The organism is Nostoc sp., assembly GCF_036917435.1.
Classification (GTDB): Bacteria; Cyanobacteriota; Cyanobacteriia; order Cyanobacteriales; family Nostocaceae; genus Nostoc.
Genome location: NZ_JBALDM010000033.1, coordinates 172,035 through 336,468, shown reverse-complemented (window position 1 = coordinate 336,468; position 164,434 = coordinate 172,035). Strand labels below are relative to the sequence as shown.

Here is a 164,434-nt window from a genome sequence, read left to right as displayed (position 1 = left end):
GGGAGGGAACCGGAAATATCATTTCCCCCCTTTATAAGGGGGGATTAAGGGGGGTAAAACGCCTGTGGGACAGAGCTTTTAGCTTAAGTTGACACCAGTGAAGACTGCTGTGCGCCTACAGCGCGGATCTATTTCCCATCGAAGCAATGATTAATCAAAGCCTGAAATGACCTACTTACGTTGATACACAATATGATTCTTTTGTACAGTGCGTAAGTCCTCTTATTCATCAATCTGCCAGGAATCCTTAGTTAATTCTTCATCCAGAATTTTCTTAGGACGCACAATGATAATAATTTGTCCTAGTAAGGGAATTTCTGGCTCAGTTTCAAACCACTGAAACTCTAATTCTCCACCATTTTCAACTACAAAAAAGCTTGAGGCATCCCATTCTCGTTTGGCACGATCTACCACAACTACAACGGGCCCCAGTTGGTTTTGGTTTTGCATGGGAAAGCGATCGCTATTCGCTAAAATCACTACTGGATCTTCTGCCGCTAACAGCACTTGCCAACCTGGTAATGGAACCCAAGCTTGCTCTCCAGAAAACTTAACCAGGCGAAATGGTTCAATTTCTGTCAAAATCGGCACAGCTTGCAAGTCTTGTCGTGATAATGGCAACTCGCCTACCACAGGCAAAATTCGGGGTAATTGTTCTTCAAATTCCAGGCGGTAAAATGGTAAAATTGGCGCTGGACGCTGGGGAATGGTAGTAAAATCAGTCAGTAGCTGTTCGATTTTTTGCCTTGCTGCTGGCGTGTGAGCAAAACGTAAACCTTTGGCGATTAGGCGCGATCGCTGTTGTAAATCTGCATTTTGGCGTGCCAGTTTCCAAACTTGGTGAGCAACGGCATCTCCAGGATGGGCAGAAAATCCTTCTGGCAAAGTGCGGAAATAGGAGAACTCTTTAATTGCTTTTGCGACTTCCTTCACCTCATCAGCATCGATTTTGTGAAAGAAGATCAATTCGGCGGCGGCGGCGCGTTCTTCTTGGGTGAGCAAACGCAGTTCGTATAAAACATCACTGCCGCGTGTGGCATAGTGCGATCGCGTTTCTTCCGATACTCCAAACTTTTCCAAAGAATTATAAACTTGAGAACCAACAACCACTTGATTTTGTTGAATTGGCTCAAATCCAGTTGCCTCAAAAATTTCTTGGGGATTGTAACCAGTTTTTAGCAACGAGGCGATCGCTGTTCCCCATTCCACCCAGTTGCCTTGTTTTTGCCTCAGTCTTCGCAGTAACTCTTGTGCTACATCATTGGTAGCATTTTCTTCGGGATTCTGAGCGTTGGGTGGTAGATCAGTCATAAGAATACGCAGTATGCAAGAAACTCAGCGTCTTTAAACCTGAGAGGGAAGCGACATCAACGGTTTTAACCGCAGTTAATTTTAGGACTTACGCAAAACCAAGCGCTGTAGAAGCAATGCCCCTACCTGAAAATCTTTCTTTTCGGCTATTGTTTGCGTAAGCTCCTGAATTTGAGAAGTGGATTAACACTTCATCAGCAAGTTTAATTCTAATCTAATGCAATTTGACGCTCCCCTGTTTATAAAACCTACGGTGTACACACAAGTTATCCGATTCCCAAAAGTCCTCAAAACTTCACCCTGTCCTGTCGGACATCCCTCTCCTTACTAAGGCTACGGTGCATACACAAGTCATCGAATTACCCAAAAAAAGAAAAACCTCACCCTCTCCTCTCCTTAATCCCTCTCCTTAATAAGGAGAGGGACAGATTTTGCATAGCAAAATCAGGGTGAGGTATCTCCAGGGCTGCGCGATAAATCTTAAAACGCCGTCAACAAATACTTGTGTGTACAGCGTAGCCTTAATAAGGAGAGGGACAGGTTTTGCTTGGCAAAAGCAGGGTGAGGTATTTAAGGGACTATGAGACTTAACCTTTTCTGTGAAACTTTACTTCCTTTCTAGGAAACTGGTTATAATTATTTTCCATCTCTGTCAGAAATCAAATTCTCATATACACATACAGTATTTATATGGGACGTGTTCGTTCTAAATCTGACCTACCTACAAAAATCTGTCCGGTATGTCAACGTCCTTTCACATGGCGTAAAAAGTGGCAAGATTGTTGGGACGATGTGAAATACTGCTCAGAACGTTGTCGTCGTCGTCGTTCTGAAGCTCAAAATGAAACCAACCGCAACATAGACGCAAATAGCGCAGGGGATTAATGGAGTCACAGGTGCAACCTAAATTAATTATTCATGGGGGGGCTGGCAGTTCTCTCCACGGTAAAGGAGGATTGGAGGCGGTGCGCCGATCGCTCCATACGGTGATAGAAGAAGTCTATTCTCTGCTATTGTCAGGAGCAACTGCTTCTGAAGCGGTGGTGCATGGTTGCCAAATGCTCGAAGATAACCCCCGTTTTAATGCTGGTACTGGTTCAGTACTACAATCTGATGGGCAAATCCGCATGAGTGCTTCTCTGATGGATGGCGCATTAGGACGGTTTAGTGGTGTGATTAATATCTCACGGGTGAAAAATCCCATTGAGTTGGCACAATTTTTACAAAGCTCACCAGATCGAGTGTTATCAGATTTTGGATCGGCTGAGTTGGCGCGGGAAATGCAACTTCCTAGCTATAACGCTTTAACTGATTTGCGGTTGCAAGAGTGGATACAAGAGCGCCAAGATAATTTTCAAAGCGCAATGGCGAATGTGGTAGCAGAACCGGAAATCTTAGAAACCAGTAATGCCGGACGTGGGACTATCGGTGTGGTAGCTTTAGATGCATCTGGTAGACTAGCTGCTGGCACTTCTACAGGTGGTAAAGGCTTTGAGCGGATTGGCAGGGTAAGTGATTCGGCAATGCCAGCAGGTAATTATGCTACTAGTAATGCTGGTGTTAGTTGTACTGGGATTGGGGAAGATATCATCGATGAGTGTTTAGCCCCCCGGATTGTAGTGCGTGTGACTGATGGGATGTCTTTGCAGGAGGCTATGGAGCGATCCTTTGGGGAAGCGCACCAGAATAAACGGGATTTGGGAGCGATCGCTTTAGATATCAGTGGCGCGATCGCCTGGGGTAAAACCTGCGAAATATTACTCGCTGCCTATCACGACGGCGAAAAAGTTGGTGACACCTTGGAATGGACTGGCAACGAACTGATCGGCTATTGTTGAATCAGATTCAGCGCTTCGGCTAAAGTTTCTTGTTCGTCAACCATTGCAGCTAATTCTTCTGCTTCATAACGCCCCTCAAAAGCTTCTAGCGCCGCTCTTTTAAGTCCTACTTGATATCCTTGTTGCAGAATATCGGTTAATTCTGCCTGATTCAAGTAGAATCCACCAGATTTGCGGCGCTTGTTTATTTTGTTGATTTCCCGCACCGTATTTTCTATGGAAACATCCCAAGAGCGAGTAGAACGTTTTTCAGCCTTTTGTTTAATTAAATGGATGAGAAGAATTACACCATAACTATCAATTTTATTGATTTTGTCACCAAGGCTCATTTCTTCTAACTCATCCACCAACAGCAGCGCCTCATGGATTTTACCTTGTTCTAGAAGTTGCCTAAGTTCTAGCAGTTCTTCCATACTAAATTTTGTCTTACAGTTTATGTCCCTCGCTTACCTCACCCTCAATCCCTCTCCTTACAAAGGAGAGGGAAGCTAGAGATAGGATGAAGTTTTGCATTTTATTTATCGCTTTATTGGCCTTTCTTGCGCCAAGCAGGTTTCACTACCTGACGACTACGGGCAATCACCAGAGAATCATCAGGTACATCTTCTGTGACTGTAGAACCAGCTGCGATGTAAACATCATCTCCCAATGTGAGTGGAGCAACTAAAACGCTATTGGCACCAGTTTTTGTGCGATCGCCTATTTTGGTACCATGTTTCTTCACGCCGTCATAATTGGCAGTAATTGTACCGGCACCAATATTTACCTGATTGCCGACAATGCTATCGCCTATATATGATAAATGTGCTGCATTTGTGCGATCGCCTAATTGAGTGTTTTTTAATTCCACAAAATTCCCCACACGGCAATTAGCACCCACTTGTACCTGACCGCGTAAATGGGCATAAGGGCCAATTCGGCTTCCTGCTTGCACACTACTATCTGTTACTACTGAATACTGCACCGTGACATTTTCAGCTAACTGACTATTTTCAATTAAACTCCCCGGCCCAATGTGACTTCCTGTTTGAATTACTGTATTTCCCCGCAGGTGAGTTTGGGGTTCAATAATTACATCTGGCTGCAATTCTACAGTTTCATCAATGGTGATGCTTGTAGGGTCGATGAGGGTGACACCTGCTAACATCCATTTTTCCTTAACTCGTTTTTGCAAAATTTCAGATGCTGTTGCTAGTTGCAGGCGATCGTTTATGCCAAGAATTTCTTGATAATCTTCCACATCTACGGCCATCACTTTTCCCACTTGAGTTACGGCATCAGTAAGATAGTATTCTTTTTGGGCATTGTTTGCCTGGAGGTGGGGCAGCACCTTTGCCAAATCTGGCCAGCGAAAGCAGTAAACTCCAGCATTAATCCGGTGATTTTGTCTTTGGGCAACAGTACAATCCTTATGTTCAACCATAAGCTGCACAATATTTTCATCGTTACAAAAAACGCGCCCGTAGCCTGTAGGATCGGCTAGATGTGAGGTAAGAATGGTGGCAGCATTCTGATTTTGGGTGTGAGTTTGTAACATCTGCTTGAGGGTTTCGCTACGTATCAACGGTAAATCGCCGTTAAGTATCAGCAAATTACCAGTGTAGTCTTCCAAGTGTGGAAGTAATTGCTGGATAGCATGACCTGTCCCCAATTGCACAGTCTGTTCGACAAACTCTAAACTCTTAATTGAATGCATGGCAGCTTGCACTTCCTCGGATTGATATCCCACAATTACGATTCGCCGTGAGGGGGAAAGTGGTTTTACACTTTCGAGAACTCTCTCCACTAGCGATCGCCCACCCAAAGAATGTAAAACTTTGGGTAAGCTTGATTTCATCCGTGTGCCGCGTCCCGCCGCTAGAATTGCTACAACTACCATAATTAGCTATCAGCTATCAGTGAAAGTGTGATTAATGCTGTTGGTACTTTAAGATTTAGGCTCAAATCATACCAGCTAATCATAGAAGACTGAAATATACAATTAATCAGGAAAATTACTTTGGTTCGTAAAAGGTCGAGACTATAGTACCAATTCCCGCTCACGACAGGAGGGATAAATCATTATCCGATACCTTTTCCTTTATACGATAGAATAAACTCTGCAAACTGCTGCATTAGTTTAGGATTACGCCAACCGGCATTAGTTTCTTCTTGCATCATTGAAAGAGCTTCTGCTGAAGTAAAAGCCTTTTTGTAAGGTCGTTCGCTGGTTAAAGCATCGTAAATATCAATTAACTGAAATACTTGCGCCAGATAGGGAATATCATCCCCCTTGAGTTTATCTGGGTAGCCTGAGCCATCCCAGTGTTCGTGGTGATGGCGAATAATGGGAATTACACCCCGCATACTGCGTAGTGGCTGGCAGATTTTTTCTCCAATCAAAACGTGCTGCTTCATGATTTCCCAATCTTTGGGGGTGAGTTGGCCTTTTTTCAGCAGCACTGCATCAGGAATACCCACCTTGCCGATATCGTGCAGATAACCACCCCACCTCAAATCTCGAATTTGGTAACGTGAGAGGTTGAGGTATTCACCAAAAACTTGTCCCAGTTTTACTAGGCGTTCACAATGGTTGCCTGTGTTGGGATCGCGACTTTCAATAGACATGGCGATGGAAAATAGCACTTGTTCGGCATGGTCTAAATCTTCGTTGAGACGCTTCTGTCGTACCAACGACTTTACACGCGCCGCCAGTTCTACACGATCGAAGGGTTTGGTGAGAAAATCATCTGCCCCAACTTCAATTCCCCGAATCCGCGATCGCCTGTCATTTAATGCTGTAATAAAAATTACTGGAATTAGCCTAGTCTGCTCATCCTGTTTCAGCAATTGGCAAACTTCAAATCCATCCATTCCTGGCATCATCACATCCAGTAAAATCAAATCTGGTTGTTTTTGAGTTACTAATCCTACAACCGTACAACCCCTGTCTGCCTCAATCACGTCATATCCTTCCATCCCCAAGAGGGCAACAGCAGTCATCCGACTGGCGGCGTGATCGTCAACTACTAAAACCTTCGGCAGATCTAAATCAAACCCATTCACTTTAGAACCTTTGACTTGTAGTGTTCTAGAGACTAATGAATCATCACCACAATTAACGTCAACTTGGATCCAAGAAGACGCAGTTTGAGTATCTTTAAACATAAGGTCTTCTTGAGATAAGGCTAAAGGACAAGCCTCCACATTATTTTGCAATCCTACAGCACGATTTGAACCGATACTCTTTACTGTGTTAGTGGGGTTTGGCCCACTAACAATTTGTTCTGTAAAGCCTGTATGGTTGGATTTCCATTGAATCACAAAGACACTCCAAGTTTTTGCACAAGTTAACAGTGTCAGATTTCCAAAATAAATTTAATATTTAGCTGTATCTGAGTCCAAGTTTTCATAGGGATTTATGGATGATGTAAATCGCCTATCTGAGTTTTTCGCAGTATGTATCTTTTATCTTACGAACAAGGGATATCTTGTTCTCAAATTTTTTGCTTCTAATTCCAGTATGATGAATTGGCAGAAATCTTAAAACAGGTTTATTACGGAGATTTTTTGAAAAAAAAGCGCTAGAAAGTACTGGAGTTGCTAGCTTTCTATCAAAATATAGGGTTTTTAGTTAGAAGTCTTTATCGTAATCATTAAGTATACATATTTTCACTTACTCAGTTATGGTAATACTCAAACACTGCTAAATAGGATGTAAAATTAGATACTATCATGATTTTTATTTATTTGCATCGGAAAAACCTGTTGCCTTAGCATTTGGAAAGGAAATCAGAGTTTTTGGAAAATATAGATAATTTTTCTGGAATTAAGGAATGAGGAAGTAGTTTTTCGTTGCGATCGCTTGCGATTCTTTACGAAACTGCACAAAATCAGCCTAGATTCGGACTTGGGGCAAAATCCCCTTGTCTTCTATAGAACCTCAGTAAACGGTATAACTACAAACTACTTCCCATAAAATCTCTGCCTTGTGTTCCCAATAGCCACTTTTTTCGCCAATGGGAGGTAGGTTCGAGTGAAGAGATTTTTTGTTCTTGTTGTCGCCGTATCACTATGACTTCGGTTGAATCACTCAATTTTGGATCGTGATAGGGAATAGCAGCACGGGTTAGCAAGTGTTCTTTTTCAGCTTGTGAGAGGGAAGGGAGTACTGGATAATTTTGAAATCTGGTACTTATAGGATGGGCTGCCATAGTACCAGGCGATCGCCTACCGACGGGTGGGGTAGAAGCTACCACCAAACCAGCAGACAAAAGTGCTGTGCGGACAGCAGCAGCACAAGAATAGGTGGCTAATAAACCATCTTGATGTAAACACAATGTCAGTTGTTTAATAAATTCAACAGTCCATAGTTGAGGACATTGTGATGGTGAAAACGCATCAAGGAAAATTGCATCTGCCCAGAAACCTGACTGATGTACTGATGCGATCGTAGTTCTAGCATCACCGATTAGGAGCTTTGCTTTCAGGCGAGGTGTTTGCACTTGATACTCAAAAGCTAGCTGGGACAGGATTTCAGTATAGTTACAGTTCCAATTGTCGAACAAGTGATGAGCGATCGCAGCTTGTGGCACTGCTGGATTCACTTCTAAACCGATTACTTCTACATAACAATCGGGATTCACTGCCCAAATTGTCTGCAAAGCAGCAGCTGTGTTATATCCTAGACCATAACAAATATCCAACAGCCGTAAGACTGGTTTTTGGGCGGCTGTAGCCAGTTGAGTTGGTTCCACAAACTTAAAAAAACTTTCCTGCCTAGCTCCATAATGGCTGTGAAAGGATTCACCAAACTCTTGAGAGACAAAGGTGAAAGAACCATCTGCTGTGAGCTTAGGTGTAAAATTTTCTAAGTCTGACATTTTATAAAAAAACTGAATAATTCCCAATGCCAAATTCCCAATTTGTTATTTCACCAGCTTGGCTATTTGAACATCTAGAAGATCCGCAAGTTGTTATTGTTGATTGTCGCTTTTCTTTAGCCGATCCACAACTAGGACAACAACAGTACCAAACAAGCCATATTAAAGGGTCATATTACCTAGATTTAAATCAGGATCTTTCCAGTCCAGTGGGTAAGCATGGCGGGAGACATCCTTTACCTGACGCTAATGATATCGCTAACAAATTTGCAGCCATTGGGGTAAATTACCAAAAAACTCTGGTTGTCGCTTACGATGACTCGCGCTTTGCCTTTGCATCTCGTTTGTGGTGGCTGTTGCGCTATCTCGGACATGAGCAAGTTGCGGTACTAGATGGAGGCTTTACTGGATGGCAAAAAGCTGGCTATCCGGTTACGGATGTCGTTTCTCAGTCTGGGATGGGTGCTTTTGTCGCTCAAGTACAACCAGAAAAAGTGGTAGATATTAATGTGGTTAAAAGTCGCAAGGATAGCGACAAGGTAGTATTGGTAGATTCCAGAGAAAGCGATCGCTATCGAGGTGAACGAGAGCCAATTGATAAAATTGCTGGACATATTCCTGGTGCAGTCAACTATCCTTGGCAAGAAGTTACAGACTCTTTCGGCTACCTACTCCCTGAAGAGGAACAACGCCGTCGGTGGGAACAGCTAAAAACAGCCGAAGAAATCTTGGTTTATTGCGGTTCTGGCGTTACTGCTTGCGTAAATTTACTTTCTTTAGAATTAGCTGGTATTAGCAAAGGTAAACTTTATGCTGGTAGCTGGAGTGATTGGATTTCTTATTTATAGTCATTGACACAAAAAAACAGCCACCTCCATAAAGGAAGCAGCCGTTTTAACAACTTATGTAACTAAGTATTAGTAATCGAAATCGCCACCACCACCGCCACCGCCAGCAGGAGCGCCATCTTTAGGTTCAGGCTTGTCAACTATGATACATTCGGTTGTCAACACCATACCAGCGATGGAAGCAGCGTTTTGCAGAGCAGAACGAGTTACCTTAGCAGGGTCAACAATACCAGCAGCTAACAAATCGACGAATTCGTTGGTTGCAGCATTGTAGCCAACATTGAATTCTTTCTCTTTCACACGTTCAGCTATAACAGCACCATTCTGACCGGCGTTTTCAGCAATCCGCTTCAGAGGTGCAGGTAAGGCGCGAACGACAATCAAAGCGCCAATCAACTCTTCATCTTTAAGATTGCTCTTTGCCCAAACTTCCAATTCAGGAGCCAGGTGAGCCAGAGTTGTACCACCACCAGGAACGATACCTTCTTCCACAGCAGCTTTAGTGGCGTTGATAGCGTCTTCTAGGCGTAGTTTCTTGTCTTTCATTTCGGTTTCGGTTGCTGCACCAACTTTCACTACAGCAACACCACCAGAGAGTTTAGCAAGACGCTCTTGTAATTTCTCTTTGTCGTAAGAAGATTCGGTTTCGTCGATTTGACGACGAATCTGTTCGACACGAGCCTTTACAGCAGCTTCATTACCTTCGGCAACAATTGTGGTGCTGTCTTTGGTAATGGTGATCCGACGAGCTTTACCCAGGCTATCCAGCTTGGTGTTATCTAGCTTCAGACCAGCATCTTCGGTAATTAGTTGACCACCAGTTAAAACAGCGATGTCTTCTAGTAGTGCTTTGCGGCGATCGCCAAAGCCAGGAGCCTTAACAGCAGCCACGTTCAGTACACCGCGCAAACGGTTTACTACCAAGGTTGCTAAAGCTTCTTTTTCAATATCTTCGGCGATAATTACCAAAGGACGACCAGCACGAGCTACTTGCTCTAATACTGGTACAAGGTCTTGCACTAAAGCAATTTTCTTGTCAGTCAGAAGGAGGAAAGGTTCATCAAAAACCGCTTCCATCCGTTCTGCGTCCGTGGCAAAATAGGGAGAGATATAGCCTTTGTCAAAGCGCATCCCTTCGGTGATTTCCAACTCGGTGAACATAGATTTCCCTTCTTCTAGGGAAATTACGCCTTCCTTGCCCACCTTGTCCATTGCTTGGGCAATCATCTGACCGACTTCTTCGTCATTACCAGCCGAGATCGCACCAACTTGGGCAATGGCTTTGGAATCTTCCACCGGACGAGCGTGTTCTTTGATTTTCTCTACCAGGAAGGCAGTAGCTTTATCAATACCGCGCTTCAGTGAAATCGCGTTAGCACCGGCTGCAACGTTCCGCAAGCCTTCTTTAACGATCGCATGAGCTAAAACGGTAGCAGTTGTGGTACCGTCGCCCGCAGCATCGTTGGTTTTAGAAGCAGCTTGACGAATTAAAGCTACGCCAGTGTTTTCAATGTGGTCTTCTAATTCGATCTCTTTAGCGATCGTTACACCGTCATTAACGATTTGCGGTGCGCCAAATTTCTTTTCTAGAACTACGTTACGACCTTTGGGGCCGAGGGTAACAGCTACGGCCTCAGCCAAGATGTCAATGCCTCGTTCTAAGGCGCGACGGGCGTTTTCGTTGTAGATAATGCGCTTTGCCATATTATTTGTCCTTTGTCATTTGTTTTTTGTCTTTTATCTTTTGTCTTTTGTCATTGGCTAATGACTAATGACCAGTGACTAATGACAATTAAATAACGACTGCTAAAATGTCTTTTTCAGAAAGCAGTACATATTCTTCGGTGCCGAGCTTGATGTCAGTGCCAGCGTACTTGGAGTACAGCACTTTATCGCCGACTTTAATTTCCAATTCCTGACGGCTACCGTCGTCGTTACGCTTGCCAGGCCCAAGGGCAACAACTTCCCCTACCTGGGGCTTTTCCTTGGCGGTATCGGGCAAATACAGACCACCTGCGGTCTTTTCCTCTGAGGCGTTCACTTTTACGAAAACGCGATCGCTCAAAGGTTTAACTGTAGAAACGCTTAAAGATAAGGCTGCCATAATTATTTTCTCCAGAGATTAGCACTCTCAACCCCTGAGTGCTAATCTACCGAAAATTGGCATCCAATGGCAAGAATTCCTTTAGTACGGGTTCCCGAACTACAAGATCGTTGTACTTAAGTATAAATGCCTAATTATTTTTAATCTGCGGGTTTTGTTCTGCGAGTTACGTATACTTTTATATGGTCAAAGAGCGTCGGGAGTCGAAAGCAGTGAAGAGGTTTTCCAATTCCCAATGACGGCAGTTGCTCTACTTGGGGAAACCCCAAGACCGCACTGCCTCCCCAATGCCCTATTTCCTTGCCAGTCAACTTTATTTGCAAAGCTTGGAAATTGTTATAGAACTGTAATCAGGGAGTTGCTCGATAAGTAACAATACAGCGATCCAATCAAGCCATCAAATCCCCAAAGCCACTAAGTTTCTAGAATATAAAGCCCTGAGTAATTGTGTAGAAAGTTTAGGAGTTGCAAAAATTCAGCGACAGATTTTTATTTGCGCTGACCAGACAATTGCTAATTGCTGCTCAAAACGAGCTAGTCTGGAATTCTGGGAATATTTAAAAGAGCGACTTAAAGACTTAAAACTTGATGAGTCGCAACAGAATTATTCCTTATGCGTCTATAGAACTAAAGCCAACTGCTTGCGCGTTTGTTGTTCTAGACTCATAATGGTGGTTTACCTTGATGGTGTCTGGTATCGCCAAGCAAACCTAGAAGTTATTGAGCGGATCGTCCAAGAACACTTCAATAGGCAATAAGGTGGTAGAAGAATATGCATTTTTAAACCATCTTTTGCCATAAACTTCCCTAGTTTGTTGTGAACACCTCATTGAGGCTTAACAACCGAAGGATATGGAACAGCAGTAAGCTTTAGAAAGTGCGGGTTGGTTTTGAGGTAGGGTCATCTTTAAGCCAATACTTACTTGTGAGTCAGAAGGATTATTATTTTATCAGTGTTTTTTCGCCCGCCACTTTCAATGCGATATATAATAGCGCATTATAGATACTACTGCTATACGTATCCTTGCTGGACTTTTGCTATCGAGCTATTAGTCTCTTGAAAATGCTCGGCATTTTTAAGACTTCGAGACAGCAAAGGCAAGTTAAGTAGGAAAAAGGACAACATCTCGAAATAACCCACCATAGAGGATAAATATTCAAGACTTTGATGGACCGAAGCGCGACAAGTGCCACTGCTATGAAAGAGCCCAGCATGAAAGATCACAAACGACTTCTATTGATTGATGATGACCCTAACCTCATCTTGCTGGTGAAGGATTACTTAGAATTCCGGGGATACGAAGTCATCACCGCCGAAAATGGACGTGAAGCTCTGGAAATTTTAGAGCAAGATGTTCCAGATATGATTATCTGCGACGTGATGATGCCAGAAATGGACGGATATACTTTTGTGGAACAAGTCCGGCAAAACGAACGCACCAGTTGGATTCCGGTTCTTTTCCTTTCAGCTAAGGGACAAAGTGCAGACCGAGTTAAGGGTCTGAATAAAGGTGCTGATGTTTATATGGTCAAGCCCTTTGAACCAGAAGAACTCGTAGCCCAGGTAGAATCCTCACTGAAACAAACTATCCGTTGGAAAGAACACCAAGCAAAAGGAGGCGAAAACGGTTCCCGTATCCAGGTTCCCTTCGATGTGCAATTAACCCCAACTGAACTGAAAGTAGTCCAGTTTGTCGCTAGGGGTTTAGCTAACCGTGAAATTGCTGAAGAACTAAATGTTAGTCAGCGCACGGTTGAAAGCCATGTGTCCAATATGTTGGGCAAAACCAATCTCCACAACCGCACTGAACTAGCGCGGTGGGCGATTGAAAATCAAATGGCCTAAACTCAGTACCGAGTGCTGAGTGCTGAGTGCTGAGTCAAAAAAACTCAGCACTCATAACTCAGGACTCAGCACTCAATTTACCACCCATCTTCTTCAGGGCTGGATTGGTGCAAAACTTCTAAATCCAGTTCATCCAGATAAGTTAGGGCGCTTTCAATCTGAGGAACAGTACCTCGTAGTTCCAGATCGAAGCAGCTATATTGTGGCACGTTTGCGCTTACCTGAGCATCAGCAATAATGACTGTAATGCCATAGTGAGAAACCAGTCGTGAAATGATTCCTTCCTCGTGCAAGTCTTTAGGAATGTGAACCTGGATGCGAGTTTGGGTGCGTCTATTATCTAAAATATCAGTATTATATTTTACTTCTTTATTGGGAATTGCCATTCTAGCTGCCTACTCGACTTCTGGGATGAGGGTTCTGCTTTGCACAACTCTTTTAACACTAGCGTTACTTATCCCATGCACGCAAGCGGTAGCAAATGATTCATAATTTATCATTAAGATTTGATGGTGTAAATTGTGGATGGCGATCGCGTCTAAGAATTATGGATTTTTTAACTTATAATTTTTGGCGGGAGTCATTAGTACCAATGACTAATAAGTTCGATTTATCCACCGCAATTCAAGAAAACCGATGAGTTAAGTGTTGCTTTTATAATTAACGGGTAATGCTATTGGAATTTCAATCGCAAATTCTGTTCCATAACCAAGTTCAGATTTTAGCTGGATATTTCCCTGATGTTTTTCAATAATTTGATAGCTAATTGCTAAACCTAATCCCGTTCCTTTGTTGATAGGTTTAGTTGTAAAAAAAGGATCAAATATCTTGCTTTGAATCTCAGAATCTATTCCATTCCCGTTATCTTTAAATGTTATTATGACCGTTTGTAATTCAGTTAGTTCAGTTTTAATCACAATTTGCTTTTGGATCTGATTATCTAGCTCTAGTAAAGCATCAATGCCATTACTAAGGATATTCATGAATACTTGGTTAAGTTGTGCTGGATAACATTGAACTAATGGGAGATTTCCATATTTTTTAATAATTTCAATTTTGGGATGTACCCGATGATTTAAAAGTAATAAAGTACTTTCAATACCTTCATGAATATTAACAGCTTTTTTTTCTGACTGATCGAGTCGAGAAAAGTTTCTTAGGGACAGCACAATATCACGAATCCGATCGGTTCCTATCCTCATGGATGAAAGAATTTTCGGTAAATCATCAATTATAAAGTCAAGATTAAAGTCACCAAATTTTTCTTGAAATAAAGAATACAACTCTGGATGTTCTTGTTGATATAGTTCAATTAAATTTAAAAGGCAGCTTACATGGTTATTAAGATGGTTAAAATTGCCATGAATAAAATTAACCGGATTATTAATTTCGTGGGCTAAACCTGCAACCATTCGACCCAAGCTAGACATTTTCTCTGTTTGAATCAATTGAACTTGAGTAGTTTGTAATTCCCGTAAGGTATTTTCTAACTGTTGTGCTTGAAGTTGGGCAGTAGCAGTTGCAGTAGTTAGTGCTTTGAGGTTATTGTATGCTTTGGAATGATAACGAATGCGAGCAATTAATTCAACTGCATCGGGTAGCTTGATTAGATAGTCATTTGCACCCTCAGCAAAGGCTTCGGCTTTGAGCTTTGCTTCTTCTTTACTGGATAGCATGACTATAGGAACATCACGAGTAACTGGATGAGAGCGAAACCAACGCAGTAGCATTAATCCATCGATATCTGGCATGATCATATCCAAGAAGATCGCTGTTGGTGCTATGGCGATCGCATCTTGAATAGCTTTAGCTGGATTGCTTGTATAGTGAAGGGAAATATCTGTTTCTGTCGCAATCATCCGACGGAAAGCTTCGTTAATAATTACTTGATCGTCAATTAGCAAAAGTCTGACTGCGGATATTTTGGAATCTAGAATAAATGGCGCATTTAGTGGGGTTTGTGGTTCACTCCACTTCGGCGATAATCCTGCTGTCGTTGGAGATATTGGTGAGAGTGCTGTTTCTTGCAGGTTCATTTAGCACCTATAAGTGGTGTTTGTTTAAAAAATCACAAACTAATAAATGACATTAATTCATAATGTCGCAATTATACATCAGTATAGCAGTATGGATAGTAATTTGAAATACTTCGTGAAGGGATTTTAATCAGTTACTCAAACTTGGATTAACTGATTATCCTAAGATATTCAAGGTGAATGCTAATGAAATTAGATAGTATAATAAATCAGAAAAGATTAAGCATTTATCCGTAGATAACTGAGAGTAAATATTTTGATGTAGGCTGGTGCGATCGCCTCAGCTAGAGGATTTCCAAGAAATAAATTATCCCATCTTGTGGGGTGGGCATCTTGCCCGCCCGTAATCATGGGCGGGCAAGATGCCCACCCCACAATAAATAGTTGGATATTTTTTTATTTGGAAGTCCCTAGTCAAAACCTTGGAAGCCTTCATCACAATTAGAAGTGGAAGCAATACTGCGTAGGTTTTGCCTAAAAAATAAAAATGTGTAGGTTGGGTTGATGAACGAAACCCAACATTTTTCGGGGTTTGTTGGGTAACGCATTGCCTCAACCCAACCTACGAATATTCAAAACCTACGCAGTATTGGGAGTGGAAGTGATTTTGATTGATAGACAGGTAGCGATCGCTGATGTGAAGATTTAGCAATTACGAATTATCATCAAGCCTCTCCAATTAAGTCAATCACCGCTTTTAATAGAGTGTCATCATGAAAGCTGCTTTTAGTTAGGTAATAGTCTGCACCTGCTTCTAAGCCTTGCAATCTGTCTTCTTCCCGGTCTTTGTAAGAAACGATAATCACGGGTGTTTGCTTCAACTTGGCATGAGTTTTTATCTGGCTGGTGAGTTCAAAGCCGTTCATTCGGGGCATATCAATATCTGTCACCACCAAGTCATAATCGCCGCTACGGACTGCATTCCAACCATCAACACCATTAACGGCCACTTCAGCTTTGTAACCATTATTTTCCAAGAGTTTGCGCTCCATTTCGCGCACAGTTATTGAATCATCCACTACTAACACTCGCTTGTAAGTTTTGGTAACGACCTGATGAGTAGACTGATTTACCTGAGAAAGTTGTCCGCTAGAAAACACCTTCACAATGGAACGTACCAAATCTTCGACATCGACAATCAACACTGGCGAACCATTATCCATGAGGCCACTGGCGCTAATGTTGGCGACTTTACCAAGGCGGGGATCTAAAGGGCGGACAACTAAACTGCACTCACCGAGAAATCGATCTACAACTAATCCATAATGGTTGAAGCGATCGCTAATTACAATAACTGAAAGCGATTCTATATTTACCGTGGGTGATGCTAATTCTAAAACTTGACTCGCTAAAATCAACTCCACAGGTTGATTATTCATCAGGAAAAATGGGCGATTTTCCGATACAGCAATTTTAGACTTCGATAATATCAACACCTGTTCAATGCGTGTCAGCCCAAAGGCATAGGGTTCGCCGGCAATTTCCACTAGTAAGGTGCGAATCACAGATAGGGTCAATGGTAACTGTAAGTAAAAGGTCATCCCCCTTCCCAATACAGAAATTGCCCGCAGCGTTCCGCCAACTTCCCGCACTGTGCTATTGGCGATATCCAGCCCCACACCTCGTCCTGAAATTTCGGTGACGGTTTGGGTGGTGGAGAAACCAGGCAAAAACAGGAACTCCATTAACTCAACTTCGGTAAGTTGGGCTGCCATTTGTGGGTTTGTCAGTTGTTTAGCGATGATTACTTGGCGCAAAAACTCGATATCGATGCCCCGTCCATCATCTGCAACAGTGATAAACAGCATTCCGGCGCGATGGGCAACTTCAATGCGAATGATTCCTTCTTCTGGCTTTCCGGCTGCTAGACGTTCCTGGGGCGGTTCAATGCCATGATCGATCGCATTTCGCAAGATATGAGTCAATGGGGCTTCTAAGCGTTCTAAAATATCTCGATCTACCAAAGTAGACTTACCAACGATTTCCAGTTTCACCCGTTTACCCAATTGTCTGGCTAAGTCACGTACCATGCGCGGAAATCCCTGTCCCCCATCAGCAAAGGAACACATTCGGGTAGCAATAACTTCCTGATATAGGCGCTGGGCAAGGTTAGCAGAACGTTGAGAAAATTTTTCTAGTTCGTTTTGGCGATCGCTCATCATCTGGTAACATTCGTTAGCCTTTTGATGAGTTGCACTCAAGGTTTCCTTAATTTGCCCATCCAGATGATACTTGCCCAATAACTCTTGTAACTTTTCCAGCAGATTGGACAATTCCCCCTGATTGTTTCTCAGTTTCAGCAAAGAATTAGCAAATGGTTCTAAAGAGTTCGCCTCAACTAAAGACTCCCCAGCTAAACCCATCAAGCGGTTGAGATTTTCAGTACTCATTCGCACCGCCCGATTTTGGGTAATGCCTAGTTCTTCTGAAGATGGGGAAATGAGGGTTGTTTGTTGGTTTTCTTCTAACTGCGCCGTTGTTAGTAGGGGAGGAATTTCTGTAGAGATTGTCTCTGGAGTTAGGATATTAGCGATCGCACTCACCAACGATTGAATGCCGATATTTTCTAAAGTTTGCAAATTTGGGTTGGCTGTAAAGGTTTCAGCTATATGCAGGAGCATATCTACCCCTTGCAACAACACATCAATGCGATCGGCAGTTAAGGTAACTTTCCCTTCTTGAGCCGCAACAAAGCAGTCTTCCATGACGTGGGCAAGGTTGACAACCGGATCGATTTGGACAATTCGGGCAGCGCCTTTGATGCAATGGGCTGCCCGCATTAAGGCTTCTAGTTCTTCTTGGGGATTGGGCTTTGTCTCCAGTGCTAACAGGCGATCGTTCAACACCACAACTTGAGCTTTGACTTCCATCTTGAATAAATCAAGCAAGGAAAGATTGCTGACATCAAATCCTTCTAGCATTCCTGCACCTTTCTAGAACACCGATTCATTAATCTTGGAAGAACCTCTCCCCCTATCCCTCTCCTACGAGGCTACGTGTATACACAAGTCTGAAGTCGTTTACAAATCTGGTTTTTACCCCACCCTAACCCTCCCCTTATAAAGGGGAGGGAACTAGATTTCCAGCTTCCCCCCTTTACAAGGGGGGATTGAGGGGGGTAATTATACCATAGCTCCTACAAGGAGAGGGGAGCTAAACTCCCCCTTCCCTTGTAGGGAAGGGGGTTGGGGGGTTAGGTTTTTGATCACAGCACCTTCCTAGCTAAGGTGGTGAATAACAATTCATCATCTAAATAGCTGACACTGTGCGATCGCGAAACGCCAGGTTCCCAGTGAAATAATCCTTTAGTATAGGCTTGAGTCCCTTGAGTCAGACTCTTAGGCGCATCTTGTAATTCATCCCGGTGAAATCGGTGTATCCCATAAAGTTCATCTACAGCAAAAACCCAAGTGTTACCTGATTTTTCCAGCACCACCAGGCGCGAATATACTAATGGACTCACCGTTTGTACTGCTGTATCAGCAACTTCCAGATTCAACAGATGACTCAAAGAGATACACAAGAGTAATTCGCCTCGGATATTCACCAATCCCCGCAAGATTTGATTGCTGCGATGGGGTAGAGTATGAATCACGCCGGGAGAGGCCATTTCCTTGAAGATTTGGGCAGAAAGTGCTAGCCATTCGCGTTGGAGACGAAAAATCACAACCGTTATTTGAGTTGTGGGTAAAGCAGGGGATGGCACCAGGGAATTTCCATCAGTTCTAGATTCTGCCAATAACTGAGTCCACTGATGGCGATAATCTTCAGGTATGCGGCGCTCTAGCAAATAGCGTCCAGCAGTAGAGTAAACAGGGCAATTGCGGCAATGAGTATAGGTGGCTAATTGGGGACAGGAGCGATCGCCCTCAATGCCGATAAAATTCCAACAACGTTCAATATTTGATGGCGTGACGGGGTTCATAAAGGCTGCTCAAGAGAGTTGGTGAATCAGGGGTATAGCGTCTTCTGTTTTCACCTGAAAGCGGGCAATCTCTTGACGCAATCCCTGCGCCACTTGGTTAAGTTGGGCTATGGCATGATTAATTTCCCGCAACGAATCTGTAGTTTGTACAGAAGTGCTGCTCAACTGCACCATCGCCTCACTAATTTGTTGCGCTCCCACAGATTGGGTTTCCATACCCTGATTGACAAACTCAAATCGCGGATTCATGTCTTGCACTTGCTGGATAATTTGCCCAACCTGTGTATTGATGCTGGCCACATCTTCTATACTCCGCCCTACTTCTGCGGCAAACTTGTCCATCTCCATCACACCCGTAGAGACTGACGATTGCATCTGCTTCACCATCTGCTCAATATCGAGAGTAGCAACGGCAGTTTGATCTGCTAATCGGCGAATTTCTCTAGCCACTACAGCAAAGCCCAAGCCATACTCTCCAGCCTTTTCCGCTTCGATCGCAGCATTTAACGACAGCAGGTTTGTTTGGTCTGCCACCTTGGTAATTGTGACAACGATAGTATTAATGTTGTTTGCCTTTTCGCTAATTACTCCCAGTCGGGCAGCGATCGCATTAGTGGCTTCCGCTAACTGCCGCATAGTGGTTTCCATCCGCACTATATCTTTTTGGCTATCATTCGCTGCTGTCGTCGTGATTTGTGAAATCGTCGCAACTTGTTCCATTGCACTTACGAGTTCCCTAGAGGTGGCAGAAATTTCTTTAGTAGCAGCAGTTACTTCATTAGTAGAAGCTATTTGTTCAATGAGCGTCCCTTCTAATTGTTTCCCTGAAGCTGCTATTTGAGTAGCCGAGGTAGTTACTTGAATACCTGAATGCTGTACCTGACGAATCAGAATGTTGAGATTCTGAGTCATGTTTTGGAAAGCAGTTAAAAGTCTATTCATTTCATCTTTGCTGTTAGGGTCAACTCTCACCTGAGTTGTTAAATTCCCCCTGGAAATTTGCTCTGCTAGCCCAACGACACCCATAATTTGAGTAACAATCTGCAATGCAACTTGTCGAGCGATTATAACCCCCAAAACAATTGCCGTTGTCGGGCCAATGAAAATTCCTACACAAATCCAGAAAATGCTGCGAGCTACATTTTGTTCGACTTCTTTTTGTAAATCTGATATGTAACCTTCATTAAGTTTTAAAAGTTTACTAGCTTGCTCGTCAGTTATTTTAAATAACGGCTCCTCCTTATTTGCTCCCTCAGAATCCATCCGATTCCGTAATTCAATTGCTGCTTGAATTGGGGCGAAATCAGATGATTTCTCTTTTGCTTGACGCATTAATTCAATTTGTTTTTTCCAAGGATTGCGAACACCAAGTTGATTGAACTGTTGCTCAATATCTAACAATTTCTCATGAGCTTGCTTCCAGGCATCCAATTGTTCTTTAAGTATGTCGTATTCTTTTTTTTCTTGTTCGGTTAATGGCGTTTCTTCATACTGTTTAACACCTTCGTTAATCTGTTTCCAAGCATCCTGGATTTGAGCTATTGCACCCTGTCTTTCATTAATAGTGACTTCAGGATCAAATAGTAACCGTTCCGCCGATTGGATTTGTGTCTGACCTTCGTTAATCTTCCATATCCCAGACACACTGGGGATGCTATCTTTCTCTAGGATATTAATGTACTGATTTAATCCGTTGGTGGTGAACCATCCCAGCAAGGCCATCGTGAGTACAATCAGTCCCATGAATAAAAATGAACTGATCAACCGTATTTGTAAGGTCATGTTCTTGAACATTGGATGTCCTACTGTTCCTCTGCTGCTGTAAAACGCCTTCAACTCTTAAAATTCCCAAATCACAAACAAGATGAACAGTCTGTATTTTTATTTTGAAACAAATTATTAAGTAGGTAGCCTTATGAGCTGCGAGATCCCCGACTTCTTTAAGAAGTCGGGGATCTGACCACCCTCATCTATCAGAACTGCCTATCCTTTGTTAATCGGTGAATTCGTTGCCAGAGAAGATTAGCATTATCCACATCACCTTGATGTTCTTTGAGTAATGCCAGATGAGTCAGCGCTTCTTCGTGAGTAGGTTGTAAATAAATTGCTTTTTGAAAAGATTGTGCCGCCCGCTCATTTTCTGCCATTGCTTGCTGCACCTGACCTAGTAAAAGATATCCTTCAGTACTAACCTGATTTTGGTTGAGATAGTCGTTGCATAATTTAACCGCCTCATTCAACCGACCTCGATCGGCTAATGCTCTAGCTGTTTCTAACAAATTTACCTTTAGGTCTTGTGGCGATATGGGTTTCTGGGAAGCAACATTTAACCTTTCTTGTGCGGCAAACTTGGAATGGTTTTTTTTCGGTAGCTGTCGCCTGTTGAGAACATCTATATTTTTGCTTGTGTGAAGCCTTGTCTCTAAATATTGATGATGATTTTTGCGAATATTTTCGCCCGCTTTGGACTTTCGATGAGCAACCACTGAATGTTGACGAACTGAAACCAATTGAGTTTTAAACAATAACCAAGCTTCAGCCTGTCCAACAAATAGCAAGCCTTCTGGCCTTAGTAACCTTTCTAAAATTTGAATGGTGCGCTCTTTTGTTGTCAGATCGAAGTAAATCAACAGGTTACGGCAAAAGACTACATCATAAAGCGGCGTATCAGCTAGAAAAGCCGGATCTGCTAAGTTGTCATTAATAAAATTCACCATACATCTAACCTGTTCGCACAGGTGGTATCCAGCTTCAGTGGACTGAAAATAGCTCTCTTGAAAGGATTGGCCATTACCCCGAAACGAATATTGATTGTAGATTGCTCGTTGGGCTTTTAGCAGGCATTTTTTGCTAACATCAACAGCATCGATGTGAATGTTTGCAGGGTTCAATCCTGCTTCCAAAAGAGCGATCGCAATAGAATATGGTTCTTCACCGGTTGCACATGGTACACTCAAAACCCGCAATACACCCTGTGGATTTTTTGGCAACCACTCAGATAATACATAATGCTTCAGAAATGCAAAGGACTCTGGTTCTCGAAAAAACCAAGTTTCTGGAACAATCACGCTGTCAATCAGTGCTTCCCATTCGTGGCTAGATACCTGCAATTTCCCCAGATAGCTAGAAATATCCGTTATGCCGCAATCTGCCATGCGTTGATAAATCGCACTTGCGATCGCATCAGCACCGATAGAATTTGCATCTAAACCAATCTTGCTTTTTAGTAAAGCTTCAATTACAGATTGTGCCATTTATTGAGTCTTCAGAGCAATCTAAAATCCAGTATTATGATGACTTTCTGACAAGAGATTTACTTGTTCCGCTTCTGACAACAAATACTCAATGCGAAGACACTGAATCATCCCTTGGTCATCTACAATCATGTTGCCCAAATATGGCGCTGTACCTATCTGGATATTAGAATCAACAAACTCGGCTTCAGACTTATGTAATGTTTCTACAACTTGTTCTGTAATCAAACCCAAAATATAGGGAGCCTTAAGTTCGGTATTATTCCCCCAATAATTGACTAGGACAATCCTAGTACTCAGGTACTCAGAGGAGGGTTTGTCACGCATCAATCGGCATAAATCGATGACTGGTACAATGCGTCCCCGATAGTTAAAAACACCAGCGATATACCCAGGCTGGTGAGGCAAACTTTTAAGTAAAACAAATGGTATTACTTCTACAACTTGTCGGCTTTCTATTGCATATCGCTCATTCCCGATGTTGAGAAGTAACATTAACATTAATTTACATATTCCGTGCTAATTTTTGTATTACTTTTTTAACATAAAATCATAGCAAGTATTGTAGGGTGCGTTAGAACGAAGTTCGTAACGCACCAAATCATTAAGGAGTGGTGCGTTACGCTCCGCTAACACACCCTACGTAACATATATTTTCAAAGTTCAAACCGGATTCCTATATGTATGACAATATCTGTAAATTCATTGCCGAAAACTTCAAAGATGACTTGGCAACTTGGTTACTAGGTTCACCGATTAAATTAACAGAACTTAGCCCTACTGAATTATCATCCGAACCAATTCGCGCCGATTCATTAATTTTATTGCAATCTGATGATTTAGTTCTACATACCGAATTTCAAACCGACCCTGATAAAGAGATACCCTTTAGGACGCTAGATTATCGGGTTAGGGTTTATCGCCGCTTTCCTAACAAAGAAATGCGTCAAGTAGTAATCTATTTGAGAAAAACAAGTTCAGAATTAGTCAATGAAAACAGTTTCAAATTAAACAACACTTATCATCAGTTTGAGGTAATACGCCTATGGGAACAACCGACAGACAGGTTTATGAGTGTTCCAGGTTTATTACCCTTTGCCGTGCTAAGTCAGACAAACGATCCTACAATGGTATTAACCCAAGTAGCCAAAGCAGTTGAAGCAATTAGCGATCGCCAGCTACAAAGAAATATTGCTGCTGCCAGTGGCATTTTAGCAGGTCTGGTATTAAAGAAAGATGTAATTAAGAAGATTTTAAGGAGTGAGATTATGCGCGAATCAGTCATTTATCAAGAAATCCTAGAAGAAGGCGAAGCTAAAGGTAAAGCAGAAGGCGAAGCTAAAGGCGAAGCTAGAGGTAAAGCAGAAACAACAAGAAAGTTGGCTTTAAATTTGTTGGGAATTGGAATGAGTTTAGAGCAAATTGCTCAAGTTACTGAATTACCTATTGAGCAAATTCAAGTTTTACAAGAGGAAATGCAAAAATCTTAATTTTAACTAATCGCTTTATAAAATACATAGCTACACAAGCAAAACCCGCATTGGTCGCGGGTTTCAAAGTTTTTATAAGTCCGCACAGACGGACTTTGTTTGTATAGGCGCGATTTCAATTGCCTGGGTTTAAAATTCTAAAAATCAGCACTTTGCGGTGTACGCGGAAAAGGAATCACATCACGGATATTTGCCATTCCGGTGATGAATTGCACGAGTCGTTCAAAACCTAGTCCGAAACCAGCATGGGGAACAGTACCATAACGACGCAAATCCAGATACCACCACAAATCTTCTGGGTTTAATCCTTGTGCTAACACGCGGCGTTCTAAAACATCTAGGCGTTCTTCGCGCTGGGAACCGCCGACAATTTCGCCGATTTTGGGTGCGAGAATATCCATTGCGCGGACGGTTTTTTCATCGTCATTTAAACGCATATAAAATGCTTTTATTTTCGCTGGATAATCTGTAACAATCACTGGCTTTTTAAACTGTTGTTCGGCCAGGTAGCGTTCGTGTTCTGATTGTAAATCTAAACCCCAACTCACAGGATATTCAAATTTAACATCAGCTTTTTCTAAAAGTGCGATCGCTTCTGTATAAGTTAAGCGTTCAAACTGATTATTAACAATATTTTCAGCTGTCGCCAAGACAGACTTATCAATGCGTTCATTGAAAAACTCCATGTCTTCAGGACAAGTTTCCAACACATATTTAAAAATGTGTTTCAGAAACGCCTCAGCTAAATCCATATCGCCTTCTAAGTCACAAAAAGCCATTTCTGGCTCAACCATCCAAAATTCTGCTAGGTGGCGTGAGGTGTTGGAATTTTCTGCACGGAAGGTAGGGCCAAAGGTGTAGACGTTACTAAACGCCATCGCCATCACTTCTGCTTCTAACTGTCCGCTAACTGTTAAATATGTGGGTTTAGCAAAAAAGTCTTGGCTGTAATCGACTGCTTGGTTTTCTGTGCGGGGAATATTCTTTAAATCAAAGCTAGTAACGCTAAACAGTTCACCTGCGCCTTCGCAGTCGCTAGCGGTAATGATGGGTGTGTGTACCCACAAAAAGCCTCTTTGTTGGAAGAATTGGTGAATTGCTGTGGAACAAGCATTTCTGACACGAAAAACTGCACCAAAAGAATTAGTGCGCGATCGCAAATGTCCAATAGTCCGCAAAAATTCAAAAGAGTGGCGTTTCTTTTGCAGGGGATATGTATCGGGATCAGCTTCGCCGTAAACTTTCACTGTCTCGGCTTTCAACTCAATTCGCTGTCCTTTTCCAAGGGAAGCCACTAATACCCCTGTCGCTTCGACAGCAGCACCTGTATTCAATTTTTTCAAGATAGCTTCGTAATCTGGCAAATCCTGATTAATGACGACTTGCAAATTAGCTAGTGATGAGCCGTCATTGACTTCAATAAAAGCAAACCCTTTGGACTCGCGTTTCGTCCGCACCCAGCCTTGAACTAGGAGAGACTCATCAGGTTGGCCACTTCGCAATATTTCTGCAATCCGTCGATTTGCCATATTCTACAACTTGTATTTCGTCAACGTAGTGAGTACAGATATTAAAAAATGTTAACGAGCTAATCTAAAATCCAAAATTGGATTTATCCAGCATAAGACTTTAATATCCAGCCTATGATAACGCCCATTCCACCAAAGCGGACGACTTGCCAGAAAGGTTTTTTGAGGCTACGCCAAGAAAATAACTGGCTTTCTAAGTTGAGTTCTAGCATTTCCAACTGCTTTTGAATTTGCCTTAACTCTGCTTTGATTTCTGGTGTCTGAGATTTATTGTGCTTTAGTCGATCGCGGTGCTGTTGCCATTGTGCCTGTTGTTGGCGATCGCGTTGCACTTGATCGTAACGTTCTTTTAAGGATAAGAGCGATCGCTCTACTTCCTCTAGTTCTTGTTCAAAATCTGGTTCGGGATTTTCTGCTGACGGCTGTGATTGTTTTGGCGGCTTCATTTACAAGTAGTAAAGTAGAAGTAAATGCAAATGTGCCAATAGTTATGTCTCAATCTACCCAGCTGCCTCAAAGCAGTCAACTGAATGAACTTAGTACTCTGGAATTAGCTCAAGCCCTGATGGAAAGACTGAGCATTTCCCCTAACGATTGGCATCGCCTCAAGTCTAACCGCAATTCCCGCGCTAATGAACAAGTGGCAGCAGCGATTGTGTATCTTTTAAAGAATCAGCCACAAGAAGCTCAAGCTAGATTAGAACAGGCAGTTGGCTGGTTAGATCGCTCCATTTCCGCCCCTCCCTGTCCAACTCACGGAAAATAGGGAGTAGGGAGTAGGGAGTAGGGAATAAAATCAATCCAATCAACTAATAACTTTCCCTACTCCCCACTCCCTCTTATCGCCGCAGAGATAATCCTCGGCGGTTTTCCATTTGTTTACAAAGTCTCAATTCTGTGCCTTTGCGGTTCCACTCCACCTGATCAAAAATATGATGCAAAAGACATAAACCACGACCACTTTCTGATTCATCTGGTGGTAAATAGTCTGTTGGTTCTTCTTCATTAGTAGATGAAGGAGTAAAACCGCTACCCTGGTCTGATATTATCCACCAATATTGATTATCTATTAAGGAAAAACGGACTACAACTGTTTTACTTGGGTCAAGATTATTGCCATGTTTAGCTGCGTTTACTAGGGCTTCTTGAAGTCCTAGCCGCAGTTCTGCTTGTAATTTTGCTGGAATTTCTGCCAACAGTAAATCCAAGATTGGACAAAGGTAGAGGGTTGAGGCAAAACTAATAGTGCCCCAATAACGTGCAACTGGACGGAGTGAAATTGTAATCACAAGAGAAACCCCATAGCTTTCAGTTAGCTAGACATCAGTTTGCTGTTACAGGCACCCTGATAAAACTTGAGGTGGTCATGCTGCCTTCAAACTTGCGTCTTTAAAACTAAATTTTGAAAATGCTAGGGAGCATTAGCCCTATAGTATGAGTTGGGATTGCTTAGATATATGGCGGCTGGAATAGTTTTGATAATCAATTCAGCAACTTAAAAAGATGCTAGTAATTTGACAAAGTATTGGGATACTCTAATTAATTGCCGATTTGTCATTTACACAATCCAATTCATATTTATAAGAACCTATGCAACTTGAATTTATTTAAACAAAAGGAATTTTTATTTTCACCTTAATTCAATTTTAGCATCTTTAGTATGCACTAGACTAAAAATTTCAAATTTCAGTTTTTGTAAAGGAATTGCTATCGTTGTGCAAATGCGATCGCACAAGAAAGGCAGCAGCTTCAACATGAGCAGTTTGAGGGAAAAAATCAGCAGGTTGTACCCGTGTGATGGTATAGTGCCCATCTTGACAAAGCAATTTCAGGTCACGGGCGAGGGTAGCTACTTTACAGCTGACGTAAACTATCCGAGATGGTTTCAGTTGCCGTAAAGTGTCGATGACTGCGCGATCGCACCCCTTACGTGGCGGATCGAGTATTACTACTTCTGGTATTGTGCCCATTTTGGGAAGCAATTTCTCTACTGCCCCGACTTGGAATGTTACATTATCAATTCCGTTGCGGTGGGCATTCAAAATAGCTTGTTCTACTGCTGCTGCTTGCACTTCTAATCCTGTAGCAATCCGTACTTTTTTGGCGAGGGGTAAAGTTAAAGTCCCAATACCACAGTAGGCATCAACTAGCAACTCATGCCCTTGAAGATTGAGTTCTGATTGAATTATCTGTAATAGTGCTTCTGCTGTTTCTGTGTACACTTGGAAAAAGGTATCTGGGCGCACTTGAAATTCCAGTCCAGCAAAGTTTTCACGCAGGTGTGGGACTCCAGCGATGCAACGGGTTTCTGATCCAAAGATAGCATTTGTGCGATCGCCATTGCGATTGAGGGACACTCCCACTAACTGCGGATAGCGCTTTAGCCATTCCTGGGCTTGGGCTTCAATTCCTGATAAATTCCAGTCTTTTACCACCAAAGTCAGCAACATTTCTCCAGTGTGTCGGCCAATGCGTAAACCGAGATGGCGAATTTTTCCCTGATGGCGCTGTTCATCATAAATTTGCCAACCTCGTTGTTGAATATCCTGCTTAACTTCAGCAAGCAAGGGATTTAATCGGGCATCTTGGACTGGACATTGATTTAAATTAATTAACTGGTGGCTACCTTTTTGGAAGTAACCAGCTTGTACCTGTCCTGTTGCCGACGTACCCAGAGGATATGTAGATTTATTACGATAACCTAAAGCAAAAGGGGCGGCGAGTACTGGATCTACCGGTGGTTGAACAAAACCGCCAATGCGTTCCAAAGCTTGGATAACTTGATTTTGCTTGGCTACTAACTGGTAGTCATAATTAACATGCTGCCACTGGCAACCACCGCATTTATCCGCCACAATACAACTGGGTCGGATACGGTGCGGAGATGGCTCTAATAGCTGCTGGAGCTTCCCGTGGGCGTATTTTGGTTTAACATGAACCAAACGGACAATGGCGCGATCGCCTGGTACAGTATCTGGGACAAACACAACACGCTCATCAGCGCGTCCCACACCATCGCCTGTATCACTCAGATTAGCGATCGTCACTTCAATTAATTCACCCTGTTGCCAAATTATTTTAGTCATTAGTCATTAGTTATTGGGAATTGGGCATTGGGCATTGGGCATTGGGCATGGTTATTTTCCTCATCTCCCTTATCTCCCTTATCTCCCTCATCTTCCCACTCCCCAGTCCCCACTCCCCACTCCCCACTCCCCCAAACAGATAAATTCAATACATAAGTAGCTCCTATCTCTTCACTTGTGTACCTCCAACTCGCTAAACTAACAGATAATATTTCAGGTGATTTCAATCATCATGACTGTAATTAGCCAAGTTATTCTCAAAGCCGACGACGAACTGCGTTATCCCAGCAGTGGCGAACTGAAAAATATCAAAGACTTTTTGCAAACAGGCGTACAACGGACGCGGATTGCAGCCACATTAGCCGAAAATGAAAAAAAGATAGTTCAGGAAGCAACCAAACAACTTTGGCAAAAGCGTCCTGACTTTATCTCCCCTGGAGGTAATGCTTACGGTGAACGCCAGCGCTCTCTATGTATCCGCGATTTTGGCTGGTACTTACGTCTAATTACTTATGGTGTCCTTGCTGGCGACAAAGAACCGATTGAAAAAATTGGTTTGATTGGTGTGCGGGAAATGTACAATTCATTGGGCGTTCCTGTGCCTGGAATGGTAGAAGCGATCAATTCCCTCAAAACAGCTTCCCTTAGCTTACTGAGTGCGGAAGACGCATCTGAGGCAGCACCCTACTTTGATTACATCATTCAAGCGATGTCTTAGTACAAAGTCCGTGCTGGTTTTAGGAGTATACTTCCGGTCTACTAAAGTGAGTGTAATACATTAGCACTCGATAGGCATAAGATACCGAATTTGATCATACTCTCCCCACAATTGGTAGTGGCTGTGGCAAAATCTCTGTCAAGTTACCAACCAGTTGCGGGGAAATTTATTTTTAAGTATGGTTATGGGGCATTTTTTCAAGGATGAAGAAAATACGGACATAAAAAACCGACAGTCCTTGATTAAGGCTGTCGGCAATTAAGTGTGTTCCCTATTAATGACTCGGCTAGAGTTCAGTTATAACTAATTATGACTAATTAGCGATCGCAAAGGGACGATCTTAATCATAGATATGTGTGATTCTCGTCACTTGATTTTCACAGCTAAACTGGATGTACCCGAATAGTCTCTGAATTTAAGTCGATACTTATAATTATTGATGCTATAAATAATACTTGACTTACTTAATTGGTTTATCTTTAGACATCGCGTGAAATATACAGGAAAGTAGAAGTGCGTAGCTTGCCAACCTAGGCATCGCACTTTGCAACATAAATTAATTAGCATCCCAAAATACTTTTAACGTATCGCGGAAGTCCCCATCTTCAAGGTACTCCTAAGATGGGGATTGTGAGCGGGGAATGAGGATTGCATCTGGAATTGATTTTTTACTCGGTAAAAAAAAATTCTAGATGTATGACGAATTCCCAAAATTTTCTGGTAAGATAACTAATGTCTTGACCATCAATGCCGCAAGCGAAAACCAAGCTAATAGGTATATGTTGCAAGAGAAAGATTTGGGTCTTGGGAACCAGGACTCCTGCCCTTGGAGGGAATGTCAGACTAAAAAAACTACGGAGTTTTTGAGGCTATTCCCAATGAATTGGGAAGCTCAGACAACAGAGGTAGGCAAGTCTGAGTAGTTCACCGCCATTCACCAACACAGTTAGAGTTAGCAGCAAAACTTATTCACAACGTCTTGCAATAAACCTAGCTTGGGGTAATAATGGCAACAGAACAAAAGCACAGCACCTATTTATCAGAAGCCGAAAGCCGTTTGCGTCAGCTTACTCCTGAGAAGTTGCGAGTAGCAGTTGCAATGATTGCTTATTTGCAAAAAACAGAAGGAAGCGAAGCTACTGAAAAACTATTATTAAATATTCCTAATTTTGCCGAATTTTTCCGCGAAATTGAACAAGATGAAGACAAATTAGAAAATACTGCTTCCAATCAGATTGCCTCAGATGAAGAAGTATTGCAGGCTTACTTAGCAGTTGAAAAAAAATGGGAAGAGGTTTTTCGCCGCCTTGCAGACTCTTAAATTTCTGACTATTTCTCAAGTCTTAGATATTCACCAATGCCAAATTCAAAGATTTGGTGGAACATCGGGTGTCAGAGACGAAGGTTTGCTAGATTCAGCACTGGCACAACCTCAATCTACTTTTGGCGGTGAACTTCTCCATCCAACAATTCATGAGCAAGCAGCAGCGTACCTATACCATTTAGCAATGAACCATCCGTTTCTTGATGGCAACAAGCGCACTGCATTTGCGGTTATGGATACCTTCATAACCTTAAACGACTACAGTTTAAACTTATCGCCAGAGCAAGCTTAAAACTTGGTGATTCAAGTAGTTCAGAAAGAAATATCCAAAAAAGAGTTACCTGCATTTCTAGAACTGCGCCTACAGAGCAACTAAATCGATAGAATAATGCTCTGTCCCCCCCAGAGTGCATTATTTCCATGACCGCCACATCTCCTGCTCCCTTTTCCCCCCAAGAAATCGCTGCTGAAGGTTTGAAGCCAGAAGAATACGCAGAAATTGTCCGTCGGTTAGATCGTCATCCCAACAAAGCTGAACTGGGAATGTTCGGGGTAATGTGGTCAGAGCATTGCTGTTACAAAAATTCTCGACCTTTACTCAAACAATTTCCCACTGAGGGGCCCCGCATCCTTGTGGGGCCTGGTGAAAATGCTGGTGTTGTAGATTTGGGTGATGGACTCCAACTAGCTTTTAAGATTGAATCGCACAACCACCCATCAGCTGTAGAACCATTTCAAGGTGCAGCAACGGGAGTAGGAGGCATTCTCAGAGATATTTTTACAATGGGTGCGCGTCCCATTGCCCTATTAAATTCCCTACGCTTCGGTTCCCTAGAAGATGCCAAAACTCAAAGGCTGTTTCAAGGGGTAGTGGCGGGGATTTCACATTATGGTAATTGCGTTGGCGTACCCACCATTGGCGGCGAAGTTTACTTTGATCCAGCTTATTCTGGTAATCCCCTGGTGAATGTCATGGCACTAGGATTAATGGAAACATCAGAAATCGTTAAATCTGGGGCATCTGGCTTAGGAAACCCCGTGCTGTATGTTGGTTCCACCACTGGGCGCGACGGTATGGGAGGCGCGAGTTTTGCCAGTGCAGAATTAAGTGACCAATCAATAGATAATCGCCCGGCTGTACAAGTGGGCGATCCATTTTTGGAAAAGTCGTTAATTGAAGCTTGTTTGGAGGCGTTTAAAACAGGTGCAGTTGTCGCCGCCCAAGATATGGGAGCAGCCGGTATCACCTGTTCTACCTCAGAAATGGCGGCAAAAGGCGGTGTGGGAATTGAACTAGATTTAGACAAGATTCCCGCAAGAGAAACAGGCATGGTTCCTTATGAATATCTACTTTCGGAATCTCAAGAACGAATGCTGTTTGTTGCCCACAAGGGGCGTGAGCAGGAGTTAATCGACATTTTTCACCGTTGGGGACTTCAAGCCGTTGTCGCTGGGACTGTCATCGCTGAACCCATTGTGCGAATTCTCTTTCAGGGTGAAGTAGCAGCAGAAATTCCGGCTGAGGCTTTGGCGGAAAATACTCCACTATATAACCGGGAATTATTGGCAGAACCGCCAGAATATGCGCGTCAAGCTTGGGAATGGACTCCTGATTCTTTACCTCATTGCACAAGTACTGGTATAGAACTCCAAGGAAGTCTAGAAAGTTGGAATGATATTCTGTTAACTTTGCTCGATACACCTACGATCGCATCTAAAAACTGGGTATATCGTCAATATGACCATCAAGTACAAAATAATACGGTAATACTACCAGGTGGTGCAGATGCAGCTGTTATCCGTTTGCGCCCACTTGAAGAAATTCCCAATCTAAAATCTAAAATCCCAAATCTCAAATTAGGGGTAGCAGCAACGGTAGATTGCAATCCTCGTTATGTTTATCTTGATCCCTACGAGGGAGCTAAGGCAGTGGTGGCGGAAGCTGCACGCAATCTTAGCTGTGTGGGTGCAGAACCTCTGGCGGTGACGGATAACTTAAATTTTGGCTCTCCAGAAAAACCAATTGGTTATTGGCAATTGGCAGAAGCTTGTCGCGGTTTGGCAGAGGGTTGTCGGGAATTGGCGACACCAGTCACAGGGGGAAATGTCTCTTTATACAATGAAACTCTTGATTCTCAAGGTGTTCCACAACCCATTTATCCGACTCCGGTTGTGGGTATGGTGGGCTTGATTCCTGATATCACTAAAATTTGTGGTCAAGGTTGGCAAGCATCCGGTGATGTGATTTATCTTCTCGGATTGCCTCTGGCATCCAAAATCAGTTTGGGAGCATCGGAGTATTTAGCCACTATCCACGGGACTGTTGCCGGAAAACCACCACGGGTAGATTTTGACTTGGAACGCCGCGTCCAGAAAGTTTGTCGGGAAGGAATTCGTAATGGTTGGATACGTTCAGCCCATGACTCTGCTGAGGGGGGAGTGGCGATCGCACTAGCAGAATGTTGCATCGCTGGCAACCTTGGTGCCGAAATCAATTTAGAAATAGTACCAACGCAGTTAAACCGCCTGGATGAATTGCTATTTGCCGAAGGTGGTGCCAGGATTTTAGTTTCTGTAACATCGACACAACAAGCAATTTGGGAATCATACTTACAGGAACATCTCAGTCAACAGTGGCAAATACTAGGTACAGTTAGCAATTTTGAGACGGGTTTGAGGGTTTTCACCACTGATAATCAGGTCTTAATCAAAGTTAGTATCGAAGATATGAGCGATCGCTATTCCCATGCGATCGCTAGGCGGCTCACCACCCATACCACTATTTCTGAGTCCTGAGTATTTAAACTTCACTCAGAAATCAGCACTAATCACTCAGAACTATTAGCGTCTCTGGGCATAATTACGGTACTGTTTTAATAGATGGTTAAAGATTTATTAAGAAATCAATAACCATCTATACACATAATCCCAGTAACTAACTAATTCGTAATTCGTAATTGAAGCATACAAGCTCCTTGATTGGTCAATGAAAACACAAAAGCTCGTAGCATCACTATTTAAAGCCTTGTATAAATTTAGCAATGCTAAATCCATACACTCATGGGCTAATAACTACGAATTACGAATTATCAATTACGAATTATTTTGACTTGACCCCCCCACCAGGAGCAAAGCTAGCATGACCTCTATTCATTCTGTCACTTCGGATGAATACCCCGACCCTACCAACAACCCAATCAATAGTGATGAAAATCAGCCTGACAAGCCAGAAGAAGCTTGTGGTGTTTTTGGCATTTACGCACCAGGAGAAAACGTTGCTAAACTGACCTACTTTGGATTGTACGCCCTCCAGCATCGGGGTCAAGAATCAGCTGGGATTGCTACTTTTGAGGGAACACAAGTCCATCTCCACAAAGATATGGGCTTAGTGTCTCAAGTCTTCAATGAATCCGTTTTGGATCAATTACCTGGTAGCCTTGCTGTTGGGCACACTCGTTATTCCACCACAGGTTCTAGCCGCAAAGTTAATGCCCAACCCGCAGTTCTGGAAACTCGCTTAGGTTCATTAGCTCTTGCACACAATGGTAATTTAGTCAATACAGTGCAATTACGTCAAGAGTTGCTTGAGAAAAAATACAACTTAGTTACCACAACAGACTCAGAAATGATCGCTTTTGCGATCGCAGAAGCCGTCAACGCTGGTGCAGATTGGCTAGAAGGTTCAATTCAGGCATTTCACCGTTGTCAAGGAGCCTTTAGTTTAGTTATTGGCACTCCTGACGGGGTTATGGGTGTCCGTGACACCAATGGTATTCGTCCCCTAGTAATTGGGACTTTAGCGGGTAATCCAGTTCGTTACGTTTTGGCATCCGAGACTTGTGGTTTAGACATCATTGGAGCCGAATACCTACGAGATGTAGAACCAGGTGAATTAGTTTGGATTACCGAAGAAGGTTTGGCTTCCTATCGCTGGAGTCAGCAGTCTGAGCGGAAATTGTGTATTTTTGAGATGATTTACTTTGCCCGTCCTGATAGCATCATGCACAACGAAAGTTTGTACAGCTATCGGATACGGTTAGGACACCAACTAGCTAAAGAATCTTGTGTTGATGCCGATATTGTCTTTGGTGTTCCTGATTCTGGTATCCCAGCTGCGATCGGATTTTCTCAAGCTTCTGGTGTAGCCTACGCTGAAGGACTGATTAAAAATCGCTATGTTGGACGAACCTTTATTCAGCCGACACAAATGATGCGTGAGTCAGGTATCCGCATGAAACTTAACCCACTTAAAGATGTGCTGGCGGGTAAACGAGTAATTATTGTTGATGACTCCATTGTTCGCGGTACTACCAGCCGGAAACTAGTTAAAACCTTGCGTGACGCTGGTGCAGTGGAAGTACACATGCGAATCTCTTCCCCGCCAGTAACTCATCCTTGCTTCTATGGAATTGATACTGATTCTCAGGATCAGCTGATTGCTGCTACCAAATCAGTAGCGGAAATTGCCAAGCAACTGGAAGTAGACAGCCTCGCCTATCTCAGTTGGGAAGGAATGCTAGAAGCCACACGAGAAGACACCAATAGTTTCTGCTCTGCCTGCTTTACGGGTGATTATCCCGTAGCGATTCCTGAGTTAGTGAAGCGTTCTAAGTTGAGTTTAGAAAAGGTAGTGGTGTAGGAATTGAAGAAGGGAATAGGGTACAGCTTACAGGGTACAGCTATTCCCTATCACTGAACAAAGAGATCCCCGACTTCTTGAAGAAGTCGGGGATCTGAGCCTCTAGGTGTTTGTAAATGAAATAGGATTGCCATATCTCAGGCTAAAATGGCTAAATCACCTAAATAAAGATGGTTTATGAACCAGCCGATATCTGAGAGAGTGCGCTGGACTACCGCCGATTTAAAGTTGTTTCCAGATAACGGGAACCGCTATGAAATTATTGACGGAGAATTATTTGTGACCAGAGCGCCTCACTGGAATCATCAAAAAGTCTGTGTCAGAATTATGACTCCATTGGATATCTGGTCACAAGCTACTTCTTTGGGACAAGTCGTACCTGCTCCAGGCATAATTTTTGGGGATAATGATAATGTAATTCCTGATGTTGTCTGGGCTAGCAATGAGAGGTTGCCCTTGCTTTTAGACGAGGCGGGGCATTTGACTGGTGCGCCAGAACTGGTAATAGAGGTACTGTCTGCTGGTATTGAGAACGAAAAGCGGGACAGGGAATTTAAACTAAAGCTTTACTCAGCAAGAGGTGTTAGGGAATATTGGATTGTGGATTGGCGCAACCAACAGGTAGAAGTTTATCGACGCGAACAAGCGAGTTTAAAGTTAGTTGCTACGTTGTTTAATGGTGATGAGTTGAACTCACCCATATTGCCTGATTTTACTTGTGCGATTGCATCCTTATTTACTTAACATAAGTTCCCAGAATTGCCGTAACTTCTTGCTATTCGTAATTTTTAATAAAAAGTAATTGGCATAGGAGAAGGCGCAATGTCTCAGCAGTATTCAATTGAGCAAGTTCCTAAGAATCTGGATAAAATTTTTCAGGAAATTGAGCAAGGCGAATCGGTACAAATTACCCAACAGGGACAGCAAGTTGCTGTGATTCTACCTGCGGCTGAATATCAGCGTTTGTTGCATGGAAAACCAGCTTTTTGGGAATCTGTAGAGCGATTTCGTCAAGAAATTATGGAAGAAGGAATCGAAATTGATCCTGATGAGGTTTGGAAAAATGTACGCGACAAGTCTCATGGACGAGAGATAATATTGTGAGTCGCTTTTTACTCGATACTAACGTCATCTCTGAGCCATTAAGGCCACAACCGAATGCAGCAGTTATCCAAAAGTTGCAACAGTATCAAGGTGAATTTGCTATTGCTTCCGTTACTTGGCATGAATTGCTATTTGGTTGCTATCGTCTGCCCGCTTCTAAAAGGCGAGAGAGAATTGAACAGTATCTCAAGGAGATTCTCCAACCAAATATTCCTATCCTGCCCTATGAGAGTATGGGAGCCGAATGGTTTGCTTTAGAAAGAGTGCGACTAGTAACTATAGGAAAAACTCCCGCGTATCCAGATGGACAGATTGCAGCGATCGCAAAAGTCAATGGTCTGATTTTGGTAACAAATAATATTTCAGACTTTATTGATTTTCAAGAACTTCAACTAGAGAATTGGTTTTGTTAGTTAAGTAGGTTACTCTTTTTAAAGATAGCAAAACTGATTTTAATTACAGAGCGATGTCTACGACGGGCTACGTCTACGCATCCTTATTTACCTAACATAAGTTTGCAGTATTGCTAATATTTTAACTGTGCTGCAAAAACTCAACCTTGGGCAATAACGGATCAGTCACAATACCCACACCGCTAAAACCCCAGCGTTTGAGCAAGTTTCCTAACTGTGTACGGGCAATAGATTCTACAGTAAAGCGATTTGCCACTTCTGCCGCATGGGTATTGAGATAACTAAGGGCATCAAAGTTTTCCTGGAACAGCAATAAATAACCTGATGTTTCGGTGTCAGGACGAGCTATGAGATAATTACCGTCAGCTTTTGAACGTACCAAGTAATAGACTTCAGACAGCATGGAGATGATGTTAAACCAATGACAAATGACAAATGACTAATTGAGATTTTCTAGACGAATGCGTGGATCGGCGGCTTTTAACATTAAATCGGCGATTAAATTACCAGCAATCAGCAACACTGCACCCATTACTAAGCTTGCCATTAATAAATATAAATCTTGAGCTTGTAAAGCCTGTAAGGTTAACCTGCCTAAACCGGGCCAGTTAAAGAAAAATTCGGCAATGAAAGCACCGTTTAATAAACCAGCCAATTCAAAACCCAATAAGGTAATCAAAGGATTTATGGCGTTGCGGAGTGCATGAACGTAGATAACGCGGTTTTCTGGCAAACCTTTGGCACGAGCGGTCTGGATATAATCTTGACGCAGCACATCTAATAATTCGCCGCGAGTGATGCGTTGTAAACCAGCAAAACTAGTAATTGAGAGGGCGATGGTGGGTAAAATCATGTGCCAGCCGACATCTAAGATTTTGCCAAACCACGTTAGTTCTGAGTGATTGATGCTAGTCATGCTACCCACAGGGAATAAGGGCGAGGTGAGTTGGGCTAAAACCAGCAACGCTAAGGCAGTTATGAAACTGGGAAAGCCTTGTCCGGCATAGCTAATAACCTGTAAAAGTCTGTCTGCTAGCTTATTTTGGTTAACAGCAGCAAAGATCCCTAGAGGGATGGCGATCGCCCATGTTGCAATTAAAGATGCGATCGCTAATAACAAAGTCGCTGGTACTCTTTCCCACAACAGCGATGCCACTGAACGTTGATAAATAAAACTCGTACCAAAATCCCCTTTTGTCAAGATTCGCCATATCCATAGCCAAAATTGCTCTGGCCAAGATTTATCCAGACCAAACTGCCGCTTTATTTCCTCAATTCTTTCTGGAGATATCTTCGGGTTTTGCCGCAGCGTATCTACATAATCCCCTGGAGCGAGTTGAATAATGAAAAACGACAAAGCTGATGCCAAAAACAAAGTCAGTAGTGCCTGCAATACACGCTTTGCCACATAAATAAAAGTTTCGTTCGTGACTAGCCTAATTAGCCAATCCCGCCCTGTCTCCAAGGAAATTCTCGTAGATGTCATTTGTCCTTTGTCCTTTGTTCTTTATCCTTTGTCATTAGTCATTTGCTAATGACCAATGACTAATGACCAATGACAAATAACTAATATTCGATTAGAGAAATGATCGGCACGTCCGGCAGATATTTACGCCCTTCTAAATCCCGTAGCTCGATAATAAACCCAAATCCTACTAATTCGCAGCCAATCTTCTGCACTAACTTTGCCGTTGCACTCGCAGTTCCACCGGTGGCAATCAAATCGTCCACAATCAAAACTCGGCTATTTTGATGTAAAGCATCTTGATGCAGTTCCAGGCAGTCAGTACCATATTCTAGATCGTATTCAATTGAGTGAACTGCTGCTGGTAACTTACCTCTTTTGCGAACAGGAATAAAACCAGCCCCTAATTTATAAGCCAGAGGTGAGCCAAAAATGAATCCTCTTGACTCGATACCAATCACATAATCTGGCTTTATTCCAGCTTCATTGCATTTTTGTGTTAAAAAGTCAATAGTGTAGCGCAATCCCTCTGGATTACGCAGTAGTGTAGTAATATCCCGAAATAAAATTCCGGGTTTAGGGAAATCTGGGATGTCACGAACGAGAGATTTTAAATCCATAAAATGGGAATGGGGCATAGGGCATAGGTAATGGGTAATGGGGAATGGGGAATGGGAAGAAGAGGAGCGGGGTAAGTATGGAAAAAAAGAAGTATTGATTATTGACCAATTCTCAATGCCCAATACCCAATGCCCAATACCCAATGCCCAATGCCCAATGCCCAATGCCCAATTCCCAATTCCCAATTTTCAGATACCTGAAAAATCGTACACTATAATGTCATACGCTGGGGTCGGGGCTGAAGCTTCGTCCTTTATTGACGATAATTAGAATCTAAACCAAGCTAGAAAAGGTATTGGACTAAGAAATGAGGTGAATTAACTTATGTTTTAAAATTTTGATTTCAATATAGGGAAAACTGTAAGTAGAAAGAGTTAAGTAATGTATATATCAGGTAGTCATGCTACTGCTACAAGTCTAACGTTCAAGTCTTGGCTACCGATCTTAAATTTGTTTTACCTAGTCTGTTGGAACCGCACAAGGTATTTTATAGAATGAATGTCTCAGCAAGTTTAACGCCGTTCAACAGTCCAACTCAAGATTCACTGCCGATGATTCTGGACACTTTGCCAGATCCTGCGATCGCTTCCAAGACTTGTCCTCGGAGAACGCGGTTGCAAATTGACCTGATTTTATTGGCAATTGAAGCTTTAGAGCTTGGTGGTTCGGAAGCAATCTTGAGTTTTGCTCAAGAGTTGGATCTAAAAGGAATTGTCAAAGACAGGGTGAATTTATGGCGGATGCGTAGCTCTAATCCGCTACGGAGAGCGCATATCCGCCGTCCCTTAACTATCATGGAAGCAAAAGCTTTGGTAGTCATTGCTTGCTACATAGCTCGGCGTTTAACTGTTGTCATCCGCCAGTTATTAATGATATGTCAACAAATGGAAGAAAAGCAGATTCCATTGGAACAGAATTTGCGTCTATCTAATTATCTAGAGCGGTTTAGAGCGCATTTTAAGAGCCGGATGAATGTTCGACGTTCTGGTGTACTAGCATTAACTTCTGATGAAAAATTAGATGAGCTAGCTATAAATTTGTTAGGACAATTACTATTTTGTACAGGTACAGCTGGAATGCAGCGATTCTGGATTAGTCTTTTTGACGGTGAAGTGGAATGAATATTCAACGTAAGTACAGTCTACCTAATTGTACACTGCTTTTAGAAGGGTTAAGTGATGTCACTAGGGCTGCACAGTTTCAGGAAATGCGCCCGGAATTATCAATATTGGTAAATGCAGAATGCTATTTATCTGGTTATAATCAGCCTCTAACTGGAGGGCGGGAATTTTTTGAAAGTTTGGTGAGGGCTGTTAGTGGCTATGCTCAAGAATTTTTAAGTAGTGTACCCAACCCCCAAGCACACAACCAGGAATCTGAGCTAGTAGAGTTTCGGAAAGTTGACAGTAACCGACACAGATTAATTATCCATTCCGAAGGAACTCCAGAGGGGTTCGATCGCTCTAACAATTCCAAACATCCGCCCATTGAAATAGATTTGAATACGGTGCAGTTGTTTGATTTAGTCGAAGCAGTGGATCAGTTTTTTGCTGATACTCAAACTTTACCTGAACTTTCTCTAGAACTACAACCAGTTACCAGACGCTATGGCGGTGCTAGTCAAGCTTTGGTTAGACAAGCTGTACCTGCTGCTGTGGGTGTGTCAAGTTTAGCAGTCGCTGCGATCGCCTTTAACTTGATTCCACCTCCGCAACTGCGTCCACCGCAGCCAAAAATAGATGAGCAAAGTAGCTCTACAACAAACAATGTCACTCCTCCAGTATCAGCTGCTGCAACACCCATCGCTGCTGAAACGCCTGCACTAACGCCCAAAACTAATGCAAAACCGGCAGTTAAAGATTTAGAAGTACTTTTAAATACAGTTCCAGAAATTACCGATCCATCCCAGTTGCGTGCATTGAATCGTCAAGTTTATAACCAAGTTCATCCAGCTTGGGCTAATCGCTCAGGATTGCAACAAGATTTGATTTATCGTCTGGGTGTAGCTGCGGATGGTGCGATCGTTGGTTATAAAGCGGTGAATAAAGAGGCGAATCTAGAAGTAGGTAAAACTCCTCTGCCTAACGTACTTTACAATCCAGCTACCCGCCCTCCCATTTCCAATGAACCAATCGCTCAATTCCGAGTTGTGTTTACTACAGATGGTGTGTTGCAAGTTAGTCCTTGGCGGGGATATGCTAGAACGCCAGAGGTAGTGGGTACAAAAATTAGTGACTCTAATATAGTCAAAAGTTTAAACCAAAAGCTTTATAGTAAAGTTCGGCAAACTTGGAGTGGCAAACCCACCTTCACGCGAGATTTGAAATATCGGGTAGCAGTCAACAAAGATGGTGTAATTGCTGACTATGAACCACTCAACCAAGTTGCCTTTGACTATTTTAGGGAAACACCTCTTCCGAAGATGTTCAATGCTGTCTACGGCTCCAATGTAGCAGCACCGAACGATAAAGAACCTCTCGCCCACTTCCAAGTGGTATTTAAGCCTAATGGCAACCTAGAAGTTACGCCTTGGAAGGGATATCAGTAATTGGGAATGGGGAATGGGGAATTGGGAATGGGGAATGGGGAATTGGGCATTGGGCATTGGGCATTGGGCATGGGGGAGAGAATTAAGTTTCTATTGCTTATTGCCTATTGCCTATGGATTTTAGATAAGCATTAAGTTTGGGTAACAGTTCATCAAGAATTGGTTTAAATTTGCTTACTTGTTCTTTTATCAATAACTGTCTGGCGTAGGCTAACCTCAACCAACTGATGGTTTCATACAAAGACCCTCTCGCAATCTTGACAAAACGTCGATTGTCTTGATAGTTGTATCTACCTCTACCTTCTGCGATGTTCGCACAAACACTATCAGCAGATCGAACAATTTGCTTGCCCAGTGTATCTTTAGTGAAATTGTCCCATCCTTTAACAATATGCCAAATTTCATTAGCTAGCTTTTCAGCAAGTTGATAAACTTCTAAGTCCTCAAAATCAGGTCTTCCCACAAAATTCCATTGATCAATTATTGATCAATAGTTCCCAATTCCCAATTCCCAATTCCCAATTCCCAATTCCCAATTCCCAATTCCCAATTCCCAATTCCCAATTACCGCGTAATCCTACCCATATAATTCCCCCATAACTGAGCGGCTTGAGCGCTACTACCAGATGTGGGGGAATTGTTGTCGTTTCCCAGCCAAACACCAGTTACAAGCCGCCGACTTGGGATAAAACCTATGAACCAGAGGTCAACGTTTTTATTAGTCGTGCCTGTTTTACCAGCTTCCCCCAATCCCAAGGCAGCACTACGACCAGTACCTCTGCTGATGACACCACGCATCAAACTAGTCATCTCATCGGCTACACCAGTTGGTAGAACTCGTTTGTTGGCATCTGGGTCTTGGTCGAAGGAGTAGATTACACGGCAAGTTTTGATATCATTGCGATCGCTGCAATCACCACTGTCTAAAATTCGGTTAATCGCATGGGGAGGATTCCACACTCCACGATTGCCAATAGAGCCAAAAGCACCAGTCATTTCCAAAACATTGACTACACTTTGACCCAGTACTAAGCCAGGAACCGGATCAAGATTTGACTTTATTCCCAAATTCTGGGCCATCGCCACTACTTTATTCAGCCCGATTTCTTTGGCAACTCCCAAGGCGATAGGATTTTCTGAAAGAGCAAGTCCGGTGGCAATATCTAAACTACCAGCACTTGAACGACAGGGTTTGTAAGTGAAGCCTTGCCAAGTTAAGGGAGCGCAGGAATAAGTCTTGGACGGTGAAATTCCCTGTTGAATGGCGGCAGTGTAAGCAAAGATTTTAAAAGTGGAGCCTGGTTGTCTTTTGGCTTGAAACGCACGATTGAACTGACTTTTTTTGTAATCAGTTCCGCCTACCATTGCCAGGATGCCACCTGTACTGGAGTCAAGTGTTACCACAGCCCCTTGAGAAAAATTAAAACTTCCACCACTATTGTTGACTGAATTCCGCAACGCTGATTCCGCTTGGCTCTGTATTGCAGGATCAAGCTGGGTTTCAATGATATAATTCCCTTCGTTTGCGGCTCCCTGTCCTAAGATTGATTCAAGTTCAGAGAAGACATAATTGTAAAAATAAGGAGCGATCGTCTTAGCTTGCTGTTCACAAACTTTAGGACTAACTTGGACGGTGGAACGTCTAGCTCGGTTCGCATCTTCAGGTTTAATTTTGCCCATCTCTAGCAACCGCTTAATAACGCGATTCCGGTATTCAGCCGCTCCTAGCTTATTTGGCCCATTCCCACAAAAATCGAATGCATTGGGAGCAGGTAAAATTCCTACCAACGTTGCTGCTTCTGCCAAAGTTAATTCTTTAGCCGGCTTATCAAAGTAATACCGGGCTGCATCCTCAAAGCCAGAGGTGTCTCCCCCCAAAAAAACCCGATTTAAGTACATCAGCAAAATTTCATCTTTGCTGTAAAAGGTTTCTAGCTTCAGGGCGACAACTGCTTCCCGTAATTTACGTCCAAGGGTATCCTGTCTGCCCACATACTCCCGGAATAAACTGCGGGCAACTTGCTGCGTAACAGTGCTGGCTCCTTGCTGCACATCTCCGCTACGGCTATTGATTAATACGGCTCGTAAAATCCCCAGAGGATCAACTCCAAAGTGCCAGTAATAACGACTATCTTCTGAAGCTACTACGGCAAATGGCAAATAAGGGCCAAATTCCTCTAAACGCTTCATATCTACATGAGAGATAGTTCGAGGCTCTCTCAGTGGGGTGGCTCCATCACGAGCGTAAACAACTACTGGGGCGCGTGTAGCTGTAGGTAAGGGTTTAACTGAAAATTTCAGCGATTCTACGCCAATCACTAATGCGAACAAGGCGCTGACACCACCGACACCATAAGCTGTCCAACTTGCAGCTTTGACATACCATGCTGGCGGATCGACGTATTGCAATCGCACGGAAGCGGCGAGTTCTGGAGGCCCCAGAGTTAAAATATCGCCGTGACGTAGTTCTAGAGAATTAACACGACGCTTGCCACGATAAATGCCATTGGTGGAGTTTTCGTCTTTGATCACGAAAACTGGTGTGCTATGAGTAGAATTCCGCGATAGCGACAGGTGAATTTGGCTGACAACAGGGTTACGGACGACAATATCGCTGGATTTGGAGCTACGACCGAGAATATAGCGATCGCCCAACAGTGGATATACCTCTGCTTTATCCGCCCCCGCATCCTGCACCCAGAGTTCCGGTACTTTGGCATTAGGCTTGAGCGCCAGCTTGGAAAAATCAACCCTAGCTTGGATAGTATGGACTGCTTGAGTCAGTTGACCAATTAACGTTTGTGGCTTGTGAGGGGGTTGGGGAGAACTCATCGGCTATTCACATCACACTTTTTAGTGAAGAATCGGGCGAATCAAAATTTAGATGTTAGTCTTTCATCATTTTACTCATAAGCCAAAGCATAAATTAGCTATACGGAATTTTTTGCTTTATTTTATACTTTATCTTTCTTGACAATCTGAATTAGCTGGTTATTTTTGTCACTTTTTTACAGACTCTTAAAATTTTTATGGATTCTCAAAGGCTTGTTTTCTCTAGTAATACTACTTTAGTAACTACAAGCATAGATATTTAAATTTGTATTTATAAACACTAGTTATTAATAAACAACATATTTAATTTTTACCAATTTTACATATCCATACATTCTGAAACAAACCTGAATATATTCATTTAGGAAGATTTTCTAAATCTTATTGTCTGTTTTAATAGGCCGAGTGTCCGTTAAGGTTAATTTTAGAAATGATGGGAAAATCTCTGACCATGATTGGTACAGCTCTATCTTTGGCGCTGACTGCTAACATTGCTGTAGCCGAATCCAGTAAATCCCCCATAGCCCAATCCACTGGTAGCGAATCTACAAGTGCACCAACGGAAATCAAGATGTCGCCACAAGGCATGAAAATACTGTGCGAGTATTTCCCGCTCAACTCTCGCTGTCCCGGCGGCACAGCACTAACTCCTAGCGCTCCTGCTAGCACTCCAGCACCAGCAGAAACCACACCTCCTAGCGCTCCTGGTAGCACTTCAGCACCAGCAGAAACCCCACCTGGAACTGGAACTCCCGATAGCGCTCCAGCACCAGGAACTGTTACCCCACCTGAACCTGGCGCTCCTAGCAACTTAACTCCAGCCCCAGGAACTGTTACCCCACCTGAACCTGGCGCTCCTAGCAACTTAACTCCAGCCCCAGGAACTGTTACCCCATCTGAACCTGGCGCTCCTAGCAACTTAACTCCAGCCCCAGGAACTGTTACCCCATCTCAACCTGGCAATCCTACAGAACCAGGTGCGAACTCTCCCACTCCCAGCACTCCATCTACTCCTGGCACAGGTAATTAAATTAAAAGCTGGATACGATCTCAATACTAATTTGCGATCGCCGATCTTCGGTGCATCTTGACTTTCTGCACCAGTTATGCTAGCTGGTGTGGGATACAAATCCAAATCTCTGGAATCCATAGATCAAGTCTTCGCATATAGGACTGAGCAATGGTTTCAGTAACCACTAATCAATAGCCTGGGATGATTTAATCATCCCAGGCTTAATACTTTAATCGAACCTGCTAGTTGAAGTTGGTGTTTTTTGAAAGGAAGCAATTAACAGGCAAACAATACCAATACTAATAAATGAATCTGCCACATTAAAAACAGGGAAGCTAATCAGGCGAAAATCAAGAAAATCAACGACATGACCTAAAATAAAGCGATCGATACCGTTGCCCATAGCTCCGCCTAAAATTAAGCCATAGCCGAACTGATCCCACAAATTTAATGTTGGGCTAAACAAAGCCAACGCTATCAAGACCAAACTCACTCCTAAAGATAGCCAACGCAACCACTCTACTTTCCCACTTAAAAGACTAAAAGCGGCACCAGTGTTGGTGACATAGGTAAAGTGAAATATTCCAGTTAAGAGTGGTAGTGTTTGCCCTAAGTTGAAGGTTTGCACCACCCAATATTTTGTTATTTGGTCTAAGAAAAAAGCTATAAAGGCAGCAATCCAGAAAAGGCGGTTTTTTAAACGCATGAAACTAGGGGCTAGGGACTAAGGACTAAGAACTAGGGACTAGGGATGAGAAGAATTTTAGATTTCTAGCCCTAGCCTCTAGTCCCTTAATGACTAATAAAACATTAAGTGACGCAATATATATGCTATTACAGTAACGGCACAGACCACACTTAATTGCCCTGGTAGTGCAAACCAAGAGTATCTAAGTATTGCTTGCATCAAAGATAGATTTTCTGTGCCTTTCCACTGAAAAATATAGCTAATAATCAAATAACTAATACCGCATAGATGCAGAGTTAACAAGCCACAAATGCAACTAAAGGCGAGAGTTTCTAGTCGAGGTCTAGCTTTAAAGGCAACTAACCCACAAATCCAAGCTCCAGGAATAAAGCCCAGTAGATAGCCAAACTGAGATAATTTAACATAACCAATACCCCCACCATCCGCAAATACAGGTAATAAGGTTAACCCCATCACTAAATAGGCAATTTGCGAGAGCGCACCAGCATTTTTGCCCCCTAAACAACCCACCAACAGTACTGCGCCGATTTGAAAAGTGACACCTAAAGAAAAAGTCTGAATTCCGTGCTTACTCCAATTCCAAGGAAAGGTGATGCCATAAGCTTCTAGGAAGGTGCCACCCATTGTTAGGAGTAAGCCAATCATTGACCATAGTAATTGATTGGAAGCAGCAAACATTTATCAGGAAACCAGGAAAAGGCAAAATAGCAAACCAACAGCAACTATTATGTTCATTACTATTGAAATAAAATTAGTGCTGACACCTCTAAGAATTAGCATATTTTTTTTTGCGTTTTTGGTATGTAACTTTTCAGTTCTGCGAATTATGGCTTAGGTGTCTATAGCTGTAATTTTATTGATTCAAGCGTAGGCTGATTCTGGTATTTGACCTAATACGCGGTAAGGTTAGCAAAATTTAGTATTTGAACTAAGTTTTTTAGATTCAGCACCAAATTTATGCTACAAATTGTTAAACACAGTTCCTTGAATTCACAATTTTTTAGCGATCGCACCGCCTACTCTCCATAAAATAGGCAATTGATGATTTTTCTTCTACTTTCTCTAGACAATAAGTTCACTGTCTAAACTTAGATTGTTTTGTTATGACTTTAAGCCTGCTTAGACCTATAAGCAAGAACTTTCATGAGTTTTCAGATTTATATAAGCTTTAAATAATATCATATTTTGTCATTTTTTATATATTTTTCATTACTTGGCCAACTAAATTTACTCTAATAATAGAGTTTTATAACTATCTGTAACTCACTTACTGTTGTACTACTTACTAATCATCTGACCAAAGCAGCAGTATAAATTTTATCAAGCAAAAGTAGAAAAGAGTGCTTGTTCTTCATCAAAAAAAAACAAGCATTTTTTGCTTTATTAACCTATTCTTTACCTTGACTCTCATCCTTTAGGGGTATTCTTAGAAGCGCTCACCTGAAAAGTTACCCAAACTATTGATAGCGATGCCCCCACGTCTTAGTGTAATAAAAATTCATCGCCTCACAGCTTCAATTTCAGTGTTAGCACTGACAATCGGACTAGCTTCGTGTGGCGGACAGCAAAACCCAGATAGTACAGCCACCAAGGAAACACCTTCTGGTACTGCTACAGATACTACTGCTTCCAGCACAACCAAATTAGATTTGGGTGGAAATATCAAGTTAAGCGGGGCTGGTGCGTCTTTTCCAGCGCCACTATATGATACATGGTTTACGGATCTAAACAAAAAATATCCAAATCTGCAAGTTGACTATGCCTCAGTTGGTAGCGGTGCTGGAGTTGAGCAATTTATCAAAGGCACTGTAGACTTTGGTGCCAGCGATGTTGCCATGAAGGATGAAGAAATCCAGAAAGTGCCAGCCGATAAGGGCGTTATTTTACTGCCTGTAACTGCTGGTAGCATCGTCCTAGCTTACAACTTGCCAGATGTTCCAGAACTAAAACTACCACGAGCCGTTTACGCTGATATTTTACTAGGCAAAATCAAGTCTTGGGATGATGCCCAAATTGCTAAGGCTAACCCAGGTGCAAAGCTTCCTAAAGAGGCAATCACAGTTGTTTATCGTTCAGACGGTAGCGGAACAACAGGTGTGTTTACAAAACACCTCAGCGCCATTAGCCCAGAGTGGAAGACTAAAGTTGGTGAAGGCAAAACTGTCAACTGGCCTACGGGAGTTGGTGCTAAGGGGAATGAGGGTGTTACCGCCCAAATCCAACAAACACAAGGTTCTATTGGTTATGTCGAGTACGGCTATGCCAAACAAAATAGTCTCAAGTTTGCTGCTTTGGAAAACAAAGGCGGTAAATTTATTGTACCTAGTGAAGAATCAGCCTCTAAAACTCTCGCATCAGTAACTCTTCCGCCCGATCTGCGCGTCTTCATTACCGATCCAGAAGGGGCTGATTCCTATCCCATCGTCACTTACACCTGGATTTTGGCTTACAAGAAATATCCCAATGCCGCAAAAGCTAAGGCAGTTGAAGCCGCGATCGAATACGCTTTAACAGAGGGACAAAAACAGGCTACGACATTAGGGTATGTTCCTCTACCCCAAAGCGTCATCGCAAAGGTGGCTGCGGCTGCCGATCAAATTAGTCCAGAATATAAAATCTCTGTTGCTGGTGGTACTAGCGCCACCAAGTAGCTACAGTCAAGACATGAGGCATTCCTAGACAATAATTTTTAGGCTGCTTACTAAACTAGTTTTAAAAAACGATGAGGCAACAATTTTGTTGAGATGGTTGCCTCCCATATCCTCCTCTGATTTAATTGTGAAAGTCGGTAGTCATGACTACAAATTCTCAAAATCTTTCATCAGCGACAAAAAATCGCTCTGATGTAGAAAAGTCCCTAGATCGGGGTTTTATCTGGCTTACTAAAATTTTCGCCTTTGGGGTTGCTGCAACTTTATTATGGATCGGCTTACAGGTTGCGATCGCTTCTTGGCCTGCCATCCAAAAGTTTGGTGTTAGCTTTTTAGCCAATACCACTTGGAACCCAGTTAATGATACTTACGGGGTGCTACCTCAAATTTATGGAACTCTCTTGAGTTCTTTTATCGGTCTACTGATAGCAGTACCGATTGGAGTTGGTACTGCTATTATCCTCAGTGAGGATTTTTTACCCGCCAAAGCAAAGCTGGTACTGGTCTTTGCGGTAGAACTGCTCGCAGCTATTCCTAGCGTTGTTTACGGTGTTTGGGGTATTTTTGTTCTGGTACCTATCATAACTAACTTGGGAAAATTTCTCAATAGTTATTTTGGCTGGATACCATTTTTTAGTACCTCTCCGACAGGCCCAGGAATGTTGCCGGCGGGAGTCATATTAGCAATTATGACTTTGCCCATCATCACAGCCCTATCGCGTGATGCTTTGATTTCTATACCACCCAGTTTGCGCCAAGCCGCCGTAGGACTAGGAGCAACGCGTTGGGAAACAATTTTGCAAATTCTGATTCCAGCAGCCTTTTCGGGGATAGTTAGTGCTGTGATGTTGGCACTCGGTCGGGCAATGGGAGAAACAATGGCTGTAACAATGTTGATTGGTAATTCCAACAACATTAGTATCTCACTATTAGCACCAGGCAATACGATTTCTTCGCTACTGGCAAATCAATTTTCAGAAGCTAGTGGTTTGCAAGTTTCGGCTTTAATGTACGCTGCTTTAGTTCTATTCTTTTTGACCCTGGTAGTAAATATCATGGCCGAGTTTATCGTTCTGAGAGTCAAGCGACTGTAGCTTAGTTTTGGATTGAATTATGACTTCTAGTTTTCCAGAGCGCAGTTTAACTCGCGCTCCTATGTCTCAAAGGACACTATTTAACACTGTAATGACCGTAATTGCATTTATCTGTGGAGTATTGGCACTTGTGCCTTTGCTAGCAGTGCTTTCTTACGTCATTATTCAGGGCTTTAGCAGTTTGAATCCCAGCATCTTCTTTGAACTACCACCCAAAGCTCTACAAAAGGGGGGAGGCTTTGGTAACGCAATTTTGGGCACACTACTAATGGTAGGAATTGCCGCCCTGATTAGTATCCCGTTTGGTATTTTAGCGGCGATTTATATTACAGAATTTAGCTCGGCTCAAGTAGCAAGATGGGTACGTTTTGCAGCTAACGTCCTGAGTGGAGTCCCCTCAATTATTGCCGGGGTATTTGCCTATGGCATTGTGGTTTTGACACTAGTCAAGTTAAACTTAGGATCGTATTCTGCTCTAGGTGGAGGCTTTGCACTGGCAATTTTGATGTTGCCCATTATTGTCCGAACCACTGATGAAGCCTTGCAGTTAGTATCGCAAGATTTGCGACAAGCATCTGTAGGGTTAGGAGCAACTAACTTTCAAACAGTAAGCCAAGTAGTTTTGCCAGCAGCTTTACCAGCAATTGTAACTGGAGCAACGCTAGCGATCGCCAGAGCATCTGGAGAAACCGCACCTTTACTATTTACTGCCCTGTTTTCCAATTTTTGGCCCGATAGCTTATTTCAACCAACAGCTTCACTTGCGGTTTTGGTTTACAAATATGCTATTTCTCCCTTTAAAAATTGGCAATCACTAGCCTGGGCAGCATCTTTGATATTAGTATTGATGGTTCTAATCACAAGTATCATTGCTCGGTGGGCAACTCGCCAAAAAGCTTAATCAAAATAGATAGCGGATTTGTATCGCTAAAACTAATACTGCACTTAATTTATGGCTACCAATACTAGCACAGTGAATGATACTCAAACCGTTTTACGCACCGAGAACCTCAACGTTTACTACGGCAAATTTCTAGCCTTACAGAATATTTGGCTAGATATACCAAAAAATCAGGTGACAGCCTTTATCGGCCCTTCTGGTTGTGGTAAAAGTACGTTGTTACGATGCTATAACCGCCTCAATGACTTGATCGAGTCATTTCGGGCAGAAGGTAAAATACTTTTTTACGATAAAAACTTGTATGCATCCGACATCGATCCTGTAGAAGTGCGTCGGAGAATTGGGATGGTGTTTCAAAGACCAAACCCGTTTCCCAAATCAATTTATGACAATATTGCTTTTGGAGCCAAAATTAACGGCTACAAAGGTAATATGGATGAATTAGTTGAACGGAGTTTGCGGCAAGCGGCTTTGTGGGACGAAGTAAAAGATAAGCTGCGACAAAGCGGTTCATCTTTATCGGGTGGACAACAACAAAGATTATGTATTGCTCGTGCGATCGCAGTCCAACCTGAAATTATATTAATGGATGAACCTTGCTCCGCTCTCGACCCTATTTCCACATTGCGGGTTGAAGAACTAATTCACCAACTTAAAGAGCAATATACCATTGTTATCGTTACCCATAATATGCAGCAAGCAGCGCGGGTTTCTGACAAGACAGCCTTTTTTAATGTCAAAACCACAGAAACTGGAGGTCGTAACGGCTACATGGTAGAGTATGACGCAACAGAATTAATTTTCAACAATCCTCAGCAGCAAGATACCAAAGATTACGTTAGTGGCAGATTTGGATAAGTAGATAAATATTACACACTCTTGATGTTAGAGCCATGAGGGATACTCGGAAGTTAAAGCTGTACGATATTCCTCTACTTTTTTATTTGTTTGCCAAGTTTAGCGATCGCCTAATTATTGCTGTTTCTTAGTTAACAAAAGCAATAGTTAAGCTTTTTAACATAAGAGTTACGTTAACTTAGTACAATACTACACTCAATACAAAATAATAATTTTATAGCCCACTACCTAAACAGTCGGTGCATCAACATCGTGCTGCACTGGTTTATGTAAGGTTTTTTCAAGCGGGTGGCGGGAATCGAACCCGCATTAATAGCTTGGAAGGCTATAGTTTTACCACTAAACTACACCCGCAAATTTCCAACTTATTAAATATAGCATGGCTTTTGAAAAAATTCAAGTATTTAGTTAGAATTAGCAGGCTGGATTTTGATTCGTACATACAAATTGCTCAAATCTGGTTTTGTACCATCGTTGCTGTGAGCAGCAAGAAAGTTTTCTGTTTTGAAAACATTATTGAGAACTCGTTCGTATGTGCTTTTTTCACTTTGTAGTGTTGCCGGTTCTATCTCTAGAACTACAGCCTGTTGAAACTTGCCATTGCGATCGATTATTAAACTAACAAGCATCTGTGCAGGCTTAACTTCGGAATCGCGGGGGAGAAAACTTGAGTCTAATTGTTTTGCCTTGCTTCCCGTGTATAAAGCGATAACGTCGGGTAGAGCATCTTGTCGAAATCCTTTTGTTTGTATAAAGTTAATTATTTCATCTCTACGCAAAGGAGCTACTATTGCTATCGATGCTCCCCCATTAGGACTTGGTGGAGTTTCCCTGGTAGGAGTTGCTGGAGTTTCCCTAGTAGGAGTTAGTGGACTTTCCCTATTAGGAGTTAGTGGAGTTTCTCTAGTAGGAGTTGCTGGAGTTTCCCTAGTAGGAGTTAGTGGAGTTTCCCTAGTCGAAATTGGTGGGATTTTTCTGTTTTCAGCTTCCGAAACTGGTGGAGTTGATGGCATACCTGCTGGTAGTGCCGTTCCCTTTCCCAGTTTGATTTCTTGACGGCGGTTCCAAGGTAGATTGCCGACTGGAACCGTAGGTGTTGGTGTAACTGTCGGTTTTGGTGTGGCGATCGCTTTCGGCGTAACTGTTGGTTTTGGTGTGGCTGTTGCTTTCGGCGTAGATGCAGAAACTCTCTGTTGTCTATTAGGTTGAGAGGCGTAAATTCGACTCTTTTGCTGGAGATTATCAGCAGAATTTATTTCCCCAAAATCTTGATTTTGTGGCGATCGGGCTGGTACAGACTTTTCAGTTGCGGATGCTGGCTTTGACGAAACTCTTTTGGCTGTTGATTTTGTTTCAGGAGCAATGTCTATCAATTCAATAGGAACAGCAGATTGATTTTGCTGAGGAAACCACAGACTAAATGCATTAGATGAGCGTATCAGCCAGAACGCCAGTAAGTGCAGAGAGACTGAACCTATAACGACAGAAATCCACAAAGCTGGTGGATCGGTGTGTCGCCTCCAGACTTTGGTTGGAATTGGAGTTTTATCTGCAACAGATGGTGTCATATTATATAAACTGGATATGATTAGGCACTCTTACTCATTGCTAATGCTTTAAAATACCAGTCTAAATTTTAGCGATTAACCATTACCTCTGGTGTAACAGAAAAGGTCAAAACTGTTTCATCTACTCCTTTAAGTTCTAGCGGACTACCTTTAGTAATTTCTTCTTCTTGCAAATAATCTGCCACGGCAGCAGAAACCAAGATAGTACCGGGAACAGCAGCAGCTTGCAACCTTGCAGCAATATTCACACTTGGGCCAATGGCGGTATAGTCTGCACGTTCAGCGCTACCAAACATCCCCACAACAGCAGTACCTTGGTGAATACCGCACCGAAACTGGACGCTAGTGAGTCTGTCGCCATCAAATACACCTTGGTTTTGCCAGCGCTGATTCAAGTCAGCCAGCGAACGGTGCATTGCTCTTGCTGTATTAATGGCACGACGCACCTGTTCGTTGGGGCTTAGTTCTTCCGGCGCTCCATATAAAGCTAAGATCGCATCTCCCATAAATTTATCTACAGTGCCGCCATTGCCAAATACAACCTTGGTCATAGCTTCTAAATATTCATTTAGCAATTCTGCGACTCGCCGGGATCTAAGAGTATTTGATAGCTGTGTAAAACCCACGATATCACTAAACAAAACTGTAATTAAGCGTGGTTCTGGACGCAAATCTAACGTTAAATCACCAGTTGCGGCTTTTTGCACTAATACAGCTGGTAAAAAGCGCTTTAACACTGATTCTGTTAGATAAGTATTTAACTCCACTATTCGCCGTTCATTTTCCTTCAATGCCAAAAGATTCCGAACTTCCGCCAAAAGTTCCCGATCGTTGAATGGTTTTGCTAAATAAGCATCCGCCCCATGTTCTGTACCTTCAATGCGGGTTTCTTCGTCAACTTTCGCAGTCAGCAAAATGATCGGTGTTCCTTTCAACTTATCCTCTTTACGGACCAGCTGAATCATCTCCAGTCCACTCACCAAGGGCATCATTAAGTCAGTCACAATCAAGCTGGGCATAATCTCCTTAGCTGTATTATGCCCTTCATAACCATTACGAGCCGTTTTTACCTGATAACCGTTACGGCGGAAAATCTCAGATACATAAGTTCGCAAATCCGGGTTGTCATCTACAACTAAAATTAAGTGTTGAGTCTTAAGTGTTGAGTCTTGAGTATCAATATTAGGGGAGGAATTTATTGTAATATCTTCAATATTGTCTGTTGTTGACTCTATCAGTTCTAAATCAGCTAATTCTACGCTAGCGCGGCTCGTGTTCACTTCGGCAGGTGTTTCTACTACTTGTGGTGTCGGTAGATGAGCATTTCCAGTCAGAAGCCATAAACTAAAGGTAGTGCCTTGACCGTAAACTGATTCTACAGTTACTTGACCACCATGTAATTCTACCAATTCTTTAACTAAAGCTAAACCCAAACCACTGCCTTCATAGGAACGGTTTGCTGAACCTTCAGCTTGGCGGAAGCGCTCAAATAGGTAGGGAATTTGTTCTTGAACAATGCCGATTCCTGTATCTTGTACTTGCAATATGCAACGATCGCGCTCAGATTTTAGTCTGACACTGATTGTCCCGCCTTCGGGGGTAAACTTCATGGCATTTGACAGTAGGTTGTAAACCACCTTGTCGAATTTTTCCATGTCCAAGTACACCGGAGAACATTCATCTAACTGAGTGGCGAGATGTAGTTTCTTTTTCTCACAGTACGGACGAAAAGATTCCACAATTTGGCTGACAAATTCGACTAAATCACAAGGATGGAAGCTAGGCTGCATTCTCCCCGCATTCAGGCGTTGTAAATCCAGGAGTTGATTTACCAGTCGCAGCAGGCGGCGGGAGTTACGCAGGGCGATCGCACTTTGGGAGTAAGATAATCCTTCACCAGCCGCCACTGCTGACTCTAAAGGCCCTTGAATCAAGGTGATGGGTGTGCGAAACTCATGGGAAATATTTTGGAAAAATTCGGTTTTTTGTTTGTCTAATTCTAGTAAGCGTTCAGCTTGTTGGCGAGTCTTTTGATATAAGTGTGACTGCTGGACTGCGATCGCTGCTTGGGCTGCTACTGCTTTCGCCAAATCAATATCAGATGGCAGCCATTGGCGTACTTTTTTACCTTCATGTAACGTAATACTACCGATACATTTACCATCAGCCAATAATGGCACAAACATTAGCGATCGCGCTGGCATCTTTAATGACAAATTAAAACCCTGCAAATCTGAGGGAGCATGGCTCACATTCCCAATTACCACAGGTTCATGTGTCTGTAGCATTTGTTGGAGGATGGGATTCTCCTGTATAGACGCTTGAGAATAGGGTAATCTTGGAGTTGTTAAGTGATGATTGTTACTTGAGTGATTATCCGGGACTGGCGATCGTAAATTTTCCAAATGTTGAAAACTGTCATACAAAGCCACACACTCGACAAACTCATCTTCTTCTGTCCACAAAGACAGAACGCAGCCATCTACCTGTAAGGCTTGTCCCAGTTGTTGAGTAATAGCCGCAAAAATATCTTGGGGGTCTAAACTAGAGCGAATCGCGCTAGTAATGGTATTAATTAAACTCTCTCGCTTCGCAAGGGCCCGTACTTGTTCGTAGGCATAAGCTTGAGACAAAGCTAAGGCTGCCTGATCCGCTACCATCAACACTAGCTGCACCTCATCCTCTCCCCAGAAGCGGGGTACGGAACATTGGTGTAGTGCCAGCACTGCCATCAGTTCTTGTTGGCAGATCAATGGCACAACTAAACTAGAACAAATGTCAGCAGCAACAAAAGCTTCCCCACGTTGGCGCAGTTCGGGAGTATTACCGTGAATGCGTTCATCATCGGTTACATCGTGAATCACCTGGACTTCGCGGGTTTCCCACACCGTCTGAGCCAAAACAGTCAGAGGGGTAGAGGGGGAGAGGGACACAGCAGAAGAATTATTTGCCCGAACCTCTACTGGTGTATATTCATCCGCTTTTTGAGAAAGAGCTTTCTGATAAATGAATCCTTTATCCGTCAATTGCTCATCTTGGAAGGGACGCAACAGACAGACATCAACCTCCAACATGTGTCCAACTGTATCTACAATTGCCTGCAAAATTTGTCTGTAGTCTAAAGCACTGCGAATCGTATTGGTGACGGTATTCAGCAGCGACTCTTGTCGGAGTGTGCGGGTAAGTTCGCGGGTACGGGCTTTAAGGACATTGTGAGTATCCAAAGCTTGGCGTACCACAGCTTTAAGTTCCTCAGCTTCCCACGGTTTAGTAACATACTTAAAAACCTTACCAGCGTTGATTGCTTCCACCAAATCTTCGACATCGGTGTAGCCAGTTAAAATAATCCTGATAATATCTGGATATTGAGTTGCTGTCAGGCTCAAAAATTCTGTACCGCTCATCATCGGCATTCGCTGATCGGAGATGATCACCGCGACTTCTCCCTCTTGAGCCAGTAAATCAAGGGCCGCAGGGCCAGAGGTTGCCCTTAGCACTTTGTAGTCGCGATAGAAAGTGCGGTAAAGCAAGTCAAGATTGTCTGGCTCATCGTCGACAACCAAAATTTTCGGCTTACTGTTTGCTTGGGATTTCATGCACCGCTTTCCTGCTGCAACGGCAGTCGGATAAAGAATAATCTGATCAGGGAAGGATTTTTCTGAGCCAGGTAAGAGCAGAGCATTTCAACCAATAGGGCTGCTTGGCTACATGACTGCTGAGTGTAGGAGCGTTTACTCACAGTAATTTGTCTCAAGGGCTTATGCCCATTACCGTTTGATTTAGTGCAGTGTAATTGCTTTCATGGTCAGTTTTAGGGTTATAGAGTCGATACTTGCTAACCAAATCTTCTTTCACCTCCTCTGAGCAACGTCTAATACTACATACAGCACTCATAGTTAGCTGAAAAATCCAGATGAAGCTGCATATTAAGTTTTCCCTTTGCAGCAGTTGTACTAACACTTGCAGGTAAATTTTATTTATGGTAGTCATGGTAGAGTCAGCAAAATTAAAAATAAGATTTAAAGCCAAAGTATACTATTAGACAAATACCTCTTTCTAATTTAGCAATCATAACTATCATTAAGACAAGTGGCATTCATTAAGAAGTTAGGAAGAGGAATCTGCAAGATTCCTGCCTAGCACCTGTAGAGCCTGTTTCTATGACCTAGCAGCAAACTCTTGTTAGTGTAGCGTCAATTGCATAAACAAGTTCAACACTATAACCAAAGGTGGTTTGCAACCAGAGTTTGTCAGTAGTATATTTACTTAACAATTTTCTAAGTAATGCTTATGGACAGGTTATGCTATCTATCTACCCATTAACCTAAATCTGTACAACTTTACAGATGTTTTTGTGGTAAACACACTGATATTCTCTTATATCAAGTAAGGGATGCATCTGAACCTACTTAACTTGAGATTGTAGCTTTATGAACCTGTAACTTCTAAGACTCTTTCAAAAAGATCGGCTATAAAGTCCCAAACTAAAGAGTAAAACTTTGTATGCTGTATTAAGCAAAAGCGAATTAGCAATCTTAGGTCAGTTTATCTCCTGGGCAGATATAAAGTTTTTATTCAGTTTAAATGGTGTTTGAGGATATTTGAGAAAATTTTCGTTGAATAAAATCAATACTAAACTAGCCTTGAAATATCGGTTTTTTCATCCATACCAGCAACAGCCAACCGATCCAGCTTGCTGCGAATTTCAAATTCGTACAGCTACACCTGCTGATTTGATTGGTGTTTCCCAAATTATTGCTGAAAGCTTTCACTCTCAAAAAGGTATGTGGGGATGGGCTTTTCCATTGCTACGTCTAGGGATTTACGAAGACTTAAGGCATCGGATGGCATCACCCCCACCTCGTCATGTTTGTTTAGTCGCCTTTGAAGCTACTAGTGGTGCTAATAATTTAGTAGGAAGTGTGGAAATGGGTGTACGTTACAGTGATTCGTGGAGTCAGGCTGGCATGGGTTTTCTTTACTTATCTAATTTAGCGGTTCACCCAAAATACCGTAGACATGGGGTAGCTTCAGGGTTACTGACTAGCTGTGAAAAAGTTTCTCGAGAGTGGGAATTTCAAGACTTATATCTTCACGTTTTGGAAAATAATCATCAGGCAAGACAACTTTATTTTAAGGCGGGATATCGGGTGCATAAAGTTGAATCGAATTTGAATACATTTTTACTAGGACGCTCAAGCCAGATGTTATTGCACAAGCATCTTAGTGCTGATTCTACTGGCTGCTAGCTGAATGGTTGTAAATTTTTATATTGTATTAGCTTGGAGAAAATCTCTCATAAATATCAGTAATCAAAGCACAACCTAACCTAACTAAAAACTCAGGTATTATTGGCTCAATGTCTCGCTATATATAGCTTTAGATCCAATTTTAAGGATGCTCTTTAGGCTTATAATGGATAATTAGAATATTAATATATAGGATTACTATTTTATTTTTCAACGAAATTAGGTATTGTAGAGTGTGTTAGAACGGAGTTCGTAACGCACTATTCTCAAGGGTTTGATGCGTTACGCTGTCGCTAACACATCCTACGAATATTTTCAGAAATCAAACCGGATTCCTAATATGATAAAAAATAACCTTAAAAGACTTTACTAAGTTATTAAGTGTTACATTTTGTCTTTTTTAACTTGTCATTAAACAACAACTATTCTATAGTAATTTATTTGATATAGATAAATGAATTACAATAGAATATAGGTGTAAATTTCCTACTAAAAGAAAAAATCCCTCATAACAACTTTGTAATTAAGATATTAATCTTTATAAAAGCTTTAATAAAACGCTCTCTTAATTTAGGGACAAAGCTGGTTATATTTCATAAAATATAAGCACTCAATTACTAAACAGTGCGTATTTATAACTATCTTAGTTAAATTGACTAAAAAACTCTTGGTAATAAAAAATTCAAAGACTTAGTTTGACGTAAAATTTAATTCCGTTTTGAAGTGCATACTACTACCAAATTCGTTGAAAGTTTAAAAAACATGGATAGCGAACAGCATCAACGCTATCAAAACTCTATGATATCAACTTATTACCCGAAAACTAGTTTCCTTGACTCTGTTCTCATGCCAGATGGAACTGAGCAGTCGCAAGGCTCGGATATCCTTACACGTTTACACAGTGGAGAGGTTTTCATCGTCAATAGTCGTAGACGAAATGGACTAATCCTCTTTAAACGCTACCATGCAGAGTTTGCTGGGCCTGGGGCTGCTGTGGGTGGGGATTACGATTGTGATTGCCAAAGGGCACTGCCCATAGGTAATCTGTCTTTATTAACTCCCGAATCGAATGAAGAACGCCAGAAGGCTTACTTGATTAGACGGCAGTGGATTCGGTTAATTAAACAAATTACAGAAAACCCAGTCCCTGGGCAGCGAGTTCAGAAAATTCTCGATCAATTTGAACAATACTTTCCACCAGAAATAGTGGCTCTTTTGCCGGATGTTGCTTTTGCTCTTTTGGTAGGTGTGCTGCCACAAACAGTAGGAGTAGTACGTCGTTTGGGCAGTGAGATGGACAGCCGATTTAATTATTGAGTGAATTGCTAAAATTCCAAATCTGCTAAAACTGCTTGGACTCTATTAACTGTGCGGGTGTTTTCTTCTGTTGTCCCGATAGTAATTCGTAATCCTCCACTAATGTGTCGCACAAGAGTGCCGAGTTTCCTCAGTTTCTGATGGAAAGTTTTTAGTACAGTATCTTGTGAAGTTAAGCCATTTGGCTGAAGGCGTAGGTAAATAAAGTTAGCAGCGCTTGCGGTAATTTGTAATTCTGGTTGCTGAGATAAAATTTCGATGAGTTTGGCTCGTTCACTCAAGGTTTGGGGAATTGACTCCAGCAAGAGTGTGCGGTTTTGTAAAGCAATTAATGCTGCTGCTATGGAAAAGCTGGGGAGATTGTAAGGTAGGCGAACTTTTTCTAAAATGGCGATCGCTTCGGGATGAGCGATACAATAACCAACCCGGAGAGATGCTAATCGGAAAGCTTTAGAAAAAGTGCGTAATATTAACCAGTTTGGGCGCTGTGATAACTCACCGACTAGGGTTGTTTGGCTGAATTCAAAATAAGCTTCATCAATTACTACCAAAATATGCTCTGGCAAGCTTCTTAACCACGCCAATTCTGCGGCAGTTAAGCTATTTGCAGTGGGCGAATTAGGATGCACTACAAAAACTACGCGAATGGGGGGATTTTGAGTTTGTGCGATCGCAGACTGTGCGGCTTGTAAGTCAATTTCAAAATTTGTTTCATTTCTTCCCACCGTCACTACAGAAATTCCCAAAGTTTGGGCTAAAATCCCGTACATAGAGAAAGTAGGAGTGGCAACTAAAACAGAACCTTCTCCTCCTAGACAGGTGGCGATTAATAAAGAGCGGATTATTTCATCAGAACCATTTCCCACAGAAATATTCGCAGCAGTATTGGATAGCGGGAGGGCGGCTGATTCATTGACGTATTCTGCGATCGCATCCTTAAGTGTTTTATGCCCGCCATCAGGATAACGATTTGTTTCAATTACTTGTTGATACGTCCACGCTAGCTTTTCTTTTAACTCAGGTGGTAAATCATAAGGGCTTTCATTTGTATCCAGCCGATCGAACTGTGTGGGGACAGAATTGGCTGTATCACTGCTGGGGTGGGGTTTATACGCGGTAACTTGGGCTAAATCTGACCGGATGAAGGGAAGCATAATTTTAGTCATTTGTCATTTGTAATTTGTCATTTGTAATTGAATAAAACAAATGATTAAGGACATTAGTTATATGAGAGTTTAATATTTTACAACTTCAAGGTAAATGGCAAAAGAGGTGAATTGCTTGCCAAATTTCTTTCATAACATCACCCAAGGCGTGATCGCTGTCCAGTTCAATTAACTCTACCCAAGAACGGCAACGCGAAAAGTCACGACTAGCTTCGATGGGAATAACTTCATCCTTTTTTCCATGCAAAATTAGGGTGGGGATAGGACGCTGCAAAAGCTTTTCTTGGTATTGGGCAGCATCTGTAACAAAATCGTAACTTAAAGAAATTGATCGCTTTTCCCCATAGTGATAGACCATGATAGATTTTTGTTGCTGCCAACGCTGTACTTGTTCATCGCCTAGCTTGGGCAACCAATGGGATAAAAACCCAAAAGCTGGAGCTAGCAGCACAAGACGTTGTATTTGTAAATATTGCTGTCCCAAGTGGGCGGCGGTTAAACCACCTAAACTTGAGCCAATTAGCGTTACTGGTGTAGAATTGTTACTGAATTCTGCGGCAACTTGAGTGATTTGACGAGTGATTGTCAATTGCGAAAAATCGCCAGCATTCAAATCGGGAATTTTTAGCTTTGTGTGAATTTGGGTAAAGCGATCGCCTATATCCCGCACTTTGGCAGAATTAGGACTAGAACCAAAACCGTGAAGATATATATATTGCAAAGCTGTATATGCTTAGGAACAAGAATTAAATAACATACAGTTTATGTCCCTAGCTTACCTCACCCTCAATCCCTCTTCTTTATAAGGAGAGGGAAGCTAGATACAGGATGAAGTCTTGTCCTTGATTTAACGAGTTCGGCGGAATTCCCCATCCGTCTGCACGGTGGGGATGGATAGCCGGACGACGACGAAACCAACTCCGACCGACATCAATCGTCAGATTGATTGGGGGGTGGGTTGATTGAGAAGTCGTCAATCTTGGCGCTAGGCAGCCTGTCGATCCAATCCTCAACCAACTGCGTAACTGTTTTTTCTTTGCTTTGTGCGTAAGCCTTAAGCTTGTCATTTCGTTTTTGCGATAATCTAACTCTAATAGATCTTTCTTTCATAATGTATCGCTATGATGGATACATCTATGGTATTATAAAAATGGTTGCTAACCCACCCGACCGTATTGAACAGACAGGCTAACATCAAAGTAGTAGTAAGATACAAGACGTGCGATAAATCGGTAGATCGGGGAAAGAACACTGTTAGCTGGTTGACTATTGTCGTGAATCCAAGCGGTGTTGTGCAAAACAAAAATCAAACTCCCTGTGGTAGGCGGGGGGCTGCCTGTGGAACGGCACTTGCTTCAACGGGGGGAACCCCCGCAACGCAGTGCCTCCGCTTTGTAAGACCATCATCGGGTTTAGTCCCGAACTCTTAGAAATAAGAATTCCTAACGTGGCATCGGCGGAAGATACGGGAAACTCCGTAGACGAATAAGACCGTCCCTGAGTTGAGTTGATGTGTTGGAAGCCCCAACCTCAGCGAAGCAGGTTGGAGTACTTCACTCTGCGTTCATTACGAGTTAGGAGAGACGCGATTAATCGCGTCTGTTAAGAATTTTAAGTTTTAGGTGATAAGTTTCTTTCTTCAACTCATAACTCTTAACTCCTAACTCTTGTTTTGTTACCGCATTGTGACAAATTCTTCGGCTGCGGAAGGATGGATACCAACGGTAGCATCAAAGTCTTTTTTAGTTGCGCCCATCTTCACAGCGATCGCCACACCTTGGATGATCTCGGCGGCATTTTCACCCACCATGTGAGCGCCTAGTACTTTGTCAGTGTTGCTATCAACAACCAACTTCATCATTGTCTTATCTTCCTTACCAGTCAAACTGTGGTACATGGCACGAAAGCGAGTGCGATAAATTGTTACCGCATCACCCAGTTTTTCCCGTGCTTCGGCTTCTGTTAAGCCTACTGTTGCGGCTTCTGGGGTAGAAAATATGGCTGTGGGAACAGTTTGGTGACTGAATTCGCGGCGATTATTGCCAAACTCACTATCTGCAAAAGCTCGTCCTTCGCCAATAGCGACGGGAGTTAAATTGATTCGGTCTGTGACATCGCCAACGGCAAAGATATTTGGTTGATTAGTTTGACTATATTCATTGACTGCGATGGCATTTGTGTTAAGGTATCCAGGCCCTTCAATAGAACTAGAGACAACATCAACCCCAGCTTTTTCTAAACTTAGTCCATCTACATTGGGAGTTCGACCAGTCGCTACTAAAAACACGTCGGCAATTACTGGTTCTTGGTTTTCCCCTGATAAAGTTAGTTTAAACCCTTCTGGCACACGTTCAATTGCTTCTACCACATTATTCTTAATCATCCGAATTCCGTGGTTAGTCATCCCCTCTTCAATTTCTGTGCGAATGTCTTCATCAAACCCCTTCAAAATCTTTTCACCTCTGGTAATTTGTGTCACCTCAGAACCCAAACCGCGCATAATACAGGCAAATTCCGTGCCGATATAACCAGCGCCGAGAATGACGATGTGTTTTGGTTGTTCTTTTAGATGAAAGATTTCGTTGGAGGTAATGCCATATTCCATACCTGGTAAATCTGGTTTGATGGGACGACCACCAACAGCAATTAAAATTTTATCTGCTGTCACTTTGCGTCCATCAACTTCTACGGTGTGGGAATCTAGCAATGTGGCGCGACCAGAAATTAGTTCCACTCCGGCTTTTTCTAAAAAGCTGATGTGTAGTTGCGACAGTCGCCGAACTTCCTTATCTATAGATGTAATGAAATATTCCCAGTCCAACTCAGCCTTACCGACTTTCCAGCCATAGCCTGAAGCTTCACTGAATAGTGCGGGAAAGTGAGAGCCATAGACCATAAGTTTTTTGGGAATGCAACCGCGAATCACACAAGTGCCACCAACTAAATCATATTCAGCGATCGCCACTTTTGCCCCATAGCTAGCCGCCCGTTTGGAAGCCGCTAAACCTCCAGAACCCGCACCAATCACAAACAGATCATAATCAAAAGTCATAAATTTATGTTCTCTCTAGCAAAAAGTTAGTTCCTGGGAACTCATACAACAGAATGTCATTGGACTATATAAGGATATCCGGTGAACCCTATGTAAGTCTTGTCCTTGATTTAATCTAGCGTTAGCAGATGTTCTCTGGTCGTAGAAAATATCACTTTTTGCTTTGGTTGCTGTAGAGGCGGTAGTTAACAGTTGTTATAGTTCTACCTCTGGAGGCGGTTATAAATTTATGCTCCTGCTACGTTGGAAAAATGAAATTTACAAAATATTACTAAAGTCTGGAAGTCTTCGCAGGCTCAGTTTGTCCCCAGTCCAGTAGGATTTCTATTTGGAGTTCCTAAATGATCACCAGGGGTCGGTTGTCTAGGATTTCTATTTGGAGTTCCTAAATGATCGCCAGGGGTTGGTTGTCTAGGATTTCTATTTGGAATTCCTGAATGATCGCCAGGGGTTGGCTGTGTAGGATGTGTAATTGGAGTTCCTGAATGATCGCCAGGGGTTGGCTGTGTAGGATGTGTAATTGGAGTTCCTGAATCACCACCAGGGGTTGGCTGTGTAGGATGTGTAATTGGAGTTCCTGAATCACCACCAGGGGTTGGCTGTGTAGGATGTGTAATTGGAGTTCCTGAATCACCACCAGGAGTTGGTTGTGTAGGATTTGTAGTTGGAGTTCCTAAATCACCACCAGGGGTTGGCTGTGTAGGATTTGTAGTTGGAGTTCCTAAATCAACGCCAGGGGTTGGCTGTGTAGGATTTGTAGTTGGAGTTCCTAAATCAACGCCAGGGGTTGGCTGAACCGAGGGATTTTGAAGTGTTGTTGGGATTTTACTAGAATCAACACCAACGTTATTATTTTGAGTATTTACATTGTTATTATTACCATTTATCACGGATCGCTGCTTAGTATTTGACAGGAGTTGCCCTATGTCTTCAAAGGAATTTAATGGAGAATTATCTGTAATGGCATCTACTGGGGAATTGCCTGTGATAATGTCGTTGCTGGAAGAAGCTGAAGAACTAGTAGTTAACTCTGTAAAAGATGGGTTTTCAACTACTCCCTCGCCAATTATGGGCGACTGTGCTTTCAAAGCCGCAGCAGTTTCAGCTTGAACGCTTGCGATCGCTGGATCTGCTGTAGGCGTAAGATTTTCTCTAGTTAAATCAAGCCCCCGAACCATATCGCTCGTTTTATAAAAATTTCTCAGATCAAAATCGTATAAGCCCTGAAATTTGCCTTTCACTATAAGCATCATTTGCCCTGCTTGCAGCACTTGACTTTGAGAGGCATCCTGATTAAAAACTTCAATGCCGCTATTTGTCAGCGCCCCCACAATTGTGGTGTCAGTTTCTTTGTTGTAACGTACAAATAATGCCGAACCACGAATTGCTGCTGCTGCACTTGGTGTTTGTATACGTGTTTGCCCCCTTCCGGGTGGGATAAGCAGCAATGCTGTTCCGTTTGACAGTCTAAAACTACGAGTTTTTGGTAAAAATTGAAATATAGCCTGTTCCCCAACTCGTGCCAAAGAGCCGTCGTTAAAGCGCAACTCTGCTAGGGAAGCTCGACCAGTTGACAACCCATCACCAGGAGTCATCGCATCTGATTTGCGTGCAGGACGCTTCTTATATCTATCTTTCGGTACCAGTTGTACTATGTTGCGGATGTTTTGAATCTCTGCTCGCATTAGAGGAGTTATGGCACTTACCCTATTTGGCAAAGGCAATACTATAACTCCCCATAAACTAATCACTAATAATGGAAATGATTTATAAAACATAGTTGGATAATTTGTGAACTTCAACTATTACCAAAGAACTTGAGTATTTAAGTTATGCTAATTTTTATAGAAAACTTTTCTTAGGTAAACCTTTTATGTATTTAATTTAAATTAAATACTTGAAGAAGAATTCAGAAGTCAGAATTCAGGAGTCAGAATAAATCAGTCGGGGATTCAGACCCGCGACTGATTTTGAGCTACTGAACGGTAGTTCAGTAGGGGTTTTAAACCCAATTATTCATCCACCAGTCGTACAGAATTCATTCTGAATTCTGACTCCTGAATTCTGTTCGATAAAAGCTAATGAATAAACTTTATTTTATATGTTTAGCTTATTTAGTTTTTTCCTTCTGGAACATTTTAATCAGAATCAGCTACAGCATCATCAATGATAGGGGAAAAAAGTTTTTATGAATCTATCAATGAAATGGCTTACTGGCTGTATTTCATTAAATTAGAGCATAAATTGTATCGGAAGATCCTAGATTATTTTGGAAAAACTGGGAGAAAATCCGAGAAACAGCAATTTTAGTTTGTAGTTTTAGTATATACCTACAAAGCTAGAATAAATGCATTCAATTGTATATTCTAAGTCTAAAATCCCGATATAGCTTGTAGGTCTATATTTGCCAAACGCGCTCGATGCGATCTAAGTACATGCGACTCAAGAACTGGAAAAATTTATGTTTTTGTATTTTGTTAACGTCCAATGGTGGAAGTTGGTGTTGCATTAGAGTAGATGCAGCAGAATCTGTAAATACAGAAATTTGGCATTATAAAAATTTAGCAAGCACACAGGTAACTTATCAACTGTGTCAAAAGTTGCAGCAAGAGGTAACAAATTCTTTGTGTAAGCAGTCCAGTGAGTCGCATCTTTTATACTTCCAAATGCCGTTAAATCTGGCACAGCAAACACCCGAAACAACTCAATCTCAAAAATACCCAACCGAAGAACTTGGGCATACTCAAAAGCAAAATGACCCGCCACAGGTAGAATCGCAACCAACTGTTTTGCCTACATCTCCTTCAGATTCAAAAGAGGAATTATTAAATCCACCTGATATAAATTATTCCCAAAGGCTAGAGAGGCTAACACAACTGCTGCGATCGCCAAAATCGCCACCTGAGTCTAATGGCGATCGCGAATTAGGATTGCGTGTGCGGTTACGGCCCCTAGAAAAACTTCCTCTTCCACCGACAGAACAACCGGTAGCTAAGTCAAAACCCATAGGCTATCTACAAGCCCGTATTGGTTACTTCCAAACGACCAATATTTTTTCCTCAGATGATAGTCCCATAGAAGATGGTTTAATTATTTCTGGACTGACGCTAGCCTCTGCATATTTCCCTTTGGGATCTAAGACTTATTTAAACGGCTCAATTGATGGCAATCTCATTCGCTATATAAATCAGTCACAATACCATTACAACCAGGTAAAATTTAATCTCAGTATTTACCACCAGCTATCCCAGCGAATGTATGGAGAACTTAGTTGGAGTAATCAACAGTTATTTTATGCCAGCAACAGCGATCGCCTGGATAGCTTCAAAGCAGGCGATCGCTTTTTAAATGAAAATTCCCTACAGCTATCTTTAGGACGGCGAGATCCTTTAACTTCAAAATTAACGTTAGATAGCTTCTACGAACTGAGTGTAAATTTTGCTGACCCCCAAAATCGCGATCGGATAATTAATTCCTTTTGGTTGTCTCTAAATTACTACTTGCAAAAGCCTCTCCAGGTTGGTATTAACTACCAGATGAACTTATCGGACTTTACACAGCGTCATCGAGAAGACGAATTTCATCGGCTGTTCGGGCACTTAAATTACCGCATATCCGATACTATTAATATGAATGTACAGGCTGGGGTAAGTTTAGGTAATTCAACCGTCGAAAACATTGATTTTGATGGCTGGTTCTTCAGTATTAATTACAATTTACAATTAGGTCGGTTTTGAAATTTGTGATTTGTCATAATATATATAAAAAATATCCCCTACCTCAGATTCTAAAAGCAGGGGTTTTGTTAAAACTACTTAACCGAAACAGCATCAACATCAATAGTGCTTGCAGTGGTAGTAGAAGTCTCAGTAGTATTAGCTGCTTCAGTTTCAGTCCCTACATCACCCTTACGAGCTTTCCAGCCTTCAATTACTAGCCCAGACACCTCACTAACCAGCAGAGTCAAAAGGAAAACATCATCAACCTGTCCGATTATGGGGAAAACGTCAGGAAGAAAATCAAATGGGCTGACCAAATAGACTAATGTTCCTAAAACTACCCACCAACGGTACTTAGGGTTACGAAGCAAATTGCCATACCAGGTGTAAAGTGATTGGATTGAAAATTTCATATTTTGAACCTCCAGTTATCTTTAATTTTGACAAATTATCTTAAAAACTTCCGGTGGGAATAACCGTCCTAGTTAGTCTGGTAGACGCTACTCCTAATTTCTTACCAAATACCTGCTTTGTAATTTTGTACAAGAGTTTGGTATTGCAAGGGTTTTATAGTGCTTACACCCGCTTTTTAGGTTTTCGAGAAATTTATATTTTGGAAGTCCCTCATTTTGCATTAATCTCTAGAATTAAAATGCTTTAGCACATTTGCTCTAGTCGTGGAGGGAGGAAACTTAAACAGTGGATATTTTAGATTTGTTTTATAAGGGCGGGCCAGCGATGTGGCCTTTGCTTATTCTGTCGGTTTTATCTTTGAGTGTCATTTTTGAGCGTCTGTGGTTCTGGGTGCGAATTTTGACTCAGGAAAAGCAAATAGTAAATCGCATTCTGGATGCAGCCCAGGATAATTGGCAAGTAGCTGCGGATATTGCAAAAGAAGCAAGCCATCAACCTGTCGGGCGTTTTCTCTACGCACCCTTACGTTTCCCAAAAACTGATGCGGAAACCTTTCGACTAGCACTTGAGGCTACAGCCGAAGATGAATTGGCTGGAATGCGGCGAGGTGAAAAGCTTTTAGAAGCCGTAATTGCCTTAGCGCCACTGCTGGGATTGTTGGGCACGGTTTTGGGTTTAATCAGAGCTTTGCGAGCAATTCGGATTGGCGATTTAGGAACTGAATCGACAGCTGGGGTAACTACTGGTATTGGTGAATCCCTAATAGCTACGGCAACGGGGCTAATAGTTGCCATCATTAGTTTGGTATTTTATCGCCTATTTCAAAGTTTTGTAGTCAACCAAGTCAAAGTTTTTCGGAAGGCAGGGAATGAAATGGAATTGCTCTACCGCCAGTCCCCCCCTGATTTTAGTAATATTACACCAGCAATTGTGCGGGAAAATTTAACTCCACCCCGCAAGCCAGGAAAAACTAGGTTGCCTGAACCTCCTGAACCCCCGAATCTTTCTAATTAGGCTATAACTCAACCCCCGAATCAGGCGTTTAAATTGAAAAAATGAAAGTTAATCTACATACCCCAATTGAAGAAGTCCAAATTCAAATCATCCCTTTAATTGATGTCGTTTTTTGTATCCTGACATTTTTTTTGTTAGCGGCATTACAATTTACGCGGCAACAAGCAATAAATGTTGATTTGCCCAAAGCCAGCGCCAGTTCAGTATCTGGAATAACATCCCAGAGTGGAAGTTTGATTGTAACTATCGATGCCGTTGGTAACACTTACATAGAAAAACAGGCTGTAAAACGGGACGATTTGGAAGCGAGGTTAAAACAGTATCTGCAAGCAAACCCCAGTGCTGTTGTGGTGCTGAATGCTTCGCGGACAGCAACTTACAATGATGTGATTGAGACATTGGATTTGCTACGGCAAGTAGGAGGCGATCGCGTTTCTTTAGGAATTATTCCTGGCCCATCTCAACCACTCACTAACTCACTCAACCAGCCTAATATCCCATCTTTCCCAATCAATCCTGGTACAGCAACAATTCCAGGCATCAATCCTGAAGGGAATATTACCCCTAAATTTCCCTTAGCACCTAATTCCGTACCGTTACCTGGCGTAAGTCAGCCTCCAAGCGGGCAAGGCATTAGTCCTATCAATCCTGGTATTTCTAACCCACCAGCATCCCAAGCGCCTTTAGCACCGAAACAAACCCAACCTCCTCTTAAAAGATGAAATAGCAAGTATGGGGATTGGTCATGGGGCATGGGGCATTGGGCATTGGGGAGAATTCAAGTTACCTTTTTCCCCTCTACTCCCTGCCCCCTGCTCCCCTGAAGGTTTTTCTCAATCCTAAAGATATCTAAAACAAAATTCGGTTAGCAATCAAATTTCTGCTAACTTACAAATAATTGGTTGAGCTTTAAAGATTTTTCCACCGATAAACTGAAGTAATTTATCACCAATTGCCATTCACGTTTCAAGGGTTGTGGCATGAATATCGTTACGCTTTTAATTGTTTGGGTAGTAACAGCTATCAGCCTGTTGATAATTAGCAAATTACCTTTAGGAGTTGAAATTGATACTCCTGGCAAAGCCTTTCTTTCTGCCGCAGTGCTTGGTATTGTGACGGCAATAGTCAGACCGATTTTAAGCCTCATTTTTGCAGTCCCAAATTTACTTACACTAGACTTACTATCCGGCATTTTTACATTTATGATTGCCGTGGTTTGTTTTAGTATTGCTGCTTGGTTAGTAGAGGGCTTTCGCTTACGTTACGGGATTTGGAGTGCTGTTATTGGAGCATTTACGCTGACTATCATTAACAGCTTAATCTACAAATTATTGGGCGTTTAAAATCAATAGTGAGGAGTTAGGAATTAGGAGTTATTAACAACTCATCACTCCTAACTCCTGTGGAGACGTGATTAATCGCGTCTCTACTTCTAACTATTCGTTGGAACTTGGGGGAGCAACGGGTGTGGTTGATTGTTGTTTACGTTGTTCGCGTTTTTTGCGATCGGCTGAGAGCATATCTGCCATTACCACTAACGCTTGCGCCATCTTATCTAGGTTAGAACGGTATAATTCCAAATCCTTGTTGAGTTTGTCATCAGATATATGCAAGCCAGCAGCGATCGCTTTTAGCGCCTCAGTGAGTTGCTTTTGATCTTTGACTAATTCAGGATCTGACTGTTCTAATAACGAAAATAAACCAATTGCGAACAAACGGTTGTATTTAAAGTTAGGATTGTTGGCGATCGCTTGCAGTTGTGCTTGCAAGTCAGCATCTCGATCTAAGTAGGTAGTTTGGTCTAGCCACCCAATTAAATCTTTAACTGGCAAACCTTTAGCTACAGCTTGCAATCTTTCAGCATCCTGCCGATAGTGTTGCGGATCTTTTTCTATAGCCCGACAGAGGGCATTAAAAATTGATTCTTGATCCCTTTCTGGTTGATAGCCTTCCATGAAGCGGTCAAAAGTAGTGACGACACCCAAGGCATAAATTGGATTGTAGCTAAAATCGATATTTACTGACAGCAGATGCATTTCTACCATCAATTCTTCTACCACCCGACGATAAATAGTGTTAATCGGACGGGTGTGAAGATTGTAAAAAGTTCTTTTTGTATCAGAGACAGTACGGACGTTATTCACAAAGAAAATGTTAAGGGCGACGTATCTTTATTTTCACGCTTAAAGGCTACTTTGCCAAGTTGAGCTTTTGGCTAGCGACGGTTTCATTTACAATATAAACAAATCAAAAGTATTTTATAAGCTAGTCACCATAGGAGATTAAGACCCTTTCCTCTAAAAAACTAGCCAAAAATATTTATCCTTAATGATTTATTTATCGCATTTATGAATTTCTCGCCACAGTTAATTGCTTTAGGTGAGTACCTTGCTGGTGAATTTGATAATCAGGAACAAGCTATAGGCGAACCTGTTTGGTATGTCCATCTCCGAATGTGGCAAAGACCAATTAATCTTTTCACAGAAGATAGCATCACCCTGTTCGCCGAACAAGCTAACGCGATCAACCTAGATAAACCTTACCGCCAGCGAATTATGCGGTTGCGTCAGGGCAGCAATAACACATCGCTGGAAGTACAATACTATATGCCTCAAGATCCAGATGCATTAAGAGGCGCAGGCAATAACCCTGCTCTACTGAACACACTGACACTCGAACAATTAGATTTACTACCAGGTTGTATCCTAACAGTAACTCAGGAAACACTAGCTGGCGATCGCTATAAGTTTACCGCCACCCCACCACCAGAGACTCGTTGCAGCTTTACTTATCTTGGTAATAGTATCTATGTTTCCTTGGGGTTTGAAACCACTGGGGCAGAATTTCACAGCTACGACAAAGGAATCGATCCAGCAACTGGAAAGGCAACTTGGGGAGCGATTATGGGCCCTTATCGCTACACCAAGCGGAATCAGTATCAAATAAGATAAATTTATGTATTATAAGTTACAAGTTATGAAGTTTCAATCAACTCCTGTAGAGACGCGATTAATCGCGTCTCTACTCCTAACTCCTAACCCTTTTTTAGCTAGCGATGCTACGAGGTACACCTTCTAAAGCTTCCTCTTCTGTTTCAAAGATTTCAAAGACAGTATCCATCATCGTCACTTCAAACACGAGTTTGGCTTCTGGATGTACATTGCAAATGCGGAAACTACCCTTGACTTTATCAGCATCACGCATTCCAGCTACCAAAGACGTAAGACCAGAACTATCAATAAAATTTACCTGAGCCAAATTTACAACTACATGGCGGCTGAGTTTGGAAATACACTCTTGTAACTTCAGGCGAAATTGCCAAGCAGTGGTAATGTCTAGGCGACCGGCTGGTGTCAGGACAATAACGGTGTTTCCGTCTTGCGTTGTATAAGTTTTTTGGTCTATATGAATCACTAAAGCCCTCCCCTTGGCATTTATCTTAAGATTAGCTAGTTACAGAATTGTCTAATGCTGCCACTTGAGATTAACAAGCTATAGCTAAAATTGTCACCTTTTTCTGCTAAGTGCTTAACTTTAGTAGTTTAACTCACCAAATCAGTACTGAGTAGTAATTTTTAATAGCATGGGGCATGGGGCATGGGGCATGGGGCATGGGGCATGGGGCATGGGGCATGGGGAGTGGGGAAATGAGAGAGGTGGGGTAGATAACAAAGTGAGGGATAAAGAATTAATAACCAATGCCCAATGCCCAATGCCCAATGCCCAATGCCCAATTAAGCTGGTGTCCAGTTGATCCAATCTTGAGGCTTAAGGAAGGTTTCATACAACTCGGCTTCGGGGGAATTGGGTTCTGGTTGATAGCCGTATTCCCAGCGCACCAAGGGGGGTAGGGACATTAGAATTGATTCGGTGCGCCCGTTGGTTTGTAGACCAAAAATGGTGCCTCGGTCGTAAACTAAATTAAATTCTACATACCGTCCCCGGCGATAGAGTTGAAAATTTCGTTGGCGATCGCCATACTCTATCCCATGTCGCCGTTCTACAATTGGTACGTAGGCTGGTAAAAATGATCTGCCGCAGTCTTGGACAAAGGCAAACAAATCTTCCCAATTACGGGTTGCTGGTATTCCTAACTGGTTGCTATGAATAGCCGCTTCCCCATTGGGATTTGGCCCGCGATATAAAGCACCTTGACCATCTTGGTAATCAAAAAACAGACCACCTACGCCCCGTGTCTCATCACGATGTTTGAGGTAAAAATATTCATCACACCAGTGCTTAAACACCGGGTAATAGTCTGGGTGGTGTTTGTCACAAACTTGTTTTAATGTTTTGTGTAAATGTGCCGCATCTTCAGCAAAGGGGTAATAAGGCGTTAAGTCAATACCACCACCAAACCACCACACTGGCCCCGCTTCAAAGTAGCGATAATTTAGATGAATTGTAGGCACATAGGGATTGTGAGGATGTAATACCATTGAAGTACCCGTAGCATAAAAGCCATGACCTGCGGCTTCAGGGCGTTGGGTTAAAATTGAGGCTGGTAAATGGGAACCCCAAACTTCAGAAAAATTTACACCTGCTTGTTCAAATATTGCACCATCTCGCAGCACGCGCGATCGCCCTCCTCCTCCTTCAGGGCGTTCCCAACTATCTTCATTAAACTTAGCCACACCATCTAGTTTTGCCAATGATTCGGTAATTTCGTCTTGCAGTTGTTTCATAAACTGGCTGACTCTAATCTGAGCGTCAGGTGCTGGCAAAGACTTGGATGATTCTGCTACTACAGTTGGCGTTTGCGAGTTGGTCAACATAGATTCCCAAACCTAAATTACAATTTATTTCCAGAAAGCCACAAATTTCTTATCTTAAAATTTGGGGGAAACACGCGCCAACAATCAAGCTCTATTTGCCCAACCCGTTTTTTATTACTGGTTAAGCATTTATCCGATTGATAGGCATCACTAGAGTTATTTTCCCTCAAATGCGTATAGGCTTGTATATTGACTGAGCTTTTTTTGTTAATTTTTACTATTTCGCTCATTTGGTATTCCAGTAACTGAGCGTAGTTGCACAGAATACCAGAGTTACCAGAAAGTGTCTAGAGAGGGGGAGGATTAGGAAAATGCAAGATTGGTTATCCAAATTCATCCACCGCAAACGTCGTCGGTTTTGCGCTTCTCTGGTGCGGACGTATCGAGAGATTAGCTCTGCTTCTGTAGATGAATTGTGGCAAAAAGTCGCTGACTTGACAGATGTTTCCTGGCATCCATCACTTAAGAGTACTAATGTACCCTACGGATTAGTACCCAAACCAGGATTGATTTTTCACGCAGTAACACGCTTTTCGCCGATTCCCATCCGTATTTTTGTGGAGCGCGTCAATCCTAGAGAAATGCTGACTATCCGAGTGCTAGCGATTCCGGGCATAGAGGAACGAGTTACTTATCAAGTAGAGTCAACGGTTTGTGGTACTTGTTTGTCTTATTCTGTAACCCTACGGGGTTGGTTCTCGCCTTTGATTTGGTCTTTATCCCGTCCTTATGCAGATCGCGTAGCACGGTCTTTAGTAGAAGCAGCAGAAAAAACGGCATTACGAACGGTATCTGGTAAGAAAAAATCCATTAATGACAGTTGTTTTGATTTTTAGGGAATTGGGAATGGGGAATGGGAATTGGGAAAAACAAATAATACCCAATACTTTTCTACGAGATCCTGTCCCTTAAGCGAAGCTATGCCGCAGGCTTTAGGGACTTCCAAATAAAAAAATATCCAACTATTTATTGTGGGGTGGGCATCTTGCCCGCCCAGTAACCAAAGGCGGGCAAGATGCCCACCCCACAAGATTGGATAATTTATTTATTGGAAGTCCCTCACGGCAACGCTCAGTACAAGTACTCAATGCCCAATTCCTAATCCCCAATGCCCAAAGAAAGTTAAGATCCTATTAGGTAATAATGCTATTTGCTAAGTTTTATTACGGCAGTGACAGTGATAACACTAAGCTGACCTTACTTAAGAAAGCATCCAGTTAATAGCTAAGATGTTCGCCACAAGTGTATTTATTCATTTTGAATTTTAAATTTTTATGTACGATGTCCTTGATTCTCGCTCTGTCCTAGAAATTTTGCGCCCAGTGGAAGATCCAGAACTCCGCAAAAGTCTGGTGGAACTGAATATGATCCGTAACGTCAAAATTGACGGTGGCAAAGTTAGTTTCACTTTAGTGCTGACCACTCCTGCCTGTCCTTTACGAGAATTTATCGTTGATGACTGTCAGAAAGCTGTCAAAAAGCTCCCAGGTGTTACGGATGTAAAAATAGAAGTAACGGCAGAAACACCGCAACAAAAAAGTTTGCCAGACCGCACTGGTATTTCTGGTGTCAAAAATATTATTGCTGTTTCCAGTGGTAAAGGTGGCGTTGGTAAAAGTACGGTGGCGGTAAATGTAGCTGTAGCTCTAGCTCAAACCGGGGCGAAAGTCGGCTTGTTAGATGCTGATATTTATGGCCCCAATGATCCCACCATGCTGGGTTTGGCTGATGCCAAAATTGTAGTGCGTTCGACTGATACAGGTGACATCCTGGAACCTGCTTTTAATCACGGTGTCAAATTAGTTTCAATGGGCTTTTTGATTGACCGAGATCAACCAGTAATTTGGCGGGGGCCTATGCTCAATGGTGTAATTCGCCAGTTTCTTTATCAAGTGCAATGGGGAGAACTAGATTATCTGATTGTAGATATGCCACCAGGAACCGGAGATGCTCAGTTAACTTTAACTCAAGCAGTGCCGATGGCAGGGGCGGTAATTGTCACCACACCGCAAAATGTAGCCCTATTAGATTCTCGCAAGGGATTGCGGATGTTCCAGCAGATGAATGTCCCAGTATTGGGAATCGTAGAAAATATGAGCTATTTTATCCCCCCCGATCAACCTGATAAGCACTATGACATCTTTGGTTCTGGTGGTGGCTCCAAAACTGCCGCCGAATTGGGAGTGCCACTTTTAGGGTGCGTACCGCTAGAGATTTCCACACGAGTTGGCGGTGACAGTGGTGTGCCGATAGTTGTTGGCGATCCAGATTCAGCTTCGGCAAAAGCATTAACAGCGATCGCTCTTAACATTGCTGGTAAAGTATCAGTTGCTGCATTGACATAATTAATTTTAATTTCTATCTGCTTCCTGGGCTATGTCTTGGGAATACTAAAAATTGATTGGGAATGGGGAATGGGGAATGGGGCATGGGGCATGGGCAGAAGGAAAACAAAAGACAAGTCAAAAGATCGCACACAACTTTAGAGAGACAGAGACAACGAAAATAACCAATGCCCAATGCCCAATGCCCAATGCCCAATGCCCAATGCCCAACACTTAAAAAAAGTCTAAATTAGCACAATGTTATTAAAACGATCGCTCCCCAAAATTCGCTGGAAGTCTTGGGTTAAGCCCTGGCAGCAGGTAGATTGGCTCCTATTTTGTTTGCCAGTTGCTATCAGTATCTTTGGTGGCATCATGATTCTCAGTACTGAACTGAAGCAGCCAGTAACAGACTGGTGGTGGCACTGGATGGTAGCGGGTATCGGCGTGCTTATAGCCCTATTTTTATCTCGCATCCGTTACGAACTTTTGATGCAGTGGCACTGGGTAACATACTCACTAACGAACTTCAGCTTAATCGCTGTAATGATTGCTGGTACCAGCGCTAAAGGGGCACAAAGGTGGATTAGCATTGCTGGCTTTAACGTGCAACCCTCAGAATTTGCTAAAATCGGTATGATTATCACCTTAGCGGCTTTGCTACATAGGCGGACTGCTTCTAGCCTCGAAGGTGTTTTCCGCGTTTTGGCAATCACTGCCATACCTTGGGGATTAGTATTTTTGCAGCCAGATTTAGCAACATCATTAGTATTTGGTGCGATCGTCTTAGGAATGCTTTACTGGGCAAATGCTAACCCAGGATGGTTAATTCTGCTGATTTCTCCTGTGGTTGCCGCCATTTTGTTTAGTATATCTTGGCCTTATTCAGAGCCGATAGTTTTATTCAAAGAACTATCTTTTGGCCCATTAGGGCTAATTTGGTCATTTGCGATGGCTATCGTCGGCTGGCAAACTTTGCCCTGGCGTAGATTTGGTTTCGGTGCTATCAGTGCGTGGACTCTCAATATACTCGGTGGGGAATTAGGAGTCTTCGCTTGGAACCATATTTTAAAACCGTACCAAAAAGATCGGCTAACTGTATTCATGGATCCCGATCACGATCCACTCGGTGCTGGGTATCACTTAATCCAATCTCGTATTGCCATTGGTGCTGGTGAAATTTGGGGATGGGGTTTGTTTAAGGGGCCAATGACACAACTTAATTTCGTACCTGAACAGCATACAGACTTTATTTTCTCCGCAGTGGGAGAAGAATTTGGTTTTGTGGGTTGTTTGTTAGTGCTGTTTGTCTTCTGCTTAATTTGCTTCCGTCTGCTGCATGTTGCCCAAACCGCCAAAGATAACTTTGGTTCGTTGTTGGCTATTGGGGTTTTGTCGATGATTGTGTTTCAGGTGATTGTCAACGTCGGGATGACTGTAGGTTTAGCGCCTGTGGCAGGAATTCCCCTACCTTGGATGAGTTATGGGCGTTCTGCTATGCTAACCAACTTCATTTCGTTGGGAATAGTAGAATCGGTAGCAAATTTTCGCCAAAAGCAAAAGTATTATTGATTCGCCATTGGTCATTTGTCCTTTGTCCTTTGCTAATAACCAATGACAAATGACAAATGACTATTAACAAGTATTAAGCTATTAAAAGGAAACAAACGAGGCTAAAAATATGATTCTGCCTGGAGCAACTGTTCGCGTCAAGAATCCCGCAGATACCTATTATCGTTACGAAGGACTCGTGCAACGACTAACTGATGGCAAAGTAGCCGTATTATTTGAAGGTGGTAACTGGGATAAATTAGTTACCTTTCGCCTAAGCGAATTGGAACTCGTAGAAACCATAGCCGGACGGAAAAAAGCCAAATAATATCTAGTCATTAGTCATTAGTCCTTTGTCATTTGGCAAAAACTAATGACTAATGACTAATGATTAATGACTCTTGAAAACCATGCGCCTCCCCTTACCACAGTTTGCCACTGGCGATCGCCATCCCAACCACATTGCGGAGGTGATTGAGACTACTAGTACCGAATTTCTAGCTCAGTGTTTGGAACCAGAAGATTTGACCTTCCCCTCCATGCCACCCTTTGGTAGTTGGGTTTGTTCTGTGGATGAAGAATCTGGAAATCAAGTTTACGGCATAGTATACTATGCTACGACAACGCCCATAGATTCTGTACACCGAGCGAGAGCATTAGGGTTGTCATTGCAAGACTTACGCGAGGAACAACCCCAAATATTTGCCATGCTGAGGACGGAATTCCGGGCTGCGATCGTGGGATTTGAACAATCTTCCCAGAATCGAGGTTATAACCAAAGAATATATCAGTATCTACCACCCCGTCCCCCGCAAATTCATCAAGCTGTTTATCGGTGTGAACCAGAAGCGATCGTTAAATTTACTGAAGAATTAGATTTTTTGCGGACACTACTTTGTATTAACGGTGCGCCAGTTGAGTCTTTAACCGCAGCTGCCATTCGAGATGTATACCAGTTACGCAAAGCTGACCGAGAATGGTTAATTAAAGCTGGACGTAACCTGAGCGTTCTACTTAAAGACGATTACGATCGCTTGCGGTTTATTTTAAGTCAAATCCATCCGTAGGTAGTTAGTTATTAGACAATTACCTAGTTAGTGTAAGTTATTAATATTTTTAATTTTTCGTCGGGTGGCCTCCCAATTTTATATCCATCAGGCGATCGCCCCAAGGTAATCGCAGTCTTACCATAGCCCCTTCAATTCCTACATGATGGAACTCATATCACAAGTTCTTGTTCTGGAAGCAAACTCCCAAGTTCTTGGCAAGGAACCAATTGTTCCCTTTGCTATTTTACTGGTGGTGATCTTAGTTATCCCCATCATGTTTGAGCGGCTAAGATTACCAGGATTAGTGGGTTTGGTTTTCTCAGGGCTAGTACTTGGGCCTTCAGGCTGGCATCTATTTCAGTCTGACTCACCGATGATTAACCTGCTGTCAGACATTGGGTTAATTTATTTGCTGTTTGTCGCAGGGCTAGAAATTGATCTAGAAAAGTTTCGCCGACAAAAAAGTCGGGCCTTTGGGTTTGCTAGCTTGACTTTCAGTGTCCCCCTAGTTATGGGAACCTTAGTAGGGCTGATTTTAGGCTATGGCTGGAATACTTCAATCTTAATTGGCTCCTTATTCGCTTCCTATACCCTTTTGGCATATCCCATAATCAGCCGTTTGGGAGTGGTAAACAATGAAGCTGTTACTGTCACCATTGGAGCTAAGATTTTTACAGATATTGGCGTGGTACTGATACTAGCCGTTTGTGTAGGCATTGCTCATGGTGGAGCATTCAGCTTTGCTGAACTACTCACCTTGTCCGGTCGATTAATTATTTACTCTGTTGCCGTTGTCACAGGCTTTGATTGGGCAGGTAAGGAATTTTTCAAGCGGTCTGGAGATGACGAAGGAAACAAGTTTTTGTTTGTATTACTTTCTGTCTTTCTAGCGGCTGTGGGCGCTCAATTGATCGGAGTAGAAAAAATTGTAGGTGCTTTTTTAGCGGGTTTAGCAGTGAATGAAGCTGTGGGTGAAGGCCCAGTTAAAGAAAAGGTAGTATTTATTGGCAGTGTGTTGTTTATTCCCATTTTCTTTGTTGACCTTGGCTTACTGATCGATCTACCCACCTTTCTGAACGACCTCGACACGCTCAAGTTAACCCTGTTGATGATAGTCGGTTTAATTGTCAGTAAATTGATTGCAGCTTTGTTGACAAAATTGGTTTATCGTTACAAGTGGCAAGAAACGTTAACCATCTGGTCGCTATCACTTCCCCAGGTTGGTACAACCTTAGCAGCGACGTTAGTGGGATATCGGGCTGGGTTGCTGCCACTAGAAGTATTACACAGTGTCATTGTCTTAATGGTTGTCACATCAACCTTGGGGCCTTTAATAACCAGTCGAATAGCTGTTGGTTTGAGTTCCTTACCAGCCGAAGATCCAGCAACACCTCTACCTAAACAGAATGCACCAGAAACAGATAGTGCTTTTACGATAGTTGTACCTGTTTATAATCCTCATACCGAACAGCATTTGATTGAAATGGCGGCCTTATTAGCGCGTCAGTCTCAGGGAAAAATTATACCACTGGCGATCGCCACTGCTGCGGCTCAGATGGATGCACCGCAGTTAGAAGCGTCTCTACAACGCAGTGAGCAGTTATTAACTAAAGCCACAGCACACAGTCGAATATTGGGCGTTACCGCAGAACCAATGCTGCGAATCGATGATGCCTTTGCTCAAGGAATTAGCCGAGCCGCCCGCGAACAAAAGGCTAATTTAATTGTTATGGGTTGGGGTAAACGGACTGGGTTACGAGCGCGTTTATTTGGGAATGTGATTGATGGAGTACTTTGGGCATCCCATTGTCCAGTCGCAGTAACACGTCTAGTAGAATCACCGAAAAAAATTCAGCGCATCTTAGTACCAGTAGAAAACTTAACAGCACCTATATTACAACCTGTACAATTTGCCCAGATGCTGGCAGAGGAAAATCAGAGCCATATTACTGTCCTAAATGTGTGCGATCGCCGCACTAGTTCCAGTAAAATTGCTTGGAGGCGATCGCATCTCTCCCTAATGGTGTCTAACTTAGCTTTGGCTAATGCCCCAGAAATTCAAATTATCGCTCATGAAAATGTTGCCCAAGCAATTTTGCAGGCAGCCCGATTATATGATTTAGTAGTTTTACCTTTTATACGCAATCGTACCAGCCCTGGAGGGTTAGCAATTAGCGATGTTACAACCCAATTAGCCAGACAACTCACCTGCTCCATTGTCATGCTTGGAGAACCACAGCGCACTCAAACCACAAATGTAGTTATGTCTAACACGGTTACTAGCGTTACATCTGCTGTATAATACTGGGCATATTCCAGTCCATCTGAGTTAGCTGGGGCTACGATCAGCAATAAATGGCTCGAATGTAGGGATATCTGTAGATTCCTACAGGCAATTCTGTGTAACTTTGCATTCAACTAATGATATTAAGTAGCCGTAAAAATATTTGATATTATTGAAGATTTGATGAACTTTAAGTAGAAGATTGACAATATTGAGACTAAGTTTGTTATTTTGCTAGTTAAATTATTAAAAAAGCAGGTAAAAACATCATAAAACTCTAACCGTAGAAAACAACCAAGGAATGTGGATTAAATAAAATGTACTTTATCCTGTCTCAGGATCCCTCTCCTTTATAAGAAGAGGGATTGAGGGTGAGGTAAGCCAGAGACATAAACTAAACTGTATGTTATTTAATTCTTATTCCTAAGTTCAACAACACTTTTTGATTAAACCTCGATATTTTTTGAATTCTGTATTTTTGTCCCCAAGCTGGGTAATCTAAAAGTAAGTGCAATAGCTACTGAAAATATTTGTAAGTAACTGGGAAACTATGAGAATTTTGGTAACGGGCGGTGCTGGGTTTATTGGTTCCCATCTCATCGACCGATTAATGGCTGATGGGCATGAATTAATATGCTTGGATAACTTTTACACTGGTCATAAACGTAACATTCTTAAATGGTTAGGTCATCCGTACTTTGAACTGATCCGCCACGACATTACCGAGCCAATTCGCTTAGAAGTTGATCAAATCTATCATTTAGCTTGTCCTGCATCACCAGTACATTACCAGTACAACCCAGTTAAAACCGTTAAGACTAACGTCATGGGAACCCTGAATATGTTGGGGCTAGCTAAACGTGTGAAAGCTAGGTTTTTCTTGGCTTCAACGAGTGAAGTATATGGAGATCCAGAAGTTCATCCCCAAGTTGAAGAGTATAGGGGTAGCGTCAATCCCATTGGGATACGTTCATGCTACGACGAAGGTAAAAGAATTGCTGAGACTTTAGCATTTGATTACTACAGACAAAATAAAGTTGATATTCGAGTTGTTCGGATATTTAACACCTACGGCCCGAGAATGTTAGAAAACGATGGTCGGGTAGTAAGCAACTTTATAGTTCAAGCCTTGCGGGGTAATCCTTTAACCGTGTACGGCGATGGTTCTCAAACTCGTAGTTTCTGCTACGTTTCCGATTTGGTAGAAGGATTCATCCGCCTGATGAATAGCGACTATATTGGCCCAATGAATTTGGGAAATCCTGGTGAATACACGATTTTGCAATTGGCGCAAGCTGTGCAAAATATGATCAATCCAGATGCACAGATTAAGTTTGAACCACTACCTTCAGACGATCCCCGTCGTCGTCAGCCTGATATCACCAAAGCAAAGACTTGGTTAAATTGGGAACCTACCATTCCTCTGCAAGAGGGGTTAAAACTGACAATAGAAGATTTCCGCGATCGCATTCAAGGCGATGGCAATAATTCAACCAACTAAGTAGCGTCTAGCGTTGCTCTAAATGTTCATGCAGGCTCACCCAAAAGGTAGCTAGTATGCTTAGTTCCTGAGTTTACTAACACTGTGTTAAGTGTCATATTGATAACTTCTTTTTGAAGAATACACTCAAAAAAGTGAGGCAGTTAAAGAATGCGTGTTTGCGTGATTGGTACTGGTTACGTTGGTTTAGTTACAGGCGCTTGCTTGGCTCATATTGGGCATGATGTAATTTGCGTAGACAACAACGAAGAAAAAGTTAAGTTAATGAAATCTGGACAGTCCCCAATTTTTGAGCCGGGACTCTCAGAAATTATGCAGTCTGCCATTCAAACAGAGAAGATTCATTTTACAAGCGATCTTGCTGCTGGGGTTTCCCACGGAGAAATTCTGTTTATTGCTGTGGGAACACCACCTTTGCCGACAGGTGAAAGTGATACTCGTTACGTCGAAGCTGTAGCCCGTGGGATTGGAGAAAATCTCAACGGTGGTTATAAGGTGATCGTGAATAAATCTACAGTCCCCATTGGTTCAGGTGACTGGGTGCGGATGCTTGTTCTAGATGGGATTGCAGAGCAGCAAAAAAAATTGGTACCCGCAGGTGGAGTCCCAAGTGATGAGAAATTACCTGAGTTTGCAGCTGAATTTGATGTAGTGAGCAATCCAGAATTTTTGCGTGAAGGTTCAGCAGTTCACGACACCTTCAACCCCGATCGCATTGTACTAGGAGGCAATAGTCAAAGAGCAGTAGCCTTGATGCAACAACTGTATGCCCCAATTGTGGAACGTAAGTACGCTGTCGATAGATCTTTACCCCCAGTGCCAATTTTGGCAACAGACCTGAGTTCGGCGGAGATGATTAAATATGCCGCCAATGCCTTTTTAGCTACCAAGATTAGTTTTATTAACGAAGTTGCTAATATTTGCGATCGCGTCGGTGCTGATGTTACCGAAGTAGCTAAAGGTATTGGTCTAGACTCCCGCATTGGTAACAAGTTTTTACAAGCTGGTATTGGTTGGGGTGGTTCATGCTTTCCCAAAGATGTCTCGGCTCTGATTCATACTGCTGAGGACTATGGTTATGAAGCCCAGCTAATGAAAGCTGCTGTTAGTGTCAACGAACGCCAACGCTTGATTGCTTTGGAGAAACTCCAACAAGTTCTGAAAATCCTCAAAGGCAAAACAGTCGGATTACTCGGATTAACTTTCAAGCCAGATACCGACGACTTGCGCGATGCTCCAGCCCTCATTTTAATTGAGCAGCTAAACAGATTGGGAGCCAAAGTTAAAGCTTATGACCCCATCATTTCCCAAACAGGTATGCGTCATGGGCTTTCTGGTGTGCTAGTAGAAACAGATGCCGAAAGACTAGCTGACGGCTGCGATGCGTTAGTACTCGTCACCGAATGGCAGCAGTTCAGCACTCTCGACTATGTGAAAATGGCAAAATTGATGGCCCACCCCGTTATCATTGATGGTCGTAACTTCCTCGACCCCGAAACACTGGTACGCGCTGGATTCCAATATGTAGGCGTGGGACGATAGAGAGTTTTTAACTGACGGTTGTGTAAGCTGATCATTTCCCATTTTCAATCATATAAATCAAGCGATCGTCTTTGTGATTACGCAAAGTGGGATCGCTTTTTTGTATTTGAATAAAGTCGATGCAAACCATCTGCTATGGCATTACTTACATCCAAGAAACATTCACATAAGGATAAATTATATCCTAAATATCCACTGATTAGCGATCGCTCGGTTATCACTCCAACAAATCAAATCCTTTGTCGTCTCTCAACTTTCTGTCAAATGTTGCTGTTGTGGTACAACCAAATTGTTGAGCAACTGTACCAATTAAATAGTCAGAAAAATCTGCACTTCCCTGCTTAAAACGCTGCAATGCTTGATAAACCACAGAGCGATTTTCTAACTCAAAAACTGAACATTGCACCATCATCTCTATAGTTTTACTGATTTCTTCCCTACTAAATTGATAAGGCTTACCGCGCAAAACCCAGACTAATTTGCACATAACTATATTAGCAATAAAACACTGCTCTTCACCTTCAATAATCTCAACAGCTTTCTCCCACTGCTGTTCATCATCTTTCGTCAGGTAGCGCACTAAAATATTGGTGTCAACTCCAATCACTTGAACCTTCTCTAATTGCTGTTTCCATTTCCTCTAAAGTTGCGCTTTTCATCCCTGGACGATGTAAAATTCCTGATAAACTTTGAACAGAGATATTTAAGGGAATCAGTGTCACTATCCCATTTTCATCAATGACAAAATCCACCTTACTACCTGTGTCTAAATTCAGATAATCTCTAATTTGTTTAGGGATAGTTACTTGTCCTTTTGTCGTGATGGTTGCACTTGCCATTACTGAAAATCCTTACTTTTCTTCCTTACTAGATTATAAAGTCGATTTCAGAACTTCTAGAAACCCTACTTAACTTTTTGCGATCGCTCAAAACAACTCCACAAGAACATTCAGCCACATATTGATAACTTTTAGAGCGCATCGATTACTTAGAAACAATAGTAGGTATTCGTAAAGGACTAGACGAATTTGAACGCGGTGAAGGAATTGCTGCTGAACAAGCCTTAGAAACCCTAAAACAAAAATGCATGAAATAATGCGTTGGCGCAGCCCAACCCAGGCATCGCTTTTTAGCCCACATTCCGCAGATTTTTTCTGGTATTTTTGTGCTAAATGCTCATATCAAGCGCTATTTGGAATACGTTCAACTTCAGCATATCCACTGAAAATAAGTTTTTGACCTTCAGTTTCTAATCGGTTGAGTCTCATTTTCACTCCATCAAGGTCAAAACGATCCAAATCGACCATATTATCTAAAATTTCTACCAGCGCTACACTCAAGGTTTGCGAAATTTCCCGTTGTGCTTCTGGTACTTGATCTAGTTGAATTTTCGGATCTTTAAAAGAAACTCGCCGCCGCCTTTCAATGCCTATAGTTAGAATCATGCTCAGGGGTACAAGTTCGCCATTATTTAAATCTGCTTTTGCTACAAGCTGCAACCGATTTTCTGGTAATAGCTGCACCTGAACCTCCGTAAAGGAAACTGGTTCACCGCCAGATAATTCTGTCAAGGATGGTACGGAGAGGTTTAGCAGGCGCTTTTTAACCAGTTCCGCGCTAAAGGCTTGGTTAATGCCCACTTCTGATAATATGACTTGAGCGATCGCTTGAGTCGGTTGCTTAAGACTGAGTTTGCCTTTTAAAACCGAGCCGAAGTCAATGCCAACCGCATCAGTTTCAAAAGACATCTCCTCTACCGCGAAATCTTTCCGAATCACCAAGCCCCGACCGGTCATTTTGAAGCTATCAATGCTGCCTTGCAACAGTTTGCTGGAGGGGTAGCAGCGCACAGAGACTTCTACTGACTCGCTTTGCGTAAACAGGTGGCGAATCGTTTGGCTGGCCACTGTGTTGAGCATCCGCTCTCCCCAATCAGTGCCTTTAGGATCTTGTAAACCAGTAAGTCCGCCGAACATGTGGTTTTTAGTCTCTAGAAGTTCTTTATACTTTTGTAACAAACTGTGAAGAATACAGCAAGCGATCCCGTGATTAATTGTACTGATGGGTAGGAGTTGGATAGCTGATGGTTAACGAGGCAATGTATTAAATATTACTCTCGTTTATAGAGAAGCGGGATAAAAAAGATGGTGGATTCGCAGATATTCCTCTACGTCTGAATCGGGGGTTGCAACATCTGAAACAATGGAACGAAACAGAAATCAATAAAAGAGCAGAAATATTAGCAGAGATGGCTGTTAAAGTTTGGTCTTGTCGATGTATGTGACGCAACCTCTATGCAAAAATGCGATCGCCAGTTCGCCATAGTGACGCATTTACTTTAAACTATGGAAATTAATGCAAATGGTTTTTAGAATCTGTGTAGAGCTTCCAGATAGGCGTAGGTTTGATAAGAAACAGTGACACAAGCCAAAACACATCGAGCCATTGCAGTGAATATTCCACCAACGCTAACACTTACAGTTACCCACGAGCAGTTAGTTGAGTTGGCGATCGCTAACCGAGATTTACAACTAGAACGAACTGTTACAGGAGAGCTAATTGTTATGGCTCCAACTGGAGGTACTACAGGAAATAGGAATTTAGATATCGAAGGACAACTATGGCTCTGGAACCGTCAAACAAGACTTGGTAAGACATTTAACTCTTCGACTGGTTTTCACCTCCCTAACGGAGCCGATCGCTCTCCCGATGCAGCTTGGGTAGTTCAAGACAGATGGGACACACTCACTCCAGAACAGCAAGATGGATTTGTCCCTCTTTGTCCTGATTTTGTACTGGAACTGCGTTCTAAAAATGACAATATGAAACCCCTACGAGCCAAAATGAGGGAATATATCGAAAACGGAGCTTGTTTAGGTTGGTTAATTGACCGAAAAAACAAAAAGGTAGAGATTTATAGGCAAGGCCAGTCTGTGGAAGTTATAGATAATCCCGTAACCTTGTCAGGTGAAGATATCTTACCTGGGTTTATCCTAGATTTGACCGAGGTTTGGAAATGATTTTGAAAATGCTATGTAAGGCAGTGCCTTTTCATACACCTTGTCTCCTGCCATAGTCTCTTACGAAGCGATCGCAACCTCTATGCAAAAATGCGTAGAGGCGGAGCGGCTTATCGTCAAACATCGCAGCACATCCATTAATCATGAGGCTATCTGCTAAATTGCAGGACGATATCTAGGTTCAGGAGTTGGTTTACCCTCAACTTTGGCAGAATCTAACCATGCTGCTTTTGCTTGCAAGACTTCACAAAGCGCTTCTTCTTCAGTTGAGCCAAAAGCTGAACAGTATTTCAAATCAGGAATATCAGCAATATAGCCATCATCTTCTTCACTGTAGAAAATATTAATGTGATAGTGTTTCATCTTTAATTCAGTATCGCCACTAAAATACGTAGCAAGTCTTCTATATCAGCAGGAACACGATATAAATTGAGGTTTTGAGTTATTTGTTTACTTTCTCGATTCAATAAACCAAATTGCCAAATATCCCCTGTAGAAACAGCCCCCTGTAGAATTGCCTCTTGAGAATCAGTCCACGTATCAATCGCAATCAATTCTACAGCAAGCTGGGTAAAACCCCTTGCCAAATCAGCATTTTTAGCTTCCACAACTAAGAGTTTATGGTCTGCATGGAGATAATAGTCAAGGGAACCTTTTAATTGTTCTGTAACAATTAAAGGATATTCGATTCTCAGTTGAGCGTGGGTGTAATGAACAACATCCAATAAAATTGGGGCAATTAGTAATTCTCTGCGGGCTGCTTCACTAGTCAAACTAATATATGGCAAACTATCCTCAATTCTAGATTTGAGATTTGCGAGTCTATCTAATTCAATGCTGGACTTTTGTAGATTGAGAGAAGAACGTTTTAAAGAATAGCCAAATTCAGCCAGTATGTCTTCTGGCTCGAATGCCATCTCAAAATAGCTTCTGAAAGTATACGAGTTATTTGGTTGAAGGATGGGAATTTTGCTCATAGCTGCATGATTAAACCATTCTGCCTTACTTCTCTACTTCCTAATCGTCCTCTAAATCCTGCAAACAAGTTACTTTGGACTAAATACGGAGATTGCTTGCGATCGCACAGATTTAACTTGCCCAACTCTAACTAAATTTTCGGCACTATTGCTTATTGACAAATAGTTGATTACCTATCTACTCAACAACTTCCGCCGCAGATTATCCAAAGCTGCATTTGCACTCACATGACGAATTAGGGAACGTCCTCGCACTGTACCAAACTGATATTCAAAACTTGTCACTTCATCCTTCGGCCCAGCTAAACCAACGTAAACTAAACCCACCGGCTTGGTATCTGTCCCTCCAGTTGGGCCAGCAATTCCAGTGATGCTCAATCCCCAAGTTGTTGCAAGGCGCGTTTTTACCCCAATTGCCATTTGCTCTGCAACGATCGCACTTACCGCCCCAAATTTATCTAAATCTTCCTGGTTAACCCCCAGCAGTCGAACTTTCACCGAATTATCATAAGAAATTACTCCACCCCAAAAGTAATCAGAACTTCCAGAAATCTCCGTTAACATTTGCCCTAAACCGCCACCGGTGCAAGATTCTGCGACAGAAAGCGTTTCTTTTGATGCCCGCAACAACTCACCGACAACGGAAGCAGGGGTATCATTATTAACGCCGTAAAAATCTAGTCCAGCAATTTCTTTAAGTTGTTTCTCAATGGGCGCAATTAGTTCTTCTGCGGCTGCTTCGGAAGTGGCTTTAGCAGAAACTCGCAATCTTACTTCTCCCTTACCTGCATAAGGGGCGACTGTGGGATTTGGTAACTTCAAATAGGAAGCAACTTTTTCCGCCAAAGCAGATTCACCAATACCCCAAAACTTTAAACTCCGGCTGTAAATAATGTCTTCACCCCAACCTTGACTTTTGAGAAATGGGACGGCTGTTTCTTCCCACATCGGGTACATTTCACTGGGAACGCCGGGAAAGGTAAAAATCGTGATTTCAGGACGGGGTTGCCAAATAATACCGGGTGCTGTTCCAGTTGGGTTGGGGAGAATTTCTGCACCTTGGGGAATCAAAGCCTGTTTGCGGTTACTGGGTGACATAACCCTACCGCGTTGGGCGAATTTCTGGGTTATGTCTTCGATGATTTCTGGGTTTTCTACCAAAGGAGTTTTAAAAAAATCGGCGATGGTTTCGCAGGTGAGATCGTCTGGTGTGGGGCCAAGTCCACCAGTGAAAATGAGAATCTGCGCTCTGGAAATAGCAATTTCTATAACTTGCTTCAACCTTTCTGGATTATCCCCAACCACTGTTTGATAGTAGTGGGGGATACCTAACTGCGCTAATTGTTGCGCCAAAAATTGAGCATTGCCGTTGAGGATATCTCCTAACAGCAGTTCAGTACCAACACAAATAATTTCTGCACTCATTGGAATTGGGAATTGGGGATTGGGAATTGGGAATTGGGAATGGGAATGGGGAATGGGAAATTGGGAAGAAGAACTATAGCGGTTCTCAATTGAGTAGGTACTGAACCCCACCCCCAACCCCCTCCCCGCAAGCGATGAGGGGGCTATGATGTACTTCATCTGATTAGGAAACGCTATATTTACCAATGCCCAATGCCCCATGCCCCATGCCCAATTATGCTAGTGCTGGTACAGGAATTTCCAAGTGAGGATATAGGGGGAAGCGATCGCACAATGATGCTACCCGTTGCCGACAATCTTGGGTTACTACGTCGGAATCTGGAGAAAGCAGGCGATCGCTAATAATATTTGCAATCTCGGTAAATTCTCCTACTCCTAAGCCCCGTGTGGTCATTGCTGGCGAACCTAACCTTAAACCACTGGTAACAAATGGCGATTGTGGATCAAAGGGAATAGTATTTTTGTTGGCAGTAATATTCACAGTACTGACTAGCTGATCCGCTTGCTTACCAGTTAGATTTACAGAGCGTAAATCCACGAGGAGTAAATGGTTATCAGTGCCGTTTGACACTATCTTTAAACCCCGACTTTGTAGTTGCTCTGCCAAAGCACGAGCATTTTCAATTACTTGGGCAGAATAGGTTTTAAACTCAGGCTTTAAGGCTTCTCCAAAAGCCACTGCTTTACCAGCAATGACGTGTTCCAATGGCCCGCCCTGAGTGCCAGGAAAAACAGATTTATCTAGCTTTTTACCTAGTTCTGCGTCGCTGGTCAAGATTAAACCACCTCTAGGGCCGCGGAGAGTCTTATGTGTAGTTGTTGTTACTACATGACAATGAGGAATTGGATCGGGATGAAGACCGCTAGCAACTAAACCAGCGATATGAGCAATGTCGGCAAGTAAGTAAGCACCGATTTCATCAGCAATACTACGGAATTTTTCAAAATCAATTATCCGGGGATAAGCCGAATAACCACAAATTAAGAGCTTAGGACGCTCCCTCAGCGCCAGCTCCCGAATTTGATCGTAGTCAAGTTGTTCTGTTTGTTGACTGACACCATAGTGGCTAACTTGGAACCACTTACCTGAGACATTTACAGGTGAACCGTGGGTGAGATGTCCACCATGAGACAAATCCATCCCCATAATTTTGTCTCCTGGTTGCAGCAGCGACAGGAACACTGCAAAATTGGCTTGTGCGCCAGAATGGGGTTGCACATTTGCATGAGCAGCGCCAAATATCTGTTTAGCACGGTCGATCGCTAGTTTTTCGATTTTATCGACAAATTCACAACCGCCATAGTAGCGTTTACCAGGTAATCCCTCGGCATACTTATTTGTCAGTACCGAACCTTGAGCCGCCAGTACAGCAGCAGAGGTAAAATTTTCGCTAGCAATCAACTCCAAGTGATCTCGCTGACGCTGTAGTTCGTCGTTGATTAACTCTGCGATCGCTGGATCGCTGGTGGAAAGAAAGTCTGAATTAGTCCTAGTCACTTCAATTATCCTTATGGAAATTTGTACAACGCCTGATTTGGCTTAGGCACAGCACCTAACAGTTCTATAGAGGCGATTAATCGTCTCCGTACCTGAAGATTTATTTGTGCCAACTTACTTATTATTAGGCGTAAGCTTAATTAATACATTAATTATCATAACGTTGCTTTTTGAAGCTGCTTGTGTAGGGGTAGCCCGTTGGAGACATTGCTCCTCGATGGATAAAAAGCTCAACGCTTCGGCAATTAACTGTCGCTAATATAACCCTTACGCAACACGAGTGCGAAGTTTTACCCTGAAAAACTTAAATATTCAGTATCTTTGACAAATTAAAAATTGTTTGCAACTTACCTTTGAAGATGCATTTTCTAGCGATCGCTGGTAGTGATAAGCTGTCGTGCATTTAATTTGCACAGCTAGGGCGGGCAAGATGCCCACCCCACAAGAGATTTATTTTTTTGAGGATGCAAATTAAAGTATTTTCAGCTTAGAACCGCAGATATCCTTGGAGATGCCTTACATGGAGAAGTTACTGATGAACGGGCTAAAAATTTGGCTAAATCTGGTAGATTACAATACATAAACCTAATAGATATAGATGAGGGAGTTGAAAACTTAGGCAAAATAATTAAAGATTTGCTTTGTAATGAGGAGTGAATAATGGCAAAAAAAGATAGTTATCAGGAATTTTTAAAGGAAGATTTTAACAAATTAGAAGATATTATTCAACGAGATGTAGAAATATATGCTACTCAAGTTGTCCAAGAAAAGAAAAGAAAGAAGAACAACAGAGTCAAGAAAATTATATCTTAATGCAAAATACAAAAATAACCAATTTGGGAGAAAAGAAAGAGGAAAAAGAAAATCCGTAAAACAATAAGTAGTCGGACACAATTAAATTCATTGGTAGAGATAGGGAACAGGTTACAGGTTAAAGGTTACAGGAAAAAACTTGTGTAATTAATTCTGTCTGATTACTTGTATGGCAAAAGCCATTCAATTTTAGATTTTGGATTGAATAAAAAATCCAAAATCTAAAATTAACTAAGTTAATTAACTGCCCTTGGGTACAGCGTCTCCAGGCCCGGCGGTGACAATTACCAGATTTTCTGGCTTAATTAAATCCTCAATTGCCTGTTGCATCTGAGCCATAGTAACTGCTTGAATCCGTTGGGGAAAGTCTCGGATTTCTGAACGTGAAAGTCCCAAGACAGCATTATCCAAAATCATGCTTGATACATTACTGGGATTAGCTAAATCTACGGGGTAGCTATTGCTAATTGAGCGTTTTGCTGCGTTCAATTCAGCCTCAGTTACTCCCTGTTCGCGCAACTGTTTAAGTAAAGCGAGAGTACTGGCGATCGCTTTTTGGGTATCAACAGGAGCAGTTTGCATCTGAATCAAGAAGGGGCCGGGATTGATTCCGGCGGCAAAACCACTAAAGATACCGTAGGTTAGACCAAGGCGATCGCGCACTTCTGTACCCAAGCGACTTGATAAGGTATCACCACCCAAAATTTGATTCAGTATCACGGCTGCATAATAACGCGGGTCTTTCCGGGAAATGCCGCTATAACCGATGTAGGTAACAGCCTCTGCTTTACCAGGAATTACTTTGTTTAAACGTGTCGAAGTTTGCGGGAATGGCACGGATGGTATTTTCAGTACAGGGGGCTTACCTGTGACTTGCCATTTGTCAAACGCCTGATTCAACAAAGTTTTTACCTTAACTGGATCAAAGTCTCCAACTATTGCGATCGTTGTGCTATCTGGTCGGTAGTGTGTCTGATAGAAGCCAAGCAAATCATCACGAGTGATGCTTTTTAAGCTCTCGACTGTAGGAAAGCTATGGAATGGATGATTTTCTGGGTAAATTGCCTGCTGGAATACTTGTCGTCCCAGTCCGCTGGGGTCATCTAGCTTAACTTTGAGACTTGTCAGTGCGCGTTGGCGACTCAGTTCTAACTGTTCGGCGGGGAAGGTGGCGTTTTTTAACACATCTGACAGAGTTTGAATCAATATCGGCAAGTTCTCTGAAAGTCCCTCACCGCTAATGCTAGTTCCCTCGCGGCTGGCACTGAAGCTCAAACCGGCTCCCCGATCTTCTAAGATTTTTGCTAGGGTCAGAGCATTTTTAGTCTTTGTCCCATTCATTAAGTTGCCCGCAGTCAGATTCGCTAATCCAGCTTTTTGATTGCCGTCAAATTCTGTACCAGCGTCAATTTGTCCACTCAGATTAATGGTGGGGAGGCTGCGATCGCGCAACAACAGAACTCGCAAACCATTATTTAAGGTAAACTCTTCTGGTAACGATTGTTTGGTTGAATCTGTAGCTGATGTGGCAGGTGGGAGATATTTAGCCAGTTCTGCTGGATCTACAGGTTTACCGGGGCTGAAATTTTCTACTGTGCGTCCAGAACCAGCGCTAGAAGTTCCTGGTTTACCATCTGGTTGAGTTGGCTCAAAAAAGCCGATGGTTTGTTTCGCCGGATTTAGATAAGTTTTCGCTACTTTCTGTACTTGGGCTGGGGTGACTTTAGCGATCGCAGCCAGATACTTTTCAATAAAATGATAATCACCTGCGATCGTTTGGTTATACCCCAGTTGGTTAGCTTGACTAGTAATATCTTGATTACCCAAGATATACGAGGCTTGCAGTTGTGTTTTCGACCGATTCAGTTCTTCTATAGTGACTGGCTGCTGTTGCAACTTTTCTAAAGATTCTTGAAGCACCTGGGCAATTTTCCCTAACTCTTGACCCGGAGCCGCCGTAGCACTAATGTCATACCAACCTGGTTCGATGAGTTCGGCAGCACCGCCACTCACTGAACTAGCGAGTCCAGATTCTACCAAAGCCTGGTAAAGCCTAGAGCTACGTCCACCTGTGAGAATGGCATCCATCACATCAATTGCCGGCACATCAGGATGCTTGATATCTGGTAAAGGATACACAGCTTGCAGTAGTGATGCACTTCCAGGTTGCTTCAAAACAATCGGTGCTTTTTTAGTAGTAGAGGCAACCAGAGAAGACGGGGCGACATTTTCCCGCGTTCTCTTTTCCTCGTTTCCTCGTTTTGCCAACTTCCCATAAGTTTCTTTAACAACTTTCAGTACAGGTTCTGTGGCAAAATCCCCCGTAATTACCAACGTGGCATTGTCTGGGCTGTAGTAAGTTTGGTAATAATTCCGCACCTGTTCGATTGTAAATTTTTCTACATCAGCTTTTGTGCCTCCCACAGATAAGCCATAAGCTCTTGTAGGGAAAGCGTCTCGCATTACTGCCCGATCCAGACGAAAGCTTGGTGAATTTTCGTACCCCTGTAACTCAGAGATTACTACCCGCTTTTCACTCTTTAGTTGCTCAGTCCCAATTAAAGAGTTTTCCATGCGATCGGCTTCCAGTGTTAACAATGCTTCGAGTTTGTCTCGTTGCACTGTGCCAAAGTAAACTGTTTCGTCGTAACTAGTAAAAGCATTGAACTGGCTACCCAAGGCACTAAATAACCTGCCAAACTGCACTGGACGGGCAGTTGTACCTTTGAACATCAAATGTTCTAGCTGGTGAGAAAGGCCATTTTCTCCTTTAACCTCGTTACGGGAACCAACTTTATACCAAACTTGCACGCTGACCACTGGAGCGGTATGGACTTCTTTGGTTAGCACCGTTAAGCCGTTGTCCAATACCGTTTTTTTTACGCCTTGGGTGAATGAGGTAGTAGATACAGGGGCGACTACTGTCGGTGTTGCAGCATTGGTGAAATTGACCGAAAACGGCATGATAGCTAGGAGCAGACTGAGAAAAAAACCTATAAACATATATGAACGTAGCTTCATAAGCAATGCCAAATGCCAAATTTCTAATTTTGAAGAAAAATTCAGAAGCGGAGCCGGAGTGTCTCCGGTCAGAATCTAATATAGTAGATAACTTACTACTGCTGTGCTATCTGTCAGGAGTACAAAATTCATTTTGACTCCTGAATTCTGTTTTGATAAAACAAAACCTTAGTACCACTTTATGTAAATCAGAAGACTTACATTCTCGGCTTTTTTATCATTTTTAATGGTAGCCTTATTTTTTCTATGCCGTAATAGTCGGTTTTCAAGTTTACCTATTTGCAACACGCTTACGAGCAATATTCCACAGGTTTATAAAGTGAAGCCCTCTGGATATAAACTGGTTACAATAAATGGTATCAATATTTGGTTGCAATTATTGCTATGGAACGCGAAGCCCTAACAATTCGGTTTCCGGCTGATTTACTTGTCAAAGCTAAAAAAATTAAGGATGGTAGCGAATCCTTGAATGATTTAGTAGTTGAGGCTTTGGAACGTGAGGTAAGCGGCCGGAGGGGATGGGCTGCCCATCAACGGATAATTGCCCGCAGCGAAACTGTTAAAGCTAAAACAGGGATACAACCAGCCTCTACAGATTTTATTCACAGCCTTAGAGAAGATGAAGGGAGACGTGACTAGAGTTTTGTGTTTAGATACCAGCGTTTGGATTCCCTATCTTGTACCAGAAGTTTATCATTAATAATTTAATTACCGTTTAATTTGCTTAGGAAAGTTAGGAACTAACAAAGATTGACCTAATTCACCTTGCTCATTATAGAATTTAATTTGACCTTGTTCATTACATAACCATACTTCCACAGCTTGAGCTTCTAAATATAAATTTCTTTTAAATTCCATTTCTTCCAAAGTGTTGCCACTGGATTTTACTTCTACACAAATTTCTGGTGCAATAGATGCTGATACTTCATCTTCAATTTGAGAAAATCGTTCCTCTGAACACCAGACAACATCAGCAACTTTCACACCGTCTGATGTGTTAATAGCACATTCTGGCATTACTTCTCCTGCATTCAATAAAGATTCTAATAACCGTTGGATTCTTCCTTGATAAAAAGAATGTTTAATTTTGACTGGACTCATAACGATTTGACCCCATTTATTTAATTCAATTTTGAAGGGTAAATCTTGTAATTGTTTATGTTCACAAACTTCTTCCCATCTCATAGTTAATATTTGCCTAGAGTGATTGATTTAATTTTAACTCATCTATCAATACGAATTCTCCTCCTCACATTGCTGACAAAATCTCACGCAAAGGCGAGGATACTTGCGTGAGACAATCATATTAGTCTAAACTTCTACATTCAAAGTCCGCACCAAAAAAGCCCATTTATCTGCGGCTTCTTCGATAATTTTAGCTGTGGGTTTACCTGCACCATGCCCTGCCTTAGTCTCAATTCTAATTAGCGTTGGTGCATCACCTGCGTGAGCCTCTTGCAAAGCGGCGGCAAATTTGAAACTATGAGCAGGGACAACGCGATCGTCGTGATCGGCTGTGGTAATTAAGGTTGCTGGGTAAGCTGTATCTGGTTTGATGTTGTGGAGTGGCGAATAAGCATACAGCGCTGGAAACTCTTCGGAATTATCTGCCGAACCATATTCGGAAGTCCAAGCCCAACCGATGGTAAATTTGTGGAACCGCAACATATCCATTACGCCGACGGCGGGTATTGCTGCACCGAATAAATCGGGGCGCTGTGTTATGCAAGCACCAACTAATAAGCCACCGTTACTACCACCTGCGATCGCTAGCTTATCTGTCTTAGTATACTTATTTGCAATCAACCACTCCGCAGCGCTAATAAAGTCATCAAAGACATTCTGCTTTTTATCCTTCATGCCTGCTTGATGCCATTCTTCGCCGTATTCTCCACCGCCGCGTAGATTGGGCATAGCATAGATACCACCCATTTCCATCCACACCAACAGACTCACCGAAAAGCCAGGTGTCATTGAGGCATTAAAACCACCATAAGCATAGAGATAAGTGGGGTTATTTCCATCTAATTGAATACCCTTTTTGTGGGTAATAAACATGGGTACTCTAGTACCATCTTTGCTTTGATAAAAAACCTGTTTTGTCTCGTAATCATCTGGATTAAAATCTACCTTTGGCTGACGAAAAACGGTACTTTTACCAGTTATCATATCGTAGCGATAGGTAGTTCCTGGGGTAGTAAAGCTGGTGTAATTATAAAAAGTTTCGGTATCATGGCGCTTCCCAGCAAAACCTCCGGCTGAACCGAGTCCAGGTAATTCTACCTCACGAATAAACGCACCTTTGAGGTCAAATATTTTAATTTGGCTGTGAGCATCTTTAAGGTAATCAGCAACAAATTGGTTATTAAGTATGCCTACACTTTCTAAAGTTTCTGCTGATTGGGGAATGATTTCTTGCCAATTTTCTGGCGCAGGGTTTTTAGTGTCAATGGCAATAACTCTTCCTCGTGGTGCGTTTAAATCCGTGCGGAAATAAAAGACGCTATCATCATTATCAATAAAACTGTAATCTGCCTCAAACTGGTTAATTAGTTCTACAACTTCAGCATTATGGTTAGTTAAATCTTTGAAGAAAACCAAATTTTTGGAGTCAGTACCCAGCCAAATAGAAATTATTAGATAGTGTCCATCTTCAGTAACACCACCACCAAAACCCCATTCTTTTTGGTCAGGACGATGATAAATTAGTATATCTTCTGACTGAGATGTTCCTAATTGATGATAGTAGAGCTTTTGATAATAGTTAACATCTTCTAATTGAGTTTTCTCATTCGGCTCATCGTAGCGACTGTAGAAGAAACCTTGACCATTGTGTGTCCACGATGCACCAGAAAATTTAATCCACTTTAAATTATCTTGTAGGTCTTCACCAGTTTCAACATCGCGTACTTTCCACTCTTGCCAATCAGAACCAGAGGTGGATAGACCATAAGCTAAAAGTTTACCATCCTCGCTAATAGACAATCCTGAAAGAGCAACAGTACCATCTTCTGAGAGTTTATTAGGGTCAAGTAAAACTTTGGGTTCGCCGTCGAGGGTTTTCAGAGTGTAGAGGACACTTTGGTTTTGTAGCCCGTTATTTTTAAAATAAAAGTAACGTTCTCCTTCTTTAAAAGGGATACCATATTTTTCATAATCCCAAAGTTTAGTAAGGCGCTGTTTAATTTTTTCCCTGGTAGGAATTTCGCTCAAGTAGTCAAAAGTAATTTTATTTTGTGCCTCAATCCAAGTCCTTGTTTCTTCAGAGTCAGGATCTTCTAACCAACGATAAGGATCTGCGACTGAAGTACCGTGGTAGTTATCGACTTGATTGCTTTTGTGGCTGGATGGGTAGGTGAAGATTTTTTTGGAGGAGGGCATAATCTTAGGTTAAAAGTGCTTCTTTACATACTACAAAGATTGACTCAAGACGTGGGGCATACACTAACCAAAACCTCAGAGTGAAAAGATTAACAACTTTTATAGGGTTTACGGTTTAGTCCCTGAGATACCTCACCCTGCTTTTACTATGTAAAACCTGTCCCTCTCCTTACTAAGGAGAGGGATGTCTTTTCTTGACAGGGTGAGGTTTTGGAGGACTTTTGGGTAATCGGATAACTTGTGTGTAAACCGTAGACAAGAGAAGGGGAGTGAGATTTAAAGTCTGTCAGAGTGAAAAGATTAACAGCAGGATTTAGTAGACTACTTGCCACCAACCGAAGGTTGGGCCAATGAAACGGATAGTTGCCCATCCTACAACCATAAGACCAATACCTATCCAGGCACCACGAGTTGTCCAAGTGACAAATTGTTCGCCTTGAGTTTTTGTGATGGGAACCCAAGGCAAGATGCGAGTTTCTTGACCGTATGTTTCCCCTTCTGTGGTTTTACGACGCTTTGCTTCACCCATAATCAGCAACTCAAATTTTATTTAGGTTCTAAATTTATCTTGCCAGGAATCATGGCTATAGACAATTAAGGCATTGGGAATTGGGCATGGGGCATTGGGCATTAGCAAATTACTTTAAGCGGAATTTTCTTCATTGGTGTTAGAAAATAGACTGGGATCGAGATAGTTGATGCGGGCGAGAGGACTTAAGGCGGTGAGGATTTGAGCGCCGTAACTGCGATTAACTACACGACTATCAAGTAAAGCAACAATGCCTTGACTTTCTCGGACTGGCGCGATCGCTCTTTGTAATTCATTTAAGGCTGCTGGCAATAAATATAAACGAAACCAATCTTGATGCGATCGCTTATAAAGAGCTACCCTACCTGCTACTAGGGGATTTTCTAAAGATGGTAAAGGTAAAGTAGCAATAATTAACAGATGGGGTGCTGGCAAAACTCGCTGATGTTCTCGCCAAAATTCCCAACCGCTAATCAAAATACCATTTTCATCTAAACAAGTTTTTTCTACCTGCACCCGCGAACCAAATTCTGAAGCCAATATTGTCGCCACTTGAGCTTTGAGTGGTACATCCCCCACCAAAACAACAGTTAACCCTGGTGCTGTAGCACTTAGACAAACCAGTGTGCGGACTTTATGAATAAATGCCGCTTGAAATTCTGGCGTGTTCGGTAGAGGCAATTTATAGGGTACATACAGTTGAATTGCTTCCGCTTGACTCTCTGAAGAAAATTTTAGGCAAGTTAAATCTTCTAAACCAAGGCGCTGGCGAAAAAGAGGAGCTTCAGTCTCCGGTTCTATGGCGCTGCCAATTAAAACTACTGGTTGTCGCTGCCACAAGGGTGAGAGAATTTCCCTTAATTCCATTGGGGCGTAGTGCAAAGAAAATAAACCTTGTCTATGGGCTATAGTCGCCCAGAAGAGGGGAGGGGGGGATGAGGGAGATGGGCGGGAAAGATTTTTGTTGAGGGTTTGAAGTTGTTGCCAAAAATGTTTCCAAGTATCTGGGAGGTTTGCTTGATCTAAAACAGTATAAAGATGGCTTAAAATCTCTATTTCTGGTTGGGAAATTAGATAGCACTGATATGGATTAACAGGATGCTGAAGAAGTTCGTGTGTTAGTTGTGTCCTTGCTTCGCTAATTGCTTCAGCTTCATTTGGACAAGCCAGCATGAGTTCATCCCAATCATGGGGTTGAATATCTTGGGTAAGTTGATCGCGTACCCAATCTTCGAGATCGTCAACTCCATCAATAATTGTCGGGATGCCTGGGGGAAAGCGATCGCCACCAGCAAATTGTCCTCTTAACCAAGCTTCTGGGGAGGTTAACAGTAGCCCTTGGAACTCAGCACCAGGCCAAGCGTCACCTGTTCTAATCGATTTGTTGGCTGGTAGCCATTGCTGTAGACGGGGAATTTCTACCCGCAGTAGAAGTTGTTGCACAGCTTCTTGAGCAACAATAATTACAGGGCCATGCCACATTAGGGCTGATGCTACGAAACTGGTGCGATACCGCCCTTGATAGCCACAAACCGCTCCTACTTGAATTAGGGCACTACGTCCCAGACGCAAGGCGCGTGCTACCAACCGTGCCATCGTCAAATGATGGGGCCAGGAAGGGAACCCTGCTTGCGATCGCAAAAAGTTATGTAGTGACAAATGAACTTCTGCCTCAATCACACGCTTTTAATTCCATACAAAGTGACTTTTATCTTCCAATTGCCCCATTTCTATTATGTTGTCCTTTGTCATTAGTCATTTGTCCTTTGCCCAATTCCCAATTTCCTAAATTATGCCAACTTACACAGGAATTTCTAGCGAAGCCTTCAGGCATCCACTAGATCGCCAAGCCGAGCAAGCTTTACGCAATTTACCGGGATTTGATTTAATCGCTCGTAAATTTGTGGAATTTATCTACGAACGCCCTCAATTAGTCTATCTAATGGGTAACACTATCCAAGTCGGGCCGCGTCAGTATTCCACTATTTACCAGATGCTTCGGGAATGCGTCCGAGATTTGGACATTTACCCAGAACCTGCACTGTTTGTCTCACAAGATCCCCAAGCGAATAGCTATGCCTTGGGGCAAGAGAATCCTTACATAGTAATAAATACAGGGTTACTAGACTTACTAGACGAAGCTGAGATTCGGGTGGTGCTAGCCCATGAACTGGGGCATATTAAATGTGGTCATACTATTTTAATTCAAATGGCGATGTGGGCGATGAGTGCTGCTTCCGCCTTGGGAGAATTGACTTTCGGCCTCGGTAATCTTGTAACACAAGGCTTGATTTATGCCTTTTTTGAGTGGCGGCGCAAAGCCGAGTTATCGTCAGATCGCGCCGCGCTACTAGTGATGGATGACTTGAATCCCGTGATGTCAACGATGATGAAACTCTCTGGTGGTAGTATCAAATATGCCAATGAATGCAGTTTACAAGAGTTTATTAAACAGTCAGAAAATTATCAGGCACTGGATGAAGATGGACTGAATCAGATATATAAATTCTTGATTTACAATGGCGCTCAGGGTACGATGTTGAGCCATCCTTTCCCAGTGGAACGGCTGCATTACTTACGGGCGTGGGCAGTATCCGAAGAATACCAGCAAATTCGCCGAGGAAATTATCAGCGATCGCCTGCTTCCGGCTCAGTTAATGTTGCAGCAGAATCTTCTGCAAATGAAACAGATAATTTGCGCCGTCAAATTGAGGAATTACAACGGGAAATTGACAGAATGAAAAGACCTGATAATAATTCGTAATTCGTAATTAAGGGGCAATAACCCTACGGCGGGCACTTGCACAAGTCTCAGAGTTGAGGTTTTCGGCATTAGGGACTTCCAACCTTTAGCTACTTGACAAGTTTCTATTTTTCTTAACTTGACACCAATGGCAAGATGCCCACCCCACAATCATCAATAGTTGGATATTTTTTTATTTGGAAGTCCCTAAACTCTATTATGACAAAGCACCTAACAACGCCTGCTTAAACTCGGCTGCACTCTTAAAGTGGATTTCTGGCTTATCAACTAACGCCAAATCAATCACCTGTGCGAGTGGTTGCTTAATTGTCGCATCTCGTTCCCGAATTGGTATAGGTTCATTTTGTAAAACTGCCAGAAAGGGATCGCCTGTGAAGTCGCGGGGGAAACTACCTGTTAACATATTGTATAGACAAGCCGCAACTGCCCAAATATCTACTTCCGGTTGGGCATATTTAAAGTTAAGCACCTGCTGTCGAGGCATAAAAACGGGAGTACCAGCTTGAGTACCAGTCAAAGTTTGGCCACTTAAACCGGCCAAATCAAATGCCTTAGATAAGCCATAATCACCGATTTTAGCAACCAGTTTTCCATCAATATTAGTAAGGAAAATATTACTCGGTTTTAGGTCGCGGTGGACTATACCCTTACCTTTGCCAAACTTCCCATCAGCCAGTTTGACATAAGGAATCTCAACATTGTGGGCATATTGCAAACCGTCTAAAATTTGAAGAATAATCGGTACAGCAATCTCAATAGACAATCGCCCACCTAGTTGCTGCATGAAATCCCATACAGTACCGCCCTCACAATACTCCATTGTAAAAAAGAAGATGATTTCCGAGTAGCCGCAATCCATCAGTTGCACTACGTGAGGATGTTGCAATGCCTTGGTGTTTTCCGTCTCCCGGAGAAACATCTGCACGGCGAATTCATTTGCTGCCACTGCTGGTAACATTACCTTTAGGGCTATGAATTTGCCAGACTGATTATGCTGTGCTAAATAAACTTCTCCGAATTCACTACTGCTGAGGAGTTTGACAAGATTATAACCACTAATTGCTTTGAAATTGCGATCGCCATCTTCAGCCAACTTCAGGAAGTGTGTAATGATTTCCAAAAAATAAGGCTGTTGTACTGGGTTATCGTTGACAGGAACATTGTTAGGAATCAGATTCGACGGATTTTTCTCTTCCTGGTATGCTTCAATACTAACTTTAAAGACAGTGTGACCTAGATTGATTTCGTCGCCCGTTTGTAAATCATATTCTGGAAACTGAAGATTTGCGGCTTCTTCGACCGTTTGATATGGTTGCCGTTGTCCGATATTTTTACCATTAATGTAAGTGCCATTTTTGCTACCAAAGTCCCGCACCCGAATATTAGGGGGATTGATATCCAGCAGACAGTGATAGCGGGAAATACCCCAATGATTCTCATCATCTGGTAACTGGGGATTGCAATCTGGACTTCTGCCGATAATACAGCTAGTGCGGTAGTCAAAAATATATTGCTGTCCTAATAATTGTCCCTGAATGACGGTGAGGATGATTTTATCTGGCATCTGAAATATAGAAAATTAATGCCCACGATCATAACTTACATGTATTAGATATAACAATATTTACTCATACGTAGCCCCCTCTGCCTCCTTCTACAAATCTTTATGGGAAAGAAAACACCCACAACCCCACATGAAACCATGATGAGGGAGAGGGAGATGTCCATAAGGTGCATTTAAATTCCAAGTACACAGGTGTCTGGAGTATAATACCCATTCTCCATTTTTTTTCCAACCGACGCGATCGGCAAAAGCCTCCCAAACTTTTTTATCGTAATTTCTATTCCCACCCATACTTTGATGAATGCGCTTTTGTATCGAAAAACCAAAACGCCCGTTGCTGTATTTTATCCACAACTTGTCAATGGTACGGATGTCTTCAGAAGGAAAGTTGTCAATATCTTGAGGGCGAAACCAGCCTTCCTTTTCTCTTTTAGGGACTCCTAACATCACTCGTGTCGCTTCTTCATTGGCTTCTTTCCACTCTCCGGCTGCTAGTAAATCTCGCAGTCGGGTGTAATCTATATTTACAGCAGAGATTAACTTAATCTCTGACGATTTTTCTCTAGACTCTGGCACTGATTGTAAACTTTTTTGGAATTGCGATAGCATGTTTTTAAGAATCCCATCTTTTAACCTATCGCTAATTTGAGGATTCAATTGCTTTGGCGATACTAATAATATGGTTTCCTCTGATTCTTCTTTATCTGTTTCCGGCAATTGTTGAGATGACACTAATTGCGGAAACTCTTGGGATTGCAATTCTAAACCTTTGATATTTGCAATTAACTGTTGCCCTTCCTGTTGGCGTGGTTGGGTGCTAGCGATACCCAGCAATTCTCGAAACTCTAACACCGACTGGAGACGTTCTTGAGGTTGCAATACCATCGCTTTCATAATTGCATCATTTACCCTATCGCTAATTTGCGGATTAAATTGCTTTGGTGGTGGTAAAGGTATGCCCTTATCTCTAAAATTTGCAGGAAAAGGTATCTCTTTTGTGAGCAAACTATATAACGTTGCAGCTAAAGCATAAACATCAGTATAATGACCGAAATTACCCTGTCTTTCATACTGTTCAATGGGTGCATAACCATTAGTTCTCTCATTAGTCATGCTCCCCACTTGTCCAATTGTATATTCTCTTGCTAACCCAAAATCAATTAAAACTGCTTCTGATTTGCCACCGCGCAATATAATATTATTGGGTTTGATATCCCGATGCAAAAATCCCTGTTTGTGGACATATTCTAAAGCCTGACCTACTTGGTCAATGAAGCGTAAAGCTTCATCTTCTGACAATTGTCCATGCTGCTCAACATAAACACCTAAATCTTCCCCATCAATATATTCCATTACCATGCCCCAAAGTCCATCTTCTTGGATAACTTCATAGACTTGGACAATATGGGTATGAGTACACCTGGCTAACCGCAGTGCTTCATTGACAAATTTTACCTGTCGCTGCTGAAAGTCTTCTTTACTTTGTTGAATATAGTTGAGGGTTTTGATAACGACTACTTTACCTGTAGGCTGTTCTAAGGCGCTATAGGTGACACCATAGCCACCGCCACCAAGCACTTTTTGTATAATGAATCTTCCGTTGTCCAGATTTTGATTGGGTGTCCAAAGTTTCATTGATTTATAAATTGTAAATATATTCGCGCGATCGCACCTCTACTTTTCGCTTATGGGAAGGGAAAATTCTCCCTCTTTGTGCCAACAGAGTCAGAAGGTGAGGTTGTAACTAAATTCTTCTACTGCTGTTTTAACAGGATGTACTTGTTTTTTCCAATACTGCGAATGGGTATACTCACTCTATGCCTACAGAAAACTTTATGGATATTTTATTTTCTAACTGGCAACACACACTCAAACCCTTTGGTGTTGACCAGATAGCGGCTGAAAAAGCCTTTAATTCCTTGGTTGTAGCTTACTCTACCCCCGATCGCTACTACCATACACTGAAACATATTCATCACGTTCTCAGCACAATTCAGATTTTGCAAGGCTACACTAACAACCTCGCTGCTGTTCAACTAGCTGCCTGGTTTCACGATGTAGTGTACGACACTAAAGCTCAAGATAATGAAGAACGAAGCGCAGACTATGCTTTTGAATTTCTGAGGAATTTAGGTATTCCAGAAAATACTATAAGTATTGTTACACATCTCATTATGAACACTAAAGACCATCAAGCTGCGGTGAATGACTATGATAGCCAAGTTTTACTTGATGCAGATTTAGCGATTTTGGCTGCTAACTCAGTGGATTATTTAGAATACGCCCATGCCATTCGCCAGGAATATGGCTGGGTGGCAGACAAGGATTATATTACAGGTCGTCAGCAGGTTTTAGAACGATTTTTACAGCGATCGCATATCTACTTTACGCCTTTAATGTCAGAGTTCGCCGAACCCTGTGCCCGTGGCAACATCCAGGCAGAAATTAAGTCTTTATTGTCTGGTTAGTTATGAGGAGCGACCAATTATTTTAATTGTTCTATCGTAAATAATATATCGATGCTAAAGGCGGAAGGTTAAGTCTTATAGCCCCTAAGAAACCTCACCCTACTTTTACTCCGTAAAACCTGTCCCTCTCCTTAGTTAAGGTGAGGGATGTCCAATCTTTGACAGGGTAAGGTTTTTCTTTTGTTTTGGGTAGTTCGATGACTTGTACGTACACTGTAGGCTGTAGGAGGGGACAAAAGTCTAAGTTTGGGCACTCGCCTATGAGTACAGAAGCTCAGACTAACCTTCGGGTTCTGCAAAGCAGTACAGCCGTAGGCAAGTCTGAGTAATTCACCGTCTGCCACCGCCACGATAAGGCACTTCAGGCACTTCAGTTTCTTGTAGCTTTCTTTTTGGTGCAAAGACTTCTTGATGTTGTTGCTGCTGAATTTTTTCTTGTGCAAACTTGACACGGGTACGAACTCCAAGATCGGCATCTGTATCAAGCATTTGCTGTAGTTGATTTGTAATCCGCGACTCTTGATCGGGTAAACTGACTGCTATTGCGATCGCTAATATTTCTAAACTCGTCACTGCTGCATAGCGCACTACCCATTCTGGATCTTGAGAAATTAATAATAGCGCCTCTAATACCTGAGTCTGAACAGATTCCACTTTTTCAGGTGGTAGTTGATGCCACTGCAAAGTGCCTAATCCCCTAGTAGCAGCCCGCCGCACACTTAAAGAAAAATCGGTTTTTGCTGCCTCTAACAAGGTATCCAATGCCCGAACATCGCCAATTCCCGCTAAGGCACGAAGTGCCCAAGCCCTAGCACCATAGTTGTAGTCATCAATTAGTTCCAATAGTGGCGATACTGCGGGTTCCCCGATCGCAATTAGTCCATCTACCGCCGCTACCGCCGCCCCTGGATTGTTGTAGCCCAAAGCTGCAATCAGAGTAGGAACAGATTCCTCAATATGTGCTGCTGCTAACTCTTGAACTGCGTCTACTAAACGTTCTGATGAGTCTGCTTCTTGTACAGCACGGATCAATACTGGGGCAAGATCGCTGTTATTCATAATAATTTTTCATGAGTAATTAGCCGTCAGCTAATTGTAGCTTAAGTTATCCGTAGCTGACATCATACATAAACCCCCTAACCCTGATTTTGCAGTTGGGCTGGGGGTTTGTGTGTAGTAAACATTTTATTGTAACGTATTAATAACAACTGATTATCTAGATTTTATAACTACAACAGCGAGTCCATCAGATTAATCACTTTCATTGCGCCTTCTGACAAAGTGCCTGGTGTGGTGTGATTGACTTGATGTTCTAGTAATCCTTTAAGAGAAATGAGCTTGAGGCTATTTTCAGCAAGAGTCTGTGCGATCGCATCTGCCGCAGGTAAATATCCAATGGCTCCCAAATCTGCTAACACTGCTCGACGCAATTGCAATCTCTCACCCGCCAAAGCCTTTACTAACCTTTCTCCGTAAGCTGCCTCTTGGGTTAATTGATACATCGCTCGTGCGGCGGCATATTGTACCAATTCGATTGGATGCTCTAAAAATGGCTTTACCAAAGGGATATACTCAGTTGCCCTTAAGGTTCCCAAGGCTTCTAAAATGGCCTCGTAAGGTTGAGATAAATCAGGTTGCTGTGAGACAAGCTGTTCTCCCTGCAAGCCTACTGTTAATAGCTTGATTAGCGCAGGAATACAAACCGGATCGCCTAACATTTCTAGGGATTGTGCTGCTGCTTCGCGCACATAAAAGTCTGAGCATTCTAAACACGTAATTAAAGGTGATACTGCTTGGCGATCGCTTAGTTTCCCTAATGCCCTAGCTGCATTCCGTCGCAGAGGATATCCGCCTTCTGGTGTCCTGTCGGCTTGATCCTCTAAAGCTTTGATCAGTCCTGTAACCGCAGCTGGTTCACCTATCCGAAACCTACCCAACCACCAGGCAGCATAAAATCGCAAGCCTAAATCTGCACTTTCTAAATTAGCGATCGCTTGCTCTACTGTTAAAGATCCACCGTCGGCATTATCACCTGTCGGTGATAAATCTTCAAATTTCTGTGGACTAGAATTCATTAGGAAGAAGGATGATCGCTCTGTTCGCTATCTGTTTTCGCCTCAGCATTCAATGGTTGAATACTAACTATTTTGCCACCTAAGCGAGTAATCCTCTGCATTTCTTGATTCATCCTGTTCTCAGGCACTGTAAAAAACACAGTGGCACTAGAACGAATGGCATAGTTAGTTTTTTCGGTTTCTTCGCTTTGACGTAAACCTACTACTTCATACCGGAAGTAACGACTACTAGTTCTACTACTAATTTGTCCAAGCATAAATCACTTCCAAATTTCAAGTTTCAAGTTTCAAGTTTTCAATAGTCATTAATTCATAACTAATGACTATTGACCGAACAAGGCAAAAGTAAAAAGTTAAAAGGCAAAAGAAAGAAAAAAATGGTTTCAGAGCAACTAAATTTATTTATGGGGATTATCTTTTTACTTTTTACTTTTTACTTTTTAAACTAAAGTGGTTTCACACTAGCTATTTTACCACCTTGTTTTACTACTCTTTGGAAGTAGGTAGATAGTTCTTCATAAGGTATTACCACCGCTTGATTTACCCGGCGGGTGCTAGGATATCCAGCGCCAAAAACGCCTGCCACTTCAATCCGGTAGAGTCTGCCTTCTTTACCAAATGTTCCCGCACCACCAAAAGTACTGTTGGGGGTAACGCCTTTTTCGGAAGGAACGTATGAAAAACCTGAAGGGCCACCAGATGGAGGAACAACGATAGATGCACTGTTGCGTCCGAGTTCGACAGCAAGACGGGAGGACTTGCCTTTGAGTTGGGAGGTATCGCTACTGGCATAACCGCGATAAAGTTGGAATATCCGGCTAAATCCGACAGTTTTCTGTCCTGTTTGGGTTTTAAAGCCGCGATAGTAAGGCGCTATATTTTCACCAAAGCTCGATTGATACTCTGGCGAATCAATATAAGAATCGATGTCGGCTTCATATCCCTTGTTTTGATACAAGTCTAAGTGATATACCACTTCCGACTCATCATAAGGGGCACGACCCAACAAATGTTTATAGTTCAGTTCGATAACACGAGTTTGGAAATTGTCGTAGAAAAACTTGGTTTTGTACAGTTCTGATTTAGCGACTTGGCGCACAAATTCTTGTACTGTATTTTTCCCATCGCGCAGGATAGATTCAGCACTTTCGAGGCGGTCAGATGCCAATATATAGTTGTTGCCCAACACCTGACGATAGACGGCAAGAATTACTCTCTCTATATCTTCTTTACTTGCATTGGGACGCAATTCTACAGGAGATTGGTCGCTAAAAGGTTCCGTTCCTAGACGGGACGCTGCTGTTGTAATAGCCATTGGTGATTTTCCTTTTGTAATTACTAATTGGGGACTGGGGATTAGGGATAGGCTACTAGGTGTTGAGAAAACTCTTTCCCACTGCCCAGCCGCCACTCCCCAGCCCCCAGTCCCCAGTCCCCAGTTATATTTATACGGCAGTAATGCTAATAACTCTACTGCCTTTGCGATTCAACTGTTGCAATTTACTAGACAGTTGCTCGTAGGGTACGATCAATTCCGCAGTACCACGCCGCACTACAGTTGAGTTGGGGGAAGCTGCTTGTAGCACTCTGATGCGATATGTTTCACCACGACCACCTGTAGAGAGGCCGGTTAAGGCTCCAGCAGAGACTGGATAAATGGGTGAAGCTAGATTTTTAGCGACTTCCCAGGTTAGCCGTCCTTGTTTTTGTCCTTGGGCGCGATCGCTATTGGCATAACCGCGATACAGTTGGAACAGTCGGCCAAATCCAACGTTTTTTAGTCCTACTTGACTCTTAAAGCCTCGATAGTAGGGTACAATATTCTCACCAAAACTCTCTTGATATTCTAATGAGTCAACGTAGGAGTTAATTTCAGCTTCATAACCTTGTGAGTTGTAAAGCTCAACATGGTAAGAAATCTCTGACTCATCTTGTGGGGCACGCCCCAATAAATGCTTATAATTTAACTCGATAAACCGAGTTTGGGAGTTAGAGTGGAAGTACTTATCCCGATAGAGTTCCGATTGAGCAATGGCTTGCACAAATCCCCGAACCGAGATTAAACCTTGTTGCAAAAGTGATTCTGCACTCTCCAGACGCTCTCCTTCTAGGAGGTATGCATTACCTAAAACCTGACGGTAAGCTGCCCGGATAACCACTGCCACATCTGCTTCAGTTCTATCGGGACGTAGTTCTACCAGTGCTGAGTTTTCAAATGCTCCAATCCCTAATCTTGCTGCTTGTCCCAAAGCTGCCATCTTTAAACCTCCTCAGTTTTAACTCCAAAACTGAAAACTTTTAGAAAATTTTTTTTCTAGTCTTTTAACAGTTTTATAAAACTGCCCGGAGAGGTAAGCAACTCATAGAACTCACTTGTCATAAGAGCTGATTTCCTCTCCGGGCTAAAGAAACACTCTAGCTTAGAGTATTGATTACATAATCGATGTAGGAATTTGCTTCAACAGCTGGGTCGCCGCTTAGACCGTGGTTAGCTTTGATGTACTTGAGAGCTTCAATGTACCAGCTAGGAGATAGGTCAAAAGTGCGGTTGATTTCAGCCAAGCCAGAAATCAAGAAATCGTCTAAGGGGCCTGTGCCACCAACAACTAATGCATAAGTGATAATCCGCAAGTAGTAGCCGACATCACGAACGCACTTGCCTTTACCGCGTGCATCAGACGCGAAGTTAGGGCCTTGTTGTTGGGTGGTGTAAGGGAACTTGTTATAAACTGCTTGAGCAGCACCTTCGGTCAAGCGTTGAGCATTAGCGCTCAATGCTTTTGCCGCTTGTAAGCTAGCTGGTGCTTGACGGAAGCGACCAAAAGCAACTTGAATTTCGGTGCTGCTGAGGTAACGACCTTGAGAGTCAGCCGATGCAATTGCTTCAGTTAGAGGTGTTTTTGTCATTTTGGTATTTCCCTTTTACAAACTTTTGGTTGAAATTTTGTTTTGTCCTAATGAATGGACAATTATCTGCCTTAAGCTACGGCTGAAGCAGCACGATCAAAATAGCTAGCGATTTCAGATGCCAAAGCACTGCAATCGCCTCTGGTGATATTGTTTGTATCGTTAACAATTGCCAAGGAAGCTGCTTTCAGCTTTTGAATACCAACAGCAACTGAAGCTCCAGGGGTTCCCAATGCTAAGTAGGTTTCACGCAAGCCGTTGAGGGCACGGTCATCTAGAACACTGGAATCGCCAGCAAAGATTGCGTAGGTGATGTAGCGAAGAATGATGTCCAAGTCTCTGATGCAAGCAGCAGCGCGACGGCTGGTGTAAGCATTACCACCGGGAGTGATCAATTGGGGCTGTTCTGCCCACAAATCACGAGCCGCAGCAGCAACTAGAGCGGAAGCATTGCTGGTAATCCGGTTAACAGCATCTGCACGCTTGTTACCATCTTTTACTAGTTCGCTCAATGCATCCAATTGTGCATCGGAGAGGTATTCCCCACGTGTGTCAGCTTGGGAAACTACTTTTGCAAATGCATCTAAAACCATTGCGTTAAATCTCCTAATTTGCTTGGTTAAGAATAATTGGACTCAAAACTGAATATTTCAGTTTTTTTGATGTCAGCACTGCCTGACGAGTTACGAAAGGTTTAAAACAGACATCCACGAAATAAGTTTACGATCTCCAGGCTTTCAGATTAAAACTTTTGTTAAAAAACTTCAAACTTCTGTGAACGACTGGAAAACCTGATTAAGATGTTGTTTTTTACTTCCAAGTTCTCTTTATACAACGATGCCGCATCATTATTTATTACAAATTATTGTTATGTTTGTTAATTTTGTTTACACAAGTTAACATTCTGCATTAATTCCTCTACATACCATAAAAAGAGGACAATTTGTTTCTGGAAAATCTCTAAAAGAATGCGTAAGCGTAGCCCGGCGCAGGCATCGCACTCTTAACTTGTGTAGTATTGGCTACTTGCTTGTTTTTGCCAATGACACATAATATAGTATATCTGCGTTTGCATTACAGGCATGGGTTCAGGGACTTCCAGGAAATAAATTATCCAAAAGAACGAACCACGGAGGCGCAGAGAACGCAGAGAGAAGAGAAATAGAGAAGATTTTTTGTCAGTTTTGGGATATTTTTTTACTCAGCACTCAGCACTCTTTATATAAGTCTGTGGTGCGATCGCTCTAGTCGTTTTGAGTCTCAACTACAACAATATTCACCTTGCAACTATGTCAAAAATTAGAAAACTCATAGATGCTTAGACACTAAATATAGCCATTTATGGTATAGAAATGTATAGAATCTTGTAAAGATATAAAATATAGTTGTTAAATGCACACATTTCTAGCTTCTTCCTCAATGCAGCTGTCTGTACCACCAAATCACTTTCAGCCAATGAAGATTGTCGCACTGGGGGACAGCTTAATTTATGGATTTGGCGATCCCGAAAAGGGAGGCTGGATTGAGCAACTAAGACGATGGTGGATGTTGCCGGATAGCCCCGGTCATATTCTTTATAATTTAGGGGTAAGAGGCGATCGCACGCAACAAGTAGCACAAAGACTAGAAGTTGAATTTCGCCATCGTGGTGAACTGCGAAATCGTGTCCCCGACTTGATTATTTTATCTGTAGGCGTGAATGACTCAGCGCGGTTGGCGCGTCCTGATGGCCGAAGTTACACAGATTTCACCCTATTTGAAAAAGAAATTGCAACTCTTTTAGATTTAGCACAGCAACTCTGTCCTGTATTATTTGTGGGTATGGTGCCAGTAGATGAAGCCAAAATGCCATTTTTGGATTGTTTTTACTATAATCATGCCGATCAGTACCGCTACAAAGAAGCAACTCGAATTGCTTGCACCAAAAGGCAGATTCCCTATTTGGATATTTTTGAGCAGTGGATGGAACGCGGTGAAAATTGGCGGCTCAAACACTTGAGTGAAGATGGTCTTCATCCCAATCCACTTGGTTATCAAGTTTTGTTAGAAGATGTGATAAATTGGGATGCGATACATTCAGTAAGCTTTGCCAATGCAGCTTACTATTCTCAATTTAATTATCATCTTAAACCATCTTAATAATATAGATATCTTGGTGCTTTCGCGTTGCCTGTATCCTTGTATTTGCCATATTAACAAAAAGCACCACAATCGTGTTAAATTTTCAATGAAAGTAGACGTAACATTCTTTCATAATCAATCTATAAAAACTCTAACAGATGCGATTAATCGCGTCTCCTCACTCTGATGACACCAACTTTATTTGGTCGTTGGCAAACTCGATTATTATTACTTGCAACAGTGGGCGGACTCGTATCTTTACCTTTTGCAATGGGTTGGATTGGCCCTGGTGCTAACTCGGTTTATTTCTGGATACTTGCCTATGTCGCAATATTTGGCTTAGGTTGGGATGTGCTTTATAACTATCTCCAAAAATCTCGCTGGGATAGGGATTGGCCCGCAGCTTATCAACTCTTAGCAGGGATATGGGAATTAGTATTTGTATTTTGTGGAGTAAAATTGTTTGGTTTTTTACCAATACCTTTACCCAAAGAAGAATTACCGTTAGCAGTTTTTTTATTGCACTATAGCGTTGTGTGGCTAGCAGTATTTATTAGTTCACAAAGCCTGATGCGGATTATATTTATTCGTTGGCGTTTCCGGGGCGGAGAGTTGTTGTAACATCACAAAAAGGTTTAATTGGTGCAACCGATTAAGTAAAGATTATAAAATCCTGCTTAATACAATATAAACATTCACTGATATCCCCATAATTCATTTAATGCTCAAGCAACTTGCTTGGTGAAAAGCACCGAACAAAAACCTCTCAGATATCCTCTAAACAATGTAAAATTGATATTAGAGCGTAATCAGGGCTTTAACCTTAAATTTATAACTACCAACCTTTAATTATTTACACATACTATAATTTAGATATTTGCTATTTTTCTCAATTAACTCTCAATTAACAAGAATATCGCAAAGACAATTGTAGGCAATTACAGTCCAGACTAGGCATACTGAAAACAGAGAGAAAACTTTAGACCACTCCCTCCAAAATCGAAGTGAAGGTGATTAAGCAACAATGAGACGTAAACCCCCTGGTAGAACGGCTACTACTTCTAAACCCTCTATTTTCCAATCCCCTATGTTTAACCTCTTCACCATCGCAATTATGGGAGGAGTGTTGATTTTGGGGATTGGAATTGGCATTGCTTTTAGTTCTACAACTACGTTAACCCCGTCAAATGTGGCTTCTCGTGAATTTATTGATACTAAAGCACCAAACCCTGAAATTTGTGTGCAGTATGGAGCTAGCGCGATGGTGATGGACGCTAGACTATTTGTTACTCTCAACCCCTTTAATGTTTATGTTGCCCAGCCTAGTATGCGTCCTGGATGTGTGATCCGACAAAATAACTGGGCGCTTTTAGAGCAACGCAAGTTGGTGACATCGGATCAGGTAAATGAGTGCAAAAATCGCCTGAATACCTTTGGATTTACAGGTAACTTAGACAGTGGCCAACCTGATATTAGGTGTATATATCAAAATGAAGCTGCTCAAAACTTCTTTACAGCTCAACCTGGAGCAGTTGGAACACCTCAAGAAACTGATAGATTTTAGAATTGGGCATGGGGCATGGGGCATGGGGCATTGAAGGAATTCTATGCTTATCCTGCCTTCTCTCCCTAGTCCTTAGCGATCGCATCTGCTCGCATCAGATCGTGGTTACTCATCGCGGATAATGGTTAAACCTAAAGCTTTGTAGGCACTCAGCATACTATTAGATACTGTAGGTGCTGTTACAAGGTAAGTCAGGGCATGAATTGACTCCACTAGATAAGGAGCAGCCGTGTCCAATTTTTCTGCTGTCACTAATCCTACTACCTCAGCCGATCCAGCAATCATGGCTCGTTTAACATGGGCTTCGTCTAGGTTAGGCACACTAATCCCAATCTCTGGATGTAAACTGCAAACGCCCAACATACACAAATCTGCACGAATCATCCGTAATGTCTCAATCGTGACAGTACCCACATTTACTAAGGCTTTTTTGTAAAGTTGTCCACCTAACATCACAACCTCTATATGAGGATGTTCTGCTAAAGCAACGGCGATTGGCGGACTATTTGTGATCACTGTCGCTTGCAAATCTAAGGGCAAATGTCGTGTCACTTGGAGAGTTGTCGTACCTCCATCTAAAATCACCACCTGTCCTTTACAAACTAATTTTGCTGCTGTCCGAGCGATCGCTTCCTTTTCTTTAGGCGCTTGCTTTTGGCGATCGGCATAACTAGCGGTGGCTGGGGATTTAAGCAGCGCTCCCCCATGAACACGTTGCAATAATCCAGTTTCTGCTAGTTCTCGCAAGTCTCGCCGAATCGTATCCTCAGAAACCTTCAGAACAGCACTAAGTTCTGTCGAAAGTACCTTTTTATCACGACGCAGAATTTCTAAGATGAATTGTCGTCGTTCAGCAGTTAGCATAATTAATTTTCTTGAAATTGCGTTTTTGAACTTGAAATTGCACGTTTGTGAGTTTATACTTATTGACAAGCAGCAACTTCAATTGAATTCAATCACATTCATGCATGGTTAAATGTATTAATTTTGGCATTTGATGAAACCAGATGGTTCCAAGTGGTTGGTCTTAGCTCCCAATCCCCAGTCCCCAGTTCCCAGTCCCCTTTACTAAATAAACTATGACTATTATTGATACCCAATTTCCAATTGATCTCGGTGCTTACCAATTTTTAGCGCTCAATCCAGCAAATTCAAGCCTCACCGATGAACAGCGAAAGACTTTAAAAGCAAATATTCAACTCTGCCGGGATGCGATCGTCTTTTTTACAGCAACTGGCGCTGCTAGCGGAGTGGGTGGTCATACTGGTGGGCCTTATGATACAGTACCCGAAGTGATGATCCTTGATGCCTTCTTTCGGGGAGCATCGGAGCAATTTGTGCCGATTTTCTTCGATGAGGCAGGACATCGAGTTGCTACCCAATATCTGATGGCAACGTTACATGGTGACTTACCTGCCAAGCAACTTTTACGTTATCGTCAAGCAAATTCCCATTTGCCCGGACATCCCGAACTAGGATTAACCCTTGGCGTGAAATTTAGTTCTGGCCGCCTGGGACATCTTTGGCCTTACATCAATGGTGTGGCGATCGCAAATCCAGGCAAAGCTGTTTTTTGTCTCGGTTCCGATGGCTCACAGCAAGAAGGCAACGATGCTGAAGCTGCTCGCTTGGCGGTTGCTCAACATCTCAACGTCAAGCTGATCATTGATGACAACGATGTAACGATCGCTGGGCATCCTTCTAAATATTTACCTGGTTTCAGCGTCGCCAAAACTTTAGAAGGTCACGGTTTGAAAGTACTTCAGGGAGACGGGGAAGATTTAGACGATTTATACCGTCGCCTCTGTGAAGCTGTGAATACTCCCGGAGCGATCGCTATCATCAATAAACGCCCGATGTGCCCTGGTATTGAAGGTTTAGAAGGCTCAACTCATGGTCATGATGTAATTTCTGTAGATTTAGCAATAAAATATCTAGAATCTCGCGGACAAACTGCGGCGATCGAATACTTGAAGAGTATTGAAAAACCCAAGCAAACATACACATTTCTAGGTTCCAGTGACAAATGGGGCGCTAACCGCAATGTGTTTGGTGAAGCCGTAGTAACTGTCCTTAGTCGGATGAGTGAAGCGGAGCGTAAAGAGAAAGTCAAGGTCATTGATAGCGATCTAGAAGGCTCTTGCGGGTTGAAGAAAATTCACGATACATACCCTGAAATATTTATTTCCTCCGGCATCATGGAACGAGGTAACTTTTCTGCTGCTGCTGGATTCGGCATGGAGAAGGGCAAGCAAGGTATTTTTGGGACTTTCAGCGCCTTCTTAGAAATGTGTATTTCAGAAATCACAATGGCACGGCTAAACTATTCCAATGTCCTATGCCACTTTTCCCATGCAGGTATAGATGACATGGCAGATAACACTTGCCACTTCGGTTTAAACAATATGTTTGCCGACAATGGCTTGGATGATGGCTACGCAACACAGTTGTATTTCCCAGCAGATGTTAATCAAATGACAGCTTGTGTAGAAGCTGTGTTTCATGAGCCTGGATTGCGGTTTATTTTCTCCACCCGTTCCAAAGTTCCCAATATTCAGGACAGCAACGGCAATGACTTATTTGGAACTGGCTACAAATTTGTTCCTGGTAAAGATGAGGTTATCCGAGAGGGAACGCAAGGCTATATCATCAGTTTTGGTGATGCTCTCTACCGTGCCGTTGATGCTGTAGAGCGTCTTAAGCAAGAAGGGCTAGATGTTGGTTTAATTAACAAACCAACTTTAAACATTATTGATGAAGAAATGATTACCAAAATTGGTAATGCTCCTTTTGTCCTTGTAGTAGAAGCCTTCAACCGTCGCACAGGCTTAGGCAGCCGTTTTGGTTCTTGGCTGCTAGAGCGCGGGTTGACTCCCAAATATGCCCATCTTGGAACTCATAAAGAAGGTTGCGGTGGTTTATGGGAACAGTACCCATACCAAGGTATCGATCCAGTGAGCATCATCAACAAGGTGAAGGAGTTAGTTGGGTAGGAAGTGGGGAGTAGGGAGTGGGGAGTAGGGAGGGGGGATTAGGGAGACAAGGGAGAATTATTTAACAAGTTTCTTCCCCAATTCCCAATTCCCAATTCCCAATGCCCAATGCCCAATGCCCCATGCCCTATTTAGTTTTGGGCAAAGGTTGACCAAACTCAATAATCTGGGGATTCGAGACATTGGGGGTTGTTGGAACTGGAAATTCCGACACACCAGAAGGAGGAATGTTATTCAAGTTACTGGGTTGATTTGGGAAAGAAGGAGGGGGAAGAACCAAAGCAGGTTGTTGAGAGGATGTATTCGGAGTTAGGGCAGGTACAGTGACAAAAGGCTGTCCTGAGTTATTAGTAATTGTTGAGGGCAGATCGTTTGATATCGGCGGAATTGTGAGTAAGGGCGCTTGTAAATTAGTAGTAGTTACGGGTAGGTTACTAGGCGGCTGTGGTTTATGTGGTGTTTGAGCTTGTTTCTTAGATGAAGATGGGGAGTTTCCTGGTTTTACGGCAGTAGTTTTACCAGAAAAAACCGGACGTAATACCCAGCGAGTGGAGTTTTTTCGGGAAACGGGTTGCAGTTGTACCTGTTTAGGATTAAAAGCAGTCCCTGGTGCTAAATCTAAGACAATGCGTGTGTCCTTTGCGTTCAGTTGAGAAACGCGAATACTTTTGATTGCTCCAGAATAATTTTGTTGTGTGGTAACTTTGCCCAATTTAGTATTCGGTAAATCTACAACAAGCCGAGATGGTTGGGCTAAGTAGAAATAATGAGGGGTTGTACCTGCTGAGAGAGTGATTTCGAGTTGTTGTGTCTTGGGTGAAAACCGCCAATTATCAAGCTTTGCTACTGGTGTAGCAGCAGTAGTGGAAGTTTCGAGGGCGATCGCTGCACAAAAGCCTAAGCCTAATAGACTGATGTTAAATAGCTGCTTGCGCCATTGGCAAAATTGCCTAGTCTTTAGTCCCTGATTCATTCTTTTTATCTGCTCCATAAAACCCATACAATGCGCTCACATTGGGGTCAAGTCCTCATCCCATAAGGGTTGATTGTTTTGTGTTGTAGTTGAAATCCCCACGCGCATTACATAATCACGAATTACGAATTACGAATTATTTAATTCCCACTCCCCAATTCATAACTTTTGAGATTTATCCTCGGCTTTTTCAGGCACAGCAGTAAATTTAAGAGTTTGTGGAATGCCATTTACGGTTAATTGGCCTGTAATATTACCTTTATCCACAAGTTGCATTTGAATTGTGACTGAGTTCAGAGGATCGTTTTGGGGGCGAGGAATATTACAAAGGATTGATTTGCCAACTTTCCCAGATAAATTTAATTGTTGATTTCTGAAGATGCCTGCCAGAGAGTGCTTTTCGTCAGTATCGGCTTTAGCGTTAGCCGATAATACAGAGGCATTTAAGTAAATACCCGATTGCTGAATATTTAAGGTTAGAGTATCCGATTTTTCACAGTTCGGCAAATTTTCTGACAAAGTTAGACGATAGCGCCCGTTAACTGGCAAAGGAGCCTTAAGATTGTTTTCCCCATAAACACTTACAGTTTTAAACAACACTAGTACTGAAATTATTGATACTCCGTAAAAAGCCAAGGATTTGAACTTGAAATGATTCATAATTTCAATTCCTCAATGGTTGGCTCTTGACGACTAACTTCAGGAAGCATAGAGGCAAGGTGGGCGGTGACTTGACTGTAGCGGCGGGTAATCAACAGGGAAGAACGACATTGGATCGCTAGTTGATCTGTATATCTTCCCAAAGTTTGGCGCTCAATACCCCAAGCGCGGCTAGTACCAGCAATAGTTAAGTCAACAGCTTCTGAGGCTTGAATTACAGCTTGGATTGGTTCTGGGGCTTCGATAATTTTGATTTCAATGCGATCGCGTACACTGGTGGGCAATTGCTCCATCATGGTGTGCAATTCGTAACTCAGTTCTTCCCTAGTATGATTTGCCACTATCTGTAATATCTGCAACGTACAAGTCTCACGATTGATTAACAGTCTCAGAGCTAGTATTAGTGCTAAATCATCATGGATATTTGCAGAATAAGGTACAAGTAAACTTTCTAATCGCTCTTTGCCTTTATCTACAAATACTGCTACATCAACTGGTGCAGTAGTAAGCATTTGTCCGACTCGTCCACCTAAACGATTACTGCTAAAAGCTGGCCGATGCCAGCCCACAAGAATTAAATCAACTTGTTCTAATGTGGCAATTTGTGCTGTTTCGCGGGCAACGTTGCTAGATATGCGAACGATAGGATGCACACAAGAACGAGTTTCTGGCGGTTCGAGAGTATTAATTAATTCTTCTAGCTGGCGGCGGCGCTGGGCAATTAATCGATCTGCTTCAACTGGGGTACTTTCAAAGGCATAGTCTTCTTCAAATTCAATCAGGCTGAGGGGATTAACAATGGCAGGATATCGATAATTGAGAGCTACACCGACGGCGGGCTGCGCTAAAGCTACTGCTAACTGTACTAAACCTTTTTGAGTACTTGGATTAGCCACTGGCACGAGAATTCGGAAAGGATGAGGAGAAGTTTCACCTCCAGCATAGGTGTCTATACCTGTTCCTGCTTCCGATTCCGGTTCTACAACATCTAACCTGATCAGCTTCTTGGGATATGTCCATTCCAGCAGTGGCGAGGTCATGAATGTAGTTACCAATGCCATAATTACCAGCATGGTAAATATTAGGGGGGAAATTACCCCTAACTCTAGACCAATGTTTAGCACTATCAGTTCGGTTAAACCGCGAGTATTCATTAACCAACCAAGTGCCGAGGCTTCCCGTTTACTAATGCCACTAACACGGGCTGCAACATAAGTACCAATATATTTGCCTGCGATCGCCACTCCTAAAACCAAGGCACACAACAGCCACAATTCTGGACGGTTCAACAAGCCAATCTGTGTTTTTAAGCCACTGTAGGCAAAAAATATCGGCAGCAAAAATATCAGGACAAAATCTTCGGTTTTTACAGCCAATTCCCGCACTAAATCTTCATTTTTGGGCATGGCTGCTCCCAGTAAAAATGCCCCAAAAATTAAGTGAATACCAATTAGTTCGGTAATTAATGCCGATGCAACCACTGCCATATAAATCCCAGCTAGCAGCAATTGGCTGAGTCGTCCCGCACGCAGATAATGTTTGGCAAGGCGTTGGAGAAACCAACGTCCCACCGTCAACATTAAGCCGATGTAAACTATGCTGGCGATAACTGTCGGTATCGCACCAGCAAAGTCACCAGTTCTAGCTACTGCGATCGCAACTGCTAACAGACACCAAGCTGTCACATCATCCACGGCTGCACAAGTTAAAGCCAATGTTCCTAAACGCGTTCCTTGTAAATTGTTTTCAGTAATGATTCGCGCCAATACTGGAAAGGCAGTAATAGACATCGCTGCCCCTAAAAACAAAGCAAAAGCGGTGAAGGATACACTAGCATTGGAAACTAGAGGATAAAGGATTACCGCTAGCAATGTTCCTAAAGAAAACGGCACCAAAATGCTGACATGAGAAGTTAAAACTGCTACTTCTAATTGCCCACTGAGATATTTTGGATTTAGTTCTAGTCCAATCAGAAACATAAAAAATATTAGTCCCACCTGAGACAAAACATTTAAAAAAGGAAAAGTTTCTGGTGGAAACAAGGTAACTGCTAAATCGGGAGCGACTAAACCAAATAAGGATGGGCCGAGCATAATCCCGGCAACAATCTCACCAATTACCAGAGGTTGGTTAATAGAACGGAATCCTAGTCCTACTAGCCGTGAAAGTCCAATAACAATCAGTACTTCAACCAGAACGAGAATAACTATGTGCATGGTTTCCTCACAATTAACTATCTGGTTTCTCTCAGATGATTCTTTAAAAAATATAAAATGTCAATTTTGTTAGATATCGTTAAAGTTCAAGCGAATAAGTTAACTCAACCCAGATGTAATTAATATCAGTGAATTTGGATTTAATTTTTTCTTTATATTCGTTTAAGCAGAAAAATTATCATAACTTGTCCCGCGTAATAAAAAGGTAATCAGTGGTGATGCCATAAGTGTAGTAACGACTGCCATAATAACCATTATAGTGAATAGAGTTGGGGTAATTATACCTTGTTCAAGACCGATATTGAGGATGATTAATTCCATCAAACCACGAGCATTCATCAGAGCGCCGATAGTTGCAGATTCACGCCAATTTTCTCCCGCCAATTTTGCAGCCAACATACAAGCAACACCTTTGCCAAGAATTGCGATCGCAATAATTAACAGCGTAATTCCCCACAAAGTAGGTGTGTTGACTAATGCAATTTGAGTATTTAGTCCAGAGAAGACAAAAAATATTGGTAACAAAAAAGAAGTAGTTAAAAACTCAGTATATTGGCGAATTTGTTGGGAAAATTCTCCGCGTGGTGTTATTGCTCCCAGCACGAAAGCACCAAATATTGCATAGATACCTGTGATATCAGTAAACCACGCACAAAACATCAAAATTATCAACATCAAAGTCAAAGTTTGTCTGTTCACACCTACATCACGTTTTGTCATCCGTGTGAATGCTCTCATTAAAGGTTGACCGAGAAAAATTGCAAATAGCACATAGCAAATGCCACCACCAATTGCTAATATCGCAATATTCAGAGAGTTTTTCACACTAGCCAAGACAATCGCCAGCAAACACCAAGCAACTGCATCATCTACCGATGCTGCACCTAAAGCCAAAGTACCGAAACGGGTTTGTGTAAGACCGCGTTCGTAAAGAATCCGAGCTAACATAGGGAATGCTGTAATAGTCATCGATGCACCGAGATACAAAGCCGCTGACCAAGGCATAACTTTGGGTTGAAAGAAATCACCATTGTGATAAAACCAAAAAGATGCGATCGCTCCCAAAATAAAAGGAGTGATAATCCCCGCAGCAGATAGCAAACTTGCACTTTTGATATGATGTTTTAAGAGTTTGGTGTTGAACTCTAAACCAATCAAAAACATATAAATTACTAGCCCAATCTGGCTAATAGCATACAAAATCGACATCGATGGATTGGGTATCTTGAGTCCTACAGCAGTGATTATAGGAAGCTTAGGAAAAAGCCATTGCTGAAAATCTGGTGCAATCAATCCCAAAAGTGATGGCCCTAGCATCACACCTGCAATCATTTCGCAAACAACATCGGTTTGACCAAGATAGCGCCGTCCTAAAATCGTGACGATGCGACAAGTAGCTAAAATAACTGTGAGTTGCAGAAATAGCTGAATAACCAGATCAAAATTCGACATTGCACTTCCTTAATTTGCGTCTCTGCATTGAAGAATCTTTCCAGACTCGCACACAATATATTGCATTCATAATGAAATCGCCAGAGGAAAGTTATTTTTTATACAGCTATTGATGGTAAATAGACCTGTATCGTGGGGGCAATTCATGAATTGCCCCTACGATGGATCTGGTTTTTCAAATCATCTATACTTGGTCTTTCCTATCAATGCGTAAGTCCTAAAAATTTAATTTTTAATAGGGGATATTTTTTTACCCCTAGTAATTTATGTATTAAACAATGTAAATTAACAATTACAGGACTTACGCAAAAAAGTTCTGAATTAGGGGTAATTCATGAATTACCCCTACGACAAATCGGGCTTTTGAGACAATTTTGCGTAAGTCCTAAATTAATGAAATTTTGATAAGTAACAGAAAGCACGTGACATTTCAAAGAATGCTACTTTCGGAGAAGAGGTTCAAAACTTCACAACTTCAAATTCTCCTAGCTGATAGTCTGACTATTTTTTGGGGAGACTGGTTAGATTTACGTGTGAGAATCGTACAAATTGCTGCATCAGGCCTGATATCTCCATTGATATATATTTTAGCTTTTGGTTTAGGTTTGGGTAGTTCTATCAAACCTGGTTCAGGAATTAGTGGTGATTATAATAACTATTTAGAATTCATCTTACCGGGGATGGTAGCGCTGTCTTCGATGACAATTAGCTTCGGTGGAACGACATTTTCGATTTGTGGAGACAGATTATTTACTAAAACCTTCGAGGAATTGTTGTTAACTCCCATACATCCCTTAGCATTGCATATTGGAAAAATGCTAGCGGGAGTAGTGCGAGGGTTGATGACATCTGCTTGCGTGATTTTGGTAGCGGTACTATTGACTGGAAACTGGAATTTCCTCAACCCACTATTTTTACTGTTAGTGGTGCTAAATTGTTCAGTATTTGCTGGATTAGGGGTGATTGTCGGGTTGAGTGTGCGATCGCTAGAATCAGTCGGACTCTACAATAATTTTATAATTATCCCCATGTCATTCTTAGGGGCAACGTTTTTTGACCCTGGTACATTACCAGCAGCCCTGAAAGTCGTAGTTTACCTGTTACCGTTAACCTACGCCAGCATCGGATTGCGTGCGGCTGCCCATTTACCCTTATCCCAGTTTCCTTGGTACAGCATACCAATTTTGCTAGTGATTGCGATCGCACTTTCTCTCTGGGGTGGTTATAAATTCGCTCACCAACAAGATTAAAACCTTACTTAATCACAACCTCTGCTTTAACTGTTGAATTTTCTGTATAACTTTTGATGGTTAATTTTTATCTTGTGGTTTTCGACTCAGCATTATTGAAATGCTGATTGAATTGAGTCATTAGTCATTTGCTTTAACCAAATGACTAATGACCAATGATAAAGGACTAACTAGCTAACAGAGTTTTTTCTAGAGAAGTCCAACGGAAAGAGCGATCGCCACCCCTCTCGATTACTACTCTCACTCGTGGTTCTAGCTGAGGCAAATTCGTTAAATACTCAAGTTCCTCATTAGAAAGAATATGCCCTTCAATAATCCACAAAACCAGCCCCTTTGATTTTGGTGGTAGCTGTTCTAGATGAGAATTGAGAATTGGCGGTAAATAGTACACCTGACCTACTGCCGCACCACTACCAGTACTTTTTTTCCCAAGATGAGGAGGTCTAACTCCATGAATTCTTGTGAGATACGTAGCTACGTCGCCCAGTCCCTTAGCAGTAATGTGGAGGGTGGTATAGCCAGCAGCACGTAGTCGGCGCTGATATCGACCTTCATAACCCCCTTCCAGAGGTGCATACACTCCAAGAGCGCCAAATTTTTCCAGATCGCGGATTAAACCGTTGCCAGTGGTAATTAGTGCCATAGATTTTCGTCTTATCCCACTTAGATATCTCTATTATTTACCCTGAACCGATAGATTAAAAGCATTTTTTTCGGCATTGGGCATGGAGAAAAGACTTATTTAATAATTCCCCCTTCTCCCTTTCATCTCCCCCACTCTTGTACAGACGCGATTCATCGCGTCTCCCCAAAAATAACTCTATAAATTACTAGACAAACATAAATAAATAATTTATATTATTAGATTGTGACCAAAAACGCAAATTAGGTAGACATTTTACTGTCATTCTGAGGTAGTGTTAGCATCAAAAGCTGATGATTTAATCCAAATTGGATAATCTAACTCAGATTGCTCGTAGACTGCTAAACTAAGAAAGCTTTCAGGTCAAAATTGGAACTTATGGATGAACAATCAAAGTCAATCCTAAGCTCCAGAGTCAATTTACTCCTGTGCCTCTGAAAAAGCAGGCGAAATCTTAAACAATGGTTTAAGGTATTTAAGGAAGTAAAACTGAGCAGCAATGTTGGTTTCATGGCATTACGTCAGTCTCAGTTAACGGATACTGGGCGGTAAAAACCGCTTAAGTCCAACTGCAACACGGCAGTAGCCAACCTCCGGGAACCCGTCTACAAGGGCGTACACAAATCGGAAAACCCGCCGACAGCGCTGCCTCCAGAAAGTGCCAGAGCAATTGCTTGGACAAAAGCATTGCTGCACACAGTTTAAAACTGTAGCGCCTTGCATTGATTCCAGAAGTTACTCCTTCCAAACCGGAAGAGAATTGTAGCTGTTCTGGTGATCTATTGAGTGAAGCTAAACAGATTCACCAAGCAGTACGGACACGGTTTGTTGTGTCCCAAAAGCATTTGGATTGGTTTACAGAAACCATTCCAAATTTCGCAGGCTAACCCAGCCTAAACTGATGCGTACAAAGCGTGTCCTCTAGAGTCCAATTCCAAGGTCAGCAAGTAGAAAGGAGAACCAGTTACTGTGTCTGTAGGTATTCTCGGCACCAAGCTGGGCATGACCCAAATATTTGACGAAGCAGGAGTAGCCATTCCTGTGACTGTCATTCAAGCAGGGCCATGCACCGTAACACAAGTTAAAACGAAACAAACCGACGGTTACTTTGCCATTCAAGTTGGTTTTCGCGAAGTTAAACCAAAGGCACTGAACAGACCACTACTGGGTCATTTGGCTAAGTCATCTGCTCCAGCATTGCGTCACCTAAATGAATATCACACTGATAATTCTAGTGATTATGCTTTAGGTCAACAGATTAAAGCAGATATTTTTAGTGTGGGTCAAATTGTCGATGTAGTCGGCACAAGCATCGGTCGCGGCTTTGCGGGAAACCAGAAGCGCAACAACTTTGCTCGTGGGCCTATGTCACACGGTTCCAAAAACCACAGAGCGCCAGGTTCTATTGGTGCTGGTACAACACCAGGACGTGTCTATCCAGGTAAGCGGATGGCAGGGCGTTTAGGTGGTAAACGCATCACAATCCGTAAACTGACCATAGTGCGAGTTGATGCAGAACGCAATTTATTACTAATTAAGGGAGCCATTCCTGGTAAACCAGGCGCTCTAGTAAGTGTTGTACCTGCAAAAGTAGTGGGATAGTCAAAAGTCATTAGTCAAAAGTCATTAGTCAGTAGTCATTGGCTAAGGACAAATGGCAAAAGACAAATGACAGATGACAGATGACAAAGGACAAATAAGAAAGATGGTTGAAAGCGTAGTTAAAAATTGGCAAGGAGAACAGGTCGGCGAGACGACCTTCGAGTTGCGCGTTGCCAAAGAAGAAACAGCGTCTCACATTGTACACCGCGCCTTGGTACGGCAATTGACTAATGCTCGTCAAGGAAATGCGAGTACAAAAACTCGTGCTGAAGTCAGAGGCGGCGGTCGCAAACCTTGGCGACAAAAAGGTACTGGTCGCGCTCGTGCAGGGTCTATTCGTTCACCACTGTGGCGTGGTGGTGGTGTGATCTTTGGGCCAAAGCCCAGAGACTTCGACCTTAAGTTAAACCGCAAAGAGCGACGTTTAGCACTGCGGACAGTATTTGTCAGTCGCATTGAAGACTTAATTGTAGTAGAAGATTTTAGTACCGAGCTATCTCGCCCGAAGACTAAAGACTTAGTAGCAGCACTTGCCCGTTGGGGAGTAGTACCAGAAAGCAAGGCACTGTTAATTTTGTCTGGAATTGCGGATACAGATAATGTTTATTTGTCAGCCCGCAACATTGAAAATTTAAAACTAATTGCAGCCGACCAGTTAAATGTTTTTGATTTACTGCACGCTGACAAAATTGTAGTTACGGCATCAGCCCTAGAAAAAATTCAGGAGGTCTACAGTGCCTAGCTTTGACCCCCGCGACCTTGCCGACTTAGTACGTCGCCCAATAGTCACCGAAAAGGCGACTATCTTGATGGAGCAAAATAAGTACACCTTTGAAGTAATTCCAAAGGCATCTAAGCCAGAAATCAAGGCTGCGATCGAAGACTTATTTCAGGTCAAGGTTGTAAAAGTCAACACCATCTTACCACCACGTAAAAAGCGGCGCGTTGGTAAATTTATCGGTTATAAACCCCAATATAAGCGAGCTATTATTACAGTCGCACCTGGGGATGAAGACAAGATTAGACAAGTTCTATTCCCAGAAGTTTAACAAAGTTATGAGTTAAAAGTTAGGAGTTAGGAGTTAAAAGTTACTAAGCTCAATACTCAACACTCAACACTCAACACTCAAGACTCAGCACGGGCTAAACGCCCCGCTAACGCTATCAGCACTCAGCATTTAAAAATATGGGTACTCGTTCTTATCGCCCTTATACCCCCAGCACTCGCCAAGTTACGGTTTCTGACTTTGCGGAAATTACAAAAACCGAGCCAGAAAAATCCTTAACGACCTCGAAGCATCGCGCCAAAGGTCGGAATAATACCGGGCGGATTACCAGTCGTCGTCGGGGTGGCGGACACAAACAACTTTACCGGATCATCGATTTTAAAAGGGATAAACATAATATTCCTGCCAAAGTCGCAGCAGTTGAATACGATCCAAACCGCAATGCCCGAATTGCCCTTTTGTATTACCAAGATGGCGAAAAACGGTACATCCTTCATCCCAACGGGTTGAAAGTTGGAACAATAATTGTTTCTGGGCCAGAATCTCCCTTTGAAGATGGTAATGCTTTACCTCTCTCAAGGATTCCCTTGGGTACTAGTGTTCACAACGTAGAAATGACTCCTGGCAAAGGTGGTCAGATCGTTCGTGCTGCTGGTGCTAGCGCTCAAGTTGTGGCAAAAGAAGGTGATTATGTAACTCTCAAATTGCCTTCAGGAGAAGTCCGCTTGATTCGACGCGATTGCTACGCCACCATTGGGCAAGTAGGCAACACCGATGCGAGAAACCTGAGTGCAGGTAAAGCTGGACGAAATCGCTGGAAAGGTCGCCGTCCGAAGGTTAGGGGTAGCGTCATGAACCCAGTGGATCACCCACATGGTGGTGGTGAAGGTAGAGCGCCTATCGGTAGATCGGGGCCTGTTACACCTTGGGGTAAACCTACATTGGGCGCGAAGACACGCAATCGCAAAAAACTTAGCAGTAAATTGATTGTGCGTCGTCGTCGTAAGTCTTCTAAACGCGGTCGTGGTGGTCGTGAGTCTTAATCAGTAATGAGTACCGAGTAACGAGTGCTGAGTGGAATTCTCAACACTTAAAACTCAAGACTCAAAACTTAAGACTCAAAACTTGAGAGTCGAAACTTAAAACTCAAAACTCAGCACTAAGAACTCAGCACTTAAAAATATGGGTCGTTCTCTAAAAAAAGGTCCCTTCGTTGCGGATCATCTGCTGAAGAAAATTGAAAAGCTCAACGACAGCAACAGAAAAGAAGTTATTAAAACTTGGTCACGAGCTTCGACAATTTTGCCCCTAATGGTAGGTCATACCATAGCTGTTCACAACGGACGACAACACGTTCCAGTTTTTGTGAATGAACAGATGGTGGGACACAAGTTGGGTGAATTTTCCCCGACACGCACCTACAGGGGTCATGGAAAAAGCGACAAAAAAGCGGGTAGGTAGTCATTAGTTATTAGTCATTAGTCATTAGCTAAAGACAAGTGACAAATGACAAATGACAAATGACAAAATTGGAGAAAATTATGGCTACTAATACTACTGAAGTAAAAGCGATCGCTCGTTTTATCCGCATCTCGGCTTACAAAGTGCGTCGGGTACTCGATCAAATCCGGGGGCGATCGTATCGAGAAGCGTTAATCATCTTAGAATTCATGCCCTATCGCGCCACTGATCCAATATTGAAGGTTCTCAGAAGCGCTGCTGCCAATGCTGAACACAACGCTGGGTTAGATCGGACTCAACTAGTGATTACTCAAGCTTACGCCGATCAAGGGCCGCCGTTGAAGCGGTTCCAACCAAGAGCGCAAGGTCGAGCTTACCAAATTCGCAAACCGACGTGTCATATTACTGTGGCTGTTGCAGCCGCTCCAGAAAAATAAGCACGTTTACACGAATAAATTGCGTAAAGTAAGAAATTTTAGAGGAAGCATTCGTGGGACAGAAAATTCATCCAGTTGGTTTTCGCCTGGGTATTACACATGAACATCAATCGCGCTGGTTTGCTGTTCCTGACCGTTATCCAGAACTTTTACAAGAAGACTATAAACTCCGTCAATACATAGAACAAAAGCTGGGCAGACAGGCTCAAAACAACGCCGGTATTTCCGAAGTGCGGATTGAGCGCAAAGCCGACCAAATCGACTTAGAAGTACGCACAGCTAGACCCGGTGTAGTAGTAGGACGTGGTGGACAAGGTATTGAATCCTTGCGTACCGGACTCCAAGGACTGTTGGGTAGTAATCGCCAAATTCGCATTAACGTAGTTGAAGTTCAACGAGTTGATGCAGATGCTTACCTAATTGCTGAATACATTGCTCAACAATTGGAACGTCGGGTTTCCTTTCGGCGGGTAGTGCGGCAATCGATTCAGCGTGCCCAACGCGCTGGTGTCCAAGGGATTAAAATCCAAGTCAGCGGCCGTCTCAACGGTGCAGAAATTGCCCGGACAGAATGGACTCGTGAAGGTAGAGTACCTTTACATACCTTACGGGCTGACATTGACTACTCTTATTGCACTGCAAAAACTGTTTACGGTATTTTGGGCATCAAAGTTTGGGTCTTTAAAGGAGAAATTATTCCTGGACAGGAACCAGAGCCGCTACCACCAGCAAGCCGCGATCGCGAACGTGATCCCCGCGATCGCGATCGTGAACCCCGTCGCCGTCAACAACAACGTCGTCGCCAGCAATTTGAAGACCGCTCAAATGAAGGATAAATGGGAATGGGGCATGGCGCATGGGGCATTGTCAATTTTCAATGCCCAATGCCCAATGCCCAATGCCCAATGCCCAGTACCTAGTAGCCAATCATGTTAAGCCCTAGAAGAACTAAATTCCGCAAACAACAGCGCGGACGGATGGAGGGACTAGCCACCCGTGGTAGCACCCTCAACTTCGGTGATTTTGCACTCCAAGCACAAGAACCTGCTTGGATTACCTCCCGGCAAATCGAGGCTTCTCGTCGGGCAATGACTCGTTATATTCGTCGGGGTGGACAAATCTGGATTCGGATTTTCCCTGATAAACCAGTAACCATGCGTCCTGCTGAAACCCGGATGGGTTCCGGTAAAGGTAATCCAGAGTTTTGGGTAGCGGTAGTCAAGCCAGGACGGATTTTGTTTGAAATCGGCGGAGTGACTGAAGAAATCGCCCGGGAAGCTATGCGTTTAGCTTCATTTAAACTGCCTATAAAAACCAAGTTTATTATGCGCCCTAAACCACAGGAGCAGGAGTAACTTATGCCTCTTCCCAAGATTTCAGAAGCTAGAGAATTAAGTGACGAAAAGCTCTCTGATGAAATTGTCGCCATCAAAAGACAACTATTTCAGTTGCGCTTGCAAAAAGCGACAAGACAATTAGAAAAGCCCCACCAGTTCAGACAGACTCGACATCGCCTAGCCCAATTGCTGACATTAGAAACAGAACGCAAACGGGCAGCAAGTCAATCGGCTAAAGAAAAAAAGTAGGAGATTATGGCAGTTAAAGAACGAGTTGGCTTGGTAGTGAGCGATAAAATGCAAAAAACTGTGGTAGTTGCCATAGAAAACCGCGCTCCTCACCCCAAGTACGGCAAGATTGTGGTTAACACCCAACGATATAAAGTTCACGACGAAGAAAATAAGTGTAAAGTAGGCGATCGCGTTCGCATTCAGGAAACTAGACCCCTGAGCAAAACCAAGCGCTGGAAAATCACAGAAGTCTTGAACGTCAAGCCCGCTTAAACCTCATCGTTGTTAGAAATTAACAACACCACAAGGGAGAATAATTGTGATTCAACCCCAGACTTACCTGAATGTTGCTGATAATAGCGGCGCTCGTAAACTAATGTGCATCCGCATCTTAGGTGGAGGCAACCGCCGTTATGGTTTTATCGGTGATAAAATTATCGCCGTTGTCAAAGATGCTACACCCAACATGGCTGTTAAAAAGTCTGATGTTGTGGAAGCAGTAATTGTCCGCACTCGTAAAGCCGTATCTCGTGACAGTGGCATGAGTATTCGCTTTGATGATAACGCTGCTGTGATTATCAACAAAGACGGTAATCCTAGAGGCACACGGGTTTTTGGCCCAGTTGCTCGGGAACTGCGCGATAAAAACTTTACCAAAATTGTTTCTCTGGCTCCGGAGGTGCTTTAATGGCAACCAAACAAGGTACGCCCAAAGTATTCCACAAAATGCACGTTAAAACTGGCGACACCGTACAAGTGATTGCTGGCAAAGACAAAGGAAAAATTGGTGAAATTGTCCAGGCACTTCCCCAACTGAGTAAAGTCATCGTCAAAGGTGTCAACATTAAAACAAAGCACGTCAAACCCCAGCAAGAAGGGGAATCAGGGCGGATTATCACCCAAGAATTCCCAATTCATAGCTCCAACGTGATGCTTTATTCAACAAAGCAAAATGTTGCCAGTCGTATTTGTTATACCTTTACTTCAGAAGGGAAAAAAGTCAGAAAACTTAAAAAAACTGGCGAAATTCTGGATAAATAGTCATTAGTCATTGGTCATTAGTCATTAGTAATAAAGACAAGCGACAAATAACAAAGGACAATAAAAGTTCCCTGACCAAGCCCAGGGATATCAGGACAAAAAACTATGCCGGCAACAAGACTCAAAAGCTTATATCAAGAGACAATCGTCCCCAAACTGATCAATCAGTTTCAATATACCAACGTTCATCAAGTACCGAAGTTGGTAAAGGTTACTATTAACCGAGGTTTGGGTGAAGCTGCTCAAAACGCCAAGTCGCTGGAAGCATCCATCAACGAAATTGCGCTTGTCACCGGTCAAAAACCAGTGGTAACGCGGGCGAAAAAGGCGATCGCTGGCTTTAAGATTCGTCAAGGGATGCCCGTTGGGATCATGGTTACTCTGAGAGCCGAACGGATGTATGCCTTTTTCGATCGGCTGGTTAGCCTATCACTGCCCAGAATTCGAGATTTTCGTGGCGTTAGCCCTAAAAGCTTTGACGGACGGGGTAACTATACTCTGGGTGTAAGAGAACAGCTAATTTTTCCAGAAGTCGAATACGACAGCGTTGATCAAGTGCGTGGGATGGATATTTCCATCATCACCACAGCAAAAAACGACGAAGAGGGTCGCGCCTTACTTAAAGAATTAGGAATGCCCTTTCGCGATCAGTAAGTTCATCAATAGAGGGAACGATGGCGGCTAACGACACAATTGCAGATATGCTGACGCGCATCCGCAATGCCAACCTGGCGCGGCATCAAACTACACAAGTGCCAGCTACAAAAATGACCCGCAGCATTGCCAAAGTGCTACGGGAGGAAGGCTTTATTGCTGAAATCGAAGAAGCAGAAGAAGGGGTAAAACACAACCTAGTGATTTCCCTGAAATATAAAGGTAAGAATCGTCAGCCTCTAATCACCGCCTTAAAGCGAGTGAGTAAGCCAGGCTTGCGTGTTTACTCCAACAGAAAAGAATTACCAAGAGTACTAGGCGGTATTGGCATTGCCATTATTTCTACATCCAGTGGGATTATGACTGACCGCGAAGCGCGTCGTCAAAACTTGGGTGGTGAAGTGCTTTGTTACGTTTGGTAGTCATTGGTCATTAGTCATTTGTCATTAGTCATTGGTCATTTGTCTTAAGCAAAGGACAAAAGACAAAGGATAAATAACAAAAGGCAAAGGACAAAGGACAAATAACAAAGTACAAAGGACAAAAAGTAATGTCTCGTATTGGTAAACGTCCAATTACTATTCCCGCCAAAGTTCAAGTGGCGATCGATGGTACGAATATTGTAGTGAAAGGGCCGAAAGGAGAACTTTCTCGCACTCTCAGAGATAATATCTCACTCCTTCAAGAGGGAGAAATATTACACGTAAATCGTCGGGATGAAACTCGGACATCGAAGCAACTGCACGGCTTGAGCCGCACTTTAGTTGCCAACATGGTTGAGGGAGTATCCCTTGGTTTTCAGCGCCGTTTGGAAATCCAAGGTGTTGGTTACAGGGCACAACTTCAAGGACGTAACCTAGTTTTAAACATGGGTTATAGCCATCAGGTGCAAATTGAACCACCCGAAGGAATTCAGTTTGCTGTAGAAGGTACCACTAACGTAATTGTTAGCGGTTACGACAAAGAAATCGTAGGCAACACAGCCGCAAAAATTCGCGCCGTTCGTCCACCAGAACCTTACAAAGGTAAAGGTATTCGCTATGCCGGTGAAGTGGTAAGACGGAAGGCTGGTAAGACTGGTAAGGGTGGTAAGAAGTAGAATGAAACTTACTCGTAGAGAATCAAAAAACCGTCGTCATCGCCGGGTTCGTGGTAAAGTTGTTGGCTCCCCAGAACGTCCGCGTTTAGCGGTATTCCGTTCTAATGAGCATATTTATGCCCAGGTAATTGATGACAGTCAGCATCAAACCATAGTGGCAGCATCGACTTTAGAACCAGATTTGAAATCTAGTTTAGCCTCAGGTGCAAACCGCGATGCATCGGTGCAAGTTGGTAAATTGATCGCAGTGCGATCGCTAGAAAAAGGTATCACCAAAGTAGTCTTCGATCGCGGTGGTAACTTATATCATGGTCGTGTCAAAGCCCTAGCTGATGCAGCCCGCGAAGCTGGTTTAGATTTCTAAAGTCATTGGTCATTAGTCATTAGTCATTGGACAAATGACAAAAGACAAATGACAAATGACAACTGACAAATGACGTTCACCAGAGCATAAATTATGGCAACAGAGCGTAAAAGTAGAACAAAGCGTGCCAAAAAAGAAGAAACTACTTGGCAAGAGCGGGTTATCCAAATCCGCCGCGTAAGCAAGGTCGTCAAAGGCGGTAAAAAACTTAGCTTTCGAGCGATCGTTGTTGTAGGTAACGAACGCGGTCAAGTTGGTGTCGGAGTAGGCAAAGCTTCAGATGTAATCGGCGCAGTCAAAAAAGGCGTAGCCGACGGCAAAAAACACTTAATTGATGTCCCAATCACCAAATCCAACTCCATCCCCCATCCAATTGATGGTGTCGGTGGCGGTGCAAAAGTGATTATGCGTCCAGCCTCACCGGGTACTGGAGTAATTGCGGGTGGTGCTGTGCGGACTGTCTTGGAATTGGCAGGAGTTCGTAACGTCTTAGCCAAGCAACTTGGTTCCAACAATCCGCTCAATAATGCTAGAGCAGCAGTGAATGCTTTATCTACATTGCGGACTCTTTCTGAAGTAGCCGAAGATCGCGGTATTCCTATTCAAAATCTCTACATCTAACTAGTCATTAGTCATTGGTCATTAGTCATTAGTGAATGACAAAGGACAAATGACAAATGACAAATGACAAAAGAAAAATGACAACTTGGTAACTTATGAGACTCCATGATGTTAAGCCGCAAAAAGGCTCAAAGAAACGCAAAAAGCGTGTAGCCAGAGGTATTTCTGCCGGTCAAGGCGCTAGTGCTGGTCTAGGTATGCGGGGTCAAAAATCTCGTTCTGGTAGCGGTACTCGACCCGGTTTTGAAGGTGGTCAACAGCCATTGTACCGTCGCTTACCTAAGCTGAAGGGCTTTCCGATTATTAATCAGAAGATTTACACTACGATTAATGTAGAGAAGCTCGCCTCCCTTCCCGCTAATACCGAAGTCACTTTGGCCTCATTGAGAGCAGCAGGTATCCTAACTGCCGCGAAGGGGCCATTGAAAGTTTTAGGTAACGGGGAATTGAGTACTCCACTCAAGGTACAAGCGGCAGCTTTCACAGGTACAGCTCGTAGCAAAATTGAGGCAGCTGGTGGTAGTTGTGAAGTCTTATGAGTGAGCCGGAACAGCGCACTTAAATGGAAGCCAACTCGCTGTCAGCGCCTGGTTCACTATAAAGGTAGCACTCTATGATCAGTCGAGACAAAGCCCCAACGGCTCAAGAAACTTTTATGCAGATGGCACAAGCAGCCGGGCTTAGAGGTAGGCTGCTTGTAACTGTCGGTGTTTTGATTTTGGTTCGCCTGGGCATCTACTTGCCAGTACCAGGGATTGATAGACCTAGATTTACGGAAGCCATATCGGGCAATAATTCTATATTCGGTTTACTGGATATATTTTCCGGGCGAGGGCTTTCGACTTTAGGCGTTTTTGCTTTAGGGATTTTACCCTTTATTAATGCGTCTATTATCATCCAATTGCTCACCGCAGCGATTCCATCTTTAGAAAATTTACAGAAAAATGAAGGCGAAGCAGGCCGGCGGAAAATATCGCAAATTACCCGCTATGTAACTGTGTGTTGGGCAATTCTCCAAAGTACAGCTTTTTCGGCATTATTCCTCCAGCAATTTGCCTTAAATCCAGGGCCAATCTTTGTAGCTGAAACTGCGATCGCTCTGACGGCTGGTTCTATGTTTGTAATGTGGGCATCAGAACTCATTACAGAGCGTGGGATTGGGAATGGCGCATCATTGTTGATTTTTGTCAACATTGTCGCATCATTACCAAAAGCTTTAGGCGATACTATCGATTTGGTGCAAGTCGGCGGTCGGGAAACAGTCGGTCGTGTCATCGTACTAATCCTAGTTTTCCTGGCAACCATTGTTGGTATTGTGGTTGTCCAAGAAGGAATGCGCCGCATCCCGATTATTTCGGCTCGTCGCCAAGTAGGTCGCCGAGTTTTGGCAGAGCAACGGAGCTTTTTACCATTGCGGCTAAATCAAGGCGGCGTAATGCCAATTATCTTTGCCGCAGCCATCCTCAGTTTGCCACTGCTGATTGCAAATTTCGCCAAGAATGCTGAATTGGCAAATATAATTAACACTTATTTGAGTCCAAGCGGTTCTGGCTCTTGGGTCTATGCCTTGGTTTACATGATTTCCATCATTTTCTTCAGCTACTTCTATTCTTCGTTGATTCTCAACCCGGTAGATGTAGCGCAGAATTTGAAGAAAATGGGTTCTAGTATTCCTGGCATTCGTCCCGGAAAAGCGACTAGTGAGTATATCGAGCGCGTATCAAACCGACTCACCTTTTTGGGCGCTATCTTTTTGGGCTTGGTTGCGATTATTCCAACCGGTGTAGAAAGTGCTTTAGGAGTACCCACATTTAAGGGATTAGGTGCTACCTCTCTGTTAATTTTAGTGGGCGTGGCGATTGATACAGCGAGACAAATCCAGACTTACGTGATCTCTCAGCGCTATGAAGGAATGGTGAAACAATAGTGACGCGACTAATCTTCTTGGGGCCACCTGGGGCTGGTAAAGGAACACAAGCTCAAGCATTGGCGGAACACTTGAATATTCCCCATATTTCTACTGGGGAAATATTAAGACAAGCCATGAAAGAGCAAACTCCTTTGGGAATCAAGGCTCAAAACTATGTAAATAGCGGTGAGTTAGTTCCTGACCAACTAGTGCAGGACTTGGTACAGGAGCGCCTCAACCAACCAGATGCAGAAAATGGTTGGATTCTTGATGGTTTTCCCCGCAAAGTGACGCAAGGGGCTTTTCTAGAAGAATTGCTGGAAACAATACATCAGAGTGGTGAAAGGGTAGTCAATCTCGATGCACCCGATGATGTTGTGGTAGAGCGTTTGCTAGCTAGAGGGCGAAAAGATGATACCGAAGAGGTAATTCGTCGGCGATTACAAGTGTACCGCGATGAAACTGCGCCTTTAATTGATTATTATCGCGATCGCCAAAAACTTTTAACAGTAAACGGCAATCAGTCCCAAGAAGAAGTCACTATTGAGCTACAAAAGGTAATTGCTTGAAGATGAGGGGGATGAGGGAGATGAGGGAGATAAATACCCAATGCCCAATGCCCCCTCCAAAGAAAGAGATCAATTTTAGCTAAGATATATTAATAAACTATTGATATATTTCTTTAAATGTGTTCTCTTGCAGATGAAGTGCTGCAACTAAACACGAAATTGTTGAGTTGAGGAAAAAACAAATTGTCTAAGCAAGATTTGATTGAAATGGAAGGCACGGTTACAGAGTCCTTGCCCAATGCGATGTTTCGCGTTGACTTGGATAATGGATTTAACGTGCTAGCTCACATTTCAGGCAAGATTCGCCGAAATTATATCAAGATTTTGCCCGGCGATCGCGTCAAGGTAGAGTTAACTCCTTATGACTTGAGCAAAGGTCGAATCACCTACCGCTTGCGTAAGAAGTAAATATATGTAGACGTAGAGAATTTTACCATAAAACCATCTTTTTGACTGTTTGCTAGTCAACTTAGTGGATTGTTTTCCATAAAAATGCTATAATTTAATATTTGGAGTCAAAGAATAAAAGGCATGAAAGTTAGAGCCTCAGTCAAGAAAATCTGTGAAAAGTGTAACGTGATCAAACGTCGTGGTCGCGTCATGGTGATCTGCGTGAACCCCAAGCACAAGCAACGTCAAGGATAACGCTCTTACCAACGGAGTTAGTTGTAACACGCATATCATCATTAAAAAGAAAAAACGCGATAATCACGTTTTTCCAACCAACAGTAATTGCGAAAACAATAGGGAGAGTTCATTGTGGCACGGATTGCCGGAGTAGACCTTCCACGCGATAAGCGCGTTGAAATCGGTCTAACTTATATCTACGGAATTGGTTTATCACGCGCTCAAGAAATTATAGCGGCTACTGGTGTGAATCCAGACACCCGCGTTAAGGACTTAAGTGATGCCGATGTGACAACCCTGCGAGGGGAAATAGAAAGCAACTATCAAGTTGAAGGCGACTTGCGGCGCTTGGAGTCTTTGAACATCAAGCGCTTAGTTGACATTGGTACTTACAGAGGTCGTCGTCATCGCATGGGCTTACCAGTTAGAGGACAAAGAACTCGCACCAATGCCAGAACCCGCCGAGGTAGAAGGCAGACAGTGGCTGGTAAGAAGAAGGCTCCAGGGAAATAAATTTGCAACGCTTGCTAATCTGAGCAAGTTTCACCTTAAATCAACTAAACAAGTATGGCGAGACAACCAACTAAAAAATCCGGGAGCAAGAAGCAGAAACGGAATGTACCCAGTGGGATGGCCTACATCCAGTCTACTTTCAACAATAGCATTGTCACCATTACCGATCAAAACGGAGATGTCATCTCCTGGGCTAGTGCTGGTTCTAGCGGTTTTAAGGGAGCAAAAAAGGGAACTCCCTTTGCAGCGCAAACTGCTGCTGAAAGTGCAGCCCGTAGAGCCATGGATCAAGGAATGCGCCAAATTGAGGTAATGGTCAGTGGGCCAGGAGCAGGTAGAGAAACTGCTATCCGGGCACTTCAAGGAGCAGGACTGGAAATCACGCTCATTCGGGATATTACCCCCATTCCTCACAATGGTTGCCGTCCACCCAAGCGCCGCCGAGTTTAAACACCAAGACTTGGGCATTGAGGACGAAAAGCTACAACCAAGGAAAGTAAAGTTACTTACAATGACCGCTTGGGCAGATAACGTGCAAACTGTCATTGGGTAAAAGCTTGGGCGACCAAAAGCAAGTCAGATTTTCCTGTAGGAAAAGCTGTTAAACTTCGGAAACCCAAAATATTATTAGCGCCTGAAAGCTCAATAGGAGCGTCAAACTATATCGTAATTTCATACTAATAGTTTGATAAACCTATAATCTACAGGACATAAATTCAATTCGGGAGGCAATTGATTTGTCTGCTAGCAGCACCTTAGAAAAAGGGAGGCTCATCCGTGGCGCAGTTTCAGATTGAATGTGTAGAGTCGAATACCGAAGAAAGTCGGAACCATTACAGTAAATTTGTTTTGGAACCTCTAGAACGCGGTCAAGGAACAACAGTTGGTAACGCACTGCGACGGGTTTTACTGTCTAACCTAGAAGGTACAGCAGTTACAGCAGTGCGGATTGAAGGCGTTTCACACGAGTTTGCTACAGTTCCGGGCGTGCGGGAAGATGTACTGGAAATCCTCATGAAAATGAAGGAAGTCATCCTCAAAAACTATTCCTCGCAACCCCAGATTGGTAGATTAGTTGTTAGAGGCCCAGCAACAATCACTGCGGCGCATTTTGATTTACCTAGTGAAGTAGAAGTCATCGATCCAACTCAGTATGTAGCCACCATCGCTGAGGGTGGAAAGCTGGAAATGGAGTTTCGGATCGAGAAAGGCAAAGGCTATCGCACTGTAGAGCGAGGACGTGAGGAAGCCACATCGTTGGACTTTCTGCAAATCGACTCTATATTTATGCCAGTGCGAAAAGTCAACTATAGTGTTGAAGAATCTCGCGGGGAAGGCCTGATTCCAAAAGACCGACTACTGTTGGAAGTTTGGACAAATGGCAGTATTTCCCCCCAAGAAGCACTATCTTCATCTGCTGCAATCTTGGTAGATTTGTTCAACCCGTTGAAAGATATCTCCCTGGAACCAACAGACACAGGTTCAGATATTCCAGACGATCCAACTGCCCAGATACCCATTGAAGAGTTACAACTTTCTGTGCGGGCATATAACTGTCTCAAACGGGCACAAGTTAACTCTGTGGCAGATTTGTTGGATTATACCCAAGAAGACCTCTTAGAAATTAAGAACTTTGGGCAGAAATCAGCAGAAGAAGTTGTGGAAGCTTTGCAGCGGCGCTTGGGCATCACCCTGCCAATGGAAAGAGGCTCTAAACACCCTTAAGAAAAACCGTTCATAATTCATAGTGCATAATTATGCGTCACCGTTGTCGCGTCAAAAAACTCAGTAAACCAGCCGATCAACGCCGTGCTTTACTGCGATCGCTCGCCACCGAGCTGATCCGTCATGGTAAGATTACCACCACTTTAATTAGAGCGAAAGTTCTCCGAAGTGAAGTGGAAAAAATGATTACCTTAGCCAAAAATGGCTCCTTATCAGCACGTCGGGAAGCCCTTGGCTATATCTTCGACAAACAACTGGTTCACGCTCTATTTGAGCAAGCTCCAACTCGATATGGCGATCGCCAGGGCGGTTATACCCGCATCATGCGTACCATACCGCGTCGGGGTGATAATGCAAAAATGGCAATAATTGAATTGGTTTAAGTCATTTAGTCATTGGTTATTAGTCATTGGTCATTAGTGAATAACAAAGGACAAATGATAAAAGACAAATGACAAAGGACAAAATCTGTATGTTAGAAGAAAGCCCCCAGCCGACACAAACTCATCGAGTAGCCTTGGTAATCCAATACCTGGGCACTCATTTTCATGGCTGGCAACGGCAAAAACAACAACGGACAGTCCAAGAAGAGATAGAAATAGCGATCGCTACTATTCTTGGGCATCATGTAACACTACATGGTGCTGGGCGAACCGATTCTGGAGTTCATGCTGCTGCTCAAGTAGCCCATTTTGAAGCTACAGGTTTAATTCCGCCTCACAAGTGGGCAACAATCCTCAACAGCTATCTGCCGCCAGATATATTAATCAGGGCTTCAGCCAGTGTCGATAACCGTTGGCACGCTCGCTTTAGTGCAGCCTATCGACGGTATCGTTACACAATATATACTGAAGATCGGCTTAACTTGTTTGTAAGACCCTTCAGTTGGCATTATTATTATGCACCCCTGGATGAATCTTTAATCCACGCTGCCTTGAAACCTCTCTTAGGAAAGCATCACTTAGCTGCTTTTCACCGTGCAGGCTCAGAGCGATCGCATTCTTGGGTAGAGGTGCAAGCAGCAGAGTGTCGTCGCAGTGGGCCATTTATCCATATTGAAATACAGGCAGATGGATTTTTGTATGGCATGGTACGGCTGTTGGTAGGGATGTTGGTACAAGTAGGTTCTGGACAACGAACACTTTCTAGCTTCACCGAACTCTGGAAAGAAGAACGCCGGGAAGAAGTGAAATATGCCGCCCCGCCTCAAGGCTTGTGCTTGTTGCGAGTCGGTTATCCAGATTTTCCCTTTCCAAAAGAGATTTGGTACGACACCTTACCAAAGTTCGTCACTAGTCAAGAGTCATTAGTCATTGGTTCTTAGTAATGATAAATGACAAAAGACAAATGACTAATGACAAATTAAAAATGACAAAGGACAAATAACAAATGACAACAGTTAAAACATACCTTCCTTCTCAAGCGTCGATTGAGCGTGAGTGGTACATAGTAGATGCTACCGATAAACGCCTCGGTCGCCTCGCTAGCGAAATCGCCCAAGTTTTAAGAGGCAAAAAGAAACCTGAATACACACCCCACCTAGATACAGGTGACTTCGTAATCGTCATTAATGCCGAAAAAATCGCAGTCACAGGTAAAAAGCGCACTCAAAAGCTTTATCGTCGCCATTCTGGTCGGCCAGGTGGGATGAAAACGGAAACTTTCGCTAAGTTGCAACAGCGCATACCAGAGCGGATTTTAGAACAGGCTGTTAAAGGTATGCTACCTAAAAACAGCCTGGGTAAGCAGTTGTTCACCAAGCTTAAAGTCTACGCTGGGCCTACCCATCCCCACGATGCTCAACAACCTAAAGAACTAAAAGTTAGTACAATTCCTGGAGAAGAAAATTAATGGTAGTAGCAGATGCCAATAGCGGTCGCGCCGTATACTGGGGTACTGGCCGCCGGAAGAACGCAGTAGCACGGGTACGCTTGGTTCCAGGCACCGGTCAACTGACTGTCAACGGTAAAGATGGAAACTTGTATTTCCAATTCAACCCCAACTACCTGGGAGTCATTAAAGCTCCTCTGGAAACCCTGGGATTGGAAAACGAATATGACATTTTGGTGAAAGCAGAAGGCGGCGGCTTGACCGGACAGGCTGATTCTGTTCGTTTGGGTGTTGCTCGTGCTTTGTGCCAACTAGACCCAGACAACCGCCCACCTTTGAAAACCGAAGGTTATTTGACTCGCGATCCCAGAGCGAAAGAGCGGAAGAAATATGGTTTACATAAAGCTCGGAAAGCGCCTCAGTACTCTAAGCGTTAGAAAATTGGGCATTGGGCATGGGGCATTGGGCATGGGGCATTGGTTTTTCCGACTCCCTCATCTCCCCGCTCCCTAGCTTCAATTGAACGCTGAAAGTTATAATTTATATAGATTCATCTCACAAAAGACAATGGCTAAAGCTGATATTCATCCTAAATGGTATCCAGATGCTAAAGTTTACTGCAACGGTCAAGTTGTTATGACCATTGGCTCTACTAAGCCAGAATTGCACGTAGATGTTTGGTCTGGAAATCACCCCTTTTATACTGGTACTCAGAAGATTATTGACACTGAGGGTCGAGTAGAGCGCTTCCTACGCAAGTACGGTATGAGCAGCACTCAAACATCTGGCGACGAACAAGACAAAAAGTAGCGAGTTGGCTCTGCTGTTAACGACGGCCCTGCATCAGCTGGGTCGATTTTCATTTATATGCTCGAGCCAATTTGTTATTTTTTTAAGGAGCGATCGCACTCGTCATGGCTGAATCATACTTACTGGATAAACTAAAATCCGTTGAACAAACCTTTAATGAGTTAACACGTCGTCTTGGCGACCCCGATACCGCTAGCAATCCTGATGAATATCAAGAAATTGCTAAGTCTCGTTCTTCTTTGGAAGAGGTCGTTGATACTTATGAAACTTGGAAAACAGCCCAAGAAGACTTGACAGGAGCGCGTCAGGTTTACAAAGAATCTGCCAGTGACCCAGAGTTGCAAGAAATGGCATCACTGGAAGTAAAAGAACTTGAAGAAAAAATAGAAAATTTAGAGTCTCGCTTGAAGGTGTTACTGCTACCACGCGACCCCAATGATGAAAAGAATATCATGTTGGAAATTCGCGCTGGTACTGGTGGCGATGAAGCAAGTATTTGGGCTGGCGATTTGATGCAGATGTACACCCGCTATGCCCAAACTCAAGGCTGGAAAGTTTCTCTAGTGAGCGAATCTCGTGGAGAAATGGGTGGCTGGAAAGAGGTCATTTTAGAAATTAAAGGTAATGACGTTTATAGCCAGTTAAAGTTTGAAGCTGGAGTGCATCGTGTGCAGCGCGTGCCAGCAACTGAGTCGGGGGGACGGGTTCATACTTCTACAGCTACCGTGGCAATTATGCCAGAGGTGGATGAAGTGGAAATTCATATTGACCCGAAAGATATTGAAATGACTACAGCCCGTTCTGGCGGTGCTGGTGGGCAAAACGTCAACAAGGTGGAAACAGCCGCCGATTTGATGCACAAACCGACGGGAATACGCATTTTCTGTACAGAAGAACGCAGCCAGTTGCAAAACAAAGAACGGGCGATGCAAATTCTGCGGGCGAAGTTGTATGAGATCAAGTTACGCGAACAACAAGAAGTTGTAACTTCCATGCGGCGATCGCAAGTTGGTACTGGATCGCGATCGGAAAAAATTCGCACCTATAATTATAAAGATAACCGGGCTACCGATCACCGCTTAGGTCAGAATTATTCACTTAACCCGGTTCTGGATGGTGATTTAGAGACGCTGATCCAATCTTGTATATCTCTAGACCAGCAAGAACGTCTCGCGGAGTTAGCGACTTCTGCCGCTAACTAATTTTTGGTGTTAAATGTACTGTAAAACCACTTGTTGTTCTGTTGCTTTTAACACACACAAGTGGTTTTCTAATATCGTGTGGAGTGCATCTTCCATTTGACTGGGATAACGGTAATAGGCAAATTCGTGCTTCATAACGTAATTTAGCTTTGCCCATTCCTTGAGCGTTTGACAGGTATAAATTAGCTTTTCGGCTTCTTCTTGCCAACGCGCAAAAATCCGGTAGCTAAAAAAGCTACTGCATATATTACCCTTTGCATCCCAGTAGGAAATACACACTTGATGCTTTAAAAGGTGGATTTTTTTAATTTGCTTAACATCGTAGCCTTTAACTTTTAAAGCTTCTTTGGTTTCTGCTTCAGAAATGTTCCACTTTTCTGGTTTAATTTTATTAGTGGCTATAAGGTTTTTACCTTTGCGGCGATATTGGTTAATTTTGCGTGGCTTGCGAAACATGATGCACCTTCGATATTATTTCTTCGCAGCAAAGTCTGGCTACTAGCACAAGCGCCGTAGCAAACTAAGTTTTTTGGGTTGATTTAAAGATTGATGGGTTAGTCTACTAGCTTGATGCCTGTAGTTGCCGATTTACAACCAGAGATATATTCTAGTACTAAAACACAAGGCTGTCAATATAAAAGTAAACTTGTATTATTGAAAGTAAACTTGTAAATAAAGTTGGCTAGCTATATAAGCAGTGAAGATCGAAAGCAAACAAAAACTGATTGAAATCATTAAACTAGCTCGCGGTTCAATGAGTCAGCGAGCCTTTGGTAAGCTTTTGGGAGTATCTGCTACTGCTGTTCAGATGTGGGAAAAAGGTGTGAAGGTTCCAGATACAGAAAATTTGGCTCAAATCGCATCGAAAGCAGGCTACACAATGGAAGAGTTAATCAGCTGCATTGATGGCAAGCCAATTCCAGAAACTTCAGATTTGAGTCTGATTCTGAGACAAATCCAGCACATGCCTTTGGCGCAAGTGGCTCAAATTGTGCAAGCTGCGGCAGATAGATTAGCGGCTGTGGCTGAAGCTTCTGGGGATGAGGCAAAAGCGAGTTGAAGATTGCATTTAAATCATTAAACTAGCCCTTTTGAGATGACTCGTAAAATAAAATTGTTTTTTCTCAGCGCTCTCTGTGTCTCTGCGGTTTAAAAGCAATTTATTTAACCACAGAGGCACAGAGGACACAGAGTAAAGAGCTTAAATATTACGAACTTTTGCAGAGCATTGCCCCTATTTATTTGATGATGCGATGCCTGCGGCGGGCTGCGCCTACGCAGACAATTTTCTGTGCGATACTCGTCAAGACTGGGAAGGTTAATTACTGCCATTTTCCTTACGATCATTTGTTATTTGGAGACACGTTTTATTTGTCAATAAATAATAGAAACTAGTTTTTCAAAATCTTGGAAATCGCAGCTTTTCTGTTTTTGAACATCTTGAACATATATATTGTAATACAGCTTATTCTCTTGAAATTTAAAGAAAGATCCTACTATAGGTAACTGCTCACCTTTAAGTCTGAAAACTATTCTGTTAAGTTTATATTTTCCGTATTTATTAACAAGGTAAACAAAGCTATCAAAACTTCCATTTACAGCTTTTTCAAATTCTAGTAGATTTTTATCTAACTTATTAGAACTTTGCAAGATTAAAGGTGGTATATCTTCAAGACTATTGAGATTATTACTCATAAATACTCCATCTTTTTTGATATAAGCAATAATTTGGTGATAATTGTATAAAATACCAATATCTGAACAAGATTTTTTTAGGTATCTTTCAATCTGCTTCCCATGATTCCGCAAATTTTCTTCTTCTCGCTTCACTTCCACAATCATTAGAGGAGGAGAATATGGTTTAAAATATTCATTTTGTACAGTTTTATATAATTCTATATCATGATAATCAGATTCAACTTTAATATCAATTATGCTTGGAAATAATCTACTTTCATTTACCAAAAAGTAGATAAACAATTGTCTAACTTTTTCTTCTGGTCGTCCATCTAAAACAATTTCCTTGCCTTTAATCAAACAATTTGTATATTCTGCATAATTTCTCTTATATATATTTATTTTTCTAGATATTTCTTCACTTAAGCTAGTCATAGATAGTTAGGTTGATTTATAAACTGTTTTTAGGGACACAATATTCTTGTATCCCTTATTATTTTGACGCAATTTAAAATTGCTTTCTGTCTATTTTTCTCCGAAAAAGCTTAATATTTTAGTAACTAATTCTGCCCAATACTGTTCTGCTTTAATCTCTAAAAATGTATTTAAGCTTTGCTCACTTTCAAGTTCATGCTTCAATGTCTTACATACGTTCTTTGTATAGGTTTCACCTTGAAGCTGTACCTTGCCTTTCTCCTTAATTAGAGCCGTCCAAAATTCAGAATCTTCACTTTGAGGTGATAATTTTCTTATAGCTTCATATTGAATTTCTACACCTACTTCACTTATAAAATTGTCATAAAATGAATTGAATTGTATGACTAATTCAGGGATAAATGTTTTTAAAGATTCATTTGCAGATGTAAGCTCATTAAGAATATTTTCTAATTCCTGTTTTAGCTCCTTGGTAAACTTCTTCAACATTTCATCTTCATTTCTTCCCTCAGCAATAACCCTCATATCGTAATATATATCTATATTCTTTGGATCATAGTAACCGAAGTTCCTATGGATAGCATGTTTAGTGTTCCATGCTTTAGGATGAGTACGATAATCTTCAACATATTTAGTAACAAAACCTTTATCTGTACCTTGGTCTTTATAATTAAAACTTTGTACTCTTTTACTTAAATCCCGTAAATCCTTTATCTTCTTAATAGCATTTTCAATTGCCTTGATTTCTGCCTCTGTCAAAGCATCACCATTTCTTATCCTCGTAAAGTTTTCTTGGATATTCTTTATTTCGTCCAATAAAATATTTCGTCTACGTTCGACTACACCCGCTATAGCTCCGATAAATTCATTTTTATCTGCCTGTACATCTTCTTGATTGTAAATTTCATTTAACTTGAATATATCATCACGGTAGTACCTCAAAGCATCATAGAACAAAATGTTTTCTAGGAAAAAATCTAAATTCAAACTCCTGAATGTAGCTTGAACTTCTTCTTTTCTGATTTGAATTCCTGTATCATAATCGCCATCACATCCATTCACTTTTTCAGGTTCATTTTTGTGAGGTAATACTAAAGTTACGAATCTATGATGAAAATCTTTGGATTTAGATGTAAGGTGATAACCTATTAATTTAGTAATATTAGCTTCAGGAGCATTAGAAAAGGGAGTTACAAAGAGGCAGATGGTATCCTGATTCTCAATATATTTCTGCAAATCTTGACGGATTGGATTTTCATCAAGTCCTTTAGTATCCACAACTGAATCGAACTGAGACAAGTTTGAGCCAGATAAAACATTATAGCTCACAGAAAGATATATTTGTCTTGGAATAGCAAACTCTTTTAACTCGACATTATTGATTGCAGCAAAGGTATTTTTTATCCATTCTTGCTCACCTTTCTGATTATCAAATTCAATCTTATTCGTGGTTCTAGATTCAAGCTTTGCATTATTCAAAGCAAACTTTTTTAGTTCATCTAATCCTAGTTTATCAAATTCTTCCTTGGCAGGATCAATTATTTCAGTTTTCTTTTTATCCCCATCATAAATTGTTTTATAGCGTAACTTCATTTCTATAATATTCCTAACAGCCCTTTCAAGCTCTTTAGAAATAATTATCTTCTGATCTGGTTGAGGATTATCTTTATTTGCAATATAGTCGCAAAATTCAAAAATAATATTTTCCATCTCATCAACTGTATAAGGCTCTATCTCTATATAAGTTTTTTCAGATGGTTTGACATTTACTTCACATATAGTAGTTCTCCCTGCACCCGTTGATAATAACTCTTTAGTTTCGGTTACATCTTTAGTTTTACCACCAATAGTCTTAGAAACATTGAAGTCGCTTATTAAATTAAAAAGATGACAAATAGCTGTCGTCTTTCCTTGACCAATAGTACCTATAAAAACAATTTTATATTTTTCTATACTAAGAATTTTTTCAATTTCATTTAATCGTTCTAGCTTGGATTTAAGGTTATTAATGCAAATATGATTAGCTATGTTAATCTCAGAATGACCTGAAATTTTATTTATTTCCTTTCTCAAATTTTGTTTCAAGGATGCAATTTCTTCTTGCCACGTTATCGTCAACATACTGTTTACCCTGTTTTGATGCTTACTTACTTGATATTTACAGTATGCCCATTATGCTTAAATATCTAACAACAGCCTCACAATACTACTGAACCCTTCTTTGGTAAGCCTTTAGGCACTTGCCGATGAGCAAGGCGATCGCTAATTTTGCTTGATTTCAAGGTTCTGGTAGAAATACATAACAGCTACACAAGCTAAGTCTCCCTGCACAGACTCCAGCAAGTTGAAACCCACGGAGGTGGGTTTTGTCTGTATGGCTGCGATTATCTAATCGCCAGGGCTAGGGTATTTTTACTGGCAGTTAAGGAATAAATGGTTTTAAAATGGTGCAATCTTAAAATATTTAGGGGTGCAGCTATGTCACTACGCAACGAACCGTTAGATTGGCATTTTGAATCAAATGAGCATTATATACCGATTTATCATAAAGGTGATTTGGTAGGATTTTTTAAACCAGAATATGCCAGTGAAGTTATTAAGCTTTTAAACGAAGAAGAAGTTTTAAAGAAAGCATTAAAAATGGCTTGTACTGATTTAATTAAAAAAATTGGCGGTGATACCAGAAAAGTATATTATTTAATGCAAAAATATGTAAAAACTAGCGAACGTCCAAAGCATGGAACAAGAGCGATCGCAGTCTTACTTCAAGATAGGCAAAAAGAGCTTGACTTGAGTAACCAGGAGTTTACTAAATTCTGCGATACCTTTAAATTATCTCCCACTGAACTGAATAATATTTATGGTGGAGAAGCATTTGATGATAGTTTGTTCGCGCCATTATCACGTATATTAGGGATAGCAAAAGAGCGGTTGCTGGAAGTGCGAGATGGTTGTGAAGAATCAAGTAACATATAAGCACCAAATCAAAATATTCAAATGATCTAAAGTTGTGAAAACAGACATCATCTTTTATCGGCTGTTTCAAGAATTTCCTGATATCTTTTTTGAGCTTATTGGTAATCCTCCAGAAGTAGCTAGCCTTTATCAATTTTCATCAGTTGAAATCAAACAAACAGCCTTCAGAATTGATGGTGTATTTCTGCCTACACAAGAAAGCGAGAACCAGATTTATTTTGTTGAAGTGCAATTTCAACCTGATGGGGAAATTTATTCACGGCTAATTGCAGAAATATGTTTATACCTGCGTCAGAATCAACCATCAAATGACTGGGGTGCTGTAGTTTTATACCCAAACAGGAATCTAGATACAGGAGATATAAAACATTACCGCGAGTTTTTCACAAGTGGGCGCGTCAGGCGCATTTATCTTGATGAATTAGGTGAGACTGCATCGCTTCCAATTGGCATTGCAACTGCTAAATTAGTAATTGCAACCGATGATATAGCGATCGCACAAGCAAGACTATTGATAGACAGAACCAAGTCAGAGATAGGCTCACCACTAAAACAGCAGCAACTATTACAATTTATAGAGACTATTTTGGCTTACAAGTTTCCCACAATGAGTAGGGAGGAGATGGAGGAAATGTTTGGCTTAAGCGAATTAAAGCAAACCAGATTTTATCAGGAAGCCTTTCAGGAAGGCATTGAGGAAGGTAAGGTTCAAGGCATTGAGGAAGGTAAGGTTCAAGGCATTGAGGAAGGTAAACTCAAAGCAGTACCAGCAATGTTGGCAGCCGGGTTGACTGTAGAACAAGTGGCACAGGCGCTAGATTTGAGTGTCGAAGAAGTCAGACAAGCCGCGCAGTAGGATTCTTCTGATCAAGGAGTAGAGGAATTGGTGGACTACAACATAGGAACTATGAGTTTAAAAGATACAAAAGTTTATCAAGAAGCATTTGAAGAAGGGCCTTTGGAAGGTTTACGTTTAGTCCAAACAGCACCTCACCTATTTGATTTAGGGTTAACTATTGAGCAAGTTGCAAAGGAGCTAGATTTTACCATAAACCAAGTTGAAAAGGCAAAAATATATTATGATGCCATGCAAAAAGGGGATCGTATAGCCAAATTAAAATTAATACCCACCTTGTTGAAATTGGGGGTGACAGTGGAACAAGTGGCTGAGGCATTTGATTTGAGTGTAGAAGAAGTCAGACAAGTAGCACAAAGTCAGCCTTAAGATAGATATGGTAAATTTTATCCGTGGCTCAAGCCAAATTTGGTTTGCGGCTTCCAAACTTGATCACGACGATTTTATAGTTAATTTTTGTTAATATTGGAGGCGGTGTTAGTACTTCGTCCTCAACCACCCACTCCCTACCTGAGAGAAACTTAATGCTACGATTAGAACATATAAGTAAAATTTATCCCACAGGCGAAGTTCTCAAAGATATCAACTGGGAAGTTAAACCAGGCGATCGCATTGGCTTAGTCGGTGTCAACGGTGCTGGGAAATCTACCCAACTGAAAATCATCTCTGGGGAAATTGAACCCACCGCCGGCGAAATCATTCGGCCTAATAGCTTACATATAGCCTACCTCAACCAAGAGTTTGAAGTAGACCCTAGCCGCACGGTTAGAGAAGAATTTTGGACTGTCTTCAAAGAAGCCAATGAAGTACAGTTAGCTCTGGCACACATCCCGCAAGAGATGGAAACGGCTAACCCAGATGAACTGGATAAACTAATCGATAAGTTGGATCGCTTTCAGCGCAAATTTGAAGCCTTGGATGGCTACAACTTAGACGCACGCATCGGGAAAATCTTACCAGAAATGGGGTTTGGGCTAGAAGATGGCGATCGCCTCGTCAGCGCTTTCAGTGGTGGTTGGCAAATGCGGATGAGTTTAGGTAAAATCCTGCTGCAAAAACCCGACTTATTGCTGCTGGATGAACCGACTAACCACCTAGATTTAGAAACCATTGAGTGGTTAGAAAATTACCTCAGAGGGCTGGTTACGCCGATGGTAATAGTCTCCCATGACCGGGAGTTCCTTGACCGCCTCTGCAACCAAATTGTCGAAACTGAACGTGGCGTTTCCAGTAGCTACCTTGGTAATTACACAGCATATTTGGAACAAAAAGCCGAAAGTCAATCAGCACAACTGAGTGCTTATGAACGTCAGCAGAAAGAATTAGAGAAGCAGCAAACCTTTGTTGATAGATTCCGCGCCAGTGCTACCCGCAGTACTCAAGCAAAAAGCCGGGAAAAGCAACTCGACAAAATCGAGCGCATTGAAGCACCCATTGCTGGTATGAGAACTCTCCACTTCCGTTTTCCGCCTGCACCCCGCAGTGGACGCGAGGTAGTAGAAATTAAAGATTTAACTCATCTTTATGGTGAGAAAATCCTGTTTTTATCGGCAAATCTGCTAATTGAAAGAGGCGATCGCATTGCATTTCTTGGCCCCAATGGTGCTGGAAAATCTACCCTTCTGCGCGTAATTATGGGTATGGAACCACCCACAGAAGGTAGCGTTCAATTAGGCGATCACAACGTTCTTCCCGGTTACTTTGAGCAAAATCAAGCTGAAGCTTTGGACTTGAAGAAGACTGTCATGGAAACTATTCATGATGAAGTTCCCGATTGGGATAATCAAGAAGTCCGCACGCTTTTGGGACGCTTTTTATTCACTGGTGACACTGTATTTAAGGCAGTTGGCGCATTAAGTGGAGGAGAAAAAGCTCGTTTGGCGTTAGCAAAAATGCTCTTACGTCCCGCAAACTTACTAATTTTAGATGAGCCGACAAACCACCTAGATATTCCAGCTAAAGAAATGCTGGAAGAATCGCTCAAAAATTATGATGGTACGGCAATTGTCGTTTCTCACGATCGCTACTTTATTTCTGAAGTAGCTAACAAAATCGTCGAAATTCGTGACGGTGAATTCCGCGTTTACTTAGGAGACTATCATTACTATCTCCAGAAAATTGCCGAAGAAAAAGAACAGGCAAAAGTAGTTGCAATCGAAGCTGAAAAAGCTGCCAAGAAAGCTGCAAAGGCTTCCAGCAAAAGGAAATAGAGGATTGGATAATGCCTTAGTAGTAGTACTAAAACGCTACTACTAAGTAATCACTCCTTATTAGCGTTCCAAAACATCACAGAAAAATTACTAAAATTTAAAAAATCTTTCAAAAAACTGCAAGTCCTTAATAAAAGAAGTTCATAAGCAAAAATTCACTTGCGGCGTGGATTAGCAATGGTATCATTCGGGTATTACAAAAAGTAAAGGGCAATTTTACTATGACCAAAGCACCTGTTGCTCCTGTGGTGCTAGTCATTTTAGACGGATGGGGCTACTGCGAGGAAACGCGAGGAAACGCTATTATCGCTTCTAAAACTCCCATTGTGGACAGTTTATGGGCAGTTTACCCGCATACCCTCATCCGCACATCAGGAAAAGCTGTAGGGTTGCCAGAGGGTCAAATGGGCAACTCGGAAGTTGGTCATTTGAACATTGGTGCTGGGCGAGTTGTACCGCAAGAACTGGTACGCATCTCCGATGCGGTTGAAGACGGTTCTATTGCCTTAAACCCAGCCCTTGTCAAAATTTGCCAGGAAGTTCGTTCTCGGAATAGCAAGCTGCATCTAGTCGGGCTTTGTTCTGAGGGGGGGGTACATTCGCACATCACCCATCTATTCGGACTACTTGACTTAGCCAAGAAAGAGCGAATTCCAGAAGTTTGTATCCACGCCATCACCGATGGTCGTGACACCGCCCCAACTGACGGTGTAAGATCGATCGCACTGCTACAAGATTACATAGACCGCGCCGGAATTGGGCGCATAGTCACCCTTAGCGGTCGCTACTACGCGATGGATCGCGATCATCGTTGGGATCGAGTCAAACGCGCCTACGACGTGATGACCCAAGATGGTGTAGGTGGCGATCGCACGGCTGTAGAAATCTTGCAAGCATCTTATGCCGAAGGGGTAAAAGATGAATTTGTCAACCCAATCAGACTTGCACCAGGTGCAATAGAACCAGGGGATGGGGTGATATTTTTCAACTTCCGCCCCGATCGCGCCAGACAACTAACTCAAGCTTTAGTCAGTCCAAAATTTGACGGTTTTGAAAGGCAGCAAATCACACCACTGTCCTTTGTTACCTTTACACAGTATGATTCAGACTTACCCGTGGCTGTAGCCTTTGAGCCTCAAAACCTCAGTAACATTCTGGGAGAAGTCATAGCTAATAACAGTCTGAATCAGTTCCGCACCGCCGAAACAGAAAAATATGCCCACGTCACCTATTTCTTTAATGGTGGTCTGGAGGAACCTTTTGCCGGAGAAGATCGGGAACTAGTAAGCAGCCCGATGGTAGCAACTTACGATCATGCCCCAGCGATGTCAGCAGTAGCAGTTACAGATGTGGCGATCGCTGCGATTCAAAAGGGTACGTATTCTCTAGTTGTGATTAACTATGCCAATCCAGACATGGTAGGGCATACTGGTCAAATCGACGCTACCATTACAGCTATTGAAACAGTCGATCGCTGTTTGGGACGCTTGTTAGAAAGCGCGATCAAAGCCGGTGGTACAACAATTATTACTGCCGATCATGGTAACGCTGAGTATATGCTAGATGAAGGGGGTAATCCCTGGACAGCCCACACCACTAACCCAGTCCCCTTTATCTTGGTAGAAGGCGAGAAAGTCAAAATCCCTGGATATGGTACAAATGTCGAACTGCGAAGCGATGGCAAACTATCCGACATTGCCCCCACAATTCTAGAGATTTTACAGCTGCCTCAGCCGCCAGAAATGACCGGGCGGTCGCTGCTAAAAACAGCAGATTACGATCTGCAACGCACTCGCACCCCCGCGCAAGTAGGGCTGTAAAAGATTCCTGAGACGCGATTCATCGCGTCTGTACAAGAGTTAGGAGTTTACTAAAAACTCCTAACTTCTGAATTCTGAATCGTGTTTTTGAAAAATTGTTATAAATGAGATTCCTACCATGACAGCTACTAATATCGTGCAAGGCATTTGGGCGTTTTCTGCCACCGGTCTAATTATCTTAGTTTTACTACATAGCCCCAAAGGTGATGGTATCGGGGCTATTGGTGGACAAGCCCAGCTATTTAGCAGCGCCAAAAGTGCAGAAAATACATTAAACCGAATTACTTGGGCATTGACAGTAATTTTTCTCGGTTTAACAGTGGTTTTAAGTGCTGGTTGGCTGCCTAAATAAAAATCGGGAGATGAGGGAGATGAGGGAGTAAGGGGGAGATGAGGAACAGAAGGCAATACCCAATACCTAATACCCCCAAAAATTTAATTAGAAAACGATTATTAGCAGCCCTTGCTTTAACTATTGGCACAGTGCTGTTAATAACTTTGACTAACCTCCAGTTAACTGATGCCTTGACAAAATCATCTTTATATAGTAACGAAAATTTTATAATTTCCTCCTCATCCACCCCAAAACCCCATCCCTTACCGCCCACACTCGCACAGTGGCAAGATAGTACTAACAGTGGTGACTACTTTTCCCAAGTCACAACAACCCAAGTTGGTTACTTAGTCTGGTCACAATTTCCTATTCGAGTTTACGTAGAACCACCAAAAGCTGTTGACGAAAAACAAGCTCAAGCATGGGTTAATGGTGTCTTGCAAGGTGTGCAAGAATGGGGTAATTATTTACCTTTGACAATAGTCGAACAATCAGAAAGTGCTGATATTGCGATCGCACGAAAACAGCCACCCCTACAAATTTCGCCTGGTAGCAATATACCTCGTGCGCGATCGGCACAAACGACTTACGAGTTATACACCAGCAACAAAATTTTATCCCATCGCTTCACAATCTTGTTGAGTCCCAGTCAAACAGGTGAGTATCTCATTGCAGCCACCCGTCACGAATTCGGTCATGCACTGGGAATTTGGGGGCATAGTCCGCTAAAAACTGATGCTTTATACTTTTCCCAAGTTCGTAACCCGTCGCCTATTTCTTCCAGAGATGTCAACACTCTAAAACGGGTTTATGAAGAGCCAACTATTTTGGGATGGTCTTTAAGGGATAATTTAAAGATGAATTGATCGATAGGTAGACTATAAGCTCGTCACTACGGCGAAAATGCTACTAATAGCGAAATAATGACAAATCCGTACCAACTTGTACTTGATACTAACGTACTGCTTAGTGGTTTGCGATCTAACCGTGGTGCATCTTACAAACTGTTAACAATTCTTAATGATAAGCGTTGGCAGTTAAATGTCTCTACCACCTTAGTATTCGAGTATGAAGAAATTCTCAAACGAGAAAAAGAGCAGCTTGGATTGAGTGATGAAGATATTGACAAAGTTATTGAAGGTATTTGTAGAATCGCTAATAGATGTAGTATTTTCTATTTATGGCGGCCATTAGCACGCGATCCTGACGATGATTTTCTCATCGATTTAGCTGTTGAATGCCAAGCCAACTTTATCATCACTTACAATCAAAAAGATTTACAAGCCGCACAGAAATTTGGAATGAGGGTAGTTTCACCCAAAGAATTCTTGCAAATAGTAGGAGAAATCCCATGACTAACTTAAATGTACAACTACCCGAATCTTTATATAAACAAATTGAAGCTTTAGCAGCCAGAGAAAATATTTCCATTGAACAACTTACAACCATTGCCTTATCTGCACAAGTTTCGGCATGGATGACCAAAGACTATTTGGAAGAAAAAGCCAAACGTGGTAATTGGGAAAAATTCCAGCAAGTTTTGAATAAAGTCTCTAACATAGAACCAGAAGAATATGACAAACTGTAGCGGCTTAAATTTTATTAACGACAAAATACTGCCTGCGCGTTCTGCATAAATTCGCTACGAGTTATACACCATCAGTCATATTTTGTTCTACCGCTTCAACATTGGCTCAAAGAGATTCTTAACTGTCTTGGGGTGGCGACTCTATATTACCCATCTCCCCTACATTCCATCACCAATCAACACAAAAGGCGACTAAAAGAAGAGATAGGGAAAAACACCTTGATTAGGATCGATATGACTTAATTTCGCCTGACGCAATACTTCATCCTTACTTGTTCCATTCTTAAGATTCTGATAAAATTCGTTCAAATTTTACCCTTCCCTACGCTCTACGACTTAGCGGTAGAGGTCGTTGTGCTAAAACTTCTTTATAAAGTTCTTCCAACAGAGTAATATTTTTACTGAGGGTATAGCGGTCTAATACACGCTGTCTGGCTTTTTGCCCCAGTAAAGTTGTTAACTCTGGATGATCTTGCAACACAGGCAAAAGGGTTTTTAACTGCGATCGCGCCGTTTTGGTACTAATAACTATACCTGCTCCCTTTTCTAATACTTCTCCATCTGCGCCCACGTCTGTTGCTAAACAAGCCAACCCACATGACATTCCTTCTAACAAAGATAGGGACAAACCCTCTACCAATGAAGGCAAAACAAATACATCTGCGCCCCGCAAAATCTCAATGCGTCGGTCTTCATCAGCAACAAATCCCAACCAGATAATACCGTATTCTGAACCATAAAACGGCTCTAAGGAAGACTTTAAAGGCCCGTCGCCAACAATTAGCAACTTCGTACCAGGCTCCATTCCAGACTGCTTCCAAGCCCGAAGCAGAGCTTCAAGATTTTTCTCTGGCGCTATGCGACCTTGGTAAACAAACAAGCGATCGGCTTTAAATTCCTCTTTGATTTGAGAAAATCCTGGAGAATACTTAACGGTATCAACACCATTGGGAATTACAGCAATATTTTCTTTCCTTACGCCCATCCCTGCCAATAATTCTCGCTGAATTTGGGAAAATACAATCACGCGATCGTAGTTAACCAAAAAAGGTGCGTAAAGCTGATAAGCCAAAAGTTGGGTTCCCGATATTAGCTTTGCGCCCTTGCCAGCAAAGGGTGTGTGAAAAGTTGCAATTAGAGGCAATCTCAGTTCTTCACAGATTTCCGGTAGAAAAAAGTCTAGAGGAGATAATGTTAAGGAAGCATGGACTACATCCGGCTTAATTTTCCGCAACGAATCGGTTAAAACTTTGGTCGCTTTAAAAGTGGGAATTGTATAAACCTGTGACTTATAAATGAAAGGTAGGGAAACCTCTCGAAGATTTAGTCCATTGTGAGGTTCAGATTCTTCTTGGGCGAAGTGAAGAAAGCTAACTTGATGTTCCTTGTCTAACAAGGCGTTTGTAATTTCTCGACTGTAGGTGACATTGCCACAAAAGGGTGATTTTTTTCCAATCCAGGCTATACGCATTCTTTATTTAGCTGTAAGAAAAGCGGGTTTAATCTATTACTTGTGTGCCCTTTGTGATTTTTCTTTTATCTGGCTATACTTGCTGGTTTTTTATTTATTAAAAATTTCCATCATATTTTAGTTTAAAAAGCCTTATTAAGCTTATTAAACCAGAAGATTGATGGCTTTATTTATTTTACTTATAAGTTGTTAGTTTTATGATATTTAAACAACTTATTCTGACTAATGCCAGATTCATATCCCACAAGTATATGATAAATTTTCACTGGCCACAGTTTACCATGAACAGAAAAGCTTTAAGGAAATTAGTAATTACTTCAAGGTAATGAATAATAACTCCTTTTAGGTGATAACTATTTATGTGAGTTATACCAGGTTAATATACCTCCTGAAAAGACGATCGCAGCTAATCCCAAAAAAACTGCCTGTAATCCCACAAAAGCTTCTGCAACACCTGCTAATGCCAAAGGTAAGGAGAGGGCAATATTAATTACATTGTTTTGTAAACCAAAGACTTTACCACGCATTTCTGGAGGTGTTTCTGTTTGGATTGCGGTTTGCATGGGAATTCCCACTAAAGCCCCAAATATCCCTAATAGCGCCACCAGTGACAGGACTAGCCAGAGTTGGGTTGTAAAGATTGATAGACCTATCAGGGATGCTGCCATACCCATACAACCGCACAGACTTAACTGAGCATAAGAAAAACGTTGACCAAATTGACCGAGAATTGTTGCTCCCACGGCAATGCCAACACCACCGGCTGCTAGTAAAAAGCCGAACTGAGAGGGTTTCATGTTGGGAATTATTTCTGCCATCCGAACAGCTAGAACAGTTAATGCTGCAAAGACAGAAAACAAGATAACTAGCTGAAGCAAAGCATTGCGGACGCGATGATTTGCTTTGAGGTAGGCAAAACCATCTCGCAAATCAGAGAATACGTGAGGGAATTCTGTATCGGCGTGGTGATGTTTTTCATTAGTTGCCAGGAGGAATAAAATTAGTCCAGCGATCGCATAACTACCACCTACTAAAAGTTCTTTGCCCAAACTACCACTACCACCAATTTGCGACCAAAGTCGATCTGCGATCGCTAACAACGGTTCCCCAACAGCAAACCCAACAATCACCGATGCCATCATCGTTGTCGTATAAAGGGAATTTGCCGAGAGTAAATCCTGTTCTTCTACGATTAAGGGAATTGCCGCCTGTTCCGCCGGTGCAAAAAACTGCGTCAGCGTGGAAACTAAAAAAGTCATGCCCAGGATGATCAAAAAACCCACTGGCAGCACTCCTATGGGTTTCCAGTCATGAGTCAACCACAGCAGGAAGGGAATTGAGAAAACCAGTATGCCGCGCCAAATATTGGTTGCTACCAGTACAGTCTTTTTTGACCAGCGATCGACAAACACACCGGCAACAGAACCAAACAATACGGCTGGAATCGTAAAAGCCATCATCAAGACTGACACCCAACCACTAATACTCTGATTACTAGCCTGAAACTGAGTATTAATCAAGGCAATCATCAGCACCAAATAAACTTTATCGGCTAGTTGGGAGAAAACTTGACCGCCCCAAAGAGCCAGAAAATTAGGGTTTTTTAATACAGGCAAAAACCCTTGTTGTTTTATATTCCCTACAATAGCTTCTCCACCTGAACCAGACTCATCTAATTTTGGTAGTTCTTTTTCTGGGGTAGTGACTACTGGCAAACTCTGTCCGTTTTCACCTGACTGGGAAATGGTTAATTTTTCCTCATATTGTGTTTCTGATTGACTTGGAATATCTTTTGGGATCTGGGCTGTCCCATTTTGATCGTTTTTAGAAACGTCTTGTAGGGATATGTCTTGGCTATTGATTTGACTCGGTGTACACTTTGAAACGGCACTCAAATGATTCCTGACTGTAGGATCTGATACCCTATTCTGTTTTTTAGCGAGGCTTGGTGACAAAGGCAGGATTTTTTTTTCCAAATCAGACGGTTGCATCATGGTTGGCAGCAAAATAAGAGTCGATCAAAGTAGCAGAGCGAATAGGACGACCTAATTGATACTGAGCATACTGGCGCAAAATCTGCTCAACAGATAACCAGTTATGATCTTTAGCACCATCAATTTGCATGATCTCTGGTTGTGACAGATGTTGAAGCAAAGCCAATTCCATAGCACCCAAGCGACTAGAAATCACAGGTATTTCTTGCCGATGCACAACAACTGTTTGGGCATGGGGCATGGGGAATGGGGCATGGGGAATAGGGTATTGGTTGTTAATCTCCCCCTCTCCCTCTGTTCGTAAACGTTTCCAAGCTTCTAAGCAAATTGTTCCACCCGTAGGGACGCTAAATCCTACTTGCCAGTTGGGGTTTGAAAAGTCTGGCTTGAGGGAGCGCCCAGATAAGCAGCATAGTTGCACTTGTGGCGTTACTCCTGCTAAGGCTAAAAGGTGAAATACCCCATGAGCCAGATGAGGCAAAACACCAGATGCATTTGCACTAGACAATGCTTCCAACCGATGGAGATGTTCATTGAACAACTCATAAAGTTCTTCTTGGGGTTGTTCGCTCAAAGCTTGAGAGAGGACTATTTCTGCTAAATATTGGCTAGCAGCTAATTTTCCCAAATCTTTAGCTAAACCAGGATAAGTTTTTAGCGTCTGTGCTTGAGTAATTTTATCAAGCGATCGCCCTTTCGCGATCAATAGTTCATTCACAACAAACATACCACTCCTGCCACCCAGACTGGAGTTGTGCTTACGTGCCCCTGGAGCGACTGCTCGAATCAGACCAAATTCTGGTGTCAAAATCGTCACTATTTTATCTGATTCTCCCAGCACCTGAGTTTTAAGATTAATTCCGGTTGCTTTGTAGGTTCTACTCATTAGTCATTAGTCATTAGTCATTGGTTATTAGTCATTAGGTTAGAACAAAGGACAAATGACATAGACGTGCCACCAGTTTCCCGCAAGGCAGAACGAGAAACAAATGACTATTCACCCTTTCCCAGGTTATCGCGCTGGCGGAGCAAATCCATACCGCGAGATGTACCTAATCTAGTAGCACCCGCTACGATTAAGTCTAGGGCTTGATTAATAGTGTGGATACCACCTGAGGCTTTAATTCCTACTCTTTCTTTTGCCAATTCTTGCAAAAATCGCACATCTGCCACTGTTGCGCCACCATTCCAGCCTGTACTAGTTTTTAAGAATGCTGCTCCCGCCTCCATAGCTATTTCAGCAGCTATTTTTTTCTCTACATCTGTCAAGAGGTTGGTTTCCAAAATTACCTTGACAGTTTGCCCAGTCTCTTCGCAAATTTCAGCAATCTCTCGGTGGACTTCTTCAGTTTTACCAGCTTTCAACCAGCCCAAGTTCATTACCACATCCAACTCCGTAGCCCCACTATCCGCCGCTTCTTGAGCCTCATACAGTTTCACTGCTGAAGTCGTCGCACCAGAAGGAAAGCCAATTACCGTACACACTTTCGGGTTTTTACCATGAAGGAGTTCGACCGCTTGCTTGACATAACCGGGGTATAAGCAAACCGCCGCAAAATTGAATCTATATGCTTCTTCACACCACTGCTCAACCTGCTCTGGAGTAGCTGTTGGTATTAACAGGGAGTGATCGATAAATGGCGCAATATCAATATCTGGATAGTCTGCTGCCATCGTGTCTTCTGCCAGTGATTGATTATTAAACTTTATAAAAAATTAAAACATTTCTTATATATATATTAAACCATATTTATTACGAGTTTATTCTGAAAACAAGCTGCTAACTTATTTTGGATGTTGGTTTTGTAGATGTTGCGGAATTAGTATAAGTGTTTAAGTTGACATTAGGGTTAGTAAGGTTAGAAATATTAACAGCATTTTTTACACCAATTCCTAAGAAGTCAATAATAGTTTTAGCTAACGCCTTCGATGCCAAATATGGTAGTCCATTACCAATAGTCTTAAACATATTCGTGAGCGATATATTCTCTGGAATGACAAAATTTTCAGGCAAAGATTGTATAGCTAAAGCCTCCGCTACAGAAATTCGCCGGATTTTATAGGGATGCAAATGTACTTCATTATTTCCATAGCAAGCTGTCGGAGAATAACGCCATCTATGAAGACGCTTGAAAGACTTTTTAGAATCATCTCCTTCATCAATAGCAGCAAATTTTGTGATACCTGCCCTTGGTTGAAAACAGTTTTTAGTATTGGGATGCTTCAGCACATTATTTTTTCTAAACCAGTACTCCACTGTTAATTCTTGAGGGATGTCGGCAGGACAAGGCATTATGGAATTTTCTTGGAATGGTTCAGACTTACGCCAAGGATAAGCAAAAACCTTTGTTTGAGGATATAAAATATGATTTTTCCAAGGAAAAGCCTTTTCAGATAGAAACTTTTCACTACCGATTTTTATTCCTATATCCTTGATAAAACTATTTCGGAAACCAATGAGAATAATTCTTTCTCTATCCTGTGGTACACCATATTCGATAGCATTGATTAAGCGTTCTGTTAATATATAGCCAGCTTCGAGTAATTCTTGCTTGAGTGATTCAAAAAATAAACGATGCTTTGTCGTTCTCCACAACCCCTTAACGTTCTCAAATAAGAAGAAATCTGGAAGATTGCGGCAAATTAATTCAACATAAGAAGCGGAAAGCTTGCCATTATCTCCTAAACGTCCTCTATTTTTGCCGCCAATAGAAAAATCAGGGCAGGGAGGCCCGCCAATGAAGCCGACAATATTATTAGATTTACGGCAGTCTTGTACTAACTCCCGGAGATGTTGTGTTTGTAAACCTTCGAGAAGTTGGGTTACATCTCCTGCTTCTCCATCATGATACCCGTATTCTGGCGACGGTAGACTGAGAATCTGCCGTGAATAACGATATGCTGCCATGAATGGTGAAAAAATTTCATTGACGTAAACAATCCTAAAACCACTGGCTTCAAAACCTAAATCTAGGAATCCTGAACCAGCAAAAAAGGAGAAAATACAAGGGCGATCGCTCATTCAATAAGTAATATAGTGAAACAGTCTTAGTTAATATCGAACTGAAAAATTAGGGTTTATACTTACGTACCAATCAACAATAAACAATTTTCAGAATGCTTAAATAGTAAAATAAATTCACACTTACTCTAAGTATTCAATATCAAAGTTTACTCAATCTTTAAAGAAAATCCCTGACAGAAAAAGAGTCTGAAGTCACAATTAAATATAGGAGTTTCCAAGCTCCAAATGATGTTTAAGACAAAAATTTGTCATTAAACAAAAAACCGGGGTACTTCGGACTAACTTTTATGCGAATTTTAATTTACTCTTACAACTACTATCCAGAACCAATTGGTATTGCCCCACTGATGACTGAGTTAGCAGAGGGACTAGTCAAACGCGGACATGAGGTTCGCGTAGTCACCGCTATGCCCAACTATCCTGAGCGTCAAATTTATCAGGAATATCGGGGCAAGTGGTATCTCAACGAATACAAAAATGGCGTTAAAATCCAACGCAGTTACGTTTGGATTCGTCCCCAACCCAACCTATTAGATCGGGTGTTACTAGATGCTAGTTTCGTTGTCACTAGTTTTATACCGGCCCTTTTCGGTTGGCGGCCAGATGTGATTCTCTCAACATCGCCATCTTTGCCAAGCTGTGTACCAGTTGCTCTTTTAGGATGGTTACGTGCTTGTCCTGTAATTTTAAATCTACAAGATATATTACCAGAAGCAGCTGTCCACGTCGGTTTACTCAAAAATAAATTGCTTATAAAGTTATTTACAGTGTTGGAAAAATTTGCTTACCACACTGCCAGTAAAATTAGCGTTATTGCCGATGGGTTTGTGGACAATTTGCGATCTAAGGGTGTAGACGCTGACAAAATTGTACAAATTCCCAACTGGGTTGATGTAAATTTTATTCGCCCTTTGCCTCAAGAAAATAACCCTTTTCGCGCTGCACATAACCTGAATGGGAAATTCGTAGTACTTTATTCTGGTAACATTGCCCTAACCCAAGGCTTAGAAAGTGTTGTCAAAGCTGCTTCTGTGTTACGCCATATCCCAGATATTGTTTTTATTATTGTTGGAGAGGCAAAAGGTTTACAGCGATTGCAACAGGAATGTCTAGACTGCGGTGCAGATAATGTTTTGTTATTACCATTTCAACCCCGCAAATTTTTGCCACAAATGTTGGCAGCTGCGGATGTTGGTTTAGTAGTACAAAAGAAAAATGTTGTATCCTTCAATATGCCATCAAAAATTCAAGTGCTGCTTGCAAGTGGAGCAGCCTTAGTTGCCTCTGTACCCGACAATGGTACAGCAGCAAGAGCTGTCAGGCAAAGTGGCGGTGGAGTTATAGTTCCTCCAGAAGATCCCCAAGCTTTAGCAATGGCAATTTTAGACTTGTACCACAACCCGGAAAAAGTCAACACTCTGGGTTATAAAAGTCGCAAATATGCCGTTGAAAATTATGCTTTTGAACAAGCTTTAAATCAGTATGAGTCGTTGTGTTACTCATTGATCGCAGAGCGTAGAGCAATTCAGTCCACAAGAGTTACGAAACAAGAAGTTTAATTTATAGCAGTGGGGTTAGATTGCACAAAGTGGTAAATTCAAAACCCCTACGATTTTGCTCATGTTGCAGCATAATTTTCGTACCCTGTTTATGGTGGGCTGTACTTAGTATGTAAATGTTGCGACGATGAACACCCAGCTTTGCTTGTGGAATTAGAGTTGAAATAATTGCCCATTCAGCATTACTGAGTCCTGTAGTATATGGCTTTTGAGACATTCTTACTCAATATATAGGAATCCTATTTGATTTTTGAAAAAACCTAAGTATATGTAGTGGCGTGTTACGGCTTCCGTAACGCACCCTTTATAAAGATTTGGTGCGTTACGCTGTCGCTAACCCACCCAACGCATCTTTTCAGAAATCAAATATTAGTCGTACCTTACTCCTATCCTAAAATTAGTCTTATACGCGATTGTTTCCTCTTTAGATTTACTTTATGGAGAAAAATCTCAGCTTCAATATGGCTTTAGAGGAATTGCAACTTACTCAACTTAAATTCGCAGAAACTGAAGAGAATGGCGATAAAACCTCAAAAAATAATGTTTTTAGCTGCAAATAACCTAGATATTACCCCAAATACTTAATTAATACCCAGTGGTGCAATACTGGATTTCACCGGAAATACTTTAGGACTTACACAAACAATAGCCAAAAAGCAAGATTTTCTTCTTAAGGCAATTTATAAATTCTCCCTACAACATTATTTAGTTTTGTGTAATTCCTATTCTTACTTATTGCCTCTTCCCTGCCTACGCAAATATGTGCGAAAATCAAAGCGGGCTACTATAAAAAGCTATTAGTTAATTTATCGCTACAGAATAGCCATCTGCAACTGCTGATTGCTAATGTCAAAATCTCAGCAGTCAATTATCAAACTAGACCCCATAGCCATCCGTTTTTTTGTTAGTATTCAAAAAAACCTATTGACACATTTTCAGCTCAATTGTTTGTGATTTGTAAGTAAATGTAAACAATTGTTTCAAAAGAAAGAAAGCACATGAGGTTTAATGACTGATTATTTCCAAGGAAATTTCCCATTACAATCCATCTCACTGACGAAGAGTGTGGTAAAAAGCCACGCCCATACTGAAGATGAGAGCGGAAAATTAGCTGCAACGATCGCAGCTGCTGCATCAGATCGCAAAGCAGGTGAGATTTTATTGCTCAAAGTAGCAGAGGTATCTTACCTAGCCGATTATTTTGTGATGATGACTGGCTATTCTAAGGCACAAGTAAGAGCGATCGCTCAAGCAATTGAAGGAAAAGTCGAAACTGACTTGCAACGTCGTCCCATAAGGACAGAAGGAAAAGTCGAGGGGAGTTGGGTACTACAAGACTACGGTGATGTGATCGTTCACATAATGATGCCCAAAGAACGGGAGTTTTATAATTTAGAAGCGTTCTGGATTCATGCAGAGCGTATTTCCCTTCCAGAATCTGATGAGGGTGAAGGTAAGTCAACATGATTAGGTCTTCGGTTTCAAATTGCCCAGTTCCCACAGACCAACAACCGCTGAATGAGTACGAAGAGTTAAAAACTTCCTGGCTATTTCGTGATAGCACTTTAGATTTGCGCGAATATATCACGAAAA

The 164,434-nt window shown here is 42.3% G+C and carries 169 protein-coding genes and 1 tRNA gene (1 of these 170 running past the window's edge); 94 read left to right on the top strand and 76 right to left on the bottom strand.

What is annotated here, in order from left to right; translation table 11 throughout:
* Positions 1-222: 222 nt before the first annotated feature.
* Positions 223-1,311 (bottom strand): RuBisCO accumulation factor 1, encoded by a 1,089-nt coding sequence (locus V7K98_RS16040; RefSeq protein ID WP_335023423.1) that lies wholly within the window; start codon positions 1,309-1,311, stop codon positions 223-225.
* Positions 1,312-2,001: 690 nt separating this feature from the next.
* On the opposite strand from V7K98_RS16040, the gene V7K98_RS16035 reads away from it, so the two are divergent.
* Complete coding sequence (locus tag V7K98_RS16035; RefSeq protein WP_323233929.1) at positions 2,002-2,196, top strand: DUF2256 domain-containing protein; 195 nt, start codon at positions 2,002-2,004, stop codon at positions 2,194-2,196.
* Positions 2,196-3,149 (top strand): isoaspartyl peptidase/L-asparaginase, encoded by a 954-nt coding sequence (locus V7K98_RS16030; protein ID WP_335023419.1) that lies wholly within the window; start codon positions 2,196-2,198, stop codon positions 3,147-3,149. The genes V7K98_RS16035 and V7K98_RS16030 overlap by 1 nt, the downstream gene beginning before the upstream one ends.
* Here the strand turns inward: V7K98_RS16030 and V7K98_RS16025 are convergent.
* The 4 genes from V7K98_RS16025 to V7K98_RS16010 form a co-directional block, all read right to left on the bottom strand.
* A complete protein-coding gene (locus tag V7K98_RS16025) occupies positions 3,140-3,562 on the bottom strand; it encodes a DUF29 family protein (RefSeq protein ID WP_335023417.1) in 423 nt (140 codons plus the stop codon). The genes V7K98_RS16030 and V7K98_RS16025 overlap by 10 nt on opposite strands.
* 113 nt (positions 3,563-3,675) lie before the next feature.
* Positions 3,676-5,028, bottom strand: coding sequence for a bifunctional UDP-N-acetylglucosamine diphosphorylase/glucosamine-1-phosphate N-acetyltransferase GlmU (gene glmU / locus V7K98_RS16020; protein ID WP_335023415.1), 1,353 nt, complete (start codon positions 5,026-5,028; stop codon positions 3,676-3,678).
* Positions 5,029-5,210: 182 nt separating this feature from the next.
* Complete coding sequence (locus V7K98_RS16015) at positions 5,211-6,452, bottom strand: two-component system response regulator (RefSeq protein WP_335023413.1); 1,242 nt, start codon at positions 6,450-6,452, stop codon at positions 5,211-5,213.
* Positions 6,453-7,087: 635 nt separating this feature from the next.
* Positions 7,088-8,011 (bottom strand): tRNA (5-methylaminomethyl-2-thiouridine)(34)-methyltransferase MnmD, encoded by a 924-nt coding sequence (locus tag V7K98_RS16010; protein WP_335023410.1) that lies wholly within the window; start codon positions 8,009-8,011, stop codon positions 7,088-7,090.
* 26 nt (positions 8,012-8,037) lie between these two features.
* Between V7K98_RS16010 and V7K98_RS16005 the strand changes: the two genes are divergently transcribed.
* Entirely contained in the window at positions 8,038-8,859 is an 822-nt protein-coding gene (locus V7K98_RS16005) for a sulfurtransferase (protein ID WP_335023408.1), read from the top strand.
* Positions 8,860-8,928: 69 nt separating this feature from the next.
* Here V7K98_RS16005 and groL read toward each other — a convergent pair whose 3' ends face one another.
* Positions 8,929-10,563 carry a chaperonin GroEL gene (gene groL, locus V7K98_RS16000; RefSeq protein ID WP_335023406.1) on the bottom strand — a complete coding sequence of 545 codons (1,635 nt, stop codon included), beginning with the start codon at positions 10,561-10,563 and terminating at the stop codon, positions 8,929-8,931.
* Positions 10,564-10,651: 88 nt separating this feature from the next.
* Positions 10,652-10,963: a co-chaperone GroES gene (groES, locus tag V7K98_RS15995; RefSeq protein ID WP_069071443.1), complete on the bottom strand. Its 312-nt coding sequence runs from the start codon at positions 10,961-10,963 to the stop codon at positions 10,652-10,654.
* 1,168 nt (positions 10,964-12,131) lie between these two features.
* Between groES and V7K98_RS15990 the strand changes: the two genes are divergently transcribed.
* Positions 12,132-12,809 (top strand): response regulator transcription factor, encoded by a 678-nt coding sequence (locus V7K98_RS15990; protein WP_012407592.1) that lies wholly within the window; start codon positions 12,132-12,134, stop codon positions 12,807-12,809.
* 77 nt (positions 12,810-12,886) lie between these two features.
* Here V7K98_RS15990 and V7K98_RS15985 read toward each other — a convergent pair whose 3' ends face one another.
* Positions 12,887-13,195: an NIL domain-containing protein gene (locus tag V7K98_RS15985; protein ID WP_335023404.1), complete on the bottom strand. Its 309-nt coding sequence runs from the start codon at positions 13,193-13,195 to the stop codon at positions 12,887-12,889.
* 95 nt (positions 13,196-13,290) lie between these two features.
* On the opposite strand from V7K98_RS15985, the gene V7K98_RS15980 reads away from it, so the two are divergent.
* Positions 13,291-13,449 carry a hypothetical protein gene (locus V7K98_RS15980; RefSeq protein ID WP_335023402.1) on the top strand — a complete coding sequence of 53 codons (159 nt, stop codon included), beginning with the start codon at positions 13,291-13,293 and terminating at the stop codon, positions 13,447-13,449.
* A gap of 1 nt (position 13,450) precedes the next feature.
* Here V7K98_RS15980 and V7K98_RS15975 read toward each other — a convergent pair whose 3' ends face one another.
* The 7 genes from V7K98_RS15975 to V7K98_RS15945 all read right to left on the bottom strand — a co-directional run bounded on the left by V7K98_RS15975 (position 13,451) and on the right by V7K98_RS15945 (position 22,525).
* Positions 13,451-14,845 (bottom strand): ATP-binding protein, encoded by a 1,395-nt coding sequence (locus tag V7K98_RS15975; RefSeq protein WP_335023400.1) that lies wholly within the window; start codon positions 14,843-14,845, stop codon positions 13,451-13,453.
* A 219-nt stretch (positions 14,846-15,064) separates the two neighbouring features.
* Positions 15,065-15,196 carry a hypothetical protein gene (locus tag V7K98_RS15970; RefSeq protein WP_335023398.1) on the bottom strand — a complete coding sequence of 44 codons (132 nt, stop codon included), beginning with the start codon at positions 15,194-15,196 and terminating at the stop codon, positions 15,065-15,067.
* Positions 15,197-15,510: 314 nt separating this feature from the next.
* Complete coding sequence (locus V7K98_RS15965) at positions 15,511-17,766, bottom strand: hybrid sensor histidine kinase/response regulator (protein ID WP_335023396.1); 2,256 nt, start codon at positions 17,764-17,766, stop codon at positions 15,511-15,513.
* Between the two features lie 284 nt (positions 17,767-18,050).
* Positions 18,051-18,770, bottom strand: a complete 720-nt coding sequence (locus V7K98_RS15960; protein ID WP_335023394.1) for a chemotaxis protein CheW — start codon at positions 18,768-18,770, stop codon at positions 18,051-18,053.
* Positions 18,771-18,779: 9 nt separating this feature from the next.
* Entirely contained in the window at positions 18,780-20,564 is a 1,785-nt protein-coding gene (locus V7K98_RS15955) for a methyl-accepting chemotaxis protein (protein WP_442940420.1), read from the bottom strand.
* A gap of 179 nt (positions 20,565-20,743) precedes the next feature.
* Positions 20,744-22,024 carry a CheR family methyltransferase gene (locus V7K98_RS15950; RefSeq protein WP_335023390.1) on the bottom strand — a complete coding sequence of 427 codons (1,281 nt, stop codon included), beginning with the start codon at positions 22,022-22,024 and terminating at the stop codon, positions 20,744-20,746.
* A gap of 21 nt (positions 22,025-22,045) precedes the next feature.
* Positions 22,046-22,525 carry a chemotaxis protein CheW gene (locus V7K98_RS15945; protein WP_335023388.1) on the bottom strand — a complete coding sequence of 160 codons (480 nt, stop codon included), beginning with the start codon at positions 22,523-22,525 and terminating at the stop codon, positions 22,046-22,048.
* A 179-nt stretch (positions 22,526-22,704) separates the two neighbouring features.
* Here V7K98_RS15945 and V7K98_RS15940 point away from each other — a divergent pair, with 179 nt between their 5' ends.
* Complete coding sequence (locus tag V7K98_RS15940) at positions 22,705-23,514, top strand: Rpn family recombination-promoting nuclease/putative transposase (protein WP_335023386.1); 810 nt, start codon at positions 22,705-22,707, stop codon at positions 23,512-23,514.
* A gap of 137 nt (positions 23,515-23,651) precedes the next feature.
* On the opposite strand, the gene asnS is transcribed toward V7K98_RS15940, so the two are convergent.
* Together asnS and V7K98_RS15930 are read right to left on the bottom strand one after the other, a co-directional pair.
* The gene (asnS, locus tag V7K98_RS15935; protein WP_335023384.1) at positions 23,652-25,043 is read right to left on the bottom strand and encodes an asparagine--tRNA ligase; all 1,392 of its coding nucleotides are present in this window, start codon (positions 25,041-25,043) and stop codon (positions 23,652-23,654) included.
* A gap of 83 nt (positions 25,044-25,126) precedes the next feature.
* On the bottom strand, positions 25,127-25,489 hold the full coding sequence (locus V7K98_RS15930; protein WP_335023382.1) for a hypothetical protein: 363 nt from the start codon (positions 25,487-25,489) through the stop codon (positions 25,127-25,129).
* A 44-nt stretch (positions 25,490-25,533) separates the two neighbouring features.
* Here V7K98_RS15930 and V7K98_RS15925 point away from each other — a divergent pair, with 44 nt between their 5' ends.
* Positions 25,534-25,809 carry a DUF6439 family protein gene (locus V7K98_RS15925; RefSeq protein ID WP_335023380.1) on the top strand — a complete coding sequence of 92 codons (276 nt, stop codon included), beginning with the start codon at positions 25,534-25,536 and terminating at the stop codon, positions 25,807-25,809.
* Positions 25,810-25,882: 73 nt separating this feature from the next.
* Here V7K98_RS15925 and V7K98_RS15920 read toward each other — a convergent pair whose 3' ends face one another.
* Both V7K98_RS15920 and rlmD read right to left on the bottom strand, forming a co-directional pair.
* Positions 25,883-26,332, bottom strand: coding sequence for an ATP-binding protein (locus tag V7K98_RS15920; RefSeq protein ID WP_335023378.1), 450 nt, complete (start codon positions 26,330-26,332; stop codon positions 25,883-25,885).
* Between the two features lie 390 nt (positions 26,333-26,722).
* Positions 26,723-28,129, bottom strand: coding sequence for a 23S rRNA (uracil(1939)-C(5))-methyltransferase RlmD (rlmD, locus tag V7K98_RS15915; RefSeq protein WP_335023376.1), 1,407 nt, complete (start codon positions 28,127-28,129; stop codon positions 26,723-26,725).
* A 232-nt stretch (positions 28,130-28,361) separates the two neighbouring features.
* Here rlmD and V7K98_RS15910 point away from each other — a divergent pair, with 232 nt between their 5' ends.
* The 8 genes from V7K98_RS15910 to V7K98_RS15875 all read left to right on the top strand — a co-directional run bounded on the left by V7K98_RS15910 (position 28,362) and on the right by V7K98_RS15875 (position 36,327).
* Positions 28,362-28,847: an allophycocyanin subunit alpha-B gene (locus V7K98_RS15910; RefSeq protein ID WP_335023374.1), complete on the top strand. Its 486-nt coding sequence runs from the start codon at positions 28,362-28,364 to the stop codon at positions 28,845-28,847.
* Positions 28,848-29,853: 1,006 nt separating this feature from the next.
* On the top strand, positions 29,854-30,168 hold the full coding sequence (locus V7K98_RS15905; RefSeq protein WP_335023371.1) for a hypothetical protein: 315 nt from the start codon (positions 29,854-29,856) through the stop codon (positions 30,166-30,168).
* Positions 30,155-30,463: a type II toxin-antitoxin system death-on-curing family toxin gene (locus tag V7K98_RS15900; RefSeq protein ID WP_335023369.1), complete on the top strand. Its 309-nt coding sequence runs from the start codon at positions 30,155-30,157 to the stop codon at positions 30,461-30,463. The genes V7K98_RS15905 and V7K98_RS15900 overlap by 14 nt, the downstream gene beginning before the upstream one ends.
* Positions 30,464-30,591: 128 nt before the next feature.
* The gene (gene purL / locus V7K98_RS15895) at positions 30,592-32,967 is read left to right on the top strand and encodes a phosphoribosylformylglycinamidine synthase subunit PurL (RefSeq protein WP_335023367.1); all 2,376 of its coding nucleotides are present in this window, start codon (positions 30,592-30,594) and stop codon (positions 32,965-32,967) included.
* A 343-nt stretch (positions 32,968-33,310) separates the two neighbouring features.
* Positions 33,311-34,810, top strand: coding sequence for an amidophosphoribosyltransferase (gene purF, locus V7K98_RS15890; protein ID WP_335023365.1), 1,500 nt, complete (start codon positions 33,311-33,313; stop codon positions 34,808-34,810).
* A 177-nt stretch (positions 34,811-34,987) separates the two neighbouring features.
* A complete protein-coding gene (locus tag V7K98_RS15885; RefSeq protein ID WP_335023363.1) occupies positions 34,988-35,554 on the top strand; it encodes a Uma2 family endonuclease in 567 nt (188 codons plus the stop codon).
* 78 nt (positions 35,555-35,632) lie between these two features.
* A complete protein-coding gene (locus V7K98_RS15880) occupies positions 35,633-35,914 on the top strand; it encodes a type II toxin-antitoxin system Phd/YefM family antitoxin (protein WP_335023361.1) in 282 nt (93 codons plus the stop codon).
* Complete coding sequence (locus tag V7K98_RS15875) at positions 35,908-36,327, top strand: type II toxin-antitoxin system VapC family toxin (RefSeq protein WP_442940421.1); 420 nt, start codon at positions 35,908-35,910, stop codon at positions 36,325-36,327. Before V7K98_RS15880 ends, V7K98_RS15875 begins: the two co-directional genes overlap by 7 nt.
* 121 nt (positions 36,328-36,448) lie before the next feature.
* Here the strand turns inward: V7K98_RS15875 and V7K98_RS15870 are convergent, their stop codons facing one another.
* From V7K98_RS15870 to V7K98_RS15860, 3 genes are all read right to left on the bottom strand, one after another.
* The gene (locus tag V7K98_RS15870) at positions 36,449-36,730 is read right to left on the bottom strand and encodes a hypothetical protein (protein WP_265274352.1); all 282 of its coding nucleotides are present in this window, start codon (positions 36,728-36,730) and stop codon (positions 36,449-36,451) included.
* Between the two features lie 36 nt (positions 36,731-36,766).
* Entirely contained in the window at positions 36,767-37,813 is a 1,047-nt protein-coding gene (locus tag V7K98_RS15865; protein WP_335023357.1) for an ABC transporter permease, read from the bottom strand.
* An 80-nt stretch (positions 37,814-37,893) separates the two neighbouring features.
* A complete protein-coding gene (locus V7K98_RS15860) occupies positions 37,894-38,412 on the bottom strand; it encodes an adenine phosphoribosyltransferase (RefSeq protein ID WP_335023449.1) in 519 nt (172 codons plus the stop codon).
* 37 nt (positions 38,413-38,449) lie between these two features.
* Between V7K98_RS15860 and V7K98_RS15855 the strand changes: the two genes are divergently transcribed.
* The 3 genes from V7K98_RS15855 to V7K98_RS15845 all read left to right on the top strand — a co-directional run bounded on the left by V7K98_RS15855 (position 38,450) and on the right by V7K98_RS15845 (position 40,961).
* Entirely contained in the window at positions 38,450-38,683 is a 234-nt protein-coding gene (locus V7K98_RS15855) for a hypothetical protein (protein ID WP_335023355.1), read from the top strand.
* Positions 38,684-38,907: 224 nt separating this feature from the next.
* Positions 38,908-39,534 carry a DUF3038 domain-containing protein gene (locus V7K98_RS15850; RefSeq protein WP_335023353.1) on the top strand — a complete coding sequence of 209 codons (627 nt, stop codon included), beginning with the start codon at positions 38,908-38,910 and terminating at the stop codon, positions 39,532-39,534.
* Positions 39,531-40,961 (top strand): DUF4335 domain-containing protein, encoded by a 1,431-nt coding sequence (locus V7K98_RS15845; RefSeq protein ID WP_335023351.1) that lies wholly within the window; start codon positions 39,531-39,533, stop codon positions 40,959-40,961. Before V7K98_RS15850 ends, V7K98_RS15845 begins: the two co-directional genes overlap by 4 nt.
* Positions 40,962-41,058: 97 nt before the next feature.
* On the opposite strand, the gene V7K98_RS15840 is transcribed toward V7K98_RS15845, so the two are convergent.
* The gene (locus V7K98_RS15840; RefSeq protein ID WP_335023349.1) at positions 41,059-41,424 is read right to left on the bottom strand and encodes a four helix bundle protein; all 366 of its coding nucleotides are present in this window, start codon (positions 41,422-41,424) and stop codon (positions 41,059-41,061) included.
* Positions 41,425-41,525: 101 nt separating this feature from the next.
* The gene (locus tag V7K98_RS15835) at positions 41,526-43,793 is read right to left on the bottom strand and encodes a transglycosylase domain-containing protein (protein WP_335023347.1); all 2,268 of its coding nucleotides are present in this window, start codon (positions 43,791-43,793) and stop codon (positions 41,526-41,528) included.
* A gap of 451 nt (positions 43,794-44,244) precedes the next feature.
* Here V7K98_RS15835 and V7K98_RS15830 point away from each other — a divergent pair, with 451 nt between their 5' ends.
* Complete coding sequence (locus V7K98_RS15830) at positions 44,245-44,823, top strand: hypothetical protein (protein ID WP_335023345.1); 579 nt, start codon at positions 44,245-44,247, stop codon at positions 44,821-44,823.
* A gap of 211 nt (positions 44,824-45,034) precedes the next feature.
* Here the strand turns inward: V7K98_RS15830 and lspA are convergent, their stop codons facing one another.
* A complete protein-coding gene (lspA, locus tag V7K98_RS15825; protein ID WP_335023343.1) occupies positions 45,035-45,511 on the bottom strand; it encodes a signal peptidase II in 477 nt (158 codons plus the stop codon).
* Positions 45,512-45,604: 93 nt separating this feature from the next.
* On the bottom strand, positions 45,605-46,192 hold the full coding sequence (locus V7K98_RS15820) for a biotin transporter BioY (RefSeq protein ID WP_335023341.1): 588 nt from the start codon (positions 46,190-46,192) through the stop codon (positions 45,605-45,607).
* Positions 46,193-46,983: 791 nt separating this feature from the next.
* On the opposite strand from V7K98_RS15820, the gene pstS reads away from it, so the two are divergent.
* The 4 genes from pstS (at position 46,984) to pstB (ending at position 51,018) form a co-directional block, all read left to right on the top strand.
* The gene (gene pstS / locus V7K98_RS15815) at positions 46,984-48,165 is read left to right on the top strand and encodes a phosphate ABC transporter substrate-binding protein PstS (RefSeq protein ID WP_335023339.1); all 1,182 of its coding nucleotides are present in this window, start codon (positions 46,984-46,986) and stop codon (positions 48,163-48,165) included.
* 143 nt (positions 48,166-48,308) lie between these two features.
* Positions 48,309-49,259 (top strand): phosphate ABC transporter permease subunit PstC, encoded by a 951-nt coding sequence (gene pstC, locus V7K98_RS15810; protein ID WP_335023338.1) that lies wholly within the window; start codon positions 48,309-48,311, stop codon positions 49,257-49,259.
* Positions 49,260-49,278: 19 nt separating this feature from the next.
* The gene (gene pstA, locus V7K98_RS15805) at positions 49,279-50,160 is read left to right on the top strand and encodes a phosphate ABC transporter permease PstA (RefSeq protein WP_335023336.1); all 882 of its coding nucleotides are present in this window, start codon (positions 49,279-49,281) and stop codon (positions 50,158-50,160) included.
* Positions 50,161-50,211: 51 nt separating this feature from the next.
* Positions 50,212-51,018, top strand: coding sequence for a phosphate ABC transporter ATP-binding protein PstB (pstB, locus tag V7K98_RS15800; protein WP_335023333.1), 807 nt, complete (start codon positions 50,212-50,214; stop codon positions 51,016-51,018).
* A gap of 283 nt (positions 51,019-51,301) precedes the next feature.
* Here pstB and V7K98_RS15795 read toward each other — a convergent pair.
* From V7K98_RS15795 to V7K98_RS15780, 4 genes are all read right to left on the bottom strand, one after another.
* Positions 51,302-51,372, bottom strand: a tRNA-Gly gene (locus tag V7K98_RS15795).
* A gap of 50 nt (positions 51,373-51,422) precedes the next feature.
* The gene (locus V7K98_RS15790) at positions 51,423-52,586 is read right to left on the bottom strand and encodes a hypothetical protein (RefSeq protein ID WP_335023331.1); all 1,164 of its coding nucleotides are present in this window, start codon (positions 52,584-52,586) and stop codon (positions 51,423-51,425) included.
* A 68-nt stretch (positions 52,587-52,654) separates the two neighbouring features.
* A complete protein-coding gene (locus V7K98_RS15785; protein WP_335023329.1) occupies positions 52,655-56,182 on the bottom strand; it encodes a response regulator in 3,528 nt (1,175 codons plus the stop codon).
* Positions 56,183-56,336: 154 nt separating this feature from the next.
* Positions 56,337-56,576, bottom strand: coding sequence for a hypothetical protein (locus V7K98_RS15780; protein ID WP_335023327.1), 240 nt, complete (start codon positions 56,574-56,576; stop codon positions 56,337-56,339).
* 626 nt (positions 56,577-57,202) lie between these two features.
* Here V7K98_RS15780 and V7K98_RS15775 point away from each other — a divergent pair.
* Positions 57,203-57,835 carry a GNAT family N-acetyltransferase gene (locus V7K98_RS15775; protein ID WP_335023325.1) on the top strand — a complete coding sequence of 211 codons (633 nt, stop codon included), beginning with the start codon at positions 57,203-57,205 and terminating at the stop codon, positions 57,833-57,835.
* 762 nt (positions 57,836-58,597) lie between these two features.
* Complete coding sequence (locus V7K98_RS15770; protein ID WP_335023323.1) at positions 58,598-59,152, top strand: hypothetical protein; 555 nt, start codon at positions 58,598-58,600, stop codon at positions 59,150-59,152.
* A gap of 8 nt (positions 59,153-59,160) precedes the next feature.
* Here the strand turns inward: V7K98_RS15770 and V7K98_RS15765 are convergent, their stop codons facing one another.
* The 5 genes from V7K98_RS15765 to V7K98_RS15745 all read right to left on the bottom strand — a co-directional run bounded on the left by V7K98_RS15765 (position 59,161) and on the right by V7K98_RS15745 (position 65,148).
* The gene (locus tag V7K98_RS15765; RefSeq protein ID WP_335023447.1) at positions 59,161-60,306 is read right to left on the bottom strand and encodes a histidinol-phosphate transaminase; all 1,146 of its coding nucleotides are present in this window, start codon (positions 60,304-60,306) and stop codon (positions 59,161-59,163) included.
* A gap of 97 nt (positions 60,307-60,403) precedes the next feature.
* A complete protein-coding gene (locus V7K98_RS15760; protein ID WP_335023321.1) occupies positions 60,404-61,039 on the bottom strand; it encodes a YqiA/YcfP family alpha/beta fold hydrolase in 636 nt (211 codons plus the stop codon).
* 79 nt (positions 61,040-61,118) lie between these two features.
* Positions 61,119-61,385, bottom strand: a complete 267-nt coding sequence (locus V7K98_RS15755; protein ID WP_335023319.1) for a hypothetical protein — start codon at positions 61,383-61,385, stop codon at positions 61,119-61,121.
* Positions 61,386-61,993: 608 nt separating this feature from the next.
* Positions 61,994-63,370 (bottom strand): glutathione-disulfide reductase, encoded by a 1,377-nt coding sequence (gene gor / locus V7K98_RS15750; RefSeq protein WP_335023317.1) that lies wholly within the window; start codon positions 63,368-63,370, stop codon positions 61,994-61,996.
* Between the two features lie 296 nt (positions 63,371-63,666).
* A complete protein-coding gene (locus V7K98_RS15745) occupies positions 63,667-65,148 on the bottom strand; it encodes a FecR domain-containing protein (RefSeq protein WP_335023315.1) in 1,482 nt (493 codons plus the stop codon).
* Positions 65,149-65,805: 657 nt separating this feature from the next.
* Between V7K98_RS15745 and V7K98_RS15740 the strand changes: the two genes are divergently transcribed.
* Positions 65,806-67,107 (top strand): hypothetical protein, encoded by a 1,302-nt coding sequence (locus V7K98_RS15740; protein ID WP_335023313.1) that lies wholly within the window; start codon positions 65,806-65,808, stop codon positions 67,105-67,107.
* Positions 67,108-67,181: 74 nt separating this feature from the next.
* Here V7K98_RS15740 and V7K98_RS15735 read toward each other — a convergent pair whose 3' ends face one another.
* Positions 67,182-67,502 carry a YkvA family protein gene (locus tag V7K98_RS15735; RefSeq protein WP_335023311.1) on the bottom strand — a complete coding sequence of 107 codons (321 nt, stop codon included), beginning with the start codon at positions 67,500-67,502 and terminating at the stop codon, positions 67,182-67,184.
* Positions 67,503-67,788: 286 nt separating this feature from the next.
* Between V7K98_RS15735 and V7K98_RS15730 the strand changes: the two genes are divergently transcribed.
* The 3 genes from V7K98_RS15730 (at position 67,789) to V7K98_RS15720 (ending at position 69,860) form a co-directional block, all read left to right on the top strand.
* Positions 67,789-68,517: a MotA/TolQ/ExbB proton channel family protein gene (locus V7K98_RS15730; RefSeq protein WP_335023309.1), complete on the top strand. Its 729-nt coding sequence runs from the start codon at positions 67,789-67,791 to the stop codon at positions 68,515-68,517.
* Positions 68,518-68,558: 41 nt separating this feature from the next.
* Positions 68,559-69,239 carry an ExbD/TolR family protein gene (locus tag V7K98_RS15725; RefSeq protein WP_335023307.1) on the top strand — a complete coding sequence of 227 codons (681 nt, stop codon included), beginning with the start codon at positions 68,559-68,561 and terminating at the stop codon, positions 69,237-69,239.
* A 258-nt stretch (positions 69,240-69,497) separates the two neighbouring features.
* On the top strand, positions 69,498-69,860 hold the full coding sequence (locus V7K98_RS15720; RefSeq protein WP_265275079.1) for a phage holin family protein: 363 nt from the start codon (positions 69,498-69,500) through the stop codon (positions 69,858-69,860).
* 93 nt (positions 69,861-69,953) lie between these two features.
* Here V7K98_RS15720 and psb29 read toward each other — a convergent pair whose 3' ends face one another.
* Positions 69,954-70,661, bottom strand: coding sequence for a photosystem II biogenesis protein Psp29 (psb29, locus tag V7K98_RS15715; RefSeq protein WP_335023305.1), 708 nt, complete (start codon positions 70,659-70,661; stop codon positions 69,954-69,956).
* A gap of 204 nt (positions 70,662-70,865) precedes the next feature.
* On the opposite strand from psb29, the gene V7K98_RS15710 reads away from it, so the two are divergent.
* Entirely contained in the window at positions 70,866-71,468 is a 603-nt protein-coding gene (locus V7K98_RS15710) for a chromophore lyase CpcT/CpeT (RefSeq protein WP_335023303.1), read from the top strand.
* A 94-nt stretch (positions 71,469-71,562) separates the two neighbouring features.
* On the opposite strand, the gene V7K98_RS15705 is transcribed toward V7K98_RS15710, so the two are convergent.
* The gene (locus tag V7K98_RS15705) at positions 71,563-71,931 is read right to left on the bottom strand and encodes an STAS domain-containing protein (RefSeq protein WP_012411454.1); all 369 of its coding nucleotides are present in this window, start codon (positions 71,929-71,931) and stop codon (positions 71,563-71,565) included.
* Between the two features lie 190 nt (positions 71,932-72,121).
* Between V7K98_RS15705 and V7K98_RS15700 the strand changes: the two genes are divergently transcribed.
* A complete protein-coding gene (locus V7K98_RS15700) occupies positions 72,122-72,271 on the top strand; it encodes a hypothetical protein (RefSeq protein ID WP_335023301.1) in 150 nt (49 codons plus the stop codon).
* Here V7K98_RS15700 and hemF read toward each other — a convergent pair.
* Both hemF and V7K98_RS15690 read right to left on the bottom strand, forming a co-directional pair.
* On the bottom strand, positions 72,252-73,292 hold the full coding sequence (gene hemF, locus V7K98_RS15695) for an oxygen-dependent coproporphyrinogen oxidase (protein ID WP_335023299.1): 1,041 nt from the start codon (positions 73,290-73,292) through the stop codon (positions 72,252-72,254). The genes V7K98_RS15700 and hemF overlap by 20 nt on opposite strands.
* Before the next feature lie 17 nt (positions 73,293-73,309).
* Entirely contained in the window at positions 73,310-73,522 is a 213-nt protein-coding gene (locus tag V7K98_RS15690) for a hypothetical protein (protein WP_335023297.1), read from the bottom strand.
* 81 nt (positions 73,523-73,603) lie between these two features.
* Between V7K98_RS15690 and V7K98_RS15685 the strand changes: the two genes are divergently transcribed.
* The 9 genes from V7K98_RS15685 (at position 73,604) to V7K98_RS15645 (ending at position 83,543) form a co-directional block, all read left to right on the top strand.
* Positions 73,604-74,128 carry an SRPBCC family protein gene (locus tag V7K98_RS15685; RefSeq protein ID WP_335023295.1) on the top strand — a complete coding sequence of 175 codons (525 nt, stop codon included), beginning with the start codon at positions 73,604-73,606 and terminating at the stop codon, positions 74,126-74,128.
* A 438-nt stretch (positions 74,129-74,566) separates the two neighbouring features.
* Complete coding sequence (locus V7K98_RS15680) at positions 74,567-75,637, top strand: Mrp/NBP35 family ATP-binding protein (RefSeq protein WP_335023293.1); 1,071 nt, start codon at positions 74,567-74,569, stop codon at positions 75,635-75,637.
* Between the two features lie 76 nt (positions 75,638-75,713).
* Positions 75,714-75,854: a hypothetical protein gene (locus tag V7K98_RS15675; protein ID WP_335023291.1), complete on the top strand. Its 141-nt coding sequence runs from the start codon at positions 75,714-75,716 to the stop codon at positions 75,852-75,854.
* Between the two features lie 20 nt (positions 75,855-75,874).
* Complete coding sequence (rodA, locus tag V7K98_RS15670; RefSeq protein WP_335023289.1) at positions 75,875-77,188, top strand: rod shape-determining protein RodA; 1,314 nt, start codon at positions 75,875-75,877, stop codon at positions 77,186-77,188.
* Positions 77,189-77,297: 109 nt separating this feature from the next.
* Positions 77,298-77,495 carry an NAD(P)H dehydrogenase subunit NdhS gene (locus tag V7K98_RS15665; protein WP_012411449.1) on the top strand — a complete coding sequence of 66 codons (198 nt, stop codon included), beginning with the start codon at positions 77,298-77,300 and terminating at the stop codon, positions 77,493-77,495.
* Positions 77,496-77,577: 82 nt separating this feature from the next.
* Positions 77,578-78,234: an HAS-barrel domain-containing protein gene (locus V7K98_RS15660; RefSeq protein ID WP_335023445.1), complete on the top strand. Its 657-nt coding sequence runs from the start codon at positions 77,578-77,580 to the stop codon at positions 78,232-78,234.
* A gap of 145 nt (positions 78,235-78,379) precedes the next feature.
* Positions 78,380-80,518: a cation:proton antiporter domain-containing protein gene (locus tag V7K98_RS15655; RefSeq protein WP_335023443.1), complete on the top strand. Its 2,139-nt coding sequence runs from the start codon at positions 78,380-78,382 to the stop codon at positions 80,516-80,518.
* 532 nt (positions 80,519-81,050) lie between these two features.
* Positions 81,051-82,001, top strand: coding sequence for a UDP-glucuronic acid decarboxylase family protein (locus tag V7K98_RS15650; RefSeq protein WP_335023287.1), 951 nt, complete (start codon positions 81,051-81,053; stop codon positions 81,999-82,001).
* Between the two features lie 150 nt (positions 82,002-82,151).
* Complete coding sequence (locus V7K98_RS15645) at positions 82,152-83,543, top strand: UDP-glucose dehydrogenase family protein (protein WP_335023284.1); 1,392 nt, start codon at positions 82,152-82,154, stop codon at positions 83,541-83,543.
* 217 nt (positions 83,544-83,760) lie between these two features.
* Here V7K98_RS15645 and V7K98_RS15640 read toward each other — a convergent pair whose 3' ends face one another.
* The 3 genes from V7K98_RS15640 to V7K98_RS15630 all read right to left on the bottom strand — a co-directional run bounded on the left by V7K98_RS15640 (position 83,761) and on the right by V7K98_RS15630 (position 85,519).
* The gene (locus tag V7K98_RS15640; protein ID WP_335023282.1) at positions 83,761-84,150 is read right to left on the bottom strand and encodes a PIN domain-containing protein; all 390 of its coding nucleotides are present in this window, start codon (positions 84,148-84,150) and stop codon (positions 83,761-83,763) included.
* A complete protein-coding gene (locus tag V7K98_RS15635) occupies positions 84,137-84,382 on the bottom strand; it encodes an AbrB/MazE/SpoVT family DNA-binding domain-containing protein (protein WP_335023280.1) in 246 nt (81 codons plus the stop codon). Before V7K98_RS15635 ends, V7K98_RS15640 begins: the two co-directional genes overlap by 14 nt.
* A gap of 342 nt (positions 84,383-84,724) precedes the next feature.
* Complete coding sequence (locus tag V7K98_RS15630) at positions 84,725-85,519, bottom strand: LmeA family phospholipid-binding protein (protein ID WP_335023278.1); 795 nt, start codon at positions 85,517-85,519, stop codon at positions 84,725-84,727.
* A gap of 441 nt (positions 85,520-85,960) precedes the next feature.
* Between V7K98_RS15630 and V7K98_RS15625 the strand changes: the two genes are divergently transcribed.
* On the top strand, positions 85,961-86,563 hold the full coding sequence (locus tag V7K98_RS15625) for a Uma2 family endonuclease (RefSeq protein WP_335023276.1): 603 nt from the start codon (positions 85,961-85,963) through the stop codon (positions 86,561-86,563).
* Between the two features lie 156 nt (positions 86,564-86,719).
* On the opposite strand, the gene V7K98_RS15620 is transcribed toward V7K98_RS15625, so the two are convergent.
* The 4 genes from V7K98_RS15620 to glyA form a co-directional block, all read right to left on the bottom strand.
* Positions 86,720-86,926, bottom strand: a complete 207-nt coding sequence (locus tag V7K98_RS15620) for a type II toxin-antitoxin system HicB family antitoxin (RefSeq protein ID WP_335023274.1) — start codon at positions 86,924-86,926, stop codon at positions 86,720-86,722.
* Positions 86,927-86,928: 2 nt separating this feature from the next.
* Positions 86,929-87,540, bottom strand: coding sequence for a hypothetical protein (locus V7K98_RS15615; RefSeq protein ID WP_335023272.1), 612 nt, complete (start codon positions 87,538-87,540; stop codon positions 86,929-86,931).
* 174 nt (positions 87,541-87,714) lie between these two features.
* The gene (locus V7K98_RS15610) at positions 87,715-88,965 is read right to left on the bottom strand and encodes a competence/damage-inducible protein A (RefSeq protein ID WP_335023441.1); all 1,251 of its coding nucleotides are present in this window, start codon (positions 88,963-88,965) and stop codon (positions 87,715-87,717) included.
* Between the two features lie 214 nt (positions 88,966-89,179).
* On the bottom strand, positions 89,180-90,463 hold the full coding sequence (glyA, locus tag V7K98_RS15605; RefSeq protein ID WP_335023270.1) for a serine hydroxymethyltransferase: 1,284 nt from the start codon (positions 90,461-90,463) through the stop codon (positions 89,180-89,182).
* A 660-nt stretch (positions 90,464-91,123) separates the two neighbouring features.
* Here glyA and V7K98_RS15600 point away from each other — a divergent pair.
* The gene (locus V7K98_RS15600) at positions 91,124-91,276 is read left to right on the top strand and encodes a hypothetical protein (RefSeq protein WP_335023267.1); all 153 of its coding nucleotides are present in this window, start codon (positions 91,124-91,126) and stop codon (positions 91,274-91,276) included.
* Between the two features lie 240 nt (positions 91,277-91,516).
* Here V7K98_RS15600 and V7K98_RS15595 read toward each other — a convergent pair whose 3' ends face one another.
* Positions 91,517-94,297, bottom strand: coding sequence for a M16 family metallopeptidase (locus V7K98_RS15595; protein ID WP_335023265.1), 2,781 nt, complete (start codon positions 94,295-94,297; stop codon positions 91,517-91,519).
* A gap of 366 nt (positions 94,298-94,663) precedes the next feature.
* Here V7K98_RS15595 and V7K98_RS15590 point away from each other — a divergent pair, with 366 nt between their 5' ends.
* A complete protein-coding gene (locus V7K98_RS15590; protein WP_335023263.1) occupies positions 94,664-94,936 on the top strand; it encodes a YlcI/YnfO family protein in 273 nt (90 codons plus the stop codon).
* A gap of 69 nt (positions 94,937-95,005) precedes the next feature.
* Here the strand turns inward: V7K98_RS15590 and V7K98_RS15585 are convergent, their stop codons facing one another.
* The 4 genes from V7K98_RS15585 to V7K98_RS15570 all read right to left on the bottom strand — a co-directional run bounded on the left by V7K98_RS15585 (position 95,006) and on the right by V7K98_RS15570 (position 99,887).
* Positions 95,006-95,482, bottom strand: coding sequence for a Uma2 family endonuclease (locus V7K98_RS15585; protein WP_334858331.1), 477 nt, complete (start codon positions 95,480-95,482; stop codon positions 95,006-95,008).
* Between the two features lie 126 nt (positions 95,483-95,608).
* The gene (locus V7K98_RS15580) at positions 95,609-97,678 is read right to left on the bottom strand and encodes a prolyl oligopeptidase family serine peptidase (protein ID WP_335023260.1); all 2,070 of its coding nucleotides are present in this window, start codon (positions 97,676-97,678) and stop codon (positions 95,609-95,611) included.
* A gap of 313 nt (positions 97,679-97,991) precedes the next feature.
* The gene (locus V7K98_RS15575) at positions 97,992-98,207 is read right to left on the bottom strand and encodes a DUF2839 domain-containing protein (protein WP_335023258.1); all 216 of its coding nucleotides are present in this window, start codon (positions 98,205-98,207) and stop codon (positions 97,992-97,994) included.
* A gap of 114 nt (positions 98,208-98,321) precedes the next feature.
* Entirely contained in the window at positions 98,322-99,887 is a 1,566-nt protein-coding gene (locus tag V7K98_RS15570) for an ATP-dependent DNA helicase (protein ID WP_335023256.1), read from the bottom strand.
* 112 nt (positions 99,888-99,999) lie between these two features.
* Here V7K98_RS15570 and V7K98_RS15565 point away from each other — a divergent pair, with 112 nt between their 5' ends.
* Positions 100,000-100,971 carry a M48 family metallopeptidase gene (locus tag V7K98_RS15565; protein ID WP_335023254.1) on the top strand — a complete coding sequence of 324 codons (972 nt, stop codon included), beginning with the start codon at positions 100,000-100,002 and terminating at the stop codon, positions 100,969-100,971.
* A gap of 196 nt (positions 100,972-101,167) precedes the next feature.
* On the opposite strand, the gene V7K98_RS15560 is transcribed toward V7K98_RS15565, so the two are convergent.
* Together V7K98_RS15560 and V7K98_RS15555 are read right to left on the bottom strand one after the other, a co-directional pair.
* Positions 101,168-102,535: a protein kinase domain-containing protein gene (locus V7K98_RS15560; protein ID WP_335023253.1), complete on the bottom strand. Its 1,368-nt coding sequence runs from the start codon at positions 102,533-102,535 to the stop codon at positions 101,168-101,170.
* A 90-nt stretch (positions 102,536-102,625) separates the two neighbouring features.
* On the bottom strand, positions 102,626-104,170 hold the full coding sequence (locus V7K98_RS15555; RefSeq protein WP_335023251.1) for a serine/threonine-protein kinase: 1,545 nt from the start codon (positions 104,168-104,170) through the stop codon (positions 102,626-102,628).
* A 182-nt stretch (positions 104,171-104,352) separates the two neighbouring features.
* On the opposite strand from V7K98_RS15555, the gene V7K98_RS15550 reads away from it, so the two are divergent.
* Entirely contained in the window at positions 104,353-105,003 is a 651-nt protein-coding gene (locus V7K98_RS15550; RefSeq protein WP_335023249.1) for an HD domain-containing protein, read from the top strand.
* A gap of 330 nt (positions 105,004-105,333) precedes the next feature.
* Here V7K98_RS15550 and V7K98_RS15545 read toward each other — a convergent pair whose 3' ends face one another.
* The 7 genes from V7K98_RS15545 to V7K98_RS15515 all read right to left on the bottom strand — a co-directional run bounded on the left by V7K98_RS15545 (position 105,334) and on the right by V7K98_RS15515 (position 110,578).
* Positions 105,334-106,062: a HEAT repeat domain-containing protein gene (locus tag V7K98_RS15545; protein WP_335023247.1), complete on the bottom strand. Its 729-nt coding sequence runs from the start codon at positions 106,060-106,062 to the stop codon at positions 105,334-105,336.
* A 170-nt stretch (positions 106,063-106,232) separates the two neighbouring features.
* Positions 106,233-107,078: a HEAT repeat domain-containing protein gene (locus V7K98_RS15540; protein ID WP_335023245.1), complete on the bottom strand. Its 846-nt coding sequence runs from the start codon at positions 107,076-107,078 to the stop codon at positions 106,233-106,235.
* Positions 107,078-107,335: a phycobilisome linker polypeptide gene (locus V7K98_RS15535; protein ID WP_335023243.1), complete on the bottom strand. Its 258-nt coding sequence runs from the start codon at positions 107,333-107,335 to the stop codon at positions 107,078-107,080. Before V7K98_RS15535 ends, V7K98_RS15540 begins: the two co-directional genes overlap by 1 nt.
* 188 nt (positions 107,336-107,523) lie before the next feature.
* Positions 107,524-108,393, bottom strand: coding sequence for a phycobilisome linker polypeptide (locus V7K98_RS15530; protein WP_335023241.1), 870 nt, complete (start codon positions 108,391-108,393; stop codon positions 107,524-107,526).
* A gap of 130 nt (positions 108,394-108,523) precedes the next feature.
* Positions 108,524-109,336 (bottom strand): phycobilisome linker polypeptide, encoded by an 813-nt coding sequence (locus V7K98_RS15525; protein WP_335023239.1) that lies wholly within the window; start codon positions 109,334-109,336, stop codon positions 108,524-108,526.
* Positions 109,337-109,493: 157 nt separating this feature from the next.
* Positions 109,494-109,985: a phycocyanin subunit alpha gene (gene cpcA, locus V7K98_RS15520; RefSeq protein WP_012411562.1), complete on the bottom strand. Its 492-nt coding sequence runs from the start codon at positions 109,983-109,985 to the stop codon at positions 109,494-109,496.
* Between the two features lie 71 nt (positions 109,986-110,056).
* On the bottom strand, positions 110,057-110,578 hold the full coding sequence (locus tag V7K98_RS15515; protein ID WP_094328475.1) for a phycocyanin subunit beta: 522 nt from the start codon (positions 110,576-110,578) through the stop codon (positions 110,057-110,059).
* A 799-nt stretch (positions 110,579-111,377) separates the two neighbouring features.
* Here V7K98_RS15515 and V7K98_RS15510 point away from each other — a divergent pair.
* The 3 genes from V7K98_RS15510 to V7K98_RS15500 all read left to right on the top strand — a co-directional run bounded on the left by V7K98_RS15510 (position 111,378) and on the right by V7K98_RS15500 (position 113,670).
* Positions 111,378-112,124 (top strand): GDSL-type esterase/lipase family protein, encoded by a 747-nt coding sequence (locus tag V7K98_RS15510; protein WP_335023237.1) that lies wholly within the window; start codon positions 111,378-111,380, stop codon positions 112,122-112,124.
* A 168-nt stretch (positions 112,125-112,292) separates the two neighbouring features.
* Positions 112,293-112,727, top strand: coding sequence for a hypothetical protein (locus tag V7K98_RS15505; protein ID WP_335023235.1), 435 nt, complete (start codon positions 112,293-112,295; stop codon positions 112,725-112,727).
* Positions 112,728-113,130: 403 nt separating this feature from the next.
* Positions 113,131-113,670: a DUF3172 domain-containing protein gene (locus tag V7K98_RS15500; RefSeq protein ID WP_335023233.1), complete on the top strand. Its 540-nt coding sequence runs from the start codon at positions 113,131-113,133 to the stop codon at positions 113,668-113,670.
* Between the two features lie 105 nt (positions 113,671-113,775).
* On the opposite strand, the gene V7K98_RS15495 is transcribed toward V7K98_RS15500, so the two are convergent.
* Positions 113,776-114,534, bottom strand: coding sequence for a DeoR/GlpR family DNA-binding transcription regulator (locus tag V7K98_RS15495; protein ID WP_334826970.1), 759 nt, complete (start codon positions 114,532-114,534; stop codon positions 113,776-113,778).
* A 215-nt stretch (positions 114,535-114,749) separates the two neighbouring features.
* Here V7K98_RS15495 and V7K98_RS15490 point away from each other — a divergent pair, with 215 nt between their 5' ends.
* On the top strand, positions 114,750-116,663 hold the full coding sequence (locus tag V7K98_RS15490) for a transketolase C-terminal domain-containing protein (protein ID WP_335023231.1): 1,914 nt from the start codon (positions 114,750-114,752) through the stop codon (positions 116,661-116,663).
* A 127-nt stretch (positions 116,664-116,790) separates the two neighbouring features.
* On the opposite strand, the gene V7K98_RS15485 is transcribed toward V7K98_RS15490, so the two are convergent.
* The 4 genes from V7K98_RS15485 to V7K98_RS15470 all read right to left on the bottom strand — a co-directional run bounded on the left by V7K98_RS15485 (position 116,791) and on the right by V7K98_RS15470 (position 121,964).
* Entirely contained in the window at positions 116,791-117,636 is an 846-nt protein-coding gene (locus V7K98_RS15485; protein ID WP_335023229.1) for an AMIN domain-containing protein, read from the bottom strand.
* Positions 117,637-117,795: 159 nt separating this feature from the next.
* Positions 117,796-118,296: a hypothetical protein gene (locus tag V7K98_RS15480; RefSeq protein WP_335023227.1), complete on the bottom strand. Its 501-nt coding sequence runs from the start codon at positions 118,294-118,296 to the stop codon at positions 117,796-117,798.
* Positions 118,293-120,512 (bottom strand): cation:proton antiporter, encoded by a 2,220-nt coding sequence (locus V7K98_RS15475; protein ID WP_335023225.1) that lies wholly within the window; start codon positions 120,510-120,512, stop codon positions 118,293-118,295. The genes V7K98_RS15480 and V7K98_RS15475 overlap by 4 nt, the downstream gene beginning before the upstream one ends.
* Before the next feature lie 162 nt (positions 120,513-120,674).
* Positions 120,675-121,964 carry a cation:proton antiporter gene (locus V7K98_RS15470; RefSeq protein ID WP_335023223.1) on the bottom strand — a complete coding sequence of 430 codons (1,290 nt, stop codon included), beginning with the start codon at positions 121,962-121,964 and terminating at the stop codon, positions 120,675-120,677.
* Between the two features lie 422 nt (positions 121,965-122,386).
* Between V7K98_RS15470 and V7K98_RS15465 the strand changes: the two genes are divergently transcribed.
* On the top strand, positions 122,387-123,214 hold the full coding sequence (locus V7K98_RS15465; RefSeq protein WP_335023221.1) for an ABC transporter permease: 828 nt from the start codon (positions 122,387-122,389) through the stop codon (positions 123,212-123,214).
* 166 nt (positions 123,215-123,380) lie between these two features.
* On the opposite strand, the gene V7K98_RS15460 is transcribed toward V7K98_RS15465, so the two are convergent.
* The gene (locus V7K98_RS15460; RefSeq protein ID WP_335023219.1) at positions 123,381-123,857 is read right to left on the bottom strand and encodes an NAD(P)H-quinone oxidoreductase subunit N; all 477 of its coding nucleotides are present in this window, start codon (positions 123,855-123,857) and stop codon (positions 123,381-123,383) included.
* 969 nt (positions 123,858-124,826) lie between these two features.
* On the opposite strand from V7K98_RS15460, the gene rplC reads away from it, so the two are divergent.
* From rplC to prfA, 31 genes are all read left to right on the top strand, one after another.
* A complete protein-coding gene (gene rplC / locus V7K98_RS15455) occupies positions 124,827-125,459 on the top strand; it encodes a 50S ribosomal protein L3 (protein ID WP_335023217.1) in 633 nt (210 codons plus the stop codon).
* 103 nt (positions 125,460-125,562) lie between these two features.
* A complete protein-coding gene (gene rplD / locus V7K98_RS15450; protein ID WP_335023440.1) occupies positions 125,563-126,201 on the top strand; it encodes a 50S ribosomal protein L4 in 639 nt (212 codons plus the stop codon).
* Positions 126,194-126,508: a 50S ribosomal protein L23 gene (locus V7K98_RS15445; protein WP_179068331.1), complete on the top strand. Its 315-nt coding sequence runs from the start codon at positions 126,194-126,196 to the stop codon at positions 126,506-126,508. The genes rplD and V7K98_RS15445 overlap by 8 nt, the downstream gene beginning before the upstream one ends.
* 137 nt (positions 126,509-126,645) lie before the next feature.
* The gene (gene rplB, locus V7K98_RS15440; protein WP_335023215.1) at positions 126,646-127,509 is read left to right on the top strand and encodes a 50S ribosomal protein L2; all 864 of its coding nucleotides are present in this window, start codon (positions 126,646-126,648) and stop codon (positions 127,507-127,509) included.
* A 139-nt stretch (positions 127,510-127,648) separates the two neighbouring features.
* Positions 127,649-127,927 carry a 30S ribosomal protein S19 gene (rpsS, locus tag V7K98_RS15435; protein WP_196518345.1) on the top strand — a complete coding sequence of 93 codons (279 nt, stop codon included), beginning with the start codon at positions 127,649-127,651 and terminating at the stop codon, positions 127,925-127,927.
* A gap of 80 nt (positions 127,928-128,007) precedes the next feature.
* Positions 128,008-128,364: a 50S ribosomal protein L22 gene (rplV, locus tag V7K98_RS15430; protein ID WP_265272229.1), complete on the top strand. Its 357-nt coding sequence runs from the start codon at positions 128,008-128,010 to the stop codon at positions 128,362-128,364.
* Between the two features lie 53 nt (positions 128,365-128,417).
* Entirely contained in the window at positions 128,418-129,200 is a 783-nt protein-coding gene (rpsC, locus tag V7K98_RS15425; protein ID WP_334835599.1) for a 30S ribosomal protein S3, read from the top strand.
* A gap of 93 nt (positions 129,201-129,293) precedes the next feature.
* A complete protein-coding gene (gene rplP / locus V7K98_RS15420) occupies positions 129,294-129,719 on the top strand; it encodes a 50S ribosomal protein L16 (protein ID WP_334834775.1) in 426 nt (141 codons plus the stop codon).
* Positions 129,720-129,722: 3 nt separating this feature from the next.
* A complete protein-coding gene (rpmC, locus tag V7K98_RS15415; RefSeq protein WP_335023212.1) occupies positions 129,723-129,950 on the top strand; it encodes a 50S ribosomal protein L29 in 228 nt (75 codons plus the stop codon).
* 6 nt (positions 129,951-129,956) lie between these two features.
* On the top strand, positions 129,957-130,205 hold the full coding sequence (gene rpsQ / locus V7K98_RS15410; protein ID WP_094328457.1) for a 30S ribosomal protein S17: 249 nt from the start codon (positions 129,957-129,959) through the stop codon (positions 130,203-130,205).
* Positions 130,206-130,251: 46 nt separating this feature from the next.
* Positions 130,252-130,620: a 50S ribosomal protein L14 gene (gene rplN, locus V7K98_RS15405; RefSeq protein WP_069070772.1), complete on the top strand. Its 369-nt coding sequence runs from the start codon at positions 130,252-130,254 to the stop codon at positions 130,618-130,620.
* Complete coding sequence (gene rplX, locus V7K98_RS15400; RefSeq protein ID WP_335023210.1) at positions 130,620-130,973, top strand: 50S ribosomal protein L24; 354 nt, start codon at positions 130,620-130,622, stop codon at positions 130,971-130,973. Before rplN ends, rplX begins: the two co-directional genes overlap by 1 nt.
* Before the next feature lie 105 nt (positions 130,974-131,078).
* On the top strand, positions 131,079-131,627 hold the full coding sequence (rplE, locus tag V7K98_RS15395) for a 50S ribosomal protein L5 (RefSeq protein ID WP_334834777.1): 549 nt from the start codon (positions 131,079-131,081) through the stop codon (positions 131,625-131,627).
* 20 nt (positions 131,628-131,647) lie between these two features.
* Entirely contained in the window at positions 131,648-132,049 is a 402-nt protein-coding gene (gene rpsH, locus V7K98_RS15390; RefSeq protein ID WP_012410712.1) for a 30S ribosomal protein S8, read from the top strand.
* Positions 132,050-132,177: 128 nt separating this feature from the next.
* Positions 132,178-132,726, top strand: coding sequence for a 50S ribosomal protein L6 (gene rplF / locus V7K98_RS15385; protein ID WP_335023208.1), 549 nt, complete (start codon positions 132,178-132,180; stop codon positions 132,724-132,726).
* A gap of 1 nt (position 132,727) precedes the next feature.
* Positions 132,728-133,090, top strand: coding sequence for a 50S ribosomal protein L18 (rplR, locus tag V7K98_RS15380; protein ID WP_094328454.1), 363 nt, complete (start codon positions 132,728-132,730; stop codon positions 133,088-133,090).
* Between the two features lie 93 nt (positions 133,091-133,183).
* Positions 133,184-133,711 (top strand): 30S ribosomal protein S5, encoded by a 528-nt coding sequence (gene rpsE, locus V7K98_RS15375; RefSeq protein ID WP_334730166.1) that lies wholly within the window; start codon positions 133,184-133,186, stop codon positions 133,709-133,711.
* A gap of 95 nt (positions 133,712-133,806) precedes the next feature.
* The gene (rplO, locus tag V7K98_RS15370; RefSeq protein WP_335023206.1) at positions 133,807-134,250 is read left to right on the top strand and encodes a 50S ribosomal protein L15; all 444 of its coding nucleotides are present in this window, start codon (positions 133,807-133,809) and stop codon (positions 134,248-134,250) included.
* Between the two features lie 74 nt (positions 134,251-134,324).
* The gene (gene secY / locus V7K98_RS15365; RefSeq protein WP_174708100.1) at positions 134,325-135,638 is read left to right on the top strand and encodes a preprotein translocase subunit SecY; all 1,314 of its coding nucleotides are present in this window, start codon (positions 134,325-134,327) and stop codon (positions 135,636-135,638) included.
* Positions 135,638-136,189, top strand: a complete 552-nt coding sequence (locus V7K98_RS15360; RefSeq protein ID WP_335023204.1) for an adenylate kinase — start codon at positions 135,638-135,640, stop codon at positions 136,187-136,189. Before secY ends, V7K98_RS15360 begins: the two co-directional genes overlap by 1 nt.
* 183 nt (positions 136,190-136,372) lie before the next feature.
* The gene (gene infA / locus V7K98_RS15355) at positions 136,373-136,597 is read left to right on the top strand and encodes a translation initiation factor IF-1 (RefSeq protein WP_006196724.1); all 225 of its coding nucleotides are present in this window, start codon (positions 136,373-136,375) and stop codon (positions 136,595-136,597) included.
* Positions 136,598-136,720: 123 nt separating this feature from the next.
* The gene (gene rpmJ / locus V7K98_RS15350; protein WP_015129703.1) at positions 136,721-136,834 is read left to right on the top strand and encodes a 50S ribosomal protein L36; all 114 of its coding nucleotides are present in this window, start codon (positions 136,721-136,723) and stop codon (positions 136,832-136,834) included.
* A 114-nt stretch (positions 136,835-136,948) separates the two neighbouring features.
* Complete coding sequence (gene rpsM, locus V7K98_RS15345; protein ID WP_190727936.1) at positions 136,949-137,329, top strand: 30S ribosomal protein S13; 381 nt, start codon at positions 136,949-136,951, stop codon at positions 137,327-137,329.
* A gap of 54 nt (positions 137,330-137,383) precedes the next feature.
* On the top strand, positions 137,384-137,779 hold the full coding sequence (gene rpsK / locus V7K98_RS15340; protein WP_335023201.1) for a 30S ribosomal protein S11: 396 nt from the start codon (positions 137,384-137,386) through the stop codon (positions 137,777-137,779).
* A gap of 327 nt (positions 137,780-138,106) precedes the next feature.
* The gene (locus tag V7K98_RS15335; protein ID WP_335023199.1) at positions 138,107-139,054 is read left to right on the top strand and encodes a DNA-directed RNA polymerase subunit alpha; all 948 of its coding nucleotides are present in this window, start codon (positions 138,107-138,109) and stop codon (positions 139,052-139,054) included.
* Between the two features lie 32 nt (positions 139,055-139,086).
* Positions 139,087-139,437 (top strand): 50S ribosomal protein L17, encoded by a 351-nt coding sequence (gene rplQ, locus V7K98_RS15330; RefSeq protein WP_335023197.1) that lies wholly within the window; start codon positions 139,087-139,089, stop codon positions 139,435-139,437.
* 89 nt (positions 139,438-139,526) lie between these two features.
* Positions 139,527-140,378: a tRNA pseudouridine(38-40) synthase TruA gene (gene truA / locus V7K98_RS15325; RefSeq protein WP_335023437.1), complete on the top strand. Its 852-nt coding sequence runs from the start codon at positions 139,527-139,529 to the stop codon at positions 140,376-140,378.
* Between the two features lie 65 nt (positions 140,379-140,443).
* Positions 140,444-140,905 (top strand): 50S ribosomal protein L13, encoded by a 462-nt coding sequence (gene rplM / locus V7K98_RS15320; RefSeq protein WP_265272220.1) that lies wholly within the window; start codon positions 140,444-140,446, stop codon positions 140,903-140,905.
* Positions 140,905-141,321: a 30S ribosomal protein S9 gene (gene rpsI, locus V7K98_RS15315; protein WP_012410698.1), complete on the top strand. Its 417-nt coding sequence runs from the start codon at positions 140,905-140,907 to the stop codon at positions 141,319-141,321. The genes rplM and rpsI overlap by 1 nt, the downstream gene beginning before the upstream one ends.
* Positions 141,322-141,451: 130 nt before the next feature.
* On the top strand, positions 141,452-141,694 hold the full coding sequence (gene rpmE, locus V7K98_RS15310; RefSeq protein WP_069070756.1) for a 50S ribosomal protein L31: 243 nt from the start codon (positions 141,452-141,454) through the stop codon (positions 141,692-141,694).
* A 104-nt stretch (positions 141,695-141,798) separates the two neighbouring features.
* Positions 141,799-142,896: a peptide chain release factor 1 gene (prfA, locus tag V7K98_RS15305; RefSeq protein ID WP_335023195.1), complete on the top strand. Its 1,098-nt coding sequence runs from the start codon at positions 141,799-141,801 to the stop codon at positions 142,894-142,896.
* Between the two features lie 9 nt (positions 142,897-142,905).
* On the opposite strand, the gene V7K98_RS15300 is transcribed toward prfA, so the two are convergent.
* Positions 142,906-143,352, bottom strand: coding sequence for a hypothetical protein (locus tag V7K98_RS15300; protein ID WP_335023193.1), 447 nt, complete (start codon positions 143,350-143,352; stop codon positions 142,906-142,908).
* A 241-nt stretch (positions 143,353-143,593) separates the two neighbouring features.
* Here V7K98_RS15300 and V7K98_RS15295 point away from each other — a divergent pair, with 241 nt between their 5' ends.
* Positions 143,594-143,956 (top strand): helix-turn-helix domain-containing protein, encoded by a 363-nt coding sequence (locus V7K98_RS15295; protein ID WP_104906418.1) that lies wholly within the window; start codon positions 143,594-143,596, stop codon positions 143,954-143,956.
* Between the two features lie 314 nt (positions 143,957-144,270).
* On the opposite strand, the gene V7K98_RS15290 is transcribed toward V7K98_RS15295, so the two are convergent.
* Together V7K98_RS15290 and V7K98_RS15285 are read right to left on the bottom strand one after the other, a co-directional pair.
* Positions 144,271-145,008, bottom strand: a complete 738-nt coding sequence (locus V7K98_RS15290) for a type I restriction enzyme HsdR N-terminal domain-containing protein (protein ID WP_335023191.1) — start codon at positions 145,006-145,008, stop codon at positions 144,271-144,273.
* Between the two features lie 90 nt (positions 145,009-145,098).
* Entirely contained in the window at positions 145,099-147,129 is a 2,031-nt protein-coding gene (locus V7K98_RS15285; RefSeq protein WP_335023190.1) for a hypothetical protein, read from the bottom strand.
* 357 nt (positions 147,130-147,486) lie between these two features.
* Here V7K98_RS15285 and V7K98_RS15280 point away from each other — a divergent pair, with 357 nt between their 5' ends.
* From V7K98_RS15280 to V7K98_RS15240, 9 genes are all read left to right on the top strand, one after another.
* Positions 147,487-147,984, top strand: coding sequence for a hypothetical protein (locus tag V7K98_RS15280; protein WP_335023188.1), 498 nt, complete (start codon positions 147,487-147,489; stop codon positions 147,982-147,984).
* Between the two features lie 34 nt (positions 147,985-148,018).
* Positions 148,019-148,840 (top strand): Rpn family recombination-promoting nuclease/putative transposase, encoded by an 822-nt coding sequence (locus V7K98_RS15275; protein WP_335023186.1) that lies wholly within the window; start codon positions 148,019-148,021, stop codon positions 148,838-148,840.
* A 51-nt stretch (positions 148,841-148,891) separates the two neighbouring features.
* Positions 148,892-149,209 carry a hypothetical protein gene (locus V7K98_RS15270; RefSeq protein WP_335023184.1) on the top strand — a complete coding sequence of 106 codons (318 nt, stop codon included), beginning with the start codon at positions 148,892-148,894 and terminating at the stop codon, positions 149,207-149,209.
* Between the two features lie 155 nt (positions 149,210-149,364).
* A complete protein-coding gene (locus tag V7K98_RS15265; RefSeq protein ID WP_335023182.1) occupies positions 149,365-151,050 on the top strand; it encodes an ABC-F family ATP-binding cassette domain-containing protein in 1,686 nt (561 codons plus the stop codon).
* Between the two features lie 221 nt (positions 151,051-151,271).
* Entirely contained in the window at positions 151,272-152,870 is a 1,599-nt protein-coding gene (gene gpmI, locus V7K98_RS15260; RefSeq protein WP_335023180.1) for a 2,3-bisphosphoglycerate-independent phosphoglycerate mutase, read from the top strand.
* Between the two features lie 118 nt (positions 152,871-152,988).
* The gene (gene secG / locus V7K98_RS15255) at positions 152,989-153,222 is read left to right on the top strand and encodes a preprotein translocase subunit SecG (RefSeq protein WP_334825494.1); all 234 of its coding nucleotides are present in this window, start codon (positions 152,989-152,991) and stop codon (positions 153,220-153,222) included.
* 38 nt (positions 153,223-153,260) lie between these two features.
* A complete protein-coding gene (locus V7K98_RS15250; RefSeq protein ID WP_335023178.1) occupies positions 153,261-154,070 on the top strand; it encodes a peptidase in 810 nt (269 codons plus the stop codon).
* A gap of 57 nt (positions 154,071-154,127) precedes the next feature.
* The gene (locus tag V7K98_RS15245; protein WP_335023177.1) at positions 154,128-154,559 is read left to right on the top strand and encodes a putative toxin-antitoxin system toxin component, PIN family; all 432 of its coding nucleotides are present in this window, start codon (positions 154,128-154,130) and stop codon (positions 154,557-154,559) included.
* Entirely contained in the window at positions 154,556-154,792 is a 237-nt protein-coding gene (locus V7K98_RS15240) for a hypothetical protein (protein ID WP_335023175.1), read from the top strand. Before V7K98_RS15245 ends, V7K98_RS15240 begins: the two co-directional genes overlap by 4 nt.
* A gap of 322 nt (positions 154,793-155,114) precedes the next feature.
* Here the strand turns inward: V7K98_RS15240 and V7K98_RS15235 are convergent, their stop codons facing one another.
* The 5 genes from V7K98_RS15235 to V7K98_RS15215 form a co-directional block, all read right to left on the bottom strand.
* Positions 155,115-156,263: a glycosyltransferase family 4 protein gene (locus tag V7K98_RS15235; RefSeq protein WP_335023173.1), complete on the bottom strand. Its 1,149-nt coding sequence runs from the start codon at positions 156,261-156,263 to the stop codon at positions 155,115-155,117.
* 353 nt (positions 156,264-156,616) lie between these two features.
* On the bottom strand, positions 156,617-158,254 hold the full coding sequence (locus V7K98_RS15230; protein WP_335023435.1) for an MFS transporter: 1,638 nt from the start codon (positions 158,252-158,254) through the stop codon (positions 156,617-156,619).
* Positions 158,241-159,143 (bottom strand): DNA repair protein RecO, encoded by a 903-nt coding sequence (recO, locus tag V7K98_RS15225; RefSeq protein ID WP_335023171.1) that lies wholly within the window; start codon positions 159,141-159,143, stop codon positions 158,241-158,243. The genes V7K98_RS15230 and recO overlap by 14 nt, the downstream gene beginning before the upstream one ends.
* Before the next feature lie 107 nt (positions 159,144-159,250).
* Positions 159,251-159,931, bottom strand: a complete 681-nt coding sequence (gene deoC / locus V7K98_RS15220; RefSeq protein ID WP_335023169.1) for a deoxyribose-phosphate aldolase — start codon at positions 159,929-159,931, stop codon at positions 159,251-159,253.
* Between the two features lie 106 nt (positions 159,932-160,037).
* Positions 160,038-161,279 carry a DNA cytosine methyltransferase gene (locus V7K98_RS15215; RefSeq protein WP_335023167.1) on the bottom strand — a complete coding sequence of 414 codons (1,242 nt, stop codon included), beginning with the start codon at positions 161,277-161,279 and terminating at the stop codon, positions 160,038-160,040.
* A gap of 290 nt (positions 161,280-161,569) precedes the next feature.
* Here V7K98_RS15215 and V7K98_RS15210 point away from each other — a divergent pair, with 290 nt between their 5' ends.
* Complete coding sequence (locus V7K98_RS15210; protein ID WP_335023165.1) at positions 161,570-162,841, top strand: glycosyltransferase family 4 protein; 1,272 nt, start codon at positions 161,570-161,572, stop codon at positions 162,839-162,841.
* A 1-nt stretch (position 162,842) separates the two neighbouring features.
* Here the strand turns inward: V7K98_RS15210 and V7K98_RS15205 are convergent, their stop codons facing one another.
* Positions 162,843-163,058, bottom strand: coding sequence for a hypothetical protein (locus tag V7K98_RS15205; RefSeq protein WP_335023163.1), 216 nt, complete (start codon positions 163,056-163,058; stop codon positions 162,843-162,845).
* Positions 163,059-163,849: 791 nt separating this feature from the next.
* Between V7K98_RS15205 and rsfS the strand changes: the two genes are divergently transcribed.
* On the top strand, positions 163,850-164,308 hold the full coding sequence (gene rsfS, locus V7K98_RS15200; protein ID WP_335023161.1) for a ribosome silencing factor: 459 nt from the start codon (positions 163,850-163,852) through the stop codon (positions 164,306-164,308).
* Positions 164,305-164,434, top strand: the beginning of a protein-coding gene (locus tag V7K98_RS15195) for a CGLD27 family protein (protein WP_335023159.1). It continues 371 nt past the right edge of the window; 130 of the gene's 501 nt are visible here — the first part of the coding sequence; its start codon is at positions 164,305-164,307; its stop codon lies beyond the right edge, outside the window. Before rsfS ends, V7K98_RS15195 begins: the two co-directional genes overlap by 4 nt.

Coding starts and splice junctions, on each gene's coding strand:
- V7K98_RS15855 (WP_335023355.1), top strand. CDS start 38,450: ATGGGGAATGGGGAATGGGAAGAAGAGGAGCGGGGTAAGTATGGAAAA.
- rplP (WP_334834775.1), top strand. CDS start 129,294: ATGTTAAGCCCTAGAAGAACTAAATTCCGCAAACAACAGCGCGGACGG.
- V7K98_RS15245 (WP_335023177.1), top strand. CDS start 154,128: ATGACAAATCCGTACCAACTTGTACTTGATACTAACGTACTGCTTAGT.
- V7K98_RS15475 (WP_335023225.1), bottom strand. CDS start 120,512: ATGCACATAGTTATTCTCGTTCTGGTTGAAGTACTGATTGTTATTGGA.
- purL (WP_335023367.1), top strand. CDS start 30,592: ATGACCGCCACATCTCCTGCTCCCTTTTCCCCCCAAGAAATCGCTGCT.
- V7K98_RS15990 (WP_012407592.1), top strand. CDS start 12,132: ATGGACCGAAGCGCGACAAGTGCCACTGCTATGAAAGAGCCCAGCATG.
- V7K98_RS15755 (WP_335023319.1), bottom strand. CDS start 61,385: ATGACAAGCTTAAGGCTTACGCACAAAGCAAAGAAAAAACAGTTACGC.
- glmU (WP_335023415.1), bottom strand. CDS start 5,028: ATGGTAGTTGTAGCAATTCTAGCGGCGGGACGCGGCACACGGATGAAA.
- V7K98_RS15880 (WP_335023361.1), top strand. CDS start 35,633: ATGTCTCAGCAGTATTCAATTGAGCAAGTTCCTAAGAATCTGGATAAA.
- V7K98_RS15550 (WP_335023249.1), top strand. CDS start 104,353: ATGCCTACAGAAAACTTTATGGATATTTTATTTTCTAACTGGCAACAC.
- V7K98_RS15690 (WP_335023297.1), bottom strand. CDS start 73,522: ATGAGCGAAATAGTAAAAATTAACAAAAAAAGCTCAGTCAATATACAA.
- V7K98_RS15940 (WP_335023386.1), top strand. CDS start 22,705: ATGTATGACAATATCTGTAAATTCATTGCCGAAAACTTCAAAGATGAC.
- V7K98_RS16005 (WP_335023408.1), top strand. CDS start 8,038: ATGCCAAATTCCCAATTTGTTATTTCACCAGCTTGGCTATTTGAACAT.
- V7K98_RS15495 (WP_334826970.1), bottom strand. CDS start 114,534: ATGCTAACTGCTGAACGACGACAATTCATCTTAGAAATTCTGCGTCGT.
- V7K98_RS15720 (WP_265275079.1), top strand. CDS start 69,498: ATGAATATCGTTACGCTTTTAATTGTTTGGGTAGTAACAGCTATCAGC.
- V7K98_RS16025 (WP_335023417.1), bottom strand. CDS start 3,562: ATGGAAGAACTGCTAGAACTTAGGCAACTTCTAGAACAAGGTAAAATC.
- groES (WP_069071443.1), bottom strand. CDS start 10,963: ATGGCAGCCTTATCTTTAAGCGTTTCTACAGTTAAACCTTTGAGCGAT.
- V7K98_RS15860 (WP_335023449.1), bottom strand. CDS start 38,412: ATGGATTTAAAATCTCTCGTTCGTGACATCCCAGATTTCCCTAAACCC.
- V7K98_RS15960 (WP_335023394.1), bottom strand. CDS start 18,770: ATGAACCCCGTCACGCCATCAAATATTGAACGTTGTTGGAATTTTATC.
- V7K98_RS15735 (WP_335023311.1), bottom strand. CDS start 67,502: ATGAAATTTTCAATCCAATCACTTTACACCTGGTATGGCAATTTGCTT.
- V7K98_RS15215 (WP_335023167.1), bottom strand. CDS start 161,279: ATGAGCGATCGCCCTTGTATTTTCTCCTTTTTTGCTGGTTCAGGATTC.
- recO (WP_335023171.1), bottom strand. CDS start 159,143: ATGAGTAGAACCTACAAAGCAACCGGAATTAATCTTAAAACTCAGGTG.
- pstS (WP_335023339.1), top strand. CDS start 46,984: ATGCCCCCACGTCTTAGTGTAATAAAAATTCATCGCCTCACAGCTTCA.
- V7K98_RS15240 (WP_335023175.1), top strand. CDS start 154,556: ATGACTAACTTAAATGTACAACTACCCGAATCTTTATATAAACAAATT.
- V7K98_RS15930 (WP_335023382.1), bottom strand. CDS start 25,489: ATGAAGCCGCCAAAACAATCACAGCCGTCAGCAGAAAATCCCGAACCA.
- V7K98_RS15680 (WP_335023293.1), top strand. CDS start 74,567: ATGTACGATGTCCTTGATTCTCGCTCTGTCCTAGAAATTTTGCGCCCA.
- rpmC (WP_335023212.1), top strand. CDS start 129,723: ATGCCTCTTCCCAAGATTTCAGAAGCTAGAGAATTAAGTGACGAAAAG.
- rplQ (WP_335023197.1), top strand. CDS start 139,087: ATGCGTCACCGTTGTCGCGTCAAAAAACTCAGTAAACCAGCCGATCAA.
- V7K98_RS15650 (WP_335023287.1), top strand. CDS start 81,051: ATGAGAATTTTGGTAACGGGCGGTGCTGGGTTTATTGGTTCCCATCTC.
- V7K98_RS15290 (WP_335023191.1), bottom strand. CDS start 145,008: ATGACTAGCTTAAGTGAAGAAATATCTAGAAAAATAAATATATATAAG.
- V7K98_RS15540 (WP_335023245.1), bottom strand. CDS start 107,078: ATGAATTCTAGTCCACAGAAATTTGAAGATTTATCACCGACAGGTGAT.
- V7K98_RS15615 (WP_335023272.1), bottom strand. CDS start 87,540: ATGAGCAAAATTCCCATCCTTCAACCAAATAACTCGTATACTTTCAGA.
- V7K98_RS15545 (WP_335023247.1), bottom strand. CDS start 106,062: ATGAATAACAGCGATCTTGCCCCAGTATTGATCCGTGCTGTACAAGAA.
- V7K98_RS15985 (WP_335023404.1), bottom strand. CDS start 13,195: ATGGCAATTCCCAATAAAGAAGTAAAATATAATACTGATATTTTAGAT.
- rplX (WP_335023210.1), top strand. CDS start 130,620: ATGGCAACCAAACAAGGTACGCCCAAAGTATTCCACAAAATGCACGTT.
- V7K98_RS15300 (WP_335023193.1), bottom strand. CDS start 143,352: ATGTTTCGCAAGCCACGCAAAATTAACCAATATCGCCGCAAAGGTAAA.
- V7K98_RS15870 (WP_265274352.1), bottom strand. CDS start 36,730: ATGCTGTCTGAAGTCTATTACTTGGTACGTTCAAAAGCTGACGGTAAT.
- rpmE (WP_069070756.1), top strand. CDS start 141,452: ATGGCTAAAGCTGATATTCATCCTAAATGGTATCCAGATGCTAAAGTT.
- rsfS (WP_335023161.1), top strand. CDS start 163,850: ATGACTGATTATTTCCAAGGAAATTTCCCATTACAATCCATCTCACTG.
- rplB (WP_335023215.1), top strand. CDS start 126,646: ATGGGTACTCGTTCTTATCGCCCTTATACCCCCAGCACTCGCCAAGTT.
- V7K98_RS16010 (WP_335023410.1), bottom strand. CDS start 8,011: ATGTCAGACTTAGAAAATTTTACACCTAAGCTCACAGCAGATGGTTCT.
- V7K98_RS15950 (WP_335023390.1), bottom strand. CDS start 22,024: ATGGCACAATCTGTAATTGAAGCTTTACTAAAAAGCAAGATTGGTTTA.
- V7K98_RS15905 (WP_335023371.1), top strand. CDS start 29,854: ATGGCAACAGAACAAAAGCACAGCACCTATTTATCAGAAGCCGAAAGC.
- pstC (WP_335023338.1), top strand. CDS start 48,309: ATGACTACAAATTCTCAAAATCTTTCATCAGCGACAAAAAATCGCTCT.
- V7K98_RS15635 (WP_335023280.1), bottom strand. CDS start 84,382: ATGGCAAGTGCAACCATCACGACAAAAGGACAAGTAACTATCCCTAAA.
- V7K98_RS15770 (WP_335023323.1), top strand. CDS start 58,598: ATGGATAGCGAACAGCATCAACGCTATCAAAACTCTATGATATCAACT.
- V7K98_RS15285 (WP_335023190.1), bottom strand. CDS start 147,129: ATGTTGACGATAACGTGGCAAGAAGAAATTGCATCCTTGAAACAAAAT.
- V7K98_RS15230 (WP_335023435.1), bottom strand. CDS start 158,254: ATGCAACCGTCTGATTTGGAAAAAAAAATCCTGCCTTTGTCACCAAGC.
- V7K98_RS15740 (WP_335023313.1), top strand. CDS start 65,806: ATGCGACTCAAGAACTGGAAAAATTTATGTTTTTGTATTTTGTTAACG.
- rpsS (WP_196518345.1), top strand. CDS start 127,649: ATGGGTCGTTCTCTAAAAAAAGGTCCCTTCGTTGCGGATCATCTGCTG.
- gpmI (WP_335023180.1), top strand. CDS start 151,272: ATGACCAAAGCACCTGTTGCTCCTGTGGTGCTAGTCATTTTAGACGGA.
- V7K98_RS15530 (WP_335023241.1), bottom strand. CDS start 108,393: ATGGCTATTACAACAGCAGCGTCCCGTCTAGGAACGGAACCTTTTAGC.
- V7K98_RS15525 (WP_335023239.1), bottom strand. CDS start 109,336: ATGGCAGCTTTGGGACAAGCAGCAAGATTAGGGATTGGAGCATTTGAA.
- V7K98_RS15845 (WP_335023351.1), top strand. CDS start 39,531: ATGAATATTCAACGTAAGTACAGTCTACCTAATTGTACACTGCTTTTA.
- V7K98_RS15610 (WP_335023441.1), bottom strand. CDS start 88,965: ATGAGTGCAGAAATTATTTGTGTTGGTACTGAACTGCTGTTAGGAGAT.
- groL (WP_335023406.1), bottom strand. CDS start 10,563: ATGGCAAAGCGCATTATCTACAACGAAAACGCCCGTCGCGCCTTAGAA.
- V7K98_RS15235 (WP_335023173.1), bottom strand. CDS start 156,263: ATGCGTATAGCCTGGATTGGAAAAAAATCACCCTTTTGTGGCAATGTC.
- truA (WP_335023437.1), top strand. CDS start 139,527: ATGTTAGAAGAAAGCCCCCAGCCGACACAAACTCATCGAGTAGCCTTG.
- V7K98_RS15725 (WP_335023307.1), top strand. CDS start 68,559: ATGAAAGTTAATCTACATACCCCAATTGAAGAAGTCCAAATTCAAATC.
- V7K98_RS15585 (WP_334858331.1), bottom strand. CDS start 95,482: ATGAGATGGGAAGAAGTTTGTGAACATAAACAATTACAAGATTTACCC.
- rplV (WP_265272229.1), top strand. CDS start 128,008: ATGGCTACTAATACTACTGAAGTAAAAGCGATCGCTCGTTTTATCCGC.
- V7K98_RS15785 (WP_335023329.1), bottom strand. CDS start 56,182: ATGAAATCCCAAGCAAACAGTAAGCCGAAAATTTTGGTTGTCGACGAT.
- V7K98_RS15510 (WP_335023237.1), top strand. CDS start 111,378: ATGCACACATTTCTAGCTTCTTCCTCAATGCAGCTGTCTGTACCACCA.
- asnS (WP_335023384.1), bottom strand. CDS start 25,043: ATGGCAAATCGACGGATTGCAGAAATATTGCGAAGTGGCCAACCTGAT.
- V7K98_RS15600 (WP_335023267.1), top strand. CDS start 91,124: ATGGCAAAAAAAGATAGTTATCAGGAATTTTTAAAGGAAGATTTTAAC.
- rpsI (WP_012410698.1), top strand. CDS start 140,905: ATGGTAGTAGCAGATGCCAATAGCGGTCGCGCCGTATACTGGGGTACT.
- V7K98_RS15885 (WP_335023363.1), top strand. CDS start 34,988: ATGAACCAGCCGATATCTGAGAGAGTGCGCTGGACTACCGCCGATTTA.
- V7K98_RS15660 (WP_335023445.1), top strand. CDS start 77,578: ATGCGCCTCCCCTTACCACAGTTTGCCACTGGCGATCGCCATCCCAAC.
- V7K98_RS15505 (WP_335023235.1), top strand. CDS start 112,293: ATGACACCAACTTTATTTGGTCGTTGGCAAACTCGATTATTATTACTT.
- V7K98_RS15645 (WP_335023284.1), top strand. CDS start 82,152: ATGCGTGTTTGCGTGATTGGTACTGGTTACGTTGGTTTAGTTACAGGC.
- V7K98_RS15975 (WP_335023400.1), bottom strand. CDS start 14,845: ATGAACCTGCAAGAAACAGCACTCTCACCAATATCTCCAACGACAGCA.
- V7K98_RS16035 (WP_323233929.1), top strand. CDS start 2,002: ATGGGACGTGTTCGTTCTAAATCTGACCTACCTACAAAAATCTGTCCG.
- pstA (WP_335023336.1), top strand. CDS start 49,279: ATGACTTCTAGTTTTCCAGAGCGCAGTTTAACTCGCGCTCCTATGTCT.
- V7K98_RS15265 (WP_335023182.1), top strand. CDS start 149,365: ATGCTACGATTAGAACATATAAGTAAAATTTATCCCACAGGCGAAGTT.
- V7K98_RS15830 (WP_335023345.1), top strand. CDS start 44,245: ATGATTGGTACAGCTCTATCTTTGGCGCTGACTGCTAACATTGCTGTA.
- rpsK (WP_335023201.1), top strand. CDS start 137,384: ATGGCGAGACAACCAACTAAAAAATCCGGGAGCAAGAAGCAGAAACGG.
- V7K98_RS15490 (WP_335023231.1), top strand. CDS start 114,750: ATGACTATTATTGATACCCAATTTCCAATTGATCTCGGTGCTTACCAA.
- V7K98_RS16030 (WP_335023419.1), top strand. CDS start 2,196: ATGGAGTCACAGGTGCAACCTAAATTAATTATTCATGGGGGGGCTGGC.
- rplD (WP_335023440.1), top strand. CDS start 125,563: ATGGTTGAAAGCGTAGTTAAAAATTGGCAAGGAGAACAGGTCGGCGAG.
- V7K98_RS15575 (WP_335023258.1), bottom strand. CDS start 98,207: ATGGGTGAAGCAAAGCGTCGTAAAACCACAGAAGGGGAAACATACGGT.
- V7K98_RS15565 (WP_335023254.1), top strand. CDS start 100,000: ATGCCAACTTACACAGGAATTTCTAGCGAAGCCTTCAGGCATCCACTA.
- V7K98_RS15790 (WP_335023331.1), bottom strand. CDS start 52,586: ATGACACCATCTGTTGCAGATAAAACTCCAATTCCAACCAAAGTCTGG.
- V7K98_RS16040 (WP_335023423.1), bottom strand. CDS start 1,311: ATGACTGATCTACCACCCAACGCTCAGAATCCCGAAGAAAATGCTACC.
- V7K98_RS15535 (WP_335023243.1), bottom strand. CDS start 107,335: ATGCTTGGACAAATTAGTAGTAGAACTAGTAGTCGTTACTTCCGGTAT.
- V7K98_RS15910 (WP_335023374.1), top strand. CDS start 28,362: ATGACTGTAATTAGCCAAGTTATTCTCAAAGCCGACGACGAACTGCGT.
- secY (WP_174708100.1), top strand. CDS start 134,325: ATGATCAGTCGAGACAAAGCCCCAACGGCTCAAGAAACTTTTATGCAG.
- rplE (WP_334834777.1), top strand. CDS start 131,079: ATGCCGGCAACAAGACTCAAAAGCTTATATCAAGAGACAATCGTCCCC.
- V7K98_RS15665 (WP_012411449.1), top strand. CDS start 77,298: ATGATTCTGCCTGGAGCAACTGTTCGCGTCAAGAATCCCGCAGATACC.
- rplF (WP_335023208.1), top strand. CDS start 132,178: ATGTCTCGTATTGGTAAACGTCCAATTACTATTCCCGCCAAAGTTCAA.
- V7K98_RS15210 (WP_335023165.1), top strand. CDS start 161,570: ATGCGAATTTTAATTTACTCTTACAACTACTATCCAGAACCAATTGGT.
- secG (WP_334825494.1), top strand. CDS start 152,989: ATGACAGCTACTAATATCGTGCAAGGCATTTGGGCGTTTTCTGCCACC.
- rpmJ (WP_015129703.1), top strand. CDS start 136,721: ATGAAAGTTAGAGCCTCAGTCAAGAAAATCTGTGAAAAGTGTAACGTG.
- V7K98_RS15470 (WP_335023223.1), bottom strand. CDS start 121,964: ATGTCGAATTTTGATCTGGTTATTCAGCTATTTCTGCAACTCACAGTT.
- V7K98_RS15765 (WP_335023447.1), bottom strand. CDS start 60,306: ATGCTTCCCTTCATCCGGTCAGATTTAGCCCAAGTTACCGCGTATAAA.
- pstB (WP_335023333.1), top strand. CDS start 50,212: ATGGCTACCAATACTAGCACAGTGAATGATACTCAAACCGTTTTACGC.
- V7K98_RS15500 (WP_335023233.1), top strand. CDS start 113,131: ATGAGACGTAAACCCCCTGGTAGAACGGCTACTACTTCTAAACCCTCT.
- V7K98_RS15745 (WP_335023315.1), bottom strand. CDS start 65,148: ATGTTTTATAAATCATTTCCATTATTAGTGATTAGTTTATGGGGAGTT.
- V7K98_RS15555 (WP_335023251.1), bottom strand. CDS start 104,170: ATGAAACTTTGGACACCCAATCAAAATCTGGACAACGGAAGATTCATT.
- V7K98_RS15280 (WP_335023188.1), top strand. CDS start 147,487: ATGTCACTACGCAACGAACCGTTAGATTGGCATTTTGAATCAAATGAG.
- rpsE (WP_334730166.1), top strand. CDS start 133,184: ATGGCAACAGAGCGTAAAAGTAGAACAAAGCGTGCCAAAAAAGAAGAA.
- V7K98_RS15850 (WP_335023353.1), top strand. CDS start 38,908: ATGAATGTCTCAGCAAGTTTAACGCCGTTCAACAGTCCAACTCAAGAT.
- cpcA (WP_012411562.1), bottom strand. CDS start 109,985: ATGACAAAAACACCTCTAACTGAAGCAATTGCATCGGCTGACTCTCAA.
- V7K98_RS15865 (WP_335023357.1), bottom strand. CDS start 37,813: ATGACATCTACGAGAATTTCCTTGGAGACAGGGCGGGATTGGCTAATT.
- rplR (WP_094328454.1), top strand. CDS start 132,728: ATGAAACTTACTCGTAGAGAATCAAAAAACCGTCGTCATCGCCGGGTT.
- V7K98_RS15925 (WP_335023380.1), top strand. CDS start 25,534: ATGTCTCAATCTACCCAGCTGCCTCAAAGCAGTCAACTGAATGAACTT.
- purF (WP_335023365.1), top strand. CDS start 33,311: ATGACCTCTATTCATTCTGTCACTTCGGATGAATACCCCGACCCTACC.
- V7K98_RS15675 (WP_335023291.1), top strand. CDS start 75,714: ATGGGGCATGGGGCATGGGCAGAAGGAAAACAAAAGACAAGTCAAAAG.
- V7K98_RS15710 (WP_335023303.1), top strand. CDS start 70,866: ATGAATTTCTCGCCACAGTTAATTGCTTTAGGTGAGTACCTTGCTGGT.
- V7K98_RS15820 (WP_335023341.1), bottom strand. CDS start 46,192: ATGTTTGCTGCTTCCAATCAATTACTATGGTCAATGATTGGCTTACTC.
- rplO (WP_335023206.1), top strand. CDS start 133,807: ATGAGACTCCATGATGTTAAGCCGCAAAAAGGCTCAAAGAAACGCAAA.
- hemF (WP_335023299.1), bottom strand. CDS start 73,292: ATGTTGACCAACTCGCAAACGCCAACTGTAGTAGCAGAATCATCCAAG.
- V7K98_RS15515 (WP_094328475.1), bottom strand. CDS start 110,578: ATGGTTTTAGATGCATTTGCAAAAGTAGTTTCCCAAGCTGACACACGT.
- rlmD (WP_335023376.1), bottom strand. CDS start 28,129: ATGACTAAAATAATTTGGCAACAGGGTGAATTAATTGAAGTGACGATC.
- V7K98_RS15205 (WP_335023163.1), bottom strand. CDS start 163,058: ATGTCTCAAAAGCCATATACTACAGGACTCAGTAATGCTGAATGGGCA.
- V7K98_RS15485 (WP_335023229.1), bottom strand. CDS start 117,636: ATGAATCAGGGACTAAAGACTAGGCAATTTTGCCAATGGCGCAAGCAG.
- V7K98_RS15620 (WP_335023274.1), bottom strand. CDS start 86,926: ATGAAACACTATCACATTAATATTTTCTACAGTGAAGAAGATGATGGC.
- V7K98_RS15630 (WP_335023278.1), bottom strand. CDS start 85,519: ATGTTCGGCGGACTTACTGGTTTACAAGATCCTAAAGGCACTGATTGG.
- V7K98_RS15700 (WP_335023301.1), top strand. CDS start 72,122: ATGGGGCATGGGGCATGGGGCATGGGGCATGGGGAGTGGGGAAATGAG.
- V7K98_RS15460 (WP_335023219.1), bottom strand. CDS start 123,857: ATGGCACTAATTACCACTGGCAACGGTTTAATCCGCGATCTGGAAAAA.
- V7K98_RS15270 (WP_335023184.1), top strand. CDS start 148,892: ATGAGTTTAAAAGATACAAAAGTTTATCAAGAAGCATTTGAAGAAGGG.
- V7K98_RS15250 (WP_335023178.1), top strand. CDS start 153,261: ATGAGGAACAGAAGGCAATACCCAATACCTAATACCCCCAAAAATTTA.
- V7K98_RS15980 (WP_335023402.1), top strand. CDS start 13,291: ATGATTCATAATTTATCATTAAGATTTGATGGTGTAAATTGTGGATGG.
- V7K98_RS15655 (WP_335023443.1), top strand. CDS start 78,380: ATGGAACTCATATCACAAGTTCTTGTTCTGGAAGCAAACTCCCAAGTT.
- V7K98_RS15480 (WP_335023227.1), bottom strand. CDS start 118,296: ATGAATCATTTCAAGTTCAAATCCTTGGCTTTTTACGGAGTATCAATA.
- V7K98_RS15945 (WP_335023388.1), bottom strand. CDS start 22,525: ATGTTAATGTTACTTCTCAACATCGGGAATGAGCGATATGCAATAGAA.
- rpsH (WP_012410712.1), top strand. CDS start 131,648: ATGGCGGCTAACGACACAATTGCAGATATGCTGACGCGCATCCGCAAT.
- V7K98_RS15780 (WP_335023327.1), bottom strand. CDS start 56,576: ATGACTACCATAAATAAAATTTACCTGCAAGTGTTAGTACAACTGCTG.
- rplM (WP_265272220.1), top strand. CDS start 140,444: ATGACAACAGTTAAAACATACCTTCCTTCTCAAGCGTCGATTGAGCGT.
- prfA (WP_335023195.1), top strand. CDS start 141,799: ATGGCTGAATCATACTTACTGGATAAACTAAAATCCGTTGAACAAACC.
- V7K98_RS15835 (WP_335023347.1), bottom strand. CDS start 43,793: ATGAGTTCTCCCCAACCCCCTCACAAGCCACAAACGTTAATTGGTCAA.
- V7K98_RS15955 (WP_442940420.1), bottom strand. CDS start 20,564: ATGTTCAAGAACATGACCTTACAAATACGGTTGATCAGTTCATTTTTA.
- rpsQ (WP_094328457.1), top strand. CDS start 129,957: ATGGCAGTTAAAGAACGAGTTGGCTTGGTAGTGAGCGATAAAATGCAA.
- V7K98_RS15580 (WP_335023260.1), bottom strand. CDS start 97,678: ATGCCCTCCTCCAAAAAAATCTTCACCTACCCATCCAGCCACAAAAGC.
- V7K98_RS15685 (WP_335023295.1), top strand. CDS start 73,604: ATGCAAGATTGGTTATCCAAATTCATCCACCGCAAACGTCGTCGGTTT.
- V7K98_RS15560 (WP_335023253.1), bottom strand. CDS start 102,535: ATGCCAGATAAAATCATCCTCACCGTCATTCAGGGACAATTATTAGGA.
- V7K98_RS15965 (WP_335023396.1), bottom strand. CDS start 17,766: ATGCTAGAAGGATTTGATGTCAGCAATCTTTCCTTGCTTGATTTATTC.
- rodA (WP_335023289.1), top strand. CDS start 75,875: ATGTTATTAAAACGATCGCTCCCCAAAATTCGCTGGAAGTCTTGGGTT.
- deoC (WP_335023169.1), bottom strand. CDS start 159,931: ATGGCAGCAGACTATCCAGATATTGATATTGCGCCATTTATCGATCAC.
- V7K98_RS15595 (WP_335023265.1), bottom strand. CDS start 94,297: ATGAAGCTACGTTCATATATGTTTATAGGTTTTTTTCTCAGTCTGCTC.
- V7K98_RS15970 (WP_335023398.1), bottom strand. CDS start 15,196: ATGATTACGGGCGGGCAAGATGCCCACCCCACAAGATGGGATAATTTA.
- gor (WP_335023317.1), bottom strand. CDS start 63,370: ATGACTTTTGATTATGATCTGTTTGTGATTGGTGCGGGTTCTGGAGGT.
- lspA (WP_335023343.1), bottom strand. CDS start 45,511: ATGCGTTTAAAAAACCGCCTTTTCTGGATTGCTGCCTTTATAGCTTTT.